The organism is Duganella sp. FT27W, assembly GCF_009295655.1.
GTDB lineage: Bacteria > Pseudomonadota > Gammaproteobacteria > Burkholderiales > Burkholderiaceae_D > Rugamonas > Rugamonas zoogloeoides.
In genome coordinates, this window is record NZ_WHIV01000001.1 from 285955 (window position 1) to 516640 (window position 230686).

Consider the following 230686-nt stretch of genomic DNA (forward strand, 5'->3'; position numbering starts at 1 on the left):
AGCTCGTGCGACTCGAGCTGGAAGCCCTTGGGCGCCAGCTTCTGCATGTCGCCGGGGCACGCGTGCACTTCGAACACCTTGTCGCACGCGCGGCAGTGAAAATGGTGGTGGTGGCCATGGCCGGCCACTTCGTAACGGTCGCCGCCAGTGGGCAGCGACACGGCGGCGATCTCGCCCGACTCCAGCAGCGATTTGATATTGCGGTAGATGGTGGCCATGCCGATGCCCGGCACGGCCTGCTGCGCGTGTTCGAGTATTTCCTGCGGCGCGAGCGGGCGCCCTGCGGCAGTGATGCACTGGTGGATGGCGGTGCGCTGGCGGGTATTTCGTTCCATTCGATTCTGTTCCTCGGCGCCGGACGACGGCCCGGACAGGCCTTCATTATATAACCGGGAACCTTCACATGTTGTTTCGATCGCTGTTTTTCATCACCTCGCTGTATGCAGCAGCTCCAACATCCGCCGCACCAGCGCCGCAAGTGCTGCCACCTGCCGCGCCGTGGAACGGCAAGAGCGAGCAGCTGATCGTACCGGCTGCCGACCTCCTGGCCACGCCGGCCGAACGGTCGGACTTTCGCTCTTCGCCCAGCTATGCGCAAACGCTCGACTACCTGCGCACGCTGGCGGGAACGTCGAAGCTGCTGTCGCTGCACACCTTCGGCAAAAGCCTGCAGGGGCGCGACCTGGTGTACGTGCTGGCCAGGAAGCCTGGCGCCAAAAAACCGGTGGTGGTGATCCAGGCCGGCATCCACTCGGGCGAAATCGACGGCAAGGATGCGGGCCTGATGCTGCTGCGCGATATCGCCCTGCGCGGCCGCGACGATCTGCTTGACGCGGTGGACCTGGTGTTCATCCCCATCCTCAATGTCGATGGCCATGAAAACGCCAGCGATATCGGCCGCCCGCACCAGCACGGCCCGGACAGCAAGGGCGCGCGCACCAACGGCCAGGGGCTGGACCTCAACCGCGATTACGCGCGCTTGCAGTCGCCCGAGATTGCGGCCGTGGTCAAGCTGCTGCAAACCTTCGATCCGGCACTGTACATCGACGTGCATGTGAGCGACGGCATCGACTACCAGTACGACGTGACCTACACCTTTGCCGGCTGGGGCACCTATGCGCGCTCGCGTGCAACCGCCGACTGGCTGATGACCGCGTATCACGCCGACGTCAACGCGGCGCTCACCGCGCAGGGCCACACGCCCGACATCTATCCGAGCTGGGTGGACGAAGATGCGCCCGAGAAGGGGCTGCGCATCAGCGCCGAAGGGCCGCGCTATTCGACCGGCTATGGCGATTTTGTCGGTATTCCCACGGTGCTGGTCGAAAACCACGCCATGAAACCGTATAAACGCCGGGTGCTGGGCACTTATGTGCTGCTCGAACAGTCGCTCAGAACCGTGGCGCGCGAAGGGCAGGGCATCGCTGCCGCCAAGGCGCGCGACCGCGCTGCGCGCCCGGCGCAGTTGATGGTGCGCTGGGAAAAGGAGACCGCGCCACTGGAATTCAAAACCTTCAAGGGGTATCGCTACGACTCGTACCTGTCGCCGGCGTCCGGCGTGCGCGAGCGGCGCTGGACCGGTGAGCCGGTCGATATCGCCATGCCAGTCTTCGGCGTGCGCTCGACCAGAGAGGTGGCATTGCCGGCGGCGTGGTGGATCGGCGCCGAACAGCAGGGCATGATCGCGGCGCTGCGCCGCCACGGCATCGTGATGGACGAATTGAAGGCGCCGCGCACGTTGACACTGGAGACGGTGCAACTGGCCAGCGGCAAGGACCGCACCGGCTTGCTGCGCGCGCAAAAGCAGTGGACGCTGCCGGCCGGCTCGGTACGCGTTCCGCGCGATCAGCCATTTCACTTGCTGGCGGCGGCGCTGCTGGAGCCGGAGAGCGACGATTCGTTCCTGGCCACCGGCCATTTCGATAACGCCCTGCCGCTCGAATCGCAATTGCCGCGCCACTTGCTGGCGCCCATGGCGGACCGCATGATGGCGGCGGATCCGGCCCTGCGCACCAGCTTTGCCGCAGCGCTGGCGGCCGACGCCGCGCTGGCCGCCGATCCGCAGGCACGCCTGCGCTGGTGGCTGGCGCGTTCGCCGTATCTCGATCGCGCGCGCTGGACTTATCCGGTACTGATGGAGCGTTGAGCGGTAATTGATCACCGCTGCGATTGTTTGGTTGCACCGATGTGGTTAGACCAGATATAAAGTGGTCTAACCACCTTGAAACCTTGCTAGAATGGTCCCGCAGTGCCAGATCCGGAACAATCCGGGCAAATAGCTAATCACGGAGACCAGACCATGAAGGTGGAGATTGATCAAAAACGTCGCGTATTGATGAGCAGCGGTGCAGGCATGATGGCGGCGGCCAGTGTACCGGCGGCGCTGTTGCCTACCACGGCCAGCGCCGAGGATAAAAAAATTGCTGCCGACCCCTGGCAGCGCGCGCGCGACATCGAACAGAAATTCGCCAAGCCGCTCAAATTCCGCGACGAGGATTTCGTCATCACCGCCTTCGGCGCCAAACCCTGCCAAACGGCCAAGGTCAACGCCACCATCCGCTATACCGAAAAAGCCGACGTACCGTCGCCGGTGCGCGGTTCGCCCGATGCCTATCCCGCCATTACCGCAGCGATTGCCGCCTGCCACAAGGCCGGGGGCGGGCGCGTGGTGATCCCGAAAGGCGACTGGTACGTGGCCGGTCCGATCGTGCTGCGCTCGAATGTGCACGTGTACCTGGCGGCGGGCGCCCACGTCTACTTCAGCGCCAACCCGGCCGACTTTGCCAAGTACGGCGACATCGATTGCGGCCCGAATGGCAAGCTGTCGATTTCGCGCTGGCAGGGCAACGACGTGCTCAATTATTCGCCGCTGGTGTACGCCTACGGCCAGACCAACATCGCCCTCACCGGCGAGGACTGGACCAGCGTATTGAACGGCCAGGGTGGCGTGCCGTTCGAGAACGGCGAAGGCTGCTGGTGGGACTGGAAGGGCCGCCACAACAAGGGCAGCGTGCAGACCGAGATTGCTGTCAACGAGCGCAATCCCAAGTCGATGAGCGAGGTCGCGCCCAACCTGCCCGCGCATGACCGCGAGATGATCGAAGCGACGCGCCAGAGCTTCCGCGCCGACGTACGCTATCTGCCGGCGCTGTCGGAAGCCGGCGTGCCGGTGGCCAAGCGCGTGTTCGGCGTGGGCCACTACCTGCGTCCGAGCATGATCGAATTCATCGGCTGCACCGATGTGCTGATGCAGGGTTACATGGTGACCGCCACGCCGTTCTGGCAGCACCACCCGGTCAACTGCCGCAATGTCCATATCCGCAAGGTGCGCATGGAGAGCCAGGGCCCGAACAGCGACGGCTTCGACCCCGAAGCGTGCGACACGGTATTCGTGGAGCACTGCGAGTTCAACGCGGGCGACGACTGCATCGCCATCAAGGCGGGCCGCAACCGCGACATCCAGTTCGGCCCCACCCGCAATGTGCTGGTGCAGGACTGCGTGATGAACAGCGGCCATGGCGGCATGACGCTGGGCAGCGAGATGGCTGGCGGTATCGAGCATGTGTATGCGCAGCGCCTCGAGTTCCGCAACAAGTACTGGCAGACGTCGGGCCTCAATACCGCCATCCGCATGAAGACCAATATGAACCGTGGCGGCTTCCTGCGCCACTTCTACGTGCGCGACTGCACCTTGCCCAATGGCGTGGCCACCATCGGCCGCACTTATTCGCAACTGCCGGGCACCAAGCTGCCGGCGGTGCCGCACACCACGGCCGGCGGCGTGATCACCATCGATTGCGACTACACGCCGGTGGACGAGAGCGTGCGTATCCGCCCGCCCGAGGTCTCCGACGTGCACATCTCGAACCTGCGCGTCTCCGATGTGCAAACGCCGACCGGCAAGCACTCGTGCTTCCAGGCGTTCGTGATCCTGGGACCGGTGGCCGGCACCTACAACGGACCGGCCGGCAAGCCCACGCTCCCCCTCGACAACATCACCATCACCAACTGCGACTTCGGCACCCCGCGCAACGCGGAGCAGCCGTGGTTTGCCTATAACGTGAAAAACCTGGTGCTCACGAATGTGAAAATCGCCGGCAAGGCGATCAGCAAGAAGATCGACGCCTGACGGCTTTGATTGTCAGCGGCCGGCCCGGCTGGCGCGCTTGCGTTTGACGCTGCGCGCCGGTCCGGTGCCGAATAATGCTTGCACCAGCTCGTCGCGGCGTGCTGGTTGCAGGTGGCGCCGGATCGGATGCGGGGCATCGTCCTGCATCACGTGGATGCGGTAGTCGTCGTTGCCGAACAGCCGGCTGAAATATTTTGCCATCGGTGGTCCTTGTCGCCAGGTGCGCGTGCGCGCGGATAAGAGGTCTTGCACGGCACGCATTGTCCCATCGATATAAAGCCGGTTTCCTTGATGCAAATCAAGAATCCCGGCTTGACCACCAATTAGCTCAGCAGCTTGCGCAGCAGTTTTGGTTTCAGGAGCTGGGCGCTGGCATCGTATTCGAGCGCCACCCCGACCACCCGGCTGCCACTGGCGGCGGCGTCCAGTGCGGAACCCACGTTGAGCAGATTGACATTCAAGGGCTGGGTCGAATCGTCCGAGTCCGACAGGCCGATCCATGGGCCGTTTTCTACCAGACGATATTCGAACGCGAGCCGCTTCTTGCCGCCCGTATGCAGGCGCAGTGAGTAAATCGGACCTTCCGGCAGCAGCAGGAAGCGCTCATCGACACGAATGTCGCTATGGCCATCGTCATCGCCCACGAAATCGCGGTCGGTATCGTTGTCAGGTTCATCCTTCAACTCCACCGGGATGGCGCCGGTTTTGCGCACGACCGACAGCCGCATCCGCATGCGGAAATATTCGTTCCGCTTCAACAGCGTGCCAGGGTTGCGTTCTTCAAGCACGAACTCGATTCCGGTCAAATAGCCATCGATCTTGAGTTCGCGCTTGTCAACGGTCTTCAAGCGGTAGCAACCGCCTGACTTGACCGCCGTGCCGGTGGAATAGGTGACCGGACGGGTACCCGCTGGCAGGGCGGTGAAAGTCAGCGCCTCGCCTGGTTCCGTCATCGCCGTCACGCGTTGACCGGAGGCGGGTTTGACCACCACCGCACCGGCGTACAAAATCTTCTGGTCGGCGTCGACGATATGCGCCAGGCCTTGTTGGTCGGTCTTGAAAACTTTTGCCGCGAGGCTTATCCCTTGCGCAAATACCTGTTTGTCGTCAGCCTGGACCAGGTACACATCGGCTGTCATGGACGAGTTATTGGAGCCGATGGTCAATGCCGAGATAATCACGCCATCGCTGCGCACGTGCCATAACTGGTGCTTGCCACCGTTGTCCGGTTGCAGCAATACGCGGCGCCGGTCGGTCAAGGCGAATGTATTGGTGCTGTCCTCGTAGCCGTCGATGGCGAGTACCAGCCCGGACGGGTGGACCAGTTTGCCATACGCTTTATGTGCGGCCATTTTTACGATGTCCTCGGGCGCCGCTTCCTGCACGCTCCAGATGGTCGTGTCGTCTTTGCCGTCGCCTACCAGCTTGAGCAAGGGCGTGTTGTCGAGCGGCATGCTGAGCGCATAGCCGGCGCCGAAAGCAGCATTGCGCAGTTCGCCACGACCGGTAAAATCCCACACCTGGTTGGCGCCGCTGCCCAGTTCACGCAATTCCACGGCCAGGGTTTTTGCTTGTGCCGCGTCTTTTTCAGCTGCTTTGCCCACCACGGTCAGCGCGAAATCCACCGCTTGCTTGCGTCCCGGGAAGCCGCTGCTGACCGGGATCGTGCTGACGATGTTGCCGTTCGGCGTAATGCGCCACAGCAACTGCTCGCTCCATTCGAACGGCTTGCCGATCACGCCACCGCTGAGCGGGGTCTCGCCCTGCACCGCGAGGCAGCGCTGGCTGCCCTTGTTTTTCAGGAGGACGGTATCGTGCCGCGTCACTTGGCCGATTTCGGTGTCGTAGCGACCGTAGAACAGGAAATAGGCCTTGTATTCGCCGATCAGGTGCAGCGCGGTGTTTTTTACTGCGAAGATCTTCAGCGCATCCCACACGCGGATACTCAGATTCTTATTGAGCAAATCGATACTCGGCACCAGGTTTTCCCGCTGCACGGCCGCCCAGCGCCGGTAATCGTACAGCGATTCGGCCCAGCGGCCCGCCTGTTCCACCACGGCGCCTTCGCCGCCCACGGCATGGATGGTCGCCGACTGTTGTTCATTGCGGCCCTTGTTGCGGTCGTTATCCTGGCTGCTCTTCTCAAAGCTGGTGTCGGACTCGAACGACGCCGTGACGCTTTCCGCCGCGACCTTGATACGGCCGGCGTAGCGCTGGACCATCTCTTCCTGCGATTCGTTGCCGGAAAATTCCTTGACGTTGGTGGCAAATAAACGGCCACCCACCAGCGTTTGTGTCGCAACGAATTGCCCGAATTTACCGAGCACGGCAACCAGCCCCTTGAAGCGCGCTTCCGGCTGCGATTTGGCCAGCGCTTCTTCGCAGGTCGCCTCGAATTCATCGCTCGCGCAGGGGAAGGTATCGTCGAACGACAGTTCGACCTTGGGCAGGAAATAGTTGGCGGTGATGTACAGCTTTTTCTTGACGGTGCCGCTGTTCGAACTGTTGGACTCATGGGAGGAGCCGGACACACCGACGCCGACCGATGCTGCCTTGCCTCCCGCCACGCTGAGCGAGGATTTGATGTCGGTCACGCCATTTTTCTGCACCTGGTGCAGCGACTCCGACGACGTGTAGTAATTCTCGTGGTAACCCGAAAAATTCGGCTTGCGATACAGGATGCCGGTGACCAGGTTGCCGCCGTGCTTGCTCAGCTTGCTGGCGACGCGCGTTCTTTGCAGCACTTCGCGGAATCCGGTCTCCACCGGGTTGGCGGCACTGTGATCGATGACGATGCCCTTGTAGTAGCCGATCCGGTCGAGCAGATCTTCGCGCTGCGCCAGGTTGAGATCGAAAAAGTCCAGCACCTTTTCCGGCAGCTTGGCGTCATTGGTCATGAGCTTGACGACATCCTTGGCGGCAAATGCATGACTGTCGATGCTGAGCGCTTCAAATTTATCGACCAGCGCCTTGTCGATGGCCGGTGCCGAAAACCGCACCGCTTTGATCAACTGCGAGCGACGGTCATTGGCTTCTTTTTCGCGTTGCGCGAGTTCCTTCTTGCGTTCGGCGATGCGTTCCTTTTTCTCTTGCTTGCTGAGTTCGAGCTCTTCGTCCTCGAGGGACTTGTTCTCGAGTGGGTCTGTCGGCTTGGCTTTCACTGCAATGACGGCGTCGGATTTTCCTTCTGCTTTGTCGTCCGGCTTGACTTCGCGGTTGGCTATGGCGTCGGGGTTTGCATTTGCAATAACGTCAGCATTGTCCTCAGCTTTGGCGTTACCGCTGCCGCTGTCCTGTACCGGTTTGCCCGCTGCCGGGTCACTCTCGGGCAGCACTTGGGTTACTGGTTCGTTTTCAACGTTACTGCTTGAGGGCCCGGAGGCGTTTTCTTTGCTCATCGTGTCTCAGCTCCTGTAAGTCAAGTGGCCGGCAGCGGCAGTGCATGCCGGTGACCAATAGTATAGATAAGACATTAATTGAGGGAAACTGTAAAGTGACTGGCAAGCGAAACGGCGTGCTTGACAATCTGGCAGCATGATCCTAAAGTGATATCACTTTGATGTCTTACCTGAGGAGTAATCGAACATGAATGGAGCAGCTACCCGCCGCGAAAAAGCGTTTTCATCGACCAACGGCTACCTGGCGGCTGCGGCCGGGGTAGTGCTGCTGCTCGCCGCTGTCTATGTGTTCAGGAGCGGGATGGATGTCGGCAACATGGTCACGCTGTTTGCCGCAGTCGTGCTGGTGCTGGCGGGAGCTTTTTGCCTGGCAGGCCTGTTCATGTTGCAGCCCAACGAGAGCGCCATCCTCACCCTGTTCGGCAAGTACATCGGCACCGACCGCAGCGAAGGCTTGCGCTGGGCGTTTCCGCTCTACGTCAAGCGCCGCCTGTCGCTGCGCGCCCGTAATTTCAATGCGCCCACGCTCAAGGTCAACGACAAGCGCGGCAACCCGGTCGAGATCAGCGCCGCCATCGTGTGGCGCGTGCGCGATACCGCCCAGGCCGTGTTCGAGGTCGATGATTTCGAGCGTTACGTAGCGATCCAGGCCGAAGCCGCGCTGCGCCACCTGGCGTCGCAATATGCATACGACGAGGGCGAAGATTTGTCCGCCAACGAAACCACGCTGCGCGGCGGCATGGACGTGGTGGCCGATGCCCTCAAGTGCGAGCTGCAGGCGCGGTTCGAGGCGGCCGGTGTGGAAGTGGTGGACGCCAAGCTCACCCACCTGGCCTACGCCGCCGAGATTGCGCAGGTGATGCTGCGCCGCCAGCAGGCCGAGGCGATCATCAGCGCCCGCGCCAAGATCGTCCATGGCGCCGTGAGCATGGTGGAAGCGGCGTTGAAAGGGCTGTCGGAGCGCGGCATCGTGGAACTCGACGATGAACGCAAGGCGGCCATGGTCAGCAATCTGCTGGTGGTACTGTGCTCGGACAAGGAAACCCAGCCGATCATCAACACCGGCACCTTGTACAACTAGCGGCCGTCCAGCATGGCAAGTCCCGGTAAAAAAGCCTACCCGTTACGCATCGACCCGGCACTCTGGGAAGAGCTGCAACGGCTGGCCGCGCGCGACCTGCGCAGCGTGAACGCGGAAATCGAATTCCTGTTGCGCGAGGGGCTGGCGCGGCGCGGTATCAAGCCCACGGAGGCCAAGAAACCGGTTGATGGCGAGGCTGCGCCTGACCCGTAATAGTCTAACGGGCGTATCCCCGCTGCTTATCTGGTCGTTCGATCGTTCATGGGGCTAATCAGGGTGGATGGAGTTCGCTGTGCCAGCTAGAAGCGTCCTGGACAGAAACGATATGACATGCTCTTCCCCCAGTAGGGGAGATAGCGGAATGACACCAACCTTATTTTCCGCGATGAACCAAGGCTGCTCCAATGCCGCAACTCCACCTCCAGCGGGCACGAGCAACAATGCATAATCGGGACTGGCAGCACCCCATCGCAGACTGTCGCGGTAGATATGCGCCGATGACATTGCTTCCAAGATACTATCGCGGCTGACGCAATATTTGGCGTCGAATACAATGATTTTTCTAGTTGGGCCGTTTGTCACGGTAACGACGATATCCGGGCGACGTTGCGCGGAGTTGCTATAAAAATGTTCAAGCCCGTGTTTCTTGTCGAAGGCAGGAAACGTTTTCTGTAAAAATGCCCTAACTTGTATGTCTTTGCCTTCTCCGCTTATTTTGATTCGATCAGCCTTACCACCTACTTTTCGTGACCAGACCAGTTCAGGGAATATATGTTTTAAGGCCACGACCACGCGCAGAAAACACCATCTTTCGTATATTTCCCAGGTTGGGCTTACCGGGAGGATCTCGTCTGAACCCGGTCCATCGATACCGGGACGAAGAATTTGCCACCCCAGACGAAACGCACGTGCGTAGTCGGGATGTCCGGATATTGCGTTCAGACCTGCACTGGAAATTTCGTCGCGCGTCACCTCCGAAAAGGGCCGGGCACGCTTCAGCTTTTGTAATCCATCCTCCAGGTCGTCCAGCAGCAACTCGCGCAAGGCCAGGCGATCGGCCTGGGATGTGCGCACCTGGTCTCGTTGTTCATTGGCGGCCAGGCTCCTGAGCTCCATGCGCACAGCATTAATGTGGCGAATAATTTTGTTGAGAATGGTCTTCAACGTACGGTGTGCCGCAGTGTCAAGTGTAACGCTTGAAACAGGAACATCGAACATTCCGATTGTGATCGAATCTACGCCGTCAATATTGCCAAGCTGCGCCATAGCCCCAGGATTTCTGGCCAGGCTACGTAGGGTTTGCGTGTCTATGCGCCGAACGCGGTGCAAAGGGGCACTGCTGCGCGTACCTTTCAGAGCGGAAAGCGGTTGGATCGTTATTTTTTTTAGGGCCCGCAAGTATCGGTCGCCGAACAGCTTCAGTCTTGCGTATTGCAAGTGAATATTGCTGAAATCCCCTTCGCTGCTGATTTTTTCGCCACCTGGTTCCGCGCCGAAAAGAAGTTCGGGGTCTTCCGACCTCAAGTCCACAACCATCCGATGGAAACACATCTTCGCCAGTTTCTTAGCCGGAGGTGCCACCTCGAGGTGATAGACAGCCAACCGCACACCGCGTTCGTCGAATAATTCGGCTATTACCGTGCCGGCATAAAATTGTGGTGTCCATTCCCAACGATGATCGCCGTTTGCGTTGCGACAGGGGAGGCGCATATCGTCAATAACAAGAATGCGCGTACTTTCGCTCTGTAGTACAAACGCGTACCGGCCACCTTCGTAAAAGCCCTCGCTGCAGCTTGATTCCGGGGAGACAGTAAAAGAGACGCCAGAGGCGACGTGGCAAGTGAGCGTCGACATCGAACTCATCGCCAGAATCGGGCGCTGCCAGTGTGCAGCAAGTCTTCCTGTAACTCTTCTACTTTAGTGGCGGAATCATGCAATCTGGCGTTACGCAATATAAGTCTGGTTTGTTCCAAAGCGGCCCGTAAGCGGGTGTTATCTTCACCTCGAAGCTTGGGCAGGATTTTCGAAAAAATTGCTTGATCGAGGCTGTCCAGGTGATTGATGACGCCGCCTTGTGCCGCCTGTTCCATATATCCGATGACGTCACCCACGGTCCGCCAGCCGAAGTGAAGCCTCTTGGGACTGAGGGCCTTATATAAACCGATCAGGACTTCACGTGCAGTTGCTGCTGCATCGCTAGCCAGCGATGTCTTTCCCCAACCAGGATAGGCGTCCACATCGACCTCCCAGAATTCGATGACCGATGCGCGATCGAGAACCTTGTCGCTCAATCCGTGCGTAGTCTCGTCCATATTTACTGTACCGATGATCAGTAAATTAGCCGGATAGGGCAGACGAGAAGGTACGCCGCTGATGGCTTCGGAAAATGTATGCAGTTCGATATCGTCACCGGTTTCCATCGCCGATAATAACGGCGCAAGATATTGCTCAGGATGAGAAAGATTCATTTCGTCTAATACCACGACATAGGGCTGTGCAGAGTCCGCGCTGGCACGCATCAAAAACTCCAGAAATCCCGTGCGTACATAACTGTCGCCATTTATCGGATTGACGTATCCGAAGACGCTAGACGGATCGTGCCAGCCTGGCTGGATAGGCAAAACGTACAACCGCTCTCTGCTATCGGCTTCTGCCTTCCACAATGCCCGCGCGTAACTGCACGCAAGCAATGTCTTCCCGGATCCACTCAATCCCGCCAGCACGGCAAAATGGCGCCGATGGTTGCTCCATAAACTCGCGTCCAGACGGGCGACGAGTTTATTTGAAAAGACCATATCAACCGGCATAAAACTTAAAATATCGCGCAATGCCGGTCGTACGAGAGTTTGGCTTGTTGTGGACGTTTCGGCCACATCGAGATCGTCAGGTGCGTTAAGGGGCGGCAGTGATTCAGGAATCCAGTGTATTCGCTCTGCCCAGTCCAGGCCCGTTTCGGTAAGCTTGAACACTTCGCCTTCACGATAGATTAGCTTCATGTCCCTTTGCCAACCGATCATGGCATCCGGGTTAAAATTGGTCGTCCACCCCGGGTTAACCAATTTCAAAAGCGAGCGCAACTGATTTCGTGTGGCGTGAGTTTTGGTCTTTAATTCATACAGAACATGGTCGAACCCGAGTATCTTTGTCAGCAGCCAATCCGAGACATCGTCTGGATCGCCATTTTCCAACAGCGCTTCGCCACGTGTCGTTAATTCCAGCATGGAGCCATTTGATTGCAACACGCCCCACTCGGCTATCAGCGCATGGAGGTTGGTGTTGATTGCTGCTGGCGATAAGGCAGAATTGATAGAGCGTATATGCTCTCGTAAATCTTCGCGCATGCAACCGTCTTTCGCGAACTCCACAATTCCACGAATAGTTGCAAACGAGCCCGCAATAGCCAGCATGCCGCGGCGGCGACGCTCTGCGGGCAGAGGTAATAATTTTACCGAGCCAGCGTCTTTGTCCGTATCGACTATTTCCACCGCATCGGCTTCTTCCTCCGCAGTACTGCATAAAGCCCAAGCCAGAGACATCCTTTCGAGTCCGTCACGCGATGGCGGAGCGGCAGTCTTGCCCAGCACTTGATCAAACCGGTCTAGAATGGATCGATGGACGTCAACCGGGTGAATTTTCGTGGAAGCCGGCAGTCCCATTGCCCGCGCCAAGCTTCGCAGTACCTTGGTGTAGGAGAGCGTGACGAATTCCGATGGATGAATCGATGCAAATACATTGAAGAGCTTTAACCGGGGTTTTTTGCGAACTTGTGGCGCTATCAATGCAAGGCATTCGCTAAATTCGCGGGCCAGATATCGGGTTCTCTCGTTTCCCGGTTCGGGAAGCGGTTCGGTACGCAGCTTCCAAAGGCGTTCGATAACTGCGTCATCAGAAATAACCTTGTCCACATTGATCGCTCCACCCCAGCCAACCCCCGAAACCACATCGCTATTCCAGAGCGTCCGCTGAAAAGGAAGTGAAAAAAAAACTTCCTTCGAAGCTTCTTGAACGGCGCGCAAATGCTGCTCCAGCTTGTTTAACCATTGCTGCTGCTTCGGACTCGTTTTCAAGTGCTTCTCAGCTTCAAGGTAGGCTTGCCTTAATCCTTCCTCGGTGGATAAAATCAAACTCAAATGACTCTCCTTGGGATTAACGTCGGTATTAATTTAATTGTAGACGAAATTTCTCAAATGAAATAGTGGATAACATCCACGATGGAGGACTCATCAAGTCCATGCCGGGTTACGCCAACATGTCCGAGTTCAGCGGCACCTTACGCCCAAGTTTCTGGTGGGTTTGATCCCACCACATCTCACATTCGTTTCTCTGGAAAAGCACGCACTTGATGCCGTTGTCCTTCGCTATGCGGCACAGGCATAAAAAAACCCCGGCGCACCGGGGTTTTGTCGTATCAGCGAACTGATTATTTAGTGTCGGCCACCGGCTCTTCCGGGAAGGCGTTGGTTGCCTTGGCGCCCCACAGTGCGTAGAACAGCACGTAGATTTCGCAGGCCACGGTCAGCAGGAACGATTGCTGCAGACCGAAATGGTCGGCCAGCATGCCTTGCACCACCACCAGCGCACCGCCGGCAATCGCCATGATCATCAGGCCGGAACCTTCTTCGGTCATCGGGCCCAGGCCCTTGATGCCCAGCGTGAAGATGGTCGGGAACATCACCGAGTGGAACAGGCCCACCGAGATCAACGCCCACATCGCCACCGAGCCGCCGGCGAACGTGGCAATCGTCATCACGATCGCCGCGCCGATGCTGCAGCCTGCCAGCACGCTTTCGGCCGAGAATTTACGCATCAGTACGCTACCGGCGAAGCGGCCCACCATCATGCCGCCCCACAGGATGATCAGGTAGTGCGACGCTTTTTCGTGGGTCACGTTGCCGATGTCCGGCTGCGACACGAAATTGATGAACAGGTTGGCCACGCCGATTTCGGCAATCAGGTAGATGAAGATGGCTGGAATGCCGAACACCAGGTTGCGGTGCTTCCACAGCGAGTGGTTCTTGCGCGCAGCCTTGGCAGCTTCGCGGTTGGTCGAGGCGCCGATTTCCGGCAGCGGGAAGCGGGCGATGACGATGGCCAGGATGATCAGCACGCCGGCCACGATCAGGTACGGCAGTTCCACGGCGCGGGCATCGGCCAGGCGCTCGGCCTGGGTCAGCACCTGGTCGGTGGTGGCGGTGCCCGAGTTGGAGCGGCCCAGGATCAGGTAGCCGCCGAACAGCGGCGCCAGCATGGTGCCGAGCGAGTTGAAGGCTTGTACCAGGTTCAAACGGGCCGACGCCGAGCTGGCCGGACCGACCACTGCCACGTACGGGTTGGCCGCCACTTGCAGCAGCGTAATGCCGCAGGCAATGACGAACAGCGCGAACAGCGTGACCGGATACGACGGCAGGTGGGCGGCGGGGATCATCATCAGTGCGCCGACGGCCATGATGACCAGGCCGGTGACCAGCGATTTTTTGTAACCCACGCGCTCGATCAGCCGCGCGGACGGAATCGAAGCAAAGAAGTAGGCGATGAACCAGACCGATTCGATCAGCGTGGTTTGGGTGTAGTTCAACTCGAACACGCTGCGCAAGTGTGGCAGCAGGGTGTTGTTGATAACGGTGATGAAGCCCCAGGTGAAGAACAGGCTGGTCAGCAGGTACATCGCCGATTTTGCCGTATTTGCGTGCGATGCGCTGATCGCGGTGCTGCTCGAAGGTGTTGGTGCCGCCACTTTGTATCCTTTTTATAGACTTGCCTGGATCGCAATCTTAGGGGCAAAGCGGGTATAACACCAATAACTAAATAGAATTCCTCTATATCGAAATGGTGATGACAGGTATCACTGAAACGGATTATTGCCACTGCGCATTAAAACTGCGGCACTGTACGCGCTTTTCCGGGTATCCATGTGGAAAGCGTTATACTGCATGACCGGCGGAATTGCCGCCGGACGCAAGACAAGCCGGGGGATGGATGGAGCAGCGGGGAACGGTGGCGCAAGAGGCCGGACAGGCAATGGCAGACGATCTGGGATGGTTGTCCGGCGGTGGCGACATGGGCGAACTGATACGCTCGATGGACTGGTCCACGACGCCGTTGGGCCCGGTCTCCGGCTGGCCGCAAAGCCTGCGCACGTCCGTCAGCCTGTGCCTGTCGTCCACCTTCCCGATGCTGGTGGCCTGGGGTCCCGAGGATGTGCAGATCTATAACGACGCCTACCGGCCGATCTGCGGCGCCAAGCACCCGCAGTCGATGGGCGAGCCGTTCAAGATCTGCTGGGCCACCGCGCTGCCGGTCGTCGGCGATGCCTTCAATCGCGCCCACGCCGGTGAGGGCGTGTATATCCGCGACCAGCGCATGTTCCTCGACCGCTACGGCTACATGGAAGAAGCGTTCATGACGTTTTCGTTCTCGCCGATCCGTGCCGAATCGGGCAACGTGGGCGGCATCTTCCACCCGATCAGCGAAGGCACGGCGGCGGTACTGGACGCGCGCCGCACCCAGAACCTGCGCGACCTCACCGGCCGCATCGCCCTGGCGCGCACCGGCGACGAACTGGCGCGCTTCATGGTCTATGACAGCGATACGCTGGCGATGGATGTGCCGTTCATGCTGCTCTACCAGTTGGCCGGCGACGGCCGCACGCTGGCCTTGCGTGCCCAGGTCGGACTGCCGGCCGACAGCCCGCTGGCGCCGGCCGAAGCAGCGCTGCACGGCCATGGCGGCTGGGATTTCGCCGCCGCGCTGGCGGCCGGGGGCAGTCACCGGATGGAAGACCTGGCTGCGCGTCTCGGTTCCTTCGGCTGCGCGCCATATGAAGAGGCGCCCCATACCGCCATGGTGCTGCCGCTGACGGTGGCCGGGCAGGAGCGTCCGTACGGCTTCCTGGTGGCCGGCGTGAGCGCCCGCCGCGCGCTCGATGCTGCCTACCTGAATTTCTACGAACTGCTGCGCGGCGCCTTCAATACGGCGCTGGGCAATGTGCTGGCCTACGAGCAGGAGCAAAAGCGCGCTGCCGCGCTGGCCGAAATCGACAAGGCCAAGACCGCGTTCTTCTCCAACGTTTCGCATGAATTCCGCACGCCGCTCACGCTGATCCTGGGTCCGCTGGAAGACGCGCTGGCCGATACCGCGGAGCCGCTGGCGCCGCGCCAGCGCGATCGCATCGACCTCACAAACCGCAATGCGTTGCGCCTGTTAAAGCTGGTCAATTCGCTGCTGGACTTTTCGCGCATCGAGGCGGGCCGGGTGCAGGCGCGGTTCGCGCCGGTGGACCTGGCGCAACTGACGGCCAACCTGGCCAGCGTGTTCGAGGCGGCCATGGACAAGGCCGGCCTGGCCTACCGGGTGGAGACGGCGCCGCTGTCCGAACCCGTGTTTATCGACCTTGACATGTGGGAAAAGATCGTATTCAACCTGCTGTCGAACGCGTTCAAATTCACCATGCATGGCGGCGTGGCGGTGCGCCTGGAACAAACCGACACCGGCGCGCGTTTGACCGTGCGCGATACCGGCGCCGGCATCCCGGCCGCCGAACTGCCGCGCATCTTCGAGCGCTTCCACCGCGTGGAAGGCGTGCAGGGCCGCAGCTACGAGGGCACCGGCATCGGCCTGGCCCTGATCCAGGAACTGGTGCGCCTGCACGGCGGCGCCATTGCCGCCGAGAGCACGCTGGGCGAGGGCACCACGTTCACGGTGGAGATACCGTTCGGATCAAGCCACCTGCCGCCGCAGTACGTGGTGGCGCACTCGGATAGTTCCACCGGCGAGCGCATGGGCTCGGCGTTCGTCGAGGAGGCGCTGCGCTGGCTGCCCGACGGCACGCCGTCGGATTCCAGCGCGGAACCAGGCCTGGAAACAGAGGTGGAGCCGAGCGCCGAAGCCGGCGCGCCGGCAGGCGCCGCGCCTGCCGCAACGGCGGTCGCTCTCGCAGCCAGGCCGCTGCAACGCCCCCGCATCCTGGTCGCCGACGACAACCAGGACATGCGCGGCTACGTGCGCTCGCTGCTCGAACGCGAATTCACGGTGGAGACCTGGGCGGACGGCCAGGATGCGCTCGACGCCGTGCGGCGCAACCCGCCCGACCTGCTGCTCAGCGACGTGATGATGCCGCGCCTCGATGGCTTCGCGCTGCTCAAGACCATCCGCGCCGACGAGAATATCCGCCACGTGCCGGTCATCCTGCTGTCGGCCCGCGCCGGCGAGGAGGCCCGCATCGAGGGGCTGGAGGCGGGCGCCGACGATTACCTGGTCAAGCCGTTTTCCGCCAACGAACTGCTGGCGCGCGTGCGCAACCACATCGAGCAGGCCCGCGAACGCGAGTTGGCCACCTTGGCGCTGCGCGAACGCGAAGAATATTTCCGCTCGCTGGTCAATGCGTCGCCGGCCATGTTCTGGACCACCGACGAACACCATCAGTGCACGTTCCTGAGCCAGCGCTGGTCCGACTACACCGGCCGCTCGCTGGAGCAGGACCTCGGGCGCGGCTGGATGGAGCTGATCCACCCGGACGACGCCGCCGGTGTGGCCGATGCCTACACCGCAGCGTGCGACCGCAACCGGCCGTTCTCGATCGACTACCGCTTGCGCGACCGCGTGGGCGGCTACCGCTGGGTGATCGACGCCGGTGCGCCGCGCTTCGGCAACGACGGCCGGCTGCTCGGCTATGTCGGTACCGTGATCGACGTCCACGAGCGGCGCCTGTTGCAGGACCGCTTCGCCAATGTCACGCGCGCCAGCGGCATCGGCGTGTGGTATGCCGACTCGCCGCTGTCCACCATGCAGGCCAACGCCCAGTTGCGCACCCAGTTCGCGCTGCCGGCCGACGGCCTGGTGCCGGTCTCGCAGTTCTACCAGCGCGTGCATCCCGAGGACCGGGCGCGCCTCGAAGACGAATTCCAGCGGGCGATGGTGGAGGGCGAGGGCTACGAAGCGGAGTTCCGCGTGGCCCCGGCGCCGGGGCAGACCGCGCCTCGCTGGATCCGCATGATCGCCTGGTCGCAGCACGACGAGCAGGGCGGCATGATCCATTTCGACGGCGTCACGCTCGACGTCACCGACCAGAAGAGCGGCGAGTCCGAGCTGCGCAGCAAGGCCGGCGAACTGTCGCAGGCCAACCAGGCGCAACGCGAATTCCTGGTCACGCTGGCGCACGAGCTGCGCAACCCGCTGGCGCCGATCCGCAGCGGCCTGGAAATGATGCGCGCCCAGCACCTGGCGCACGAAGAAATCGAACGCATCCGCGCCATGATGGAGCGGCAGGTGGGCCACCTGGTGCACCTGGTGGATGATTTGCTGGACCTGGCGCGCATTGCGCGCGGCAAGGAAGTGCTGGTATTCGGCCCGGCCGACCTGAACGCGATCGTGCGCAACGCCGTGGAACTGAGCACGCCGCTGATCGACGCCCGCCATCACCGGCTGAAGATTTCGGTCTCGGACAACCCGCCGCCGCTGTGGCTCGACGCCCAGCGCATCGCCCAGGTGATCGGCAACCTGCTCAACAACGCCGCCAAGTACACGCCCGAACACGGCGCCATCGAGTTGCGCGCAGCCGTCGCCGACGGCGAGCTGACAGTAAGCGTGAGCGACAACGGCGTGGGCATTCCGGCCGACGCGCTGGGCAGCGTATTCGACATGTTTACGCAGGTGCCGGGCAGTGAGGCGCAGGCGCAGGGCGGCCTCGGTATCGGTTTGAACCTGGTGCGGCGCCTGACCGAGCTGCATGGTGGCAAGGTGAGCGCGCACAGTGCGGGCGCCGGTTGCGGCAGTACCTTCACCTTGCACCTGCCGGTGATGCTGCCGGCCATGCAGTCGCTGCTGGCGGCGCAAACGCCCACGCCAGCGACGGCTGCCATCTCCGCGCCGGTGCGGGTGGATGCCACTTCGAACACCAGCCTGCGCGTGCTGGTGGTGGACGACAATGTCGATGCCGCCGAAACGCTGTCGGCGCTGTTCGAGATCAAGGGGCACACCGTGGCCACGGTGCACGACGGCATCGACGCCGTGGGCCGTGCGCAAAGCTTCCTGCCGCAGGTGGTCTTCCTCGACATCGGCCTGCCCGGCATGAGCGGCTACGACGTGGCGCGCGAACTGCGTTCGCAACAAGCGCTCGACGGCGTGGTGCTGGTGGCGCTGACCGGCTGGGGTACCGATGCCGACCGCCTCAAGTCCGATGCGGCCGGCTTCGACCACCACCTGACCAAGCCGGTGAGCTTCGACGAGATCGTGCGGCTGATGGCCGATCTGGCCGGCCGGGTCGAAACCTGATACGAACCGAAGGGGAGCGCCATGAAACGCCTGTTCGTCCACGCGCTGCTCGGTGTTCTGCTCGGTGCTGCGGTGTTGCGGGCCGCGCCGGCGCGCGAAGGTCCGCTGGTACTGGTGAGCTTCGATTACCCGCCGTTCATGGAGGTGCAGCCGGGGCAGCCGCCGACGGGCATGATGGTGGAGCTGGTGACCACCATCTTCGCGCGCATGGACCAACCTATCGAATTGCAGTTTTATCCACTGGCGCGCAGCCTGTCGCTGATCGACACGCCGCGCGCCGACGGCTTTTTCACCATCAAGAAGAACGATGAGCGCGAGCAGAAATACCTGTTCCCGCGCGAACCGCTGCTGACCCAGGATTTCGTGATCTTCGTGCGCGCCGGTTCGCGCATGGCGTTCCAGGGCAACGTCAGCGAGCTGGCCGACGTGCGCCTGGGCGTGGTCAACAAGGTGTCGTATGGGGCCATTTTCGATGGCGCTGCCGCTCGCGGCATGTTCAATCGCCTGGAAGTGGCGCAGACCTACGAAGCAAACTTCCGCAAATTGCTGGCCGGGCGCATGGATGCCCTGGTGAGCAGCCGGGTGATGGGCGCCGCAGTGCTCAAGCGCCTGAATGCGCTGGACAAGGCCAAAGTGATCGGTCCGCCGATCGAAACCACCCAGAGTTACCTGATCTTCAACCGCAACACGGTCGCGCCGGAGGTCGTCACGGCGTTCGACCAGACCCTCAGCAATATGCGCAAGGACGGCTCGCTGCGCAGGATGCGCGACAAATATACGCGCTGAACGGCCCATGGCAATCGGTGGTTTGAATTTATAATCTTAAATTATCCTGCGGTATCGAGTGGCGACGCAGACGCGCCTGGCGACAAGAATGAATTTTCCGCACCTGGCCAAGCCGGGTTGGCGGCTGTTATCAATTGTATTTATTTAAGTGGAATGGAATTCGTATGGCCAATGTCAATGTGAACGGTATCAATGTCAGCAACACCGGTAGCTTCGTGCTGTTTGGCGGCATCAATGTGCTCGAATCGCGCGATCTTGCCATGCGTGCATGCGAAGAATATGTGCGCGTGACGCAAAAGCTGGGGATTCCTTACGTGTTCAAGGCCAGCTTCGACAAGGCCAACCGTTCGTCGATCCATTCGTATCGCGGTCCTGGCCTGGAAGAGGGCATGCGCATCTTCCAGGATGTCAAGGCGGCGTTCGGCGTACCGGTGATTACCGATGTGCACGAGCCATTCCAGGCGCCGCTGGTCGCCGAAGTGGTCGACGTGCTGCAATTGCCGGCCTTCCTGGCGCGCCAGACCGACCTGGTGGTGGCGCTGGCCAAAACCGGCAAGGTCATCAACATCAAGAAGCCGCAGTTTTTGAGCCCGGGCCAGATGGCCAACATCGTCGAGAAATTCAAGGAAGCGGGCAACGAACAGCTGATCCTGTGCGATCGCGGCACCTGCCTCGGCTACGACAACCTGGTCGTGGACATGCTGGGCTTTGGCGTGATGAAGAAGACCTGCAACGACCTGCCGATCATCTTCGACGTCACCCACGCGCTGCAGCAACGCGATCCGGGCGGCGCCGCTTCCGGTGGCCGCCGCCAGCAAGTGGCCGACCTGGCGCGTGCCGGCATTGCCGTGGGTATCGCCGGCCTGTTCCTGGAAGCGCATCCCGATCCGGACAACGCTCTTTGTGACGGTCCAAGCGCCTTGCCGCTCGATAAGCTGGAACCGTTCCTGTCGCAACTGAAGTCGCTCGACGACCTGGTGAAGTCGTTCCCGGCACTCAATATCGCTTGATGGAGAATCGCAGCGTGAACGACATCACTACCCAGCGCCTGGCCATCGTTATCCCGGCCCGTTACGGTTCCACGCGCTTGCCTGGCAAGCCGCTGGCCGACATCCTCGGCAAGCCCATGGTGCAGCACGTGTATGAACGCGCACTCGAAGTGCCGGGCGTGCATGCGGTGGTAATCGCCACCGACGATGAACGCGTGGCCGAGGCTGCGCGCGGCTTCGGCGGCCGCTGCGTGATGACCTCGCCCGACCATCCGTCCGGTACGGATCGCCTGGCCGAGGTCATGCAGTCGGTCGAGGCCGAGATCTACATCAACCTGCAAGGCGACGAGCCGATGGTGCGCCCCGGCGATATCGCCATGCTGGCCCGTGGCATGTGGGCCGATAGCTCGGTCCAGGTCGGTACCCTGTGCCACCCGATCGACGCCGACGAAGCCGATAACCCGAACACGGTCAAGGCGGTCCTGGCCGGCAATGGCGATGCGCTGTATTTCAGCCGCGCCAAGATTCCGTTCGCCCGCGATGACGCACCGGCGCGTTACCTCAAGCATGTCGGTGTGTATGGCTATCGCCGCGACGTGCTGGCTGCTTACTCGAGCCTGCCGCCGGCGATGCTGGAACAGGTGGAAAAACTGGAGCAGCTGCGTTTATTGGCGGCCGGCATGCGCATCCGCGCGTTCGAGGTGGAACCGACCGGCCCCGGCGTCGATACGCCCGAGTGCCTGGTGCGCGTGCGCGCATTGATGGCAGGGGAGACCGGCGCGGCTGCGGCTGCGGCAGCGGCGCCCGCGCCATTGCCTTCCCTGGCCGGTATCAAGCTCGTGATCACCGACGTCGATGGCGTGCTGACCGACGGCGGCATTTATTACGATGCCACTGGCGAGTGCCTGAAGCGCTTCCACGTGCGCGACGGCCTCGGCATGCGCCTGCTGGAAGAAAACGGCGTGCGCGTGGCGGTGTTGTCGGGCCGTGATTCGCCCACGCTGCGCAAGCGCGTGGCCGACCTTGGCATTACCTTGTACCAGTTCGGCTTCAAGGACAAGCACGGCGCCTGCCGCGCGCTGATGGAGCAAGCGGGCGTCGCCGTGCACGAAACCGTCTGCATTGGCGACGACAGCATCGATCTGCCGGCGTTTGCCGCCTGTGGCCTGTCGTACGCGGTGGCCGATGCACCCGTGTACGTGCAGCGCCGCGCCAGCGCCGTGCTGGCAACGGCGGGCGGCAAGGGTGCGTTCCGCGAGTTGGCCGATGCGATCCTGGTAGCGCAGGGCAAGGAACACGTATTCGGTTCGGCCGAGGGCTTTGCCACGGTGATGGCGGGCATGGCCCAGTAATTTTTTGTATTTTGAAATGGATGTAGTAATGAGTGAATCAATTACCCAGGCCCGCCAGGTGGTGGCGATGCAAATCGATGCGTTGTCGGCCATGGCTGACCGCATCGGCGCCGACTTCGACGCTGCTGTGGACATTGTCCTGGCCCGTCAGGGACGCGTGGTGCTGGTGGGGATGGGAAAATCCGGCCTGATCGGCAGGAAGATTGCCGCCACCATGGCCTCTACCGGCACCCCGGCCTTCTTCGTGCATCCGGCCGAAGCCTTCCACGGCGACCTGGGCATGATCGGTCCGCAAGACGTGGTGGTGATGATTTCCAACAGCGGAGAAACCGAGGAGCTGGTGCGCATCCTGCCTTTCCTCGAGCACCAGGAAAACCGGATCATCGCCATGACCGGCCGCCGCGATTCCACCCTGGGCCGGCACGCTCACGCGGTACTGGACGTGTCGGTCGAGCGCGAGGCGTGCAATAACAACCTGGCGCCCACCAGCTCCACCACCGCCACCCTGGTGATGGGCGATGCGCTGGCCGTGGTGCTCTCGTCGAAATGCAATTTCCAGCCTGAAGACTTCGCCCGCTTCCACCCCGGTGGCAGCCTGGGCCGTCGTTTGCTCACCCGCGTGGCCGACGTCATGCACAAGGACAATCTGCCGGTGTGCCGTCCCGATGCGTCGTTCCGTGACGTGGTACACGAAATCAACCGTGGCCGCCTGGGCCTGGTACTGGTGATGCAAGACGGTGATTTGCTGGGCATCATCACCGATGGCGACGTGCGCCGCGCGTTCGATTCCGCCGCCGATTACCGCGAGATCACGGCCCGGCACATCATGTCGTCCGAGCCGAAGCTGGCTGCACCGGACGAGCGCTTCTCCGATGCGGAAGCGCGCCTGCGCGCCGCCAGGATCAACGCGCTGGTCGTCAAGAACCAGGCCGGTGAAGTTGTTGGCGTGCTGCAGATTCACGACGTCGTTCCTGACAAGCCGGTCGTGTAAAAATCCTCGACCGGCAGTCAGCGGTTTTACAAGGCGTACGCAGCCTGTGCTGCGATGGTCGCAACCACCGCCGATACTGCTGCGGCCTTGGCGACGGGAATCAGGCGCCGCGCGTGGTACGTCAGGGTCAGCACCACGACAACCGCGCCGGCAGTCAGCGCACCCAGCCACATGACCCACCCCTGGCTGGCGCCCTTGAGCGCCAGCGACGCGGCTAGCGACAGCAGCAATCCGGCCGTGCCGCACGCCTGCAACCAGCGCGTCTTGTCGCCCGGCGAGGAGCCGCGCCCGTACAACGCTTCCCAGTGCCGGTCCATTGCCAGGCTCAGGCCGGCAAAACCGGCCAGCGCGGCAGCCAGCGCCGCGTAGATCAGCAAGCCGTTGGTCAGCGCGCTCATGCTGCGCCTCCACTCGCCAGCACCGGTGCGGGGTCATTAACCTTGTTAACTTTATTTACTTTATTCATTCTTGAATTACCCATCCGTTTAGCCGCAAATAACAATCCGATTCCAATCACCAGTACCACCAGGTCGAAACCGGCGATTTGCAGCAAGCCGTGCGACAGGCTGTAACCAAGGTGCGACTCGGTAGTGAACATATTGAGTATCGGCAGACCGGCAAACAACACGCCACCGACGGCCAGCAATATCTGCCACATGCGCCGCGAGGGCCGGGCCATTGCCAGCACGGCTGCCGTACCCCAGGCGCCGAAGAACCAGGCCGCTTCCATGGCCGGCCGCTCGGCCAGTTCCACCGGCAGCAGGCGGTTGGACCAGAAGTAGGCGGCAATCGCGATCGGCACGCCGGCAATGGCGCCCAGGTTCAGGCCATCGACCAGCCGCAGGCCGAAGCCGACCCGTCCCCCCTTGGCCAGCGCCTTGGCGTATTTCTGGCGTTCTTTTACGGCCCACAGTATCAGGCCAGTGGCCACCATCGCGCAACCGGCCAGGCCGGCGACAATGAACAGCGCCCGCAGCGCGGCACTGGAAAAGCGCGCCGCGTGCAGGCCGATCATCACGCCCTGGGTTTGTGCAGCCGGTGCTGCCGCCTGCTCCGGCGGCGAGACCAGTGCACCGGTCACGCCATCGAACACCATGGCCGGCTGGTCCACCGACATCTGCTTGCCGTCGCGGCGATACAACGCCACTGCGGCATTGGTCTGTTTGGGATGGCTGACAACGATGCGCCCCACGCCGCCTTCGCCCCAGGCGGCCGTGGCCTGCGCCAGCAGCGGTTGCAATGGCGTGAGCGCGGCCGGCACGCGCGAGGCCTTGGGATCGATGGCCACGTCCTGGCGCAGTTCGGTGAAGAACTTGTCGCGTTCGTCCTGGTACACGGCCTTCACGCCCCACGGCATATACATGAACATCAGCGTGACGATGCCGGTGTAGGTGATCATCAGGTGGTAGGGCAGGGCCAGCACGGCGCTGGCGTTGTGGGCGTCGAGCCACGAGCGCTGGCCCTTGGCCGGCCGGAACGTGAAGAAGTCCTTGAATATGCGTTTATGCGTGACGATGCCCGACAGGATGGCCACCAGCATGAACATGGCGCAGATGCCGACGATCCAGCGCGACCAGATCACCGGCATGTAGTGCAGGTCGAAGTGCATGCGGTACAGGAACTCGCCGCCGCGCGTGGCGCGCGCAGCCGCCAGTTCCTCGCCGGTGGCCGGATCGAGCGTGGCATTGCCGAAGCGCGCGCGGCGCGGACGCTGCTCACCCTGCCTGGCCGGGTCGGCTGGCGGCGGCGCCCACATGGTGCGCAAGGTCGGCTCGCGCTCGCTGGGCAGGGTGATGATCCAGCGGTCGCTTTTGGGGGCACGCTGCTCCAGGAAGGCCACGGCATTGGCGGTGGCAGCGGCCGGCGCCACCTGGCGTGTCATCGACTGGTGGACCTCTGGCTTCATCCACAGCGTGATCTCGTCCTTGTAATACGAGGCAGTACCGGTGCAGAACACCAGGAACAGGATCCAGCCGGCCAAGAGGCCGGTCCAGGTGTGCAGCCATGCCATCGACTGGCGCAATCCTTCCTTCATGCCGCACCTCCGGTGAAGGCGCCCAGGGCCAGCACCACGGCGCCAGGCAACAGCGATGCCAGCAGCAGACCGGTCCAGGCGCGCAGCGCGCTGGCGCAGGCGAATACCCACATCACCGCTACCGGATACACCACGAAGGCGGTGAGGGTGCCGGTCATCGCCGCTTCGGCGCGGGTGGTGGGCAGGGTGAGGGCGAGGGCGGCGGCGACCAGCGCGGACAAGCCATAGCCGCCGGCAATGGCGGCGACGGTGCGCGACAACACGCCCGCGCGGTAACGAATGGTAGAGGCCATACAACTTCCTTCAGATGCACGCTTGAAGCGCTAAATGCGAATAATTCTCGTTCATTATTGCAGTGTTGTCAATGAGGAAGTAGTTGCCGCGATTGGCTCACGAACGTGATTTTTTTGGCCGGCGTATGCCATGGTTTGAGCTGTGACTATAATCAATGGACCATAAAACTACATGAAGAGACTCATGAAAACATTTGCTCCCTTGCTGCTTGCCCTGGCGTCTGCGCCGGCCTTCTCCGCCACGTATTACGTCGCGCCCAATGGCAATAACAGCAACCCCGGCACCCAGGCCGCGCCGTTCGCCACGATCGCGCGCGCGCAAACCCAGGCCCAGCCCGGCGATACGGTGTACCTGCGCGGCGGCCGCTATGCCTACACCGCCGGCGTGGAAAGCTGCGCCAGCCGCACCGCCATCGTCAACGCCATCACGCTCGACAAGAGCGGCGCCGAAGGGCGGCCGATCCGCTACTGGGCCTACCCGGGCGAAAAGCCGGTGTTCGACTTCTCGGCAATGAAGGACGACTGCCGGGTCAAGGGCTTCAATGTCACCGGCAGCTGGCTGCATTTGAAGGGGCTGGAAGTGACGGGCGCGCCGCAGCAGCCGGGCAACCGCCTCAATCACGAATCGTGGGGCATCTGGGTCAACGGCAGCCGCAATACGTTCGAGCAGCTCGACCTGCATCACAATATGGGGCCGGGCCTGTTCATCCAGAACGGTAGCTACAATCTGGTGCTCAACAGCGATTCGCACCACAACTACGACCCGTACACGTCCAACGGCGCGGGCCAGAGCGCCGACGGCTTCGGCGCCCACATCAAGGCCAACAACCCGGGCAATGTGTTCCGCGGCTGCCGCGCCTGGGCCAACTCCGACGACGGTTTCGACTTGATCAACGCGTTTTCGCCGGTGGTCATCGAGAACTCGTGGGCCTGGTCGCACGGCTACCTGCCCGGCACCACCACGCCGCTGCAGGCCGGTAACGGCAACGGCATCAAGGCCGGCGGCTACGGCGGCGCCTATGTTTCGAATGGGGTGAAGCACACGGTACGCTTCTCGGTGGCGTTCAAGAACAAGGCGGCCGGCTTCTACGCCAACCACCATCCGCTGGCGCTGGACTTCTTCAACAACACGTCATTCGACAACGGCTACAACTACGACATGCTGGGCATCTCGGCCGACGGCACGCCCGTCAACTTCGGCACGCTGCGCAACAACATCTCGTACAAGGGCCAGCAGTCGCGCAATATCGACGGCACCAATATGCGCTACAACTCGTGGAATTTGCCGGTGACGTTGTCCGACGCCGACTTCGACGACGTCTCCGCCACCGGCTGGGATGCGCCGCGCCAGGCCGACGGCAGCCTGCCGGTGCTGCGCTCCTACCGCCTGCGCACCGGCAGCGACTTGATCGACAAGGGCGGCGACGTCAACCTGCCGTTCCTGGGCGCCGCGCCGGACCTGGGCGCGTTCGAGAAGCAATAACGACTTCTTCCGCTTACTCCTTGAGCTTCGACGCCAGCTGCGCCACGCGTTCCGGATCGGCCTTTACGGCCGTGCTGATGGCGCGGCCGTAATTGGCGTCGGCCTTGTAGAAGTACGACAGCATGGTGTACTTGATGCCGTCATCCTTGACCTGGCCCAGGTCGCCCGCCAGGTTGCTTACCAGGTTGGCCTGCTGGCCGGCATTGAGCGATCGGTAAAAGTCGCCGGCCTGGGCGAAGTTCAGGGTTTTGACGGTGCGCGCCTGCTGGGTGGTGCCGGTCAGTTTCAGCTCGGTGGCCTTGAATTCGGCAGTGTCGGCCAGCGGCGCCCGGGTGCTTGGCTGGTAGTTGACGTCGCCTTTGCGGCTGCCGCTGTTCAAGGCGCCATCCTGGTTGTAATTGGCGGCTTCGTTCCTCGGACGGTTGATCGGCAGTTGCAGGGCATTGGCGCCGATGCGGTGCAGCTGGGTGTCGGCGTACGAGAACAGGCGGCCTTGCAGCATGCGGTCTTCCGACGGCTCGATGCCCGGCACCAGGTTCGACGGCGCCATCGCCGACTGCTCGGTTTCGAGGAACACGTTATCGGGATTGCGGTTCAGGGTCATGGTGCCGACCTTGGTTTCCGGGACGCCGGGCCAGATCTTGGTGGCGTCAAGCGCATCGAAGTTGAACCTGGCCAGCTGCTCGGGTTTTAATACCTGCACATACAAATCCCATTGCGGATAACGGCCGTCCTTGATGGCGCCGATCAGGTCGCGCGTCAGGTGGTTGAATTCGCGGGCCTGGATGGCTTCCACTTCCGTCGCGTTCAGGTTCTTCTCGCCTTGCAGACTTTTCCAGTGGAATTTGACGTAGCTGACCTGGTTTTTCGCGTTGACGAATTTATAGGCATGCACGCTGTTGCCGTCCACTTCGCGGTAGCTGGCCGGCGTGCCCAGGTCCGTGTACAGGCGCGTGAGCATGTGCGTCGATTCCGGCTGGTGCGAGAAGAAGTCGAAGAAGCGGTTCGGGTCCTGGATGTTGGTATCCGGTGCAGGTTTGAGCGAGTGCACCATGTCCGGGAACTTCATGGCGTCGCGGATGAAGAAGATCGGCAGGTTATTGCCGACCAGGTCCCAGTTGCCCTGGCTGGTATAGAACTTGGTCGCGAAGCCGCGTGGATCGCGCAGGGTTTCCGGCGAGTGGTTGCCATGGATGACGCTGGAGAAACGCACGAATACCGGTGTCTGCTGGCCCGGCGTAAAGACTGCCGCGCGCGTGTATTCCGAGATGTCCTTGCTGGCGACGAACACGCCGTGGGCGCCGGTACCACGCGCATGGACCACGCGCTCGGGCTGGCGCTCACGGTCGAAGCGTTGCAGTTTCTGGATCAGGTGCACGTCCTGCAGCAGGACCGGGCCGTTGGGTCCGGCTGTTTGCGAGTTCTGATTGTCGCCGACCGGGGCGCCGTTGTCGCGCGTGAGCTGGGTACCAGCCTGCGTGGCGTTCTGGGCGTGGGCGGCGCCAAATCCCATCGCTGCCGACAGGGCGAGGGTGGCCAGGATAGTAGGGTTCATGATGTCTCCAATTCAGGGTAAGGAAGACAACATTACTGCCTGGTTATTCATTGTCCTAGTCAATTATTACTATGAAATCGATAGTGTTTTACTGACAGTCACCTTGCCCGACCCCGTCATCGGACAGGGGGAAATCAAGCGCCCTTGCGCTAGACTGGTGTTGATTCATTACGGGAGACATGACATGAGTGCCGGCTGCCAACACTTCAACCAGATTCATACGCATGCCGCCAATACCAGCGGTTGCGAAGAGTGCACGAAAATGGGCGACACCTGGGTGCACCTGCGGGTGTGCCTGACCTGCGGCCACACCGGCTGCTGCGACCAGTCGAAAAACCGCCACGCCACCCGGCATTTCGCGGCCACCGGCCACCCGATCATGCGCTCAAAGGAGCGCGGCGAGACCTGGGGCTGGTGCTATATTGACGAGGAAATGTTCGACCCGATCTGACCTTCGATCCGACCTTGTCTGCCAGGAGCTACATGCCCAAACCATTGCTTACGCTAGTCCTCACCATGGCCCTCGGGCTGGGCGGTGCCAGCGCCCAAGCGCTCGACTGCGCCAACGCCGCCAGCACGCCCGACATGAACGAATGCGCGGCGCGCACGCAAAAAGCGGCGGAGGCCAATCTCAACGCCACGTATTCGCGCGTGCTCAAGACGGTCACCGAGCGCAAGGTACGCACCCAGTTTGTTGCCGCCCAGCGGTTGTGGATCAAGTACCGCGAAGCCGACTGCAAGACCGTGCAGGCGCTGTACGGCACCGGCACCATCCGCACCGTGATGTATTTGGGCTGCCTGCAAAATCGGGCGGAGACCCGTACCAGGGAACTGGACATGCTGCAGGGCGACCGCTAATCCAGTCGTTACTGGCTATTCTTCTTCCTGAACTGCGCTGCCTTGTAGCGGTTGCCGCACAAGGCCATGCTGCACCAGCGGCGCTTGTGCGACTTGGTGCGGTCGTAAAACCACAGGATGCAGTCGGGATGTTCGCACTGCCGCACCAGCGTGAAATCGCCTTCCACCAGCAACTGCGCCACCGCTTCGGCCACCGGGCCCAGTAGCGACGCTACCGCGTCGCCGCGTGCGGTACGGGTGAGGGCCAGCTTGCCGTCCTGGTCGGGCGCCAGGTGCGGCGCGCCGAGGTAGGCGTGCAGGTAGTCGTTGAGCGCTGCGATATCTGCCTTGTCGAATGCATCGGCGCCGCTTTCCGCATCGTCTTTGCGTCCCTTGATCAGCCGCCGCGCCAGTGCGCGCAAAGCCAGAGCCCGCGCCAGCAGCGCTGCGCCCCCGGCTTGCCCACTCGCTTGCTTACCTGCTTGATTATCTGCTTGCTTATTTGTTTGCTTATTTGCTTGACTACCTGCTTGCCCGCCTGCCGGCTGCGCCGCTGAGATGCCTTGTCGCGCCAGCCACGCGCGCACAGCGTCGCCGCTATGCCAATAGTCCACTACCGCGCCGTCGCTGCGCGCCTCGGTGTTGAGCAAATCGAGCGCCAAGTGGTCGCCCAGCAATGGCGCCTCGTCGGTTGTCGTCATTGGATTCATTTAATAACCTTTAAAAATGCAGTTGACAGGTTACTTCGGTCGCGTCATACTCAGCTCAAGTAACCTGTTTAATGTAATTATACAGGTTATTAAAACTCATCCCAACCGGAGAAATATCATGACCACATCTACCATCGCCGCTGCCGCCATCATGGCTACCGCCTTATCCGCCCAGGCGGCGCCACCTGCCGTCCATCACCAGTCGCTGGAAGTCCAGGGCGTCAACGTGTTCTATCGCGAAGCCGGTCCTGCTGACGCGCCCACGGTACTGCTGCTGCACGGCTTCGGCGCGTCTTCATATATGTTCCGCAACCTGATCCCGCAACTGGCGCACAAGTACCACGTGGTGGCGCCGGACCTGCCGGGCTTCGGACAGACCAGCGTATTGCCAGGCACCGCGTTCGACTACACCTTCGACAACCTGGCCAAGGTGATCGACGCCTTCACGGTGGCCAAGGGCATCGACCGCTATGCCCTGTACGTGTTCGACTACGGCGCGCCGGTGGGCTGGCGCCTGGCGGTCAATAATCCGCACAAGATCACCGCCATCGTCAGCCAGAACGGTAACGGTTACGAAGAGGGATTGAGCGCCGGCTGGGCCGACATGCGCCGCGCCTGGGCCGAGCCCACGGCGGCCAACCGCGAAGCGCTGCGCCGCTTCAATACGCTGGACATGACCCGGTGGCAGTACACGGAGGGCGTGCGCGACACCACGCTGATCGCGCCGGAGACCTGGCAACTGGCGCATGCCGCGATCGAACGCATCGGCGTGGAAGTGCAGATGGATTTGCTGCTGGACTACGGCCAGAACATCAGGCAATACGCGAAGCTGCACGAATTTTTCCGCCGCCAGCAACCGCCCCTGCTGGCCATCTGGGGCCAGAACGATCCGTTCTTCGTGCCGGCCGGCGCGGAGGCTTTCAAGCGCGACAACCCGAAGGCGCAGGTGCGGTTCCTCGATACCGGCCACTTCGCCATCGAGACCCACGGCGCGGAAATCGGCGCGGCGATGCTGGAGTTCCTGGACGGCGCGGCGGTCAGGTAACGCTAGCGTTGCTTGCTGCTGGCGAATTCCTCGATCTTGTGGGTGGCGCCGGACACCACCAGGATGTCGCCGGGCCGCACCAGTGTTTCCGGCAGCGCATGCTGGAAGTCTTCACCGGCGCGCTTGACGCCAACGATGGTCACGCCAAAGCGCGACCGCACGTGGGCGTCGGCCAGGGTCTTGTTGTGGGTGAGGGCGGGGGCGCGCAGCTTGGCGATGGCAAAGCCGTCGTCGAACTCGATGAAGTCCATCATCCGGCCCGTGATCAGGTGCGCCACGCGCTCGCCCATGTCCACTTCGGGATACACCACGTGGTGGGCGCCGATGCGCTGGGCGATCTGGCCGTGTTCGGGCGTGAGCGCCTTGACCCAGATGTCCTTGATACCGAGTTCGGTCAGCACCATCAGCGACATCAGGCTGCTGGCCAAATCGGCGCCGATGCCGACGATGGCATGCGAGAACTCGGCCACGCCCAGCTGGCGCAGCACGCTGGCATTGGTGGTGTCGGCCTGCACGGCGTGGGTGAGCTTGTCGGCCCATAGCTGCACCAGGTCGGCGTCGCGGTCGATGCCCATGACGTCGTGGCCCATGCGCATCAGCGACTCGGCCACCGAACCGCCGAAGCGCCCCAGGCCGATGACAACCACGCTGTCGTCGCTGGAAAACGAGAACTGCTCTGAAAAGATCTTACCCAACAATTGGATGCTCCTCTGCGTAACGATAAGGCATGCGGCGCCCGCCCAGCACCAGCGACGCGGCCAGCGTGATGGTGCCCACCCGTCCCAGGTACATCAGGAGCGTGAGCAGCAACTGGCCGGAAGCGGGAAGCTGCGGCGTGATGCCGGTGCTCAGGCCCGCGCTGCCGAAGGCCGAGATTACCTCGAAAATGATCTGATCGGTCGGAAAGTCGGTGACCGCCAGCAGCGCCATGGTGCCCACCACCACGACCGCGCTGCCCATTACCACCACGGTGATCGCCTGGCGTTGGGCGGCAGCGCCGATGCGCCGGCCGAAGGCTTCGGTATCCGAATGGCCGCGGACCTCGGCCAGCACCAGCAGCACCAGGATCGCCACCGTGCCCACCTTGACGCCACCGGCCGTGCCGGCGCTGCCGCCGCCGATGAACATCAAAAAATAGTGCAGCGCCAGCGATTCCTGGGTGAGGGCGCCGATATCGACCGCATTGAAGCCGGCCGTGCGCGCCGCCACCGACATGAACGAGGCGCCCAGCAGCTTGTCCGGCACCGACAGGCCGCCGAGCGTGCGGGCGTTGTGCCATTCGGCCAGCAGGATCGCCACCATGCCGCCGACCAGCAGCAGCGCGGTGCCGGCCAGCGTCAGCTTGGTGTGCAGCGACCAGTGGCGCGACTCCCTCAAGCGGTTGCGGCTGGTTTTGCGTAAATCGTGAAGTACAGGAAACCCCACGCCGCCCACCACGATGGCCAGCATCATCGGCAGCAGCACCAGCGCATCGCCGGCGTAGCGCACCATGCTGTCCGGGTGGATCGAAAAGCCGGCATTGGTGAACGCCGAGACGGCATGGAATGCGCCGCTCCACGCGGCCTCGCCCCACGGAAGATCGTAGCCGTAGCGCAGGCGCAGCGTCAGCACGGCCGCGATGATCAACTCGGAAGCAAACGTCACCACCAGCACCAGCCGCGCGACGGCGGCGACATCGCCCAGGCCGAGGGTGCGGGTTTCCATTTGCGTCATCAGCTTGGTGCGCAGGCGTGGCGAACCGTTGACCAGCAGGCCAAGCAGGGTAGCGGCGGTCATCATGCCGAAGCCGCCGCACTGGAACAGCAACATGATCATGCCCTGGCCGAAACCCGACCAGTAAGTGCCGGTATCGACCACCGCCATGCCGGTCACGCACACCGCCGAGACGGCAGTAAAGAACGCCACCAGCACTGGCGCGCCATCGGGGCCCGAGCGCGCTGCCGGCAGCATCAGCACCAGCGTGCCAACGACGATCGCGGCCAGGAAGCCAAGGGCGACCGCGCGCGCGGGGTGCAGCACTGTTCTCATGGTGATTGGGGTGGGGCTGGTGACGGTGGGCGCCGATTATACCGAGAACCGGGGTTTGATAACGGATTGAAGCCGACGCTGGAGGCGGATGTCCAATTTTCCATACGTGGGCCTGGCATAGCTCTACCGTTTTCTGCTCACATTCCGTCGCCAGAATTGTATTTCCTCAAGGAAATTCCTTTGAATTCAATGGCTTGCAGGCTTCATATCGTTTGATAATGGCTGGCATAACCATTGCTATTCCCCCATACCCCGGGCGCCGACCCTGGGACTAAAACTTGGAGGAATACATGAAAAAGAAACGTCCATTAACCCTGTACATCCTGGTCGCGATGGTGCTCGGGGTCGCGGTGGGTTACGGTTGCCACGAAGCGATCACCGATAAACAACTGAGCGCGCAGATCGCGTCCCATATCTCCATCGTCACCGATGTATTCCTCCGCCTGATCAAGATGGTGATCGCGCTGCTGGTGTTTTCCACCCTGACGGTCGGCATCGCCCACCTGGGCGACGGCAAGGCCGCCAGCCGCATCGGCGTCAAGGCCATGGGTTGGTTCGTGGTGGCGTCGCTGCTGTCGCTCACGCTGGGCATGGTGCTGTCGAACTTCCTGCAACTGGGTACCCATCTTGGCCTGCCGCTGCCGCCGGTCGATGCCACCACCGGCCTGAAAACTGCCGCGTTCACGCTCAAGGACTTCGTCAGCCACCTGGTACCCAAGTCGCCGATCGAGGCGATGGCCAATAACGAGATCCTGCAAGTGCTGGTGTTCTCGCTGTTCTTCGGCAGCGCCCTGAGCGCGCTGGGCGAGTCGGCGTCGAAGCTCACGTCTGCCATCGACCAGCTGGCGCAAGTCATGCTGCGCATTACCGGCACCATCATGAACCTGGCGCCGCTGGCCGTATTTGCGGCGATGGCCTCCGTGGTGACCACCAACGGCCTGGGCATCCTGCTCACCTTCGCCAAGTTCATGGGCGGCTTTTACCTGGGACTGGTGTGCCTGTGGGCGCTGCTGGTGCTGGGCGGCTACGCCTTCATCGGCAAGCGCATCTTCCGCTTGCTGGTGCTGATCCGCGAACCGTTCCTGCTGGCGTTTTCCACGGCCAGTTCGGAAGCGGCATATCCGAAAATGCTGACCGCGCTCGAGCAGTTCGGCGTGCACCGCAAGATCTACAGCTTTGTCATGCCGATGGGGTATTCGTTCAACCTCGATGGCTCGATGATGTACTGCACCTTTGCCGTGCTGTTCATCACCCAGGCCTATGGCATCGACATGTCGCTTGGCACCCAGATCACCATGCTGCTGGTGCTGATGATCACGTCGAAAGGCATCGCCGGCGTGCCGCGCGCGTCGCTAGTGGTGATTGCCGCCACCCTGAACCAGTTCAACATCCCGGAAGCGGGCTTGCTGCTGTTGATGGGCATCGACCAGTTCCTCGACATGGGTCGTTCGGCCACCAACGCTGTCGGTAATGCCGTGGCCACTGCGGTAGTCGCCAAGTGGGAAGGCGCGCTCGATGAAGAGCGCCCGGAGCAGGTCGAAGCAATCAAGCACGCCGCATAAAACATAAAAACACTGGAGACAACATGAAACAACAGTTCGCCATCGTACTGGCCCTCGCTGCGGCCGCATCCACTGCCACTGCCCAATCCTCGGTCACCATCTACGGCGTCGCCGACGCCGGCCTGGTGCTCGAACGCGGCGGCTCGGCCGGCAATGTGCAGGCGATCGGCAGCGGCGTGGCTTCGGCTTCGCGCATCGGCTTCAAGGGCAAGGAAGACCTGGGCGGCGGCCTGACGGCGTCGTTCCAGCTGGAGAACGGTAACAATATCGATACCGGCGCCGCCGGCCAGGGCGGCCTGCTGTTCGGCCGCCAGGCCTACGTGGCCTTGTCGAGCACCACGCTGGGATCGATCAGCGCCGGCCGCCAGTACTCGCCGTATTACAAGGCGCTGCGCGATGTCGCCGATCCGTTCGTGGTTGGCCTGGCCGGTAACGCCATGAACATGGTCGCCACCACCTCGCGCGTGGACAACTCGGTGGAGTACACGACGCCGCGCGTCAACGGCTTCTCGGCCGACGTGCTGTACGGCTTCGGTGAAGTACCGGGCGACACGGTAAAAAGCCGCACCGTCGGCGCAGCCGTCAGCTACACCGGGCCGGAAGCGTTGCCCTTGAACCTGGTGCTGGTCCACCATCAACGCGACAATGCGCTGGCCACCGCGCGCAGCCGCTCCACCATGCTGGCCGCGCGCTACCGCGTGGGCAGCGTCACTACCCACGCATCGCTGTCCCACAACCAGGACCTGTTGCAGCGCGCCAGCAACGACGCGCTGATCGGCGCCACCGTGGCCATGGGGCAGGGCAAATGGCTCGCATCCGCCATTTTCCACCGCGACCAGTCCACGCTGAACCAGGACGCGCGGCAACTGGCCATCGGCTACACGCACAATCTGTCGCGCCGCACCGACGTGTACACCGCGTATGCGCATATCAGCAACCGCAATGGCGCCGTTTTCCATGTCGGCAATGCCACCGACAACGGTACCGGCACCGGCGGCTTCAACCTGGGCGTGCGTCATGTGTTTTAATAGCGGTCCTCAGTTACACTTTCATCTGGTTTAATCAAAGGAATCCATGCCGGCAGCGCAGAAAATGCAGTGGCCGCGGTTGCTGATTTACGCGCTGCTGCTGGCGGCCGGCCTGGCGCTGGCCATCGTCGCCGGCCGCTGGGCCGAGCACGCGGCCATCGAGCGCCTGCGCGAAGCGGGCGCCCAGCGCCTGCAAGGCTATGCGCTGGGCCTGGAAAACCTGCTGTCGAAATACGACTTCCTGCCCGGTACCCTGGAGCTCAACAAGGACGTGATCGCGCTGCTCGCCGACCAGCACGACGACGGGCTGCGGCGCGAGGTCAATACCTACCTCGAGAGCGTCAACAAGCTGTCGCGCGCCACCACCATCTACATCGTAAATTTGCAGGGCATTACTCAGGCGGCCAGCAACTGGCGCGCAGCCGACAGTTTTGTCGGCGACAACGTCGCCTTCCGCCCCTATGTGCGCGATGCGCTGAACGGCAAGCCGGGCGGCTTCTATGGCGTAGGCACCACCAGCCGCGAACCCGGTTATTTTTTCGCCCACGGCATCTACCGCGACGGCCATATGCTCGGTGTGGCGGCGCTCAAGGTCAATATCGAAAAGCTGGAAGCGTCCTGGGTGCAGGGCCGCGACCGCGTGCTGCTGGCCGATGCCAATGGCGTCGCCATCCTGAGCTCCGTCCCTGAATGGAAATACGGCACGCTGGCCCCGCTGGCGCCCGAGGTGCGGCGCGAGCTCGAACGCTCGCGCCAGTTCCACTCGCACTCGCTCAGGCAGATCGGCTATCGCGAGGTGCGCCCGCTCGGCGCGAACGCGGGAGCCGGTACCAGCATCGTGGCCGTGGACGGTGCGCTGGGCAGCGGCCGCATGCTGCGCCAGTCGCTGCATATCGGCGCGCGCGACTGGCAGTTCGTCTATTTTTCCGACCTGGGACCGGCCGAAGCCAGCGCACGCAGCGCCCTGGTTTTTGCCTGCCTGTCGCAGGCGCTGCTGGCCATGCTGGTGCTGTATGCGCGCCAGCGCCGCCGCCTTGATCGCCAGCGCCTGCGCGCGCGCGAGGATTTGCAGCGCGCCTACGACGACCTGGAAACCATGGTGGCAGAGCGCACCGCCAGCCTGCAGCAGATGACCGAGAACCTGTCCGCAGAAAACCTGGTGCGGCGCAAGGCCGAGCAGCAACTGCGCCAGGCGCAGTCGGAGCTGATCCAGGCTGCCAAGATGGCGGTGCTGGGCCAGATGTCGGCAGGGATGACCCATGAACTGAACCAGCCCCTGACCGCGCTGCGCACCATGGCCGACAACGCACGCGTGCTGATTGAACGCGGACGCCTGCCCGAGGCCAGCGCCAACCTGGCCACCATCTCGCAGCTGGTGGCGCGCATGGGCCTGATCACCGGCCAGTTGCGCCAGTTCGCGCGCAAAACTGACGCTACCCTGCAGGCGGTGCCGGTGGCCGCTGCGATTACCGGCGCACTGTTCCTGGTCGAGCGGCGGGTGGAGCAGGAGCGCATCAACTTCCGCATGGCGATGCGGGACCACGACGTCCACGCGCTGTGCGACAGCAATCGCCTGGAGCAGGTGCTGGTTAACCTGTTTACCAACGCGCTCGACGCCATGCAGGACAGCGAGGTGCGCCAGCTGACCGTGACGGTGGAGCGCACCGACGAGCGGGTGATGATCGGCGTGGCCGACAGCGGCCCCGGGGTGCCGGCAGACATCCGCGCCCACCTGTTCGAACCATTTTTTACGACAAAACCGCAAGGGCAGGGCCTGGGCCTGGGGCTGGCGATCTCGGAGCAGATCGTGCGCGAATTCGGTGGCCTGCTGCGCGTGGAAGCCGCGCCGGCCGGTGGCGCCCGGTTTATCATTGAGCTGCCTTTGGCGGAGCGGGAGACAAACAATGCATGATATGAAAATTTTATTGGTTGAAGACGATGCCAGCGTGCGCGCCGGCAGCGCCCAGGCGCTGGACCTGGCCGGCTTGCAGGTGACGGACTTTCACGCGGCCGAAAACGCGCTGGCGCACATTACCCCGGGTTTTGCAGGCGTGGTGGTGACCGACGTGCGCCTGCCCGGCATGAGCGGCCTCGATCTGATGGCGGCGGTGCACGCCATCGACGCCCAGCTGCCGGTGATCCTGGTTACCGGCCACGGCGACATCAACATGGCGGTCAACGCCATGCGCGACGGAGCCTACGATTTCATCGCCAAGCCCTATTCGTCCGAGCAGCTGGTGGAAGTGGTGCAGCGGGCGCTGGAAACCCGCCGCCTGGTCCTGGAGGTGGCGGCGCTGCGCCACCGCATCGAGCATGGCGAGGGCATCGAAGCGACCCTGCTCGGCGATTCACCGGCCATGCGCGACCTGCGGCGCCTGATCCTGGACCTGGCCGATGCACCGGCCGATGTACTGATCTACGGCGAAACCGGCACCGGCAAGGAGATGGTTGCGCGCTGCCTGCACCAGTACAGCCGCCGCCAGAACAAGCACTTCGTCGCCCTCAACTGCGGCGCCATCCCCGAGAATATCTTCGAGAGCGAAGTGTTCGGCCACGAACAGGGATCGTTTACCGGCGCGGCCAAGCGCCAGATCGGCAAGATCGAACATGCTGACGGCGGCTCGCTGTTCCTCGACGAGATCGAGAGCCTGGCCATGCCGCTGCAGGTCAAGCTGCTGCGGGTGCTGCAGGAGCGGGTCGTGGAGCGGCTCGGCTCCAACACGCCGGTGCCGGTCGATCTGCGCGTGATCGCTGCGTCGAAGGTCGATTTGAAGGAATGGTCGGACCAGCAGAAGTTCCGCAGCGATTTGTACTACCGCCTGAACCTGATCGTGCTGAATTTGCCCCCGCTGCGCGAACGGCGCGAGGACATCCCGCTGCTGTTCGAGCACTTCCTGCTGGGCGCTGCCGCGCGCTACCAGCGCGTGGTGCCGCCGGTGCCGGGACCGCTGATGCAGTCGCTGATGGCGCACGACTGGCCCGGCAATGTGCGTGAACTGCGCAACATCGCCGAGCGCTACGCATTGGGCCTGTCGAGCGGTGCGGACGGCCTGCTGTCGGTGAAAAACCTGGCGCCGGTGCCGCTGGCCGACCAGGTGGGCGGATTCGAGCGCGCGGTCATCGAGCAGGAGCTGCGCAAGGCCGGCGGCAGCGTGACGGAGGTGAGCGTAGCGCTGGGCGTGCCGAAGCAGACCTTGTATTACAAGATGCAGAAGTATGGCTTGACGTCGGACGAGTACAAGAACTCGTAAAGCAGGCCATTGTGCACAATTCGTCATCGTTTGCGCGCCAGCCATGCAAGACGAGAGGGCAGGCGTCGCGGTAAATTAGGGGCTGATTCCCTGCTCGAGGACCAGCCATGCACGTACCCGTTCCGTTTCGCCACCGCCGCCTGTTATTGAAGGGCGCTGCCAGCCTCGGGCTGGCCGGGTGGGGCGCCAATGCCGTAGCAGGTGCGGCAAGTACAGGTGAGCCACCGGCCGCGATTCCCGGTTCGGCGCGCGCCGTGCCACTGTCGGCGGTGCGGTTGCTGCCATCGGTGTATGCGGACGCGGTGCATGCCAACCAGGCCTACCTGCTGCGCCTGAGCGCCGACCGCTTCCTGCACAACTATCACAAGTTTGCCGGCTTGCCGGTCAAGGGCGCCATCTACGGCGGCTGGGAGTCGGACACGATTGCCGGCGAAGGCCTGGGTCACTACCTGTCCGCGCTGGCGCTGATGCATGCGCAGACCGGGGATGCGGCACTGAAGCCGCGCATCGATTACATCGTGGCCGAACTGGCGCGCGTGCAGCAGGCGCAGGGCGACGGCTATATCGGCGGCTTCATGCGCAAGCGCAAGGACGGCACCGTGGTCGATGGCAAGGAGATCTTCCCCGAGATCATGCGCGGCGAGATCCGCTCGGCGGGCTTCGATCTCAATGGCTGCTGGGTGCCGCTGTATAACTGGCACAAGGTGTTTGCTGGCCTGTTCGATGCCCACACTTACACCGGCAACACGCAGGCACTGCAAGTCGCCATCGGGCTGGCCGGCTACCTGGCCAATGTGTGCGCCGCGCTCGACGACGACCAGTTGCAGCAGGTGCTGGCCTGCGAACATGGCGGCATCAACGAGAGTTTCGCCGAACTGTATGCGCGCACGCACGACCGCCGCTGGCTGGCGCTGGCACACCGCCTGTATCACAGGAAGGCGCTGGAACCGCTGGCGCGCGGACGCGACGAACTGGCCAACCTGCACGCCAACACCCAGATCCCCAAGCTGCTGGGCCTTGCGCGCCTGCACGAGGTGGATCCGAACCCCGGTTATGCGGAGACCACGCGCTTTTTCTGGCAGCGCGTAACGCAGCACCACAGCTACGTGATCGGCGGCCACGGCGACCGCGAATATTTTTCCGCGCCCGACACCATCGCCGCCCATATCACCGAGCAGACCTGCGAGGCCTGCTGCAGCTACAACATGCTCAAGATGACGCGCCAGCTATACGGCTGGGCGCCGCACGCCGCCTACTTCGATTACTACGAGCGCACCCACCTCAATCACATCCTGGCGCACCAGAATCCGCGCACCGGCATGTTCACGTACATGACGCCATTGATGTCCGGCGTGGCGCGCGAATATTCAAGCGAAGAAAGCGACTTCTGGTGCTGCGTGCTGTCCGGCATGGAGAGCCACGCCAAGCACGGCGACTCCATTTACTGGGAAAACGGCGACACCCTGTTCGTCAACCTGTACATTGCGTCCAGGGTGGAGTGGCGCCAGGCGGCGGCCACCTTGGAGATGACCACGCGCTACCCGTACGAAGGCGACATCGACATCGCGATCGAACGCATCGCAGCGCCGCGCGCCACCACGCTGGCGCTGCGGCTGCCGGCATGGGCGGAGAACCACACGCTGCTGGTCAATGGCAAACCGTACCACGCTGCGCGCGGCCATGGCTATTTGCTGCTGCGCCGGCGTTGGAAAGCGGGAGACAAGGTGCGGCTGTCGCTGCCGCTCGAGTTGCGCCTGGAAGCGGCGGCCGGCAACGGGCAGGTGCAGGCGCTGTTGCGCGGGCCGATGGTGCTGGCAGCAGACCTGGGACCGTCGGACCAGCCGTTCGACGGCCTGGCGCCAGCGCTGGTGGGCGCCGACATTCTCGCCGCGTTCACGCCGGTGGACAGCAAGAACGCCACCTATCGCAGCGTGGGCAGCGGCCGTCCCGGCGACATGACATTCAAGCCGTTCTTTTCGCAGTACGAGCGCCGTGCGGCCGTGTACTTCAACGCCTACACGGAACCGCAGTGGGCGGCGTCCGAAGCGGCATTCCGCAAGGAAGAAGCCAGACTGAAGGCGCTGGCGGCGCGGTCGGTGGACGTGATGCACCTGGGCGAAATGCAGCCGGAGCGCGACCACGACCTGCAATCGGAGATTTCGTATCCGGTGTCATACCGTGGCCGCATGGGGCGCGATGCCCGCACCGGCGGCTATTTCAGCTTCCGCCTCAAGTGCGGCGACGGTCCACTGGTGCTGCAGGCCAGGTACTGGGGCGAGGAACGCAACCGCGACTTTCATATCCTGGTCGATGGCGTGCGCGTGGCGCGGGTGAAGCTCGATGCCAGCCATGCCGGCGTGTTCTTCGATGAAGACTACCCGGTGCCGCCAGCGCTCACGCAGGGCAAGCAGGCGATCACCGTGCGCTTCGAACCGGAACCGGGCCACACCGCCGGCCCGGTGTTCGGCGTGCGGCTGTATCGGGCCGGGTGATCAGGCGTCGTTGCACTCGCTGTGTACCGGTTGCAGGTCGGCCGCGATGATGGCGGCGTTTTCCGGGTAAAACGGGCGCAGTGCTTCGACCAGCACATGCGGCGTCGAGGGCGATGAAAACACCAGCACATCGCCCGGCTGGCACTTGGCGATCGCCACAGCCAGCGCCTGCTGCACGTCGTCGATTTGCACGGCCGTGCCATCGCCGCTCAGTTGCTGGCGGATGCCCTCCACGATCAGGGCGCCGGTCTGGCCGTCGCCACGACCGCGCCGGTTGGACTGATAGACGATCAATTCGTTGAAGTCGATCGCGCAGTTGCGGCCGATGTCGCGCAGGTCGGCGTCGCGGCGGTCGCCCGGGGCAGTCACCACGCCGATTACCTTGCCGGACGAGCCGGTCCCAGTCCCGGACAATGAACGGGCCATCTTGCCCAGCGCGCGATAGGCGGCCGGGTTGTGCGCGTAATCGATTACCAGCGTGGCCTGGCCGATGCTGTAGATATTCGCGCGCAGCGGGTTGTTATGGCTGTCCGACACGAAGGTCGTCAATGCCTCGGCGATCCTGGGCAGCGTGAAATCGCTGGCGATCAGCGCGGCGGTGGCCGCCAGCGCGTTGGCGATGTTGAACATGGCGTGGCCCTGCACCGACATCGGCATGGCCGCCGTGCTGACCAGCGCCTCGTGGCGGCTGCCGTGGCCGATCATCAGCACGCCGCCCTGCAGCCAGGTGGCGCGGCCACCTTGTTGCAGGTGGGTGAGCAGCACCGGATGTTCGGGATCGAGCGAGAAGTACAGTACTTCCACGCCTTCCTCCACCTGCGACGCCATGCGCACGCAATACGGGTCTTCTGCATTGAGCACCACCGCGCGGCTGGCGGTGCGCGCCACCACGGCTTTGACTTCCGCCAGCTCGTCCAGCGTTTCCACGCCGTCCATGCCCAGGTGGTCGGCGCTCACATTCAATACCACGCCCACGTCGCAGCGGTCGAACGCCAGGCCGCGTTTGAGGATGCCGCCGCGCGCCGTTTCCAGCACCGCGAAGTCCACTTCCGTGGACGTGAGCACCTTGCGCGCCGACCAGTAGCCGGAGCAGTCGCCCTGATCGACGCGCACGCCGTTGATAAACACACCCTCGGTGGTGGTCACGCCGGTGCCCAGCCTGGCCACGCGTGCGGCATGGCCGAGCAGCAGGGTGGTGGTGGTCTTGCCATTGGTGCCGGTGACGGCAACGACCGGGATGCGGCCGTTGTCCTTGCCGTACATGGCTTCCACGATGGCGTCGCCGGCGTCGCGCGGCTGGCCGCTGCTCGGGTACTGGTGCATGCGGATGCCCGGTGCGGCGTTCACTTCGATGATGCCGCCGTCCTGTTCGTCGAGCGGCACGCCGATGTCGCGGCAGATGATGTCGATGCCGGCGATATCGAGCCCGATGGTGCGCGCGGCGCGGATGCAGATCTCGCGCGTGGACGGGTGCAGCAGGTCGGTTGCATCCTCTGCAGTGCCGCCGGTGGACAGGTTGGCGTTGCCGCGCAGGGCGACGACGGCGCCCGCCGGCGGTACGCTGTCGAACGCGTAGCCTTGCTTCTGCACCAAATCTTCGGCGATCTGGTCGAGCCGCATCTTGGTCAGAATATTGGTATGGCCGTCGCCACGCGCCGGATTGAGGTTTTCGTGCGCCACCAGTTCGGCGATGGTGCGGACGCCGTCGCCGGTCACTTCCGGCGGGCGGCGGCGCGAGGCGGCTGCCACCTTGCCGCCAGTGACCAGCACGCGGAAATCTGCGCCTTCGAGGTATTTTTCCACGATCACGCGGCGGCTGTAGCCGCGCGCGTGGTCGAACGCGGTTTCGATCTGCTCCGGGGTGACGCACACGGTGGTCACGCCCTTGCCCTGGTTGGCGTCGAGCGGCTTGATGGTGACCGGCACACCGATACGGCGCGCTGCGCGCTGCGCCTGCTCCACGTCGGTGACCAGGCGCCCGCGCGGTACCGGCACGCCGGCTTCTGCCAGCAGGGTCTTGGTCAGCTGCTTGTCGCTGGCGATATTGGCGGCCACCAGCGACGTATTGCCGGTGACGGTGGCCTGCAGCCGCTTCTGGCGCGAGCCCCATCCCAGCTGGAACAGGTTGGCCTCTTCGGTCAGACGCAGGCTCGGGATGCCGCGCCGGGTGGCAGCGTCGATGACGGCGGCGGTGCTGGTGCCGATGGCGCGGCGCTCGGCGTGGTCGCGCAGTTCTGCCAGTGGTTCTTCCAGGTCGAACGGCTGGTCGCGGGCCAGCGTGGACACCAGGTCCAGCGCGAGGGCGAACGCTTCCTGCGCCACCTGCTCGAACTGGTAGCCGCAGACGACGCGGTAGCGGCCCGGTTGTCCCGCGATCGGCGTCGAACGGCCGAATCCCACCGGCGCGCCGGCCAGGGTTTGCAGTTCCAGCGCCACGTGTTCGACCACGCGCGCCATGTAGGTGCCCTGCTGCAGGCGCTGCACAAAGCCGCCCGGCTTACCGGGCGGTGAATAGTGTTGGCCCAGGCTTGGGATCAGTTCCAGCAGCGCGTCGTTGAAGTTGGGCAGGGCGCTGGTGCTCACGCCCTGCAATTCGGCCAGGTCGATCACGGTAAGCAGGCACCGCGCGCTGCTGTAGAGATTGGGGCCACGCAGCACGCGTTGTTCGATGATGTTCATGACAGGGTGTTCCTATGGGTGACGATGTGCATAAAATGTGCGAGCGGCGCTGGCGCTTCGCCGGTCTGGTAGCGCGAACCGGAAGGCAGCAGGTGCAGCCGGACGTCGATCAGTTCCGGGCAACCGTGCTGCGGCAGGTCAGCGATATTGGTGATGGTGTCGCGGCCGTCGGCAATGGTGACGGCGCCATCGCCGATCACTTCGATGCCGGAGCCCGGCGTGACGATCAGCGCAGTGTCTTCATCGATGCCGATGCCGAGCAAATGCGGATTGGACGCAACTACGGTGAGCAACCGCGCAAGGCGGTGGCGCTGCGAGAAATGCTGGTCGATCACCACGCGGTTGATCAGCCCCAGGCCCGCGCCCAGGTGCACCGCACCCTTCTCGGGATGCAGATCGGTCTTGCCGTCGGCAAGCATGTGGTTGGACATGGCCGACGCGCCGGCGCTGGTCCCGGCAATCACCGCGCCGCGTTCGATCAGCGCGCGGTGCATCGCTTCGTCGGCCAGCGTGCCGCCGATGATGGCCATCAGGCGCTTCTGGTCGCCGCCGGTCATGAAGATGCCGTCGGCCTGCTCGATCTCGGCAACCAGCTCGCGGTTGTTGGCATCGGCACGCGAGTCGAGATGCAGGTGTTTGCGGGCGGCGACACCGAGGTCGGCGAACGCCGTGTCATACATCTCCCAAACCTTGTCCGGCACGCGGCTGGCGGTGGTGATGACGACGAAGCGGCATTCGGCGCCGCCGGCCATTTCAACGAAACGGGTCAATACGGTCTTGTCATCGGTGCGGTCTTCGCCTCCGCCTATGATCATCAGGTGGCCGGTGCCCATGCTTACGCCAGCAGTTGGCGGAAGATGCGGGTGGCCATCAGGCCGGCAGCGCTGTGATGGCGTGCAGGCGACATCAGGTCGATCAGCATGGTCATCGCGGCTGGCTTACTGCCGGCGGCGGCCAGGCGCTGTTCCAGGCGGCGCAGTTCCGAGCCGCCGTCGCCGGCATCGAGGTCCGCTTCGCGTGCCGGATGGTGGCGGATCACGCCGCGCGGCTTGTTGGCATTGGGGCGCGTGGCAGCGCCGTCACCGAGCGTTTCCATGGCGCGCTGGCGGGCGCGGAAGCTGATCACACGCGCGCCCGTGGCAGGTGCTTGCGCGGTGGCCGCGCGTGGCGTGGCGATCCAGTCGCGCAAAATCTGCTGTTCATAGCTGCTGAACACGCCGAACATCTCGGCGCGCTCGCTCTGGATCAGTTTCCAGAAGCGGCTGTTTTCGGCCGGTTCGCCGCGCTTGATCCACCCGGCGTTTTCCAGTTCCAGCAGCATGTGCGGGATTTGCGCGGGTTCGGCCAGCCAGTCGTTGATGCTGCGGCCCGCCACGCGGCAGTAATCGGAGTGCATGTTCTGACCGACCACGCTTTTGTCCTGCATGATCTGCACCAGCTCCGCTTCCAGGTCGAATTCGTCGATGACCGACATGGTGCAGGCGCCCAGGTCGTTCAGGCGGTAGCCGTCGAGCATGCGGCGCTGGAAGTCGGCCGGGTCGGCGGCATTGGCCATCAACTGCTGCACGCCTTGCAGCGCCTTGTGGGCGTGGCCGGTGCCGGCGTTGTCCACCGTGATGTGCAGCGTGAAGTAATAGGGATCGATGCCCAGCTCGTTGAGCTCATATGACGTGATGAGCAGGTGCAGCGGCAGTTGTTCGTAACCGAGGTTGTAGCCGACGATTTCGGGCAGGTAGTGTTCGGCGTCCGCCGCCAACGCCAGCTGGATTGCGCCTTGCACGAACTTGTCGTCGTCGAGGCCGCGCCACTGGTCGCATTCGAGGCCCGCCAGCAGCTTCTTGTACAGGACCACGTGGTTTTTTTCAGCGATGCCGTCGCCCAGTTCTTCCAGGTATGTTTGAATCAGCGGACGGAAATCGGGATCCTCCCAGCGCTCGAGCAGGGCAAACAGCCAGGCGCCATCGACCAACTTGGTTGGTGCGACCGCCTTGATGAAGTACATCGCGTGGGATTTGCTGGCGAAGTAGCGGCGCGGGGCGCCGCTGCGCCGAGCGTCGAGATAGTCGCGGTACTGCTGGCCGACGGCCACGCTGCGCGCGCGCATCCACTCGCCCATTGCGGTGACGTCGGCCGGCACGTCGTCCTGCAGCGCGCGCGCCGCTTGCAGCTGGCGGTCGAGGTAGCCGCGCGCAGTGTCGCGGTGCTCGGTCAATGCGCCATGTTCAAGCAAAAAATAAAGTTCTTTCGCCGATGGCGTGGAGGACGCCGAAGGCGCTGACGACAACAGTGGCGCGAGGGAGGTTTGCATGGGAGGCCCGGAAACTGGTTTATTTAATGCATTATCCCGGGCGGGGGAAAGACGTGATATCGGTGCTCCCCCTGAGGCTGTGTAAGACGATGATTACACGTATTGCCTCAGGGGATCAGTGCTTACTTTTTGCTGGGAACCGGCGTGACATTCTGCGCATCGGGCACCGGCTTTTTGGCCTGCACATTGCGCGTTGCGGACGGCGATTGCGCCAGGTTGCGGGTGCGGGTGGCATCGGCCAGCGCCGCAGCGCAATTGACCGGTTCCACCTTGCTGACGTTAATCAAAGGCAGCAGCGCTGCCAGCGGATTGACCACGGACGCCAGTGCCACCGCCGCGCCACCTTTCAACGCCAGCGGGCCGACATGCGGTCCCACTTTCGGGTCGGTGAAGGTGCCCCTGGCGTACAGCGGCGTGCGCAGCGTGATGATGCGGGCGCCCTTGGTCTGCGGCTTGACGTCGAGGTCCAGCTGCTCGGTGGCCAGGTTGACGGAACCCGCGACATTGATTACCGCTTCGTCGGTATCGACCACGAAGCGGCGGATTTGCGCGTTGCCGCGTTCCACCACGAAGTCGCCGGCGCCGCAATTGAGCTGCACCTGCTTGTCGCCGAACAGTTTGACGAACACCAGGTTGGCCACGTTCAGGCCCGCCGCTTCGAGAATGAATTTGCTGACCGTGCCATCGCTGACGGTGGCGCCCAGTTCACCATTGGACGTGGCCAGCATGGTCGATACCGAGTTGCCCTTGCCAGCGAGCGCCACGTCAGCGTTGACTTCACCCACGCTGCCCTGCATCGATTCCAGCTTGGGGAACAGCTGCTTGATTTTCAGGTGACGTGCGGCCGCGCGCATCTGGGCATCGATGGTGTTGTTGCGGCCATCGAGGCGGATGTTGGACGAGACCGAACCGCCGGCCATGCCGAAGTTGAGCGGCGTGAGGGTGAGCACCTTGTCCTTCATGCGGATACGGGTTTCCACGTCGGTAAATGGAATATCGGCCGTGCGCACCAGCTTTTTACCGGTGAACTTGACGTCGGCATCGAGCGCGTCCCATTTCTCGGTATTGAACTGCTCGACGGGCAGGGCCTTGCCATTCGGCTGGACTTTTTTCTGGCCGCGCGCTGCCTTGTCTTCGTTGGAGTCGGCGCCGATGGTGGGGCCCAGGTCTTCGAGGCGCAACTGTTTCGATTGCACGGCGCCGGTCAGCAGCGGCCGCGGTTTGCGCACGCTGTATTCGAGCGTGCCTTCGAGGTCGCTGCCGCCGACCGTGCCGGTGAAATTGCGATAGGCCCAGTTCCAGTTCGCGCCGGCTTTTTTGCCCACCAGGCGACCCTTGGTGGCATACGGCGGCGTGGCCGGCAGCAGCACGCCGGTAATCGCATACAGGTCGGCCATCGAGGCCCCGGCCAGCGACATATTGAGGTCGATGCCGGCCAGCGAACGCGGATCGGTAATGATACCTTCCAGGGCCAGCTTGTTCTTGCCGGCGGCGGCATCGGCCTGGATCGGGAACTTGAGGTGGTCCTGCTGCAGCGAAAGCACGTTGCCGGTCTTGCCGCCGCCGACGATTTTGGCATCGCGGTAGGTGCCGCCCAAGATGAAGCGCAGGCCGTAAGTCTTCGCTTCGTCACCAGACAAGGTCTCCGCCTTGGCGTTGACATCGAGATCGATGCCACGGTCGATATAGCGCGCCGTGCCTTCGCTCAGCTGCACGCGGTCGATATTGACGTCCCATTCCGACGGGCCGTTGTCCTTGAAGGTCCAGGTGTTGGTGCCGTCGGCGCGGCGCTCAGCGGCCACGGCCAGCTTTTCGACAGCCAGGTCGGAGATGTGCGCTTCCTTGTGCAGCAGCGGCAGCAAGTGGATGCCGGCGGCCACGTTGCCCACGCTGACCAGCTGCGGCCCGGCCTTGGTCCATTCCGGGTTAGCGATGTGGACGTCGGCAGCGTTGATCTGCGGCCGGGGCACGTAGTGGCGCCAGCCCGTTTCGTTCGGTTCCTTCCACTTGAAGCGCACGCTGAGATCGCCCTTGATGGCGAACTCGCGGCCGATACTCTCCGACACCTTGTTGTTGATGTAGGGCTTGGCGCGATTCCAGTCGAACGTCAGGATGAAGACGACGACCGCCACCAGCACCAGCACGAGGAAGGCGAGGATCGCGAGGAAGATATTGAGTGGGCGTGATTTTGTCATGGCCTCATGGTAGGCCTGACAACTCCCCATTAATGTGCGCTTCACCACATACGCGCAAGGTTGGTTGCCGCAAGGCTAACTGTTGGTTAGCAGGTGCGCGCGCAGCAGTTCGCGTTCGACCGGTTCCGGTGTGCCCATGTAGCGCAGCTTGTTGCCCGCCTGGGTGGCCACCGGCAGGCCGTCGCGGAACAGGATGCGGTTGCCGGCCAGCGCCGGCACCTTGTCGCCGGGAAGCAGGGTGCCGCACAGGTTGAGCGGGTCGATGCCGGACAGGCATACCAGGGCGCCATCGTGCGGGCGCCGCCGCATGTCGCGCAGCAGCGGAATCGCTTCGGGCAGCGCGAACTGTTCGCCCGACAGGCCGGCCACGAAGCGCCCGCCACGGATGTCGCCGCGTGCTTCGAGCCGGTGATAGACGGGCAGCAGTTCGCGCCAGGCCGGCATCCACGATGCCTCGCGCTCGAGCAGCCGCCAGAACATCACTCCATAGCGGCGCAACAAGGTCATGGCGATGTGTTCCAGCGTTTCGGGATCGGTGCGTGGCCGGCGCGCCGGCGCCGTCGGCTTTTTCGCGGGATTTGCTGGCGTGGGTTCGCCGGCGGCGACGATCTCGCTGGGCCGTTCGACGATGGTGACGCCGTCGGCGCGGCGCACCAGCGCCCAGCGGCCGGCTTCCTCCATCGCAGGCCCTGCGCCCACCATGCCGCGCCGGCGGCGTTTATCGAGCGTGTTGCGCCTGGCTGCCGGCGCCAGCATCGCGCGCAGGCCGGCGTAGCTGTCGGCATTGACCAGGCCCGTGGCCACCAGCTCGCCCAGCGCGGTTTCCAGCTCCGCACCGAGCAGGCGGGCGTCGCGCGTCAGTTCGTCGAAGAACATCGCGCCTTCGCTGCGCAGCGCAGCCAGCACCCGCGCGGCGCGGGCCGATACGGTGATCTCGCCAGCGACCGCCGGCAGCGCGTGCCACAGCGCCAGTTGACGGCGGGGCAGCAGCACCAGCGGCGTGCCGCGCACCGGGCCGCCGGCGGCGGAACTGGGCGCGCCCACGCGGGTCCAGACGATTTTGCCGGCGCGGCACAGGTCGTCGAGCCAGGTGTTCGAATAGTCTGCCACGCGCAGGGCCAGCAGGTCGCTTTCCCAGCCGCCGGCGGCTGCCTCGTAGCCTTCGAGCTGCGCCAGGATTTGCGCCAGCGCCTCCTGACCACTGAGCTGGTTACCTTCGGACAGGTGCTGCCAGTCGAACAGGAAGCGCATGAAGTCCTGGCGCTCGACCGGCTCGATCTCGCGCCGCAGTCGCTTGATGGTGTAGCGGTGGATGCGCGCCAGCAGGTGGCGTTCCACCCATTCCTCGTCCTCCGTACCGGGCGTAAAGCGGCCGCGCATCACGTAGCCTTCGCTCTCCAGTCGGGTGAGCGCGATAGTCGTTGCCGATGCATTCAAACCCAGCGGGGCGGCGATGGCGGCGATGGTCTGCGGGCCGAAGCCGCTCAGGCGCGCGCGCAGCAGTTCCACCAGCGCGCTGTCGCGGGTCCAGGCTTCGTCGTCAAGGTGGGCCGGTGGCGGCGTCAGTGGCGGTGTGCGTGATGCGTGCGGATATGCCGCTTGCAGGCAGGCCAGCCGTTCGAGCGCCACCCACAGCTGCGTGTCGCCATCGGCCAGCAGCGTGGCGCGTCCGCCGGCCACCAGCGCTTGCAGCCAGCCGGTCCAGCCGGCGTTGGCGCTGGCCTCGTCCTGCGTAATGGCGGCCAGGGCGACCAGCGCCTCGTGCATCTCGTCGCTGTTGCGCACATCGGGCCACGCTTCCTGTGCCACGGCCTCGATGGCGCCGGCGTCCAGCGCGCCCAGGTCGTCGGTGGAGGCGGGGTCGGTCCAGCGGCGGTTGAGCACTGCCTGGGTGCGGCGCTCTTCCAGCGGTGCGTCGTCCAGAAAGGCGTAAGGGCGGGCGTTGAGGATTTCCATCGCCAGCGGCGACGGCGCCGGCAGGTCGCGCGCCAGCAGCCGCACCTCGCCCGCCTCCATGCGCTGCAACAGGGCCAGCCAGCCTTCGCTGTCCATCGCCTCGTGCAGGCAGTCGTCCAGCGTCTGGTCCACCAGCGGGTGGCTCGGCAGTTCGCGTTCGCCGACGATATTTTCCAGGCACGCCGCCTGGTCGGGAAAGACGGCGGCCAGCAGGTCGTCGCTTTTCATTCTTTGCAGTTGCGGCGCGACCTTGCGCCCACCTGCGTAGCGGGGCAAGGCCAGCGCGGTGGTGGCGTTCCAGCGCCACCGCACGTTGAACAGCGGCGCGTCGAGCAGCGCCTGCACCAGCACCTGCTCGGCGGTGGCGGCGCGCAGGTAGCGCCATACCTCGTCGAGCGGGAAGCTGTGGCTCTCGGACAGTGACAGCACGATGGCGTCTTCGGTGGCGGCGGCCTGCAATTCGAAATTGAAATTGCGGCAGAAGCGCTTGCGCAAGGCGAGGCCCCAGGCGCGGTTGATGCGGCTGCCGTACGGCGTATGCAGCACCAGCTGCATGCCGCCCGATTCGTCGAAAAAGCGCTCCATCACCAGCGTGTCGTGGGTGGGCAGTGCGCCCAAAGCGGAGCGGGCGCGGGCCAGGTAGTCGACGATCTGGCGCGCGGCGTCGTCGTTCAGCCCCAGGTGTTCGTGCAGCCAGTCGATGGCGCGTTCCAATGCGGCTGCGCCGGACTCGCCGTCGGCACGGCCCAGCAGCCGGTCGATCTCGCCGCGCAGGCGCGCCACGCCGAACGACAGCTCGTCGCTGCGGCCCGGCGCCTCGCCGATCCAGAACGGGATGTTGGGCGCGGCGCCGTGGGCGTCTTCCACCCGCACCTTGCCGGCGTCGATGCGCTGGATGCGGTACGACGTGTTCCCGAGCTGGAAAACGTCGCCGGCCAGGCTTTCGACCGCGAAGTCCTCGTGCACGGTGCCGATCGAGATGCCCTGCGGTTCGAGCAGCACCGAGTAATCGGCGTTGTCGGGAATGGTGCCGCCAGAGGTGACGGCGGTGAGCTTGCCGCCGCGCCGTCCGCGTACGGTGCCGCTCACGGTATCGCGGTGCAGGTAGGCGCCGCGCACGCCGTGGCGGGTGGTGTAGCCTTCCGAGAGCATGCGCAGCACCGCGTCGAAACGGTCGCGGGCGAGGGTGGCGTAGGGCCAGGCCTGCCGCATCAGGGCAAACAGGTCGCCCTCGCGCCACTCTCGGCTGGCCACTTCGGCCACGATGTGCTGGGCCAGCACGTCGAGCGGCGCCACCGGCACATGCAGGATATCGAGCTCGTCGCGGCGCACGCAGTCGAGCAGCGCCGCGCATTCCACCAGGTCGTCGCGCGAGGTGGGAAACAGCCGTCCCTTGGGCAGCCCGCCCACGTGGTGGCCCGAGCGGCCCACGCGTTGCAGGAAGGCGGCAATGCTGCGCGGAGAGCCGATCTGGCAAACGAGGTCCACGTCGCCGATGTCGATGCCCAGTTCCAGCGAGGCAGTAGCGACCAGCACCCGCAAATCGCCGCGCTTGAGGCGCTGCTCGGCATCGAGCCGGTATTCCTTGGACAGGCTGCCGTGGTGCGCGGCCACGTGTTCGCCGCCCAGGCGGTCGGCCAGGTGGCGCGCCATGCGCTCGGCCATGCGCCGGGTATTGACGAACACCAGCGTGGTGCGGTGCAGGACGGTCAGCTCCGCCAGCTTGTCGTACACGCGCTCCCACACTTCGTTGGGCATCACCGCTTCCAGCGGCACCGGCGGCAGTTCCAGCCCCAGGTCGCGCGCGCGCACGTGGCCCACGTCCACCACCGCGCAGTCTTCACCGGTACCGGCCAGGAAATGCGCCACGGTGGACAAGGGTTTTTGCGTGGCCGACAGGCCGATGCGCACCGGTGGCGTCTCGCACAAGGCGTCGAGCCGCTCCAGGCTCAGCGACAGGTGGCTGCCACGCTTGCTGCCGGCTACCGCGTGGATTTCATCGACGATCACCGTGCGCACGCCGGCCAGCATGGCGCGGCCGCTGTCGGAACCGAGCAGCACGTACAGCGATTCGGGCGTGGATACCAGGATGTGCGGCGCGCGGCGACGCATGGCATTGCGTTCGGCCTGCGTGGTGTCGCCGGTGCGCACGGCGCTGCGGATGCCGTGCGGCGGCAGTCCCATCGCCTGCAACTGCGCGGCGATGCCCTCCAGCGGCGCGAGCAGGTTTACCTGGATATCGTTGGACAAGGCCTTCAACGGCGAGACATACAGCACCCGCGTGACATCGGGCAGCGGGCCGGCGCCGCTCTCGCGCACCAGCGCATCGATCGCGGCCAGGAAAGCCGTCAGCGTTTTGCCCGAGCCGGTGGGCGCGGCGATCAGGGTGGGGCGGCCGGCCTGGATCAGCGGCCAGGCGCGGCGCTGCGCTTCGGTGGCGGCGGGGAAGGTCGCGCCAAACCACGCGGCAACGGCGGGGTGGAAGTCTTGCCAGTCTTGGCGGGCGGGTTGGCTCATGGAGACGAAGATGGGGGCGAAGTCGGTGAACGCAATAATGCGAACCATTGTAATTGAGTCATGCAATCAAGGCATGTACCGATGAATCTAAACCTAAGTATGAGTTGGCATTACCAAGGTGCGATTTCGCCAACTTCCGGGCCGCTCTATATTGGCTACAGGTCGGCGCCGCCGTCCTGCTGTTTGCCACTCAGGAGAGAACATGTTCGTGCATAACGATAAAAAGCTGCCCGTGCTGCGCACGGTAAAAGCTGAATGGCTGGTGTTGTGTTCCGTGCTGCTGGTGAGCGCGCTGATGATGGGTTACTTCATCTGGAACGAGCGCGCGCTGCTGATCGCCTCCAACATCGAACGCATGCGGCTGCAAACCCTGATCATCGACGAAAACCTCAGCCGCCAGTTCGAGGGCGTGCGCAGTGCGCTCGACAGCACGCGCGACGCCTTCCGCGCCAATGGCATGTGCACTGCCGACTGCCGCCGTCTGCTGCTGCAGTCGCTCAAGCGCGCCATGCCCGGCGTGCGCGCGCTGCTGGTGGTGGACCGCCATGGCGCCATCGTCAGCTCCGACGACGACCTGCGCGACGTGCGCCTCGACGACAGCAACTACACCAGCAAGGTCGCCGCCATGCGCGACGCCGACACCCTGTACCTGTCGCAGCCCTACGAAAACACGCCCGGCGTCTTCAACATCAAGCTGTCGATGGCGCTGATGCACGCCGACGGCACCAACAACGGCGCCGTGATCGCCATTCTCAACCCCGAATATTTCGACGCCGTGATGCGCTCGGCCCTGTATGCGCCGGACATGAACAGCGCCATCATCGAGGACAGCGGTCGCCGCATCCTGTACGTGCCGGCCGATCCGGCGGCGATGCGGCGCGCGCTTACTTTGCCCGATCCGTTCTTCACGCGCCACCAGCGCAGCGGCCGCGCCGACACCGCCTTCGACGGCCTGGATGCCCATGGCGCACCGCGCCTGGTGGTTCAACGCACCATGTTCATGGGCGGGCTGGGGCTGGACCACACGCTGGTAGTGAGCCTGGGGCGCGATCCCGCCATGATCGCCCAGGGTTGGCGCAGCATGGCCTGGTCCAGCGCGCTGGCCTGGCTGCTGTTCGCGCTGTGCGCCACCGGCACGCTGGCGCTGGTGCACCGCCGCCGCCAGGCGCTCGACGACCTGGCGCGGTTGCGCGCTGACGAGCAGGCCGCCGCCGCCGAAAAAGTGGAGCTGGCCCTGAACGGCGCCAACCTGGGCCTGTGGGAGTGGGACATGGTGGCCGACGTGCGCAGCGTCGATGCGCGCTCGGCGGCCATGCTGGGCTACACGCTGGAAGAACAGAACCGCGTGCTGCTCGACTGGCGTCCGCTGGTGCATGCCGACGATATGCCGGGCCTGGATGCCGCGCTGGCCGCGCACCTGGCCGACAGCAGCCGCTCGTACGAGGCCGAATACCGCATGCGCCACCGCGCCGGCCACTGGGTGTGGCTGCAAAGCCGGGGCAGGGTGGTGGACCGCGCGCCGGACAGCACCCCGCTGCGCATGCTGGGCACCCGCATGGACATCAGCGCCCGCAAGCTGGCGGAAGCGGAAATCGCCCACCTGGCGTTCTATGACGGCCTGACCAACCTGCCCAACCGCCGCCTGCTGCTCGACCGCCTGCACCACGCCATTGCCAAGGCCGGGCGTAGCGCCAGCCACGGCGCCGTGCTGTTCGTCGATCTCGACAACTTCAAGTCGCTCAACGACACCATGGGCCACGACATGGGCGACCGCCTGCTGGAAATGGTGGCCTTCCGCCTGCAGGAAGTCACGCGCGAAACCGACACCGTGGCGCGCCTGGGCGGCGACGAATTCGTGATCCTGCTCGAAGACCTGGGCACCCAGCAACAGGCTGCGCTCGACAACGCCGCCTCGGTGGCCGGCAAGGTGCTGGAGGCGCTGAGCCGCTGTTACCTGCTGGACGGCCACGAGCTGCTCAGCACCCCCAGCATCGGCGTGGTGCTGTTCTGCCAGGAGCACCACACCATCAACGACCTGCTGCGCCAGGCCGACATGGCGATGTACGAGGCCAAGGCGGCCGGCCGCGCCACCTTCCGCTTCTTCGACCCGCGCATGCAGGTCGCGCTCGACGCCTCGGCATCGCTGGAAAACGACCTGCGCTTCGCGCTGGCAGGCGGCCAGTTCCAGTTGTACTACCAGCCGGTGGTGGACGTGGATGGCCGCGTCAAGGGCGTGGAGGCGCTGCTGCGCTGGAACCGCCCGCGACGCGGCCTGACCGGCCCCGGCGACTTCATTCCGCAGGCCGAAAAATCCGGCCTGATCCTGGAACTGGGCGCGTGGGTGCTGGAACAGGCGTGCGCCCAACTGGTGGCGTGGTCCGGCTGCGCCGATACGGCCCATCTGACCATGGCGGTCAATGTCAGCGCGCGCCAGTTCCGCCAGCAGCATTTCGTCGAGCAGGTGCTGCGCGTGCTGGAGCAGACTGGCGCCGATCCGCGCCTGCTCAAGCTGGAACTGACCGAGAGCATGCTGCTGGCCGACATGGACGAGGTGATCGCCCGCATGACCACCCTGAAGGCGCACGGCGTGGGTTTTTCGCTCGACGACTTCGGTACCGGCTATAGTTCGCTCAGCTACCTCAAGCTGCTGCCGATCGACCAGCTCAAGATCGACCGCTCGTTCGTGCACGACATGCTGCATACGCGCCATGCCTCGAGCATCGTGCGCGCCATCGTCACGCTGGCCTATAGCATGGAGCTCGACGTGGTGGCCGAGGGCGTGGAAAGCCGCGAACAATGGTCGGCGCTGGAGGCCATCGGCTGCAATACCTTCCAGGGCCACCTGTTCGGCCGCGCGGCGCCGCTGGTGGAGCTGCCGCTGGCGTCGCCCGCCGATTGCAACGCGCTGGTAGCATAGGACTGTGCCCGTCGCCGCGCAGGCGAATTGTATCCGCCATGGCGGCGCACGGGCAGGTAAGCTGGAACCACCGATTTTTACAGGAGCATCGACGACATGGGTACCAAACACACTGAAGCTGCGGGCCGGATCGAGCCGTACACCCACCCGGCGGCGGGGTGGGGGGCGCTCAAATACGTGGCCCTCAACCTGTGGCGCGAACGCGTCGCCGCCGGCAAGTACGGCACCCTGTTCGCCCAGAACCAGCCCGACGGCTTCGATTGCCCCGGCTGCGCCTGGCCCGACCGCGAACACAGTTCCACCTTCGAATTTTGCGAGAACGGCGTCAAGGCGGTGGCGGCGGAGGCCACCAGCAAGCGCGTGACCAACGACTTGTTCAGCCGCTACAGCGTGACCGAGCTGCTGGCGCAGTCGGACTACGAACTCGAACAACATGGCCGCCTGACCGCGCCGATGCGCTACGACGCCGCCACCGACCATTACGTGCCGGTGTCGTGGGACGATGCATTCGCCCTGGTGGCGCGCGAACTCAAGGCGCTAGCCCACCCCGACCAGGCGGCGTTCTACACGTCGGGCCGCGCCAGCAACGAGGCAGCCTTCCTGTACCAGCTGTTTGCGCGCGCCTACGGCACCAACAACTTCCCTGATTGCTCGAATATGTGCCACGAGGCGACCAGCCGGGGCCTGCCGGCCTCCGTGGGCGTGGGCAAGGGCACGGTGGTGCTCGAGGATTTCGAGCATGCCGACGTGATCATGATCTTCGGCCAGAACCCCGCCACCAACCATCCGCGCATGCTGGGCGAACTGCGCGACTGCGCCCGGCGCGGCGCCACCATCGTGTCGATCAACCCGTTGCGCGAGCGCGGCCTGGAACGCTTTGCCAGCCCGCAGGATCCGGTGGAAATGATCACCCTGTCGAGCACCCCGATCGCCTCGCTGTTCCTGCAACCGCGCGTGGGCGGCGACTTCGCGCTGATCAAGGCGCTGGCCAAGCGCGTGCTGGAACTCGACGACGCGGCAGTCGCGGCGAACGCCGCGCGGGTGCTGGACGTGGCCTTCATCGCCGAGCATACGACCGGCTTCGATGCCTTTACCGCCGACCTGCGGGCCGAAAGCTGGGACGTGCTGCTGGCCGAATCGGGCGTGCCCCGCGCCACCATCGAACAGCTGGCGCAGGTGTACGCCAAAGGCGAGCGCGTGATCGCCACCTGGGGCATGGGCATCACCCAGCACAAGAACTCCGTGGCAACCATCCAGATGCTGGCCAACCTGATGCTCATGCGCGGGAATATCGGCCGCCTGGGCGCGGGCCTGTGCCCGGTGCGCGGCCACTCCAATGTGCAGGGCAACCGCACGGTTGGCATCGAGGAGCGGCCGACAGACGCCTTCCTCGACCGCATGGAACAGGTGTTCGGCTTCGAGCAGCCGCGCCACCACGGGCTGGACGTGGTGGCCACCATCGCCGCCATGGCTGCACAAAAAGTGAAAGTGTTCGTGGGCCTGGGCGGCAATTTCGCCGTCGCCACGCCCGACACCGAGGTGACGTACGCTGCGCTGCGCTCGTGCGCGCTGACCGTGAACATCACCACCAAGCTCAATCGCAGCCACCTGGTGCACGGTCGCGCAGCGCTGATCCTGCCCACGCTGGGCCGTACCGAGATCGATGAACGCCAGGGCGTGCCGCAAGGCGTGACGGTGGAAGACTCGATGAGCATGGTTCACGTCTCGTACGGCATCAACCAGCCGGCGTCGCCGGACCTGCTCTCGGAAGTGGCGATCGTGGCGCGCATGGCTGAAGCCACGCTGGGCTCAGGTCCTGGCGTGGGCCGCGACAGCCTTGCCTGGAACACGTACCGCGACGACTATGCCCGCATCCGCGACGATATCGCGCTGGTGTTCGACGACTTCCACGACTACAACGAGCGTATCGCGGCGCCGGGCGGCTTCCACCTGCCGGTGGGACCGCGCCAGCTGAAATGGCGCACCGCCAGCGGCAAGGCCACTTTCATCCCGCACGCGGTGGCGGTCGATACGCCGATTGCGCGGGCGCGCCGGCGTCATGGCGACAAGCTGATGGTGATGATGACCACCCGTTCACACGACCAGTACAACACCACCATCTATGCGCTGGACGACCGCTATCGCGGCGTGTTCGGCATGCGCCGCGTGATCTTCATCAACCAGGCCGACCTCGACATGCTGGGCATGAAGGCGGGCGACTGGGTCGATGTGCGCAGCGTGTGGGTGGAAGGCGCCGAAGGGGCCGAGCTTGAAACGGTGCGCCGCGCCGACGGCTTCATGCTGGTGGCCTACGACATCCCGCGCGGCTGCCTGGGCGCCTACTACCCGGAGACCAACGGCCTGGTGCCGCTGGCCAGCGTGGCCGACGGCGCCGGCACGCCCACGTCGAAATCGATCCCCGTGCTGCTGTCGCCGGGCGCCATGCCTGCCGGCGGCGGGCGATAACTTCTTGCCAGCCGCGTTACCGTTTGCGATCGCCGCCCGGCGCAGAGAATGAGGCCGGGCGGCGCAGCTGCAATACCCGGCCTTGCGTCGTTTCCTGGCGCAAGGCCGGCGCATGGGCGCTGGCGCGCAACCGGTCCAGGTGCCAGTCGGGCATGGCCTCGGCCGGCATCGGCCGCGCCACCAGGTAGCCCTGCGCCTGGTCGCAACCGAGTTCGCGCAGCAGCGTCATATCCTCCACCGTTTCGATCCCCTCCGCAACCGACGTCACGCCCAACTCGCGCGCGGTGGCGATCGCGTGGCGCAGGAGCGGCTTGACGTGCGGGCGCTGCCACGCCCCGTGCACCAGTTGGCGATCCAGTTTCAGTTCGCTGAACGGAAAGCGCGCCAGCCGCAGCATCGACGCATGGCCGGCGCCGTAGTCGTCCAGCGACAGCCCGAAGCCGTGCAGGCGCAGCTTGATCAGCATGCGCAGCGCGGTGGCCAGGTCGGCCACCTCGGCATATTCGACGATCTCGAAAGTGAGGTAAGTGGGCGGGATGCAGGCGCGCGCGACGGCGGCGATCAGTTCACTGGCCAGGTGCGGGTCGGTCAATGACAGCGGCGACAGATTAATCGACAGCGGCAGCGCCAGGCCGGCGCGGTTCCAGGCCTGCCAGTCTTGCAGCGCCAGGCGCACCACTTCCATTGTCACCTGGTCCATCATGCCGGCCGCTTCCAGCTGCGGCAGGAAGGCGCACGGCGCCAGCAGGCCCTGGCCCGGCAGGCGCCAGCGCAGCAGCGCTTCCGCTCCTTGCAACTGGGCCCTTGTGCCTTGCAGCGCTACCTTGGGCTGGTAGTGCAGTTCGAACTGGTCGCTGCGGATGGCATCGTGCACCTGCGCTGCATCCACCGCCAACGCCGTCCGCGTGTGCGGTACTTCCCGGCGTGGCGGTGGCGGCGTGGTAGGGCCGTCGTGGGTGCAAGCGCGGATTGCGGCCTGCAGTGCGGTTGCCTGCGCCGGCTTGGGCACCGCGCCCAGCGCCCGCAAGCCCAGTGTGGATGCCAGTGTGAGCGCCGCGTCCTGGATCCGTTCGCACACGGCGCTGCAAATCACTACGCTGGTGGCTGGGGCCAGCATCGACAGCGCCAGCAGCAGGTCGGCGCCGTCCATGTCGGGCAGGTGCAGGTCGAGGATCACCAGGTCGGGGGCAGCCGGCAGCGATTCAACCAGTTCCAGCCCGGTCGTGCCGTCATGCGCCCAGCCGTTGACGCGCACGCCGCATTGGCGGCACAACGCAATGGTGGCCTCGCAGGCGCGCCGGTCGCCGTCGATGACGACCACCCGCAGCGAGTGCTGGCCGGGCGCGAGGCTCATGCTGCGCTCCGTTGCAGCCGGCCCGCCAGCCGCAGCGACGGCGTTGTCGCCGACGTTGCCGCTGAGGTTGCCGGTTCAGTTGCGGGCACCCGGCGCGGATCGGCGATGCGGAAGCGGCCCACCGCCTGCGCCAGCCGCACCGACTGCTCCTGCAGCGACTGCGCTGCGGCGGCCACTTGCTCCACTAGCGCGGCGTTCTGCTGCGTGCCCTGGTCCATCTGCACCACGGCGTCGCTGCAGGCGGCGATACCCTGGTGTTGTTCTGCGCTGGCGTGGCGGATCTGGCCGAGCAGGTCGGCTACCCGCGCCACGCCGGTCACGATCTCCTGCATCGCGACGTCGGCAGCGCGCACTTGCTCGCCGCCGGCATCGGCTTGCGCTACCGAGGCCTTGATCAGCGCACCTACCTGGCGCGCGGCGTCGGCCGAGCGGTGCGCCAGTTGCCGCACTTCGCCAGCCACCACCGCGAAGCCGCGCCCCTGTTCGCCGGCGCGCGCCGCCTCCACCGCCGCATTGAGCGCGAGGATATTGGTCTGGAAGGCGAGGGCGTCGATGATGCCGACGATGTCGGCCATCTGCGCCGACGAGGCGCGAATCGCCGCCATGCGGTCGCTGACGGCGGCCACCGCCGCGCCGCCCTTGCCGGCGGCTTGCGAGGCGTGTTGCGCCATGTCGCTGGCGCGCCGCGCATGGTCGGCGTTCTGCTGCACGGTGACGGTCAGCTGTTCCATCGCCGCCGCCGTCTCCTGCAGGCTGGCCGCCTGCTGCTCGGTGCGCGCCGACAGATCGAGGTTGCCGCTGGCGATCTGGGTGTAGGCGGCGGCAATCAGGTCGGTGTCGGCGCGCACCTGCGCCACCAGTGTCCCCAGGCTGGCGCGCATGCGCTCCATTTCATACAGCATGCTCACCTGGTCGCCTGGACGCAGCGTGATGGCGGCGCTCAGGTCGCCCTCGGCGATGCGGGCGGCGGTGTGCGCGGCCTGGTCAGGTTCGCCGCCGAGCGCGCGGCGCAGGCGCATGATGATCAGCGCAGCGGCGGCGCCCGAGAGCAGCAGCGCCGCCAGGCCCAGTCCCAGCATGGTGGCGCGGTTGCGGGTGTAGGCGTGCGCCGCGTCTTCGCGGGCCTGGCGCATCAGGGCTACCTCGTTGTCGATCTGGGTTGCCAGCGCAGCGCGGCACGCTTGCAGCATGGCTTTGAGTTCGGTGTTGAGCAAGGTGTTGGCTTCGGCGTTGCGGTCCGCCTGTTCGAGCGAGATCAGGCGCTCCTGGCCGGCCGTGTAGCCATCGTAGGCGTTGCGTACCCGGGCCAGCGCGGTGCGACCCGACGGGGTGACCACGCGGCGGTCCAGCTGGGCGATGGCTGCTTCGATGTCGCGCCGGTAGCCGTGGATGTTGTCGATCTCCTGCATGCGCACGCCGGCGTCGTCGCTGAGCATGATGTTGCGCAGCGAGACCGCGATGTCCGTCACGCGCAGGCGCACGCCGGTGGCCAGTTCGATCTTGGGCCAGCGGTCATCGGCCATGCCGGCAGTGGCGGCATTGAGCTTGGCCTGCTCCTGCAGCGCCAGCGCGATGACGGCGGCCAGCAGGAGGCACATCAGGCCGAAGCCGGCCATGAGCAGGTTGGCGACCTTGATGCGGGAGATTTTCATGGGGGACCTGTGCGGTGGTGTGGAAGGCTACAGGATAGGGCCGCGCGCTGCCGCGCCATGGCTACAGATCGCGCCATGGCGGGGGAGTACAGTTGTGCGAAAAGTCAGCCGCTGCGACGCAATGGCTCCATCAACTCGCCCGCGACCAGGCCCAGCGTGCGCACTGCCGCTTCCATTGCCGGGTTCCACGGATAGCTGTAGTTCAGGCGGATGTGGTGGCGCCAGGCGCCGCTGGCGGCGAACATGTCGCCGGCGGCCAGGCTGATGCCGCGTTCCTGCGCGCGCGCATACAGTTCCAGCGCCTGCACGCCGGGCGGCAGACCGACCCACAGCAGGTAGCCGCCGGCGGGTGTCGAGACGCTGGTGCCGTCGGGGAAAAAGCGCAGCACGGCCGCCGCCATGATGCTGGCCTGCTGTGCCAGGGTTTTGCGCACCCGCCGCAGGTGGTAGTCGTAACCGTCGGTGCGCAGGTATTCGGCGATCGCCAGTTGCGGCAGCGACGGCATGCTGGGGGAGTTGAGGAACTTGAGCCTTTCCACTTGCGCGTGGCAGCGCCCGGGCAGGGTCCAGCCGATGCGCCAGCCGTTGGTCAGGCTCTTGGAGAACGAATTGCAGTGCATGACCAGGCCGTGCGTGTCGAAGTGCTTGAGGCTTGCCGGATGGCTGTCGCCGTAATACAGCTCGTGATAGACATCGTTCTCGATCACCGGCAGATCGTGGCGCGCCAGCAGGTCCACCAGCGCGCGCTGGCATTCCTCCGGCATGCGGAAGCCCAGCGGGTTCTGGAAGTTGGGCATCACCACGCACGCTGCCACATCGTCCGTCTCGATGGCGCGTTCCAGCGCCGCCAGGTCGATTCCCCGTTGCGGATCGGTGGCGATTTCCAGCACCCGCATACCGAGTCTTCTGACTGCCTGCAGCAGCGCGTAATAGGTGGGCGTTTCCACCGCGATGGCGGCGCCCGGCCGCGCCACTGCTTGCAGGCACAGGTTGATGGCTTCGGTGGCGCCGGCAGTGACGATGATTTCGGAGGCATCGACAGCCAGCCCGTTGTCCAGGTGACGGCGGGCGATCTGGCGTATCAGTTCCGGGTTGCCGGGCGGGAGGTCCGACAGCGGCATGCGCCCGCCGCTGCGGCGCCCGATGCTGGTGGCGTAGTGATTGAGGCGCGCCCACGGGAACAGCGCGGGATCGGGGTAGGGGGAGCCGAACGGCACGCTGCCCTGGTCGATCGAGCGCAGGGTGGTGAGCACCAGCGCGCTGATGTCGAGCGATGGCGCGCGCGCCACCTCGGCCGGCGCCGGCGGCAGCGGGGCAGTCGAGGGCAGCGCCGCGCCGGGCGGGCGACGGCGCACGAAGTAGCCTGATTGCGGCCGGCTTTCGATCACGCCCTGGCTCTCGAGCAGCAGAAAGGCGCGGATCACGGTGGAGACGCTGAGGTTGTGGTGCTGGCTGGTATGGCGCACCGAAGGAATGCGTTCGCCCTCGCGGATTACGCCCTGGGCGATCTGTCCGGCGATGTCCGCCGCCAGCGTCTCATACAGTTTCAAGGCGTTCTCCGAGATGGCAATGAACACAGCTTATGCCAACCGGAAGTTACCGGATATTATACTTTGGTTGCTAACGGCGGGCTTTTGGTGACGTTTTACCTATACCGAAGTATAGGGGAGCAAACCATTGGTTACACCTTATAATCCCGTGGATTACTATGATAATGACAAGGTTGAAGATGCGTCGGGACGCCAGAACACCGCTGCTTTCCACACTGCTGATCCTCAGCACGCTGCTGATTTTCATCCTCGACACCTTCACGCCGCTCGATGTCGCCATCGCCGTGCTGTACGTGGTGGTGGTGCTGTTGTCGGCCAGCGTATGGCAGCGGCGCGGCGTGCTGTGGACTTGCGGCGCATGCCTGGTGGCCACCGCGCTGTCATACGTGGTCACCCATCTCGACGTGTTTTCGGTCGCGGCGGTAGGGCGCATGGTGGTCAGCATGTCCGCCATCGGCATCGCCACCTTCCTGGTGCTGCGCGGCCAGGAAGCCACCAACGCGCTGCTGGCGCGCGAAAAGGCGCTGCGCCGCAGCCAGGCTTTCCTGGCCGGCTCCCAGCGTATCAGCAAAACCGGCAGTTTCAGCATCAAGACCCCGGGCGGCGACATGTTCTGGTCCGACGAGGCCGCACGTATTTTCGACTACGCGCCCGACATTACTCCCACCATCGACCTGATACTGGCGCGCACCGCGCCAGACGACCGCGTGATGGTGCGCGCGGCGTTCGACCGCTGCATCGAGTGCCTGGGCAGCGTCGATCTGCGCCATCGCCTGGTGATGACTGACGGCTCGATCAAGTATGTGCAGGTGCTGGCCGAACCGCTGTTTTCGCGCGATGGCGACTGCGAATATCTCGGTTCGATTACCGACGTCACCGCCGCCGTCGTATCAGAGCACGCCTTGCACAACTCGCAGGTGCAGTTGCAGCACGCCACCCGCGTCACCATGCTCGGCGAACTCGCCGCATCCATCGCGCACGAAGTGAACCAGCCGCTGGCCGCCATTTCCACCAACGGCGAGGCCTGTCTGCGCTGGATGAACCGTCCGCAACCGGACCTGGAAGAAGCGCGCTACACCGTCAACGCCATTCTCGAAGCGAGCGCCCGCGCCACCGGCGTGATCAAGCGCATCCGCGCGCTGGCGCGCCGCAGCGACCCGCAGCACCTGGGAGTGGACCTGAACCTGCTGGCCGAGGAGAGCGTGGACCTGGTGCGGCGTGAACTCAATAACCACCGGGTGGCGCTGGTGCTCGAACTGGAGGCCGGCCTGCCGCCGGTCAACGGCGACCGCGTGCAGCTGCAGCAGGTGATCATCAACCTGCTGATGAACGCCATCCAGGCCATGCACCATTGCCCGTCCGGCCAGGCCGTGCTCACGCTGCGCACCGAGCGCCGCGCCGACGACACGCTATGGCTGGGCGTGACCGATACCGGTCCCGGCATCCCGCCCGCCGAGATGCCGCGCCTGTTCGAAGCCTTTTACAGCACCAAGCCCGATGGCATGGGCATGGGCCTGCCGATCTGCCGCTCCATCATCGAAACCCACGGTGGCCGCATCTGGGCCGTCGAACCTGAAGCTGACGCCCCGGCCGGTGCTACCATCGTGGTTTCCCTGCCTGCCATGGATGCTGCATGAATCCCCCTGACATCGAACCGCTGATCTACCTGGTGGACGACGACGCGCTGCTGCGCGACGCCATCGGCAGCCTGCTGCGTTCCGTGGGCATGCGGGTGGCTGCCTACCCGTCGGTGGCGGCGTTCCTGGCCGTGCCGCCCGTGGATGTCACCAGCTGCTTGCTGCTTGATGTACGTCTGCAGGGCGTAAGCGGGCTCGATTTCCAGGCTGACCTCAATCGCGAGGGCGTGCCGCTGCCGGTGATCTTCATGACCGGCCATGGCGATATTCCGATGTCGGTGCGGGCCATGAAGGCGGGCGCCATCGACTTTCTGGCCAAGCCGTTCCGCGACCAGGACCTGCTCGACGCCATCAACGTGGCGCTGCAAGCGGACAGCGCGCGCCGCAGCCGCGACCAGGCCCTGCACGCGGTCACCGCGCGCTACGCCACGCTCACCCCGCGCGAACGCGAAATCATGGCGCTGGCCGCCCGCGGCCTGATGAACAAGCAGATCGCCGGCGAGGTGGGCACCAGCGAAATCACGGTCAAGATCCATCGCGGCAACGCCATGCGCAAGATGGAAGCGAAAACCTTTGCCGACCTGGTACGCATGGCCGAGGCGCTGGGGCTGGCCTGAGCACCGCCCCTCTCATACCCATGTATGATTCCGGGATCCTGCCCGGACCGGTATTGTTCTCCCATGCGCTGGACGGCCGCTAGCCGCCGTTCGAACATGGGAGTACTTAGTGTTTCAACCAGATCCAGATTTTTCCAATATTGCCATCGTTGACGACGACGAGTCGGTGCGGGTGGCCTTGCGCAGCCTGCTGCGCTCCTACGGCTACTCGGCCCATGCCTACGATTCGGCCGGCGCACTGCTGGCCAACGAGGCGTTGGGCGGCTACCACTGCGTGATCACCGACCTGCAAATGCCCGGCATGAGCGGTATCGAGCTGCTCGAGCAGCTGCGCCGCCAGGGCAATGCGCTGCCGCTGATCCTGATGACCGCCTTCCCGGAAGCGACGCTGCGCAAGCGCGCGCTGTCGGGCGGCGCCAGCTGCTTCCTGAGCAAACCATTCGAGGCCAATGCGCTGCTGCGCTGCCTGCGCCAGGCCAGCGGCGCCGAACCCACCCCTCCACTGGAGTAAGCGATGCACCCCTCCGCCAGCCGTTCGCGCCATGTCATATACATCATGCTGCTGCTGGTTATCGCTGCCAGCCTCGCGCTGTCGGCGGCGATGGAGAGGACCGCCAACACCATCCGCCGCAACGAGACGCCGCTGCTCACTGTGATCATCCCGCAGCTGCGCTACCTCGGCGATTTCGAGAGTGCGCTGCTGCGGTACCAGCTGGCGTTCGATAAACGATACACGGAGTCGATTACGCCGGACCGCTTCCGCTTCCTGGAACGCATGGGCCGCAGCGAACTCGATTCCACACTGGGGCAACTGCGGCCCAGCCTGGGCGATGGCCCGGAGCTGGGCGTATTGCGCGACGGCACCCTGCGCATCGTCGCCATGGCGCCCGAATTCGAGCGCCTGGTGGGCGCCGATACCGATGCCAAAGCCGATGCGCATTCCGAGGCCGCGCGCCGCCTGCTGGTGACGATGAACGACGACGTCAAGGCGCTGCGCACGCAAGTCGATGCGATGCAGCTGCGGGTCCAGGAAGCGCTGTACGACAACGGCACGCTGGCTGGCCGCAGCATTTCCTCGATCACCGCGCTGATCCACATTTTCGATGTGCTGGCCGTGCTCACAGGCCTGTTCCTGCTGTACCACGTCCGGGCACGGGTGCGGGTGGAGGATGAACTCAAACACCTGGCCGGCCACGACCCGCTCACCGGACTGCCGCACCGCCGCGCCTTCGAGGCCAGGCTGCACACGCTGGCCGCCCAGCCCGCGAGCAGCGGCCGCCACGCCGTGGTACTGGGCACCATCGACCGCTTTTCGCGCATTATCGGCGGCTTCGGCCACGCTTTCGGCGACCGCGTGATGGTGGGACTGGCGGTCCGTTTGCGGCTGGCGGCCGAGCGCAGCGGCGGTGAAGTGTTCCGCCTCGACGGCGCCAACTTCGCCATCCTGTACCGGGTGGGCTGCGACAGCGTGGAATTCGAGCTGGCGCTGGCCGGCCTGCGCGAGGAAGTGCGCAATCCCTACGACTGCGAAGGCCACGAGATTTTCACCACATTGAGCCTGGGCGCGGCCAGCTATCCGCTGCACGGCCAGTCGCCGCAGGCGCTGCTGCGCCATGCCGACGCCGCGTTACAGGCGGCGCGCAAGGCCGGCGGCGACAGCCTGGTCACTTATGGCCCGGAGCTGACGGCGCAAACCGGCGAGCGGCTGGACATGGAAGCGCTGCTGCGCCACGCCATCGAACGCGACGAACTGGAACTGCATTACCAGCCGCAGCAAGGCCTGCGCGACGGCCGCCTGGTGGGCTTCGAGGCGCTGCTGCGCTGGCGCCGCATGGGGCAGCTGATATCGCCGGCCGATTTCATTCCCATGGCGGAGGAATCGGGCCTGATCGTGCCGATCGGTAAATGGGTGATCGAGGAGGGCTGCCGACAGGCCGCCGAATGGCACCGCGAGACCGGCCAGGCGGTGCAGGTGGCGATCAACATCTCGCCGCGCCAGTTTGCCGCACCGGGCTTCCTGGCGCACCTGGAGAGCGTGCTGGCCGCCACCGGCGTGGAGCCTTCGTCGATCGAGCTGGAAATCACCGAGAGCGTGATGGTGGAAAACGCCGAAATGGCGATTGCGCTGCTGCAGCGGCTGCGTGGCCTGGGGTTGAAACTGGCCATCGACGATTTCGGCACCGGCTATTCCAGCCTGGCGTACCTGTCGCGCTTCCCGATCCACAAGCTCAAGATCGACCAGTCGTTCGTGCGCAATATGCACACCGTGAGCGAGCAAAGCACGATCGTCCAGGCCACCATCAGCCTCGGTCACAGCCTGGGGCTGACCGTGATCGCCGAAGGCGTGGAGACGGAACAGCAGCGCACCATGCTGGCCGCCTGGCGCTGCGACGAAATCCAGGGCTATTGCTACGCCCGCCCACTGCCCGCCGCGATGGCGCGGCGGTTTATCGAGGACGGCCTGCAGCTGCAGGCGGCGTAAAAGCGCTCCATCGCGTCAACTGAACGCCCTGACAAAACCTCCAGAGCAAGGAGCTGCAACGAAGACAGTACGCCAGTACGGCAAGGCGCTGCAACGCCGCGCTGGAGGTTTTTCAGGCGTTCAGTTGCGGCGGAAGCGTTTGCCCATGCCAGGCTTTAATGTGTCGGCGCAGTCGCCGCAAAAACCGTACAGCGACAGCGAGTGCTCGTGCAGCACGAAGTTGCGTTCGCGGGCCACGGCTTCCTGGCGCTGCTCGATTTCGGCGTCGAGGAATTCCTCCATCTTGCCGCAATTGGTGCAGATCAGGTGGTCGTGGTGGCCGCCTTCATTGAGTTCGAAGACCGAGGCGACCGATTCGAAATGGCGGCGGATCAGGATGCCGGCATCGGCAAACTGCATCAGCACCCGGTACACGGTGGCCAGTCCCATGTCGATGCCCTCGTCATGCAGCAGCCGATAGACATCGTCGGCATTCATGTGCTTGGACTTCGATTCCTGGAAGAGCTGCAGGATGCGCAGGCGGGGCAGGGTGGCCTTGAGGCCCAGTTTACGGAGTTCTTGTGGAATATCCATGCGGTTGGTCGTCAACAGTCCTAAGAAATGATAATGATTCTTATTCGCACTATAGCGGGTATTTGTTTCCTCTGCAACGTACGATTGGCTTGCGCACCACCTTTTTCGGGCGGCGACGTCCTATAATCGTCGGTCTCCGTTCCTTACCGCATACAAGCCAGTAACCTCGTGAACTATCCCTTCCTCAACGGCGGCGGCCATATCGCGCAGATCATCGCCTACTACGACTGGGCCAGTACCGCGCTGGGCGCCATCGACACCTGGCCGCAATCGCTCAAGACCACCGTGTCGACCATGTTGCGGTCCACGCTGCCGATGGTGGCGCTGCTGGGCGAGGACGGTGTGATGATCTATAACGACGGCTATTCCGAGTTTGCCGGCCGCCGCCACCCGATGTCGCTCGGTTCCAACGTGCGCGAGTCATGGCCCGAGGTGGCCGAGCATAACGACTACGTGATCCGGGTGGCGCTGGCCGGCGGCACGCTGGCGTACAAGGACCAGGAAATGACGTTGCTGCGCTCCGGCAAACCGGAGCAGGTGTGGATGAACCTCGACTACGCACCGATCCTGGACGAAGCGGGCAAGCCGTTCGGGGTGCTGGTGGTGGTGGTGGACACCACCGACAAGATCCGCGCCGAGCAGCAGCTGCGCGCCAGCGAAAACACCTTCCGTACCCTGGCCCAGGCGATTCCCAGTCAGGTGTGGTCGGCCGACGCCGACGGTTCGCTTAACTGGTTCAACGAGCAGGTGTACCGCTATTCCGGCACCCAGCCCGGCCAGTTGACCGGCGATGCCTGGACCGTCATCGTCCACGCCGACGACAGCGAGAAGGTGGCCGCTGCCTGGCGCGCCTCGGTCGCCACCGCGCAGAATTTCGAGGTCGAATACCGGATCCGCCGCGCGGACGGCGCCTGGCGCTGGCATATCGTGCGCGCCATGCCCATCATCGACGACAACGGCGTGGTGCAGCGCTGGGTAGGCACCAGCACCGATATCGAGGACCAGAAAGCCACCGCCAGCAAATTGCAGCTGCAAGTGGCCGAGCGCACGGCGGAGCGCGACCGCATGTGGCGCCACGCCACCGATGTCATGCTGGTGACCACGCTCGACGGCTGGATCACCGCCGCCAATCCGGCCTTTACCCGCCTGCTGGGCTGGGACGAGGCGGAAATCATCGGTACCTCGATCCACAAGATCATCCACCCGGACGACGCCCAGTCGTCGATTGCCGAAATGGACTCGCTGGCGCAGGGCCACAGCACCTTCAAATTCGAGAACCGCACGCTGCGCAAGGGCGGCGGCCATGCCATCCTGTCCTGGACCGCCGTGCCGGACGAGGGCTTTATCCACGCCGTGGGCCGCGACATGACGGCGGAACGGGCGGCTGCCGAAGAGATGCGCCGCACGTCGCTCAAATTGCAGCAGGCGCAGAAGATGGAAGCTATCGGCAAGCTCACGGGCGGCGTGGCGCACGACTTCAATAACCTGTTGCAGGTCATCTCCGGCAACCTGCAACTGCTGGCTGCCGACGTGGCCGACATGTCGCGCGCCCAGCGCCGCGTGGAGCAGGCGCTGGCCGGCGTTACCCGTGGCGCCAAGCTGGCCAGCTACCTGCTGGCGTTTGGCCGGCGCCAGGCGCTCGATCCGCGCGTGGTGCGCATCGGCCGCTTCATCGCCGGCATGGAAGACATGCTGCGGCGCAGCCTGGGCGAGGAAATCGAGGTGGAAACCGTGATCTCGGGCGGCTTGTGGAACACGCTGGTCGATACCGCCCAGGTGGAAAACGCAGTGCTCAACCTGTGTATCAACGCGCGCGACGCCATGGACGGCGTGGGCAAGCTCACCATCGAGGTGGGCAACGCCATGCTCGACGACCACTACGCACGGAACCACCCGGAACTGTCTCCGGGCCAGTACGTGATGATCGCCGTCAGCGACACCGGCACCGGCATGTCGCCCGAGATCATGGCGCAGGCCTTCGACCCGTTCTTTTCCACCAAGCCCGAAGGCAAGGGCAGCGGCCTGGGACTGTCGATGGTGTATGGCTTCGTGCGCCAGTCCGGTGGCCACGTGCAGATCTACAGCGAGCCCGGTTGCGGCACCACGGTCAAGCTGTACCTGCCGCGCTCCACCGATATCGAGGACGCCCCGGCGCCGCCGGAAACGCGCGCCGTGGTCGGCGGCCAGGAGACCATCCTGGTGGCCGAAGATGACGAAGGCGTGCGCGCCACCGTGGTCGAAATGCTGGGCGAACTCGGTTACCGGGTTTTAAAGGCAAACGACGCCGCCAGCGCCCTGTCCATCATCGACAGCGGCATGCCGATCGACCTGCTGTTTACCGACGTGGTGATGCCCGGCCCGTTGCGCAGTCCCGAACTGGCGCGCAAGGCGCGCGAACGCCTGCCCGGCATTGCGGTGCTGTTTACGTCCGGGTACACCGAGAACGCCATCGTCCACGGCGGCCGGCTCGACGCCGGCGTGGACTTGCTGGGCAAGCCGTACACCCGCGAAGCGCTGGCGCGCAAGGTGCGCCATGTCCTGGCCAACCGCCAGCACGCGGCGCAACTGACGGCGCAACCGGCAGCGGCGATGCTGGCCCAGCTGACGCGCAGGACGGAGGTGGTCGAAGCGCCGGAAATGGCTGAACATGCCGAACTGGCGGAAGCTGGCGAAGCGGCCGATACGTCGGCGGATACGACCGACATGGCGGCTACCTCTGCAACGGCAACGATGGCTCCTGATCGGCTGCCCGGCGAGCCTGCAGGGCAGCCGGATGGCGGGCACCGGGATGCCGGCCACCGGGACGCCGGCCGCCGCATCCTGCTGGTGGAGGACGAACCGGAACTGCGCGAGACCACCGCCGAACTGCTCGAACTGCTGGGCCATCAGGTCACCGCCTGCGGCGACGCTTCCAGCGCCCTGGCCGCGCTGGACGGGGGCGAGTTCGACATCATGCTCACCGATATTTCGCTGCCCGACCTGTCGGGCGAGGTACTGGCCGCGCGCGCGCTGGCGTTGCGACCAGGCCTGCGGGTGATTTTCGCCAGCGGTCAGACGCCGAGATCCATGCTCGATGGCGCGCAATTGCTGCTCAAGCCGTTCAGCATCGAGCAACTGGTGGAAGCGCTGGAACGCACCTGACCAGGGGTGCCAAAACCCGCGCTAATTTAGTAATACAAAGTAACTATTGGTGTATTTCTATCAAACAATTGGTGGTTTTTGGTGAGAATCTTTGGTATATTTCCGTATGGCATGAAATTGGCCATTGGGTAGTGCTGGTAACACCTCATCGCGCCCGGCTTCGGCTGGTTGCGCAGGGCCGCATTGATGCGGCCCGTCCGAATTTCCTGCCCCCCATTTTTTTAGTTAGTGCAGACGCCCGTCCGGGCCCGCCCGCGCGCATTCGCCGGGCGGCCCGTGGCATGGGCGAGGAGCCTCACATGATCGTTCAACTGTTTGCGCGCTGGCTGCGCCGCGGGCTCGATACCTATATCTCGCTGCCGCTGTTCGCGCTGGCGCTGCTGGCCGGCCTGTGGCTGCTGTCTTGGCACGACATCGAGCAGGGCCGCGAACGCGCCCGCGCCGCTGCCGTCAACACGGTAGGCGAAATATTGGGCACCTACGAGGCGCAAGTGGCGCGCAGCGTGGACAGCATCGACCAGACCCTGCGCGTGATGAAGTACGCGGTCGAGCGCAGCGGTTCGCCGGGTGCGCTGACCGAGCTCGCGCGCGAAGGCCTGCTGCCCCCCAGCATGGTGTTCGCCGTGAGCATGGCCGATCGCGACGGCATGGTGGTGGCCAGCAATCCGCGCGCGCAACCGCTCTCGGTGGCCGATCAGGCCTATTTCCTGTATCACCAGCAGCGCGACAGCGGCGGCATTTTTGTCAGCCACGCCCAGCGCGACGCCGTCAAGTCCGACGCCCACCTGCATTTCACGCGCAGGCTGGACGACGCCCGTGGCAATTTCGCCGGCATCGTCATGCTGGAAACCGATCCCGCCTACTTTACCAGCGACTACGAGCGCAGCCGCCTGGGTGAACGCGGCATGCTGGCGCTGGTCGGCGCCGACGACGTGGTGCGCGCGCTGCGCGTGGGCGACCAGGTGTCGTACGGCCAGCAACTGCCGGCCGGCGGTGTCGATGTGGACGACGGCGTGAAGCGCTTTGCCGCCGCGCGCGAGCTGCACCAGGTGCCGCTGCGGGTGGTGGCGGGTCTGGACGAAAACGAGCAGATGGCGCCGTTCGAGCGCGAAACGCGCGACAAGCTGTGGGTCATGGCCATGGTCAGCCTGGTGCTGATCGTGGGCACTGTGCTGCTGTGGATCTGGGCCTGGCAGGGCGCGCGCAACCGCACCCGCGTGCGCCGTGCGCGTGAAACCTTTGCCGCCGCTTCCGCTGCCAGCCTGGATGCCTTCTTCGTGCTGCGCGAGGTGCGCGATGCCGGCAATGCCATCACCGACTTTCGCTTCATCGACGTCAATGCCCGCGCCGAGCGCATGACCGGCATGTCGCGCGCCGAATTGTGTTCGATGACGCTGCTGGAAATGATCCCGGAAGCGCAAAAAGGCGGCATGTTCCAGTTGCTGGTGCAGGCCAGCGAGGACGGCGGTGTGCACGAGCGCGAATGGGAAAATACCACCCAGCCGCGCTACCCGCGCTGGATGCAAAAGCAGGTGGTGTCGGTGGAAGGCGGCATTGTCGCCATCGTGCGCGACATCACCGAGCGCAAGCTGGCCGAGGAACGCATGCTGCACCTGGCCCACCACGACAACCTCACTGGCCTGCCCAACCGTATCCGCATCACCGAGCGTCTGAGCCAGATGGTGGCCGATGGCGGCTCCGTGATGGTCGCTTTCATCGATCTCGATGGCTTCAAGCTGGTTAACGATGGCCTGGGCCACAACGCCGGCGACGAACTGCTCAAGGTGGTGGCCGAGCGCATGGCCGGCTGCGTGCGCGCCGGCGACACGGTGGGCCGTTTCGGCGGCGACGAATTCGTGCTGATGCTCGATGCCGAGGGCGCCGACCAGTCGGCGCGCGCAACCGCCGTGATCGAGCGCGTGCGCCACGCGGTGCTGCAATCGATGTGCGTGGCAGGGCAGGAGGTGCAGGTCAGCTGCAGCATCGGCGTGGCCGTCTATCCGCACGACGGTGGCGACGCCGAAACCCTGCTGATGCATGCCGACGCCGCCATGTACCGGGCCAAGGACCTGGGCAAGAACAATTACCAGTTCTACACCCGCGAAATGAACGTCAATATCGAGGAAAAGCTGCGCCTGATGGAAGGGCTGCGCGTCGCCCTCGACCTGCAGCAGTTCCACCTGATGTACCAGCCCAAGGTGGACATGCGCAGCGGCCGCATCTTCGGCTGCGAGGCACTGGTGCGCTGGGACGATCCGGCGCGCGGCGTGATCGGGCCCGATCGCTTCATCCCGCTGGCCGAGGAAAGCGGCATGATCGTGGCGCTGGGCGAATGGGTGCTGCGCACCGCCTGCTTCCAGAACCAGGCCTGGCAGGACGCCGGCCTGGCGCCGCTGCGCATTTCCGTCAACGTCTCGCCGCGCCAGTTCGAGGAACAGGGCCTGGTGGACCGCGTGGCGCGGGCGCTGGCCGACAGCGGCATGGAGCCGCGCTGGCTGGAGCTGGAAGTGACCGAAGGCGTGATCATGCGCGACCTGGCGCAGGCGGTGGAAAAGATGGGGCAGTTGCGGGCGATGGGCGTGTTCCTGTCGATCGACGACTTCGGCACCGGCTATTCAAGCCTGTCGGCCTTGAAGTCGTTCCCGATCAGCACCCTCAAGATCGACAAGTCCTTCGTGCGCGACCTGGGCCGCAGCGACGGCGACGAGGCCATCGCCAGCTCCATCATCGGCCTGGCGCATCGCCTGAAGCTGCGCGTGATCGCCGAGGGCGTGGAGACCGAGCAGCAGCGCAGCTTCCTGTCCGAGAACGGCTGCGACGAATTGCAGGGCTATTTGATCAGCCGTCCGTTGCCGCCGGAGCGGCTGGCGTTGATGCTCAATCCCGCCGATTTGATTGCAGCCTGAGCCGGCGTAACCGCTGTTGTACAATCGTTTTCCAACGTTTATGCAGACAGGAAGACATACATGGCTATTCGGGTACACCATCTCAACAAAAGCCGCTCGCAGCGCATCGTCTGGCTGCTCGAAGAACTGGGCCTGCCGTACGAACTGGTACGCTACCAGCGCGACGCCGTCACCAATTTCGCCCCGCCCGAACTCAAGGCCATCCACCCGCTGGGCAAATCTCCGCTGCTCGAAGATGACGGTGTGCTGATCGAGGAATCGGGCGCCATCGTCCAGTACCTGCTGGACCGCTACGGCAAGGGCGCGCTGCAACCAGCCCCCGGCACGCCCGCCGCGCTGCGCCACCTGCAACTGATGCACTTCGCCGAAGGCTCGGCCATGATCCCGCTGCTGCTGCGCATTTACGTTTCGCGCCTCGGCGACGGCGGCGTGCCGCTGCACGGCCGCATCGACAGCGAAGTGACGAACCACTTTGACTACCTGGAAAGCATCCTCGAACCATCGGGCTACTTCATCGGCGACAGCCTGACCGGCGCCGACATCATGCTCAGCTTCCCGGTCGGCATCGCCGTCAAACAGCCCGAAGGCAGCCGCTGGCCGCGCCTGCAAGCCTTCACCGCCGCCATCGAAGCGCGTCCGGCGTGGCAGAAGGCGATGGCGGCAACCGAGGGTTGATAAGGGCGGGCACGTTGCAGCTATCTACTTAACTTTTTGCAGAATTTTCAGCCTGTGCCCGCCTAGTTGCACTACCTGGTCAAAGGTGGACTTTGTCGTGTCGTTCGGTGCTGCGCGCGCTGAAATCAGAGTGCCTAACGCCGCCAGATCACGGTTCCATATCGCCAGCGCTGCTGGATCAAAATTGAAAGCGTGAAACTGATTTGCGTTGATTATCGAGGAGGCCAATCTCAGCCTTTCGCAAGACGTACCTCGCGCGGCGTAAGTACGGAGACAATGGTGTTCCCATCCTCGCCAGGCTCGTAGATAACCCTAAAGCCAGAGGCAACGTTTCGAACCTTAAGCAGCTGGCTGCCAACCTTCACGATCTTGGTAGAGGCATCGCTGTCAGGGGATCGCTGTTCAACCGCCGCGATAATTTCTGTCTTGAAGCGCGACGGTATCCTGCCCCACGCCAGCTTGGCGGGAGCTGAAATCCGGGTACTTACAGCATTGTTCGAGGGGGGATCGTATTCCAATGATTTTGGTTTGGTCAGTCTGGTAACCATTTGATTGCTCCCTGGGAATTTGCTTGCCACTCTAGGGTGGGGCAATGTGGGCAAGAAGGGTTTTCGTTCGATTATAAACTGTTCCAGCCCACTTATTCGTCTGACACGCAGGAGGGCCGCTTGTGCAGCAGCCCGCGCTGCGGGGCCAAGGCGCGAGTGGTATTACATGGTCAACACGATTTTCCCGACATTCAGACCATCTTCCATGCGCTGCTGCGCGGCGCCGGCCTGGGACAGCGGGAAGACGCTGTCGATGACCGGGGTCAGGCCATCCTTGCCGAACTGCGACAGCCAGCGTTCCTTGAAGCGACGCGACATGGCGTGCTTGACTTCCTGGCTGCGCGACTTCATGACCGTGCCGATGATGTGCAGGTGTCGGTACAGCAGGCGGTCGAGCGGGATTTTTGCGTTCTCGATGCCGCCCATGATCCCGATCTGCACCAGGCGCCCGCCGAAGTTCAGCGCATTGACGTTGCGCTCGAAGTACGGCGCGCCGATGAAGTCGAGGATCACGTCCACGCCGCGATCGCCGGTCAGCGTTGCCACCACCTGCGCGAAGTCTTCGTACTCGTAGTCGATCGCGTGGTGGGCGCCCATGCGGCGCACCAGGTCGTGGGCGCTTGCCTGCGCGGTCGTGATCACGGTGGCGCCGGCCGCGCGCGCCAGCTGCACGGCCGCGCCGCCCACGCCGCCGGCGCCGGCGTGGATCAGCACCGTTTCGCCTTTTTCCAGCCTGCCCAGGTGGAGCAAGGCTTCGTGCGCGGTGACGAAGACTTCGGTGATTGCCGCTGCCTGGATGTAGTCGAGGCCTGCAGGAATCGGCATCGCCATGCGATGGTCTATGCGCGAGACTTCGGCATACGCGCCGCCACCGACGATGCCCATCACGCGGTCGCCGAACTTGAATTCCTTGACGTTGGCGCCGACGGCAATCACTTCGCCAGCGATTTCCAGGCCCATGATGGCGGAGTCGCCGAAGTCGGGCCAGCCGTAGCCGCCGCGCCGATGGGTGAGGTCGGCGCGGTTGACGCCGGCCGCGTGGGTGCGCACGATCAGGTCGTCGGGACGCAGTACCGGTTCGGGCACGTCGCCCAGTGTGAGGACGTCGCTGGCGCCGAATTTGTCGAAGGTGATGGCTTTCATGATGGGTTCCTGAAAAAGTAGAGGTGAATCGAGCTTAACGACGAACCACCGGTTTGATAATCAGCCCCTGCCGACTAACCGCTGTGCACACCGCGCACAAGTGGTGGCAGTCCACCGCCAGCCCACGCGGCCGCGCCACATCTTCCTGCGTCGTGCTTTCGCTTTTGTTTTTACCGCCGTTCTTTGACGCAGAGTTGTTGTGCTTATTGCTGGCGATGTTTCGCTACATCCGCCGCCGTCACCTTGCCCTGCTTGCTCCCGAACTGGTAAATCACGTAGTTGCTCAACTGCGCGATCTCGTCGTCGGTGAACGACGCCCGGAACGACGGCATGAACACTTCCGCGCCGGCGATCTGGGCGCGGGTGCCGGACAGGATCATCTGCACCACGTTGCGGCCTGACGGGTCGTTTACCGAGCGCGCGCCCAGCAGCGCGGCGTACTGCGATTGCGGGCCGGCGCCGTTCCATTGATGGCAGCTGGCGCAGCTGCTTTCGAACAGGCGCAGGCCGTCCTTGAGGTTGGCCGGGGTGCCCGGTGCCGGGGCGTACGGGCCTGCCGCAGCCACGCTGTCCGGTTTGGGATTGACCACGATCGGATTGTCGCCGGTGCGTGGCGGCACGCTGCGCAGGTAGGTGACCAGGTTGCGGATATCGGCCGGGTCCAGGTATTGCAGGCTGTTTTCCACGGCTTCGCGCATCGGTCCCGAGGCCGCGCCGTGGCCCGGTGCGTGGCCGGCGCGCAGGTACTGGTACAACTCGGCGTCGGTCCATTTGCCGATGCCGTGGACCGGGTCGGACGTGATATTGGGCGCCTGCCAGCCGTTGACCACGGCGCCGCTCAGTTCATTGCGGTGGTCGAGCGCGAAGCCGATGTTGCGCGGCGTGTGGCACTCGGCGCAGTGGGCCAGCGCGATCGCCAGGTAGGCGCCGCTGTTCCATTGCGCCGATTTGTCGGGGGCGGGCTTGAAACGCTCGCTCTTGAAGAACGCCGCGTTCCAGAAGCCCATTGCCCAGCGCTGGTTGAACGGGAATGCCAGGTCCGGTGTCGGCGTCTCCTGCGTGACTGTGGGCAGGCTGAATAAATACGCCTTGATCGCCAGCGCGTCCTCGCGGCTCAGCAGCGAATACGACGTGTACGGGAAGGCCGGGTAGAGCCGCTTGCCGTCGTGGCGCACGCCGTCGTGCAGCGCACGCACGAAGTCGTCGTCGCTGTAGTTGCCGATGCCGGTCTTCTGGTCGGCCGTGATGTTGGACGAGTACAGGGTGCCGAACGGCAGCTTGAACGGCAGGCCGCCGGCAAACGGCTTGCCGCCGGAGACGGTGTGGCACGCCACGCAATCGGCTGCCTTGGCCAGGTATGCGCCGCGCACGATCTTCGACGCGGACGCCGGCGCGCCGGCCAATACCGGCGCCGTGCCCGGGGTGGGATCGGATCGGGTGAGGTAGAAGTAAGCTGCCGTACCGAGGATGGCGGCGCACACGGGCGCCAGGATCACGATGCGTTTCATGCCTTGCTCCCTTTTTGTGCCAGCAGCTCGCGGCGGATCGGCAGCTCGCGCAGGCGCACGCCGGTGGCCGCAAAGATTGCGTTGGCCAGTGCCGGTGCGGCAATCGCCGTGCCCACTTCGCCGATGCCGCCGGGCGCCTCGGTGTTGTGGACGATGTGGACTTCCACGTCGGGCGTTTCGTTCATCCTGATCATGCGGTAGTCGTTGAAATTGCTTTGCTCGATGGCGCCGTTGGCGATGGTCACTTCGTTGAACAGCGCGGCGGACAGGCCGAACAGCAGCCCGCCCTGGATCTGCGCTTCGATCGAGCCGGTGTTGACAGGAATGCCGCAATCGACCGCCACCACGGCGCGCCGCAGGCGCACGTCGCCGGCAGGCGTGACTTCCACCTCCACCATCGCGCATACCTTGCTGCCGAACGGCTCGCCCAGCGCCACGCCACGGGCCACGCGCGGGGGCAGGGCGGCGCCCCAGCCCATCTTGGCGGCCGCCAGGTCCAGCACTGCGGTGGCACGCGGATTGTGGCGCAGCAGGGCGCGGCGCCATGCCACCGGATCGGTCTTGGCGCAGTGAGCCAGTTCATCGAAAAAGCTCTCGACGATGAACAGGTTGTGCAGCGCGCCCACGCCGCGCCACCAGCCGACCAGCAAACCGGGCGGCATGTCGTGGCGCACCCATTCCACCTTCATGTTGGGGATGGCGTACGGCATGTCAGCCACGCATTCGATGGCGTCGCCATCGAGACCGTTCGGGCGCATGCCACCCGGCCGCCAGCGGCCCAACACGGTGGCGCTGCAAATGCGGTCGCCGTACCACACCGGCATGCCCTTGGCATCGACCACCGCCGAAATCACGTCGTGGTACATAGGGCGCACGATGTCGTGGCCGATGTCTTCTTCGCGGGTCCAGATGATCTTGAGCGGATACTTGACCAGTTTGGCGAACATCACTGCCTGGTCCACGTAGTCGCTCTCGAGCCGGCGGCCGAAGCCGCCGCCCAGGTATTGCGGGTGCAGCACCACCTGTCCCACCGCCAGGCCGGTAATTTTCGCGGCATTGGCCACCACCCGGGTCGGTACCTGGGTGCCGGCCCAGATCTCGCAGCGATCGGCGGTGACGTGGACGGTGGCGTTAAGCGGCTCCATGGTGGCGTGAGCCAGCATCGGCAGCTTGTAGGTTGCCTCGATCAATTCGCCTTGCGGGCGCGTGCCTGCTTCGCGCCCGACGATGGCCTTGCCGCTGGCCTGGCTGGCAGCCAGGCCGGCGCGCAGGTCGCGGGTGGTGAGCATGGCATTGGCGCCCCGGTCCCATTCGATGTCGAGCAGCTCCATGCCGCGGTTGGCCGCGCCGAAATGCACGGCCACCACGGCCACCGCGTTGGCTATCCTGAGCACTTCGATCACGCCGGGTTCGGACCGCGTGGCGCGGTCGTCGAACTTCACCAGCTTGCCGCCGAAAGTGGGGCAGGCCTTCACTGTCGCCACCCGCATGCCGGGTACGCTGACGTCGATGCCGAATTTTGTGGTACCGGCCACCTTGTCGGCCGAATCGAGGCGCGCCATCGGTTTGCCGATCAGGCGGAATTCGCCGGGCGACTTGAGTTTGACGTCGCCGGGGTCGGGCAACCGGTTGGCGGCGGCAGCCACCTGGCCGTAGGTGAGCGTCCTGCCGCTGGCCTGGTGCCGGATCACGCCACGTTCGACCACGCAGTCGCCGGGCGCCACCTTCCACTTCGCGGCAGCCGCCGATACCAGCAGGGTGCGGGCGATGGCGCCTGCCGTGCGCAGTTCGGTGAAGGTGCTGCGGGTGCTGGTGGAGCCGCCGGTGATTTGCCCCTTGAGCAGCTTCATGCCATACAGCTCGTCGCTGGCCGGTGCATGTTCGACCTGGATCTGGTCCAGGCCCACGTCCAGTTCTTCGGCCAGCAGCATGCACGAACCGGTGTAGATGGCCTGGCCCATTTCCACCATCGGCATCACCAGGCGAATGGCGCCGCTGGCGTCGATGCGCACAAAGGCGTTGGGGGCAAACGCAGGCGCGCCGTCGGCTGCTGCCGCCCTGGCGTCGCCGGGCTGGCGGTGCGGGGTGACCGCGCCGAGGGCGGTCTTGGGCGTGGCCAGCCACACGAAGGCCACCGACAGGCCGGCAGCTTTCAGCAACTGGCGGCGCCCGGTCGAAACGGTGTCAATGACGTGGCTCATTTGCGGCCTCCGATCGTGGCGACGGGAATGGCTTGCGTGACCACGATCTTGCCGGTAGCCGCCTGCTTGATGGCGGCTCGGATGCGCACGTAGGTGGCGCAGCGGCAGATATTGCCGGACATGGCGGCGTCGATATCGGCATCGGTGGGGTTGGGCGTGCGCTCGAGCAGCGCGGCGGCCGACATGATCTGGCCCGACTGGCAGTAGCCGCATTGGACCACGTCCACCGCCAGCCACGCATCCTGGATGCGTTTGCCGCTGTCGGTGGCGCCGACCGCTTCGATGGTGGTCACCTCGCGGTTGCCGACGCTGGACACGGGCAGCACGCACGATCGCACCGGGTTGCCGTCCAGGTGCACGGTGCAGGCGCCGCACTGGGCGATGCCGCAGCCGAACTTGGTGCCGGTCATGCCGATCACGTCGCGGATCACCCACAGCAGCGGCGTGCTGCCCTCGACATCCACGACATGTTCGTGGCCGTTCACCCTTAGCGTTTGCGCCATTGTCCTGCTCCTCAAAGTTGGTGTTCCATTCGTTTTTGAGCGTAACAATGTTTTGACAAGGCGATAACTGGCCGTTGGTAATAAGCCGTTATGCGCCTTTTGCACAAATGCCATTTAGAGCGCTCTTAGGCCTGGCTGATGAATTTATTGGTCAGATAGTGACCGATGCCCTCGGCGCCGCCTTCGGAGCCATGGCCGCTTTCCTTCATGCCGCCGAACGGCAGTTCGGTGGCGACGATGCGGTACTGGTTAATGCCGATCATGCCCGCTTCCAGGCCGTCGCCCACGTCGAGCGCGGTGCGGGCATTCGTCGTAAAGGCATATGCCGACAGGGCGTAGGGCAGGCGGTTGGCTTCCGCCAGGCCGTCGGCGAGGGTGTCGAACGGCAGCAGCACGGCGATCGGACCGAATGGTTCTTCATGCATGATGCGCGCCGTCATCGGCACGTCGGCCAGCACGGTGGGCTCGAAAAAATAGCCGGGGCGGTCGATGCGTTTGCCGCCGGCCAGCACGGTGGCGCCCTGTTCGACGGCGTCCGCAACCAGGGCCTCCATTTTGGCCAGTTGACGCGGATTGGCCAGTGGGCCAACCTGCGTCTGCGGCGCCATGCCGTCGCCGATCACCAGCGCGCCGGTGGCGGCGACGAAGCGTTCGACAAACTGGTCGTACACGCCGCGCTGGACCAGGAAGCGGGTGGACGAGATGCAGATCTGGCCCGTGCCGCGAAAGCGATTGGCCGCACCGCCGACGGCGGCAGCCTCGATATCGGCATCGTCGAACACCAGCACCGGACCATGGCCGCCCAGTTCCAGCGTGATCGGCTTGACGCCCGCAGCGGCCCGTTCCGACAGCAGCCGGCCCACCGGCACCGAGCCGGTGAACGCCACCTTGCGGATCACAGGCGAGGCGATCAGCCTGGCGGACACCATGTCCGGCACGCCGAACACCACTTGCAGCACGCCCTTGGGCAGGCCGGCGTCGTCCAGGCAGCGGGCCAGCGCCAGCGCGGTGGCCGGGCTTTCCTCGCCCGGTTTCAGGATCACGCTGCAGCCGGCGGCCAGCGCCGCCGACAGCTTGCGGGCCGGGGTGATGGCCGGGAAGTTCCACGGCGTGAAGGCGGCCACGGCGCCGATCGCCTGGCGCTTGACCAGTTGCTGCACGCCGGGGCGGTTGGACGGCACCACGCGGCCATCGATGCGGCGCGCCTCCTCGGCGAACCACTCGAAGTATTCGGCTGCGCGCAGCACTTCGTCGCGGCTTTCGGCCAGCGGCTTGCCTTCCTCGAGCGTCATCAGGGTGGCGATGTGCTCGGCGCGCTCGCGCATCAGCGTGGCTGCCTGGCGCAGGATGCGCGAGCGTTCGGCCGGCACGGTGTGGCGCCAGATGTCGAAGGCGGTGCGCGCGGTAGTCAAGGCCAGGTCCAGGTCGGCGGCGGTGGCAAGCGGCACGCGGCCCAGGATGGCGCCGCTGGCGGGGTTGATGACGGGTGCGGTGTCGCGGTTGCCCGCATCGAGCCAGGCGCCGTCGATGAACAGGGAGAGTTGGTCGTAATCCGGTGTGTGCATTATTTTTTCCTTGGTAGAGTTGAAGTGCCGTGGAAGAAGCGTAAAACCGGACGGCGTGCGTGATAAGCGGGCGCCGTCCCACAACAGCTATGCAAGGAACGCAAAGATGCAATCAGAAAAATTCGCGGAATTTCTCGGCGTGTTCGTCGATGTCGCGCGCGAGGGCAGTTTTTCCGGCGCGGGCCGCCGGCGCGGGCGCACGCCGTCGTCCATCGGCCGCCAGATCGACATGCTGGAAGAGCACCTGGAGTCGCCGCTGTTCCTGCGTTCCACGCGGCTGCTCACGCTCACCGATGCCGGCGAAGCACTGCTGATACGCGCGCGCCAGATCCTCGACGCGCTGGCCGACGCCCAGCAGGAACTCGCTTCGATGAAGGGCGAGGTGACGGGCATTCTGCGGGTGGCGTGCTTTCCCACCTTCGGCAAGCGCTACGTGCTGCCGGTGATGGGGCAACTGGCCAGCCAGTATCCCGACCTGCGGGTGGAACTGGATTTGACGGAACGGCTGGCGGACCCGGTGGCCGAGCGCCTGGACCTGGTGATCCGCATCGGCGACCTGGCCGACAGCACGCTGATCGCCAGCCGCCTGGCCACCCAGACCCGCATCCTGTGCGCCAGCCCGGCATACCTGGAGCGCGCGGGCACACCGGCCGCAGTCAACGCCATCGGCTGCCATCGCCTGATCGACAAGCTGCATGGCGCGGATTTACTGGGCTGGACCGACGTGCTGGGTCACCCGGCGCGCGCCTGCGGTGGTCAGCCGGTATTCGCCTGCGACGATTTCGAGGCGATGCGCCTGGCCGCGCAGGAGGGCATGGGGATTGCGTACTTGCCGGACTGGGTGGTGGAGCCCGATATCAAGGCCGGCCAGCTGCGCCAGCTGTTTCCCGAATGGTCGCAGCAGCCGCGCGCCACCACCGGCATCCACGCGTTGCGGGCGCTGCGCCAGCCGCCGGCGCGCGTGACGGTGCTGCTCGATGCGCTGCGCGCGGCCATCGGGCAGCCGCCGGTGTGGGCGTTGGCGTAAGGCGTAGCTGGCAGGCCTGTATCAGTGGCGTGATTGGTTTATTGCGGCGCTGCCAGCGCCGGCAACAGCGGCGCGATATCGCCATCGGACGGCAGCGGCGCGAGATTGAGGAGGCGCATCACGAGCGGGTACACATCGACATTGTCGAACGCCGGCAGCACCACGCCGCGCCTGAACGCGGGACCGGCGGCGATGAAGATCGCGGCCATTTCGGGGACGGCGTTGTCGTAGCCGTGGTTGCCGCCTTTGAGCCTGGCGATGGCGTCGTCGCCAAAGACGATATTCCATCCCGGTTCGGCCAGGCACAGGAAGCCAGCCACGCGCGGATTGCGACCGTAGGCCAGCCGCGCCGGAATGTCCTGCTTGCGCCAGCATTGCATGTGCTGCTGCGGCTGGAGCAGCGCTTGCGCCAGTTCTGCCTCGCGGCCCGGCGCCGCGTTCATGGCCGCATAGGGGCCGTCGATCTGGTCGCGGTAACTGCCGGCGGGGACGATGTCCTGCATGCGGATCAGGCGGTCCTTGCTCAATGCCGCCATGCCGTGGTCGGAGACGATCACCAGGTCGGCTTCCACCTGCCTGGCGGCCAATCCATCCTGCAGGCGGGCGATGGCGCGGTCCACCACGGCCAGCGCGGTGGTGGTCTGTGGCGCGTCCGGGCCGAAGTCGTGGCCGGCGTGGTCCACATCGTCGAAATACAGGGTCATGAAGCCGAAGCGCTGGTCGGCCGGGCGGTCCAGCCACGATAGCAGCAAGTCCACCCGCGCATCGGCCGGCAGTTTGCCATCGAACCTGGGCGAGACGGTGGGGCGCACGCCCCGGATGTCCGCTTCCGACCCGGGCCAGAACAGCGTCGCGCTGCGTACGCCGTGGCGCTCGGCGGTCACCCATACCGGCTCGGCCTGGTCCCACCAGCGGCGGTCGGTAACAGCCGCGCGGTTTTTCAGGGTGAAGTGCTGGCCGGGAATGGCGGCATCGTCCATCTCGTTGTCGACGATGCCGTGATGGTCGGGCCGCAGGCCGGTGACCAGCGTGTAATGGTTGGGAAAGGTAATCGACGGGAATGAAGGACGCATCGCCACGGCGCGCACGCCGCCGGCCGCCAGCCGGGCCAGGTTGTCCGTCACGCCCCGGTCCAGGTACTCGGCGCGAAAGCCGTCGATTGACACCAGGATGACGGGACGCGCCGGCTGGGCGTTAGCGGTGGCGCCGGCCAGCGACAAAAACAGGAACAGGGCAGACAGGATTTTCATGGCGGATAGTGTAGGCAAAGGACGTGACGTCATGATGACGTCATTGGTGATGGTGTCCATCTGCCAAACCGGAGAGTACTGCCTTATCCTCTCACAACGGAATGATCCTGACCGCCGCATGCCTGAGCGTACCCGGTGCGATGGTGAGGGTGTACAGCTCCTGGTTGAGATCGTCCGCGCAGTACCTGCCGGAGGCCGTCATCGAAACTGCCTGCGGTGAGGTGAGGGGAGCGTCGTGGCGGGCATCCAGGATATCGTTGCTGCTCAGGCAGAGCAGGGACCCGGTGTCCATCGTGGCGGCGCCTTTGAAACGGGAAAACATGGTGACGGTGTTGCCGCTCACTTTATAGATGGTGGCGCCGGCGCCCATCCAGATCGCGCCCAGGCCGGCGCGGATGGTGTCCACCCGGCGCGGCAGCGTCCAGTCCCGTGCGCCATCCTGGTTGGTTGTGCCTATTGCGTTCGAGCTCACCTGCCATCGTTCAATCACGTCCGGAGCATTGTCATACACCTTGCGCACCCATGGCCCGTGGGCATCTTCATGGTCGGCCAGGATGTCGATCCGGGTCAGGCGGTCGGGGCGGCCCCCGTTGCCGCAGGCAGGCAGGTCGAGCATCAGGTTGGCGGCGACGAGCGAGACGGTGGTGTGGACGTTCATGAGTGTGGCGCGGCTACGCTAAATTGCAAGTAAATCCAGCTTAGCGCCCGCCGGGCCGCGTCCGCTTCACCCAAATAGGTTAATCTTGAGCAATGGGTATTCTTTTGTCATACCGATCATTTTAGATTCCCTATGGGCAACAATATACTTCCCCAGTACAGCAGCCTGTTGCTGGCGCTCTATCGGCTGGCCCAGGAGTGCCCGGTGCAGCAATTCCAGGATGCTGCGCTCACTTTGCTTAAAGCCACGCTGGCCTTCGATTCCTCGATGTGGGGCACTGCCACCATGAACGCGGACGGCATCGACATCCACAGCATCCACTTGCACAACTCGTCGCCGGCCATGCTCGCGGCCTACGAAAAGGTCAAGCACCGCGATACCGCCGCCGTCCAGGTGACCGCGCAACCGGCGCTGACCATCGGTTTTTGCGTGGACGATTTTCCCGGCGACGACAATGCCGGCTTGCGCCAGTTCCTCAACGATTTCGGCCACCGCAATTTTTTGATCACGTCGTCCATCCATCCCGCCACCCGTTTCGTGCAATGGGTGTCGCTGTACCGCGCGCGGCTGGAGGCGCGCTGCCAGCCAGCGGAAGTGGATTTGCTGGCGTGCCTGGCGCCGCACCTGATGCAGGCGCTGGCGATCAACCGCCTGGTGCACCTGGACCGGCTCAGTCATGACGTGGTGCGGGCCAAGTGGTCGGTGGCGATTGCCGACCAGCGCGGCGTGCTGTACCACGCTGACGAACGTTTCAAGTCATTGGTGGCGTCCGCCTGGGGCCGCGACGATCCGGGCCGATTGCCGTCGGCGCTGCTGGCGCGACTGGTCGGTGACGGCAAGGGGCCGCGCACGCTGATGCACGAGGGGGTGATCTTGTATTGCAGCCGCGAGCAGGACGTGTTGTTCCTGAAAGCGCGTGCGGCCGAAGCGGTCGATACGCTGAGCGAACGCGAATTTTTGGTCGCCCGCCTGCTGGCCGGCGGCCTGACTCACAAGGAAGTGGCGACCCAGCTGCACCGCTCACCGGAAACCATCCGCACCCAGATCAAGGCCATTTTCAACAAGCTCGACATTAACAACGTGGCGTTGCTGGGGACCTTGCTGGCGGTGCGAGAGTAAGGGCCGGTCAGGCGCGGAACGCGCGCCGCATGCCGTCGAGGTCGATGGCAGGCTGGTGCTGGGTCTGTTCTGCGGCCGTTACCTTGGTGGCTGGCGCGAACACCAGGCCTTGTACCAGCATGGCTGCCAACAGCAGCACGCCGATAATTGCAGCGATCTTGATCGTGACCATGATTGTCTCCTTCTGTATGGCCGGTACGCACCAGCGTCCGGCGCTTTCTTACATTCAGAGTAGGCCGTACCGGGGCGGAAGGGAAGCTGTTTTATCGGATAGCTGGTATTTTCAGGCCAGATGCTTCGACAACATCAATAAGTCCAGGTTAGCGTGGCGCTGCCGTTGCGCGGTGCAGCATAGTAACTCTGGGTCCAGTACAGGCTGGTAAGGTACTTTTTGTCGGTGACGTTGTTGAGGTTGACGGCCAGGCTCAGGTAACCATTAGCCGACCGAAGCTATAACGTTGATAGCTCGAGTTTTGTGATGTTTGCGCGCAGGCGCGTTTGATCTCGCACAAGGCCATGCTGGCGCGCGCCCACTACGCTGGTCGTTGGTCCGGGAGGCTGCGATGGCGAAATTCCTGTGTGCAGTATTGTTGTTTTGCCTGGCTGGCTGCGCTGGCACCTCGCACCGCGCGCCGGCGCCCGGCGATGCCGAAGTGATCCCGATTACGGCGCAGTGGCTGGCCGAGCAACGCCTGCTGCGCAATGCTGGCGGAGGCGGCGGTGTCCTTGTCGCTGGCCATGGCCCTGGTGCACGCCCCACAGCTGATACTGGTACGCACGCCGCTTCCACGCAACCCGCTTTCGTTGGTGAGATGACGGCTGAGGCTGGTGCCTTTGGCCGTACCTGGCCGGTAGCCGACATTCCTGGCGCAAGCAACGGTGGCCAGTACCGGCTCGGCGTTGGCGACGTGCTGGCCATCACGGTATGGGACCATCCGGAACTGACCGGCGCCGGTCTGCCGTCGCGGTCCGACAACCTGGACGGCCAGATCGGCCCGCCGCCGGCCACGTTCGTCATCGACCAGCAAGGGCAGTTGCACTTTCCGTTTGCCGGCGCCGTGCCGCTGGCCGGACTGACCCGCGAAGAGGCGCGCGACCGCCTGGCGCAGCGGCTGGCGCGCTACTTCCGCGCACCGCGCGTGACAGTCACGGTGATGGCCTACCGCAGCCAGCGCGTGTATGTCGATGGCCAGGTGCGCACGCCCGGCCCGCAGCCGATCAACGACATTCCGATGACCCTGCTCGAAGCGCTCAACCGCGCCGGCGGCCTGCTGCCCACGGCCGACCAGAGCCGCATCACGGTCGAGCGCGCTGGACGACGGTACCGTATCGACCTGGTGGCGGCAATGCGCGGCGGCCCGCCGCAGGCGCCAGACCGGTCAGCCGGCCCGGCACCTGGCCAGCCGTCGGCACCTCAGTCATATGGGGCAGCCAGCCCGGCGCCTGGCCAGCCGCCAGGACTGCTGCCATACCAAGGGTATCCGGGCGCGATGATGCTGGCCGACGGCGACGTGGTGCGGGCGCCGCCGCGCGACGAGAACAAGGTGTTCGTGGGTGGCGAAGTACTGTCGCCGCGCGCGCTCACCATGCACGATGGCCGCCTGAGCCTGGGCGAGGCGCTGGGCGAAGCCGGCGGACTCAATCCGCAAAGCGCGGATGCGGGCCAGGTGTACGTGGTGCGCCGCGCACAGCAGGGCGACACTGCGTACATGACCGGTTCACCGGGCTCGCTTAACGAGCTTAACGAGCTTAACGGGCTCAAAGGGCTCAAAGGACCAAACGGACTCGTCACGGCTGGCGCGCACGCATCAACGGCGCCTCCAGCACCGCGCGGGCCGCTGGTGTTCCGACTCGACGCCCGGTCGGCCAGCGCGCTGGCCCTGGCCGAGCAGTTCGAGCTGCAGCCGCGCGACGTCGTGTACGTGGCCGCCTCCATGCTGACCAACTGGCACCGGGCAATCAGCCAGTTGTTCCCGGGCGAACTGTCTTCGGCCGTCGGCGTGACCACCAGGCCATAGGAGGCTCACATGGATGCGCCACGCGACGCCGACACTTCCCGCATGCTGCGCCCGCTGCCAGGCGTGGCGCAGCCGGCCCGCCTGATCGAGCACCCGACGCCGCCGGCACCGCCCGATCCGACCATGCTGGCCTGGCGCGCCTGGTTCCGTGCGCTGGCTGCACGGCGCTGGCTGATTGTGACGGTCACCGCGCTGTGTACGCTGGCGGCGCTGGGCTATGCGCTGGTGGCGCCGCCCGTCTATCAAGCCAATATGCTGTTGCACGTGGAGGAAGAGCAGCCCAACGCTTCGAAAAACATTCTCAACGAAGTGTCGTCGCTGTTCGAGACCAAGAAGGCGGCGATCGCCGAGATGGAGCTGCTGCGCTCGCGGCTGGTGGTGGCGCCGGCAGTCGATACCTTGCGCCTCTACATCCACGCGCGGCCGCGCTATTTTCCGCTCGGCGGCGAGTGGATCGCCCAGCGCCGCGGCGGTCAGCTGTCGGCGCCCGGCCTGTTCGAGCGCGGCGGTTATGCATGGGGTGGCGAAAAGATCGACGTTGCCGTGTTCGATGTGCCCAGCCAGTGGTACGGCCGCCAGTTCCGCATCACCGCGCTCGGCGGCGAACGCTGGCGCCTGGCCGACAGCGCCGGCCGTACCTTGCTCGAAGGCAGGGTGGGGCAACTGGCGCGGCTGGAAATACCTGCCGCTATAGAGGCGGTAGACGCTGTAGCGGCGGATTCAGCCGGAATGGCAAGAGCAGCACGAAAAGCCGAGGCAAGCGCACCGGATGTCGTGGAATTGCTAGTCACGCGGCTGCGCGGCGCGCCTGGCACACGTTACTTGCTGCGCCGCACGTCGCGGCTGGCAGCGCTCGAGAGCGTGCAGCGTGCGTTACAGATTTCCGAGCAGGGCAAGCTGTCGGGCATTATTTCGGTCACCTTACAGGGCAGCGATCCGCAGCAAGTGTATGCCACGCTGAGCGAGATCGGCCGCGAATACATGCGGCAAAACCTGGCGCGCCGGACCGAGGAGGCGCAAAAGACGCTGGCCTTCCTCGATCGCCAATTGCCGGTGGCCAAGCAGCAGCTGGAAGCGGCCGAGGCCAGCTACAACGGCTTTCGCAGCGGCCACGACACCATCGACCTGACCCAGGAGGTGCGCATTGCGCTCGATACGCTGGCGGCGTCGCAGGCGCGGCGCAGCACGCTGGTGCAAAAGCGCGCCGAGTTGCTGGGTCGCTTCACCGACGAGCACCCGGTGTTGCAGGCGGTGGCGCAGCAAATGCGCGAGAACGACCGCGAGATCGCCGCGCTGGAAGCCCGCATCAAGCGCCTGCCGCGTATCGAGCAGGAGCAGGTGCGGCTCGAGCGCGACGTCAAGGTCAGCACCAACCTGTACACCGAGTTGCTCAACACGGCGCAGCAGTTGCGGCTGATGGCGGTGGGCAGCATCGGTACCGTGCGCATGGTGGACATGCCGGTAGCGCCCGAGAACACACTGAAACCCAACCGGCCGCTGATCGTGATGCTGGGCATGGTGAGCGGCGTGTTCCTCGGCGCGCTGCTGGCGCTGGCCTGGCGCGCCGTGCGCGGTGGCATCGACGCCGCCGAACGCATCGAAGCACTGCTGGGGCCGAACACCGTGCACGCGATCATTCCCCATAGCCGCAGCCAGGACCGGTTGCGCCAGCACGCGCGGCGCGCGCGCAAAAGTGGCCTCTCTCGCCAAGCCGACCAGCAGTTGCCGGTCTCGCTGCTGCTGGCGCATGCAGTTCCCGACGACGTTGCGGCCGAGAGTCTGCGCGCTTTTCGCGCCACGTTGCAATTCGTGCTGCCGCACAGCCGTAACAATGTCGTGTGCTGCCTGGGCCCTACGCGTGAGGTCGGCGCGGCCTTTGTCTCGGTCAACCTGGCGCTGCTGCTGGCGGCCGGCGGCCAGCGCACGCTGCTGGTCGATGCCGACTTGCGCGGTGGCACGCTGCACGAACACTTCGGTCTCGATCGCGCGGCCGGGCTGGCAGATTGCCTGGCCGGCACGTTGCAGCCGCACCAGGCGCTGCGCGCCGAGGTGGCGCCACGGCTCGACTTCATCGCTGCTGGTGGCGCCGTTCCGCACCAGGCCGAGTTGTTGCAGCCGGGGCTGTTTACCGACGCACTGGCGCGGCTCAGCGCACGCTACGACGTGGTGCTGGTGACAGCGCCGCCGGTGCTGACGGCGGCCGACGCGCTGGTGGTGGGCGCCAATGCCGGGTCCGTGTTTGTAGTGGCGCGTGCTGGTGTCACTACCGAGGTCCAATTGGGAGCTGCGGTGAAGCGCCTCAACCACGCCGGCATCGCGCCGCGCGGCGTGGTATTCAACGATGTTTGACGTCAACGCATAAAATTTTTTTCGTGCACGAATTCGTCTCCCTTTCTGGCTGCAAGCCGCATGTTTACTGAGTCTTCCATTGTCCATGCGTATCGATCGTTGCTGGAGGAAAACTTGGCCAGAACTTTTTTTCTGAAAGCATTGAACTATAGAATTTGATGCCGATCAAACCTCGCTCATTCACTTTGAAAAAGCGAGGAACGGCTGATGAAATTATCTGTCAACTACCTGTCTCAAACCGCCGGCGCGACCGCGTGCATGGTGCTGCTGGCTGCGTGCGGCGGCGGGCAAAGCGATAGCGCCAGCCAGGCACCAGGCATGACGCTGGCCGCCACCACCCAGGTGTCGGACGAACCGGCAGCGGACGCCAGCTACAATGCTGCCGCCACTGCGTTGTACGTGGCAACCACTGGCGCCGACAGCAATCCCGGCACCAGCGCCAAGCCGTTCAAGACCATTGCCCGCGCCGCCCAGGCGGCTACGCCCGGCACCGTGGTGCACGTGGCGCCCGGCGTTTATGAAGGCGGCTTCCGCACCGGCACCAGCGGCACGCCGACGGCGCGGATCCGCTACGTGTCCGATACCAGGTGGGGCGCGAAGATCGTGCCGCCGGCTACGTCCGCCAATGCCGTGGCCTGGGACAACCGGGGCAGCTATGTCGATATCGACGGTTTCGAAGTCGATGGCAGTGCGCACAAGGCCGGTACCCGCTGGGCCGTGGGCCTGTACACGGCAGGCTCGTTCGGTACGGTGACCAACAGCCATGTGCACCACGTGGGCCAGGGTGCGTGCGCATCGGGCGGCGGCATCGGCGCCGACAGCTACTACAAGGGCGCCAGCAACGATGTGCTGGCCAACGTGGTCCACGACATTGGCGCGGCCGGTTGCAAGACCATGTTCGGCGTGTTCGTCAACAGCGCCGACAGCGACGTCAAGAACAACCTGATCTACGGCGTGTCGCAGGCCGGGGTGCAGCTCTGGCATGACGCCGCGCGTGTGACGGTGAGCCATAACACCATCTTTGCCGCTCATACTGGTATCGTGGTGGGTGGCGGCGATCCCTATGTGTCCAACGGGGTCAACGATTACTCGCGGGTGGCCAACAATATCGTGGTCGATACCCAGTATGGCGTGGTCGAGCAGGGCAACGTGGGCAGCAACAACACTTACACCAACAACCTGATGCACCAACAAACGGCCTATCCGTATTTGCTGATCAAGGGCGTCGCGGTGGCTACCATCGCGGCGGCGCCGCAGTTCGTCAATTACGTGCGTACCGGGGGCGGCGACTACCAGCTGCAAGCGACGTCCCCCGCGATCGACAAGGGCCTGGCAAGCGATGCCACGCCTACCGACCTCAACGGCAAAGCGCGTCCGGCCGGCGCCGGTCCCGACGTGGGCGCCTACGAGTTCAACGGCGCCACCCCGACGCCGACGCCCAATCCCAACCCGGCGCCCAACCCGGTGCCAGCGACGCCGAACAACCTGTACGTCTCGACCACGGGCTCGGACAGCAACTCCGGTGCGCAAGGCTCGCCGCTGCGCACCATCGCCCGTGCGTCCGCGCTGGCCAAGCCCAACACCACCGTGCACGTGGCGCCGGGCACCTACGCCGGCGGCTTCAAGACCACCACCAGCGGCACGGCGGCCGGCCGCATCTACTACTACTCGACCACCAAGTGGGGCGCCAAGATCGTGCCGCCGGCCAATTCCAGCAATAACATCGCCTGGGATAACCGTGGCAACTACGTCGATATCATCGGCTTCGAGGTCGATGGCAGCAAGCTGCAGGGTGGTACCGTGTGGCGCAGCGGCCTGTACACAGGCGGCTCGTATGATGTGATTCGCGGCAACCGCGTGCACCACATCGCCAACACGCTGGCGTGCAACGGCAGTGGCGCCTCGGCCATCGGCGTCGATTCGTACTACAAGGGCATCAAGGGCGACGTCATCAACAACTTTGTCCACGATATCGGTCCGGCCGGTTGCAAGTACATCCAGGGCATCTATGTGAGCACGTCGGGCAGCGTGGTGGGCAACGTGGTGTACCGCGTGTCGGAAGCGGCGATCCACCTGTGGCACGATGCGACCAATGTCATCATCGCCAACAACACGGCGGTCGCTTCCGGCACCGGCATCGTGGTGGGCGCGGGCGACTTCTACAACCGCAGCGCCCCCAACGACAACACGCATGTCGTCAACAACATCGTGTACGACAATCGCTACGGCATCACCGAGCAGGGCTCGACCGGTACCCATAACACTTACCGCAACAACCTGGTGTACCAGAACAGCATCTACAACATCAGCCTGAAGAACGGGCTGAAGGCGACGGGTACAGTGTCGGCCGATCCGCAATTTGTCAGCTACACGCGTACCGGCACGCCGGACTTGCACGTACGCGCGTCGTCGCCGGCCAAGGGCAAGGGGACGACCGACTATGCGCCGGCGACCGACATCGAGGGCAAGCCGGTCACGGCCCCTGTGACCATCGGTGCGTATCAGTAAGCAGTAGCCGCCGGTGCGTCACCCCGCGTCGATGGAGCGCCGTGCAGACGGCGCTTCAACGACGCGATCGATGTCTTTGAGGCCCGGCAAGCGCCGGCGTAGCAGCCGTCGCAGCCTGCCCGTTTGTGCTTCGAACGGCAGGTGAAACAGATACGCCAATGCCAGCACCACGGCCAGCATGGCGGCATACACCGCCAGGCTGGCCGGCTCTCCCGGCGCCAGCAGCGCGCCATCGCGGTACGCCCACAACATGCGCTGCAGCGGAATATGCACCACGTACAGGGTGAACGAGAAGCCGGCGAGGAACGCCCCGGTCTGCGCCACCGCCGCTGCCGGACGGCCACGTCCGACGCTGCACAAGCACACGACCAGCAGCAACGCCAGCAACAGGTCCGGGCCCAGGGTGACCAGGGTGAAGTCGCCATCCTGGCCGCCGAGACGCAGCAGCGTGGCGACCACCAGCAGCGCGCCGCGCCACAGCCAGCGCTGTACCGCCGAGAAATCGAAACGCAGGCGCGACGCCGCCACCCCCAGCAGCCACACCAGGAAATAGCCGGTGATCGCCGCGCCCAGCAGCGTCGCCACCGCAAACGCCAGCGCCGCGCACGCGAGCCGCAGCCAGGCGGCGCCGGCGCGCGCTGCAATCACCAGCAGCGGAAACAGTACGTAATACCAGGTTTCGTTGGCCAAACTCCAGAGCGGAAAGTTCTCGCCGAAAGGCGGCACGACCAGCGTCTGCAAGCCAACCAGGTTGCCCAGCAGCGTGGAAAACGACCACGCTGTGCGGGCGTCTGCTCCGGCGATATCGGCGGTAGTGCCAGCAACATTGGCTGGCAGCGTGCGGGTGTTGGTAGCCGCATCACCCGTGGCAGCCGTGCCGGCGCCGGCATGGGTAACAGCGGCGGTGCCTGCGGCAGGCGTGACAACAACGGTATCGGCGGCCGGGTTGGCATCGGACCACGGCAGCGCCCCGGCCCAGGCCAGTGCCAGCATCAGCATAAAGGCCGGCAGCAGCACGGTCCACAACCGCGTGGCGCGGTCGAGCGCATAGTCGCGCAGCGCCCGTGACGGCGGCATATCGTGGCTGCGGTCGAGGAAAACGCCGCCCACCAGCCAGCCGCTGAGTACAAAAAACACCAGCACCGCCTGGTGCGCGAAGCCGGTCATGAACGCCAGCCCCTGGTACCACAAGGGGGGATCCGTCAAGGTGCTCAAACCGGGGAATACCTGGGCGCGCAAGTGGGCCGCCGCCACCTGCAAGGCCGCCAGGCCGCGCAGCCAGTCGATCAGCACCGACTGTCCGCCGTTGTGTGTACTGTGCGCCAGCCGGCTGCTGCGCAGTATGCGCACCAGCGGTCGCTTGCGGCGCGCGCCGAACAGCAGCGTGGCGACCGTGTATAGCAAAATCTGCAAGTCGGTGGCGAAGCTGCGGCGCTGCACGTAGCGCGCATAGTATTTGAGTTTTACGGGCAGCACCTGGTGCAGATAGGCGTGTTCGGGGTCAACGGCCTGGCGCAGGATGTCGCCCTCGTTGCGAAAGCGCAGCGCGGCCCAGTCGGTAATGCCCGGCGCGACCGACAGTACGACCGCGCGCACGGCAGGCGGATAATGGGCCACGTAACGCGGCACCTCGGGGCGCGGACCGACCAGGCTCATGTCGCCGCGCAGCACGTTGACCAGTTGCGGCAGTTCGTCGAGCTTGTGGCGCCGCAGCCAGCGCCCGGCCCTGGTGGCGCGCTGGTCGTCGGCCACTGACAGCTGGCCGTCGCGTTCCGCGCCAGCGGCCATGGTGCGGAACTTGAGGATCTGGAACGGCGCCCCGTGTCGCCCCACGCGGCGCTGGCGAAACAGCGCCGGTCCCGGCGAGTCGCAGCGTATCCATGCCGCCAGCAGCAACAGCAAGGGCGACAGCAGCAGCAGGCCGGCCAGCGCGGCGACGATATCGAACAGGCGTTTGGCTAACATAGCAACTCCGTCAGGGTGGCGATCACGCGGGCCTGGCCGGCGTCGGCCATGGCGGTGTACAGGGGAAGCGTCAGCTGCGCGTGGTAGCTGGCTTCTGCGTGGGGAAACTGCTCGGGGCGCAACTGGTAGCGGTCGCGCCAGTAGGGCTGGCGATGCAGCGGGATGTAGTGGACGCTGGTGCCGATGCCTTGCTCCGACAACTGCTCGATCAGGCGGTCGCGCTCCAGTGGGGCGTCGGCCGTCAGGCGCACCGGGTACAGGTGCCAGGCGTGCTGGCTGCCTGCCGGCGCATCGGGCGGCAGGGTCAATGGCAGATCGGCCAGGCATTCGGTGTAGCGGCGCGCCATTTGCTGGCGGCGCGCCAGAAAGCCCTCGATCTTGCGCAGCTGCGCGCGGCCGATGGCGGCGGCAATATCGGTGAGGTTGTATTTGAAGCCGGGCGCGATCACCTGGTAAAACCAGGCAGGCCGGCGCGAAACGAAACGGTCGAAGGCGTCTTCGCTGATGCCGTGCAGGCGCATCACCCGTACCCGGCGCGCGATGTCCGCATCGCGGCACACCACCATGCCGCCTTCGCCGGTGGTCATGGTCTTGTTGGCGTAGAAGCTGAACACGGTGGCATCGCTGTCCAGCGTGCCCACCAGGCGCCCGCGCAGAGTGGTGGGAAAGGCGTGGGCCGCGTCCTCGATCACGCGCAGGTCGTGGCGGCGTGCTATTGCCACGATGGCGTCGATGTCGCAGGCCAGGCCGCCGTAGTGGACCGGGATCACGGCGCGCGTGTTGGGCGTGATGGCGGCGGCGATGGCCTCCGGTTGCACGCACAAGGTGTGCGGATCGACATCGACGATCACCGCGTCGGCGCCCAGGTAGCGCACCACTTCGGCGGTGGCAGTGAAGGTCATGGTGGGCACGATCACTTCGTCGCCGGGACCGATGCCGAGCGCTTCGAGCGCCAGGTGCAGGCCGGCAGTGGCGGAGTTGACGGCAATGGCGTGCACGTCGCCGCCCAGGTAGGCGGCGAACTCCTGTTCGAACTGGCGGCTCACCGGCCCGCTGGTGAGCCAGCCCGATTGCAGGCACTCGAGCACGGCGGCGGCTTCTTCGTGGCCCAGGTCGGGGAGGGCGAAGGGAAGGAAGTCATCTGGGGGAGTGGTCATCGTGGTCTCCTTTGGTCGGGATGCTGACTGCGGATTGCCGGCTGTGGTGCGCTCTGCCGTGACGGAATGATCGGTGTGCAGCCACGGGCCGGCAGGTTATTGCGTGCGATGGCGGCTGGTGCGTGGTATCGCGTGTTGCCGTATGCCGGTGCGAGGATTCGGCTGGCCGGTTCGACAGCATGCATCGAGGTAGCGCTGCGCCAGCAACCGGTAGTCGAGGTAGCGGCGGGCGTAGGTGGCGCCGCGCTGGCCCAGTTCCTGGCGTTGCGCTGGCGGCAGGCTGGCCATGTGACTGATGGCGGCGGCCAGTGCGTCCGGGTCTTCGGGGACGATGCTCAGGCCGCAGCCGGCATCGGCCACCGTGTCGTTGGCCGCGTCCACCGCGTGGATCACGGGGCGCGCCGCCATCAGGTAGTCGCCCAGCTTGTTGGGCGAGATGCCGTAGCGGTAGAGGGGCTGGCGCCGCCAGCCCAGGTAGGCGATGTCGAAACTGCCCAGCAGCGCCGGCATGCAGGGCTTGGGCAGCGGCGTGAGGAAGTGCACGTGGTGCAGGCCGTCCACGTCCACCCGCCGTTGCAGTTCCTGCTTGTGCGGACCGGCGCCGGCCAATACAAAGGCCAGCGGCTGGCCGCGCAGCAGGCTGGCGGCGTCGAGCAGGGTGTCGAGCGCGTTGGCGGCGCCATGGCTGCCCGCGTAGCCGATCAGCATGCGGCCCTGGGCGCGCAGGCGCGCGAGCAGCGTTGCCACCGGTCCGGGCAGTGGCGTCAACGTCGCTTCCCACTCGGCCGGCACGACGCCATTGGGCACCACGTGCAGCTTGTGTGGCGCCATGCCGTGCGCCGCCATGTGGCCGCCCGCGTGGGGCAGGATCGAGATCACGGTGTCGGCATGGCGGCAGGCATAGTCTTCGGCCGCCTGCATCACCCGGATGAACGGATGGCGCGGTGACATGCCACCGAGTTCGATCGGTGAGAGCGGCCACAGATCGTGCACCTCGAATACCAGTCGGGCGCCGGCCGCCAGGGCGATGCGGCGCGCGGGCCAGATATCGGCCGGGTAGGTGCTCGAGGCGATCACCAGGTCGGGGCGCTCGGCCGCCAGCCGCTTCGACTGCTGGTACAGGCGCGCGATGAAGGCGCCGATATTGGCCGCACGTCGTGCGCCGTTGCTGTCGTAGGCTGGTACGGCCAGCCAGCGGTAGTCGATGCCGTCGATTTCCTGGTCCAGCACCGCGCGGCCATCCATCTGCGGCGCCCGCGCGCGCAGGTGCGACGCGCTGGCCGCCACGATGCGCACCCGGTGGCCGGCGCGCACCCATTCGCGCGCCAGGTAGTAGGGGCGGTATTCCATGCCGTGGTGGGTCGAGCCGGCATAGTGGTTGATCAGCAGGATGTTCATGAGCGCTCCTCGGTTACCAGAGCCACGCGTCGAGCGCGCGCGCCAGGTTTTTTTGGCTGTTGGCGGCCCAGCCGGCGTGCCATTGCGACGGGTGCGTGAGCAGGCAGATGCGCCGGTGCTTGCCCAGCGCCGCCTGCGGCGCTACCGGGTGGAAGTAGCGCGGCGCCGGCTTGTCGCTGATATACAGGTCAAAACTGGACAGCAGTTCGGCGTCGTAGCATTCGGCGTCGATGCCGCAGCGCGCGCGCAACTCGCTGTCGGCGAGCACCGCGCAATTGGTGATGCCAAGGCGCCGGTTGGCGAAGTCGCCATGGCTGGCCACCGTGTGCAGCTTTCGGCCCAGCATGGCCTCAATGCGCTGGAAGTTGGTTTCGAATTCGGCGCGGATCTGGTCCAGCCGCGCGCGCACTTCGCCCGGCAGTTTCAGGTGGGTGCGCTTGGCGTAGGTGGCCAGTTCCTCGTAGTGGTAGCTGGCCTCGCTGCCATAGTCCTCGATCGCGCGCATCAGGCCGAAGTCCAGCGTGGACAGGCGGAAGTAGTAGCTGGCGCGCACGCCGTGGCGCTGCTCGATCTCGAACATGCGGCGCGCGGTGGCCAGGTCGGTGTCGATATCGTGGCGATGGACCAGCACCGGCGGAGGTGGCTGGCGATACGCGGCGCCGTTGCCGTGGGCCGTGTTGCGCAGCGTGTGCAGCCAGCCGCGCACCGAGGTCTGGCGGTAACCGTGGTCGCGCGCCTGCGCCAGCAGGGCGTCGTAGTGCGGCAGCCGGCTTGGCATCAGGTAGTCGGCGTACAGCCGGTTCAGGATGGTTTTCATTGCAGCGTGTAGCGCACACGGTACGGCGTGAAACCGAGCATGGTCTTGAACTGGCGCAGGCCCGGTTGCGCGCCGAAGAAGGTGTCGTACATCAGGTAGTCGGGACCAGCGCCGGCACGCGCTTCGGCCAGCAGCAGGCTGACGATGTCGGCGATCATCAGGTGCATCACGCCGTCGTTGTTGCGGTAGCCGAGCAGCTGGGCGAACGCGGCGAAGTTGCCGAAGCGGCCCATATTGCAGTAGGCGACCAGCTGCTCGCGCTTGTCGAATACGCCGAAATAGCGGTAGTGGCATAGTGGTTCGAAGTGCGCGGCCTTGTTTTGGTAACGCGTATCCATCGGCCGGCCCTGGCGGCTTGGCATGCTGGTGTTGATGGCGTGGATGGCGTCGATGTAGTCGTTGCGGTCGATCTGCGCCAGCCGGTAGCCGCGCTTGCGCGCCTTGCCCACGTAGCTGGCCGCGCCGCTGCCCGGGTACACGGCAGGTTCGGCCAGCCGCCGCAGGTCGATCAGCGCCACGCCCAGCTGCTTGTGGCCGATCACCTTGTAGCGCGGATGCCGGCGGGTGAACTGGCGGTGGGTATCGCGCACGTCTTCGGGATGGTAGCGGGTGTCGAAGCACAGCGTGGCGACGGGCAGGCGCGCCACTTCGAGCACCAGCCGGCAGCCGCGCGCGAGGGGGGCGAAGTTGAACAATCGGGGGAGCTTGGCGATCATGGTAAACCTCATGCAATGGCGTAGCGGATGCGGTACGGCGCGAAGCCGAGCTTGCGCTTGAATTCACGCAGGCCGGGCAGGGCGCCGAGATAGGTGTCGTACATCAGGTAGTTGTAACGGTGTTCGTCGATCAGGCGGCAGGCGATATCGGCCAGCAGCAGGTACATCACGCCGTCGGTCTTGATCCCCAGCAGGCGGTCGGTGGCGGCGAAGTCGCCGTAAATGCCCAGGTCGCAATAGGCCACCAGCTTGCCGCCGGCATCGAGCACGCCGTAGTAGCGGAAGCTGTCCACGGCCACGTAATGGTCGGTGCGGTGGGTGTAAGCCGGGTCCATGGGCCGGCCCTGGCGCATGCGCTGCGAGGTATTGATGCGATGGATGTCGTCGATGTAGTCGTTGCGGTCGATTTCGGCCACCGTGTAGCCGCGCGCGCGGGCCCGGCGCGCCTGATAGCCGGCATGATCTTTCTGCGCCACCGACTGCAGGTAATCGGCGCCACTGGCGAACGCGCGCAGGTCGATCAGCGCCACCCCCAGCGACTTGTTACGCACGATGCGGTAGCGCGGGTGCGGCATGGTGAAACTGGCGTGGGTACGCCGTATCAGGTCGGGATTGAGCGACGCGTCGAAACGCAGCCGGGCGCGCGGCAGGCGGACGATGTCGGCGGCCAGTCGCAGCCGCGCCAGCACGGCCGGCCAGAGCCCGGAGGTGTCAGAGGTGGTCATAAAAGTCGATCAGCTTGGTGGACTGGCTGCGCCAGTTGTAACGGGTGCGTATCGCGCGGCGGCCGTTATCGCCCATGCGGCGGGCGATGTCCGGGTGGCCGGCCAGGTAGTCGATGGCGGCGGCAATTGCCGGCGGATCGCATGGATCGACGCACAGCCCGCACGCTCCGCCATCGGCGCTATCGCCTTCCACGATGGCGCGCCAGCGCGGAAAATCTGATGCGATCACCGGAATGCCGGCGGCCATGTACTCGAACATTTTCACCGGCAGCGCATCGAGGTGGTTGAGCGTGGGATGCAGCGTGACCAGGCCTGCGCGCGAGGCGCCCAGCAGTGCGGCCACGTCGCCGCGCGCCAGCTGGCCCAGTGCGTCGATGTGGCGCCAGCCGGGGCGGGCGCGCAGTTGCGCTGCCAGCGCAGGTTCGCTGAAAGCGCCGGCCAGTTGCAGCCGCACAGGGGTTTGCAGCAGCTCGCAGGCGCGTACCAGTTCGGCAATGCCGCGTATCACGGACAGCCCGCCCGCGTAGCACACCTGCAGCGGCTTGTCGGCCCAGGCCAGGTCGGCGCCAAACTCCTCGGGCATCGGAAAATTGTTGATGTCCACCGTGGCGCGGTTGATGCGCTCAAACCGTTCGCGGATGAACGGCGTGGCCGTGATCACGCCATCGAGCTGGCGGCAAGCCTGGTGTTCGAAGCGGGCGTAGGCGGCGGCCAGCGCGCGCCGGGTCCAGGGCGGCAGGTAGGGCTTGCCCAGCAGCTGGCGCGGCACGTCCTCGTGGGCGTCGAAGATCACCTTGCAGCCGTGGCGTTGCAGCAGCAGTCCGACCGGCAGGAGCTCGGGGTCGTGCAACTGCACCACGTCGGGCGCCAGCGCCAGCGCGCAGCGATACACGCGGGTGGTGGCCGACATCATCCTTTGTAGCCGTCCACGTGCGGCGCCAGCATCGACGATGCGGATGCCATGGCGGTCTTCGTCGCCGCGGCCGTCGGCTACCACCAGCGTGACCCGGTGGCCGTGATCGGCCAGCGTGCGGCACTGCTTGCCGAAGATGCGGGCGTCGTGGCGCGGATGGGCGGACGTCAGGTGGGCGATATTGAGCATGTCAATCTCCCGCGCGGTACCGCGCATAGGCGCCCAGCGCGGCGCCGATCAGCATGTCGCTGAAAAAATGCGACAGGCATAATAACAGCAAGGTGCTGGCCAGCAGGCTCCAGGCCAGCAGGTAGCGGTGATCGCGGCTGGTGCGACCGCCCAGCAGGTAACCGTGGATGGCCAGGTGCGTGAGCGGATAGAGCAACAACGCCAGCAGCGCGGCAAACCCCAGCAGTCCCAAATCCACCCACGCTGACAGGATGTTGTGGGCGTACCGGCCGCTCGGGTAGCTGCCGTAGTCGCCCAGGATAGGGTGGTCGGCGATGGTGCGCAGCGCCTGCTCGGTGAGCGCATGGCGCGCGCTGGCGGACGTGGAATGCGACAAATCCAGCAGTTCCAGCGTGCGGTTGCCCGGCACGGCTGCCACCAGCGCATCGAGGTTGAACTGCAACAGCATGATGGCGCCCGCCATCAGCATCAGCATCGCCAGGCGCGAGCGTGCCGCGTGCAGCTCGAACAGCGGAATCAGGAACAGCAGCGCGCCGAACTCGCTGCGCGCGGTGTTGATGTACAGCGTGGGCAGGCCCAGCGCGTACAGCGCCCAACGCAGCGAGGCACGCCGCGTGCAGGCCAGCAGCACCACCATGGGCAGCAAGTAGGAGCGTGAGAAGCCCTGGTACGTGGCCACGCTTTCGGGGTCGCGCGCGGCGCCCAGCGCGGCGAGGTAAAAAGCGCCATCGACCGCGTACGCGAACACCACCGCCGACATGGCCAGCAGGCTGGCCAGCAAGGTCAGCTGGAAGCGCTTCGATTCGAAGTCCAGCGTCTTGAAGATCACGAACAGCAGGAACATGTACAGCAGCCCCAGGGTGTGGTGGCTGGTGGCGCCGCCACCGGCCAGGCCCATGTGCAGCACGATGATGGTTGCATAGTAGGCCAGGAACGCCAGCCAGGCGGCATCCACCCGGTGCACGCGCCAGCCGCAGGCGCGCATGCGCAGCAGGTATGACAGCAGCAGCGGCGCGAACATCAGCAGCGAGATCCAGGCGAAGTAGCCGCCCAGGTAGGCGCGGATCAGGCCCAGGCCGAGCAGGGTCTGGTAGGCAAAAAAGCCGGGGAACAGCAGCCAGAACGCCAGTTCGGCCCAGGCCGGACCGAGCAGGCCAAGCGGCCCGGCGCGGCGCCCGGCCGCGTACACCTGCGTGAGCGGCGGCGCGGGGAAGGCGATGGCGTCAGCCGGCAGCATGGAGCCTCCGGCCCGGCAGGCGGTCGAGCGCGTAGCGGTACGACAGGTGCAGATACACCAGGTACAACAGCGAATAGCCGATGCTGTAGGCCAGCACATTGTGCGACAGCGACAGCGGCGCCGCAAACGCAGCGACGGTGGTGGCAAACAGCGCCACCTGCCACAGCAGCTCGATCTTTTGCCGGCCCGCCACCGAAAACACGTAGCTGAGCGGGCCGGCGATGAAATTGAGGAAAAACAGCGGCGCCATGATCTGCGCCAGCTCGCCGGCGCCGCGCCAGTCGGCGCCGAACACGAAGGCAAACAAGGCGGGCGACGCCACCCACAGCACCAGGGCGGGCACCGCGCCCAGCGCCAGCAGCACGCGCAGCGCATGGCGGTAGGCGGGGCGGCAGTCGCCGTGTTCCTGGTACTGGCGCACCGACTCGCGCTTGAACACTTCCAGCACCGACGCGGCCAGCAGAGAAATGGGCGCGGCCAGCACGCGCTGGGTAAGCGCGAACAGCCCCGCCGCCATCACGCCATGGCGCGCGCCGATGATCAAGAGCGGCAACTGGCCCACGGCCGCGTTGAGCAGGCTCGATGGTAATGTGAAGCGCCAGAAGGCGCGGTGGTGGCGCAGGTAGCGGCGTTGCGGGGCGGTGGGCAGCAGTGCGGCCCAGCCTTGGCGATGCAGCCGGCGCATGTAAACCTGCAAGCGCGCTGCTTTCAATCCGGCACCCCGTAACGGCAAATGCAGTAGCCGCCGTGCGGCCAGCAGACCTGCAGCCAGGCCCACCAATTGACCGGCCAGCAGGGCATCGCCGCCGGCGTCGGTCAACCGCATGGTCAACCAGGGCAGGGATGCCAGCATGGCCAGTAACCCCAACTGGGCGCCGGCCACGCCGCCAGCCGCCACGATCCGCGCCTTGGCCGCCGCCGCAAAGCCGTTGTGCGAGGCGGCGTAGGCCAGCGTGGTCTGCATGCCGGCTGTCAGCCATGCCGCCAGGCCCAGGGTGAGCACGCCCGGCCATGATATGGCGACCAGGTCCAGCAGCCGCGCCGCCACCAGCGCCACCGTCAGCAGCACCGCCAGCCAGGTGGACGACCACGCCACCACGCCAAAGCACAGTCGCTGGCGGATACGGCCCGGGTCGACCACCATGGCGAATTCCATGCGCAAGGTGGCCGCCACAGCGGCAATCGCGACCATGCCCAGCCACACGCTGAACGCGCCCAGTTCGCCCGGGGTGCACAGCCGCGTGACCAAGGGCGCGGCCACGATGGGCAGCGCCTGCGCGGCCAGCGATCCGCCCAGTACCGTGAGCAGGTGCTTCCAGAAATTGGGCAGGGCGGCCATGGTTTGCAATACCTCAGGCGTCGAGCGCGGCCAGCACAGTGGCCGCCACGCGGGCCACGTCGGACTGGCTCAGGTGCGGTCCCATCGGCAAGCTCAGTACCCGTTGCGCCAGCAGTTCGGCCACCGGGCAGGCCGCGTCGTCATAACGCAGGTAGGCCGGCTGCTGGTGGATTGCCTGCGGATAGTGCACCACGCTGGGGATGCCGGCGGCCGTGAGTGCGGCCTGCACCGGTTCGCGGCAGGGCGGCACGATGGTGTACTGGGCCCAGGCGCTCGCTTCCGCGCCGCCCAGGGTTTCCACCCGACTGCCGAAGCAGCGGTCGTAGGCGGTGGCCACGCGGCGGCGTGCGGCGATTTCGTCGTCAAACGTGGGCAGTTTGGCCAGCACCACCGCGCATTGCAAGGTATCCATGCGGCCGCCCACGCCCACGCGGGTGTGGTGATAGCGCTGGGCCTGGCCGTGGATGCGGATCTCGCGCATCGCTCGCGCCATTTCATCGTCGCTGGTGAAGATGGCGCCACCGTCGCCGTAGCAGCCCAAAGGTTTGCTGGGGAAGAAGCTGGTGCAGCCGATGGTGGACAGGTTGCCGCTGCGCTGACTACGATAACTGGCGCCGAAGCTTTGCGCCGCATCCTCGATCACGGCCAGGCCGTGGCGGCGCGCGATGCCGTTGATGGCGTCCATGTCGGCCGGCTGGCCGTACAGGGAGACGGGCATGATGGCGCGGGTGCGCGCGCCGATACGGCGGACGATGCGGGCTGGATCGAGATTGCCGCTGGCGCGTTCGACATCGACAAACACGGGCCGCGCGCCAGCGAGCACGATGGCCTCGGCCGTGGCGATGAACGAGAACGGCGTGGTGATCACCTCGTCGCCGGCCTGCACGCCTAGCGCCATCAGGGAAATGAGCAGCGCCTCGGTGCCCGACGACACGGTCACGCAATGGCGCGCGCCGCAATACTCGGCCAGTTGCGCTTCGAGTTGCGCCACTTCGGGCCCCATGATGTACTGACCGTGGTCGAGCACACGCTGGATGCCGGCGTTGATGTCATTGCGCAGTAATTCATACTGCTGTTTCAGGCCCGTGAATTCCATTTATTTCTCCCGAATTAGTCGGCTGGTTGAAGGGTGCAGACGCGGCCCGTCACCGAGTACACGTCACCGGTATGCGGACAGCGCGCCCGGCCGTCGGCGCCGCGCGGCAAGTCCAGGCGTTCGCCGTGGCGGCTGATCCAGCCGATCTGGCGCGCCGGCACGCCGGCCATCAGCGCGAAATCGGGCACGTCGCGGGTGACCACGGCGCCGGCGCCGATCATCGCGTACGCGCCGACGGTCACACCGCAGACCACGGTGGCGTTGGCGCCGATCGATGCGCCCCGGCGCACCAGCGTGCGGCGGTACTCGTGCTTGCGTACCACGGCTGCGCGCGGGTTGTGCACATTGGTAAACACCATGCTGGGGCCGCAGAACACGTCGTCTTCGAGCACCACCGCGTCGTACACCGAGACGTTGTTCTGGATCTTGACGTTGTGGCCGATGACGACATCGCTGGCGATGAAGACGTTCTGACCCAGCGAGCAGCGGTCGCCGATGCGCGCGCCGCCGCACACGTGACTGAAGTGCCAGATGCGGGTGCCTTCGCCCAGGATGGCGCCGGCATCGACAATCGCGCTGGCGTGAACAAGGTTATCCATTGAAAAACTCCTAGTAGTCGAGCGGCAGCGCCACGCGGCGGCCATCGCGCGCGGAACGGTAGGCGGCGATCAGCACTTCGAGCGATTTGAGGCCTTCGCGCCCGTCGGTTTCCGGTTCCGCCTCGCCGCGCAGGACGGCAATCACGTTGTCGTAATAAAGCGGGTGGCCATAGCCATAGACCGACGCGGTTTCGTAGCTGGCCTGTTTCACCTTTGCGTCGTCCGCGTCGGGCACCGCGAAGTCCCACTGCTGCACCTCGTTGACGGCCACGCCGCCGATGCGTGCAGTGCCGGTTTCGCCCAGCACGGTGATGCTGCCTTCGAGGTTGTGCGGGTAGGCCAGCATGGTGACGTTCATGGAGCCGAGTGCGCCGTTGCGCCAGCGCAGGCTGATCACGCCCGTGTCTTCCACCTCGATATCGCGCGCCAGCGTGGCGGTGTACGCCTGCAGGCTTTCGACCGGGCCGATGATCCAGTCGAGCAAATCGACATAGTGGCTGGCCTGGTTCATGAAGGCGCCGCCGTCGAACTCCCAGGTGCCGCGCCATGGCGCGCTGTTGTAGTAGCTTTGCGGGCGGGTCCAGAACACATTGAGGTTGACCATGTAGATACGGCCGAAGCGCTTGTTGTCCACCGCGCGCTTGAGCAGTTGCAGCGTGGCGTTGCGGCGGTTCTGCTTGACCACGAACATGCGCACGCCAGCTGCATCGCAGGCGCCCACCATGCGCTTGGCATCTTCCCAGCGGGTGGCCATCGGCTTTTCGGTGATCACGTGGCGGCCGGCGCGCGCCACCCGCACCGCCTGGTCCGGATGCAGGCCGGACGGCGTGGTGATGATGCAGGCGTCGATGTCGCTGCGCTCGAGCATGTGGTCGAGGTTGTCGAACGGGGTGGCGCCGGTGTCGGCGGCGGCGCGGTCGAGCGCAGTGGCATCGACATCGCACACGGCCACCAGCTCGCAGCGGTCGGCATGCTGGGCCAGCGCGCCGAAATGGTTGCGGGCGATGCGGCCGCAACCGACCAGCGCGAAGCGCAGCTTGCGGTCGGTGACGGCAGGGCAGAATTGACGCATGGGCTACTCCTTGCAGTGGGTGCAAAAAAGTCAGGAAGCGTGGACGGCCACCGGCGGCACGGCTGCCAGGGGCGGCACGCGCAGGCGGCGCAGCGCGGCCTCGCTGTCGGTGGCGCGGACCCCGGTTTGCGGCGTGAATTCGGTGATGATGGTCTTGAGCATGGCCTCGATCAGCCAGCGGTCGTTGCTGGCGCAGGCGACCAGCAGCAGTTCCAGGTACTGGTCGAGCTGCGCGGCGGGCAGCGCCTGCTCTTTCATGCACAGGATGCGCGGGTGGCGGCTTGGCGTGGCGCCGTCGGCAATGAGCAGTTCTTCCTGCAGCTTTTCGCCGGGGCACAGGCCCACGTAGCGGATGTCGATATCGCCCTGCGGATTGCGCGGCGTGCGTTCGGTGAGGCCGGCCAGCGCAATCATGCGCCGCGCCAGATCGACGATGCGCAGCGGCGCGCCCATGTCGAGCACGAATACTTCGCCGCCTTCGGCCATGGCGCCGGCCTGGATCACCAGTTGCGCCGCTTCCGGAATGAGCATGAAGTAGCGCTCCATGGCGGCGTCGGTAATGGTGAGCGGACCGCCCTGCTGCAACTGCTGGCGGAACAGCGGCACCACCGAGCCGGACGACCCCAGCACATTGCCGAAGCGGACCATGCTGAACGTGGTGACGCTCGCGCCTTCATCCTGCGCGGCCTGGAACACCAGCTCCGACAGGCGCTTGCTGGCGCCCATGATGGTGCTGGGCCGCACCGCCTTGTCGGACGACACCAGCACGCAGGTATGCACGCCGTGGCGGGCAGCCGCATTAGCGACATTGCGCGCACCGACGACGTTGTTGCGCAGTCCCTCGACCATATTGGTTTCGACGATGGACACGTGCTTGTAGGCGGCTGCATGGTAGATGGTGTGGATGGCCGCGCCGTCCATCACGCGCTCGAGCATGCGCTCGCTGCACACGGAGCCCAGGTGCGCATGCAGCACCAGTTGCGGCCAGCGCGCCCGCAATTCCTGGGCGATGGTGTAGAGCGCGAACTCGCTGTGATCGATCAGGTGCAGGCAGCGCGGCGCCAGGCTGGCGATTTGCCGGCACAACTCGCTGCCGATGGAACCACCGGCGCCGGTGACCAGCACGTTCTTGCCGCGCACGCAGCGCGCGAACAGCGCGCTGTCGGGCTGCACCGGTGCGCGGCCCAGCAGCTGTTCGAGGGCGAAGTCGGGCAGGCCGCGGCTGGCGGCGTCCGTCGGCGGCGGCACCTGGTGGTGCAGCAAGGACCGCAGCAGGGCGCGCATGCCGGCGCGCGAGGCGATCAGGTACAACATCGCCAGCGGCCAGTACATGGCCAGCACCGGACCGGGGATGCGCGCCGCCGCGCCGTCCCTGGTCAGCAGGTACAGCGCGACGATAGCGGCGCCCAGCGCCATGCCGGCCAGGAAGAGCGTGCGCTGTTCGAGCTGGCGCAGCGCGGCGCCGTACAGCGACGCCATCGACAATGCCGAGATGCTGAGCGCCGTGAGCAGCAGGGCGGCAGGCCACGGCGGCATGCCGCCGGTGATCACCATCATGGCCAGCACCAGGCACAGCGGCAACGCCACGCCATCGGCCACGCACATCAGCAGGCGCTTGCCGCTGCGGTTGATGGCGGCCAGCCGCACACACAGCTGGCGGACGGAAGAGGCGGGGTGGTGGACGGAGACGGGCATGGTGCGGTACCTTCAAAAAGCATGCGAGGCCTGGGTGGGCGGCTCGGGATGCACTGATTGTCGGCTGACCAGCACTTTGGGACTTGACTCCTATCAAACGGCGACACGGACCTTGTCCGTGCGGCTTGACAACTAATTTCCTATTCCTATTTATTTTCCAAATTAAACTTACTTGGTAACAGGCTTGAGCGTCTGACAGAGCCTTCGGAGCAAGGCGCAGCGACGAAGACAGTACGAATGTACGGCGAGGAGCTGCAACGCAGCGCCGGAGGTTCTGTCAGACGCTTTTGATGATGTAGACGCATCGTCTTGCGCCATTGAGCATATGCTCCACCCGCCCAACCGAGCAATCGCTGCCCAGCACGCGCTGGAAAAGGTCCAGCTCCGAGCGGCAGAATTGCTGGCACTGGCGCGCGGCCGCGCAGATCGGGCAGTGATTTTCGATCAGCAGCAGGGCGCCGTCGTCGGCTGTTTGCACTTCCGCCATATAGCCTTCCACCGAGCGCGCCTGCACCAGCGCCGCCACCCGGTCTGGCAGGGCGCGGGCGCCAGCCAGGTGCTGGCGGTACTGCTGCTCGCTGGCCTGCTCGCGCGAGGCGATCAGTTTATCGAGCCCCGCGTCGCCGAACAGCTGGCGCACCTGGTCGATCAGCTGCACGGTCAGGTCGGCGTGGCGGTCGGGGAAGCGCGCGTGGCCTGCTTCGGTCAGCAGCCAGCGCCGCGACGGCCGGCCCGGTTTGTCGGCCACGTCCTCGTAGGTAAGCATGCCCTTCTCCTGCCACGCTTCGAGCTGGCGGCGCGCACCCATCGAGGTCAGGTCGAGCAGTGCGGCCAGTTGCTGCGCAGTTTGCGGGCCGCGCGTCTTGATCAGGAAAAGGGTCTGGTCGGCGGTGTTCATGACAGTGCTCCCGCCGCCGGTGCCGCGCGTTGCAGGCTGTAGTGCCAGCGTTGCAGCCGCCACGCCGACCACGCGCCCAGCGCGGCCGAGAGCAGCAGGATCAAACGCGTATCGATCAGGGTGAGCACCGCGCCGATCAGCGCCATCACGATATTGGCGAGACAGAAAGTGGTGGAGATCAGGCCCATCACCGCGCCCTGGCCGTGGGCGCCGAAACGCTCCGCGCACCAGTGCGGCACGATGCTGCTGTGGAAGGCGTGCGGTATCCCGAACAGCACGATGGCAGCCAGGCCGAAGCTGGCGTTGCTGACCGCCAGCACGCCGATGAGCGTCGCGGTCGCATATGCAAACCCGCGCGCCCGCAGCAGCGGTTCTCCGGCGAACTTGCGGCCGGCGACGATGGTGGTGGCCGTCATCACGCCGCACATTGCAGCCGTGGCCCAGGCGATGCCACGCGGACCGTAGCCCGGCACTTCCACCAGCCACAATGGATAGAACTCGTAGAAGCCGGTGACGCAGCAGCTGTACGCCAGCGTGATGATGAACAGCGTGCGCAGCTCCGGCTCGCGCAGCAGATTCAAGGCATGGCGGTGGCGCGCCACTTGCCACCACGACGTGGTAGCCGCCGACGGCGCTTCGCGCGGCAGCGCCTTGGCCACCAGCACGGCGGTACCGAGCAACAGCGCCACGGCAATCCAGAACGGCGTGGTGATGCCGTACCCCAGCGTGAAACCGGCCATCAGCGGCCCCACCAGCCAGCCCATGTAAAACGCGCCGTTCAGCCACGACAGCGCCTTGCGCCGCAGGTCTCCCTCCAGCTTGTCGGCCAGCATGGCGCGCGCCACCGAGCCGTTACCTTCCAGCAGGCCGGTGATGAAGCGCGCGACGATAAACAGCGGGAACGATTCGATCACCAGGGCCAGCGCCGTAATGGCATGGCCGATGGCCGCACCGACGGCGGTCACCAGCAGCACCGGCCGGCGGCCGTAGCGGTCCGACATGGGGCCGAGCAGGGCAGAGCCGATCAGGAGGCCCAGCGGGTTGATCGTCAATGCCAGGCCCAGCAGCAGCTTGGGCGGCAGGCCGAGGAAGGTGTTGAGGCCGTTGGCGGTGCCATCGGCAAACAGCGGTGCCAGGATCGGATACGGCAGCGCGGCGCCGACGGTGGAGAGCAGGGCCAGCAGGCAGGCGCTGCTGATGAGCAGGGAATTTTTCATGGCGTTACTGTAACGGCCCGGCCTGAATAAGTAAACGAAAATGTTTATTAATTGCCGGGCCTCTGACTGCGCGGTATGATGGCGCTCTTCTTACAGACCGGAGCACGACGGAGCATGATCAGCAAGTGGCGTAACTGGTTCGGCGGCCGGCGCGGCGGGGTGTTTTTCCTGCTGCTCGGTATCGGCATCATCGGCATCTTCATCGCGCTCGAACTGCGCTTCCCAAGCGCGGCGCAATTGCAGGCCGTGACCGGCCGCGTGGACTGGACCTACGACAGCCGTGGCGCCATGTATTTTGCCGCACGCACCACGCCGCAGCAGTTCGTTGTGCACGTCAAGGGCGATGCCGATGGCCGCCTGCGCGCGGCGCTGCGCTCGGCCACGAAGCTGTACCCGGTGACGGTGCGCTTCAATCCGGCCCAAGTCAATCACCCCGGCTTTTTGCCCGGCGACTTCCACGTGGCGTACGGCGTGTCGGTGGGCGGCAAGGAGGTTACCAGCCTGGCCGACGTCCGCACCAGCTACGGGCGCGACAACCTGGTGGCGCTGGTGATGGGATTGGTATTCATGCTGCTGGGCGCGCAGCGCCTGTATATCTATCGCGACGAAAAACTCACCGCAAATCGCGCTGGCGGCGGAAGGCGAGCCAGCCGGCGATTGCCGTAAAGCTGGCCACGATCAGCACCACCACCAGGAAGCCGTGCGGCGCGTCGGCCAGCGGGATGCCGCCAACGTTCATGCCCAGCAGGCCGGCGATGATGTTAATCGGCAGGGCCAGCACGGTGACGATGGTCAGCACGAACAGGCTGTGGTTGTTGCCCTCGTTGACCAGCGCGGCGATCTCTTCCTGGATCAGCTTGATGCGTTCCTGCAGCGACGCCATGTCGGCCAGCACCATCGAGAATTCCTCGGTGGACTGGCGCAGCTCCTGGGCGTCGATCTCGGCCACCCAGCGTGGCGGCCGTTGCAGCAGGCGGAACAGCGCTGCTGGTTCGGGCGCCAGCAGCCGGCGCAGGCGCACCAGTACCCGCCGCAATTCACCGAGGCTGGCGCGCTTGGTGTTGAGCTTGCCGGCGAGCAGATTGTCTTCGATGCCATCGACCGTGGCAATCGCATGGCGCACGATCTTGATCAGGGCGTCGGCCTGGTCGCGCAGCAGGTGGATCAGCAGTTCCACCGACGAGCGGATCGGTTCGCCGTTGCGCACGGCGTTGCGCAGGCTGTCGATGGCACGCAGCGGCTTGCGGCGCGCGCTGATGACCACCTGCTTGTCCACGCTGAGCCACAGGGTGGAAATGTCGGACGGGTCGAACGAAAAATCGTGCAGCACATCGTTGACCACGGCGATCAGCGTGTTGTCGGCCACCTCGATGCGGGTGGAGCGCGGCCCCTCGTGCAGACTTTCGTAAAACTCCTCTGGCAAGGACAGATGCTCGTTGAGCCACTTCTCGCTGGCGGTATTGGCCAGGTTGTAGTGCAGCCAGATGAATTCCGACGGATGCAGGTCGCGGTGCTCCAGCCAGGCGCAGGCTTCGTCGGCGTTGAGCGGCACGCCCACGCCTTCCTGCGCGCGGCCGAACACGTAGCCGCACACCAGGCCCGACGCATCGGAGCCGTAAGAGAAGGGTGTTTGCTGCATGCTCACACCAGCAGCGCGGCGCTCATCTCGGCGGCGTTGTCATGCGCCTGCTTGAGCAGCACTTGCAGGCGCTCGGCGTCGATGAACAGGTCGATGGCCGATTCGGAATGCGGCGGCAGTTCGCGCTCGGCCTCCTGCAGCGGCGAGCGCACCGGCGTGAGCAGGTTGGCCAGCAGCAGCGTGTCCAGCAAGGTATCGGGCGGGATCGACATGAAGGCGTCGCGCAGGCCCTCGATGGCGTCGGCCACCGGCTCGGGAATGCACAGTTTGCGCATCACTTCGCGGGTGATGATTTCTTCGCTGGCCGAGTGCCAGTTTTCCGGATCTTCTTCGAGCAGGCCCGGGAATTCGTCCGCGCGCGAGAGCAGGTAAAAGCCGCCCACTTCGTGCACGATGCCGGCGAACAGCGCGGTGTCTTCGTTGACGCCGGTGACGTCGCGCGCGATCAGGCGCGCCAGCGCGGCCACGGCAATGGTGTGGTCCCACAGTTTTTCGGCCTTGACGCGCAGCGCCGGGTCGACCAGTTTGCTGCCGAACTGGCGCACCACCATGGCGGCGGCCAGCGCGAACAGGTTCTGGTAGCCGATGCGCATGATGGCGCCACGGACGTTGGTGACCACGGGCGCACCGGCGCGCGCGAACATGGCGGAGTTGGAGATGGCGACGGTGCGCGCGGCCAGCGTGGGTTCGGCCAGCACCAGGCTGATGGCCTTGTCGATCGGGCAGTCGGGATCGTCGAGCGCAAGCTGCACGCGCAGGGCGGCGTTGACGCTGGTGGGGAACACCAGTTCGCCGCGGATGGCCATGGCCGCAATGTGGCCGAATGCTTCTAATTTATTCATGATCAAAATTATACGCAGCCCGGCGCACAAGCTCAACGCCATGTTGGGCTGCGCGGGCACTGATTCACGAATAGAGGCGGGGATGCGACAGTCCCGGTGTTTAAAAGATAATCGTTAAGCGCTGGCCAGTTGCGGCTGGCGCTGTGCCGGCGCGGCGCCATACCGCGCCACCGACAGATCGTCGGCCAGGATCGCCGGCTTGCGCGCCGAGATGATATCGGCCAGCAGCTGCGCCGAACCGCACGACATGGTCCAGCCCAGCGTGCCGTGGCCGGTGTTCAGGTAAAGGTTGCGCAGGCCGGTGCGGCCGACGATTGGCGTGCCGTCCGGCGTCATCGGCCGCAGGCCGGTCCAGAAGCTCGCTTCGGCAGTGGCGCCGGCGCCGGGGAACAGGTCGTTAACGACCATTTCCAGCGTCTCGCGGCGGCGCGGATTGAGGCGCTTGTCGAAACCGGCGATCTCGGCCATGCCGCCGACGCGGATGCGGTCGTCGAAACGGGTGACGGCGATCTTGTAGGTCTCGTCGAGAATAGTCGAGACGGGAGCGGCGTCGGCATTAACAATCGGCACCGTGATCGAATAGCCCTTGAGCGGATAGACCGGCACGTCCAGCAGGCCCTTGAGCAGCGGCGTGGAATAGGCGCCCAGCGCCACCACGTACGAATCGGCGGTCAGCAGTTCGCTGCCGGTCTGCACGCCACGGATCTGGTCGCCAGCCTTGATAAGTGCATCGATCTCGATGTTGTAGCGGAATTTGACGCCGAGCTCTTCCGCCATGGCGGTCAGGCGCGTGGTAAACAGCTGGCAGTCGCCGGTTTCGTCGTTGGGCAGGCGCAGGCCGCCGACCAGCTTGGTCTGGTCGAGGCCCGGCTCGGCGCCGACCAGTTGTGCGCGGTTCAGCAGTTCGTACGGGACGCCGGTTTCCTGCAAAACGGCGATATCCTTGGCCGCATCATCGAGCTGCTTCTGGGTGCGGAACAGCTGAGTGGTGCCTTGCTGGCGGCCTTCGTATGCGATGCCGGTGGCGGCGCGCAACACCTTGAAGCAGTCGCGGCTGTACTCGGCCAGGCGCACCATGCGCTCCTTGTTGACGGCGTAGCGCTCGGGCGTGCAGTTTTGCAGCATCTGCCACATCCACTGCAGCTGGAACAGGGTGCCGTCGGGCGTGATCGACAGCGGCGCGTGACGCTGCATCATCCACTTGACGGCTTTCAGCGGGATGCCGGGGGCGGCCCACGGCGACGCATAGCCGGGCGAGATCTGGCCGGCATTGGCAAAGCTGGTTTCCAGTGCGGGGCCGGGCTGGCGGTCGATCACGGTAACGTCGTGGCCGGCCTGGGCCAGGTAATAGGCGCTGGTGACGCCGATGACACCGCTGCCGAGTATGAGTACGCGCATGTGAACCCCCGAATATTGTGGATGGACGCAGCGCGCCCCTATAATCCGCTATGGTATGCTTGAAACACTAGCTTTTGTTACTGTAAAAATCGATAAATTTAGTGGAATTTCATGCGAATACAGAAGGAATCGGTCCGTACCCTGGACAAACTCGACCGCAAGATCCTGCACATCCTGCAAGCGGACGGCCGCATCTCGATGAAAGACCTGAGCGAGCAGGTGGGCCTGTCGATCACGCCCGCCATCGAACGGGTGAAACGCATGGAGCGCGACGGCGTCATCACCGGCTACCATGCGCGCATCGACCCGCCGGCGCTGGGCGCCAAGTTGCTGGTGTTCGTCGAGATTACGCTGAACCAGAAATCGGGCCCGGTGTTCGAGCAGTTCCGCCGCGAGGTGCTGCGCATTCCCGAGGTGCAGGAGTGCCACCTGGTGTCCGGAGACTTCGACTACCTGATCAAGGCGCGCATCCACGAGATGGCCGAGTATCGCAAGCTGCTCGGCGATATGCTGCTCAGTTTGCCTGGCGCGGCGCAGTCGAAAAGCTACGTGGTGATGGAAGAGATCAAGGAGACGCTGGCGCTGGCCACCGGTGCGTGATGTCCTCTGCCGTCATCCGCTAAAATAGCGGCCATGAAATACAACCAGACGGAGCAAGTGTGAACACCCACGGTACTCCCACCAGCACTAGCACCAGCACCGGCGTCGGCAGCAGCGCCGACGCCATTCACGTGCGGTCCCTCGACGAACACCTGTCCGCCGACCAGAGCTTCAGCTCCGCCTACGCGCGCGCGGTCGGCGCCATTGCCGGCCGCGACGGCAAGCTCACGCTGGCGCAGTTTGCCGCCGTCACCGAGCTGGCCGGCGACGGCAAGTCATCGGCCGTGTTCACCGCGTTGGTGCTCAACGCCATCGAGTCCGGCGTTGACGTGGACTGGGCCTTTGCGGCCCTGGCCCGCAGCGCTACACCGATCGACCAGGCCGCGCGCGAAAACGCGCTGGCCATGGCGATTCCGCTGCTGGCGCTGCACGGCGGCGATGCCCGGTCGCTGGCCCAGCGGCTGGCCAAGGCCCTGTCGGTGCGCCTGGCGCCCGAGGACTTCGAGCGCCTGCCGGCCGCCGAAGAAAAGGGCTTGCTGGCCAACCTCGGCGAGCAGGCGCGGCGCCTGGTGCGCGGGCGTTCGCTGTCCGACGCGGTGGCCGATTTCGGCCGCAGCGCCGGCCAGCCGGTGCTGGTCGAACATGCGCGCAACTATCAAGCGGGCGACATCGACCACGCGCAACTGCATACGCTGGTGAGCAGCACCACCACGGTCATCCTGCAAGACATCGCCGCGTACCTGGACCAGGCGCGGCAGATGGGGCTCGACGAGTCGATCGCCGCCACCCTGGTCACCACTGCCAACGAAATGAAAAGCCAGGTGATGCAGCGGCTGGTGCTGGTCGAGCAGCGCATCGCCTACGAACGGCGCCTGCTGACCGAAGAAATCGACGACGCCGTGCACGACGCCGGCAATGCCATCGAACTGGCCATCGCCGACCGCCTGGCCACCGACAAGTGGAAAGAGGACGAGGTGTGGGAGAGCATCGGCCGCAACCAGTTCGGCCAGGAGATGGAGCGCCGGCTCGACCGCATCGTGCGGCGCAAGGAGCAGGCGGTGCATTTGCTGCAAGAGGACCTGCGGCTGTTCCAGTCCGGCATGCGGCTGGGGCAGGTGTCGATGTTCGAGCGCCAGCACCATTCCACGCTGGCCCGCCTGATGCCGCGCCTGCGCATCGGTACGCGGCTGGCCAACAGCGCCGAAACTGCCGCCAATGTGACCTTGATGAGCGGCGTGGTGGCTGCCGCCGGCACCGGCACCGCCGCCTACCTGATCGGCGCGGCCGTGGTACTGCCGGTGGTGGCGCCGGCTGCGCCATTCGTCGGCGGCGCGGTGCTGCTGGCGGGCGCCTTCAAATGGTTCACCGACGCCGGCAAGCGCAAGCGCACCGAAATCCGCGACAAGCGCAGCGCCTTCGAAGCGGAACTGCGCAAGCAGCTGCAAGGCGCCGAACACACGTTCAACGCCCAGCTGGACCTGGTGGCGCAAGGCTTCCGCGAGTCGGCCGAACAGATGCTGATGCCGCTGCTGCTCGAAGCCGAAGCGGCCGGCCGCGTGCCCGGCATGCGCCAGCGCATTGCCGACCGCGTGATCACCCAGGCGCAAACCGCCATCACCCAGCTCGACGCCGAACTGCGCAAATAGTTCAGGGCCAGTTCCGGCATCCGGACACGAACCGAGCCCTATCGCTGTCGGGCTGGCTTGCAGCCTAGTGCAGGTTGCGGCTGATGATGGTGTCGGCGGCCGTGGTGGCCTGTTGCAGCGGTTGCGACAGCGCGGCGGTCTGGTACACCGGCTGTTGCGGCATGGCGGCGCCCAGTACCGGGCCGTCGGTTTTGCTGATGTCCACCTTGACGGTGGTCGAGAGGCCGATGCGCAGCGGATGGGCGTGCAGCTCGGCGGCGTCCAGGGCGATGCGTACCGGCAGGCGCTGCACCACCTTGATCCAGTTGCCGCCGGCGTTTTGCGCCGGCAGCAGCGAGAAGGCGCTGCCGGTGCCGGCCGATAATCCCACCACCTTGCCGTGGAATTCCACCTTGCTGCCATACATGTCCGCTTCCACCAATGCCGGCTGGCCCACGCGGATGTTGCGCAGCTCCGATTCCTTGAAATTGGCGTCTACCCACAACTGGTCCAGCGGCACGATCGCCAGCAGCGCCGTGCCCGGCGTGGCGCGTGCGCCCACTTGCACCGCGCGCTTGGCGATGTAGCCGGAGACCGGCGCGACGATGGTGTTGCGGCGCGCAGCCAGCCAGGCGTTCTGGTAGTCGGCCTTGGCCGCCAGCACGTCCGGGTGGTGCGACACATCGACACCGGTCACCGACGCCTGCGCCGCCTGTTCCTGTTTCACTGCCACCGCCACGGCGGCGCGGGCGTTGTTGACGGCCTGGCGCGCGTGCGCCACTTCCTCGCCCGAAATCGTGTGGTCGGCCGCCAGCGGCAGGCGTCGCGCCAGGTCGTCCTCGGCGCTCTTGAGTTCCAGGCGGCGCAAGGCCACGGTGGCGTCGTATTGCGCCACGTCCGCGTAGCGCTGGCGCTGCTGGCGCACGGCGGCGCTTAGCTTCGCATCGGCCTGCGCCAGCGCGACGTCGGCGTCGGCCGCGTCGAGCATGACCAGCGGCGCGCCCGCTTGCACCATCTGGGTTTCTTCGGCGCGGATCTCGGTGACGTTGCCGGTCACTTGCGACGACAGGTTGACCAGGTTGCCGCCCACGTAGGCGTTGTCGGTTTCCTGGATTTTCGACAGCACGGTCTGGTAATACACGGCATAGGCGCCGCCCACGGCCAGGAACAGCACGGTAATGCCGGCCAGGACGGTGTTGCGTTTCTTGTTGTTGCTTGATTTTGCTGGAGTGGTCTCAATGGTCATGATGGTCTCGTTGAATTACTTCAGTACAGTGGCCAGCGGCGCCTGCTCGTGGTAGCCGCCACCGAGGGCGTTGGTCAGCGCCACTTCGGCCAGGCGCTGCACCTGTTGCAGGTACAGGTCGGCGTCGCGTTCGCGCAGCATGGCCAGCCGTGCATTGAGTACACCGGCGTTGTCGGCCAGGCCGCGCTCGAAACGCTTCTGCACCGACGCCAGCTGCGCCCCGGTCGCTGCGCTGCTGGCTGCCTGTTCGGCGATTTGCTGTTCGATGCCCTGCACCTGCAAGGCGTCCTGCGCCACCTCGCGTACCGCCTCTACTACCGCCTGGTTGTATTCGGCAATGCGTTCGTCGCGCGCGGTGCGGGTGGCGTCGAGCTGGGCGTCCAGCCGGCGGCTGTCGAAGATCGGCAGCGTCAGGGTCGGACCCAGGTACACGGTGCGGCTGGCCGCCTGCAGCAGGTTCTCCAGCTTGATGGTGTCGAGGCCGATCGAGCCGGTCAGGTTGACGTCCGGGTAGAACGCAGCCTTGGCGGCATCGATGCGACTCAACGACGATTCGAGCTTCCAGCGCGCGGCCTGCAAGTCGGGCCGGCGCGCCAGCAGGTCGATGCCGAGCCGCGCGGGCAGGGTGTGCGCCACCGCGCTGGTTGGCACGGGTTTGAGGTCGGCCAGCGCCGTGTGGTCGGCGCCCAGCAAGGCCCGCAGCGCCTCGCGCTCGACGCCGATATCGGTCTTCAGCTGCGCCGCCTGCTTGCGCAGTTGCGCCAGGTCGGCCTGCGCCGCGTGGCCGGTATCGGCGTTGGCCAGGCCGCTGTCGATGCGGCGGGTGCGGTCCTGCGCCAGCGCGGTCTGCACGGCCGTCAGTTGCGCGAGATTGTCCTGCCGCGCAAAATCGCCTTGCAGCCTGAAATAGCTTTGGGCGATGGCGGCGGCCAGCGCCTGTTCGGCCTGGGCGTAGGCCGCCCGGTCCACGTTGAGCGAGCCGACCGCAGCGGCGACCTGGGCGCGGTGCTTGCCCCACCAGTCGAAGTTGTAGCGCGCTTCGAGCCGCAGCGTCTCGGTGGTGAAGTACGCGCCGCCAATCGGCGCCGGGAACAGGCCGGTACCGGAGTAGCGCTGGCGGTTGGCGTTGGCGTAGCCGCCGATGTCGATGCCGGTGTCGGCCATGCTGCGCGACAGTTCCGACCGCGCGCTGCCGATGCGCGCTGCCGCCACTTCCAAACTCGGGCCGTCGCGCAGTGCCTGCTCGATCAGTGCGTTCAACTGTTCGTCGCCATACGCTGTCCACCAGCGCGCCTGCGGCCAGCCTTCGCGCGCCAGGTGGATGTCGGTCGCCAGGTCGGCTTTGGCGATGTCGCGTTTGACGGGAATGTGCGCATCGGGTGGAATCGCGGCGCAGCCGGCCAGCAGCAGGACCGCCATGCTCAGTAAGGATTTTTTCACGTGTTGGTTCATGGTCGATTTCAATCGTGGGCGGCGTGCACCGCCGGTGCTTCGTGTCTGGCGGCCGGGCGTATCAACAGCAGCAGCGGCAGTACGCACAGGGTCAAGATCAGCATCAGCCAGAAGTCGTCCACGTACGCGATCATCGACGCCTGCCGGGTGATTTCGTTGTTGAGCAGCGCCGCGCCGTTGGGCGCAGCGAGGGCATCGAGCGCGGCCGGATTGGCGATGGTGATTTTTTCGGTCAGCGTCGCATGCATGGTCTGCGTATTGCGCACCAATAGGGTTTGCACCAGGGCGATGCCGATCGAGCTGCCGATATTGCGCATCAGGCTGTAGATGGCCGTGCCTTCGGCGCGCATCTCTGGCGACAGCGTGGCAAACGTCGCTGCCGACAAGGGTACGAACACCAGTCCCAGGCCCAGGCCCTGGATCACGCCGGGCCAGATGATGTCGCTCTGAGAGAGCACCAGCGTGTAGCGCGTCATCTGCCACAGCGAGAAGGCGGTGATGGCAAAGCCGGCGCCCAGCAGCAGGCGCAGGTCCACCCGGCCCACCAGTTTGCCGACGATCAGCATGGCAATCATGGTGCCGATGCCGCTGGGCGCCGTCACCAGGCCGGCGATGGCGGCCGGGTAGCCCATCAGGCTTTGCAGCATGGTGGGAGTCAGTGCGCGGGTAGCGAACAGCACCAGGCCCACGATGAAGATGAACAGCAGGCCGCTGACGTAGTTGGCGTTTTTCAGCAGCCGGTAGTCGAAGAACGATTTGCCGGGCGGTTGCATCGCCGTATGCACGGCAAAATAAATAAACGCCAGCGCCAGCACGATCGCTTCGATCCAGGTTTCGGTGGCGGCAAACCAGTCGTTCTGTTCGCCCCGGTCGAGCAGCATCTGCAAGGCGCCGATAGCCACGCTGAGCGTGATGAAACCGAAGGCGTCGAACTTCATCTTGCGCGGCGCGGTAGTCTTGCCGATGTAGCGCCAGATGCCGTAAAACGCCATCGCGCCGATCGGCACGTTGATAAAGAATACCCAGCGCCAGTTATAGGCATCGGTGAGCCATCCGCCCAGCGTGGGGCCGAGGATCGGACCGATCATCACGCCCATGCCCCATACCGCCATGGCCGAACCATGCTTTTCGCGCGGATTGATGTCGAGCAGCGTGGCCTGCGACAGCGGCACCAGCGCCGCACCGAACACGCCTTGCAGCATGCGCGCGGCAACGATCTCGCCCAGGTTCATCGACAGCCCGCATAGCACCGAGGCGAGCGTGAAGCCGGCGACGGCGGTGAGGAAAATATTCTTCTGGCCGAAGCGGTCGCACAGCCAGCCGGTGAGCGGGGTGGCGATCGCGGTGGCGACGATGAAGGAGGTCAGTACCCAGGTGATCTGGTCCTGCGAGGCCGACAGGCTGCCCTGCATATGGGGCAGGGCGACGTTGGCAATGGTGCCGTCGAGCGCCTGGATGATGGTGGCCAGCATGATCGACACCGTGATCATGGTGCGGTTGATGCCGGCGTCCGGGACAGGTGGTGCTACCGCATTCATATGCCGGACTCGATATCGCTTTGCATTTGCTCGAGGAAGCCGGTGACGATGGCCAGCACCGCCGGATCGGCCTTGGCCAGCAGCTCGCCGCGCACCGCGTCGGCTTCCTGCTTGACGCTGCGGTACACCTGCATGCCGGACTCCGTCAGGCTGAGCAGCTTGACGCGGCGGTCGGTCGCGGACGGCGTGCGGATCATATAGCCGGCTTTGACCAGGCGGTCGATGGTGGCCACCATGGTCGGGTCCTCCACGCCCACGCGGTTGGCCAGCCGGGTTTGCGACGGCGGCTCTTTTTCCTTGGCGGTCAGGGCAATCGCCATCCAGCTCGACTGGCTGATGCCGAGGTGGCGCAGGCGGCGGTCGATGGCCAGCCGCCAGGCGCGGGCGCTGCCATGCAGGGCGGCCGAGAAGCGCTCTTCGATAGTGGACATATGATTCGGTAGTTAATGGTTAGGTATCGAACTATTATTGTAGCAGCTTTGGTGGTGGACGGAAAGATTTCGCCAGCCTTGGTATCATGGGGCTTATATATATTGAGCAAAAACTGGGAGAAAGACTTGCATAGCAAAATTGTGATCGTGGGCGGTGGAGCGGGTGGCCTGGAGCTGGCCTGCAAACTGGGCCGCAAAATGCCGGGAGAGGTGATGCTGGTCGATAGCCGCCTGTACCATATCTGGAAGCCTTCGCTGCACGAAGTGGCCGCCGGCACCCTCGACGTCCACCAGGAAGGCCTGTCCTACCAGATGCTGGCGCACGACAACGGCTTTACCTTTGCCTACGGCCCCATGCTGGCGCTGGACCACGCACAACGTTCCATCACCATCGGCGCCATCACTGCCGGCGACGAGCGCGACGAAGTCGTGCTGCCCGAACGCCAGGTGGGCTTCGATTCGCTGGTGATCGCAGTGGGCAGCACCTCCAATTATTTCGGCGTGCCCGGTGCGGCCGAGCACACGATTTCACTGAACGCCACCGAGGACGCGGAACGCTTCCGCCTCACGCTGCTCAAACTGCTGACCCTGGCGTCACTGAAAAAAGAACACAACGTCGAGGCAGGCGTGGACGTGGTCATCATCGGCGGCGGCGCCACCGGCGTCGAGCTGGCGGCCGAACTGCGCGAGGCCAGCGGCGTGTATGCCACCTACGGCTTCGGCCAGCTGAAGGCCGAACGCGATATCCGCATCACCCTGCTCGAAGGCGCGCCGCGCATCCTGGCGCCGCTGCCGGAAAAAGTCTCGAGCGCCGCGCTCAACCTGCTGCACCAGCGCGCGGTGACGGTGGTCACCAATACCCGCGTGACCGCGATTGCGGCCGACGGCGTGACGGCCGGCGACATCGTCTATCCGGCCCAGCTGGTGGTATGGGCTGCCGGCATCAAGGCGCCGGACTTCCTCAAGGAGCTGGGTCTGCCTACCGTCAAGTCGGGTGCGCTGGACGTGGACCAGCACTTGCAGGTAAAAGGTTTTACGGGGATTTACGCGCTGGGCGACTGCGCCGCCTGTATCGGCCCGGACGGCAAGCCGGTGCCGCCGCGCGCCCAGGCCGCGCACCAGCAGGCCGATTACCTGCTCGACACATTCCTGCGCCAGCGCGACAACAAGCCGGCGCAAACCAAGCCCTACGAATACAAGGACTACGGTTCGCTGGTATCGTTCGGCCAGACCACATCGGTCGGTAGTTTGATGGGTTCGCTCAAGGGCTTGAGCTGGTTCGTGGAAGGTTTTGTCGCGCGGCTGATGTATGTGAGCCTGCACCTGCTGCACCACAAGGCCGTACTGGGCACGGTGCGCACCGGGGTGCTGGCGCTGGCCCGCTTCCTGATCAAGCGCAGCACTCCGCTGGTGAAACTGCACTAGCAACCAGGAGCGGCTGGCGAACCGTCAGCCGCAAGACGCAGCGACGAAGACAATACGAAGGTAGGGCGAGGAGCTGCCACGCAGCCCTGGAGGTTCGTCAGGCGCTAAGTTTTCTGCGGTTTCGGCAGGATCATGGTCAGGGTGGCGCCGCCCGCAACGCCCGGCGCCAGGGTGAGGGTGCCACCCAGGTAGGCGGCTCGTTCGCGCGCCATGCGCAGGCCGAACTTGACGGCGTCGGCGCCGCCCGCAGCGACGGAACCGCTGGCTGCAGGACCTACGCCGTTGTCTTTCACCGTCATCATCACTTCGTCTTCATTGTCGTCCACGATCACGTCCACCTCGGTGGCGCCGGCATGGGCGACGATGTTGCGCAGTGCTTCTTCCAGCGTGTGCAGCAGCACGATGCCGTGGCTGCGCGGGCAGTCGAGCTCGTCGTCGGGCAAACTGCTGCGGGCCTTGATGTTGTGCTGCTGGCCGAATTGCTCGACCAGTTCGCCCAGCGCAACGCGCACGCCGAGGAATTCGAGCTTGTCGTTCCACAGCTTGATCTGCATTTGCCGGTTGGTTTCCACGATTTGCCCCAGCAGCTTTTTCATGTGGCCGGCGCGGTCCTGCAGCGCCTGGTCGTCGGGCAGCTTTTGCATCAGCAAGCCCAGGTGCATGGTCAGCGCCGTCAGTGACGAGCCCAGGCTGTCGTGCAACTGGCGCGACAGCGAGCGTCGTTCGTTGTCCCAGCAGGTGTGGACATGACCGAGCAACTCGCTCAGGTCGGCGCTGCGCTGGGCGTCGTGATGTTCTTGTGGGGCCGGTACGGACATGGGCATCTCTGTGTGTATGGAAAGACTTGGTGTAAGTTGTAAAGAAGGAGTCTCGTTGCCGATCATACCCGAGCTTTCCACGAGACGGCGCTCCGCTGGGAAATCAATTACCCATGGTTACAATTTCAACGGTTCTCGCATGCAACTGGCGATTGTTTCCATCAACTGTTCAATGCCGACCGGCTTGACCAGGTGGCGGTCGAAGCCGGCTGCCATCACGCGCGCCAGGTCTTCCGCCAGGCCGTAGCCGGTGAGGGCGATCAGCTTGATGTGGCGGGTGTCCGGGTCGGCGCGCAGCCGCCGCGCTACTTCATAGCCATCGATGCCGGGCAGGCCGATATCGACCAGCGCCAGATCCGGCCGGAACTCGCGCACCGCGTCCAGTCCGCGCAGGCCGTCCTCGGCGGCGCGCACCTGGTAGCCATAGCAGTCGAGCATCATGGTCATCATTTCGCGGCCGTCTTCGTTGTCCTCGATCAGCAGCAGGGCGGGCTTGCCATCGGCGGCCAGCGGCGCCGGTGCCGCCAGCGGCACCGGCGGTTCGATGCGCGGCAGACGCAAGATAAACACGCTGCCGGCGCCGGGGCCCTTGCTGTCGGCCTCGATGTCACCGCCGTGCAATTCGGCCAGGCGCCGCACCAGCGACAGGCCGATGCCGAGGCCGCCCTGCGAGCGGTCGAGCGTGCTCGAGCCTTGCACGAATACATCGAACACGTGTGGCAGCAACTCGGCCGCGATACCGACGCCATTGTCACGCACGGAGAGCACGACTTCGCCATTCTCGGTCCAGGTGCGCACTTCGATGCGGCCGCCGCTGGGGGTGTACTTGAGCGCGTTGTCGATCAGGTTGCTAGCAATTTGCTCGAGCCGGGTGGCGTCGCCTTCGACCCAGCCGCCGGCCAGGTCGTGCGCCAGGTCGTAGCCGTTGCTGCGGCCCGTGGCGCGAAAGGTTTCCAGGGTGCCTGCCACCAGCGCGGCCAGGTCCACCGGCGCGCGGTCGAGCAGGATCTTGCCGGACATGGCGCGCGACAGGTCGAGCAGGTCGTCGACGATGCGGCCCAGGTGCTGGCTCTGGCGTTCGATGATTTTCTTGGCGCGCTGTACGCCATCGACGCTGACGCCCGGCAAGCCGATCAGCGCCGCCGCGCTGCTGATGGCGCTGAGCGGATTGCGCAACTCGTGGCCCAGCATGGCGAGAAATTCGTCCTTGGCGTGGTTTTCGCGCTCGGCCACCTGGCGCTCCTCGATTTCGCGCCGCAGGCGCTTGTTCGAGGCAGTCAGCTCGGCGCTGCGCGAACTCAGTTCGCGCGCCTGCTTTTTCAGCTCCTCGTTTTTCGACGCCAGCGCCACGAACACTGAAATCTTGGCGTACAGAATTTGCGGGATCACCGGCGTGAACAGGAAATCGACCGCGCCGTGCTGGTAGGCCTTCAGTCGGTCGAGTTCGTCGGCCAGGAAGGCGGTGATGAAAATGATGGGAATGTCGGCCGAGCGCGCCCGCGCGTGGATCGCCTCGGCGGTCTCGAAGCCGTCCATGCCGGGCATGTTCACATCAAGCAGGATCACCGCGAAATCGTGCAGCAGCACCTGGCGCAGCGCCTCCTGTCCCGTGCGCGCGGACAGCACTTCGTAGGACTCCTGCTCGGCCCATAGTCCAAGCAGGCTGGTCAACGCGAACAGGCTGTTGGCGTCGTCATTGACGACCAGGATCTTGGGTTGGGCTGGAATGGGCACGATGTCTGCTGACGGCGAGGGGACCGCACGATCATAACAATTGCTTGTATGAATGTCAAAAGACCGGTAGTCAATAGAACCTTGCTACCGGCCGCCGCTCTATGTTTGCTCCCGCACAGACCCGTCGGGCCGGTGCTGTCACAGTCAAGCTGTATCCACCCACTCAAGGAACACATCATGAATATCGATACTGTCGTGGACAAAGAATATCTAGGCCAGAGCTTCCGCGCACTGGCAGCGGCACCGGTCAGCGCGCTGCGCGGTGTGAGCGCCAAGGACGCCAAGGCGCTGGCGCAGGCATTCAACGTGCACTCGGTGCGCGACCTGGCCAATATGGACTTCGTCAAATGGGCGCAAGCCATCACTACCCTGGCCGACCTCGAGCAAGCCACCCCGGCCGAACAAGCCAAGGAAACCCTGCTCGACGATGGCCTGGAGATGACTTTCCCGGCCAGCGATCCGGTCTCGGTCGATGCCGGCATTACGCGCATCGAAGTACCGCCGGAAATGGTCGATGCCAAGGATGATCATCGTCACAGCAGCGCCAAGCCGGCAGGCAAGGCAGGAGCGAAAGACAAGGCAGCAGCGTAACTGCTCATCATTGGCCGTAAAACTTTAAAGCCGTCATTCCTGCAGAGGAATGACGGCTTTTAGTTTATTCCGCGCCGCCGGTTCAGGCGGCCCGTTGACATCGATTACACCGTGGTGGACAGCACCGGCTGGGCCGCAGATTGCGTGCGCAGGGCTTGCGCCGTGCAACTGCGGTTCTTGCCGGAGCGCTTGGCTTCGTACAGCGCGGCGTCGGCCACCGCGATCACGGCCGCAACCGCGTCGGCGTCGTCCGGGAAAATCCCGATGCCGATACTGGTGGACAGTTGCAGCGTATGGCCGTTGACGATATACGGCTGCGAGACCGACTCGATCAGCTTGTTGGCGGGTTCCTGGGTATCGCCCACGTGCGAGATATTGCCCATCACGATGACGAACTCGTCGCCGCCGACGCGCGCGACCGTATCTTCCTTGCGCGCGCAACTGACCAGGCGCTGCGCGACCAGCTTGAGGATTTCGTCGCCGGCCGCGTGGCCGTAAGTGTCGTTGATGGGCTTGAAACCGTCGAGGTCGAGGTACATGACCGCCGCCTTGTTCTGCTGGCGCGTGGCGTGTTGCAGCACGGTGGCGATACGGTCTTCAAGCAGGCGGCGGTTGGGCAGGCCGGTAAGCGGATCGTGCAGCGCCAGTTCCTGCTGCTGTTTGCTGTACTGCGCCAGCTCTTTATAGAGCAGCCGCACTTCGAGCATGTTGTGAATACGCTTGTGCACTTCGAGCAGGTCGAACGGTTTGCTGATGAAGTCGCGTGCGCCTGCTTCCAGTGCGGCGATTTTAAAGCTCGGCTGTGCAGTGAGCGCTAACACGGGCAGGTAACCGCCTTGCTCGATTTCTTTCAAACCCTTCATGACCTGGAAGCCGTTCAAACCGGGCATCTGCAGGTCCAGCAGGATCAGGTCGTAACAATGCTGGCGATGCATGGGGCATACCTGCTCGGGCAGCATGGTCGAGGACACGTCGGTGTAACCGGCTTCGCGCAGGATCTCCAACATCAGCTCGACATTGTCGGCGCTGTCATCTACCACCAGGATCTTGGCGTGCAGAATATCGTCACGGCTCGGCATATTTTTTCTCAGTCTCATCTAAGCGGCGGGGTCCCGGCCGCATAATAAATGCATAATAATTAGATAATATCGCAAACCTCTGTGCTGCAGCGCACACATCTGCGATTAATTTCTGTACGGAAACAATTCTACCTGCTTTCCATGATTTTCCAAGTGTAGCAAGCATGCGTCTGATTGCTTGTAGGACATTGCCGCGTCTAAAAGTAGGAGCAGGAAAAATGCTTTATGGCAATAATATTTACGTGTGTTTATTGCATGTCATCGTCGCTCAGAGTGGGGGCGTGGAAAAGCCAGTGCGTGCGGACCGCGCGGAAGCGACTTTGGCTATCAGTTCGGCCGGCTCCACCGGTTTCGAAACATGTGCGAAAAAACCACTTGATAACGCTTTCACGCGGTCGCCCGCGCGTGCAAACGCGGTCAACGCGATCGCCGGTACGTCGCCGCCGTGCGCCGGGCCCAGCGCCCGCACCCGTTCGAGCAGGCCGTAACCGTCCATCTCTGGCATGCCGAGGTCGGTGAGCAGCAGTCCCGGCCGCAGGTGCTCGAGCAGCGACAGTGCTTCGGCAGCGCTGGCGGCGGTCAGTACATCGGCGTGGCAATCGTGCAGGATACGGCGGATCAGCTCGCGGGAATCGTCGTCATCGTCCACTATCAGCACCTGGAAACCGGCCAGATCGTGCGGCGCAGCACATGCGTGCACGGGCGCTGCATCGTTCTTGCCGGCCCGGCGCGGCAGACGCACGGTGAAGCACGAACCCAGGCCGGGGCCGTCGCTGTGGGCGGCAATGGTGCCGCCGTGTTGCTCCACCAGGTGCTTGGCGATCGCCAAACCCAGGCCCAGGCCGCCGTGCTTGCGGGTGGTGGTGGCGTCGGCCTGGCGGAAGCGCTCGAACACGTGGCCAATGAAGTCGGCGGCAATGCCGGCGCCGGTGTCGCGCACGTCGATGGCGACCTGGCTGTCTTCGCGCCGTACGGCGACTGTTACCGTGCCACTCTCCGGCGTAAACTTGATGGCGTTGGTCAGCAGGTTCCAGATGATTTGCTGCAGGCGGCTGGCGTCGCCGGACACCATGCCGGCCGCGCTGTCGAACTCGGTGATCAGGCTGATGCTGCGGGCCTCGGCGGCCGGGCGCACGGTATCGATGGCGGCAGTGGCAATTGACGATGGCGACAGCGGCAGCAATTCGAGCCGCACCTTGCCGGACGCGATGCTGCTCATGTCGAGCAAGTCTTCGATCAGTTGCGCCTGGGCGCGGGCGTTGCGCTCGATGGTTTGCAGGCCGCGATGCAGGTCGGCTTCGTCGCGGGTGCCGCGCCGTAACACCTGCGACCAGCCCAGGATGGCCGTGAGCGGGGTGCGCAGTTCATGCGACAGCGTGGCCAGGAATTCATCCTTCATTTGGCTGTTGCGTTCGGCTTCGGCACGCGCTTCGCGCTCGCTGTCGAGCAGCTGCTTGCGCTCTTCGGCTGCCTGCTGGGTAGCTTCGTACAGGCGCGCGTTGTCGATGGCGATCGCGGCCTGGGCTGCAATGCCGCTGATAATCCGCTCGGTGCGCTCGGTAAACATGGCCGGCTCGGGATGACCGAAAAACAAACAGCCGATCACCGTGCCCGTGCCAAGCGCCACCGGCACGGCCAGATAGCTGCGTACCATTGGCGTACCCGGTGGCAAGCCGTGATTGGGGCTGGCCTGCTCGTCGCCCGCTTCCGCCGTTAAATCGACACTGCGAATGGCAGCATGACCAGCGGCAAGAGGTTCCCCGTCGGCAAGCAGGGCTTCGGCGCGCGGCGCGCAAAAACCGCCGAAGCTGGCAGGCGCGCCGGCGGACAGGGTGTGACGCATCACGGTGGCGCCGGTGTCGTCTGCCTGATAAAAGAAGGCGCCATAGCGGGCGCCGCTGATGCTGGTGGCGGCGTCGGTCAGTTCCTGCAACAGCGGGTGCAGGTCGCGCCGCGACGCGAGGGCGGTGCCGGTGCGGTTGACCAGTTCGAGTGCGGCGGTTTCTTCGCGCAAGGCTTCCTGGGCGCGCTTGACCTGGTCGACGTCGGTGCTGGTGCCGAACCAGCGCACCAGCCGGCCATCGGCGTCGCGTACGGCGTTGGCGCGCACCAGGAACCAGCGGAATTCGCCGCTGGCACTGCGAATCGGCACTTCGAGCTCGAGCGCCTCGCCGCTGGCGCGACATTGTTGCCATAATTGTTCGAGGGCGGCCACGCAGTCGGGCGCGTACACGCGGCGCCAGCCGTCGCCGGCCATGTCCTGTGGGGTGGCACCGGTGTAGTCGTACCAGCGCTGGTTGTACCAGATCATCGCGCCGTCCTGTTCCGCAATCCATGCCAGTTGCGGCATGGACTCGGCCAGCGCGCGCAGCTCGTGCCGGCTTTGACGCAGCAACTCGCGCGCGCTGCGCAGTTCGTCCAGCGCGCGTTGTGGATCGGTGAGCGCAGCGTCTTCCACCGGGACGGCAGAGGTGGCGCTCACAGGCTCATTGGGAGAAATCATCGATGGCGGCAGGCCTGGCGCCATCCCGTCAGCCGACTGGCGGACGAGAAGCGCGAAGCTAACACTGGAAAGTTAACGGTTTGACCATTCTAGCGTGATAGTTCGCCCCGCCTCCGCACGGTTGAATCGCTGGTGGCGCTTATGCCGCTTTGGCCTGCACGCTCTGGACAATCTGCTGCAAAGCGTCTTGCAACACATCGAGATCGTAGGGCTTTTGCAGCGAGCGGGCGGGAAACTCCAGGTGGCGGGTCAGCTCGTCGCCATAGCCGGAAGCGAACAGTACTTCCAGCGTCGGTTTGTCGCGGCGCGCCTGGCGCGCCAGGTCCACGCCCGACATGCCGGGCAGGCTGACATCGGTAAACAGCACGTCGAACTGCTGGCTGGCCAGTTGCGGCAGCGCCTCTTCGCCGCTGGCAGCCGCCTCCACCTCGTGGCCCAGCGCGCGCAGGGTTTCGCACACCAGGTAGCGGGCGTCGGCATTGTCTTCCACCACCAGCAGCGTCAGGGCGCGCCCGGACTGTGTTGCCGGCATCGACTGCGCTGGCGCCAGCGCGCACAGCACGCCCTGCACGACATTGTTGTCATCGCGCACCGGGGTGTAGTACAGGTCCAGCGGCTTCTGGGTAAACGCGTGGTCGCGCCACACGGGCAGGTTGCGGCCGCGGTAGCTGGCGCTGTGGCCCTGGCGCGCATGGGCGATGGCGTCGGGATTCCAGCTCCACGCCGACGGCTGCATCGGCGGCACGTGGCCGCCGGGCGCACTCAGGCTGGGCAGGCCCAGCAGCTCGACATACGCATCGTTATAGACCATGATTTGCTGCTCGCTCCATTGCAGCACCATGGGCAGCGGGGAATTGAGCAGAATATCGACCGTCAGCCGCAAGCTGGCTGGCCAGCTGGCATGATCGCCAAGGGCGGTGCGCGTCCAGTCAGGGGCGGGCGCTGCGATCGAATCGGGAAATGACATACGAGTTGACCTCTTCACAAGATGAACGCATCGTACACGGTAAAAAAAAAGCCCGCTACGGGAGCGGGCTAAATCTATTTCCTTGGAGGAGAATAGAGGAGACAGCTCAATAATGCTGCAACGCGCAAACGAATGCAAATTTTTATTGATGATGATCGAGATAAGTGGCGTGAATGGTATGCTTTTTTGCTCATGTTGCAGTGCACGGCGGGCATTCGGTTAACATTCGATTAATCAGGAGGAATCATGACGACAGTAGTAAAACACCGGGGCGTCAAGATCGTCGTGCTCGGTGCTGGCGAGCAGTTGCTGCAAGTTTGCAAAGCCGGGGACATCGGCCTGATCGAGGACGAGCAGGGTTGGTGGATCAAGTTCATCGGCGACGGCGGCGCCATCGATTGTTATGGTCAGCCGTATCCGTCCTACAACGAAGCGTTGTGGACCGCGAAGGCCGCTGCCGAATATGGCGTTTGAATGATGTGTGAAGCGATCGCAATTTACGGGTGGACAAGCGCGGAAACCGTCCCTATAATGCTGCTTCTTTCGAACGGCATGCCGGACGAGAGAAGTGCAGCAAAGTAAGGGTAAGGTTTTTGTACAGGGTTTGTTCGGTGTTTCGTGCACCTGGCAAACAAATCGATAGAAATGTCGGACTTTGCAAAATAAAGTTTATCTGATACAATGTTGCACATGAAATTTTGGCGGCTGTAGCTCAGCTGGATAGAGTACTTGGCTACGAACCAAGGGGTCGTGGGTTCGATTCCTGCCAGCCGCACCAAAAATTCATGTTTTACCAGACAAGAAAACGCTGTTACTATCTTGTTTTACGCGGCTGTAGCTCAGCTGGATAGAGTACTTGGCTACGAACCAAGGGGTCGTGGGTTCGATTCCTGCCAGCCGCACCAAAATTCGTAAGTAAGAGGGCCTGATGAGTGATCGTCAGGCCCTTTTTCTTTAAGTGTAAGCGTCTGAAAGTAAATGAAAATTTCCTCTCTCGACGGCTTCACCAGATGTCGAAACGCTGTTACAATGTTGTTTTTCGCGGCTGTAGCTCAGCTGGATAGAGTACTTGGCTACGAACCAAGGGGTCGTGGGTTCGATTCCTGCCAGCCGCACCAAAATTCGTAAGTGAAAAGGCCTGATGAGCAATCATCAGGCCTTTTTTCTTTTAAGTGTAAGCCCTTGAAAGTAAATGAAAATTTCCTCTCTTGGCAGCTTCACCGGACGACTGAATGCTGTTACAATGTTGTCTTTCGCGGCTGTAGCTCAGCTGGATAGAGTACTTGGCTACGAACCAAGGGGTCGTGGGTTCGATTCCTGCCAGCCGCACCAAAATTCGTAAGATGAAAGGCCTGATGAGTGATCATCAGGCCTTTTTTCTTTATTCCTTAGTTTTCGGGTTTGCCCGGGGCCGCCTGCTTTGCGCAGCGTCCCGACAGGATAGCCCGCTCAATCGAATCCGCCACCGCGCGGATCGCTTCCTGCGAACAATTGGCAGCCGATGCCTCCGGCACTTTCGGCGTCTTGCCTAGCTGGCGCCAGGCCCACGCCGACAGCAGCAGCACTGCAATCAAGGTCATCACCGTACTGGGTTGGATTTTCAATGCTGCTCCTTTAAAGTTTGAAATACTGGCGCCCGAAGGTTAGTCAGGCGCCCTGTCTCCCCCCGCCTATGCCACCACGTTGCGCGGCGCGCCCGCCACCCAGGCTTCCACGTTGTCGATCAACTGGTCCGCCAGCACCTGCATGGCCTGCGTACTGGCCCACGCCGAATGGGGTGTGAGGATAAAATTCGGCAAGCGCAGGTTGAGCAGCGGGTTGTCGGCTGGCGGCGGTTCCTGCGTCAGCACGTCGAAGCCGGCGCCGCCGATCACGCCGGCGCGCAGCGCGTCGGCCAGCGCCTGTTCGTCCACCAGGCCGCCGCGCGCGGTGTTGATCAACAGTGCGCTGCGCTTCATGCGCACCAGCTCCGACGCGCCGATCATGTTGCGGGTCTTGTCGTTCAAGGGCAGGTGCAGACTCAATACATCGGACGTCTCCAGCAGCTCGTCCCACGATACCTGCACAACCCCTTCGTCCTCGACCGGCGAACGGTTAAATACCACGACCTCCATGCCGAAAGCGCGCGCAATGGCTGCCACCGATTTGCCCAACGCGCCATAGCCGGCCAGGCCCAGGCGGCTGCCGGCCAGGTCTGCGATCGGATGGCCGAACAGGCAGAACTGTTCGGCCTTTTGCCACAGGCCCGCCTCGATGTCGGCGCGGTACGCCACCAGTTGCCGGCGCAGCGCCAGCATGAGCGCGAAGGTGTGCTCGGGCAGCGTGTTGACCGCGTAGTTGCGAATGTTGGCGACGGTGATGCCGCGCGCGCGGCATGCGGCCAGGTCGATGATGTCGGTGCCGGTGGCCGATACCGCGATCATTTTCAGGTCGGGCAACTGGTCCAGCGCGTCCGCGCGCAGCGGCACCTTGTTGGTGATGGCGATGGTGGCGCGGGCGTCGCGCAGGCGTGCGACCGCGTCGGCCGCTTTGGTGGCCGGATACTCGGTCCACGCATGTGCAAACGACGGCTTGCGCACGTTGGCGATGACGCTGTCACGGTCAAGGAAAACAATACGGTGTTGATCATCTGGTACAGAGGTCATACGGCTAACTCCAATGGTGAGGGCGCGGTGCGCGCCGCTGGCGGCGGCGCTTTCGGCAGGCGCATGCCCGGGTGGTTGGCAAACAGTTCGGCGACCCACTCCACGAACACCCGCACCTTGGCCGACAGGTGGCGGTTTTGCGGGTACACCACGTGCACCGGCAGCGGGTCGATGGTCCAGTCGCCGAGAATGGTGGTGAGGCGGCCGTCGGCCAGCATCGCCTCGATCACGAAGCCCGGGGTCTGGATGATGCCCAGTCCCGCCACGCCGGCCGCGATATAGGCGTTGGTGTCGTTGACGGCGATCAGGCCGGGGAGGGTGACCTGCAGCCGTTCGCCGTCGCGGGTAAAGTCCCAGTCGAGGATTTTACCGCTGCGCGACGAAAAATAATTGACGCACTGGTGCTGCAGCAATTCCTGCGGATGCACGGGAACGCCCTGGCGCTGCAAATAGGATGGCGCTGCGCACGTAATAAAATTGAGCATGCCCACGCGGCGTGCGATCAGGCTCGAATCGACCAGCTGGCCGCCGCGCACCGCGCAATCGACGCCTTCCTCGATCAGGTCCACGCTGCGGTCGCTGCACCCCATCTCCATCTGGATGTCCGGGTAGCGGGTGAAAAAATCGGGCATGGCAGGGATCAGCACGTCGTGCGCCAGGCCGGTGGGTACATCCACCCGCAGCCGCCCGCTGGGGCTCAGGCGCGTGCGGGAGAGCGATTCCTCGGCGTCGCGCACGTCCGACAAAATGCGCAGGCAGCGTTCATAATAGGCGGCGCCGTCGGCAGTGACGCTCACGTGGCGCGTGGTTCGGTGCAGCAGCTTGACCGACAGCGCCGTTTCCAGCGACGCGATCAACGTCGAGACGGTGGCCTTGGGTAGTTGCAGGTTTTCCGCCGCACGCGTGAAGCCGCCGGTGTCCACTACCTCCACAAAAACTTCCATCGCTTGTAGTTTATTCATGTAACACTCCCATTGTTCAGGATTCTGAACAATCAATTCAGTTTTGCCGTCTTTATCGGATTGTAGAACATGTTTAAGATTGCTGTACTGCACAAAGAAAAAGAAATGATTCCGGCGGCAGGCCACAGTTGAAGGAAAGGATCAATCATGAAAAATCGGGATGGAATTTTTGCCACGATCGCCGTTGCGCTGACCACGGTCATGCTGGCGGGCGTCGTCTCCACCGATGCCTATATGCAGACGGCCAAGGCCGAAGTGCAAGGCGTTCGTGCCCTGACCGAAGTGGCCAGCGGCGACGTGCTGGCATGTGCCGACACTTCACTGGTCGCCAGCGACGCCATGACGGTGACGCGATGAGCGCGCAGGCGAACCTGCCGGCAGAGCAGCCGCTGCCCGAACTGTCCGACCGCATCAAGGTGCGGGCGCTGGAAGTGGGCGGCGCCGAAGGCCCGCTCGCGGCGCGCCTGTACACCAGCGGTGATTCAGGTGAACGCGGTGCCGGCAAGCGCGACACCCTGCTGGTGTTCTTCCACCCGGGCGGTTTCGTGGGCGGCGACCTGGAAGGCGCCGACATCTTCCTGCGCCATATGGCCGACGACAATCCGCACGTTGCCGTGCTGTCCTCGAGCTACACGCTGGCCACCGAACGTTCGTTCCCGGCAGCGGTGGAAGATGCTCACGCGGTGCTTAACTGGGCCAAGAAGAACAAGGCCAAGACGGCATGGACCGGCAAGCGCCTGCTGGTGTGCGGCATCGAAGCCGGCGCCAACCTGGCTGCGGTGTGCGCGCTGATGTCGCGCGACCGTGGCGGTCCCGCACTGGCCGGCCAGATCCTGATCATGCCCATGCTCGACCCTGGATTGACCACCTGCTCGATGCGCGAAATGCAGCAGGCGCCGGAACTGCTGGAAGTGGCCGATGCCTGCGCCGCCGCCTACGCCGGTTACCTGCCCAACTGCGCCGACCGCACCCACCCGTACGCGTCGCCGCTGCAATCGAGCCGCCTGAAAAACCTGGCTCCCGCCCTGATCCTGTCCGCCGAGGACGATCCGCTGCGCGACGAGGCCGAACAGTATGGCGCCAAGCTGATTGCCAACGGCGTCAAGACATCGGTGATCCGCATGCCCCCCGCGCTGCAGTCCGAAGCAGGCGAGCGCAACGAGTGCGCGTGCAAGTGCATCGCGCTTGGCGAGATCGCTACCTTTATCGCCGGTTTGGACCGCGCCGACGCGGCCCCGTTGTCACAGGAATAGCTGCCCGTACGTCTAACACCTGATTAGTACCCTTCACGTCCCCACTGGCTTGCCGGCGGGGCGCCCGACTCTTGTTGTCTTGTTTTTCGTGCTACGTCCGTGCTTGCGCCCGGCGCCGCCCTTTCTATTAATAATTTTCATTCAAAAAGGATATAAAATGAAAACCATTAAACAAATGACCGCTCTGGCAGGGCCGCTGGCCGCCGCCATGGCGCTGGCGGGCCTGGCCACCATTGGCCTCACCGGTTGCGAAGAAGCCAACAGCAAGAATGCCCAGGCCCAGGGCGCGCCGCAAGGCGGCCCGCCGGTGTCTGCCGCGGCGGTGGTCGAGAAGACGCTGACCGAAACCCAGGAATTCTCGGGCCGCCTCGAAGCGATCGAGCAGGTGCAGATCCGTCCACGCGTGGCCGGTTTTATTACCGCGATCAACTTCAAGCCCGGCAGCCAGGTGAAAAAGGGCGACGTGCTGTTCGTGATCGACGCCCGTCCATTCCAGGCAGAAGCCAACCGCGCCGAAGCGGCTGCCGGTTCGGCGCGCGCCAAGGCCGAACTGGCCAAGCTCGAAATGAACCGTGCCGAAAAGCTGCTGGCCGATAAAGCCATCGCCCAGCGCGAATTCGACGAGCGTTCGTCCAACTTCAAGCAGCTCGACGCCGACGCCCGCGCCGCCCAGGCCCAGTACGAAGCGGCCAAGCTCAATGTCGATTACACGCGCGTGACGTCGCCAATCAGTGGCCGCGTGTCGAAAGCGGAAATCACGCTGGGCAACCTGGTCGATGCGTCGGCCGTGCTGACCTCCGTGGTCTCGCTGGAAAACATCTACGCGTCGTTCGACGGCGACGAAGAAACCTATTTGCGCGTGGGCGCCGCCGCCCACAAGGGCCAGCCGGCCGTGGTGCGTATCGGCCTGGCCAACGAAGAAGGCTTCCCGCACGAAGGCAAGCTCGAATTCGTCGACAACCAGCTCGATGCGCGTAGCGGTTCGGTGCGCATGCGTGCCCGCCTGGCCAATGACGATGGTTCACTGGTACCGGGCCTGTTCGCCCGCGTGCAACTGGCCGGTTCGACCGGCGCCAAGCCGGTCATGCTGATCAACGACCGCGCCGTGAGCACCGACCAGAATCGCAAGTTCGTGTTCGTGGTCGGCGCCGGCAACAAGGCCGAGTACCGTCCGGTCACGCTGGGCCCGCAGGTCGATGGCCTGCGCGTGGTGCGCTCCGGCCTGAAAACCGGTGAGAAGATTGTCGTCAACGGCCTGCAGCGCGTGCGCCCCGGCGCACCGATCACGCCGACCATGGTGGCGATGGACGCCGATCCGCTGGCCGCCAACGTGGCGCAGCCGGAAGCCGAAAAAGATGAAAAAGTCGCCGCAGTCGCTGATGCGAAAGCCGGCACTACCAAGGAATAATTAAAATGAACATCTCCCGATTTTTTGTCGACAAGCCGATTTTCTCGGCCGTCCTGTCGATCATTATTTTTGTGGCCGGCCTGATCTCGATCTTCAAGCTGCCGATCTCCGAGTACCCGGACGTGGTGCCGCCATCGGTGGTAGTACGCGCGCAGTACCCGGGCGCCAACCCCAAGATCATTGCCGAAACCGTGGCCGCGCCGCTGGAAGAGCAGATCAACGGTGTCGAGAACATGCTGTACATGTCCTCGCAAAATACGTCGGATGGCGCCCTGGCGCTGACCGTCACCTTCAAGATCGGCACCAACGTCGAGCAGGCTGAAACGCAGGTGCAGAACCGCGTCCAGCGCGCCTTGCCACGGCTGCCGGAAGAAGTGCGCCAGATCGGCGTGACCACCGTCAAGTCGTCGCCCAATCTGACCATGGTGGTCCACCTGGTGTCGCCGAATGGCCGCTACGACGACCTGTACCTGCGTAACTACGCGGTGCTGAACGTCAAGGATCAACTGGCGCGCCTGCCCGGCATGGGCGAGGTGCAGCTGTTCGGTTCCGGCGATTACGCCATGCGTGTATGGCTCGATCCGCAAAAAGTCGCTGCACGCGGCATGACCGCCGGTGACATCGTCGATGCGATCCGCGAGCAGAACGTGCAGGTCGCGGCAGGTGTGATTGGCCAGGGCCCGAGCAAGGGCGCGGACTTCCAGCTCACCGTCAACACCCACGGCCGCCTGCAAAGTGAAGAAGAATTCGGCAACATCATCGTCAAGGCCAGCGCCGACGGCGCCGTCACGCTGTTGAAAGACGTGGCGCGCCTCGAAATGGGTTCGAACTCGTACGCACTGCGCTCGCTGCTGAACAACAAGTCGGCTGCCGCGATTCCGATTTTCGAAGCGCCGAATGCCAACGCGCTGCAACTGTCGGCCGACGTGCGCTCCACCATGGAACGCCTGTCGAAAGACTTCCCGGAAGGCGTCGCCTACGACATCGTCTATGACCCGACCCAGTTCGTGCGCGAATCGATCAAGTCGGTGATCCACACGCTGATCGAAGCGATCGTGTTGGTGGCCCTGGTGGTGATCATCTTCCTGCAAACCTGGCGCGCTTCGATCATTCCGCTGCTGGCCGTGCCGGTATCGGTGGTGGGTACCTTTGCAGTAATGCTGGCCTTCGGCTTCTCGATCAATACGCTGTCGCTGTTCGGCCTGGTGCTGGCCATCGGTATCGTGGTCGATGATGCGATCGTGGTGGTGGAAAACGTGGAACGTAACATCCACGACGGCCTGTCGCCGCATGATGCGACGATCCAGGCGATGAAAGAAGTCAGTGGTCCGATCATTGCGATCGCCCTGGTGCTGTGCGCCGTGTTCGTGCCGATCGCTTTCGTTTCCGGCCTGTCCGGCCAGTTCTACAAGCAGTTCGCGCTGACCATCGCGATTTCCACCGTGATTTCGGCATTCAGCTCGCTGACCCTGGCCCCGGCCCTGGCTGCAGCCCTGCTGAAACCGCACGATGCCCCGAAAGACATCGTCACCCGTGGCATGGACAAGGTATTCGGCGGCTTCTTCGGCTGGTTCAACCGCTTCTTCAACCGCGCGTCGAACAACTATGAAAAAGGCGTGACCGGCGTCCTGAAACGCAAGGGTGGTTCGCTGGTGGTGTACGCCGTGCTGGCCGTCGCTGCCGGTTTCATGTTCAAGGTCGTGCCGCCGGGCTTCGTGCCGGCGCAGGACAAGCAGTACCTGATCGGCTTTGCCCAGCTGCCTGATGCCGCCTCGCTCGACCGTACCGACGCCGTGATCCGCAAGATGTCGGACATCGCCAAGGACATCCCTGGCGTGGCCAACTCGATCGCATTCCCGGGCCTGTCGATCAACGGTTTCACCAATGCGCCGAACGCCGGTATCGTGTTCGTGGGCTTGAGCGACTTCCACGAGCGCACCGGCAAGGAGCAGTCGGCCGAAGCGATCGCCGGCGAAATCAACAAGCGCATGGGCGCCATCGAAGGTGCGTTCGTGATGGTGCTGCCGCCGCCGCCGGTCAACGGCCTCGGTACCACCGGTGGCTTCAAGCTGATGCTGGAAGACCGCGACAACCTCGGTTACGACGCGCTGTATAAAGCGGTGCAGGCGGTGCAAGCGAAGGCTGCGACCAACCCGAAACTCGCTGGCGTGTTCTCGAGCTACCAGATCAACGTGCCGCAATTGTTCGCCGACGTCGATCGCGTGAAAGCCAAGCAGCTCGGTGTGCCGCTCAACACGATCTACCAGACCTTGCAGATCAACCTCGGTTCGCTGTACGTGAACGACTTCAACCAGTTTGGCCGTACCTACCAGGTGCGCGTGCAGGCCGACCAGCAGTTCCGCTCGCACGCCGAAGACATGGGCCAGCTCAAGGTCCGCAACGACCGTGGCGAAATGATCCCGCTGTCGTCGCTGATGCGCGTGAAAGACAGCTATGGCCCGGACCGCGTGCAGCGTTATAACGCCTTCGTCGCCGCCGAGATCAACGGCGCACCGGCCCCTGGCGTGTCGTCGGGCGAAGCGCAGGCCGAGATGACCAAGATCGTCGAGGAAGTGCTGCCGAAGGGTATCTCGTATGAATGGACGGAACTGGTCTACCAGGACATCCTGTCCGGCAACACCATGATGTACGTGTTCCCGCTGTGCGTGCTGCTGGTATTCCTGGTATTGGCTGCCCAATACGAAAGCTGGACCCTGCCGCTGGCCGTGATCCTGATCGTACCGATGTCGATCCTGTGCGCCCTGATCGGCGTGAAGCTGACCGCTGGCGACAACAACGTGTTTACCCAGATCGCCCTGTTCGTGCTGGTGGGGCTGGCGTCGAAAAACGCGATCCTGATCGTGGAATTCGCCCGCGAACTGGAACTGCACGGCCGCACCATCGTGGAAGCGGCGCTGGAATCGTGCCGCCTGCGTCTGCGTCCGATCCTGATGACGTCGATCGCTTTCATCATGGGCGTGCTGCCACTGGTGTTCTCGAGCGGCGCCGGTTCGGAAATGCGTCATGCGATGGGCGTGGCGGTGTTTGCCGGCATGCTGGGCGTGACCTTCTTCGGCCTGTTCCTGACGCCCGTGTTCTACGTCCTGCTGCGCAAACTGTCGGTCAGGCTGGAACGCAAGAAAACCGTGGTGACCGGCGAGACCGTCGTCACCGCACCAAAACTGGAAGGGACCCACTAATATGAACAAGCTGCAGATGATCGCCAAAGGCGTGGCTCCCGTGCTGGCCGCATTGCTGATGACCGCATGCGCCGCACCCGAGTTCAAGCAACCGGCCATCGACGTGCCGACCGCCTTCAAGGAATCGCAGGCGCCGGTGCCGTCGGAAGTGGCCATCCACATCCAGACCGCTGCCGACGGCAGCACCTGGAAACAGGCGCAAGCCGCCGAAGCGCAGCCGCGCGGCGAATGGTGGCTCGCCTTCAACGATACCGCTTTGAATGAGCTGATCGCCGAAGCCACCCGCGCCAACGCCAACCTGGCCGTGGCGGCCGCCCGCGTCAAGCAGGCCCGCGCGATTGCCGGCGTGGCCGAAGCGGACCGCATTCCGCAAGTAGGCGCCAACCTCGGCGCCCAGCGCCAGCGCGCTTCGGCGCCGTCGCTCGGCCTGCCTGACGGCACACCGGTCCGTCCCGGTAACGCTTACAGCGCCAACCTGTCGGCCAGCTACGAGATCGACCTGTTCGGCCGCGTGTCGTCCAACGTGGCTGCGGCCCGCAACGACGCCGCCTCGGTCGAAGCGACGTACCGCTCGGTGCTGCTGTCGGTGCAAGCCGACGTGGCGCAGACTTATTTCCGTCTGCGCGCCACCGACGCCGAACTGGAAACCCTGGCCCGCACCGTGCAAACGCGGGAAGAGGATGTGAAGGTCAACCAGCGCCGCTTCGACCTGGGCGATATCGGTGAATTCGACCTGTCGCGCGCCAGGACCGAACTGGCGACAGTGCGGTCCGAAGCGATCGGCCTGCAACGCCAGCGCGTGACGGCCGAGCATGCTCTGGCCGTCCTGCTGGGCAAACCGGCGGCCAGCTACACGGCCGGCGCCAGCCCGCTGCTCGACACCGCGCTGCTGCCGGTGGTACCGGCCGGCCTGCCGTCGTCGCTGCTCGAGCGCCGTCCCGACATCGCTGCCGCGCAGCGCACCATGGAAGCGGCCAACGCCCGCATCGGTGTGGCCCGGTCGGCCATGTTCCCGGCGCTGAACCTGAGCGCCACCGGCGGCGGTGCGGCGGCGCAGTCGTTCTCGAACGTGTTCGAGTGGAGCAGCCGTTCGTGGGTGCTGGGCGCGCTGATGTCGATGCCGATCATCGACGGTGGCCGCAACAAGGCCAACATCACGCGCAGCGAAGGCGCGCTGGAAGAATCGGTCGGCACGTATCGCCAGAGCGTACTGGTGGCATTCGCCGAGGTGGAAGACAACCTGGCCGGCCTGCGCATCCTGGCCGGACAAACCGCGCAGATGGAAGCGGCGCTGGTGTCGGCGCGCCGTTCGGCCGACCTGGCGCAAAAACTGTACGCGGCAGGCCGGTCGAGCTATATCGACCTGCTGGACGCGCAGCGCAACCTGGCAGCGGTGGAGCGCACGGCGGTGCAACTGCGCGGCAACCGCGCAGTAACCACGGTGGCGCTGATCCGGGCGCTGGGCGGCGGCTGGGACAGCCCGACCGTGCAGACGGTGGCGCAGCAGTAACGGCGACAAGACCCGAGAAGGTCTCAACGTAAAAACGGACCCGCGAGGGTCCGTTTTTACTTCACGCTTCAACCCCGGTACGGGGCTGAATGGAGATGAATTACTTGGCTGGGGTAACCGGGGCAGGGGTGACCGCTGCATCGGCTTTCACCGCTTTTTCGTGGGCTTTGGCCTTGGTTTTGTGGGCCTTGGCGTGGGCGTCGGCCTTGTCGGCTTTGGCATCGGCCTGCGCTACGGCGACGTCCTTGTTGGCTTCGGCTTCTGCCTTGGCGGCTTTGGCATCGGCCTTGATATGGGCCTTGGTTTCCTTGGCGGTAGCTTTGGCATCAGCCTTGGCTTCTTTCGCTTCGGCCTTGGCAGCAGCTGGTGCAGCCGGGGTAGTAGCAGGCGTTTGAGCGAAAGCTGCGGTAGCGAACAGGCCGGCGATCACGGTAGCGATAAGTTTTTTCATGATGAAGTTCCTCGTTTCGGTTGATAGGGCCCGGGACTATTCCCGTGTCTCTGAGCGTAAAACGCGGCCCGATTCGCCGTCGTTGACGGCCTTTACAATCGCTTACATGTTCGCCATCGCACAGAGTCCAAGCAGCGCCGGGCCTACGCTGGAGGAATGACAGCCTCCCTCAAAACCTACAAGTCCAAGCGCGACTTCACCATCACCCCGGAACCGGCCGAAGGCGGCGCCGAGGGCGGTGAGCACCTGGCGTTCGTGATCCAGAAACACTGGGCCAGCCGCCTCCACTACGACTTCCGCCTGGAACTCGACGGCGTGATGATGAGCTGGGCCGTGCCCAAGGGCCCCAGCTACGACACCCACGACAAGCGCATGGCCGTGCACGTGGAAGACCACCCGATTTCGTACAACGACTTCGAAGGCACGATCCCGGCCAAGCAATACGGGGCCGGAAAGGTGATCATCTGGGACAAGGGCAGCTGGCAGCCGCACGATGATCCGCGCAAGGGCCTCGCCGCCGGCAACCTCAAGTTCACGCTGCACGGCCACAAGCTGCGCGGCCGCTGGGTACTGGTGCGCATGCGCGGCAAGGGCGAAAAGCAGGAGCCGTGGCTGCTGATCAAGGAGAAGGATGATTATGCGCGGCCGGCCACCGAATTTTCCGTGATCGATGAAATGCCCGACAGCGTGAAGGCGCTGCCAATGCCCGAGGGGGCGGGCAGGTTGACGCCGGCGGCAGCAAAGGCGTCCGATACCGGCCCCGGCACCGCAGCGACAAAGGCGGCCAAGGCCAGCAAAGCCACGAAAGCGGCCAAGGCCAGCAACGCCACGAAGACTGTCAAGGCCACGAAGACTGTCAAGGCCACGAAGACTGTCAAGGCCACGAAGACTGTCAAGGCCACGAAGACTGTCAAGGCCACGAAAGCGGCCAAGGCCAACGATGCCGCCGAGGCGGCTCAGGGCAACAGCGGCAGCAGCGTCGCAACGGCAGCCACACCGGCAAAAGCGGGCAAGGCGCCACCCAAAGTCGCGCTGCCCGAAAAACTGTCGCCACAACTGGCCACGCTGGTGGACGGCCCACCGTCGAACCGTGACGACTGGCTGTTTGAAATCAAGTTCGACGGCTACCGCATTCTGGCGCGCATCGATGGCAAGGATATCCGCCTGATTACCCGCAACGGCAACGACTGGACCCACAAGCTGCAGCCCTTACAAAAGGCACTGGCCAGCATGAAGCTGCCGCCCGGCTGGTACGACGGCGAAATCGTCGTGCACAACGACGAGGGCCGACCCGACTTCGGCCTGCTGCAAAACGCCTTTGACGCCAACGCCCCGGGCGACGTCGTCTACTTTCTGTTCGACGCGCCATACCTCGATGGCCGCGACCTGCGCGACACGCCGCTCGAACAACGCCGCGCGCAGCTGCAAGCGGTGCTCGATCAACGCCCCAGCGACACGGTACGCTACAGCGCCGCACTGGCCGCAGCGCCGGAGGACATGATTGCCGCCGCGTGCAGCATGGGCCTCGAAGGCATTATCGGCAAACGGCGCGATGCGTCTTACACGGCGCGGCGCAGCGGCAGCTGGATCAAGCTCAAATGCGGCCAGCGCCAGGAGTTCGTCATCGGCGGCTATACCGATCCGCAGGGCGCGCGCAGCGGCTTTGGCTCGCTGCTGCTGGGCACCTACGACGCCGACGGAACATTGCGCTACGCCGGCAATGTGGGCAGCGGCTTCGATGGCGCTGCCTTGCGCGACCTGAAGGCGAAAATGGACAAGCTGGCGGTCGAAAAAAGCCCGTTTGCGCCGAGCCGCGTGATCGACCGCAAAGCGCACTGGCTCAAGCCCACGCTGGTGGCGGAAGTGGCGTTCGGCGAATGGACCAGCGCCGGTTCGATCCGGCACGCGGTCTTCAAGGGACTGCGCAAGGACAAGCAGGCCACTTCCATCGTGCGTGAGCTGCCTGCGCACCTGAAGGAGGAACAAGCTGTGACAGATACCGATACTGAACCGATGGTGGCGGGCAAGCTGCCCGCATCTCTCAAGGTCACCAACGCAGATCGCGTGATCGACAAGCAAACCGGCGCCACCAAGATCGACCTGGTGCGCTATTACGCGCTGGTGGGCGCGCTGATGCTGCCGCACCTGAAAGGCCGTCCCGTCTCGCTGGTGCGCGCGCCGGCAGGTGTCGGTGGCGAGCTGTTTTTCCAGAAGCATGCCGATACCGACAAGATGGACGGCGTCAAGAACCTCAAGCAGTCGCTCGATCCCGGGCACGCGCCGATGCTGGAAGTTGCGACGCAAAAGGGCTTGCTGTCGGCAGCGCAGTGGAACGTGGTGGAACTGCACACGCAAAACGCCAATGCCGCGTCGTACGACAAGCCCAATCGCATGGTGTTCGACCTAGACCCTGGCAAGGGCGTGGACTGGAAGCAGGTGCAGGAGGCGGCCACCCTGATGAAGGCCTTCCTCGATCACCTGGGCTTGCCGGCATTTTTAAAAACCAGCGGCGGCAAGGGGCTGCACGTGGTGGTGCCAATCAAGCCCGGTTACGGCTGGGATGACGTGAAGGGGTTCTCGCAGGCGATTGTCGCGCACATGGCGCAGAATATTCCCGAGCGCTTCGTGCTCAAAAGTGGACCGAGCAACCGGGTAGGGAAGATCTTTATCGATTACCTGCGCAACGGTCGCGGGTCCACCACCGCGTGCGCCTGGTCGGCGCGGGCGCGGCCCGGGCTGGGGATTTCGGTGCCCGTGAGCTGGGAAGAACTGGGCGAGCTGCGCGGCGGCGACCACTGGACGGTCGCCACTGTGCACACGCGGCTGGACGTGGGCAATGCGCCGTGGGACGGCTATGCCAAGGCCGCCAAGGGACTGGCGCCGGCGATGAAGATGCTCGACTTTAAACCGGAGAAGTGAGGAGCACCGTTCTCGTCCAGCCATTGCGTCAAGCCGCCTTGCGCGCAGTCGATGACTTGGCCGCAGGCTTGCGAGGCGCCGCCGCCTTGGCTTTGGCAGGGGCCGACTTGGCAGCGGCAGCCCGCTTGCGCGGCGCCGGCGCCTTTTCTTCCGCCTCATCTTCGTCTGCAGCAGCCGGTCTGGCCTTGGCGGGCGCTTTGCCCGGCCGCTTGCCCAGGCTGTCCTGCAGCAATGCCACCAAATCCACCACGTTCGACGACTTGGGCGCCTTGCGTTCCGGTTCCGGTGCGGTGAGGGTCTTGGTCTGGCCAGCCTTGATCTTTTTCTTGATCAGCGCCATCACGTCTTCCTTGTAGGTGTCGTGGTATTGCGACGGCTTCCATTCCTCGGTCATGCCTTCGACCAGCGACAGCGCCATGTTCAATTCCTTGTCGCTGATGCCGGCGCCCTTGAGCGTGACGGGTGGCAGCTTGAGGTCTTCGCTGTCGCGGATCTCGGTCTCGAACCGCAGCGTATTGAGCACGATCTTGTCGTCCATGCACACCAGCGCGCACAGGTGTTGCTTGGTGCGGATTACCACCGTGGCGATGCCGATCTTGCCGGCCTTGCGCAGTGTCTCGCGCAGCAGAGCATACACCTTGGCGCCGCCCTTAGAAGGCGCCAGATAATAGGGGTGCTCGTAATAGGTGAGCGGCACGTCGGCCGCATCGACAAAGGCCTGGATGTCGATGGTGCCGGTGGCCTCCACGTTGGCGCGCTTGAGGTCTTCGTCCGACAGCACTACGTACTCGCCGTCTTCGTACTCGTAGCCCTTGACGATATCGTCCCAATCGACGTCCTTGCCGTTCTTCTTGTTATAGCGCTTGTAGCCCACGGGCGAAAAGTCGCGCCGGTCCAGCATCGACAGGTCGAGGTCGTGCTCCTGCACGGCCGTGTACAGGTCCACCGGGATATGCACCAGGCCGAAGCTGATGGCGCCTTTCCACAACGCGCGGGCGGCCACGGTCAGCTCCCCACCGAGCCGGTTACCGGCAGCACGATGCCGGTGATGTAGCTCGCGCATGAAGGCGCAGCCAGGAACACGTAAGCGGGTGAGAGCTCCTGCGGCTGGGCCGGACGGCGCATGTCGGCCTGCGCGCCAAATTCGGTGATCTTGTCGGGCGACTGGTCGGCCGGATTGAGCGGCGTCCAGACCGGGCCGGGCGCGACCGCATTGACGCGGATGCCCAGCTCCAGCAGGTTCGACGCCAGCGACATGGTAAAAGCGTGGATCGCACCCTTGGTGGTCGAATAGTCGATCAGGTGGGCCGAGCCTTTGAGGCCAACGACCGAACCGGTGTTGATGATCGATCCGCCTTTTTTCAGGAAGGGCACCACCGCCTTGGCCATGTGGAAGTAGCCATACACATTGGTTTTCATGGTCATGTCGAACCGTTCCTCGGTGAGGTCGGTGATTTTCTCGGCATGCTCCTGGAATGCGGCGTTGTTGACCAGGATGTCGAGGCGGCCGAAGCGCTTGTGCACCTGTTCGGCCACCTCGCGGCAGAATTGCGCCTCGCGCACGTCGCCGCGCATCAGGAGGCAGCTGCGGCCTTCCGCTTCCACGTAACGCTTCGTGTCGATCGCATCCTGGTCTTCCTCGAGATAGACGATGGCGACATCGGCACCTTCTCGGGCATACATCACCGCCACGGCGCGGCCGATGCCCGAATCGCCGCCGGTGATGATGGCGGCCATGCCTTCGAGCTTGCCGCTGCCCTGGTAGTCGGGGGCCATGAATTCCGGTTGCAGTTCCATCTGGGCTTCGAGCCCCGGCTTGGCCAGGTGCTGCGCGGGCAGGGGCGTGCCGGGGTAGTCATGGTCGGTGGTTTGCACCGGTCCCTGGCGCTCGCCGGACTGGCTGCCGCCCGAACGTTGTTTTTTCTGCTGGTCGGCCTGGTCCTGGCGCTGCTGGATCTCGCGCTGCTGGCTGGCGGTGCCGGTGGTACTACCGCTGCGGTTACCTCGATTATGCTGGTTGTCCATGCTGCCTCCGATTGCAATGAACTGCCAGTATTGGCGCCGTCCCTTACGATGACGGTGCGTTTCGCCACATAAGCCCGGATTTGCGCGGCGCTGCTAGTCATACCGGCCTATAGATTATCCTCGTCATGTATAATCAAGGCATCTTGAACGGGAGGCCGCGCATGAAAGTCAGCAGGGAACAGGTGGCGCTCAACCGCGAGCGCATCGTGGAAACCGCCGCCCGGCTGTTTCGCCAGAACGGTTATGACGGCATCGGCGTGGCCGACCTGATGAAAGGCGCAGGCCTCACGCACGGCGGCTTTTATGGCCACTTCGCCTCGAAAGAGGATTTGCTGGCCGAGGCCACGGCGCACGCCTTGCAGCGGTCGGTGCAGCGCTGGCAGGAAAAGACGGCCACTGATCCGGTCGCCGGCCTGTCCGAACTCGCCAGCGGTTACCTCTCCACGCGCCACCGCGATCACCCCGAAAACGGCTGCGCCATCGCCGCGCTGGGGCCTGACGTGGCGCGGCTGGGGCCGGCCGCACGCAGTGCGATGACAGCTGGCGTGGCGGGGCAGGTCGCGGTAGTGGAAAAATGCCTGGCAGTCGAAGGTGCCGATGTCGCCGCCGTTCGCCAGCAAGCACTGGCCACCTACGCCGCCATGGTGGGCGCGATGGTACTGGCCCGCGCGGTCAATGACGAAGCGCTGTCGCAGGAAATCCTGGCGGCGGTGCGCGAGCAAATACCGCGAAGCGACGCGAGCTGATTCTTCTTATGCGTTTTTCGCATTAGCAAATGCGAAAAACGCATTTGGCGCTGGACCGCCCCCGGTCTATCGCGTACCCTGTCGCTTTCCCCGTTTTTCGAATTCCAGCATGCTGCATTGGTTGAAGCACTACCGGCGCGCGCTCCTGCCCGGCGATATCAGCGCCGGCCTGGTCGTGGCCATGATGATGATCCCGCAGGGCATGGCCTACGCCATGGTGGCCGGGCTGCCGCCGGTGGTGGGCCTCTACGCCAGCATCATGCCGCCCGTGGTGTATGCGCTGTTTGGCAGCAGCATGACGCAATCGGTCGGCCCCATGGCCATCATCTCGCTGATGACAGCCGCCGCCATCGGCCCGCTGGCCGTACCCGGTTCCACCCTGGCTGCGGTGCTGGCGGCCCAACTGGCGCTGGTGGCCGGCGCCACTCTGCTGCTGTGCGGCCTGCTGCGCATGGGCTTTCTCGCCAATTTCTTTTCGCGTCCCGTGATGAGCGGCTTCACCGTCGGCTCGGCCATCGTGATCGCGTTCGACCAGGTACATACCCTGCTGGGCGTCCCGATCGCCGACGTATTGAAGCTGCACGTGCATCTGCCCAGTGCGCTGCTGGGCGTGGGTTCGCTGGCGTTGCTGCTGCTGGCGCGCCGGTACCTGGCCGGCGTGCTGCGCGCCTGCGGCCTGCCGCCGCTGGCGGCCGACATCGGCGCCAAGCTCGCGCCGATGCTGGTGGTGCTGGGCGGGATCGCCCTGATGGCCTTTACCGGCCTGCACGACCTGGGCGTGCGCACCACCGGCGCGGTGCCGGCCGGGCTGCCGGGGCTCAATCTCGCCACGTCCAGCGCGCACTGGCCGGCGCTGCTGCAACCGGGCCTGCTGATCGGCTTCATGGTGTTCCTGATGTCGATGTCGGCGGCGCAGTCGCTGGCCCTCAAGCGCAATGAAAAGCTGGTCAGCAACCATGAACTGATTGGCCTTGGTGCGGCCAACGTGGCCAGCGCACTGTCCGGCGGTTTTCCCGTCACCGGCAGCCTGTCGCGCTCCGCCGTCAATTTCGCGGCCGGCGCCAACACCCCGCTGGCGAGCCTGATCACGGCGGCGTTGCTGGCCTGCGCGCTGCTGGCGCCCACCGGCTGGCTGGCATTGCTGCCGCTGCCGGTGCTGGCCGCCACCATCATCGTTGCCGTATTGGGCATGCTGGAACTGGGCATCGTGCGCACCGCCTGGTCGTACGACCGCAGCGACGTGCTGGCGTGGGCCGCCACCTGCCTGGGCGTGCTGGTGCTGGGCGTGGAGGCGGGCGTGATCGTGGGCGTGGCGCTGTCGATGGGCACCCTGATCTGGCGCGCCAGCCGCCCGCATATCGCGGTGCTGGGCCGCATCGCGGGCAGCGAGCATTTCCGCAATATCGAGCGCTATCCGGCCGCCACCCAGCCGGAACTGCTGATCCTGCGCATCGACGCCAATCTGTTCTTCGGCAACGTGGAATCGGTGAGCGAACGGATCGAGTGCGAACTGCGCACCCACCAGAGCGCGCGCGACCTGCTGCTGGTGATGACGGCGGTCAGCTCGATCGACACCACCGCCCTGTACGCGCTGGCGGAACTGAATCAGAGCCTCAAGCGGCGCAACATCGGCCTGCACCTGGCCGAGGTGAAGGGGCCGGTGATGGACCGCCTGCGCCACAGCGACCTGCTGCGCGACCTGAACGGCAAACTGTTCCTCAGCACGGCGATGGCCTGCGACCACATCCAGGCCGGCCAGCAATAATACGCATGGACTTCCGGCCGGATTGACAATATGATCAAGGGCAACGTTCCACATCCACCCACCGCTGGCCCGCTGATAATCTACCGATGCTGCACCGACTTGCCCGCCGTGCGGGACGAATTTCGATTGCCACCTTCGTCAGCGTGACGCTGACTGCCGTCGTCACCGTGGTGCTGGCCACCTTCGCGTTGTATTTCTATTCGCTCGAACGCGCGCAGCGCTGGGAGCAGTTGCACAAAACCCTGGCCAACAGCGCCGACGAACTGGCGGCCGCCGTGGCACTGCCGGCCTGGAACTTCGACGACAACCAGATCACCACCATCATCAAGAGCGGCTTGAGCAACCGCGACCTGTATGCCGGCGCGGTCACGCCGGCCACCGGCGGCAAGGCCTTCATCCTTGCCCGCAACGAGCAGGGGCAGCTGCACGAAACCACGCGCCTGCCCGACAACCCCGACCTGCTGTCGGAACGGCGCGACATCGTCGCCGCCGGGCAGCTGATCGGCGCCATTACCGTGTACGCCTCGCCGGAGGCGATGATCGAACAGCTGCGCCAGCGTCTCTATACCATCGCCGGCATGATCTTCGTGCTCGACGTGACGCTGGTGTTCTGCCTGTACCTGCTGTTATCGCACATGATCTTCAAGCCGATCACCACCATCGAACGCTATGCCGCCAACGTCAAGGCCGGCCAGAACCCGGGCGCCTTGCCGCCGCGCGACTGGTTTTTCGGCGAACTGCGCACCCTCAACGCCTCGATCCGCGAAATGGTGCAGCTGATGGACAGCCGCTACAAGGCCATGCACGACAGCGAGGAACGGCTGCAAATCGCCAGCAGCGCGGCCTCGATCGGCATCTGGGACTGGAATATCCACACCGACCGCATGGTGTGGGACGAGCAGATGCACCGGCTGTACGGGGTGGCAGACGGCCACACCGGGCCGCACCGGTCGGCGGTCGAAAACTGGATGCTGATGGTGCACCCCGATGACGCCGTGCCGCTGCACGAACTGCTCACGCGCGCGCTGGCCGGCGCCGGCGACTTCGACAGCGAATACCGCGTGCGGTGGCCGGACGGCTCGCTGCATTACCTGCACGGCGAGGCGGTGATCTTCCGCGACCCGGACGGCAGCCCCGCGCGCATGGTGGGGGTATGTTACGACGTCACCGAGCAGAAAACCGCCGAGCAGGAGCTGCGCCGCCACCGCATCCACCTGGAAGATTTGGTCACCGAACGCACCAACGCGCTGTCGGTGGCAGTGCGTCAGGCGCAGGCGGCCAACCAGGCCAAGAGCATTTTTCTGGCCAATATGAGCCACGAGCTGCGCACGCCCCTCAATTCCGTGATCGGCTTTTCGCGCCTGATGGCGGACTCCAAGCACATGCTGCCCGAGGAGAAGCGCAATCTCGCCATCATCCACCGCTCGGGCGAACACCTGCTCACGCTGATCAACGCCATCCTCGAACTCTCGCGCATCGAGGCCGGGCGCGCCATGCTGCAAACCGAGGCGGTGCGCATCGATGACGTGCTGCAGGAAGTGATGGACATGGTGAGCATGCGCGCCGGCCAGACCGGCGTACACCTGACGCTGGACGCCGTCGGTTTGCCGCCGGGCGCGCGGGTGGACGGCACCAAGCTGCGGCAAGTGCTGCTTAACCTGATGTCGAACGCGGTCAAATTCACCGGCCAGGGCAATGTCACGCTGCGCGTGGCCGGCACGCCGGTCGATGGTGGCCAGTGCGAGCTGGCGTTTGCCGTGATCGACGACGGCCCCGGCATCTCGCCCATCGACCAGACCCGCATTTTCGAGCCGTTCATCCAGGCGGAAGGGCCGGGCGCCAAGGAGGGCACGGGCCTGGGCCTGACCATTTCGCGCGAATTCGTGCAACTGATGGGCGGCGTGCTGTCGGTGCAGTCGGTACGCGGCGCTGGCGCCACGTTCCGGTTCACCATCTGCGCGCCGGTGGCCGACGCGGCGCAGCTGGCGGCGGCGGGCGGCATCAGCGCGCAGGAAATGCAGCGCGCGCGCCGCTTGCTGACCGCGCCGCCCGAGGGCGCCGGTCTGCGCACCGCCGTGCCGCTGGCCGCCGCCGACCTGGCGCAGCTGGCGCCGGACCTGCGCGCCCAGCTCAAGGCGGCGTTGCAGGAACTGAACCTGGCCCGCGTGGCGCTGCTGCTGGAGCCGCTGCCACCCGAACTGCATGCCGTGGTCGACGGCATCGAGCACATGGTGCGGCTGCACCAGTACCCGCAACTGTGCACGCTACTGGACCAGGCTGGAGCACAAGGCAGTTGAGGTATATGATGACGTTTGGATCACACGCATTTGGCGCGATAGAGAGTATTCATGCACCGGGACTTATCGGAACAACACACCAAGGGTGAAGTGCTGATCGTGGAAGACACGCCGGCCTCGCTCAAGCTCCTCAGCGACCTGCTGACCGACGCCGGCTACTCCGTGCGGCAGGCGCCCAATGGCGAACTGGCCTTGTGGACTGCGCAATCGCGCCCACCGGAACTGATCCTGCTCGACATCCGCATGCCCGGCATCGACGGCTTCGAAGTATGCCGGCGCCTCAAGGAATCGCCGGAACTGCGCCAGGTGCCGGTGATTTTCCTCTCGGCCCAGCATGACACCGACGACAAGGTGCGCGGCTTCGCCCTGGGCGCGGTGGACTTCATCGCCAAGCCGTTCCAGGCCGAGGAAATCCTGGCCCGCACCGACGCCCATGTACGCCTGGGCCGCGCCCAGCACGCGCTGGCGCAGGAGCGCGCCACGCTCGAACAGCGGGTGGCCGAACGCACGGCCGAACTGGCGCGCGAGATCGAGCAGCGCCGCGCCAACGAGGAATTCATGCGCCTGTCGAGCCAGGTGTTCGAGGCCACCCGCGACGCCATCGTCGTCACCGACCCCGAGGCGCGCATCGTCGCCACCAATCCCGCCTTTACGCAAATTTCCGGCTACACGCGGGAAGAAGTATTGGGCCGCAATGTGACCATGTTGCATGCCGGTGAACAGGATGCCGCCAACCTGGGCGTGGTGGTGCAGGCCATGGCCAGGAGCGGCCACTGGTCGGGCGAGCTGCTGGCGCGGCGCAAGAATGGCGAAACCTATCCCGGCCTGCTCAGCGCCTCCACTTTGCGCAATGCGGCGGGAGAGGTCACCAACCACGTAGCGCTGTTCCTCGATATCACCGAGCGCAAGGCCGAGCAGCACCTGATCGACTTCCTGTCTCACCACGATGCACTGACCGGGCTGCCCAACCGCCTGCTCGCGCGCCAGCGCTTCGAGCAGTCGCTGGCCGGCGCCCGCCGCGACGGCCGCTGCGTTGCCGTGATGTGCCTCGACCTCGACCGCTTCCGCAGCATCAACGACTCGTACGGCCACGAGGTAGGGGACAAGGCGTTGCAGGTGGTGTCGCACTTCCTCACCGACAGCGTGCGCGAGGGCGACATCGTCACCCGCCAGGGCGGCGACGAATTCCAGATCGTGGTGCAGGACGACAGCCAGCTGGGCGCCACCATGGCGCTGGCGCAGAAAATCCTGGCCGGCTTGCGCAAAGAGCTGGTGATCGACGGCCAGCAGATCACGGTCACCGCCAGCATCGGCATCGCCGTCAGCCTTACCGACGGCGACAGCTTCGACGAACTGATACGCAGCGCCGACACCGCGCTGTACCGCGCCAAGGAAACCGGTCGCGATAACTACGCCTTTTTCACCGAGCGGATGGACGCCGAGATCCGCGACAAGCTGGCGATCCAGAGCCAGCTGCGCGGCGCCATCGCCCGCGACGAATTCGAAGTCCACTACCAGCCGCAAATGTGCCTGCGCAGCGGCCGGCTGGCCGGCGCCGAGGCGCTGCTGCGCTGGAATAACGCGGTGCTGGGCCGGGTGCCACCGAACCGTTTCATCCCGCTGGCCGAAGAATATGGCCTGGTCAATTCGATCGGCGACTGGGTGCTGGAAAGCGTGTGCGCACAAATTCGCGCTTGGCAGGACCAGGGGCTCGGCGAGGTCAAGGTATCGGTCAACCTGGCCGCCGGCCAGTTCGCCAACGACGCCACGGTGCCGTACGTGGAAAATACGCTGCGCCACTTCGGTATCGCGCCGTCGTGCCTGGGCCTGGAGATCACCGAGGGTACCGTGATGGGCGACCCGGACAAGGCGGTGGCCGCGCTGCACCGGCTCAAGGACATCGGCGTATCGATCTCGCTCGACGACTTCGGCACCGGTTACTCGAGCCTCGGCTACCTCAAGCGCTTTCCGATCGACACCCTCAAGATCGACAAGTCGTTCGTTGACGACGTCACGACCAGCGCCAACGATGCGGCGATCGCGCTGTCGGTCATCTCGCTGGCGCACAACCTCAATATGCAGGTGATCGCGGAGGGCGTGGAAACGCGCGAGCAGGTGCAGTTCCTCACCGAGCGCGGCTGCGACGAAATGCAGGGATACTTTTTCAGCCGCCCGGTCAGCGCCGGCGAGTTTACCGAATTGCTGCGCGAGCGGCGCAATCTGTTTGACGTCTAGGAGCCTTATGCACAAGAAGTTCAGAACCATCGAGTTCAGCACCATTGCCGGCGTGGTTGCCGGCGCCTGCCTGGTCCTGTCGATGAACGCCCAGGCGGCCGCCAGGCCCGGACCGGCCGACGCCCGCTTCAAGGCCATCTACACCGAAGAACTGAAGTGGCGCCAGACGCAGAAGCAGGAAAGCGACGAGGACGACGAGGGTAGCGAAAGCGGCGTGAGTTCCGCGCTGCCGCGCATCGACGCCGCCACCCAGGCCACGCGGCTGGCCTACTGGCAGGGCGTGCTGAAAAAGCTGGACGGCATCAACCCGGCCAACCTGTCCGGTGAAGAGCATATCAACTACCAGGTGTACAAGGCGCAGATTGCCGCGCTGGTGGCGGACATCGCCTTCCGCGAATACGAAAAGCCGCTCAACGCCGATACCGCGTTCTGGTCCAACCTGGCGTATTCCGCGCGGCGCCCGATGACCACCGAGAAGGACTACCGCGCCTACATCCGCCAGTTGAACGATGTGCCGCGTTACTTCGACGAGGAAGTCGTCAACATGCGCGCCGGGCTGGCGCGCGGCTTCACGCCGCCCAAGGTGACGCTGGTGGGGCGTGATTCGTCGATCTCCTCGGTGGCCGACGCGAAAACGCCGCAGGACAGCATCTACTATGAGCCGTTCAAAACCATGCCCGCCACCATGCCGGCGGCGGTGCAGGACGAATTGCGGGCGCAGGGCGTGAAAGCCATCGCCACGGCGGTGCAGCCGTCGTTCGTCAAGCTGCTCGGTTTCATGCGCGACGAGTACGTGCCCAAGGCGCGCGAAGACCTGGCTGCCGAGAACCTCCCCGACGGCAAAGCGTATTACCAGTCGAAGATCGTCGAATTCACCACCACCAATCTGACCGCCGACGAGATCCACCAGATCGGCGTGGCGGAAATGGCCAAGATCCGCGCCGAGATGCAGGACGTGATCAAGCAGACCGGCTTCGAGGGAGATTTGCCGGCCTTTTTGCACTTCCTGCGCACCGATCCGCGCTTCTACGCCAAGACCCCGGAAGAGCTGTTGATGCGCTCGGCCTGGGTCGCCAAGAAGTTCGACGGCAAGGTGGCCCAGTATTTCGGCTACCTGCCGCGCCGCCGCTTCGCCATCATCCCGGTGCCGCCCGATCAGGCGCCGTTCTACACGTCGGGCCGGGGCGGTCCGGGCGTGTACCTCGTCAACACCTACAATCTGCCATCGCGCGCGCTGTACAGCATGCCGGCGTTGACACTGCACGAATCGGCCCCGGGCCACGCGTTCCAGATGCCGGTCGCGATGGAACAGAAGGGCCGGCCGTCGTTCCGCAACGCGTACATCTCGGCCTATGGCGAGGGCTGGGCGCTGTACACCGAACGCCTCGGCGCCGAGATGGGCATCTACGAGACCCCGTACGAAACCTTCGGCATGCTCAGTTACCAGGCGTGGCGCGCTTCGCGCCTGGTGGTCGATACCGGCATCCACAGCAAGGGCTGGACCCGCAAGCAGGCGCAGGACTACCTGCGCGCCAATACCGCGCTGTCGGACCACGAGATCGAAACCGAGGTCGATCGCTACATCTCGTGGCCGGGGCAGGCGCTGTCGTACTACCTGGGCCAGATGAGCATCATCAAGGCGCGCCGCAAGGCGGAAGCCGCGCTGGGCGAGAAGTTCGATATCCGTCATTTCCACGACACCGTGCTGCAACTGGGGTCGGTGCCGTTGCCGGTGCTGGAAGCGCGGATCGACCTGTTCATCAAGGAAGGCGGCAAGAGCCCGTACCCGAGCCTAAATTAACGTCAACGGTGACAATTGGCGCATTTTTTACCACGGCGGATGAAGTAATATTGTTCTTTTGAACAATCCGACTTCATCCGTTTTCATAGGCATCCCCGTGTATAAAAAATCCGTTGCGCTCGCCGTATCAAGCTTGTTCTTCAGTCTCGGCGCCCAGGCGCAGCAGCCGGACAAGGCTGAACCTCTTTCCGAGATCGCCCAGGTCTACACCGAGGCAGCCAGGGAAGTGAGCGCGCTCGACGCCACGGAACCGAACATCAACAAGCGCATTGCCGCTTACGAAAAATTCTCGTTCTCGCCCGAACTCAAGCCGCGCTTGAAAGCCGTCTTTGGCACCGACAAACCGTTCGCGCCGCAGCGGCTGCCCGACAGCCGTGGGCGCCAGCATTACCAGAGCGTGCTCAAAGCCGGCAGCCATACCGATGCGCAGGGCCATGCCGCGTGGAGCGATATCATCCTCAAGGGCGACACCAGCGCGGCCGGCAACCAGATGAACTACACGGGCGAGATGGCGTCGCTGAATGTGGGCGTCGCCAGCCGCCTGCAGCTGTCCGACCTGCGCCTGGGAGGCAGTCAGGCGCGTGCCAGCGATGGCATGTGGTATGGCGCGGTGAACTTGAGCGTGGCCCGCATCGCTGTCGAAGACGGCATTACCGGCAAGCTGCTGATGGAGGACCTGCGGTTCAAGACGGACATGCAACGGCGCGGCAAGACCGTGGACCTGGCGTACGGTTTGTCGATACGCTCGGCCGGCGCGGGGGAGCACAAGGTCGAACGCGTCAACGTCGCCACGCGGGTGCTGGGCATGGACGGCCAGGTGATGGCCGATTTCACCCGGTTCGCCAGCTCGCCGCAGTTGCAGCAACTGGCCCCGGCTGCGCAAACCCAGGTAATGCTGCGCAAGTTCAAGGAGCTGGGCGTGGCGCTGCTCAAGGGTGGCGTAAGCGTGGTCATCGACGACATCAGCGCCGCCTGGAAAGGCCAGGTTGCCTCGATCAAGGGCCGCATCGATTTTGCCAAAGCCACCGACGCCGAATTGAACTCGCTGCCGGCGATCGTGAAAAAGCTCGCGGTGCGGCTGGAAGTGCGGGTGCCGGTGGTGATCATCGAAGAAATTTCACGGGCCAACGCCGCCAAGGCAGTCAAAGCCCGGTCGCCCGCCGAGCAGGCCGCCAACCCGGCGCAAATGGCTGCCTTGGAGCAGAACATGGCCGACAAGGTGATGACCGATATCCGCCAGTCCGGCTTCGCGGTCGTGGACAAGGACGAGGTGCGCACGGTGATCGAATTGAAAAATGGCGTGCTCACGCTGAACGGCAAAGGGCCGTCGATGTTCGGCCTGAAGAACGGCAAGTTGCCGATGCCGTCGACGCCGACGCCGATGCCGATGCAGGCCAGGTAACACCGACCGATCCAGGACCACCATGACAGACGCTCACATCCATTTCTCCGGCCTCGTGCTGCGCCCGTTTGCCGATACCGACGCCGACGCCTTTGCCGCGGCCGTGGTGGAGTCGGTGCCTTCGGTATCGCCCTGGATGGCGTGGTGCGCCAGCGACTACACCGCTGCCGATGCGCTGGAGTGGTTTGCCATGTGCCGCGCCAGCGAAGCAGCGGGCACCGCGTTCGAGTTCGGCATTTTTTGCGAACAAACGGGCGACTTTCTCGGCGGCGCGGGTCTCAACGACATCCGACCGCTGCACCGGTTTTGCAACCTCGGTTACTGGGTGCGGCAGTCGCGCCAGGGGCAGGGCGTGGCAACGCGCAGCGTGCAGGCGCTGTCCGCCCATGCGTTTGACGCGCTGGGACTGCACCGGGTGGAGATCGTGGTCGCCGTCGGCAATACAGCCAGCCTGGCGGTGGCGGCGAAGTGCGGTGCGTTTGACGAGCGGGTGGCGCGCAACCGCCTGTGTATCGATGGCCGTGCGGTGGACGCGCACGTGTTTTCGCTGGTGCCGGGATAAGGCCAGCACGATTGGCAGGAACGTGAGTTCAATGTTATTATTTATACATTGCAATAATTTCAATTAACTCAACAGGCCACCATGACTACCGCACGCAACCTCTCGAAAGCGATCGGCATCTCCTTGCTGGGCGCATTTGCCATCCCTGTCGCCGGCTTCTCGGCCTTGTTCGCGCTGATGATGCTGCTGATTTTCCTGTTCCTGGACGGCTATCGGACTTTCGGCGTGTTCTTGACGTTCGCGATTGCCGCAGGCATCTGCTACTTCGCCATCAAGACCTTGGTCGGCATCGCCGGCAAGAACGCGGCTTTCGTCCGGCACATCAATGCCACCGAATCGCTGGCGCTCGATCCCGACAATATGCTTGGCGCACCGAGTCCGGCGTTCCTGGCCTTCGATCAAAGCAATCGCAAATTCGCGTTTTGCGACCGCGTGTCAGGTGAATACCGCATCCTCGATTTCAGCCACGTGCTGAGGTGGTATTACGACTGGGGTACCGGCACCCGGATGGACGTCCACATCATGCCCAACGTGAATGCAGCCGGCCTGCCGGTGACCAACACCGGCCTGCCCTACATGAACGTGCCGGGCACGCCGATGCCGCATGCCGGCACCTCTCACACCGAATATAAAAAGAACTTCAAGCTGGTGCTGGAGACAGCCGACGTCAAGAACCCGATCTTCACGTTCCCGATGCAGGGCGAAGCAGCCGCCCAGCGCTGGTGCGCCAGGCTGAACGCCATCTTCAACGGCTGACCCGCGAACTCCGGTTTGCCATCGGCGGGATTTGCTCTACACTTCAATGTGTACAAGTTATCGTACAGCTCAGTGCGATCTTGGTGCGCTTCGACGTACCTGGCTCGACAGGTCAGCAAAATAACTTCACGATGTAACGGAGCGAAAAAATGAGAATCATCAATTTTTCAGATGCATGCAACAGCTTGCGTGCCGTGATCGACCAGGTGGTGGAAGATGCTGACGTTACTGTCATTTCACGCAGGGATGCGCCGGATGCGGTGGTCATGTCCTTCGACTATTACACCAGCCTGATGGAGACTGTCCACCTGCTGGGTTCCCCTGCCAATGCTGCCCACCTTGCCAAGTCTGTCGCGCAGGCCCGTACCGGGCTGGCGAAAAACAGGGAATTGATCGATCTTTCCGACGCGGTCCAGGCGCATCGACGAAACCAACCGCCTGGTGTACCAGGTGCAGGGGGATGAGCTGATCGTCCTCTCCTGTCGCCATCACTATTGACGTCGGGCGTGATGTCTTACCGCAGCATATCGTTCGCAATCCAGTCCATCACCGACGGCCCGTGCGGCTGCCACCCGAGCAGCTCGCGCGCTTTCCTGCCGTGTACGCGGCTGTTGGAACCGAGGCCGTACGACGCCATCTCGTAGCCCCATTCCTCTTTTGCCTCCTCGAGCGGCCAGTCCTGCGGCGCACCCAGGCCCAGCGCCCTGGCAATCGCCGCGCTCATGTCGCGGAACGATGCTTCGCCGCTTTCCACGAAATAGAATGTGCCTGCCGGGCTCTTTTCCAGGGCCAGCAAATACAGGTCCACCACGTCGTCGATATGGACGTTGGACCAGATGTTGAGGCCAGGACCGACATGGCGCACGATGCCGCTCTTCTTGGCCTGCTTGAGCAGGCGGGGCAGCTGCACGCTGTCGCGCGGCAGCGCGCCGTGGCCGTAGATCAGGGTATTGCACAGTACGGCCGAACGGATGCCCTGGCCGGCAGCGGCCAGCACCAGGTTGTCGATCGCCACGCGCGCGGCCTTGTCGGCCGTAGGTTGCGGCAGTTGGTCTTCGTAGTAGATCTTGTCGGTACCCAGGCCGCCGGAGGCGTCGCCGACGATGCTCGAACCGCTGGTGTGCAGAAACGGCTTGCCCGATCCGGCCAGACCTTCGATGATGGCTTCAACTGCTGCGCGGTTGTCGCTGCTGGCGGCGTTGATGACGGCGTCGGCCGCGCGTGCTTGCGCCACCAGCAGGTCGTGGTCGGCCAGCGTGCCGACTATGCCGGTCACGCCGATCTTCGCTACTTCGGCCACCTGGTCCGGGTTGCGCACCAGGCCCACCACCTGGTGGCCGGCCTTGACCAGCCCCGCTGCGATCGAACCGCCGATAAAACCTGCCGCGCCTGTGACGAATACTTTCATGCCGTGCTCCCGTTTGATTGAAGGATCAAGTATGGGAGCGTTAGCCGTGCGCACCAAGGTGCGCACGAACAAAGCTGTTTTGACTGCGGCGCAACAATGGACTTACGGCGTGGCCATCATCTCGTCGAGCAGCGGCGCCATTGCATCAGCCCACAACTGGTAGCCCGCAGCGTTCGGATGCAGCTGGTCGGGCATGACCGCATCCGGAATCTTGCCATCCTTGTCCAGGAACACGCCGGTGATATCGAGGAAGCGCACCGTCTTGCCGTCATCCATCCGCGCCAGTTCCTGGTTAACGGCGCGGATGGTCTCCATGCGCCTGGCCGCTTCCGCGACAAAGGCCGGCGTGACCGGGCCGCCGAAGCGGTCGCGCGGGCCGCGCGGGAACACGCTCAGCAGCAGCACTTTGGTGCCCGGCAGTTTGGCGCGCACCATATCGACGATCTTGCGGTTGGCCGCCGCGATATCGGCCGCGCTGTAATCGAGACTGTTGTTGGTGCCGATCATGAGCACCGTGACCTTGGGCGCGATGCCGTCGAGTTCACCGTGCTCGATGCGCCAGATCACATGCTGGGTGCGGTCGCCGCCAATGCCGAAATTGGCCGGCTGGTACTTGCCGTAGTACTTGTCCCAGATCTCGGGCGCCTTGCGCCAGTTGTCGGTGATCGAGTCGCCCAGGAACAGCAGTCCCACCGGGCCGCTCTTTGCGCGGGCCAGGTTGATCTCGTGCTTTTTGAGGAACTTGCCATCGTCCTGCTTGGGCGAGGCGATGGATGCGCTTTCACGCGGATTGGTTTGCGCCAGCGCGGGGGCGGTGAGCAATGCCAGCGACAGCAGCAGTGCGCGGGAAGTCAACGACATCATGGGTTTTCCTTTACTTGAACGGCATGGGGACGCACCGGTTCCACGGCGCCGCCGAGCCAGATCGACAGGTATACCAGCGGCACCAGCGCGGCGCCGAGGACAAAGAACAGCGTGTAGTTGCCGCCGGCCGTGAGCACCGGCACCAGCTGCATGCAGCCGATCACGCCCAGCACGGCGGCGGTGCCGCTGACGCCTGCCAGCGAGCCGACCGTACGGCCGGAGAAGAAGTCGCTTGGCAGGGTCTGGATGTTGGTGATCGCCGCCTGGAAGCCGAACAGGATCACGGCAATCGACAGCACGGCAGCCAGCGGCGTGGCAGCCACGGTGGTGAGCAGCAGGGCGGGGAACATCACGATCAAGCCGAGTGCGATGACGAATTTGCGGGCCCGGTTGACCGACCAGCCGCGCTGCAGCAGGCGCCCGCAGAACCAGCCGCCGGCCAGCGCGCCGATGCCGGCGCCCACGTACGGCACCCAGCCGAACAGGCCGATCTGCTTGACGTCAAAGCCGAATTTCTCGTTCAGGTACAGCGGCAGCCAGCCCACGAACAGCCACCACACGGGATCGATGAAGAAGCGCGCTGCAATCACGCCCCAGCTCTGGCGGTGGCGCAGCAGCTCGCCCATGGTGGGCACGTATTCGTCAGCGGCAGCTTGCGTCTTTTTTTGGCCGCCGAGGATATACGCGCGTTCGTCTGCGCTGATCCACGGGTGCGAATCCGGGCCGGATTTATATACGATCAGCCATGGCACGATCCAGATGAAACCGAGCGCGCCGATGAGGATGAACGTGGTTTTCCAGCCCACGTACGCATACAGGAAGGCAACCAGCGGCGGCGCGATGATCGAGCCGACCGAGGCGCCGGCGCCGAAAATGCCCTGGCCCAGTGCCCGTTCGCGCACCGGAAACCATTCGGCGATGGCCTTGGTGGCGCCGGGCCAGTTGCCGGCTTCGCCGATGCCGAGCAGGGCGCGGAACAGCGCGAACGACAATGCGCTGCGCGCGACGAAATGCAGCCCGATCGACACCGACCACACCACGATCGAAAGCAAAAAGCCGATGCGGGTGCCCAGCGCGTCGAAAATTTTACCGAACAGCGACTGGCCGACCGCGTAACCGATCAGGAACACCGTGATGATGTTGGCGTAGTCGCGCTTGTCCAGTCCCAGTTCGGCGGCGATGCCCGGCCACATCACCGCCAGTGCCGAACGGTCGATGTAATTGATGATGGTGGCAGCGGCAACCAGTGTGATCACCAGCCAGCGCAGCCCTTTTTTGGTTGTCATGCCCTTGTCTCCTTGTTGGTTTTAGAACCTGTTTCGGCAGGGAATGAGGCGCTGCTCAGGTTCTTATTGGGGCGCTGATGTTTCAGGCGGGCGGCGGCGCCATGGCGTGCGCCAGCTGTTCGCGCGTGGGCAGGCCTTCGCAGTCTCCACGGAACTGCACCTGGCGCGCGCCGATGGCGTTGCCGCGTGCGGCCGCATCGCGTAGCGGCAGGCCGTCGAGCAGGGCGCTGATGACGCCTACAGCGAAGCCGTCGCCGGCGCCCACCGTATCGACCACCTTGGCCACCGGCTGGCCGGGTACCGTGCCGCGATTGTCGCCATCGGCGTAATACGCGCCGTCCGGTCCCAGTTTGACCACCACCTGGCGGGCGCCGCGTTCCAGGTAAAAATCGGCGATGCCGGCAGCGTCATTGCGGCCCGTCAGCAGGCGGCCCTCGGACAGTCCCGGCATCACCACGTCGGCCAGGCTCGCGAGATCGTTGATGGTTGCGATCATCGCGGCTTCGGAAGGCCACAGGCGCGGCCGCAGGTTGGGGTCGAACGTCAACAGGCGGCCGGCCGCGCGGGCCTGGCGCGCCATGGCGAACACCAGTTCGCGGCAGCCGTCCGACAGCGCCGCCGAGATGCCGGTCAGGTGCAGCAGGCGCGCCTGCTGCCACGGATCGGGGTCGCGCAGATCGGCTGACGAGAGCCGGCTGGCCGCCGAGCCGCGCCGGAAGTACTCTACCAGCGGGTCGCTGCCATCATCGGTCATGGCCTTGAGCATGAAGCCGGTGGGGTGCGCCGCATCGATGCGCACGTGGCTGCGGTCGATGCCTTCGGCATCCATGAAGGCGAGCAGGTTGGCGCCCAGGCTGTCGTCGCCCAGCGCGGACAGGTAGCCCACCCGGAATCCGAGCCGCGACAGGCCCACCGATACATTGAGTTCGGCGCCAGCGGTGGCGCGTTCGAAGTCGCGCACTTCTGCCAGCGGCTTCGCTTCGCGGGCGATGAACAAGGCCATCGCTTCGCCTACGGTCACAACATCGGGTGTGCGTTTATCCATTGACAGGCCTCATGGTGGTGATGATCGACGTTTCACGCGCGGCCGGCATCGAAATGCGCAGCACCGAGCCGCGCTCCTCGCGTGGGCCCTTGTCCACGTTGCCCGGCGGGCCGGCCGCCGTCACCACGCCTTTTTCGATCACTGCCGTGGCGCCGGCGGTCTTGATATCCACCTGCAGCGCGGCCGGCTTGCCGGCCACCACGTAGCGCTGCTGGCCGCCGGCGGCAATCGCCGTATCGCCGTGTACTTGCGCCGTCAGCACGACGGGGCGCGATGCGCGCAGGCGGTCGGTCGTGGTCCAGGCGCCGCCTTCGTACGTAAAGCGGCGTTCCAGCTTGTCCACGCCCAGCTCCTGCCGGAACGCGCCGGTGAGGTCGGCCACGATTTCGGCGCGGTCGGCGGCCAGGTTGACGGTGGTGAGGCGAATGCTGTCGAGCCGCGCATATGGGTAGTCGGCAAAGGCGTCGTGGCCGTGGCCCTCGTTGGCCTGGCCGTGGCCGTCGATCAGCACCGTGTTACTGAGGTTGCTGCGCGGGATGCCGGCATAGCCCATCGGCCCCGATAGATACGTGCCGTTGGCGTACAGGATAAAACTGCCCGCGTCCGGGTGCGAGTGGCCCATCGACAGGTGCCAGTCGGGCAGCTTGTCGAACAGCGTGGCGGCATGGTGGCCTTCGGGCGGGCCGGCGCGGAAGGCGAACGCGGTGGCCCGGTCGGTCCAGTCGCTGCGCCAGTACACGGTGCCCAGGTCGTCGAAGTGGTGATGCGGCGCCAGCGCGGTGATTGGCGCGGCCTTGATCGAAGCATCGCGCCATTGCAGGGTCCAGAAGTCTTCCGCGCATACGTGGCCGAGGGACTTCATCCAGTCCGCCACGCCCTGCGCCTCCGCACTCTTGAAGCGCGTGGCCAGGCGGTAGATCAGGTTGTAATTGGAATGCAGCTTGCCCTTCGGGTGGGTACGCGCCGCCTCATCGCCGTGGCGCGAGCGCGTGAGCGGGCCCTCGAAGGCGTCGCCAAAGTCGAAGATGTCCTGGCCGTTGGGCGTGAGCGAATGGGCCATGTACAAGTGGGCCTTGCGCAGCGCCGGGTGGTCGTACAGGTCGTCGCCGGCCGCGTGGGCAAAGGCGTCGAGCGCATGGATAATCCACGGCATCGAGAACACCCAGTATTCCACGCCCTCGTAAAAATAGCCGTCGGGCGAGGCCACGTCCAGCACGCGCGAGAAGATCGCCCGCGACTGTGCGGCCCAGGCGGCAGCCTCCGGCACCTCGTCCCAGATCGCGTACGCAGCGATGGCCAGTCCGGCGATCGGGATGAAGCAGTGGTTCTGGCTATACGAGAAGGTCTTGCCCGGCTTGGGCGCGAAGTGCGCAGCCAGCAGGCGCGCCTGGTGCGCCAGCTTGTCGCGGTAGCGTTTGCGCTCGTCCTCGGTCAGCACGTCGAACAGCAGGTCGTAGCCCATGCCCAAGCCGTAGAGCAGGTGGCCGGCGGCCAGGTCCACGTTCGGTTTGCTGAATGTGTAGCCCCACACCGGATAGCTGACTGCTGCTTCCATGTACTTGCGGGCGGCGGCCAGGTAACGCTCGTCGCCCTCGATACGGTACGCCATGGCGGCGCCGGCGATGCCGATGGCCACCGTGTTCTGGGCGCGGCGCTTTTGCGCGGGCGAGGGCGCCGGGTCCTGCTTCATGGCCACCAGGCCGGCCAGCGCCTGCTGCCACTCGGCCTTGTGGGTGGTGGCAGCCCGTTGTTTGAGGTCGGCCAGGCCGGCGCTGGTGATGAAGACGCGCGGATGCACGCCGCGCAGTTCGGCGCGCAGCGGCGCCGGGTGGGCCTGCATCAGTGCCTGCAGCGGGTGCGGGCCGCCCTTGGCCTTGCCCTGCTTGGGGCCAAGCGCTTCGCGCGAGTCCTGCGCCAGCAGGCTGCCTGACGAAAAAACGGGCAAAGCCAGGGCTGCGGCGCCCAGGAAACGGCGTCGTGTGATCGATGGATTCATGGGGATTCCCGGATTAATAGAGGGCGAGGCCGCCGTTGACCTGGATGATTTCACCGGCAAGGAAGGCGGCGCGGTCCGACGCCAGGAACACCACCACGTTGGCCACGTCGGCCGGTTGTCCTTCGCGCTTGGCCGGGGTGCGGTCGGCAATGGCCGCGCGGTTGGCAGGCGTGTTGAAGGTGTCGTGGAAGCGGGTGGCGATCAGGCCCGGCGCCACGCCGTTGACGCGGATGCCCAGTGGGCCGACTTCCTTTGCCAGCGCGCGGGTAAACGTTGCCACGGCAGCCTTGGACGACGCGTAGTGCGCCGAACCGGGGCCGCCACCGTCGAAGGCGGCCAGCGACGACATGGTGACGATGGTGCCGCCTTTGCGCGGTTCCATGCGCTTGAGCGCGGCCTGGCAGATCAAAAAAGTGCTGGTGAGGTTGAGGTTCATCGACTCGTTCCACAGCGACAGCGGCATGTCCACCACGCGGCAGCGCTGGATCAGGCCACCGATGTTGGCAAACAGGGTGTCGATCTCGCCGATCGCACTTTCCGCCTGGGCAAACACCTGCTCGGCCACGTCGGCGTCGGCGACGTCGGCACGGATGGCGTGGGCCTGGCGGCCCAGAGAGCGGATTTGCGTGACCACCTGTTCGGCTTCTTCGGCGCTGCTCCAGTAGGTGAGCACCACGTCGGCGCCGGCCGCTGCCAGGGCCAGCGACGTGGCCTTGCCGATGCCCGAGGCGCCGCCCATGACGAGGGCTTTTTTGCCTTGCAGTTCAGTGTTTTGTTTGGTTTCCATGCTTGTCTCCGTATTTGTTGGTGGTTCAGGATTGCGGGGGTGTGGCGGTGGATGACCGTACGATCAGCTCCGGCGCGAACAGCGCGCCGTCGGCCGGTTCGTCTGGCGTCAGGATGCGTTGCAGCGCGGCGTCGGCCATCGCCTGGATCGGCTGGCGCAGTGTGGTCAGTGGCGGGTCGTGCGCGGCGCAGAAGAAAATATCGTCGATGCCGATCAGCGAGATATCGGCCGGAATGCGCCGTCCCAGCTGTTTCAGGCCCACGCCCACGCCGATCGCCATCATGTCGTTGATCGCTATCGCCGCCGTGGGGTGCGCCGACGACGTGACGATGCGCGCGGCGGCGCTGCGCCCCAGTTCGAACAGGCGGGTGTCGCCGTGCAGGTCGGTGGGGCCGTCGGTGGCGTCGGCGATGATCAGCTCTCCCTTGACACCTGCAGCGGCGGCAGCCTGCTTGAAGCCGCGTATGCGTTCCTGGCGATTCAGGGTGTACGGCGGCGGCGTCACCAGCGCCACGGCGCGGTGGCCCAGCATGGCCAGGTGCTCCACCGCCAGCGTGGTGGCGGCGGCGTTGTCCATCGAGACGGTGGCGATACGCTGGTGCGATTCGTCGCCGCGCTTGATGTCGAACGCCACCACCGGGCAGCGCGACGTCACTGCTGCCAGGTGCTCGGTATCGCTCAGGGCCGAGCCGGTGATGATGCCCTTGACGCCATACGCCAGCAGGTCGGCCATCACGGCGCGTTCGCGCTCGGGATCGCGGAAGGTACTGAAGGTCATCACGTGGCAGTGGTGGCGAGCGGCCGCCGCCTCCACCGCGCATGCCAGCGCGCCGAAAAACTGGTTGGCCAGCGACGGCACCAGCAGGCCGACCATCGACGCCACGCCGGTTTTGAGCTGGCGGGCGGCGTTGTTGGGCCGGTAGCCCAGCTGCTCGATGGCCTGCTGGATCTTCGCTTGCGTATCCGGCCGCATCTGGCCCATGCGGTTGTTGAGGAAATTCGAGATGCTCGACGGGGAAACCCCCGCCAGGCGTGCCACATCCTGAATTTTAGGTTCGCTCATGGTGTCCTTGATTCTGGTAAGCGGCCGGTCAGAAATTGACGTCCAGCCGGGCGGTGTAATAGCGGAATGCGTCGCGCGCAGGTTGCCAGCCATACGAGCGAATGTCGGGGCCCGACGTCTGCTTGAAGTTCAGGAAGGTGCCGCCGTTGCCCACCGAGTAGTGGTGGTCGAACAGGTTTTTTACACCGACCGACAGCTTGTATTTTCCACCGCGGCCGGCGATCGAGGCGCCCAGGTCAACGATAGCATGGCCCGGCCGTTTCAGGCTCGGGTCCTGGCTGATCGCGCCCTGCACCCTGGACTGCGCGCGCACGTTGGCGTTGATCGCGGTCTTGAAGCTTTTGATAGGCAGCGTGTATTCGCCGCCCACGTTGGTTTTCCACTTGGGCGAGTTGGGCATCAGGCCACCGCTGGCGTCGCGCAGGAACGCGCCCGGCACCAGTTCATTCGGCACGGTGCAGTCCTTGGCGCCGCTGTAGCACGGCCCCTGGCGCCAGTTCACCACCGTGGCACGGGTGAAGGCCAGGTTGGCCGACAGCAGGAATTCGCGCGTGATCAGCGCGGTGGCATCGGCCTCGAAACCCTGGGTCTGGATCTTCGGGATGCTGTACAACACGCTGGCCTGGCTGCCGTCCGAGAAGCGCTCGGTGGCCGACGTTTGATAGTCGCGGAAGCGGGTCTTGAACACGGCCAGGTTGAGCGTGGCGCGGTTGTTCCACAGGTTGGCCTTGAAGCCGGCTTCGTAGCTGGTGGCTTCCTCGGGCGCCAGCGGCAGGCGCTTGAACACGTTGACGTTGTTGGCGCCGCTGGTCATGTCGTACGCCACGCCCTTGGTGCCGGTCGACGCGGTGCCGTACACCATGGTGTTGGGCGTGAGCTTGTAGCCGTAACCGAGCTTGCCGGTCACGTAGTTCTCGTGGTGCTTGGGCGCGTTGTAGTAGTTCTCGCCCGTGTGCACATTGTTCGGTGCCGACGACAGCAGGCTGTCGATGGTGTGGAACATGTAGTCGTTCGACTCGCGCGTCAGTCGCACGCCGCCGGTGAGCGTGTGTTTAGGGATGAAGTCCCAGCTGCCGTTGAAGTACAGCGCGCGGTTGAGCACCGACGACGACGTCTCGTAGTTGGTCCAGCTGGTCTCCTTGACGAACGGATTGCCGCGCCGGTAGGTACGGTCGATGCTGGTGCGGGCGATCCACAGGCCGGCCAGGTAGCGGAAATTGCCGCTGTCCGGCGACGTCAGGCGGAATTCCTGGCTCGTCATCTTGGTGTCCATGGTGCCGTTGATCTCGGGCGACTCGTTGATGCCCGACGGTTTGCCGAAGTGGTCGAGCTGGTAGAACGTGGACACCAGGTCGATATTGTCGTTGTCGCGGAAGTCGTTGGACTTGTTGTTGTCCACCGACGTGATCGACGTCAGCGCGTGGCCGGCCATCGGTGAACTGTCGGGGAACAGGTAGTTCACGCGCACGCCGATGCCGCGATCGGTCGCTTCCAGCCCGGTGGGCGAGTCGTTGCGGATGGTGGTGTTGAACTGCGAGACGTTAATCCCGCGCAGCACCTCGGTGTTCGACAGCGCCTTGTAGTTCTTGTTGTACAGGTAGCCCACGCCCGGCCCGATCGAGTTGATGGCGGCGGTGTTCCCGGTGCGCAGCGCGTGGTCGTAGCGCGGCGCGAGCTGCACGTCGAGGTCCGGCGTGACCTGCCACTGCACCTTGGCGAAGAAGGTTTTGCCGCCGGAGCCGTTCTGCATGCTGTCGGTAGTGAGGTTGTAGAGCAGGCCAGGGAAATTGGTCTTGCTGGCGAATACTCGCACACCGACGGTGTCGGACATGCGTCCGCTCACGGACGTCTGCACGCGGTACTCGTCGTCGCTGCTGCGAAACAGCGACAGCTTGCCCTTCATCGGCCCCGCGCCGATCGGCTTGGTCGTGATCACCACCGCGCCGGCAATCGCGCTCTTGCCGAACATGGTGCTTTGCGGACCCTTGAGCACTTCCACCCGCGCGACGTCGGACTGGTCGCGGAACGCCTGCTGCGCCTGGGCGTACGGCATATCATCGACGATCACGGCCACGTCGCCTTCGATGCCGATATTGTTGGACGTGGTGCCGATGCCGCGCATATTGATGCTGTTGGTGCCCACCTGGGTGCCGGTGGAAATGGTCAGGGCAGGGGACAGGTTGACGATGTCGTCGAATTCGCGCACGTTGTTGCGCTCCAGCGTTTCGCCGGTCAGCACCGAGATCGATTGTGGCACGTCTTCGAGCTTTTCGATGCGGCGGTTGGCCGAGACGATTACCTGTTCCAGTTGCGGCGCGCCGGTCTGGGCGGCTTCCTGGGCCTGGGTCATCGACGACATCTGCAGCAGCGCCAGGGCTGCAGCCATGGGCTTCATGTTGGGATAGCGCGGCAGCGGGCTGCCGGAATGCGTTGTGACCATCGGTTGCCTCCGTTGTGGTTTTTATAGTGGCTATCTACTGCATCGATACACTAATCAAGCGATTTGTCCGGTCTGGGCCTTACTAAATCGATTTAGTGCAACGATTTAGTAAGGATATAGGAATCGATTTCGATGTCAACATTTATTTGCGGGCGTGAGAATTGCGCTACATTGGTGCAAATGCACCGTCACGGTGCGTGAGGTTTCTAAAACCGCTATGAATAATCTTGGCAGGCTGGCACGCGGCTTGCATACGACACGACATTATTTGTAAACGATTGCGCCATGCCAGATTGCACCTCACCGAGCGACCATACTGCCCGCCAAGCCGCCGCCTGGCAGGCCGGTCTCACGCTCGGTTTCGCGGACGACGGCGGCACCACGCGCCTGTTCAACAACCGCCACCACGGCCCGCTGCGCGTGCAAAAGGCGCTGTACCCGGAAGATGAAAAAGTCTGCCACGCCATCGTGGTCCATCCGCCCGGCGGCGTGGTGGGCGGCGACCAGCTGGCCATCGACATCGGCGTGGGCGACCGCGCCCATGCCTGCATTACCACGCCCGGCGCGGCCAAGTGGTACCAGGCCAACGGCAAGCGCTCGCGCCAGACCGTGCACCTGCATGTGAACGAATACGCTGCGCTGGAATGGCTGCCGCAGGAGACGATTTTCTTCGACACGGCCGACGTCATCCTCGACCAGCACGTGGAGCTGGCGCTTGGGGCCACCTATATCGGCTGCGAAATCCTGTGCATGGGCAGGCGCGGCTCGGGCGAAGTGTTCAACACCGGCACCGTCACCCAGCGCAGCACCATCCGGCGCGAGGGCAAGCTGCTGTGGTGGGAGCAGGGCGCCATGCTGGGCGGGCGCCTCGACAGCCCGCTGGCGCTGGGCGGGCGCACCGTGTGCGCCACCCTGATCGCGGCGGGCAAGGCGCTGCCGGCGGCGCAGATGAACCAGCTGCTGGCCGATATCCGCGCCGACGTCGCTGCGGACGGTGCGGCCGTTAGTGCTGCCAACGGTGCGGCCAACGGCTCGACTGGCGCGGCGGTCAACGGTGGGCACGTGTTCGGCGTTACCCATACCAGGGGCGTGCTCGTGGCGCGCCACCTGGGCGACGACAGCGAGACCGCGCGCCGCCTGATGCTGGCGGTATGGCGCCGCGTGCGCCCGCACTTGCTGGAGCGCGAAGCGGTCACACCGCGCATCTGGCAAACCTGAACCGCCGACGAACAGAATACGAATATGACTGGAAGCACATGGAACTGACACCGAGAGAAAAAGACAAACTGCTGATCTTCACCGCCGGCATCGTGGCCGAGCGCCGTCTCGCGCGCGGACTGAAACTCAATTATCCGGAAGCGGTGGCGCTGATCACGTGCGCCATCATGGAAGGCGCGCGTGACGGCAAAACCGTGGCGCAGCTGATGTCCGAGGGACAGACCATCCTGTCGCGCAAGGATGTCATGGACGGCATCCCCGAGATGATCCCGGACATCCAGGTCGAAGCCACTTTCCCCGACGGCAGCAAGCTTGTCACCGTCCACAATCCCATACCCTGAACGAGGAGATCGCAATGATTCCCGGTGAATATCGACTCAAGGAAGGCGAGATAGGTCTCAACGAAGGCCGCGAGACCGCCACGGTGGTGGTGACCAACCAGGGCGACCGCCCGGTGCAGATCGGCTCGCACTTCCACTTTTTTGAAGTGAACACGGAGCTCAAGTTCGAGCGCTGGAAGGCTTACGGCAAGCGCCTCAACATCGCTGCCGGCACTGCGGTCCGGTTCGAGCCGGGCCAGCAGCGCACGGTGGAACTGGTCACGCTGTCGGGCGACATGGAAGTCCATGGCTTCAGCGGCAAAGTCATGGGCAAGCTGGACCCGAATCCCCCCAAAGAATAAAAACTCAGCTAAAGGCAGACATGGCTACAATCTCGCGCCGCGCTTATTCGGAGATGTTCGGTCCCACACTTGGTGACCGCATCCGTTTGGCCGACACCGAACTGTTTATCGAAATCGAACATGATTACGCCATCTATGGCGAAGAAGTGAAATTTGGCGGCGGCAAGGTGATCCGCGACGGCATGGGCCAGTCGCAGCGCTGCCGCACCGACCCGCTGGTGATGGATACCGTGATCACCAACGCCGTCATCATCGACCACTGGGGCATCGTCAAGGCCGACATCGGCCTGCGCGACGGCATGATCGCCGCCATCGGCAAGGCCGGCAACCCGGACATCCAGCCCGGCGTGACGATGATCATCGCTGCCGCCACCGAGATCATCGCCGGCGAAGGCAAGATCGTTACCGCCGGCGGGGTGGACACCCACATCCACTTCATCTGCCCGCAGCAGATCGAGGAAGCCCTGATGAGCGGCGTGACCACCATGATCGGCGGCGGCACCGGTCCCTCGGCCGGCACCTCGGCCACCACCTGTACTCCTGGCCCGTGGCATTTGCACTCGATGCTGCAGGCGGCCGATGCCTTCCCGATGAACCTGGGCTTTCTCGGCAAGGGCAACGTCAGTCTGCCCGCGCCACTGGAAGAGCAGGTGCGGGCCGGCGCCATCGGCCTGAAACTGCACGAGGACTGGGGCAGTACACCCGCCGCCATCGACAACTGCCTCACTGTCGCCGACGAGATGGATGTGCAGGTAGCCATCCACAGCGACACCCTCAACGAAGGCGGCTACCTGGCCGACACCATCGCCGCGTTCAAGGACCGCACCATCCACACCTTCCACACCGAAGGAGCGGGCGGCGGCCATGCGCCGGACATCATCGCGGCGGTGGGCGAATCGAACGTCCTGCCGTCATCGACCAATCCCACCCGGCCGTTCACCGTCAACACGCTTGACGAGCACCTGGACATGCTGATGGTGTGTCACCACCTCGATCCCGCCATCGTGGAAGACGTGGCGTTTGCCGAATCGCGCATCCGCCGCGAGACCATCGCCGCCGAAGACATCCTGCACGACATCGGCGCCATCTCGATGATGTCGTCCGACTCGCAGGCCATGGGCCGCGTGGGCGAAGTGGTGCTGCGCACCTGGCAGACCGCGCACAAGATGAAGGTGCAGCGCGGCCCGCTGCCGCAGGATTCGTCGAACAACGACAACTTTCGCGTCAAGCGCTACATCGCCAAGTACACGATCAACCCGGCCATCACGCACGGCATTGCGCATGCGGTGGGCTCGGTCGAAGTGGGCAAGATCGCCGACCTGGTGCTGTGGAAGCCGGCGTTCTTCGGCGTCAAGCCGTCCACCATCATCAAGGGCGGCATGATCGCTGCCGCGCCGATGGGCGACCCGAACGCCTCGATCCCCACGCCGCAGCCGGTGCACTACCGGATGATGTTCGGCGCCTTTGGCGGCGGCCTGAAAAAGTCGTTTACGTTTGTCTCGCAGTCGGCATTCGACGATGGCATCGGCGACCGCCTCAAGCTCAATAAAACGCTGATCGTGGCGAAGAACATGCGCGCGCTGCGCAAGTCCGACATGATCCACAACGACCTGGCGCCCAAGATGGACGTCAACCCCGAAACCTACGAAGTGCGCGCCAATGGCGAGCTGCTGGTGTGCGAAGCGGCCAGCGTGCTGCCGATGGCACAGCGTTACTTCCTGTTCTAAGCAAACGACATGTTCACCTTTCATACCAAAATTTCAGCGGCCGAAGCTGGCCCCATCGCCGCGCGGCTGGTACTGCCCTACGAACTGCGCGAAAAATGCCGCCTGCGCGCTACGCTCGACAACGGCGAAGACGTCGCGGTCTTCACCACGCGCGGCACCGTGCTGCGCGACGGCGACCTGCTCACCGGCGAAGACCGGCGCGTGATCGCCGTGGTGGCGGCGGCGGAGCCCACCTACAAGGTCACCTGTGCCGATGCGCACGCGCTGCTGCGCTGCGCCTTCCACCTCGGTAACCGCCACACCCAGGCGCAGGTCGGCGACGGCTTCCTGCGCATTCGCGCCGATGCGGTATTGAAGGAAATGCTGGCGGGGCTGGGCGCGGTGGTGGTCGAGGAATCGGCCGCCTTCGAGCCGGAGTCGGGCGCGTATGGCGGCGGTCATGGCCATCACCACGACAACCATCCGCTGGCGCCGATCCCGGTGCGCCAGAAGATCCACCGCCCCGGCGACGCGGCATAAGGTTACGTATCGATGCAAGCTTCAGCGCTGCTCAACCTGCTGCAATTCGCCAGCCCTGCGCTACCGATCGGCGCTTACAGTTACTCGCAAGGCCTGGAGGCCGCGCTGGAAAACGGCACGGTCCACAACGCCCCCACCGCGCGCGCCTGGATTTTGCGCCACCTGCACGAAGTCGTGGCGCAATGGGAAGCGCCGGTCGCCTGGCGCCTGATGCAGGCGTGGACCAAGCGCGATTGGCAGGCCGTGGACGACTGGAGCGAGCGCTTCATCGCCTCGCGCGATAGTGCCGAATTCCGCGCCGAGACCATCCAGATGGGCTATTCGCTGGTCAAGCTCCTGGCCGAACTCGATATCCTCGATGCCGACGCCAAAGCCCACTTGCAGCGCGAGCCCGAAGTGGCGCTGCCCACCGCGTTTGCCTGCGCAGTGGCGGCACTGAAGATTCCGCACGATGCCGCGCTGCTGGCCATGCTGTTCGCCTGGGCCGAAAACCAGGTGCTGGTGTGTGTGAAATCCGTGCCGCTGGGGCAGGTGGCGGGGCAGCGCATGCTGCTGTCGCTGCGCGACGATATCGAGGCAGCTGCCCGTTACGCGCAAACCGTGGCTGACGACGACATGTGCAATTGGGCGCCTGGCCTGTCGTTGCTGTCGATGCAGCACGAGGTGCAGTACAGCCGGCTTTACCGATCATAATTTTACAAAAACGAGATAAACGATATGACTCAAATGACTTCCAATCCCCTGCGCGTCGGCATCGGCGGCCCGGTCGGTTCCGGCAAGACCGCCCTGTGCGAAATGCTGTGCAAGGGCATGCGCGACCACTACGACATGGCTGTCATCACCAATGACATCTACACCAAGGAAGACATGGAAATCCTGCTGCGCGCCGATGCGCTGCCGGCCGAGCGCCTGATGGGCGTGGAGACGGGGGGGTGTCCGCACACGGCAATCCGCGAAGATGCCTCGATCAATCTGGAAGCCATCGCCCGCATGCAGGCCGATTTTCCCAATCTCGACCTGATCCTGGTGGAGTCGGGCGGTGACAACCTGGCCGCTACTTTCAGCCCCGAGCTGTCCGACCTGACGATCTATGTGATCGACGTGGCCGGTGGCGAGAAGATTCCACGCAAGGGCGGTCCCGGCATCACCCGCTCCGACCTGCTGATCATCAACAAGACCGACCTGGCGCCGCACGTGGGCGCAGACCTGGACGTGATGGCGCGCGACGCCAAACAGCAGCGCGGCAGCCGGCCGTTCATCTTCACCAACCTGCGCAGCGGCGACGGCGTCACCGCTGTCATCGATTTTATTCGCGAACAGGGCCTGCTCGGCTCAACCCCGCACTTTGCCCAGGAGACCAAATGAAACGCACCGTCAAAATCCTCGTTCCAGCGCTGACGCTGGCGCTGGCCAGCACCGCCGCCGTCGCCCACCCGCAGGCGGGCGCGCACGCGCACGGCTTCCTCGACGGCTTTGCCCATCCGTTCACCGGCATCGACCATTTATTGGCGATGCTGGCGGTGGGAGTGTGGAGCGCGCGCCAGTCTAACGCGCAGTGGCTGCCGCCGACGTTCATCGGCATGGTGATGGCGGGCATGCTGGCCGGCGCGCTGGGCATGGCAATCCCTGGCCTGGAGCTGGGCATCGCGCTGACGGTGGCGGCGCTCGGTGCGCTGATCGCCTTTGCCGCGCGCTTGCCGGCAGCGGCAAGTGTGGCGATGGTGGGCGCGTTTGCGTTCTTGCACGGCAATGCGCACGGCCTGGAACTGCCGGCCGTATCGAGCGCGCTGGGTTTGCTGGTGGCCAGCGCGATGCTGGTGTATGGCGGCCGCCTGCTGGGCCGCGTGGGGCCGGCGCTGGCGGTCAAGTTTTCCGGCGCGGGGATTGCCGCGACCGGCATGGTGCTTGCTGCGGCGCTGTAAAGATTAACCGCGCGGCTCCGCGCGCCGCTCCGCCAGGATAATCGGCGCCGCATTTTCCGGATGCAGGCCCTGGTGACCCTCGAGCACTGCGCGGATCGCCGCCATGTCGGCCTCCTGGTTGCCGGTCAGGTGGATGTGATCGACCAGGCTCAGGGTTTTGCTCGGGTAGTCCATGAATACCAGCACCAGCGGCACCTTGGCTTCCATCGCCAGGTGATAAAAGCCGCTCTTCCAGTTCGGCCGGTACGCGCGCGTGCCTTCGGGCGTGATGCCCACCCAGTAGTATTCGGACGCGTTCATGCGCTCGGCCTGGGCCTTGATGGTGCCTTGCGGCGCGCCGCGTTGCACCGGCTCGCCGCCCAGCCAGCGGAACCATGGCCCCAGCGGCGACTTGAACAGCGAGTCCTTGGCCAGGAAGCGGAATGGCTGGTCCATCGCCCATTTGCCCAGCAAGCCGATCGGGAAATCCCAGTTCGACGTGTGCGGATAAATCACGCAAATGCCACGCGGGCCGGGCAGGGGCCGGAACAGCACCTTCCAGCCGAAAAAGTTCAATACCCGCAGCGCTGCGCGCTGGCGCCACCGTGGCAGCGCCGCTACCTGTAGTTCGAATTCGCTCATGTCATGCACCCTGTATTGGTTTATTTATACTCTTGACACGGCGACATCTTCCTCGTCAAAAAACTCGGCGCATTCTATATTGGGGCCGGATGGGGGGCAAGTTATTCATCCTTTCGAGGCAGGTGTTGGTGTGCCGATGCGGTAAGCTGTCAGGTTCCAGAATATCAACAAGAAGGTGAAATCATGATCAATATCGCTCGTTCTTCCCGGGTTGCCATGGCGACTGCCGTCGCCGCCGTTTTGGCTGGCGCCATGGGGCCGGTGCACGCTGCCGCGCCGTTTGCCAAATTCCAGGCCCCCGGCTTTTATCGCACCACGCTCGGCGAGTTCGAAGTGACCGTGCTCAACGACGGGACGCTCGACCTGCCGGTGAGCAAGCTGCTCAAGCAGCCGGAAGCAAAAACCAAGGCGGCGCTGGACAAATCGTTCCTCAAAGAGCCACTGCAGACCTCGGTCAACGCCTTCCTGATCAACACCGGCAGCAAGCTGGTGCTGATCGACACGGGCGCCGCCGGCCTGTTCGGCCCCACCGCCGGCCAGTTGGCCGCGAGCCTCAAGGCTTCAGGCTACACGCCGGACCAGGTCGATGAAATCTATATCACCCACATGCACAGCGACCACGTCGGTGGCCTGGCCAGCAAGGACCAGCGCGTGTTCCCGAATGCCATCGTCCGCGCCGGCAAGCAGGATGCCGACTATTACCTGAGCCAGGCCAACCTGGACCAGGCCAAGCCCGACGCGAAGGCCAATTTCGAAGGACCGATGGTGTCGCTCACGCCGTACGTAAAAGCCGGAAAATTCCAGCCGATTACCGCCAATGGCGAACTGGCGCCCGGCATCCGGTCGCAGTTCAACGGCGGCCATACGGTGGGGCATATCAGTTACGTGGTGGAGAGCAAGGGACAGAAGCTGGTGTTGCTGGGCGACCTGCTGCATGTGCAGTCGGTGCAGTTTGACGATCCGAATGTCGGCATCGCCTTCGATACCGACAGCTCGGTGGCGATCAAGGAGCGCAACGCGGCGTTCGCGGCAGCGGCCAAGGGCGGCTACCTGGTCGGCGCGGCACACCTGTCGTTCCCGGCACTGGGCCATGTCCGTGCCAACGGCAAGGCTTACCAGTTCGTGCCGGTCAGCTACACGCAGCCGCGCTAGGCGGTGACAGCGCCCCGCGCGGCTGGCGGGGCAGTGGCTTCTAGGCGGCCAGGGCTGGGTAGTCGGTATAACCTTCAGCCGACGCGCCATAGAACGTCTCCGCATTCCACTTGTTCAGCGGCGCATCGGTTTCCAGGCGGCGGGGCAGGTCAGGATTTGAAATGAAATCCTTGCCGAAGGCTACTGCGTCGGCGGTGCCGTTGTCGAGCAGTTGCTGGGCACCGGCCTTGTCCAGGCTTTCGTTGGCGATGTACACGCCGCCGAATTCTTTTTTCAGCAATGGCCCCAGGCTGTCTTCACCCACGGCTTCGCGAGCGCAGATAAAAGCGATCTTGCGCTGGGCCAGCTCGCGCGCCACGTAGCCGAAGGTGGCGGCCGGGTCGGAGTCGCCCATGTCGTGCGCATCGCGGCGTGGCGCCAGGTGCATGCCCACGCGGTTGGCGCCCCACACGGCGATGCAGGCATCGGTCACTTCGAGCATCAGGCGGGCGCGGTTTTCAATGGTGCCGCCGTAGTTGTCGGTGCGCTGGTTGGTCTTGTCTTGCAGGAACTGGTCGAGCAGGTAGCCGTTGGCGCCGTGGATTTCCACGCCGTCGAAGCCAGCCTTCTTGGCGTTTTCCGCGCCCAGTTTATAGGCTGCCACCACGCCGGCCAGCTCTTCCGTAGCGAGCGCGCGCGGCACCGGGTAAGGGCGCATCGGGCGCAGCAGGCTGACGTGGCCTTCGGCTGCGATTGCGCTGGGCGCTACCGGAGCGTCGCCGTTCAGCAGGCTCGGGTCCGAGATGCGGCCCACGTGCCACAGCTGGGCGAAGATCACGCCGCCTGCCGCGTGCACGGCAGCGGTGACCTGCTTCCAGCCTTCCACCTGCTCGTTGGACCACAGGCCCGGCGTATCGGCATAGCCGACGCCCTGCGGCGTGACCGAAGTGGCTTCCGAGAGGATCAGGCCGGCGGTGGAACGCTGCTCGTAGTACTTGGCCATCAGGGCGTTCGGCACACGGGCGCCGCCGATGGCGCGGGCGCGGGTGAGCGGGGCCATGACGATGCGGTTTTTCAGGGTCAGGTCGCCAATGGTAATCGGGTCGAAGAGGGTAGGCATATGTTTCCTTTATAGGGTCATTTGGTCGATGAAAGCCCGGATCGTGGCTTCATCGCGTTGAAAATAGTTCCACTGGCCGACGCGCTGCGACGTGATCAACCCCGCCTTGAGCAAAATTGCCAGGTGGGCCGACACCGTCGATTGCGACAGCCCCACACGCTGGTCGATCTGGCCCGCGCACACGCCATTGCTGAACGGGTGCGACTGGGTCGGAAAGTATTGCTCAGGATCCTTCAGCCACGCCAGAATCTGGCGCCGCGTGGGATTGGCCAAGGCCTTGTGGATCGCGTCGATATTCATCGTATTTCCTTCAAACATGACTTCGGGTTGGAACGACATGCATATCGTCTTTTTCCGATGCCAATATCGTGATCTTACGATATAAATCGAAAACGTGCTGGCGCCCGCGTAAAAATGCGGGTGCCAGTGAAAGAACGGAGGTTATTGCTGGGCGATGACGCCCTGGTTGCCGCCACCGGTCTGAACCAGGCTGGCGTTCAGGCGCTGGCCGTTTTGGCGGATCGTGGCCAGGTTGCTGGTTTCCGCTGCAATATTGCCGTTCTGGGTCAGGGTGGCGGTATTGAGCGTGCCGCTCTGGGTGACGTTGTAGTCGCTGCTGCGACCTTGCTGGTCGGTGCTGGCCATGTTGCCTATGCCGGACTGGAGCAGGTCGCCGCCGCTGACTGTTGCCGAGGTGCGCGTGGTGGCGCGGTTCTCGGTGCCGTTCTGGGTGATGGTGTAGTCGGTGAACAGGGATTCGCTGCTCAAGGCGGTAATCTGGTTGCGTTCGCCGTACTGGGCCATGTCGTGCTGCGTATAGTCGGCAAAGGTCTGTTCGACCACGATCTGGTTGCCTGTGCCGTTCTGGTCCATGTTGGAATCGGAAAAGCCATTGCGGCGCTGGAAGATGTTGACGGTGTTGTCGGCACCGGTCTGAAACGCGATGAAGCCGTTGGCCAGAGTATTGGCGGCGTCGCCATCGACCCGGTTGTTGGTGCCCGCTTGCCGCACCCGCGTCACCGATTCGAAAGCCGCATCCTGGCGCACCGCGGTAATGTTGGCGGCGCCCGTCTGCTCGAGGATGAACCAGGTGCGCTCGCCGCTGCGCTGGGTGCCGGTGGCGCGGTTGGCGTCGCCGGTCTGGCGGATTTCCAAGCGCAGGTTCGACGCTTCGTACTGCCGCACACCGCCGCTCTGGCTGTCCGGGTTGCCCACCAGGTTGTTGTTGCCATTCTGGACCACCGTGGCGAAAATCCCGCCCAGGTTGTCGGTTTGGGCGATATAGGCGCGGTTGCCGGCGCCGGACTGGCTGGCGCTGGCGTTGTTGTCGTCCTGGGCGGCGCACAACGAACACGTCAGCGCAGTGGCCAGCAGCGCGGCGCTGCGGGCGGTGAGGGTAGTTTTCATGGTCACTCCTTCGGTGGTGGGGCGGACTCGTGTTGAACGACGGCGCCCCGGTTGTTGCCGCCGTCCTGGATGATGGTGGCGTCCTGGAGCTTGCCGTGCCGCCCGGTGGTTGTGAGGTTGCGCGCGCCGGTCTGGGTGATGCGCAAGTCGGTGCCAAAAGCGCTGCTGTGCACGGTCGCGGCCTGATCGATGGTGCCCTGGATGCTGTCGGTGCCGGTGGCCCGCAGCAGGATGCCGCTGGCGGTGGAATGGTGTTTCATGATGGCTCCCTGTCGGCTGCCTTGAATGCGATGTTGATCGGGTACTGCGTGGCGCAGCACGGACAGGGAGCCCCTGGTGGGGACTCCCTGTGGTGACGCTGACGATCAACGTTGTACGATGGTCGCGCGGTTGTTGCTGCCGGTTTGGGCGAGCGCGGCATTGCCGTTGTTACCCAGTTGCATGATCATGGCCACGTTGGGTTGGGCGGCCGTCATCGCGGTGCCGGTTTGGGTGATGGTGGCGGTGTTCAGGTTGCCGATCTGGCGGATCTCCGATTCGTTGAAGTTCATGGTTTTGCTGACGGTCGCCACGTTGTTGTTGCCGGTCTGGGTGACGATCGAGGCGTTGCGCATGCCGCTGTTGCTGACATTGGCGCGGTTGTCCATGCCGGTCTGACGCACCGTCATGTTCTGGGTGTCGCGGGCGTTGTTCTGCACCACGTTGGCTTCGTTGCGCATGCCATTCTGGTAAATGGACGGGTTCGAATAGTAGTCGAGGACTTGCTGGATATTGGCCACGTTGGCCGTACCCTGCTGCTCGACCACCGGCGACGTGTTGCCGGCGCGTTCCTGCCGCACCGACAGCTCGTTGTTGTTGCCCACCTGGCGCGTGGTCACGGTGCCGGTCGCCACTTCGGACTGTGCGAACTCTGCGAAGTTATAGTTGCCTTCCTGGCGCGCCGAGATGTTGGAATAGCTGGCCGCTTCCTGGCGCGCTGCCACTTCGTTGTTGTTGCCGATCTGCGCGAACGCGGCGGTGCTGTTGTCCACGTCGTCCTGCACCACGCCAGCCTGGTTGTAGTTGCCGTTCTGGTTGATGGTGGCGGTGACGTTTTGCGAGTTCATTTGCATGATGCCCGCTGCGCCACCGGGCGTGCCGGCGACATTGTAGTTGCCGGTTTGCGTGATGGTGGCGACGGCGTTTTGCGCGCTGGCCATCTGCTCGATGTTGGCCAGGTTGTTGGACCCGTTCTGGGTCAGCGTGGCGCGGTTGCTCTGGGCGGTGGCCGGTTGCAGTGCGCACATCAGGCTCAGGGCGGCGGCGACGGCGCCGGAAACAATGGTGGTTCTCATGACGGTATCTCCTTGGGTTGAGTGGGTACTACTGGTACTGCCGGTACTACTGGGTAAAACTCTGTTGTTCGGTGGCCGGCGCTGCGGCTGCAGCGGGCGTTGCTGCAGGCGGGGCATACGCGGCCAGGTGCTCGCCCGCATAGCGCTGCACCACCGGGTTGGACCACTGGGCCGGGTCGGCCAGGGCCCAGTGCTGCTCGCGCACGCCCTGCACGATCAGGTGGCCCAGCGCGGCGGCAATCGCTTCGCTCACGCACAGCTGCGCCGGTTCGTTGCGCGTCATGCCGGCTTCCACTTCCACTAGGTCCTTCACGCTGACGAATTTGAAGATGCTCGGATGCAGTTCGTACGAGTAAATGGTCTTGGTGGTGGAAATGCTTTGCAGGATCTGGCCGGCGCGGATATCGACCGTGCGCAGGTTGACCGTGACCTGGTCCACCCGGTACTGCGACGACATGCCGATGCCGAGGAAGCGCGCACCCGCGCCGCCGGTGCGCACATTGCTCTCGTAAGCGACGATGCCGCCTTCGACCAGCACCGACGCGGCCAGCAGCGGCGGCATTTGCACTGGCGGCGCGTCGGCCGGTTGCGGCATTTCCAGCGCCCGCACTATCTTGCGTTCGGTGAGCAGGTTTTGCAGGTTCTCGCGCTCCACCGGCACGAACCAGCCCGAGTCCTTCAGGGCTTTCACCAGCAGCGACGAGGCGCCCTGCGTGACGGCCGTGGAAAACGAGCTGTCGGGCGACGGCTTGTACTGGCCGGTCTGGTCGCGGATGCCATACACGGCCACCGCGATCTTGCCCTTCGGTGGCGGCAGTTGCAGCAGGTCGCGGCTGGCGGCGGTGAGCGTGGTCAGCTGCGCCACCGATCCGGCTTCGTCGCGCGGCGTTGACGGCGGGTGCGAGATGGCGCAGCCGGTGCCGGCCAGCGCCACGGCCAGCAGCACGATGATTGCGCGCGGCTTCATTGCGACACCTCGAACGAGGTGGACGCGCCGGTGGTTTTATCGACGGTGGTGATGCGCAGCATGCCGCCGCCCAGGTCGGTGACGGTGATGGTGAAGTTGGACGTCTGGAAGGTGCCTGGCAGCAGTTTGCCATCGGGCCCGGTCAGCTTGGACGTGGCGGCCGACGCCAATTGGCTCAGTACCGTGCGTTCGAGCGTCTGGTTGAACTGCGTCAGCGGCGACTGGTCCAGCAGCGACGAATAGCCGAGGCCCTTGTCCACGTGCTTGTTGGTGGCGCTGGCCACGGCCAGCAGGTGCTGGCCGTTGGCGGGATAGCCGCCGAAGGACGGGTTCACGGCCTGGTACACCAGTTCGGTGGCGTTGGTGTGGAAGTGCATGGCGCCGGCAAGCAGTAGCAGCATGCCAGTGCGAAGGGAGTGCGTGAGCATCATGGTCTCCTTGTTGTGAGGTCAGAATTCATCGGGCGCCAGGTCGGCGTCGTGGAACAGCTTGCGTTCGGCATCGGTGCGCTGCACGGTGGCCCACACGTGCTGCACGGCGTTGGCGGCAAGTTCTGGCAAGGCTGCGCGGGCCGGCGGCAGGCGCAGTTGCAGCACGGTGCGCTGCGAGTAATCGATCCACACTTCGCTGCCGAAGCGCGCCGACGGCCGCTCGCGGATCGCCAGCGTGACCTGGTCGCTGCCGTCCTGGTCGCGCCAGGCCGCCAGAAAATGCTGGGAAAAATCGTGGCCGGCGGTGGTCATGGTCTGCACCGTGATCACGCCCACCGCGCGCGGCGGCTCGGCATCGGCGGCAGCGGCGCGTAGCGCACACAGCGCTGTTGCCGCAATAAAAATGACGCGTAAAAACATGTGATCCTCGCTGCGGTTGGGCCGGAAGTGGCCAAGTCGTCAGTCGAGTATAGAAGTCGCGTTCGCCTCAAATTTGACGACGATCACGCGCGGGGACGATATGATTTTGTGCGGGAAAGGAAGCGGAAAAACGTGCTTGAGCCTGTGAAATCAATTAGTGTACGGGTATCGAAATCGGCTCGGGAGAGCGTCATGTCCAACCATTATCTCGACGTTGCCATCGGCTTGTCGTTCACGTTCCTGGCGATGAGTTTGTTGTGCAGCGCTACGCGCGAAGCGATTGCCTCGCTGTTTCAAACCCGCGCCAAGGTGCTGCTCGACGGCGTGCTGACGATGTTGCACGAGTCGGCGGCCAAGCCGCGCCTGCGCGGCATCGGCCCCTCGCTTGCGCGCCTGCTGCGGCGTGACAACTGCTTCGGTCTCGACCGGCTAGGCGATGCCTCGCTGGCTGCCGACGTCATGCGCCATCCACTGATCGTCGGCATGGCGCAGCGCGGCCGCATGCCGTCTTACATCCCGGCGCCGATTTTTGCACGCGCCTTTGTGGCCACGCTGATCGCGCGCTACGGCAAGGGCCACACGGCGCAACTGCTGCTGGCCAACACCGGCAACGAGGGCCTGGCGCGCACCCTGCTGGCCATCATGGGAGAAGGTCCCGACGATGCCGCCGCGCTCGAGAATGCCGTGCGCATCTGGTACGAGACGGTAATGGAACGCATCACCGGCTGGTACAAGCGCCGCTCGCAGCTGGTGCTGTTCTGTATCGGCCTGTTTTATGCGGGGGCGATGAATATCGATGCGCTGGTGCTGAGCCAGCGCCTGTGGCAGGACGACAGCGTGGCGGCCGAACTGGCCAAAACCAGCGCCGAGACGATCGCCGCCGGCCGCGTGAAGATCGACACGAACGCCACGCCGGCGCAGGCGCTGGGCCAGGCCGTCGCCGCGCAAAAGGAAATCGACAAGGTGGCGGGCCTGCCGGTCGGCTGGCCGTCGTCGCGCTTCGAGAACCTGGACGGGCAGGGCGCTGGCGCGTGGCTGCTGGCGCTGGGGTTTGCGCTAATGGGATGGATCATCACGGCATTCGCTTCGTCGCTCGGTGCGCCGTTCTGGTTCGACGGCGTGGGCTGGCTGCTGGCGCTGCGCGGCACCGGCGTCAAGCCGCCGGTGGAATCGGTGCCGGCGACGTCGGTGACGGTGTTGCCGAGTCTGAGTGTAGCGCCGCGCCCATGATTTTGGCCAGCCAGGCATGATCGAATTCGATATCCAGTTTCGCGGAGTGGCATACCAGCGTGGCGACCAGAAATAATCCGATGCAGCCCAGCAGGAATGCATAGTTGGCCGGCTGCTCGACCACCTTGATCGTGGCAACCACGGTAAACAAGAGGATGAGCCCCATCACGAATGACATGGAGAGTGTCTCCGTGACTGTCATCCCAAACTGGCCCTTGAGCACGGTCCGGCCGTGCTCGGTTTCAAATGTGCCCGTGAAAACTGCCCGACCTGAATTGCGCGAGAATACTCGTTCGCGCGTGAGTTCCACCCGCTGCGCCGTGACCGTGCCAACCGCGCCGTGACCGGGCGTCCGATTTACCTTGTTGGACAGCAGGGCAACAGCTTCGTCGATGGAATAGGGGCTGGGGAATTGGGCTGGCGTGGTGCCGTAGAGAAGATTGTAGAACCACCGAATCATGGACATTTACGCCGCGAAATGCAAAGCCAATGCCACCACCGCCGGCAAGGTCTGGATCAACAAGATGCTGCGCTTGACGGTCAAACCGCCCCACACGCCGGCCACCGCCACGCAAGACAGGCCGAACACGGTGAACGCCGCGCCCACCACGGTATTCGGATGGGCAAAGCCGACTACCAGCGCCGCCACCAGGAAGCCGTTGTAGCAGCCCTGGTTGGACATCGCGGGGCGCACGATCTCCGCTTTTTCTGTCGATAAGCCGAACACCTTGCGGCCGCGCGTATCGAACAGCACCGTCTCCAGCAGGACAATATAGATGTGTATCAGCGCGACAAAGCCGGTGACGATCTGGGCCAGTAACTGCATGGTTGCTCCTGTTCTTGTTAAGGAACGATTATCTCCGAGATTGTTGCGAATGGTATACTTTTGTGTTGCGCGCCAACTGGCAGGGACCACCTTGCCGCGCCCTGGAGATTTTTATGACCTGGATTATCCTCATCATCGCCGGCCTGCTCGAAGTGGCCTGGGCCATCGGCCTGAAATACACGGCAGGCTTCACCAAGCTGATGCCCACGCTATGGACCTTGAGCGCCATGCTTGGCAGCGTCGGCATGTTGGGCCTGGCGCTGCGCACGCTGCCGCTGGGCACCGCCTACGCCATCTGGACTGGTATCGGCACGGTTGGCACCGTCATCTACGGCATCGTCATGCTCGATGAACCGGCCAGCGCCATGCGCCTGGCGTGCATCGCCATGATTATCGGCGGCATCATCGGCCTGAAACTGACCAACGCTTAAAATTCAGGGTTGGTGCGGGTCAGGTAATACCATTCTCCGCCAGCGACCGCTGCGCTGTCGGGAAACAGCATGCGGCCGTCGAACCCGGCCAGCACCGGTGTGCCATCGGCACGTTTGCCAATGCGCTCGCCTTTGGCAACGACATCGAAGCTGCGCCACGGCCGCGAAAACCTGTCGTCGGCCGAGATTTTATCGACCACCGCCACCATGCTCAGCGCCTCGATGGCGTGCGGATCGACGGGCGCCGGTGGCGGGCCATTGGTCATGCCCAGGAAGGCGAGCGTGTTCAGAATGGCGCGGTACGCCACCTCGGGCGCTTGCGGATCCTGGTGCTGGCCGCATTCGAGCGTGAGCGCATAGCCGCCGGTGCTGCGCATGTATTCGGTAGTGCCCATGCCGTAGCGCAGCACGGTCTCGATCTGCTGGGCGTCGTCCAGACGGCGCCGCACGCCGTCGCCGTATGTGCGCAACCACCCATCGACAAACCGCCGCACGCCAAGATGGCGCGCAAGCGCGCGCTCGGCCTGTTCATGCTGGAACGGTTCCAGCGGGCCGGTGTTGTTGCGCGGGCCGACCATGACGAACGGTTCACTGGGCGCGTTGAATGAATGCAGGTCGAGCAGCACGTCATGCTGCGCCAGCAGCGGACACAGCCAGTTGGCGAGGTGGTCTTCGTAGTCTTGCGGCGTGCTGGTGGGGAACAGGTGGCGATTCAGGTTGCGGTCGCCGTTGCGCGTGCTGTTGGCATACGCGAGCGGGTTGGCGATCGGGACGAAGGTGACCAGGCCGCTGCGGAGCGACAGCGTGCCGCTGTCGAGTTCGGCCATCACGCGGGTGATGGCCTCGGTGCCGCAGCGTTCGTTGCCGTGGACAGCGCCGGTGATCAGCAGACGTGGGCCCGGATAGTTGCCGTATTCGTGACTGACGCAGCTGGCAAGAATATCGGTTCTCATCGGGCCTGGTGCCTCGTTCAGGTTGGTTCTGGTTCGTTTTCGACTTGCGGATCGTGCGCGAATTCATGCTGATTTTCCGCCTTGAACTTCAGCGTCACATTCAACGTGATTTTTTCGCTGTTGGCATCGCTGAAAGTCAGCTGCTTGCCACTCACACTGACGATGGCAGCGCTCAACTGGTTGTTGTCTTCCGGTGTTACCGACATCCCGGTAAACACGATATCGACTCCGCCGGTATCTACGATCTGGTAATTGATCACGGTATCGGGTTGGGTGATGCGGGGAATCGACGGCGCCGTTTCCACCTTGTACTCGCCCGCGACCGCACCAGGTTTTACTTTGACAGAAATATTCAAGAATTGGGTGGAGGTGATCAGTTTTGACATGAATTTTACTTTCTAGTGGTTGGAAAGGTACTGCACGTAGTCGGGATCGCGATAAGCCATCGCTTCCAGTTTTTCTCGAGCCGAGATGGCCAGCTCCGATTGGCCCAGACAATGGATCGCTTTTACCCACGGCGATAACAGTTTGAAGTCGTTGCTGCTGCCTATGAGCGACGCATACATGTCGCGCACCGTTTCGCAATTCTTTTTCGCCGTGGCCGGATCAGTGGTCTTTAGCAGGTCAGCTTGCAAAAGCAGTGCTTTTGCCAGAGCATTTTTGACGGCCATGTCCGAGTTGCCCGGCGTCTGCAATGCCTGCAGTGCCGTGATGGCGGGCTGCAGGCTGGCCAGTGCCTTCGATGACCGCCCGATCCTGGTTTCAGCCGCCGCCTTTATATAGCCGAGCTCAGACCGCATGGTCTTCAGCGCCACGCGTTTCGGATCGAGCACGATCAGGTCATCGAAACGTTGTCCCAATACTTCAATTCTGTCGAGCGAAGCGGCGGCATTTTGATCCGTAAGGTTCGCTTCGATCAGTTTTAATTGGGCAAAGTGCAAATTGCGCTGCCAACTGCGGTTGCTGGCATCGCGGTTGACTATTTGTTCCAGCAAGGTCTGTGCGTTTTGCAAGTCGGTGCCGCTTGCGGCGAGTTCGCCCCGCGCGCGCTTTACTTCAGCCTGATGCGACCAAGCCGATGACAAGCGGTTGAGCCATAGCGCTTCCGACGGATACCTGTCGCGTAAGTCTTGCAGTAAGGCCAGTTCCTGGCGGTACAAATCTGTAGCCTGGTCAAGTTTTCCGGTCTGCATATTCGTTTGCGCCAGCCACGACAGACTGTCGGCAAGATCGGCCTGCAGTTGCTTGTTCTTGGGCGACGCATTGTAGGCGCGGGTCTTTAATGCCAGCGAGGCGGCAAATTCTTTTGCGGCCAGTTCCACGTCGCCCCGGCGTAGCGCCACGCTGCCGATGCTGTTATGCGCGTACGACTGTTCGATCCAGACATCGATGCTGGACGGGGAAATGACCGCTTGCCGCTTGCTGTAATCACGGTAGTGCTCGAAGAACCGCTGCGCACCGTCGAGGTCTTTGCGATCGAGATCGATCTTGCCCAGCCAAAATGCATTTTCGCCCGCGCTTTTCAACACCGCGAGATTGTTCGGGTCGGCCTTTAATTGATGCGATAGGATGGTGCTGCCAGCGCGCAGCGCGGTGACAGCGCCATCGCTGTCGCTGCGCGCGTACCTGACTTCCGCAATGATTTGCAGCGACTTGGCGCGCTGGGTCAGGGCCACGGTGCTGTCGTTGTTATCGACATGGTGCGACAGGTAAGCCAGTGACCGCGTGCTGACGCTGTCGAGCAAGTCCAGTTTGCCGAGGGGTCGCAATTTTTCCACAAATTCGCCCAGCATATACGTCATCATGCCCTCGGCTTCGGTACGATGCTGCTCCGCGAGCACGCGGGAAGCATGCGCCGACAGGCCCAGGCCACCGGCGAGCATCACCAGGAAAGTCATCATCGCCATGATGCCCACCCGCAGCCGCTCCGTGCGCCGGGCACCGGCCAATGACGAATCGATAAAGCTGCGCTCTGTTGCCGTAAAGTTGAACAGTGCCTTGCGTACCAGTTCCCGCGCCTGGTTCGCCTGCGTGCCTGACGGCAGCAGCATGTCGCGCTTGCGGCCGCTGTCATGCCAGCGCCGCGCCTGGGCGCTGATGCGACTGCGGGTTTGCAGCGCCTGCCGGTGTTCATCCACCCACGCCACCACGCGCGGCCAGCGCCGCAGCAGTGCTTCGTGGGCGATGCCGAAGGCCGGGGCGCCGCCGTGCAGGTCGCTCACGAATAAATGGGCATCGACCAGCGCCTGCAACAGTTTGGTTTCGTCGCCGTTCGATACATCGGACCAGGGCACGCGGCGCGCGGTGACCGTGGCTTCGTCTTCCGCCACCAGCACCAGCCGCGACAGCAATTGCGGAAGGGCGGCGATCTGGGCGGGGCCCAGGCTCGATATCACCTGCTCGGCGCGGGCGCCGATGGCGCCTTCCAGGCCGCCCATCTGGTGGAACGCGGCATGCGTCAGTTCGCCGGCCGGGGTGCGCTGGCGATACAGCTCCTGCAGACAGTATTGCAACAAGGGCAGGGTGTCGGGGCCGGCCTTGGCGGCGTGGCACAGCAGGTCGTCCAGCGCTTCGCCGTGCTCGTCCACCGTGTAGCGCAGCTGCGCCACCTGCGCCGGGTGGCGCACGATCTGGGCAATGTCGGCGCTGCCGGGCGGCGCCAGGTCGAAGTGGCCGCCGCGCAGCTTCATGTTCATCAGCGCCGGATAGACGGTCAGGTGCGGGTAAAAATCGTTGCGGCAGGCCAGGACCAGCAGCATGCAGCCGGAGCGTGCCAGCTGGTCGAGCACATTGATGAAGACGACCCGCTCGGCCTCGGTAATGTGCGGCAACCGGAACACGGCTTCGAAGCGGTCGATGAACACGGCCAGCCGCAGCGCCGGCAATTGCGCCTGTAAATGGGCGATCAAGCCCGGCAAATCCTGCTCCATGTATTGGGCGAGGGCGGTGGCGCTGGTGTTCCGGAACAGCAGCTGGCCATCGATTTCGGCGTCGAGCAGGGTGCTGGCCAGGGTTTCCAGCAGGCCGGACTGGCCCATGTCGGCGCAGTCGATCTGCACTTGATCGGTGATGGCAAGGCCCGCCTCGGCCGGGGCCGCGCCCGTTTTTAGGGCGGGAATCAAGCCGGCCTGGATCAGCGAGGTCTTGCCGGCGCCGGACGGTCCCAGCACCAGCACCATCGCGCAGGCAGCCTGCACCTGGTCCACCACGACCTGCACCAGGCGGTCGACGCTGAGCTTGCGGCCAAAGAAAATCGCCGCGTGCTGTTCCTCGAATGCTTCCAGACCACGGAACGGCGAGGCATGGGTCCAGCTGCCCTGGCTGACGTCGTCTTCATAGCTGAGCTCTGCAACCAGGCGGTAGCCGCGCTTGCGGATGGTCTCGATATAGCGTGGCTCGGAGGCCGAATCGTCAAGCGCCCGGCGCAGCTGGGTGATGATTTTATGAACCGCGTTGTCGCTTGCCGGGGAGTCGCCCCAACAGGCGTCGAGCAGGGTCTCGGCGGAAATCACCGTGTGCGGATGCCGCGCCAAATGTAACAAAACATCCATCGCGCGCGGCTCGATCTGCCGGCTCAGTTCACCCGAGTTGAGCGTATTGGTGGCGGGATCGACACGCCATTGACCAAAACGGAAGCTCTTATGGTTCAAACTAACCTTCTACGAAAAAATAAAACGCCAATTAATCAGAGACTTATGCCAGGGAAGGTTTCCAGAAGGCGGTTTTGATGCCGCCCGGGTAAAGTTCTTTCATCGCTGCATCATTTTTGAGAATATAACATTAAGCTGGAGAAACTATTAAACATTCTTCTTCCACTGTTGCGTTAAGTGTGACATCGGCGCGCCGCGCGCCGTTTGCCGCCAGCGTGCCGCACGCCAACGATGTGCGTGCCGAACTGCACCGGATCGCGGTCAGCCGCACCTTCGCCTACGCCGGTTCCAGCTGCCAGTTGCTCGACTACCTGGTGCGTCACCGAGACGAGCAGCTGTACAACGCTTACTCGATCGGGGTCGAGGTATTCGGCCGCTCGGCCGCTGACTTCGATCCCGCCGACGACCCCGTGGTCGGGCTGCAACTGGTGCGCCTGCGCAGCAAGCTCGCCCAGTACTACGTCGGCGAGGGACGCGGCAATCCGTTGCGGATCCGCGTGCCGGTACACGGCTACCGGGTGCGCATCGAGCGGGTCGAGCCGGCGGCACTGCCTGGTCCGATGCCACGCCTGCGGTCGGTTCCCGCGCCTTCATCCACCATTCCTACTGGAGCACCCATGGTTGTCCTCACCGGCGTGAAAGCCGCTTTCGAACTGACGCAGCACGCGATATCAATCAAGCAACAGGGGATCGATTTTGCCATTCGTTACTACAGCCATAGCGCGAGCAAGAATTTGTCGATGGCCGAAGCGCGGGCGCTGACCGATGCCGGCATCCACATCGGCGTGGTGTGGGAGACTATCGGCGCCCACCTGCATTCGTTCAGCCGGGCGCAGGGCATGGCCGATGGCGCATCAGCGTATTTGATGGCACAGTCGGGCATCACCCAGCCGTCGGGCTCGGCCATCTATTTCGAGGTGGATTGCAATCCCAACTCGGACGATATCGCCGGTCCGATCACGCGCTATTTCGAAGGTATCAACCAGGCGTTCAAGGCGGCACGGCCGGGCGAGCCGGTGTACCAGGTCGGCGTGTACGGCTCGGCTGCGTGTTGCGAGGCGATGGTCAGTGCCGGCCTGGCGACGCTGAGCTGGCTGGCGCCGGCGCCGGACAAGACCCAGCCGGCGCCCGATGCGTCGAAGTTCGAGTCGTTCAACCTCAAGCAACTGGCGCCCGCAGTGCTGCCGGTTGACGACGGCCGCCGCATCCACGTCGAGCTGGCGCGCAGCAACGAGGGTTTTCCTACCGGCTTTTTCCAGATTCTTTAATTAAAAACCTAGGCCTGCATGTCGATGACGTCGAACGGCGACTGGGTGGAGGAGAGGAACGCCATCACGCTGCGGGCCCGTTCGCCGATGTCGTCGTGGCGGGTGCCGGCCACCTGTGCGCGGAGGCCGGGGATTACTTCGGTGATGTGGGCGCTGTCGTAGGCGTGTACCAGTTGCACGGCCAGCTCGGTGGCGCGGCCGCGGTTGTGGCGCATGCGTTCTTCCAGCACGGCCAGCAGCGCGCGCTGCATGCGCGGCGTGGGATTGTCGATCTGGCCGAACACCAGCGGCGTGTTGGTAATCGCTTCGCACAGCCGGTGCTCGATCTCGTCGGGTTTGACGTAGGAAGCGATGTCGAAGTAGGCGCCGTTCCAGCGCGTGCGCTCATACGGATGGCCGGGCGGGAAGGACGATACGGTTTCAAAACCGAGCATGTAGCTCAGCTTGCGCAGCCATTTCAGGAATAAGGGATTCATCCGCGTATTTTATCCCGAGACAGCCTGTTTCAATGCTGGGCGGTCTTGGAAAACACGTTCATCACCACCACGCCGGCCACGATCAGTCCCATTCCCAGCAGCGCGGGCGTATCGAGCTTCTGTCCGAACACCAGCCAGCCCACCAGCGCGATCAGCACAATGCCCACGCCCGACCACACCGCGTAGGCGATGCCGATCGGGATGGTGCGCAAGGTGAGCGACAAAAAATAGAAGGCGATGCCATAGCCCACCACCACCAGCAGCGATGGCAGCAGCTTGGTAAATCCCGCGCTGGACTTGAGGGCCGAGGTGGCGATGGTTTCCGAAACGATGGCGATGGCAAGGAAAAGCCAGTTTTTCATGGTGTGCTCCCGAGGTTGTTGCCGCATTATGCACGGCGCCCCGGTAGCGCACCAGACTGTTCAGAACCGGCAAACTGTGCGCACACGCCGTGCACCACCTTCATCAAGCGTGCGCTTCTTCGCCCAGTTTGCCGCCCCGGAAGTCTTCCACCGCCTGGAATACCTCGGCCTGGGTGTTCATCACGAACGGGCCGTATTGGGCGATCGGCTCGTTCAGCGGTTTGCCGGCCACCAGGATCAAACGGCTCGCTTCCAGCGCGTGGACGTTGATGCCGTCTACGCCTTCGGTGTTGGCCAGGATCGCCATGCGGCCGGCCGCCACGTCCTTATCGCCCACCCTCACCGTACCGCGATAGACGAACACGAATGCGTTATGCCCGACGGGCAGCACCTGGCTGAACGATGCGCCGGCCGGTATCTCGACGTCGAGGTAAATCGGTTTGGTCACCTCGCGCTGCACCGCGCCCGCCACGCCATGGCTGCTGCCGGCAATGACCTTGACGTTGACGCCGGCGGCGGTGACAAAACGCGGCAGCTCTTCGCCGTTGAAGTCGCGGTACCACGGGTCGCGCAGCTTGTCCCTGGCCGGCAAATTGAGCCACAACTGAAAGCCTTCCATCCGGCCTTCCTGCTGCTCGGGCATCTCGGAGTGGATCACGCCCCGGCCGGCGGTCATCCATTGCACGCCGCCGTTGGTGAGCAGGCCCTCGTTGCCAGCGCTGTCCTTGTGGCGCATGCGGCCTTCCAGCATATAGGTCACGGTCTCGAAGCCCCGGTGCGGATGGCTGGGGAAGCCGGCGATGTAGTCGTTGGCTTCGCCGCTGGCGAAATTGTCGAGCATCAGGAACGGATCGAGCCGGCGTTGCAGCGGCTGCGTGACCACGCGGTTGATCTTCACGCCAGCGCCATCCATCACGGACTGGCCGGCCAGCACGCGTTCCACGCCGCGTTCACGGGTGACGGTATCACTTGCTACGTTGTTCATGGCGCTGCTCCTTTTTTAACGTTGATGACAAGGTCGATTACACCAGCACGGCGTTGATGTCGGCGTCGGCCTGCGCCTGCGCTTTTGCTACGGCTTCGGGACCCATGCCCAGGCCTTCCGCGTACACGAACTGCACATCGGTCATGCCCAGGAAGGACAGGAACATTTTCAGGTGCGGCAGTTGGGTGTCGCTCGGACCATCGCGGTGCAAACCGCCACGGGCGATCGCGACATACACTTTTTTACCGGTGACCAGGCCGATCGGACCGGTGGCGCCGTATTTGAACGTCACGCCGGCGCGGGCAATCGCGTCGAACCAGGCTTTCAGCTGCACCGTGATGCCGAAGTTGTACATCGGCGAACCGATCACGATGGCATCTGCCGCCTGCACCTGGGCGATCAGGGCGTCGTCAAGCGCCACGCGGGCCGCTTGTTCGGCGGTGCGCTGGTCGGCCGGGGTGAACAGCGCTTGCAGCGCGGCTTCGTCCAGCACCGGGTGCGGTACGGCGGCCAGGTCGCGGCGCGCCACGGTGGCGCCGGGATTGGCGGCCTGCAGTTTGGCGACGATGGCGTCCGCCAGGCGGGTCGATTCGGAACCGGTGCTGCGGGCGCTGGAGTTGATTTGCAAGATGTTCATGGTGGGGCTCCTGTATTGGTTGTGCACTGCGGGTTGTGTGCTGCGATGGAGTTACTTTAATCGTTTCAAAACCAATGCGGAATCCCTTAAAATGGATAACATTCATCCACCAGTGGAACAATCATCATGGATATCGATCCCGCCGACCTGCTGCTGTTCGCCCGCATCGTCGAATGCGGCAGTTTCAGCCTGGCTGCCGAGCGCGTGCAGTTGCCCAAGTCCACCGTCTCGCGCCGCATTTCCTTATTGGAGGCGCACCTGGGCGAGCGCCTGCTCCAGCGCACCACGCGCAAGCTGATGCTCACCGAGTTCGGTTCGAGCCTGCTGGAGCACGCGCGCCGCGTGGCCGACGAAACCGAGGCGGCGGGCGCGCTGGCGCAGCACCGGCAGGGCGCGCCGAGCGGCTTGCTGCGGGTATCGATGCCGGCTGATTTTGCCAACCTGGCGCTGAGCGAAATGCTGGCGACGTTCCTGCAAAAATATCCGGCGATCTCGCTGGAGCTGGATTTGTCGCCGCGCCGGGTGGACCTGGTGGCGGAGAACTACGACCTGGCGATCCGCATGGGCGACTTGCCGGACGATGCCACGCTGGCCGCGCGCCGTATCCTGGGCAGTTCGCTGGCGCTGTACGCCGCGCCCGGGTACGCCAGCGTGCGCGGCCTGCCCGAGCATCCCGACGACCTGTTCCGCCACGACGTATTGAGCTTGCCGCCACGCTTGAACGGCCTGGTACGCTGGACGCTGGAGCGCGGCAAGGTGCGCTGGGAGCGCGAGTTGCCGGTGCGGGTGCTGGCCAATTCGCCGGAACTGGTGGTGCGCATGGCCAGCGTCGGTATCGGCATCGGCGCCTCCACCGAGCCGATTGCGCGGCCGTACGTGGAGAAGGGCGCACTGGTGCGGGTGCTGCCCGAGTGGTCGTTCCCGCAGGTGACCGCGTGGGCCGTGTTCCCGGGACGGCGGCTGATGCCCGCGAAGACCCGGGTGTTTATCGATGCGCTGGAAGCTACCTTAGGTTCCTAGTCGTCGCTGGCGGCAAAAGCCAGGCGCGCGAAGCTTGCCACGCAGGCCACGCCGGCAAATGCTGCGCCCAGCATCAGCGCGTAGCGGGTGCCGTTGGTGGCCGAGATGGTGAAGCAGTAGGCCACCAGCGCCGCGCCGGTGGCCTGGCCGGTCAGGCGCGAGGTGGCGACAATGCCGCTGGCGCTGCCCGCGCGCGACTTCGGTGCGCTGCCCATGATCGCTTTCAGGTTCGGCGCCTGGAAGAAGCCGAAGCCGATGCCGCACCACGCCATGCGCCAGCCGATGTCGAACGCGGTCGGCGCTGGCGGCAGCAGCAGCATCGCCACCAGGCCCGAAGACAGCAGCGCCAGGCCGATGCCGCCCAATACTCCGGGCGAATACTTGTCGCTCAGGCGCCCGGCGATCGGCGCCATCACCGCCACCAGCACCGCCCACGGCGTCATCAAGAATCCGGTCTCGATCGGCGAGCGGCCCAGCGTATGCTCGAAGAAGAACGGCAGCGACACGAACGCCAGCCCCTGCGCGGCAAACGTGCACATGGCGGTGAGCGACGACAGCGCGAACAGCGGCCGGCGGAACAGGTCCACCGGCAGCATCGGCGCCGTATGGCCGGCCTGGCGCCGCAGCAGCAGCACAAAAAACAGCACCGTCAGCGCGATCTCCGGCACCAGCGTGTGCCAGTCCTGCAAGTGCGCGCCTTCACCAAACGCCAGGATCAGGAGGCCGAAGGCGAACATGTTATAGACGACAGTGAGCACGTCGATCTTGTGGCCGGCCAGCGCGGTAGCGGGCAGCGCGCGGCGCGCCATGAAAATCGCCACGAGCCCCAGCGGCACGTTGATGGCGAACAGCCAGGGCCACGAGGCCACCGCCAGGATCAGCGACGCGGCAGTGGGGCCGATGGCAAACGACGTGGCCACCACCAGCGAATTGAAACCGAAACCGCGCCCGGCCAGCTTGGCCGGATAGATCGCCCGCAGCAGCGCGGTATTCACTCCCATCAGCGCCGCGCCGCCCACGCCCTGGAACAGCCGGGCGACGACCAGCGACGGCAGCGACCAGGCCAGCGCGCACGCCAGCGACGCAAGGGTGAACAGGGCCATGCCGAAGATGGCCACCTTGCGGTAGCCAATCACTTCACCGAGCGCAGCGAACGGCAGCAGGGTGGCGACCATCGCCAGCTGATAGACATTGATGATCCAGACCGAGGCGGCCGGGGTGGCGTTCAGCTGCTCGGCGATGGCCGGCAGCGCGGTGTTGGCGATTGCCGTGTCGAGCGAGGCCATGCCCACGCCGATGGCGACCGACAGCATGGCCCAGCGCCGCGCATCGGGCGGCAGGCCGTCGCGGTCGGCCAGGGAGGTGGTGGTCATACGAATCCGATGCTTGGGTGACTGAGCCTGCCATTGTCGCAAAAAAGCGGCAGCCTTGCAGGCGGCGGCCTCAGTCGGCAGCAGCGGCGGTGGACGAGGCCTGCAAATCAGTGCACGCCTGGTCCAGCGCCGCTTCCACTTCCACCAGCATGCGCGCCACGTGGTCGATGCGGCCGGCGTTCGCTTCCGCTTCGAGTTCCGCGCACAGCGCGTGCAGGTGGTTGGAACTGAGGTAGCCGGCGCTGCCCTTCAGGGCGTGGATGGCGGCGGCCGCCGCTTGCGCATTGCCGGCGCTGACCGCCGCGCGCGCAGTGCGCAGGCGGCGCGGCGCTTCGTCGAGGAAGGCGTCGGTGATGCGCTGCAAATGCTTGTGCGACAGGCCGGCCAGCGGCATGATCTGCACCGCCTTGCCGGCGCCGGCGTCGCTACCGTCACCATCACCGCAGGCCGCCGGCGCAACGCCGAACTGGGCGTCGAGGTCCGCATGGCACGCAGATGGCAGCTGCGCCGGATCGACCGCGCGCAGTTGCCGTCCACGCGCCAGGTGCAGGGCGATGATCTTTTCGATCTGGTCGTACAGCAGGTGCTCGTCCACCGGCTTGCTAAGGAAACCGTCCATGCCCACGCCGAGGTAGCGCGCGCGGTCATGGTCGCTGGCGTTGGCGGTGAGGGCGATGATCGGAATCGACCGATCGCGCATGCGGTAATCCTCGTTGCCGCCGGCGCGGATCAGGCGCGTGGCCTGCTCGCCGTCCATCATCGGCATGCGCCCGTCCATCAGCACCAGGTCGTAGTCCGATTCGGCCAGTGCATGCAGCGCCTGCAGGCCGTTTTCCACGATACGGATGTCGTGGCCCATGTTCTCGAGCAGCGTGCTGACGATGATCTGGTTGGTGCGCACGTCCTCGGCGCACAGGATGCGCAGGCGGTAGGCGTGGTACTCGCGGTGCGGCCCCGTGTCCGGACCGGCCAGCGGCGCGGCGCCCACCGCCAGCGGCAGGGTAAAGCTGAAGGTCGAGCCCACGCCCACCCGGCTTTCGGCGGCGATGGCGCCATCCATCAGCTCCACCAGCTCCTTGCAGATGGCCAGTCCCAGGCCGGTGCCGCCGTAGCGGCGCGTGGTGGAATGGTCGGCCTGTTCGAATTTCTGGAACAGGCGCGGCAGGGTGTCGGGCGGGATGCCCGGACCGGTGTCGATGATTTCGAAGCTGACGCTGGTGAGACCGGCGACCGGATCGAGCGCGGAAGCATGCAGCCGAACTTCGCCGCGGTCGGTAAACTTGATGGCGTTACCGAGCAAATTGAGCAGGATCTGGCGCAGGCGGGTGGGATCGCCGCGCACGAAGCGCGGCAGGTCCGGCGCCAGTTCGCAGCGCAGCAGCAGGCTCTTGGCATCGGCCTGGCCTTGCAGGATGCCGATGGCGTCGTCGATCAGCGCGATCAGGTCGAAATCCACGGTTTCGATCGACAGGCGGCCGGCATCGATCTTGGAAAAGTCGAGGATGTCGTTGAGGATGGCCAGCAGCGATTCGCTGTTTTGCAGGCCGATGCGCAGGTATTCCTCGGTCCGGCCGCGCACCGACTGGTCGCGCATGGCGAACTTGATCATGCCGATCACGCCGGCCAGCGGGGTGCGGATGTCGTGGCTCATGGCCGACAGAAAATCGATGCGATGGCGGCTCACCACCTCGGCGTGTTCCTTGGCCTCGGTCAGCTCGGCCGTGCGCTCCTGCACGCGTTGTTCCAGGGTGTTGCGCAGCAGGCGGATCTGGTCGGCCAGCGCAAACGCCAGCAGCACGCCATCGAGCGTGCCGCCCAGCAGCGTAAAGAGCTGGGCGTTGGTCACCAGCGCCGGGATCAGGCCCACGTTGGCCGGCAGGATCACCAGGCTCGGTAACAGCAGCGCCAGGAAACCGAGCACGAAGAAGCGCGCCGGCTGATAGCCCCGGCGCCACACCACGATGCCGGTCACCAGCGCCATCGACACCCAGATCGCGATGACGACGGTGGCGATGGTGTGGGCGTAGCTGAGCGCCAAAAAGCACGAGGGCAGCGTCAGCAAGGGCAGCACGATGTTGACGCGGCTGAGCAGGAACAGGCGCGGCGCGGTCTCGCGCAGGCGCAGGAAGCTGGTGTAGAACAGCGTGCTGATCACCGGCAGCAGGAAGAACGGCACGTAATGCCAGTGCAGGTCGTGCCAGTCGAACATGTCGGCCGACAGGTGGAAGGTCATGCCCCACGCCACCGCGTAGCACAGCACGTACAGCGAGTAGTACAGCGACGAGCGGTCGCGCGTGATCGAGTAGATGAAGAAATTGAACACCGTGAGCGCCAGCAGCGCGCCGATGGAACCGATGATCATGACGTTTTCGCGCGCCACCAGGCGCTGGTAGTCGCTGCGCGGCAGCGCGGTAAACATCGGCGTGCGCGCGTAATAGGGACTGGAGAAGCGGATCAGCACCGGGTAGCTCTTGCCCGGTTCGAGCTGGACGTCCTTGCCGTAGTGGAGCAGGTAGTCGTGCGGCTGACGGTAGCCGGTTTTCAGCAGCCGCACCGTGCCGTCGGGCTGATACAGGTAGATGTCCACCACGTCGATCAGGGTGTCGTTGGGATCGATGACCCAGTCGGTCAGCACGCCGTCGTTGCGCAGTTCGGCCACCAGCCAGTAGCCGCCGCCCAGTAAATCCACCTTGTCCGCAGGCCGCAGGCCGGCCACCAGCGCCGGCAGCGCACCGGCACTGGCTGGCGCCAGTTCGCCTTCGTCCAGGTAGAGTTTACCGGTGCGAGCGATATCGATGCCGGCGTGGGTGAGACCAATTTGCGGCAACGCCGGCGCCTGCGCGCGCGTCGGACCGGCAATGCACAGCGCGGCCAGCAGCAGCGCCAAGATGCGTAACAATAGCAGCGGCGACGACAGGTGGCGGGGGACTTGGCCCGCAAAGGCGCTCAGCGCGTGGTACATCGTGCAAGCTTTGGTTATTGATATGTAGGAATGTCGGCCGCCGTTGCGGAGGCAGGAATTCGGTCATTTTATACGAGAACATGTTGTTTTCAGAAAATATGATGTAGTTGTGACATACCCATGCGACAGCTATCATCATGGGTTCCAGCCTTTATCGAGCCTTCACATGTTAATTTCGCCAGAACAGTTCATCGGTTTTCTCAGTGCCGCCTTGCTGATTACGATCTCGCCCGGCCCGGACAACCTGATGGTGCTCAGCGTGGGCGTCTCGCGCGGCCGCCGCCAGGGCATGGTATTCGGCATCGGCTGCGCGCTGGGCTGCCTGAGTCACACGGTGCTGGCCGCACTAGGCGTGAGCGCGCTGATCGCCGCGTCCCCTGCGGCGTTTGCCGCATTGAAGATCATCGGCGGCGCTTACCTGGTGTGGCTCGGCATCGGCGCGCTGCGCAGCCGTGGCGGAGCGCGCGTGGCGCAAGCCGGCTTGCCCGACCAAAGCCTGGGGCGGCTGTTTGCCAAGGGGTTGTTCGCCAATGCCATCAATCCCAAGGTGGTGCTGTTCTTTCTGTCGTTTTTGCCGCAGTTCGTGGTGGCCGACCGCGGCGATGCCAGCTGGCAGACCGCGCAACTGGGCTTGCTGTTCACGGGGCAGGCGGTGGTGCTGTTTTCGCTGCTCGGCTATTTTTCCGGCGCGGTGGGGGCGTGGATCAATCGCCACCCCGGCGCCGGCATGTGGATGGACCGGGTGGCGGGGGCGGTATTCGTGGGCCTGGGATTAAAACTGATTATTTCGAGATAGCGCGTGTTGATGTCATCACGCCGTCATGTTGAGGGGAGATACTGCACTTGCTCTTTCAAGTCTCTCCCGATTTGAAACCTTTCCGCCCGCGCCGTATGTGCCGCGGGCTTTTTTTTATCGCGCGATTATTTCGCCACCAACGTGAAGCGCAGCTCCATCCGGTCCTCCACCGCCATGGCGCCGCCCATCACCGAGAACGGCACCAGTCCGAAATCGGTCTGCTTCAGATCGACCGTGCCGCTCACCGTCAGGGTAGTGTTCTCGCGGGCGAACACCACCGGAATCTGGTAAGTGCGGGTGACACCGTGCAGGGTAATGGCCACGCGCAGCGGCTGGTCGTCGGCAATCCGTTCGGCGCGCACGGTGACCAGCGGGTAGCGGTCGGCGTCGAGCACCTTGGTCAGCATGTTGGTGCGGGTGCCGGCGACGGCTTCCGGTGACGGCTGTTTTTCCAGGCCCGCGACCTGGCGCAGCGCCGGTTCGTCCACCGTCATCTGGTCGAGGCGGAACTGGAACTGCGCGCGGTTGTCGGTGGGCGTGACGGTGCCGGTGATGGCGCGTGCGGCCACCACGTGGTCGTGGCCCAGCCGCGCCAGCACGCCGCCGCGCCGCACGGTGACGGCGATCAGCGAGTTGGCACTGTCGATGGCGAGTGCCCCCGCTGCGACAGCGCCTGGCGGCGCCGGCTCAGCGGGTGGCGCCTGCGTGATTGTCGCTGGCGCGGTGGCGGGCGTGGAAGGCGGCAGCGGCGAGCAGGCGGCCAGCGCCACGATGAACGTTGCCGCCAGCAGGTGCGCGCGCAGTGGTGATGTCGATAACATAGTTGTATGCATTGTAGTATCCGTCATTGGCTGGTCATATTGCCCGATTATGATGCGTAGCGCTGGTCCCAGCATCTTCCAGTTGGTCGCCGTGTCCAGGTTGGCGCGGGATTTCACGGAAAATCGCTCAGCGGGCTTGCCGGTGGCCTGTAACACCGGCACCAATTCAATCATCTCAATGCCCCCTCCCAACGGCAGGCTTCATCAAGTTTAATGAAGTCCTAAGCCTGTCTTTTCGATTAACTGGCAAAGTAATACCTGTAGCGCGCGGTTAAACCAAGCGCCCGGCTGCCGGACCTTCATTCCGGCACAAATTCAGTCCAGGCGGCGCAGACCAGCCGCCGGACCACCGGCCATCCCCACGCTTTCGAGCGTTTTGCAACCAGCATCACCTCACGGTGGCGCTGGTTTTTTTTTATGGTGGGGGCTCGCAAACCTGCTGCGCGGCCCCCGATGTTTCAATGGTGATGCGCCAGCCAGGCGTCGATTTCTGGCAGCCGCTCCTTGCGCACCTTGACGCGGTACTCGATCGAGGCGATCGCGATCTTGACGTCGCCGCGCGCGTCGGCGGCCAGGTGCTGGTCGGCGTAGGTGTTCAGTTTGGCCACCATGCCCGGATCGGCCGAGCGGCGGGCCAGGCCGGGGAAGAAGCGGCTGCGCGATGTGGCGTCGATCTTCTGTTCCACCTGCTCGCGGTGCGCCACCGCGTAGTCGAACGCCAGGTCCGGATGCTGATTGGCGACATGGCTGATCATGCTGGCGCTGTTGGTGGCGCCGGCTTCGTCGGTCAGCGCCAGGTCCAGCGCCCGGCGGGCCAGCGCCGGGTCGCGGCTGGAACCGAGCAAACCGTATTGCTCGGCCTTGACCATGGCGGATGTTTCGGCGCGCGCCTCGGCCAGCAGTGCATCCCAGGTCGCTGCATCGGCGTTGGCGGCGATCACGCCCAGGATCGGACGGCGCAGGGCCACCGGCATGGCGTCCTGATCGCTGTGGCGCAGCGCATAGCGGCGGCGCGCTTCGGCCAGCACCCCAGGGTCGCCCATGTCGCCGAGGGCGGCGATCAGCGTGGCGCGCAGGTTGGCGACCGGTGCGGCTTCGCCGGGGGCGGCAGTCCAGCCCACGCGCGCCAGTACCGGCGCCAGGCGCGCACGCGCAAAGCTGTCGAAGGCGGCGCGCTGTTCCGGCTTGCCCTCGTAGCTGGCGTGCAGGCCGGCCAGCGTGCCGGCGATGTCTTCCCACACCTGCGGCGCGGCTGCCACCGGCGTGCCGGCCACCAGTTCCAGGTAGCCGGGCGCCGGCATGTGGCCGGACATGCCCAGCGCTGCGGCATCGGCCAGCAAACCCATTTGATCGATGGCCGGCAGGTCGGCGAAGCGCCCGGCCAGCGCGGCGAAGCCCTTGGGCGTGTACAGCGTGCGGTAGTAGCCGCTCTGGCCGGCGTTCACCAGCACCGCGCCGCATTCTGGAAGCGTGATGGTGGTCTTGCCGCCGGCAACCACGGTGCGCACGGTGGCGCCCCCCACGGTTCCGGCGATGACCGGCACGCGCCAGCTCAAAGGTTTACGGGGGGCGTCGTCTTTGGCGAATTCGCCCTGGGTGAGGACGATGGTGGCCTTGCCGTTCCGGCACACGGCATCGGCCACGCGGATCAGCGGCACGCCCGGTTGCAGCGTGAAGTCGTGGGCGATGGCGGTGACCGGCTTGTGGGCCGCCTTTTCCACCTGGCGCCACAGGTCGTCGGACACCGTGTTGCCGTACGCATGCCTGGCGATGTACGCGCGCACGCCGTTGCGCCAGGCGTCCGCGCCCACGTACTCTTCCAGCATGCGGATCACCGCCTCGCCCTTCTGGTAGGTGATGTTGTCGAAGGCCTGGCTGGCCTGTTCCACGGTGGCGATGCGCTGTATCACCGGGTGGGTGGAAGCCAGGGCGTCGCTGGCCATCGCGCCTTCGCGCGTGTGCACCGCGCGCAGGTGCCAGTCCCATTCCGGGTGCAGGCGCGCGGTGGTGCGCGATTCCATCCACGATGCAAAACCTTCGTTGAGCCACAGGTCGTCCCACCAGGCCATGGTGACCAGGTTGCCGAACCACTGGTGGGCGATTTCGTGGGCGGCGGTGACAAACACTCCTTCGCGGTCTTCCTGGGTGGCGGTGCGCGGGTCGAGCAGGATCGCGTATTCGAAGGTAAAGATGGCGCCCCAGTTTTCCATGGCGCTGAAGAACTGGCTCTGGCCCGGCGCGCCGATGTTGTCCAGTTTTGGCAGCGGGTACTTGATGCCGAAGTAGTCGTTATACTCGCGCAGCACGGCGCGCGACGAGTCGAGCGCGAACTGGGCCTGGTTCAGCGTGCCGTTTTGCGTGATCACGCCGATCTCGGTGCCGCCTTCGGTCGTGGTGGCGCGCTCGAATTCTCCGAGGCCGAAGAACAGCAGGTAGGTGGACATCTTCGGCGACGTGGCAAAGCGCACCAGTTCGCGCCCGTCGGCCAGCCTGGTGGTGGCTGCCACCGGCATGTTCGATACCGCCATCTGGCCGGCAGGGATGGTCGCCTCCAGCGCGAACGTGGCTTTATAAAACGGCTCGTCCCACGACGGGATCACGCGGCGCGCTTCGGAGTTTTCAAACTGGGTGTACAGCGCGCGTTTGGCTGCGCCGCCGTTCTGGTAGTCGAGCGCAAACAGGCCGGCGGCCTGGGTGCCGATCAGGCCAGTGTACGCCAGTTGTAACTGGTAGCTGCCCGGTTGCAGCGTGCGGCCGAAGCGGAAGGTGGCGGTTTGCTGGTCGGCGTCGAGGTCGATGGCGGTGGCCGCTTGTGCCGGCTGGCCGGCGCCGGCGCTGAGCGCAGCGCTGGAAAACTTCAGGTCGGCGGCGTGGAGCACCAGGCTGTCGGTCGCCTGCGTGATATCGAGCGAGATGACGACGCTGGCGCTGAAGGTGCGGTTGGCGGCGTCCGGCGTGAGCGACACCGCGTAGTGCGTGGGCGCGGCATTGCGCGGGAGCTGGGTGGTTTGCCGGGCGGCTGGCTTGGCCGCCGCCGGCGCTGCATGGACGGCATGGGGGAGGACAGCGCCCAGGGCCAATGCCGCCGTCACGGCGATCGACATCAAACTGCGTTGCATGTATTTCCTTGTAATGGTTAATTCAGCCAGACCCTGAGCAGCGACAGCAGTTGTCCCACATCGACCGGCTTGCTGATGTAGTCCGACGCGCCGGCGGCAATGCATTTGTCACGATCGCCCTTCATGGCCTTGGCAGTAAGCGTAATAATCGGCAGCGAACGAAACCTGGCGATGCGCCGGATCGCGCGCATGGTGTCGTAGCCATCCATTTCCGGCATCATGATGTCCATGAGGACGATCTCGATGGACGGATCGCGCTCCAGCACCTCGATGCCATCGCGGCCGTTTTCTGCGAATGATACCTGCATCTGCTGGCGTTCGAGCAGCGACGACAGGGCGAAGATATTGCGCACGTCGTCATCGACGATCAGCACACTGCGCCCGGCCAGGCTGCTCTCGGCTTCGTGGACCTCTTCGAGCATGATGCGCTGGGATTCGGACAGGCTCGCCGGTGACCGGTGCAGGAACAGCGCCGTCTCGTCGAGCATCCGTTCGGGCGTGTCCGCTTCCCGGATCACGATGCCGTTGGCGCCGCGTTCGAGGCGCGCGAGCCGGTCGAGCTGCTTGCGATCGATGTCGCCAGCGGTGTTGACCACCACCGGCACGTCGCGCAGCACGCGGTCGGCAGCGATGGCGCCCAGCAGTTCGAAGCCGCTCATGTCGGGCAACGCCAGGTCCAGCACCATGCAGTCGAAGCGCCGCGCGCGCAGTGCTGCCAGCGCCGCCACGCCGGTATCCACTGCCGCGATGTCCAGGTCGGCGGCGCCGAGCAGCGCCACGGTGGCGTCGCGCCCGGTGGCGTCGTCAGTCACCACCAGCAGGCTGCGCTGGCTGCGCGCAAGGAAGGCGCGGATGCGCGCGAACAGGTCGCGCAGCGCTTCGCGGTCGGCCGGCTGGTACTGGTACAGGTTCAGGTAGAGGTACAGATAGGACTGGGCCCCCAGGCGCAGCGCCTGCTGCCGGTCGCGTTCCTGTTCGCGCCGGTTGGACAGTGCATGCACGGGAATATGGCGCGTGCCCGGATCGCGTTTCAGGCGTTCGAGCACGGTCAGGCCGTCGATGTCGGACAGGTCGAGGTCGAGCAGGATGGCCGAGGGCAGGTAGTCGCGCGCCAGGCTCAGGGCCGAGTCGCCATTGGCGGTCACCACGCCCTTGAAACGATGCGCGCGCGCCAGGTCCAGCAGCATCGCGGCAAGGCGCTCGTCGTCGGTGATGATCAGCACCGAAGGATCGCCGGGCGCCAGCAGCGCGCGGTCGTCGTGGTAGTCGCTCTCGTCTTCCGATTCTTCGTGGAGCAGCTCCGGCAGTTCCACGACTTGCATTGCCACGGCCTTGGGCGCCGGCGCCGGTTCCAGTGCTGGTTCGGATGCAACACAGCCGGCCCGATACCATGGCAGGAACAGGGTGAAGGTGGAGCCTCCGCCCAGCACCGATTCCACCCGGATCTCGCCGCCCAGCAGGCGCGCCAGTTCGCGCGAGATCGACAGCCCCAGGCCGGTACCGCCGTACTTGCGGGCGGTGGAGCCGTCGGCCTGCTGGAACGCTTCGAAGATCAGTTGCAGCTTGTCGGCGACGATGCCCACGCCGGTGTCGCTGACGGCAAACGCCAGCACCGCGTCGGCACGGCACAGGGCGGGAAGGTCGCTGGAATAGCCGCCGTCTGTCAGTCCGATCGTCAGCGCCACGCGGCCGTGGGAGGTGAACTTGAACGCGTTCGATAGCAGGTTTTTCAGTACCTGCTGCAGGCGCGTGGTGTCGGTCATCAGGGCGGCTGGCAGGTCGCCGTGCAGTTCGATCGAAAAGTCCAGGTGCCGGGCCTCGGCCATGTGGCGGAAGGTGCGCTCGACATACTGGTGCAGGTGCTCGAACCGGTATTCGGAAAACTCGAGCGTGACCGTGCCCGATTCGATCTTGGACAGGTCGAGGATGTCGTTGATGAGGGTGAGCAGGTCGGAGCCGGAGCCATGAATGGTGCGGGCGAATTCCACCTGCTTGTCCGACAGGTTGCCGTCCGGGTTGTCGCCCAGTTGCTGCGCCAGGATCAGCAGGGAATTGAGCGGCGTGCGCAGCTCGTGCGACATATTGGCCAGGAACTCGGATTTGTACCGGGACGACAGCGCCAACTGGGTGGCCTTTTCCTCCAGTGCCAGCTTGGCCTGCTCCACTTCGATGTTCTGTTCCGACAGCAGCCGCGCCTTTTCCGCCAGTTCCTGGTTGGTCTGCCGCAGTTCCTGCGCCAGCGATTGCGACTGCGTGAGCAAGGCCCCGGCCCGGCTGTCGGCATCCATTTTCTCACCGGTCGCCATGATCTGGTTGAGCGTATCCGCCACCTGGCCGGCCACCCCGGCGCCGCCGGACGGCATGCGCGCGGAAAAGTCGCCGTTTTTCAGGGCCGTCAGCGTTTGCAGCAACAAGCTGGCGTCGAGCTGGTCGTCCGGGCCGGTCATGGGGTTCATCAATGGGGATCCTCCGCTAGCCTTCGATCATACGCCAGCGGTCAGGTGCAGCGCCACGCGCACGCCGCCCACGCGCGCTTCGACCAGACCTGGTCCGGTCACGTCCACCGGCGCCGTGAGCGTGCCGGTAGTGATGACCGCACCGCGCGCAATGGTGATGCCACGGCGGGCGAACTCGCTCCACAGGAAGGCCAGGGCCGCGAAGGGCTGGGTGCGGTCATCGCCTTGCAGCGACCGGGCAATCACTTCATCGTTGAAGCGCATTTCGACGGGGGCCAGGAACGGCTCGGTGCGCGCAAGGTCCACGGCGTCGCCGCATACCAGCGCGTGAAAGCCCACGTTGTCGGCAGCAAAGCTGGGCTGGCCCACTGCCTTGCGGTCGACGAAGCGGCTGCGCACCACTTCGATGGCAGCAAATACCCGGTCCACCATGGTGTGGTCGAACGGTTCGTCGGCCGGCACCACGTCGCGCGCAAACGATACCGCCACTTCCGCCTCCAGCGTCAGCGGTGCGCCGGCGTGGATGGCCAGCGTGGCGCCGGCTTGCACGAGCCGCGACGGCACCACCGCGCCGATCAGCGGCACGGCCGGCAGTTCACCGCGCAGGCAGCGCGGCGATGCGCCAGCGATCTTCCAGCCGACCACCGGTTCGCCGCCCGCCGCCAGCACGGTGGTTTGCACCAGGTAGCCGTCGTCCACGGTGGCTGGACGTTCGTCCGGCGGCAGGGCCACCAGCAGTTGCGCCGTGCGGCCGGCTTCTTGCAGGCGCGCGGTGGCGGCAGCGGGGTCAAAGGTCTGGTCGGTCATGCGGTCTCATTTTGATTTGTTCAAACGAGTATCCTACATGATAGTGCAGTATGGCGGCCGAAGCCGCCATCGGGACTTTACATCCGGTAGTTCAATCCCAGCAGCACGGTGCGGCCGTAACGCGTTTGCTCGATGATGTTGGTCTCCACCTTGCGATAGCGGACAAATTCGGCATTGGTGAGATTATTCATCTGCAGCAGCAGCGACGCGCCTTTCAGCCAGCCGTTGCGGAACTCGTAGCCCAGTTGCAGATCGAGGATCTTCTCGCCCTTGATATACGTGGCCTGGCGATCGCCCTCGCTGGTCTGGATGTCGCCCACGAACGCCGAGCGGTAGCGCTGCGCCACGCGGCCCGAGAAGCCGTTCTTCTCGTAGTACAGTGTCAGGCCGGCCGTGATCTTGGACAGCCCTGGCAGCGGCATATTGCCCGAGCCGCCATCGGTGGTATCGGGCACGTTGAGCGAACTGGTGGTGTACGCATAGTTGGCGTACACGCCGAAGCCGTCGAGCCATTGGGTGGCAAGATTGAGCGGAATCGATGCCGACAGTTCCACGCCCTTGATGAAACCACCGCTGCCGTTGGTGGGCTGGACGAAGTCGCCGATGGGGCTTGGCAGCGGAATATTGGTCTGGCCCAGGTACGGCGTAAAGTCGAAATCGTTGTTGGTGATGTTGACGATGTAGCTGTCGATCTTCTTGTAGAACGCCGCTGCCGCCAGGTAGCCCTGCTTGTCGAAGTATTTTTCGTACGAGATATCGACAGCCTTGGCGCGGAACGGATCGAGCTTGGGATTGCCGCCGCCGCCCGAGTACACGTTCTTGGTCGTGTCCACGCCGAAGCCGTTACTAGCGCGCAGATCGTTCAGCGTGGGCCGCGCCATCACTTTCGATACCGCGAGGCGCACATTTTGCTGGTGGGAGAACTCGAAACCGAAGTTCGCGCTTGGCAGCACGTCGTGGTACACCTTGCCAGCCGTGATATTTGTGACGGGGCGGTTGGCATCGCTGTCGCCGCCGTCGCTGTCCACCGAATAGGCGCTCGAACTCTGGTCGGTACGCACGTACTGCAAGCCGACGTTGCCGCGCACGGGGATGCCGGCCAGCGTGCTGTCCACATTGAGCTTGGTGAACGCGGTGCTCACTTTTTCGTTGACGATCCAGTCCTTGTTGTAGATGGCCGGATTGCGTTTTTCGTTAAAGTCGTACACCGAGGTTGCCGCAGCTACCGGATCGAACACCAGTATCGCCACGCCGGTGTCGCCGGCATAGCCCACGCTGGCGTTGGGAATCGCGCTCGAGGCAAAGCGGTCGGCGCCGCCACCCTTGATGGTGCCGAGGAATTCGCGGAATTCGCGGCGCTTGGAGCGGTCCGAGAGGTTCACGCCCACATCGACGTTGGAGAAGAACAGGCCATCGGGCAGGTCGCGCTTGGCCGACAGCCGCACGGCCTTGATCTGGTCGGCCACTTGCGAATTCTTGATGTACGCGGCCTGGGTGTCGTTGCCGCCCCAGCCGGCGACGTCGGTCAGGCGGATGATGTTCGGATCCGAATAATTGAAGCCGGTGGTGAATTGCTGGCTGCCCGCCACGAAGTTCACCGAGTCGAACGCACCCACGGTGCCGTTGCCGGCGGTGCCGGCGTACGCTTCCACGATGTCTTCCTTGCGGGTGGCCTTGTTGTAGCTGAGGTCCAGCGTGGCCGACCAGTCCTGGCCCAGGCGCGCCGTGGTTTTCCAGCCGGCCGATTTGCTGGTTTCCACTGCCTTGTCACCCACGTTGGCCACGATCGCATGCACGTTGTTGAAAGTGCCGCTCACCACGTCGTTGCCGTTCAGGACCGCGTTGCTCAGCTGGCCCGGCGCTTCGTTCTGGCTGTCGGCGGCGATCCACCAGTCGTTCAGGCCCGCCTGCCAGCCGTGGCGCATGCCCGCGTGCTTGTACTTCGAGTAGAACAGGTCGAGCGTGCTGTTGAAGTCGCGGTTGGGGCGAAACTGCAGCACGGCCATGGCGCCGTCGCGCGAATCGGTCTGCTGCTGGGTCCAGCCTTCCACGCCGTTGTACGGCACGTTGACGGTAGCGCCGTTGTAGTCGAGCGTGCCCGCCCCCCACGACGAGAAGCGCGTGGTGGCGGCGCCATTGTCCTTCAGGCGCGCTGCACCCAGCGCGATACCGATGGTGCGGTTGGCGAACTGGTCGATGTACGATGCGCTCGAACGGGTGCCGTCGCCTTCCTGTTCCAGGCCCACGCCGCTTTTCGTCTTGCGGGCGTTGAGGGCGATGGTGCGCTTGCCGAAGTCCAGTGGGCGCACGGTGAGCATATCAGCGGTGCCGGCCAGGCCCTGGCCCACCAGTGCGCCGTCCGGGGTTTTGTAGATCGTCACGCCGCTCAGCAGCTCGGCCGGGTACTGGTCGAACTCCACGCCCCGGCTGTCGCCGGTCGATACCTGTTCGCGGCCGTTGAGCAGCGCGGTGGAAAAGTCGGGCGACATGCCGCGGATGCTGATCGCCTGCGCGCGGCCGGCGGTACGTTGCGCGGTCACGCCGGGCAGGCGCGCGATCGATTCGGCGATGCTGGCGTCGGGCAGCTTGCCGATGTCTTCCGCCGAAATCGCTTCCACGATCGAGTCGCTGTTTTTCTTGACCGAGATGGCATCCTCGATACCACGGCGGATACCGGCGACGACCACGCTGGTGATGGCGGGGGCTGCCGGTGCCGCCTCTTGCGCCGCCGGTGTTGCGGTCGGCGCAGCTTCCTGCGCAGTGGGGGCAGGGGCGGCCGCAGTTGCGGTCTCCTGGGCCCAGGCATTGCCGGCCAGGGTGGCGGCCAGCAGCGCGCAGGCGGCGGCGATCGGGTGTAGATGGATGCTTGGGCGGTGCGGGATGTTCATGTGGCTATCTCCAGTGTTATCGTTTTATAGGAAAAAAATGCGCATGCGAAGGTAGTCTCCGGCATGGTTGCGGGGCTGTTATTTCGCTCCGCCGATCACCACCGCGCCAAACAGCGCGGGTATGTGTAGGGTCAAACGGCCGTCCTGCGCGGTGGCGGTGCCGCCATCGAGCGCGTTGACGTATGGGCCGGCCGGCGCACCTGCCGGCAAGGTGACGGTCACCGTGGTGGCGGTGGCCGCGTTGTTGGTGGCGGTGATGGCCCAGGTGCCGCCGTCGCGGCGCGCCAGTACCACCACGTGGTCGTCGAGCAGCAGCGGGGCGTCGATGCTGCCGTGGCGCAGTACCGGATGCGCGGCGCGCATGGCGATCAGCGCCTTCACGTCCGCCAGCAGCGCCAGGTCCGGCTTGCCGCCCAGATCCGCCCACGGGTACGTGGCGCGGTTGAGCGGATCGTCGCCGCCGTTCACGCCCACCTCGTCGCCGTAGTACACGGCTGGCGAACCGGGGAAGGTCATCTGGAAGAACATCGCCAGGCGCAGGCGCTGGCGGGCCAGCGCGGCGGCGGCCGGATCGTTGCCGTGATCGCCCAGCACGTGCAGCGAACGGGCCTGGTCGTGCGTGGACAGCAAATTCATCAGCGCATAAAACGCTTGCGGCGGATACGCTTCGCGCATCATCTCGATGCTGGCGTATGCGGTGCCGGCCTTGACGCCGCTGGCGTAGTCGAGCACCGCGTTGCGGAAGATGTAGTTCATGGTCGAATCGAAGGTGTCGCCCAGCAGGAACTTGGACGAATCGAACCAGGTTTCGGCCACCGTCAGCGCGTCGCTGCGTTCGGCCTTCACGACCTTGCGCCATTCGCGCCAGAAGTCGTCCGGTACCCACGGCGCCACGTCCATGCGCCAGCCCGACGCGCCCCGTTGCAGCCACAAACGGGTGATCGAATCGGGTGCGCCGTAGGCGAACTGGCGGTACGACGGCGAGTTCTTGTTCAGCTCCGGCAGGTCCACCGTGCCGCCCCAGCCCTTGTATTGGCGATTTGGGTCGGTCTGCTTCGTGTCGAACACGTACCAGTCGGCGTACGGCGACGCCGGATCGACATGCTCGCCCCGGAACGCGCCCTGGGCGTGGTAGTTGGCGTAGCGGTCGAAGTACACCGAGTCGCTGCCGCTATGGTTGAACGAGGCGTCGGCAATCACGCGGATGCCGCGTTTTTTCGCTTCCACGGTCAAGCGGGTGAAGTCGGCATTGCTGCCGAAATGCGGGTCGATGTTGCGGAAGTCGGCCGTGTCGTATTTGTGGTTGCTGGCGGCCTGGAACACCGGCGTCATGTAGATGGTGTTGGCGCCGAGGTCGCGGATGTAATCGAGCTTGTCGATCACGCCCTGCAAATCGCCGCCAAAGAAATCGTTGTTATCGAGATTGTCGGATCCGTCGCCGCTGCGCGGACGATACGGTTTGTCGAGCCAGTTGGCATGCAGTTCGATGCCCTGGTCGTGGTAGCGCGTGACACCCGGCTTGGGATCGTTGGCGCGGTCGCCGTTGCGAAAGCGCTCGGGGAAGATGTAGTAATAGACGGCGTCGCTGGCCCATGCTGGCACCTGGAAATCGGGCGCATACACGGTCTGGCGAAACGGCCGGATGGTCTGGCCTGTAACCACTGCCTGCGCCGTGCCGATACCGTTGACACCTTGTTCGCGGGTCCAGTACAGCGGCTGGCGGTTGTTCTGGTACAGGTACTTGCGTCCCTTGATCTCCACCTCGAAGTGGTAGCCGTACACGCCGATGTCGGCGTAACGGTAGGTTGCGCTCCAGCGGTTCTTACCCGGTTGACGTTGCATGGCCACCCGCGCCACCGGCGCGTAACTGAGCACTTCCTGGTTGCCTTCCAGCGTGCGGCGTTCGATCACCAGCGTGGCCTTGGTGATGCCGGGGAGTGCGGCCAGGTTGAGCGTGACCTCGCTGCCAGCCTTGACGGCGCCGAACGGCGCCTTGTCGGCCAGGCTGCGCGAGTCGTGCGCCAGGCTCATTGCGACCGGGTCCGTGGGCACGGCGGTGTCGGGATCGACATAGCTGCGCGGCCCCACCGCGATCTGCGGCTTGCCGTGGTCGAAGCTGACCTTGATGGTCTGTGCACCGGCGAACTGCTGGTGGAACGTGCCGAAAGTGGCCTGCTCGGACCAGGCGGCGTCGCCGATCTTGAATTCGTACTTGCCGTTGAGGTCCACGTTCAGAAAATACGCATCGCACTGCCAGGCCAGCTTGTACGCGTCTGCCACGCCCCAGTTGTTCATGGTGCCGCGCACGAACAGCTGCGCCGCCTGTGGCGCCTCGCTGCAGGCTGCCCACGCGTCGGCTGGCGTGCTGGCGACGATGCCGGCAACCATGCTGATAACTGCTGCAGCCAGCAGGCGCTTGCGCAGGCCGGGCAAGGTCGGGGGCAGCAGGAGGGCAGGTAAAACGTGCATCGGATTCCTTGTTGGGATGGGTGGTAGGCGAAGATACCCGGGCGCGGTGGACTCCCGTTAGCCGCAAAAACAACAGCGGCAGCGGGAATCCAACGCACCTGAAGACAGTCTTTAAGTTACGTGAAGGAAGTCTGAAGAAATGGCCGGCGCGCTAAGGCCTGGGCGCCGCTTTTGGGGTAAAGCGGATCGCCTGGCCGCCGCCCGGCGCCAGCCGCAGCGTGAGCTTGTCCTTCGACGTCACCGTGCGCTGCTCGGTCACCAGGTCGAAGCGGTGGTCGTTGCGGTAGTCGGCCTGGTCGCCGTCGCGGTAGATTTCGGCGATATAGCTTTTATCGGCGTCGAGGAAATCGAGCGGCAGCGGCAATACGCGCGCAAAGCCGTCGGTCACCGCGCCCACGTACCAGTCGTCGGACGCGCGGTCCTTGCGAGCGATGGTGGCATATGCACCCACGGCGCCATTGAGCACGCGCGTATCCGCCCAGTCGGTGGGCACATCCTTGATGAATTTGAACGCTTGCGGGTACCGGTCGTAGTTCTCGATCAGGTCGGCCGCCATCACCACCGGCGAATAAATCACGACGAAATTGGCCAACTGCTTGGCCTGGGTGGAGTTGAACCAGCGCCCGTCCAGCCCTTGCAGACTCAGGATGCCTGGCGTGTAGTCCATCGGTCCGCTCAGCATGCGGGTAAATACCAGGCTGGCTTCGTGATTGACGCTGTTGACCGGATTGCCCCACGCATTGAATTCCATGCCGCGCGCGCCTTCGCGCGAGAGCCAGTTGGGGTAGGTGCGGCGCAGGCCCGTGTCCTTCACTGGTTCATGCGTATCGATCGACAGCTTGTATTTTGCCGCCTCGGTGACGGCCTTGACGAAATGGCGCACGCCTTCCTGTCCATCGGTGTAACCGTAATGCACCTTGCCGCCGGGACCCGCGAACTGCGCGCCGCCGGCATCTGCCACGTAGCCGGACTTGATGGTGTCCACGCCCAGCCTGGCGTAGAGCTGGTAGGCGGCGTCCATCTGCGACTCGTACCGGGCGATATTGCCGCCGGTCTCGTGATGGCCCACCAGGCGCACGCCGCGCTCGCGTGCATAGGCGGCCAGGCCGGGCAGGTCGAAGTCGGGGTATGGCTGGGTAAAGCTGAAGGTGGAGCCGCTGCCGGCCCAGTTTTCGTCCCAGCCGAGGTTCCAGCCTTCCACCAGCACGCCGCGCAAACCGTGTCTGGCGGCGAAGTCGATGTGGCGCCTGGTGTTGGCGGTGGTGGCCCCGTGCCGCGGCCCCGAACTCCAGGTGCTGCGCTCGAGGTGCATCTCCCACCACACACCCACGAACTTGGACGGTTTGACCCACGAGACATCTCCCAGCTGGTTCGGTTCATTGAGGTTCAGGACCAGGTCTGACATGTACAGGCCCGGTGCATCGTCGGCGATCTGCATGGTGCGCCACGGCGTGTTGAACGCGCCCTTGTGCACCACCGCCGGGCCGCTGGTCGACGGCGTGAGGTGGGCGCGCAGCTTCTGTCCTTCCACGCGGCGCAGCCACATCGACGCGTAATCGACCAGCGCCGCCTCGTGAAAGGCAATGTGGATGCCGTCATCGGTGCGTACCGTCAGCGGCGTATTGGCCATGCCCACTTCACCGAGGGCGGTCTTGCGGATCGGGTATTCGAGCGCCATCACCTCGCCGGCCGGCTGCCACCAGGCCTCGGCCGGCTGCGCCACCACGAACTCGGTCAGCTCGTCGCTGATGTGGATCGCCTTCATGTGCGCCTGCTTGGGAAATTCGTAGCGGAAGCCCACGCCGTCGTCGAACACGCGGAACACGATGGCCAGGCGGCGCCCCGCAGCGTCTTTCTGGCGCACGTCCACGCGCAACTGGGTGTAGTGGTTGCGCACGAAGCGGCGCTCGCCCCACGGCTGCTCCCAGGTATCGTCGTGCATGGTTACCTGCTGGCGCGCGATCCTGAAGCCTGCGTCGAGCGGCGCGCCGTTGGCCAGTACGAAACCGAGGCGCGATGACGAGATCACCGGCTTGCCGTGGCGCGAGACCTGGTACGCCAGGCGGCCGTCCTTGGCCACCTGCACCGACACGTCGAGCACCTTGCCCGGTGACGACGCCGTGGCCAGCAGGTCGTCGGCCCACGCGTTGGCGGTGCTGACCACGATGCCGAAAGCGACACAGCCTGCGGTGGAGATCCAGCGATGTTTATTGACTTGCAGTTGCATGCGATTCCCGGTTGTTGGAGCGAAGCAGATGGTTGATGTATGCGCCGTGCGCCGGCATCACGTCCACGCACTTGCGCATGACGGCGGCAACGCCGGCGAGGTGATTGGCGACCTGCTGTTCGCCCGGTACGTCGGCCAGTGCGTGATAGCCGCTGGCAGCGATGCCCTGGCCGACCAGCACCTGCAGCCAGCCCACCTCGCTAAACAGTTCGCCGCCTTCGCGCACGATGCGCCCGCGCGAGCGCCACAGTTCCAGCCTGGCCTGCAAGCTGTCGGGCAGCGCCATGGTGCGGCAATGGTCCCAGAACGCGGTACCGGTACGCCGGGTGGCGTGGTAGTGCAGGATCAGGAAGTCGCGGATGCGTTCGGACTCGAACGCGCTCTGGCGGTTGTATTCGTCGCTGTCGGCCTGGGCGAACGCGCGGTCCGGGAAGAACGCCAGCAGGCGGGCAATCGCGGTCTGGATCATGTGGATGCTGGTCGATTCCAGCGGTTCCAGAAAGCCAGATGACAGGCCGATTGCCACCACGTTGCGCTGCCACGGCGCGGTGCGGCGCCCGGCGCCAAAGCGCAGCAGCTTCGGCTCGGCCAGCGGTGCGCCGTCGAGGTTGGCCAGCAGGATGGTGCGCGCTGCGTCGTCGTCCATGTGGGCGCTGCTGAACACATGGCCGTTGCCGGTGCGGTGTTGCAGGCCGATGCGCCATTGCCAGCCGGCCGGGCGCGCGGTGGCGCGCGTGTAGGGCAGCGGCTCACCGGCGCTGGCGCACGGCACGGCCCAGGCGCTGTCGCATGGCAGCCAGTGGCGCCAGTCCTCCCAGCCGCTGCCCATCGCGGCGCCGATCAGCAGCGCGCGGAAGCCCGAGCAGTCGATGAACAGGTCGCCGTGCAGCAGTTCGCCGTGTTGCAGACGGACGGCGTCGACGTGGCCGTCCGCTGTGCGCAGCACGGTATCGACCACCTTGCCCTCGGTGCGGCGCACGCCGCGCGCCTCGGCATACGTGCGCAGGTAGCGCGCATACAGGCCGGCATCGACGTGGTAGGCGTGGGTGATGTCGCCCAGCGGCGAGTTGGCCAGCGCCGGATCGGCGGGCATGAAGCGATTGGTGCGTGCGGCCATCTGGTTGATCGAGTACCGACCCAGGTCGTGTTCCTTGCCGGCGTGATGCTGGCGCAGCCAGTAATGGTGGAAGTCGAGCGCGCCCAGGTCCTGGCCGAAACGCCCGAAGCCGTGCATATAGCGCTCGCCCTCGTGGCCCCAGTCGCAGAATTCGATACCGAGCTTGTAGGTGGCGCGGGTGGCGCGCACGAAGTCGGCTTCGTCTATGCCCAGCGCTTGATTGAAGCGCCGTATCATCGGGATCGTCGATTCGCCCACGCCCACGGTGCCGATGTCGTCGGACTCCACCAGCCGGATCGCGATGCTGTCGCCCAGCGTCTTGCTCAATGCGGCAGCGGTCATCCAGCCTGCCGTGCCGCCGCCCACGATGACGATGGTGCGTATGGGGTGCTGGCTCATTTCACCAGGATCCGGTAACTCCATGGCGTGAGCCTGAAGGTGGTGGCGGCATCGACGTTGACCGTCGCGCCGGTGGCAAAGTCGCGGTACGCGCCATGGTGCAGGGTTTTGCCGAAGGTGACATCGACCGCCTGGCCCGACAGGTTCAGCACCGCAAACACCTTGTCCTGGTCGTTGGCGCGCACGAAGCTGAACACTTTTTTCTGGTCGCTGTTCGGTACCTGTTCCATCTGCGCGCCGTATTCGCCGTTCCACAGCGCGGTGTTGGTCTTTTTCAGGCGCAGCAGCTTTTGATAGAACGCGAAGTAGGGGGAGTCGTTCCATTCGATCGGGTCGCGGTCGAAAAACGCCAGGCGCTTGCGGTTGCCTGCTTCCTGGCCGTTGTAAATCATCGGCATGCCTTCGCTCAGGAACGAGAATGCGATGACCGCATCCGTGGCGGCGCCGAAGGTTTCGAATTCCGTGCCTTCCCACGCGTTCTTGTCATGATTGGTGGTGTACAGCATGCGGTAGGCCTGGCGCGGGTAGAACTTGCGGTTCCACGCGTAGTAGCTGTACAGCGACGTGGCGTCGGCGCGGCCTTCGGTCGCCAGTTTGACGGCTTCCCACCAGCTCCACGCGTAGCTGGCGTCGAACGCGTGCGCGTGCAGGTCGCGGCTCTCCCACTCGGCCAGCATGAATACGGGCTTGATGGCGCGCAGCTCGCGCGCCGCATGGTCCCAGAAGTCCTGCGGCACCAGGCCGGCGGCGTCCGCGCGGTAGCCGTCGATGTCCGTTTCGCGCACCCAGTACAGCAGCGCTTCCGTCATGTAGCGGCGCAGGGCCGGCTGGCTGTAATCGAGGTCGATGATGTCGTCCCAGTCGAACCACGGCGTGGGCTGCGGCTGGCCGTCGGCGCCGCGCGCATACCAGTCCGGGTGGCTGGCGCGCAGCACGTTGTCCCACGATGTGTGGTTGCCCACCCAGTCGATGATCACGCGCTGGCCGTTGGCGTGGGCGGCTGCCACGAAGGCCTTGAAGTCGGCCATGGTGCCCAGTTCCGGGTTGACGGCGCGGAAGTCGCGCACCGCGTACGGGCTGCCCAGCGTGCCCTTGCGTTTGACCTCGCCGATCGGATGGATCGGCATCAGCCACAGGATGTCCACGCCCAGCGTTTTCAGGCGTGGCAGCTGCGCGGTAGCGGCCTTGAACGTGCCCTCGGGCGTAAACTGGCGCGTGTTGATCTGGTAGATGCTGGCGTTTTTGGTCCAGTCGGCGTGCTGGAACTGCACGTACGGCGCGGGCGTGTACGGATCGGCGGCGTGGCAGGGGCCGGCCAGCAGCGCTGCCAATGCCGGCAGGGCACGCAGGGCGCGCAATGGTTTTTTTATCATGAGTACTCCGGTGGTGGTCTCCGCCGCTGTACGCGGCTCGGACGATGGTCGGGCAACCGTGCGCCAGGGTCAATGCGCTGGGGGAAACGTTGACAGTTAGACGCGCATATCTGAATGCAACCTGAAGATAGTGCGTATCGCCAGCACAACATCGAACTGCTACACTCGCCGCATGAAAATTCTGATGATAGAAGACGACCTGGCGATCGGCCGCGCGCTGCTGGCGGTGTTCCAGGACGAAGGCCATGCCTGCGTGTGGCTGCGCATGACGGCCGGCGCCATGGAGCGCGTGGAGGCCGAGCATTTCGACGCCGTGATCCTGGACCTGAGCCTGCCCGACGGCGACGGCACCGACCTGCTGCAGGCGATGCGCACGGCCGGCTACAGCCTGCCGGTATTGATCATCACCGCGCGCGACAGCCTGCAGGACCGCCTGTACGGGTTCGATATCGGCGCCGACGACTACCTGATCAAGCCATTCGAGATTCCCGAACTGCTGGTGCGGCTGCGCGCCATCGTGCGCCGTTGCAGCGGCACCATGGACGCCGCCGAACACATATGGACGGCCGGCACCATTACGGTCGATGAAGCACGGATGCAAGTGTCGCGCACCGGCGTTCCGGTGACGTTGTCGAAGACGGAATTCGCGCTGCTGCTGGCGCTGATCAAGCAGCCGGATCGCGTGCTCACCCGCGCCGAACTGGAAAAACGGGCGCTGCCGCATAGCGAGGGCCAGACCCTCGACGTCCACATATTCAACCTGCGCAAGAAGATCGGCGAGACCGCGATCCGCACCGTGCGCGGTGTCGGCTACATGGCGCAGGCGTGAAGGGAGCGAGCATGTTGAAACGCCTGGGCAGGGGAATGCAAGCGTCGCTGTTCCGCCGGCTGATGCTGGGTTTCAGTTGCGTGATCATCGCAGTCGCGCTCATGGGCCTGCTGTGGGTATTCCTGGAAGCGAAGGCCACCCAGACCACGCGCACCTCCAGCGAAAACCGCGCCCATGTGCGCGCTCTGCTGATGCACATGCGCGACATCGCCGGTCAGCCCGAACACATGCGCGAGACGCTGGAGCAGAGCGAGGCCGCGCGCGTGCAGATGTTCAGGGAACTCGATTACCACTCGCGCGTGCGGCTGCGCGTGTGGCAGTACGGGCGCCTGATTTACAACTCGCAACCGGATTTGCCCGACGTGCTGCCCGCCAAAGCGGAACATGGTCACTATGCGTGGGTGCGCTGGTCCGAGCGCGACGACCGCACCGGCGTGGTGGTGGAGCGCAGCCACGAGGTGGACGACGAATGGATGCTTACCCTGTGGGGCGTGAACTTCCTGCTGTCGTCCACTATCTTCAGTTTGCCGTTGCTGCTGGTGCCCGCGTGGCTGATCGTGCGCATCGGCCTGAAACCGCTGCGCACGATTGCGGCGGCTATCGAACAGCGGTCCGACGCCGACCTGTCGCCGCTGCCCGACTCGAAATACCGCGAGCTGTCGCCATTGGTGGCGGCCACCAACGCGCTGATGGCGCGCCTGAAGCAGCGCATCGAACACGAACATGAATTCTTGGCCGACGCCGCGCATGAGCTGAAAACGCCGCTGGCGGCAATCCAGATCAACACACACGTGCTGCTCAGCCGCGTCAGCGGCGAGACCGCTGCGCGTTGCGCCGAACCGGCGGCCGGCGTGCGCGAAGGCGTGGCCCGCACCACCCACACCGTGCACCAGTTGCTGGCGTTCGAGCGCATGCGCGCCGGGCCGGAAGGCGAGCCGTTGCCGCTGCTGGAGCTGGGCGCCTTCGTGCGCGACCGGCTGGCGATGGCGGTGCCGCTGGCCCTGCACCGCAATATCGAGATCGAGTTTTCCGCACCGCCGGCCTGCCACCTGCCGCTGCACGTGGAGAGCCTGGGCGCCATGCTCGACAACCTGATCGGCAATGCCGTGAAATATTCGCCGGATGACGGCCGCATCGCGATCCGGCTCGAGGAGGCCAAAGTTGGTACCGGACCACGGTTGACCATCACCGACCAGGGGCCGGGCATTCCGGCGGCATTGCGCCAGAAAGTGTTCGAGCGCTTTTACCGGATCCTGGGGCAGGAACAGTCGGGCAGCGGCCTGGGACTGGCGATCGCCGAACGGGCGGCCGCCCGCAACGGCGCGACCATTTCGCTCGATGAAGGCGCTCAAGGCGCCGGCCTGGCGGTGACCATCGCATTTGCCGCCGCCTGAATGGCCCAATTCTCACCAATTCTTCCACTGGTTTCATTTCGGCATTAATAGTATGCTTCCGCTGCAACTTTTTGCATTCGAGAAGCGATCTCATGCTCACATCGGGTATTCACAGGAAATCTGTCAACAGCGCGCGCCTGCTGCTTTGGGGCGCCGGCTGGGCATTGGCAATGGCCGTGGGCGTTGCCGCATATTGCGTGGGCGGCCGCATTGTCGATGCCGATGCCCGCCAGCGTTTCGACCACCTGGCCCGCAGCACCCAGTACGCGATGTCCGTGCGCATCAAGGCGTACGCCAATGTCACGCGCGGGCTGGCGGCGCTGTTGCAGACCAACGACGCGCTTGATCGCCGCCAGTTCCAGCAGTACGTCGCCGGCCTGGATCTGCCGCGCCAGTTTCCCGCCGTGGTGGCGATGACCTGGGAACCCGAGACCGGCGCTGGCTTCGTCGCCCACCAGGGCGCCTATCCTCCCGGCCATGCCGGCGCCGGGGGCGTGTTCGGCATGGGCCTGCCGGTGTACCGGGATGGCATGCCGCAGGATGATGCGGCCCAGCGCCGCGCCGCGTATCGCGGCATGGCGGGCCTGAATTTCTCGGTCGCGAAGCTGATGCAGATCGTGCTTGACGAAACCATGGTGCGCGACGTGCGCCTGGACCTGTACGCCGATGGCAGCGTCGATCCCGATCGCCGCCGACTGGTGATCGAGCCGCGCGACCGCCTGCTGTTCAGCGAACACGGTGCGCAGCCCGGTGCGGCGCTGGCGGACGGCGACTATTTCGAGTCGGTGCTGCCGGTCGATTTCAACGGCGCCTTGTGGAAGGCGCGGTTCCAGGTGCGCAAGACGGCGCTGCGCAACGGCTTCGATGTGTACTTCCCGCTGGCGTCCGCGCTGGTAGGCGGGGCCGGCACGCTGCTGTTGTACAGCTACCTGGCGGTGCTGTACCTGTCGCGGCGGCGCGCGGTCAAGCACCGCGTGCTGCTCGATACGGTGCTCAACAACCTCGACGCGCACGTGTACATGAAGGACCAGAACCGCCGCTACATCTATGTCAATCCGAAGATGGCCGAGCACCTGGGCCTGCCGGAGGCGGAAATCGTGGGCCGGCGCGACCGCGAACTGATGCCCGAGGAGAAGGCCGATGCCGCGTGGGCGCTGGAGCGGCCGGTGTTTGCCGATGGCGTCAAGCGCGCCAGCGAAACGCAGTTCGCCTGTCCCGCCGGTGTGGCGCAGTACCACTGGAACGTGCGGGTGCCGGTCACGCTGGGACGCTCGGTGACGGCGGTGATTGGCGTTTCGACCGATGTCACGGAACTGCACCAGTTGAAGGACCGGGCCGATACCGCCAACCGCGCCAAGAGCGATTTTTTGTCGAACATGAGCCACGAGATCCGCACGCCGATGAACAGCATCATCGGCATGGCCCACCTGGCGCTGAAAACGGTTACCCATCCAAAGCAGCGCGACTACCTGCAAAAGATTTATCACTCGGGCCAGCACCTGCTGGGCATCATCAACGACATCCTCGATTTTTCCAAGATCGAGGCGGGCAAGATGGACCTCGAGGTGCTCGATTTTTCCATCGACATGCTGCTGTCCAACCTCACCAGCCAGCTGGGCGACGTGGCCACCGCGCGCGGGCTGGAGCTGGTGTACGAGATTCATCCCGACCTGCCGCGCCAGTTGCGCGGCGACCCGCTGCGCCTGGAGCAGGTGCTGATCAATTTCACCAGCAACGCCATCAAGTTTTCCGAGCAGGGCAGGGTGCACGTGCGTGCGCGCCTGCTCGAAGAGCGCGACCAGCACCTGTTGGTGCGTTTCGAAGTGCAGGACCGGGGCATCGGCATGAGCGAGGACGAGGTGGCGCAGCTGTTCCAGTCGTTCCACCAGGCCGACACCTCGACCACGCGCCGCTACGGCGGCACCGGCCTCGGACTGGTGATCAGCCAGCAACTGGCGGAGTTGATGGGCGGCCGGGTAGGCGTGGAGAGCCGGCTCGGCGAAGGCAGCACGTTCTGGTTCACGGCGCGCCTGGACCTGCCGTCCCGCGCCATACCCGACGAAGGTGATGGCGGCGATAGCGGCGACGGCGCCAACGCTTACGATCCGCAGCAGGCGGGCCTGTTCGAGAGCATCCGTGGTGCGTCGATCCTGCTGGTGGAAGACAATATCTTCAGCCAGCAGGTGGGGCAGGAACTGCTGGAAGACGGCGGCGCCACCGTGTGCGTGGCCAACAACGGCAAGGAGGCGATCGACCTGCTGCTCAAGGAGCGTTTCGACTGCGTGCTGATGGACGTGCAGATGCCGGTGATGGACGGTTTCGAGGCCACGCGCCTGATCCGCGCCCACCCCAGGCTGTCCGGCACCCTGGTAATCGCCATGACCGCCAACGCCGGCCGCGACGACCAGCAGCGCTGCATGGACGCCGGCATGGACGAATTCGTAACCAAGCCGGTGGCGCCACGGCTGCTGTTCGCGGTGCTGGCCAAGTGGCTTGACCAGCGCGCCGCCACGCCGGAAGGGGCGCTGCGGCCGGTGGTGCCGCCGCCACCGTCGTTCTTCACCATGGCCGACGGCCAGCCCACCGCCGCCGGCGCCATGGTGCTGCAGGCCGCATCGGCGACTGAGCCGCAGGCCGCTGCTGCGGCCAGCCTGGCGGCGGACGTGCCGGCCGCTGCGCCGGGCGCGCCAACGCCGCCGTCAGCGCTACCGCCGACAGCGCTACCGCCGACAGCGTTGCCGCCGCAAGCACCGCAGCCGCCATCACAGCAAGCACCGCAGCCGCCATCGTCGCCGTCGCCATCGTCGCAGTCAGTGCCGCCTGCCGAAGGCGAACTGTTCGACATCGCCGCGCTGGCGCAAACCTTTGCCGGCAAGCCGGACAAGATGCGCAAGTACACCCAGCTGTTCCTCGACTCCGCGCGCGACACCATGGTGGAAATCGATGCCGCACTGGCCGCTGCCGACCTGGCGCGGCTGTCGGAACTGGGCCACCGTCTCAAGTCGTCGGCCCGCGCGGTGGGCGCCATGCGCTTCGGTAACCTGTGCCTGGCGCTGGAACAGGGCCGCCAGGACGCCGACACGGCCAGGGCAGGTGCGCTGGTGGCGCAAATGCACGCGTTGTTGCTGGTGCTGGGCCCGCACATGGAACAGGAACTGCTGGCCTACGATGCCGGCTAAGGCGATAATAGGGTTTTAATCCGCGTTTCGCCACGCCCCCAAGAGCCCCATGCATTCCAGCGTCACCTCAACGATGATTACCCCCGGCCTGTTGATTTTGCACGGCAACCAGATGGAGCAACTGCGCGCGGCCGTGTTCCAGTGGTTGCACAACCATCCGTTAGGGCCCCTGGAGCCGGAAACCTTCCTGGTGCAATCGAACGGCGTGGCCGAGTGGCTCAAGATCGCGCTGGCCGAGGAAATGCGCGTGTGCGCCGCCACCCGCGTGGCGCTGCCGGCGCGCTTTCTGTGGGAGACCTATCGCGGCATGCTGGGGCGCGAACGGGTGCCCCGGCGCTCCGCGTTCGACAAGGGCCCGCTCACGTGGCGCCTGATGCGCCTGTTGCCCACGCTGCTGGCCGATCCGGTCTTTGCGCCGCTGCGCCACTTCCTGGCCGACGGCGAGGCCGAACGCCGGCTGCAACTGGCCGAACGGCTGGCCGACCTGTTCGACCAGTACCAGGTGTACCGCGCCGACTGGCTCGACGACTGGGCCGGCGGCCGCGACCAGCTGCGCTGCGCCCGTGGCGAGATCATCGCACTGCCGCCCGAGCAGCGCTGGCAGGGCCAGTTGTGGCGCGCGGTGATCGACGACGTCGAGCCGCACGAACGCGCGCTGGGCCGCGCCACCGTCCACACCGAATTCGTGCGCGCCAGTGCCGCCGGCGAACTGCCGCTGGGCCGCCTGCCGCGTCGCATCGTCATCTTCGGCGTCTCGGCGCTGCCGTACCAGACGCTCGAAGCGCTGGCCACGCTGGCGCGCCACACCCAGGTGGTGCTGGCCGTGCCCAACCCGTGCCGCTATTACTGGGGCGACATCATCGAGGGCCGCGACCTGCTGCGCTCCGCGTATCGCCGCCAGCAGCTGCGCAACGGCCAGGACCTGGGCGCGCTGCCGCTCGAAGAGCTGCACGCCCACAGCCATCCGCTGCTGGCCAGCTGGGGACGCCAGGGCCGCGATTTCATCCGCATGCTCGACGAATTCGACGAAGCGGCGGCCCATGCCGCAGCCGCTTCCGGCGATGACGAGGCGGTGACGCCGCTGCGCGTGGACCTGTTCGGCGATGAGGACGGCGGCACGCTGCTGGCCCAGGTGCAGGCCGCCGTGCGCGACCTGCTGCCGCTGTCCGAACATCCGCACGCGCCGCCGGCTGCGGCGGACCGCTCGATCGAATTCCACATCACCCACAGCGTGCAGCGCGAGGTCGAGGTGCTGCACGACCAGCTGCTGCAAATGTTTGCGGCGACGCCGGACGGCGGTACGCCGCTGCGCCCGCGCGACGTGGTGGTAATGGTGCCCGACATCGACACCTTTACCGCCGCCATCCACGCGGTGTTCGCCCAGCACCGCCGCAGCGACCCGCGCTATATCCCGTTCGAGATCGGCGACGTCAACGACCGCAGCGTCAATCCGCTGCTGGTTGCGCTGGAGTGGCTGCTGCGGCTGCCGCAGCAGCGCTGCCGCCAGAGCGAAATCCGCGACCTGCTCGACGTGCCGGCACTGGCGGCGCGCTTCGGCCTCGGCGACGACGACCTGGCCACGCTGGGCCAGTGGATCGAAGGTTCGGGCGTGCGCTGGGGCCTCGATATCGAGCACCGCAGCGGGCTGGGACTCGGCTCCGCCGGCGAACAGAATGCCTGGATTTTCGGCGTGCGCCGCATGCTGCTCGGTTACGCCAGTGGCGGTGGTGGCGGCGGCCCAACCGCCAGCTTTGCCGGCATCGAACCATACGGCGAAGTGGGCGGCCTGGACGCCGCGCTGGCCGGTTCGCTGGCGCAAATGGTGGAGTCGTTGCTGCACTGGCGCGCGGCGCTGGCGCTGGCGCGCACCCCCGCCGATTGGGGCGTGCAGGCGCGCGCGCTGATGGCGGCGTTCTTCAAGGCCGGCGAGGAGGGCGACCGCCTCACGCTGGCGCAACTGGACGATGCGCTCAACACTTGGCTGGAAACCTGCGACAGCGCCCAGTACAACGAAGAAGTACCGCTGGCCGTGCTGCGCGAGGCGTGGCTGGGCCTGATGGACGAGCCTACGCTGAACCACCAGTTCGTCTCCGGCGGCGTCACCTTCTGCACCCTGATGCCGATGCGCGCGGTGCCGTTCCGCGTGGTGTGCCTGCTCGGCATGAACGACGGCGACTTCCCGCGCCGCGCCCCCAAGGCCGACTTCGACCTGCTGGCGTTGCCCGGCATGGCGCGTCCCGGCGACCGCTCGCGCCGCGACGACGACCGCTACCTGATGCTCGAAGCCGTGCTGGCTGCGCGCGAAAAGCTGTATATCAGCTGGGTGGGCCGCAATGTGCGCGACAACAGCGAGCAGCCGCCATCGGTGCTGGTCTCGCAACTGTGCGACTACCTGAAAGCCGGCTGGAACATGACACTGGCGGAACGCACCACCGAGCACGCGCTGCAACCGTTCAGCCGCCGCTATTTCGAGCGCGACGGCTTGCTCACGTATGCGCGCGAATGGCGGGCGGCGCACGACGTTGACCATGCCGACGAGGTGGACGCCGACGCACCCGCAGACGTGCTGCCACGGTTCGCGCTGGACGAAAAATACCGCCTTAAACTTGGCGCACTGGCGGGCTTTCTGCGCCAGCCGGTGCGCTACTTCTTCCGCGAACGCCTGGCCGTGGTGTTCGGCGAGGCGGCGCAGCTGGGCGACGACGAGGAACCGTTCTCGTTCAATGCGCTCGAGCGCTACCTGCTCGAACACACGATGCTCGACAACGATGCCGACACCGAGCAGCTGGAAGAAATCCACGACAAGCTCACCGAACGCGCCGAACAGCTAGCGCGCGAAGGCGTGCTGCCCATCGGCCTGATCGGCCGCCAGTACCAGCGCCAGCTGGTCACTTCGCTGGCGCCCGTGCGCCATGCGTGGCTGACGCTGCGCCAGCGCTACAGCAAGCCGGCCGCCAAGGTGGCGCTGAGCCTGGACCTGGGCCCGGTGCAACTCGACGACTGGCTCGACCAGCTGCGCAGCGATGGCGCCCAAACCGTGTGGCTGATGCAGCTGTCGTCGCGCGTGGCCGACAAGCAGGGCAAAGCCCGTGGCGACAAGCTGATCGCCATGTGGGTGCGCCAGCTGGCCGCAGCCGCAGCCGGGCTGTCCGTCACCGGTTACCTGGTGGCGCGCGACATGGTCGTCACCATGGCGCCGCTCGACGGCGACGAAGCCTTGCAGGCGCTGCGTGTGCTGGCGGCGTTGTGGCGCGATGGCATGGACCGTCCTTTGCCCACTGCCTGCAAGACGGCGCTGGCGCTGGTTGGCGACGGCGACGGCAGCGGGGAGAACAAGGCCAACGCCCGGACCGCGTACGACGGCGGCTTCGAGCTGCAAGGCGAAAACCAGGACCTGTGCCTGGCGCGCCTGTGGCCCGATTACAGCGCCTTGTCGGCGCAGCCGGATTTCGAACGCGTGTCGCAGGACCTGTACGGACCGCTGGCGCGCTGGATCGAGCAATGTATCACCATGGCGCCGATCGACGGCGAGGACGCAGCATGAGCACCGTACCAAACACCGCCAACGAGCTGAAGCCTCTGACCTTTCCGCTGCACGGTTCGCGCCTGATCGAAGCGAGCGCCGGCACCGGCAAGACCTGGACCATCGCCGCGCTGTACGTGCGGCTGGTGCTGGGTCACGGCGGCGACGACGGCTTTGTCCGCCCGCTGCTGCCGGCCGACATCCTGGTGATGACCTTTACCCGCGCCGCCACGCGCGAGCTCTCTAACCGTGTGCGCGAGCGCCTGGTGGCAGCGGCTGCGTACTTCCGCAACATCGATAGCGACGAAGCGCAAACCATCGCACCGGATGCCTACCTCGACGCCATCCTCGAATCGTACCCCGATCGGGGCGAACGCCAGCGCGCAGCGCACCGCCTGATGCTGGCGGCGGAAACCATGGACGAAGCGGCGATTTTCACCATCGACGCCTGGTGCCAGCGCATGCTGCGCGAGCACGCGTTCGACAGTGGCAGCCTGTTCGACGAGGAACTGGTCAGCGACGAGCAGGCGCTGTTCGAGGATGCCGCCAACGATTACTGGCGCCAGCAGGTGTATCCGCTGGCCGCGCCGGAACTCGAAGCGCTGCTGGCTTGCTGGGGCGACGTCGAGGTGCTGAAAAAATCGATTCGCGATCTGGTGCGCCGCGCCGACATCATCGCTGACCAGGACCTGCAACGTTCGCTCGGCACGCTGATCGTCACCGTGCAGCGCGAACAGCAGGCCGCGCTGGCTGTTCTGAAAACCGGCTGGTTGGACCGCGCCAACCGCATGGAGCAGTGGATCGCCCAGCTTACCGCCGCCACGCCCAAGTTTTTCAATGGCGTCAAGATGCGCGCCGCATCGGTGGCGGCATGGTTTGAAGCGCTGCGGTCCTGGGCCCAGGATCCGGCTGCCGTCATGCCGGACCTCACCGCCACCGCCTGGAACCGGCTCACGCCGGACGGCATCGCCGATGCGTTTTCCAAGGACAGCCACGCGGTGGTGCCCGACGACTTCGATGCCATCGCCGTACTGAAGCAAGCGCTCGACCAGTTCGAGCCGCTCGCGCATGCGCTGTACCGCCACGCGGCGGGATCGGTGGCGCTGCGCATGGCGGAACTGAAAAAGCGCAACCGCCAGTTCGGCTTTGCCGACATGCTCGACCGCCTGAATGCGGCGCTGCAAGGCGAGAACGCGGCAGCGCTGCGCCAGCGCATCGTCGAGCAATACCCGGTGGCGCTGGTGGACGAGTTCCAGGATACGGCGCCCAACCAGTACCAGATTTTCAACCTGCTGTACCGGGTGGCGGACAACGACCGCAATACGGGCCTGTTCCTGATCGGCGACCCCAAGCAGTCGATTTACGGCTTCCGTGGCGCCGACATCCACAGCTACCTGTCGGCGCGCACCGCCACCGAGGGGCGCCACTACCAGCTGGGCACCAATTACCGCTCGACCGGCCCGGTGGTCGCTGCCGTCAACCACCTGTTCCTCAACGCCGAAGGCGCATCTGATGCCGGTGGTTTCGGTCGCGGCGCGTTCCGTTTCCGCGATCCCGGCACCCGCAAAAATCCGCTGCCGTTCGAGGCGGTGGCGGCGCAAGGGCGCGCCGACCGGCTGGTGGGCGGCGCTGGCGATGCACCCGCGCTGGTGGTGGCCTGCACCGGCCTGGAACTGAAAAGCGACCAATACCGCGAGTTCTTCGCCAATCACTGCGCCGAAGACATCGTCGCCCGTCTCAACGACGCCAAGGCCGGCTTTGCTGGTCCGGGCGGCTTGCAGCGCCTGAAACCTGCCGACATTGCCGTGCTGGTACGCGACCGCAACGAGGCCGCCGCCATCCGCCGCGCGCTGCAGCGGCGCAAGGTGGCCAGCGTGTACCTGTCCGACAAGGACTCGGTCACCAATAGCGAGGAAGCGGGCGACGTGCTGCGCTGGCTGTCGGCGGTCGCCAATCCGCTCGACGGCGGCCTGGCCCGCGCCGCGTACGCCACCCGTACCGCCGGCCTGCCGCTGGCGGAACTGGCTGCGCTGTCGTCCGACGAACTGGCGTGGGAAGCGCGAGTGGAGCAGCTCAAGGGCCTGCACATCGTCTGGCAGCGCCAGGGCGTGCTGGCCATGCTGCGCCGCTTCATCCACGAGCTGCAACTGCCGGCCGCCTTGCTGCTGCAGGCGGGCGGCGAGCGGCGCCTGACCAATTTGCTGCACCTGGCCGAGTTGCTGCAATCGGCCAGCCGCCAGCTCGATGGCGAACAGGCGTTGATCCGCTGGCTGGCCGAACAGATCGAAACCGGGGAGGGCGCCGGCGACGAGCGGGTGCTGCGCCTGGAGAGCGACGCCGAACTGGTAAAGGTGGTCACGGTCCACAAATCGAAGGGCCTCGAATATCCGCTGGTGTACCTGCCGTTCGCGGTTACGGCGCGCAAGGTGGACCGGCGCAACCGCAGTTTCTTCGAATTCAGCGACGATGACGGCACGCGCCGCATCGACATGGCGCTTACCGACACCGCGCTGGCGCTGGTGGAAAGCGCCCGGCTGCAGGAAGACCTGCGCCTGCTGTACGTGGCGCTCACCCGGGCGCGTCACTTCCTGTGGCTGGGCGTGGCCGCGCTGGGCGCGCGCAAGGGCGGCGCCAACAGCCTGCACGACTCGGCGCTCGGCTACCTGCTTACCGGCGGCGCGCCATTGCCAACCGACTTGATGATCGGGCGCTGGAGCGACACCTGCAAGGAGTGCCCGGCGATTGGCATCGTGGCGCTGGAAGGCGATGGCATGCCGCCCACCATGCTGCACCGGGTGGACGACCGCCCGCAGCTGGTCGATGCCCCTCATTACACGGGCCGCTTCGAGCGCGACTGGTCAGTGGGCAGTTTCAGCTCGCTGGCGCGGCGCACTGGCCCCACCGCCACCATCGGCGGCGATCCAGTGACTGCGTTGCCGGTGCCACGCGACGCGGCCCAGGAAAAACTGCTCGAAGATGCCGACTTGCCGGCCACCGTGCCGGCCATGAAGGTCGAAGACGCGCCGTGGCACCGCTTCCCGCGCGGCTCCGTCCCCGGCAACTTCCTGCACGAGCAGCTCGAGTGGCTGGGGCAGGAAGGGTTTTATACGGTCGATGACGAGCACTTCGATGCGCGCCTTACGCGCCGGGTGGAGCGTGCCGGCTGGGGCAACCGCCTCGATGACACGCTGGCGTGGGTGCGCGAAATCGCCCGCACGCCGCTGCCGTATCTTGAAACGCCGCTGTCAGGCATCGACACGCCGCTGGCCGAAATGGAGTTCTGGTTTCCCAGCGAGCGCCTGTCAACCGGGGCGCTCGACCGCCTGTGCGTGGCGCGGCTGCTCGACGGCATGGCGCGTCCGTCCCTGCCCGAGCGCCAGCTGCACGGCATGCTCAAGGGCTTTGCCGACCTGGTGTTCGAACATGAAGGCCGCTACTGGGTGCTCGATTACAAATCGAATGCGCTGGGCGCTGGCGACGCCGCCTACCAGAAGCCGGCGCTGATGGCGGCCATGGCCGAACACCGCTACGACATCCAGGGCGCCATCTACATGCTGGCGCTGCACCGGCTGCTGCAAAGCCGCCTGGGCGACGACTACGACCCGGCCGAACACCTGGGCGGCGCAGTCTTCCTGTTCCTGCGCGGGATTGCCAATACCGCCACGCGCGGCTGCTACTGGATCGCGCCCGACCCGGAACTGCTACAGCAACTGGACGCATTGTTCGACGCCGGGAGCCACGCTGATGCCTGAGCAATCGTTACCATTGCCGGCAGCAGTCCGGATGCCAGCGGGCAGCATCCACCATGACGCTGAGCGATCGATACCATTGCCGACAGAGGCCCGGTCGCCATCCGGCAGCAACCACCACACGCGCCCTGCACCCTGGGCGGCGCCGCTGGCGCAACCCGCCGCATTCACCGACACCGATCACCATGATGACGCCTGAATTATCCGCACCGCTACTGACCGCAGTCGATGCGCTGACCGAAAACGGCCGGCTGCGGCGCCTGAGCGGCGCTTTTGCCCGCTTCATCGCCTCGATCGGCGGCGGCTCGCCGCCACTGATGATTGCCTGCGTGCTGCTGTCCGAGCTGGAGGGGCGTGGCCACAGCTGCCTGATGCTGGCCGAACTGGCTGGCGACCCGGCGCCGCTGCTGGGGCTCGATACCGAAGAGTGGGCCGCGCTGCGGGCGGCGGTGGCCGCTGCCGGCCCGTGGCCGAAAAATGTCGCCGCCTGGCGCACGCTGCTGGCCAGGTGCGAACAGGTATGGCCGGTGGGCGACCTCGATTTCCAGCAACCGCTGGTGCTCGACGGCGAACGGCTGTACCTGCGCCGCTACTGGCGCGATGAAACCCAGGTGGCGCACGCGGTGCGCGCCCGGGCGCTGGGCGGCCTGGTTGCCAGCGACGCCGACGACCAGACCGGGGCCGTGCGCCACTGGCTCGACATCCTGTTCGCACCGGGCACCCATGCGGACGGCGTGGACTGGCAAAAGACCGCCTGCGCGGTGGCCATGCGCGGCAAGCTGGGC

At 64.9% G+C, this 230686-nt stretch carries 175 protein-coding genes and 4 tRNA genes (2 of these 179 running past the window's edge); 78 read left to right on the forward strand and 101 right to left on the reverse strand.

The window, feature by feature from the left end; all coding sequences use genetic code 11:
* On the reverse strand, positions 1-335 hold the 5' portion of the coding sequence (locus tag F8197_RS01245) for a Fur family transcriptional regulator (protein WP_019920021.1). It extends 34 nt beyond the left edge of the window; only the first 335 of its 369 coding nucleotides appear in the window; its start codon is at positions 333-335; its stop codon lies off the left edge, out of view.
* Between the two features lie 68 nt (positions 336-403).
* Here F8197_RS01245 and F8197_RS01250 point away from each other — a divergent pair, with 68 nt between their 5' ends.
* Together F8197_RS01250 and F8197_RS01255 are read left to right on the forward strand one after the other, a co-directional pair.
* A complete protein-coding gene (locus F8197_RS01250) occupies positions 404-2146 on the forward strand; it encodes a M14 family metallopeptidase (RefSeq protein ID WP_152879347.1) in 1743 nt (580 codons plus the stop codon).
* 153 nt (positions 2147-2299) lie between these two features.
* A complete protein-coding gene (locus tag F8197_RS01255) occupies positions 2300-4129 on the forward strand; it encodes a glycoside hydrolase family 28 protein (RefSeq protein WP_152879349.1) in 1830 nt (609 codons plus the stop codon).
* Between the two features lie 12 nt (positions 4130-4141).
* Here the strand turns inward: F8197_RS01255 and F8197_RS01260 are convergent, their stop codons facing one another.
* Both F8197_RS01260 and F8197_RS01265 read right to left on the reverse strand, forming a co-directional pair.
* Positions 4142-4330 (reverse strand): hypothetical protein, encoded by a 189-nt coding sequence (locus F8197_RS01260; RefSeq protein ID WP_019920018.1) that lies wholly within the window; start codon positions 4328-4330, stop codon positions 4142-4144.
* A 122-nt stretch (positions 4331-4452) separates the two neighbouring features.
* Complete coding sequence (locus F8197_RS01265; RefSeq protein ID WP_152879351.1) at positions 4453-7527, reverse strand: RICIN domain-containing protein; 3075 nt, start codon at positions 7525-7527, stop codon at positions 4453-4455.
* Positions 7528-7714: 187 nt separating this feature from the next.
* On the opposite strand from F8197_RS01265, the gene F8197_RS01270 reads away from it, so the two are divergent.
* Together F8197_RS01270 and F8197_RS01275 are read left to right on the forward strand one after the other, a co-directional pair.
* Positions 7715-8608: an SPFH domain-containing protein gene (locus F8197_RS01270; RefSeq protein WP_193333298.1), complete on the forward strand. Its 894-nt coding sequence runs from the start codon at positions 7715-7717 to the stop codon at positions 8606-8608.
* Between the two features lie 12 nt (positions 8609-8620).
* Entirely contained in the window at positions 8621-8821 is a 201-nt protein-coding gene (locus F8197_RS01275) for a hypothetical protein (protein ID WP_152879353.1), read from the forward strand.
* 54 nt (positions 8822-8875) lie between these two features.
* On the opposite strand, the gene F8197_RS01280 is transcribed toward F8197_RS01275, so the two are convergent.
* From F8197_RS01280 to F8197_RS01290, 3 genes are all read right to left on the reverse strand, one after another.
* Positions 8876-10462, reverse strand: coding sequence for a DUF2357 domain-containing protein (locus F8197_RS01280; protein WP_193333299.1), 1587 nt, complete (start codon positions 10460-10462; stop codon positions 8876-8878).
* A gap of 5 nt (positions 10463-10467) precedes the next feature.
* Complete coding sequence (locus F8197_RS01285; RefSeq protein ID WP_152879357.1) at positions 10468-12738, reverse strand: McrB family protein; 2271 nt, start codon at positions 12736-12738, stop codon at positions 10468-10470.
* Between the two features lie 290 nt (positions 12739-13028).
* Positions 13029-14342, reverse strand: coding sequence for a sugar MFS transporter (locus F8197_RS01290; RefSeq protein WP_229205150.1), 1314 nt, complete (start codon positions 14340-14342; stop codon positions 13029-13031).
* A 284-nt stretch (positions 14343-14626) separates the two neighbouring features.
* Between F8197_RS01290 and F8197_RS01295 the strand changes: the two genes are divergently transcribed.
* From F8197_RS01295 to F8197_RS01315, 5 genes are all read left to right on the forward strand, one after another.
* Positions 14627-18877: an ATP-binding protein gene (locus F8197_RS01295; protein WP_227012009.1), complete on the forward strand. Its 4251-nt coding sequence runs from the start codon at positions 14627-14629 to the stop codon at positions 18875-18877.
* Positions 18878-18898: 21 nt separating this feature from the next.
* Positions 18899-19663 (forward strand): ABC transporter substrate-binding protein, encoded by a 765-nt coding sequence (locus tag F8197_RS01300; protein ID WP_152879361.1) that lies wholly within the window; start codon positions 18899-18901, stop codon positions 19661-19663.
* Positions 19664-19827: 164 nt separating this feature from the next.
* Positions 19828-20673 (forward strand): 3-deoxy-8-phosphooctulonate synthase, encoded by an 846-nt coding sequence (gene kdsA / locus F8197_RS01305; protein ID WP_152879363.1) that lies wholly within the window; start codon positions 19828-19830, stop codon positions 20671-20673.
* 14 nt (positions 20674-20687) lie between these two features.
* On the forward strand, positions 20688-22004 hold the full coding sequence (gene kdsB, locus F8197_RS01310; protein WP_373996750.1) for a 3-deoxy-manno-octulosonate cytidylyltransferase: 1317 nt from the start codon (positions 20688-20690) through the stop codon (positions 22002-22004).
* Positions 22005-22032: 28 nt separating this feature from the next.
* On the forward strand, positions 22033-22995 hold the full coding sequence (locus F8197_RS01315) for an SIS domain-containing protein (RefSeq protein WP_152879366.1): 963 nt from the start codon (positions 22033-22035) through the stop codon (positions 22993-22995).
* Between the two features lie 26 nt (positions 22996-23021).
* Here the strand turns inward: F8197_RS01315 and F8197_RS01320 are convergent, their stop codons facing one another.
* From F8197_RS01320 to F8197_RS01330, 3 genes are read right to left on the reverse strand one after another with little or no spacing between them, the layout of a single operon-like run.
* Complete coding sequence (locus tag F8197_RS01320) at positions 23022-23393, reverse strand: DUF3325 domain-containing protein (protein WP_152879368.1); 372 nt, start codon at positions 23391-23393, stop codon at positions 23022-23024.
* Positions 23390-25030, reverse strand: coding sequence for a PepSY domain-containing protein (locus tag F8197_RS01325; RefSeq protein WP_152879370.1), 1641 nt, complete (start codon positions 25028-25030; stop codon positions 23390-23392). Before F8197_RS01325 ends, F8197_RS01320 begins: the two co-directional genes overlap by 4 nt.
* Positions 25027-25323: a DUF3649 domain-containing protein gene (locus F8197_RS01330; protein ID WP_152879372.1), complete on the reverse strand. Its 297-nt coding sequence runs from the start codon at positions 25321-25323 to the stop codon at positions 25027-25029. Before F8197_RS01330 ends, F8197_RS01325 begins: the two co-directional genes overlap by 4 nt.
* Positions 25324-25507: 184 nt before the next feature.
* Here F8197_RS01330 and F8197_RS01335 point away from each other — a divergent pair, with 184 nt between their 5' ends.
* On the forward strand, positions 25508-26806 hold the full coding sequence (locus F8197_RS01335) for a right-handed parallel beta-helix repeat-containing protein (protein ID WP_152879374.1): 1299 nt from the start codon (positions 25508-25510) through the stop codon (positions 26804-26806).
* Positions 26807-26819: 13 nt separating this feature from the next.
* On the opposite strand, the gene F8197_RS01340 is transcribed toward F8197_RS01335, so the two are convergent.
* Positions 26820-28361 (reverse strand): catalase, encoded by a 1542-nt coding sequence (locus tag F8197_RS01340; RefSeq protein ID WP_152879376.1) that lies wholly within the window; start codon positions 28359-28361, stop codon positions 26820-26822.
* Positions 28362-28545: 184 nt separating this feature from the next.
* On the opposite strand from F8197_RS01340, the gene F8197_RS01345 reads away from it, so the two are divergent.
* A complete protein-coding gene (locus F8197_RS01345) occupies positions 28546-28812 on the forward strand; it encodes a UBP-type zinc finger domain-containing protein (RefSeq protein ID WP_152879378.1) in 267 nt (88 codons plus the stop codon).
* Between the two features lie 32 nt (positions 28813-28844).
* The gene (locus tag F8197_RS01350) at positions 28845-29219 is read left to right on the forward strand and encodes a lysozyme inhibitor LprI family protein (protein WP_152879380.1); all 375 of its coding nucleotides are present in this window, start codon (positions 28845-28847) and stop codon (positions 29217-29219) included.
* A gap of 8 nt (positions 29220-29227) precedes the next feature.
* Here F8197_RS01350 and F8197_RS01355 read toward each other — a convergent pair whose 3' ends face one another.
* Positions 29228-29899, reverse strand: a complete 672-nt coding sequence (locus tag F8197_RS01355) for an ABATE domain-containing protein (RefSeq protein WP_227012010.1) — start codon at positions 29897-29899, stop codon at positions 29228-29230.
* Between the two features lie 127 nt (positions 29900-30026).
* Here F8197_RS01355 and F8197_RS01360 point away from each other — a divergent pair, with 127 nt between their 5' ends.
* On the forward strand, positions 30027-30953 hold the full coding sequence (locus F8197_RS01360; RefSeq protein WP_152879384.1) for an alpha/beta fold hydrolase: 927 nt from the start codon (positions 30027-30029) through the stop codon (positions 30951-30953).
* 2 nt (positions 30954-30955) lie between these two features.
* Here the strand turns inward: F8197_RS01360 and F8197_RS01365 are convergent, their stop codons facing one another.
* Entirely contained in the window at positions 30956-31651 is a 696-nt protein-coding gene (locus F8197_RS01365; RefSeq protein ID WP_193333300.1) for a TrkA family potassium uptake protein, read from the reverse strand.
* Entirely contained in the window at positions 31641-32981 is a 1341-nt protein-coding gene (locus F8197_RS01370; protein ID WP_152879386.1) for a TrkH family potassium uptake protein, read from the reverse strand. The genes F8197_RS01365 and F8197_RS01370 overlap by 11 nt, the downstream gene beginning before the upstream one ends.
* 290 nt (positions 32982-33271) lie before the next feature.
* Between F8197_RS01370 and F8197_RS01375 the strand changes: the two genes are divergently transcribed.
* The 5 genes from F8197_RS01375 (at position 33272) to F8197_RS01395 (ending at position 41314) form a co-directional block, all read left to right on the forward strand.
* A complete protein-coding gene (locus tag F8197_RS01375; RefSeq protein WP_019919996.1) occupies positions 33272-34543 on the forward strand; it encodes a dicarboxylate/amino acid:cation symporter in 1272 nt (423 codons plus the stop codon).
* A gap of 23 nt (positions 34544-34566) precedes the next feature.
* Positions 34567-35571 carry a porin gene (locus tag F8197_RS01380; protein WP_152879388.1) on the forward strand — a complete coding sequence of 335 codons (1005 nt, stop codon included), beginning with the start codon at positions 34567-34569 and terminating at the stop codon, positions 35569-35571.
* 46 nt (positions 35572-35617) lie between these two features.
* Positions 35618-37483, forward strand: coding sequence for an ATP-binding protein (locus F8197_RS01385; RefSeq protein WP_152879390.1), 1866 nt, complete (start codon positions 35618-35620; stop codon positions 37481-37483).
* On the forward strand, positions 37476-38822 hold the full coding sequence (locus tag F8197_RS01390) for a sigma-54 dependent transcriptional regulator (protein ID WP_152879392.1): 1347 nt from the start codon (positions 37476-37478) through the stop codon (positions 38820-38822). The genes F8197_RS01385 and F8197_RS01390 overlap by 8 nt, the downstream gene beginning before the upstream one ends.
* Positions 38823-38929: 107 nt before the next feature.
* Entirely contained in the window at positions 38930-41314 is a 2385-nt protein-coding gene (locus F8197_RS01395; RefSeq protein ID WP_227012011.1) for a glycoside hydrolase family 127 protein, read from the forward strand.
* Here the strand turns inward: F8197_RS01395 and cphA are convergent, their stop codons facing one another.
* The 5 genes from cphA to F8197_RS01420 form a co-directional block, all read right to left on the reverse strand.
* Entirely contained in the window at positions 41315-43993 is a 2679-nt protein-coding gene (gene cphA, locus F8197_RS01400; protein ID WP_152879394.1) for a cyanophycin synthetase, read from the reverse strand.
* Positions 43990-44808, reverse strand: coding sequence for a cyanophycinase (locus F8197_RS01405; protein ID WP_152879396.1), 819 nt, complete (start codon positions 44806-44808; stop codon positions 43990-43992). The genes cphA and F8197_RS01405 overlap by 4 nt, the downstream gene beginning before the upstream one ends.
* A 20-nt stretch (positions 44809-44828) precedes the next feature.
* The gene (locus F8197_RS01410; protein ID WP_152879398.1) at positions 44829-46301 is read right to left on the reverse strand and encodes an iron-containing redox enzyme family protein; all 1473 of its coding nucleotides are present in this window, start codon (positions 46299-46301) and stop codon (positions 44829-44831) included.
* A gap of 122 nt (positions 46302-46423) precedes the next feature.
* A complete protein-coding gene (locus F8197_RS01415; RefSeq protein ID WP_152879400.1) occupies positions 46424-48496 on the reverse strand; it encodes an AsmA family protein in 2073 nt (690 codons plus the stop codon).
* A gap of 75 nt (positions 48497-48571) precedes the next feature.
* On the reverse strand, positions 48572-52969 hold the full coding sequence (locus F8197_RS01420) for a DEAD/DEAH box helicase (protein ID WP_152880755.1): 4398 nt from the start codon (positions 52967-52969) through the stop codon (positions 48572-48574).
* A 202-nt stretch (positions 52970-53171) separates the two neighbouring features.
* On the opposite strand from F8197_RS01420, the gene F8197_RS28725 reads away from it, so the two are divergent.
* Positions 53172-55886: an EAL domain-containing protein gene (locus tag F8197_RS28725; protein ID WP_152879402.1), complete on the forward strand. Its 2715-nt coding sequence runs from the start codon at positions 53172-53174 to the stop codon at positions 55884-55886.
* A gap of 96 nt (positions 55887-55982) precedes the next feature.
* Positions 55983-58352, forward strand: a complete 2370-nt coding sequence (locus tag F8197_RS01430; protein ID WP_152879404.1) for an FdhF/YdeP family oxidoreductase — start codon at positions 55983-55985, stop codon at positions 58350-58352.
* Between the two features lie 16 nt (positions 58353-58368).
* On the opposite strand, the gene F8197_RS01435 is transcribed toward F8197_RS01430, so the two are convergent.
* From F8197_RS01435 to F8197_RS01445, 3 genes are all read right to left on the reverse strand, one after another.
* Positions 58369-59706: an EAL domain-containing response regulator gene (locus tag F8197_RS01435; protein WP_152879406.1), complete on the reverse strand. Its 1338-nt coding sequence runs from the start codon at positions 59704-59706 to the stop codon at positions 58369-58371.
* Positions 59703-61358, reverse strand: coding sequence for a methyl-accepting chemotaxis protein (locus F8197_RS01440; RefSeq protein WP_152879408.1), 1656 nt, complete (start codon positions 61356-61358; stop codon positions 59703-59705). The genes F8197_RS01435 and F8197_RS01440 overlap by 4 nt, the downstream gene beginning before the upstream one ends.
* 104 nt (positions 61359-61462) lie before the next feature.
* Positions 61463-62908 (reverse strand): PLP-dependent aminotransferase family protein, encoded by a 1446-nt coding sequence (locus tag F8197_RS01445; RefSeq protein WP_152879410.1) that lies wholly within the window; start codon positions 62906-62908, stop codon positions 61463-61465.
* Between the two features lie 179 nt (positions 62909-63087).
* Here F8197_RS01445 and F8197_RS01450 point away from each other — a divergent pair, with 179 nt between their 5' ends.
* The 4 genes from F8197_RS01450 (at position 63088) to F8197_RS01465 (ending at position 67644) form a co-directional block, all read left to right on the forward strand.
* Positions 63088-64545 carry a sensor histidine kinase gene (locus F8197_RS01450; protein ID WP_193333301.1) on the forward strand — a complete coding sequence of 486 codons (1458 nt, stop codon included), beginning with the start codon at positions 63088-63090 and terminating at the stop codon, positions 64543-64545.
* Positions 64542-65162 carry a response regulator transcription factor gene (locus tag F8197_RS01455; RefSeq protein WP_152879414.1) on the forward strand — a complete coding sequence of 207 codons (621 nt, stop codon included), beginning with the start codon at positions 64542-64544 and terminating at the stop codon, positions 65160-65162. The genes F8197_RS01450 and F8197_RS01455 overlap by 4 nt, the downstream gene beginning before the upstream one ends.
* 109 nt (positions 65163-65271) lie before the next feature.
* Positions 65272-65673: a response regulator transcription factor gene (locus F8197_RS01460; protein WP_056146271.1), complete on the forward strand. Its 402-nt coding sequence runs from the start codon at positions 65272-65274 to the stop codon at positions 65671-65673.
* A 3-nt stretch (positions 65674-65676) separates the two neighbouring features.
* On the forward strand, positions 65677-67644 hold the full coding sequence (locus F8197_RS01465; RefSeq protein WP_152879416.1) for a bifunctional diguanylate cyclase/phosphodiesterase: 1968 nt from the start codon (positions 65677-65679) through the stop codon (positions 67642-67644).
* Between the two features lie 120 nt (positions 67645-67764).
* On the opposite strand, the gene fur is transcribed toward F8197_RS01465, so the two are convergent.
* Positions 67765-68217, reverse strand: coding sequence for a ferric iron uptake transcriptional regulator (fur, locus tag F8197_RS01470; RefSeq protein WP_152879418.1), 453 nt, complete (start codon positions 68215-68217; stop codon positions 67765-67767).
* Between the two features lie 168 nt (positions 68218-68385).
* Here fur and F8197_RS29355 point away from each other — a divergent pair, with 168 nt between their 5' ends.
* The 3 genes from F8197_RS29355 to F8197_RS01485 all read left to right on the forward strand — a co-directional run bounded on the left by F8197_RS29355 (position 68386) and on the right by F8197_RS01485 (position 74939).
* Positions 68386-71358, forward strand: a complete 2973-nt coding sequence (locus F8197_RS29355) for a PAS domain S-box protein (protein WP_373996751.1) — start codon at positions 68386-68388, stop codon at positions 71356-71358.
* Between the two features lie 299 nt (positions 71359-71657).
* On the forward strand, positions 71658-74264 hold the full coding sequence (locus F8197_RS01480) for an EAL domain-containing protein (protein WP_152879421.1): 2607 nt from the start codon (positions 71658-71660) through the stop codon (positions 74262-74264).
* 60 nt (positions 74265-74324) lie between these two features.
* The gene (locus F8197_RS01485; RefSeq protein WP_152879423.1) at positions 74325-74939 is read left to right on the forward strand and encodes a glutathione S-transferase family protein; all 615 of its coding nucleotides are present in this window, start codon (positions 74325-74327) and stop codon (positions 74937-74939) included.
* Between the two features lie 230 nt (positions 74940-75169).
* Here F8197_RS01485 and F8197_RS01490 read toward each other — a convergent pair whose 3' ends face one another.
* The 6 genes from F8197_RS01490 to F8197_RS01515 all read right to left on the reverse strand — a co-directional run bounded on the left by F8197_RS01490 (position 75170) and on the right by F8197_RS01515 (position 82407).
* Positions 75170-75487: a hypothetical protein gene (locus F8197_RS01490; protein WP_152879425.1), complete on the reverse strand. Its 318-nt coding sequence runs from the start codon at positions 75485-75487 to the stop codon at positions 75170-75172.
* A 162-nt stretch (positions 75488-75649) separates the two neighbouring features.
* Positions 75650-76630 (reverse strand): NAD(P)H-quinone oxidoreductase, encoded by a 981-nt coding sequence (locus tag F8197_RS01495; RefSeq protein ID WP_152879427.1) that lies wholly within the window; start codon positions 76628-76630, stop codon positions 75650-75652.
* 203 nt (positions 76631-76833) lie between these two features.
* On the reverse strand, positions 76834-78138 hold the full coding sequence (locus F8197_RS01500; protein ID WP_152879429.1) for a cytochrome c: 1305 nt from the start codon (positions 78136-78138) through the stop codon (positions 76834-76836).
* A complete protein-coding gene (locus tag F8197_RS01505) occupies positions 78135-80339 on the reverse strand; it encodes a molybdopterin cofactor-binding domain-containing protein (RefSeq protein ID WP_152879432.1) in 2205 nt (734 codons plus the stop codon). The genes F8197_RS01500 and F8197_RS01505 overlap by 4 nt, the downstream gene beginning before the upstream one ends.
* Positions 80336-80842, reverse strand: coding sequence for a (2Fe-2S)-binding protein (locus tag F8197_RS01510; protein ID WP_152879433.1), 507 nt, complete (start codon positions 80840-80842; stop codon positions 80336-80338). Before F8197_RS01510 ends, F8197_RS01505 begins: the two co-directional genes overlap by 4 nt.
* A gap of 125 nt (positions 80843-80967) precedes the next feature.
* Positions 80968-82407 (reverse strand): NAD-dependent succinate-semialdehyde dehydrogenase, encoded by a 1440-nt coding sequence (locus F8197_RS01515; protein WP_152879435.1) that lies wholly within the window; start codon positions 82405-82407, stop codon positions 80968-80970.
* Positions 82408-82513: 106 nt separating this feature from the next.
* On the opposite strand from F8197_RS01515, the gene F8197_RS01520 reads away from it, so the two are divergent.
* The gene (locus F8197_RS01520) at positions 82514-83434 is read left to right on the forward strand and encodes a LysR family transcriptional regulator (RefSeq protein WP_152879437.1); all 921 of its coding nucleotides are present in this window, start codon (positions 82514-82516) and stop codon (positions 83432-83434) included.
* A gap of 38 nt (positions 83435-83472) precedes the next feature.
* On the opposite strand, the gene F8197_RS01525 is transcribed toward F8197_RS01520, so the two are convergent.
* On the reverse strand, positions 83473-84744 hold the full coding sequence (locus F8197_RS01525; protein WP_227012013.1) for an ectonucleotide pyrophosphatase/phosphodiesterase: 1272 nt from the start codon (positions 84742-84744) through the stop codon (positions 83473-83475).
* Between the two features lie 31 nt (positions 84745-84775).
* Positions 84776-85342 (reverse strand): hypothetical protein, encoded by a 567-nt coding sequence (locus F8197_RS01530; RefSeq protein ID WP_152879438.1) that lies wholly within the window; start codon positions 85340-85342, stop codon positions 84776-84778.
* A 132-nt stretch (positions 85343-85474) separates the two neighbouring features.
* Between F8197_RS01530 and F8197_RS01535 the strand changes: the two genes are divergently transcribed.
* A complete protein-coding gene (locus F8197_RS01535; RefSeq protein ID WP_152879440.1) occupies positions 85475-86461 on the forward strand; it encodes a helix-turn-helix transcriptional regulator in 987 nt (328 codons plus the stop codon).
* Positions 86462-86468: 7 nt separating this feature from the next.
* On the opposite strand, the gene F8197_RS28470 is transcribed toward F8197_RS01535, so the two are convergent.
* Complete coding sequence (locus F8197_RS28470) at positions 86469-86633, reverse strand: hypothetical protein (RefSeq protein WP_193333302.1); 165 nt, start codon at positions 86631-86633, stop codon at positions 86469-86471.
* 391 nt (positions 86634-87024) lie between these two features.
* Here F8197_RS28470 and F8197_RS01545 point away from each other — a divergent pair, with 391 nt between their 5' ends.
* The 3 genes from F8197_RS01545 (at position 87025) to F8197_RS01555 (ending at position 93336) form a co-directional block, all read left to right on the forward strand.
* Complete coding sequence (locus F8197_RS01545; RefSeq protein WP_227012014.1) at positions 87025-88479, forward strand: polysaccharide biosynthesis/export family protein; 1455 nt, start codon at positions 87025-87027, stop codon at positions 88477-88479.
* 9 nt (positions 88480-88488) lie between these two features.
* Positions 88489-90828 (forward strand): GNVR domain-containing protein, encoded by a 2340-nt coding sequence (locus F8197_RS01550; RefSeq protein WP_152879442.1) that lies wholly within the window; start codon positions 88489-88491, stop codon positions 90826-90828.
* Positions 90829-91035: 207 nt separating this feature from the next.
* Positions 91036-93336, forward strand: a complete 2301-nt coding sequence (locus tag F8197_RS01555; RefSeq protein ID WP_152879443.1) for a DUF1565 domain-containing protein — start codon at positions 91036-91038, stop codon at positions 93334-93336.
* An 18-nt stretch (positions 93337-93354) separates the two neighbouring features.
* Here the strand turns inward: F8197_RS01555 and F8197_RS01560 are convergent, their stop codons facing one another.
* The 15 genes from F8197_RS01560 to F8197_RS01630 form a co-directional block, all read right to left on the reverse strand.
* Entirely contained in the window at positions 93355-95301 is a 1947-nt protein-coding gene (locus F8197_RS01560) for a sugar transferase (protein ID WP_152879446.1), read from the reverse strand.
* Entirely contained in the window at positions 95295-96458 is a 1164-nt protein-coding gene (locus tag F8197_RS01565; RefSeq protein WP_152879447.1) for a DegT/DnrJ/EryC1/StrS aminotransferase family protein, read from the reverse strand. Before F8197_RS01565 ends, F8197_RS01560 begins: the two co-directional genes overlap by 7 nt.
* A 96-nt stretch (positions 96459-96554) precedes the next feature.
* Positions 96555-97856: a glycosyltransferase family 4 protein gene (locus F8197_RS01570; RefSeq protein WP_152879448.1), complete on the reverse strand. Its 1302-nt coding sequence runs from the start codon at positions 97854-97856 to the stop codon at positions 96555-96557.
* 13 nt (positions 97857-97869) lie between these two features.
* On the reverse strand, positions 97870-98673 hold the full coding sequence (locus F8197_RS01575; RefSeq protein WP_152879451.1) for a hypothetical protein: 804 nt from the start codon (positions 98671-98673) through the stop codon (positions 97870-97872).
* A complete protein-coding gene (locus F8197_RS01580; RefSeq protein WP_152879452.1) occupies positions 98670-99389 on the reverse strand; it encodes a hypothetical protein in 720 nt (239 codons plus the stop codon). Before F8197_RS01580 ends, F8197_RS01575 begins: the two co-directional genes overlap by 4 nt.
* Positions 99390-99397: 8 nt before the next feature.
* The gene (locus F8197_RS01585; RefSeq protein ID WP_152879457.1) at positions 99398-100114 is read right to left on the reverse strand and encodes a hypothetical protein; all 717 of its coding nucleotides are present in this window, start codon (positions 100112-100114) and stop codon (positions 99398-99400) included.
* Positions 100101-101216, reverse strand: a complete 1116-nt coding sequence (locus F8197_RS01590) for a glycosyltransferase family 4 protein (protein WP_227012015.1) — start codon at positions 101214-101216, stop codon at positions 100101-100103. The genes F8197_RS01585 and F8197_RS01590 overlap by 14 nt, the downstream gene beginning before the upstream one ends.
* A 1-nt stretch (position 101217) precedes the next feature.
* Entirely contained in the window at positions 101218-102453 is a 1236-nt protein-coding gene (locus F8197_RS01595; protein WP_152879462.1) for a hypothetical protein, read from the reverse strand.
* Positions 102440-103792, reverse strand: coding sequence for a lipopolysaccharide biosynthesis protein (locus F8197_RS01600; protein WP_152879469.1), 1353 nt, complete (start codon positions 103790-103792; stop codon positions 102440-102442). Before F8197_RS01600 ends, F8197_RS01595 begins: the two co-directional genes overlap by 14 nt.
* Before the next feature lie 13 nt (positions 103793-103805).
* The gene (locus F8197_RS01605) at positions 103806-104888 is read right to left on the reverse strand and encodes a DegT/DnrJ/EryC1/StrS aminotransferase family protein (protein WP_152879471.1); all 1083 of its coding nucleotides are present in this window, start codon (positions 104886-104888) and stop codon (positions 103806-103808) included.
* 14 nt (positions 104889-104902) lie between these two features.
* Positions 104903-105487 (reverse strand): acyltransferase, encoded by a 585-nt coding sequence (locus tag F8197_RS01610; RefSeq protein ID WP_152879473.1) that lies wholly within the window; start codon positions 105485-105487, stop codon positions 104903-104905.
* 10 nt (positions 105488-105497) lie between these two features.
* Entirely contained in the window at positions 105498-106559 is a 1062-nt protein-coding gene (locus F8197_RS01615) for a Gfo/Idh/MocA family protein (RefSeq protein ID WP_152879475.1), read from the reverse strand.
* Positions 106560-106589: 30 nt separating this feature from the next.
* Positions 106590-108254 carry a nucleoside-diphosphate sugar epimerase/dehydratase gene (locus F8197_RS01620; RefSeq protein WP_152879477.1) on the reverse strand — a complete coding sequence of 555 codons (1665 nt, stop codon included), beginning with the start codon at positions 108252-108254 and terminating at the stop codon, positions 106590-106592.
* A gap of 277 nt (positions 108255-108531) precedes the next feature.
* On the reverse strand, positions 108532-109152 hold the full coding sequence (locus tag F8197_RS01625; RefSeq protein WP_152879479.1) for a metalloregulator ArsR/SmtB family transcription factor: 621 nt from the start codon (positions 109150-109152) through the stop codon (positions 108532-108534).
* Entirely contained in the window at positions 109149-110369 is a 1221-nt protein-coding gene (locus F8197_RS01630; protein WP_152879481.1) for an MFS transporter, read from the reverse strand. Before F8197_RS01630 ends, F8197_RS01625 begins: the two co-directional genes overlap by 4 nt.
* 114 nt (positions 110370-110483) lie before the next feature.
* Here F8197_RS01630 and F8197_RS01635 point away from each other — a divergent pair, with 114 nt between their 5' ends.
* Complete coding sequence (locus F8197_RS01635) at positions 110484-111035, forward strand: hypothetical protein (RefSeq protein WP_152879483.1); 552 nt, start codon at positions 110484-110486, stop codon at positions 111033-111035.
* Here F8197_RS01635 and F8197_RS01640 read toward each other — a convergent pair.
* From F8197_RS01640 to F8197_RS01650, 3 genes are all read right to left on the reverse strand, one after another.
* Entirely contained in the window at positions 110983-112008 is a 1026-nt protein-coding gene (locus F8197_RS01640) for a transporter (RefSeq protein WP_152879485.1), read from the reverse strand. The genes F8197_RS01635 and F8197_RS01640 overlap by 53 nt on opposite strands.
* Positions 112009-112010: 2 nt before the next feature.
* Positions 112011-112850 carry an HDOD domain-containing protein gene (locus F8197_RS01645; protein WP_152879486.1) on the reverse strand — a complete coding sequence of 280 codons (840 nt, stop codon included), beginning with the start codon at positions 112848-112850 and terminating at the stop codon, positions 112011-112013.
* Positions 112851-112964: 114 nt separating this feature from the next.
* Complete coding sequence (locus F8197_RS01650) at positions 112965-114248, reverse strand: D-amino acid dehydrogenase (protein WP_152879488.1); 1284 nt, start codon at positions 114246-114248, stop codon at positions 112965-112967.
* Positions 114249-114359: 111 nt separating this feature from the next.
* Between F8197_RS01650 and F8197_RS01655 the strand changes: the two genes are divergently transcribed.
* On the forward strand, positions 114360-114848 hold the full coding sequence (locus F8197_RS01655) for an Lrp/AsnC ligand binding domain-containing protein (protein WP_019919933.1): 489 nt from the start codon (positions 114360-114362) through the stop codon (positions 114846-114848).
* 59 nt (positions 114849-114907) lie between these two features.
* Entirely contained in the window at positions 114908-116494 is a 1587-nt protein-coding gene (locus F8197_RS01660) for a hypothetical protein (protein WP_373996752.1), read from the forward strand.
* Between the two features lie 64 nt (positions 116495-116558).
* Here the strand turns inward: F8197_RS01660 and F8197_RS01665 are convergent, their stop codons facing one another.
* Genes F8197_RS01665 through F8197_RS01680 form a run of 4 tightly spaced genes read right to left on the reverse strand, consistent with a single transcriptional unit; the run spans position 116559 to position 121140 of the window.
* Positions 116559-117719, reverse strand: coding sequence for an efflux RND transporter periplasmic adaptor subunit (locus F8197_RS01665; RefSeq protein ID WP_152879490.1), 1161 nt, complete (start codon positions 117717-117719; stop codon positions 116559-116561).
* Between the two features lie 15 nt (positions 117720-117734).
* Complete coding sequence (locus F8197_RS01670; protein ID WP_373996753.1) at positions 117735-119159, reverse strand: efflux transporter outer membrane subunit; 1425 nt, start codon at positions 119157-119159, stop codon at positions 117735-117737.
* Positions 119160-119179: 20 nt separating this feature from the next.
* The gene (locus F8197_RS01675) at positions 119180-120709 is read right to left on the reverse strand and encodes an MDR family MFS transporter (protein ID WP_152879494.1); all 1530 of its coding nucleotides are present in this window, start codon (positions 120707-120709) and stop codon (positions 119180-119182) included.
* A complete protein-coding gene (locus tag F8197_RS01680; protein WP_152879496.1) occupies positions 120706-121140 on the reverse strand; it encodes a MarR family winged helix-turn-helix transcriptional regulator in 435 nt (144 codons plus the stop codon). Before F8197_RS01680 ends, F8197_RS01675 begins: the two co-directional genes overlap by 4 nt.
* Before the next feature lie 126 nt (positions 121141-121266).
* On the opposite strand from F8197_RS01680, the gene F8197_RS01685 reads away from it, so the two are divergent.
* Positions 121267-122565, forward strand: coding sequence for an NAD(P)/FAD-dependent oxidoreductase (locus F8197_RS01685; RefSeq protein ID WP_152879497.1), 1299 nt, complete (start codon positions 121267-121269; stop codon positions 122563-122565).
* A gap of 104 nt (positions 122566-122669) precedes the next feature.
* Here F8197_RS01685 and F8197_RS01690 read toward each other — a convergent pair whose 3' ends face one another.
* Entirely contained in the window at positions 122670-123389 is a 720-nt protein-coding gene (locus F8197_RS01690) for a sensor histidine kinase (RefSeq protein ID WP_082488911.1), read from the reverse strand.
* A 111-nt stretch (positions 123390-123500) separates the two neighbouring features.
* Positions 123501-125117 (reverse strand): response regulator, encoded by a 1617-nt coding sequence (locus tag F8197_RS01695; RefSeq protein ID WP_373996754.1) that lies wholly within the window; start codon positions 125115-125117, stop codon positions 123501-123503.
* Positions 125118-125294: 177 nt separating this feature from the next.
* On the opposite strand from F8197_RS01695, the gene F8197_RS01700 reads away from it, so the two are divergent.
* Entirely contained in the window at positions 125295-125708 is a 414-nt protein-coding gene (locus F8197_RS01700; RefSeq protein ID WP_056146159.1) for a hypothetical protein, read from the forward strand.
* A 104-nt stretch (positions 125709-125812) separates the two neighbouring features.
* On the opposite strand, the gene F8197_RS01705 is transcribed toward F8197_RS01700, so the two are convergent.
* The 3 genes from F8197_RS01705 to F8197_RS01715 form a co-directional block, all read right to left on the reverse strand.
* Positions 125813-126787 carry a diguanylate cyclase domain-containing protein gene (locus F8197_RS01705; protein ID WP_152879499.1) on the reverse strand — a complete coding sequence of 325 codons (975 nt, stop codon included), beginning with the start codon at positions 126785-126787 and terminating at the stop codon, positions 125813-125815.
* Between the two features lie 268 nt (positions 126788-127055).
* A complete protein-coding gene (locus tag F8197_RS01710) occupies positions 127056-129269 on the reverse strand; it encodes an ATP-binding protein (protein WP_373996755.1) in 2214 nt (737 codons plus the stop codon).
* A gap of 160 nt (positions 129270-129429) precedes the next feature.
* On the reverse strand, positions 129430-130257 hold the full coding sequence (locus tag F8197_RS01715) for a response regulator (RefSeq protein WP_152879503.1): 828 nt from the start codon (positions 130255-130257) through the stop codon (positions 129430-129432).
* Positions 130258-130503: 246 nt separating this feature from the next.
* Here F8197_RS01715 and F8197_RS01720 point away from each other — a divergent pair, with 246 nt between their 5' ends.
* From F8197_RS01720 to F8197_RS01740, 5 genes are all read left to right on the forward strand, one after another.
* Complete coding sequence (locus F8197_RS01720; RefSeq protein WP_152879505.1) at positions 130504-130731, forward strand: hypothetical protein; 228 nt, start codon at positions 130504-130506, stop codon at positions 130729-130731.
* 227 nt (positions 130732-130958) lie between these two features.
* Positions 130959-131035: transfer RNA gene (locus F8197_RS01725), tRNA-Arg, on the forward strand.
* Between the two features lie 50 nt (positions 131036-131085).
* A tRNA-Arg gene (locus F8197_RS01730) sits at positions 131086-131162 on the forward strand.
* A 136-nt stretch (positions 131163-131298) separates the two neighbouring features.
* Positions 131299-131375, forward strand: a tRNA-Arg gene (locus F8197_RS01735).
* Positions 131376-131512: 137 nt separating this feature from the next.
* Positions 131513-131589, forward strand: a tRNA-Arg gene (locus F8197_RS01740).
* Positions 131590-131645: 56 nt separating this feature from the next.
* On the opposite strand, the gene trbK is transcribed toward F8197_RS01740, so the two are convergent.
* The 3 genes from trbK to F8197_RS01755 form a co-directional block, all read right to left on the reverse strand.
* Positions 131646-131861, reverse strand: a complete 216-nt coding sequence (gene trbK / locus F8197_RS01745; RefSeq protein ID WP_152879507.1) for an entry exclusion lipoprotein TrbK — start codon at positions 131859-131861, stop codon at positions 131646-131648.
* Positions 131862-131927: 66 nt separating this feature from the next.
* Complete coding sequence (locus F8197_RS01750) at positions 131928-132902, reverse strand: D-2-hydroxyacid dehydrogenase (RefSeq protein ID WP_152879509.1); 975 nt, start codon at positions 132900-132902, stop codon at positions 131928-131930.
* Complete coding sequence (locus tag F8197_RS01755) at positions 132899-133864, reverse strand: LysR family transcriptional regulator (RefSeq protein ID WP_152879511.1); 966 nt, start codon at positions 133862-133864, stop codon at positions 132899-132901. Before F8197_RS01755 ends, F8197_RS01750 begins: the two co-directional genes overlap by 4 nt.
* Before the next feature lie 147 nt (positions 133865-134011).
* Between F8197_RS01755 and F8197_RS01760 the strand changes: the two genes are divergently transcribed.
* From F8197_RS01760 to F8197_RS01780, 5 genes are all read left to right on the forward strand, one after another.
* Positions 134012-134221, forward strand: coding sequence for a hypothetical protein (locus F8197_RS01760; RefSeq protein WP_152879513.1), 210 nt, complete (start codon positions 134012-134014; stop codon positions 134219-134221).
* Entirely contained in the window at positions 134218-135117 is a 900-nt protein-coding gene (locus tag F8197_RS01765; RefSeq protein ID WP_152879515.1) for an alpha/beta hydrolase, read from the forward strand. Before F8197_RS01760 ends, F8197_RS01765 begins: the two co-directional genes overlap by 4 nt.
* Before the next feature lie 157 nt (positions 135118-135274).
* On the forward strand, positions 135275-136525 hold the full coding sequence (locus tag F8197_RS01770) for an efflux RND transporter periplasmic adaptor subunit (protein WP_152879517.1): 1251 nt from the start codon (positions 135275-135277) through the stop codon (positions 136523-136525).
* Positions 136526-136530: 5 nt separating this feature from the next.
* Positions 136531-139725 carry an efflux RND transporter permease subunit gene (locus F8197_RS01775; RefSeq protein ID WP_152879519.1) on the forward strand — a complete coding sequence of 1065 codons (3195 nt, stop codon included), beginning with the start codon at positions 136531-136533 and terminating at the stop codon, positions 139723-139725.
* 1 nt (position 139726) lies between these two features.
* Positions 139727-141235 (forward strand): efflux transporter outer membrane subunit, encoded by a 1509-nt coding sequence (locus F8197_RS01780; RefSeq protein ID WP_152879522.1) that lies wholly within the window; start codon positions 139727-139729, stop codon positions 141233-141235.
* A gap of 100 nt (positions 141236-141335) precedes the next feature.
* On the opposite strand, the gene F8197_RS01785 is transcribed toward F8197_RS01780, so the two are convergent.
* The gene (locus F8197_RS01785; protein WP_056146131.1) at positions 141336-141686 is read right to left on the reverse strand and encodes a hypothetical protein; all 351 of its coding nucleotides are present in this window, start codon (positions 141684-141686) and stop codon (positions 141336-141338) included.
* A gap of 156 nt (positions 141687-141842) precedes the next feature.
* Between F8197_RS01785 and ligD the strand changes: the two genes are divergently transcribed.
* Entirely contained in the window at positions 141843-144605 is a 2763-nt protein-coding gene (ligD, locus tag F8197_RS01790; RefSeq protein ID WP_152879524.1) for a DNA ligase D, read from the forward strand.
* A gap of 28 nt (positions 144606-144633) precedes the next feature.
* Here ligD and F8197_RS01795 read toward each other — a convergent pair whose 3' ends face one another.
* Both F8197_RS01795 and F8197_RS01800 read right to left on the reverse strand, forming a co-directional pair.
* Complete coding sequence (locus F8197_RS01795; protein ID WP_373996800.1) at positions 144634-145608, reverse strand: Ku protein; 975 nt, start codon at positions 145606-145608, stop codon at positions 144634-144636.
* Positions 145609-145610: 2 nt separating this feature from the next.
* Positions 145611-146630, reverse strand: a complete 1020-nt coding sequence (locus F8197_RS01800) for an SDR family oxidoreductase (protein ID WP_152879528.1) — start codon at positions 146628-146630, stop codon at positions 145611-145613.
* A 161-nt stretch (positions 146631-146791) separates the two neighbouring features.
* Here F8197_RS01800 and F8197_RS01805 point away from each other — a divergent pair, with 161 nt between their 5' ends.
* The 10 genes from F8197_RS01805 (at position 146792) to F8197_RS28750 (ending at position 158692) form a co-directional block, all read left to right on the forward strand.
* Positions 146792-147376 carry a TetR/AcrR family transcriptional regulator gene (locus F8197_RS01805; protein WP_152879530.1) on the forward strand — a complete coding sequence of 195 codons (585 nt, stop codon included), beginning with the start codon at positions 146792-146794 and terminating at the stop codon, positions 147374-147376.
* Positions 147377-147485: 109 nt separating this feature from the next.
* Positions 147486-149141 (forward strand): SulP family inorganic anion transporter, encoded by a 1656-nt coding sequence (locus F8197_RS01810; RefSeq protein ID WP_152879532.1) that lies wholly within the window; start codon positions 147486-147488, stop codon positions 149139-149141.
* Positions 149142-149227: 86 nt separating this feature from the next.
* Positions 149228-151438: a HAMP domain-containing sensor histidine kinase gene (locus F8197_RS01815; RefSeq protein WP_152879534.1), complete on the forward strand. Its 2211-nt coding sequence runs from the start codon at positions 149228-149230 to the stop codon at positions 151436-151438.
* A 51-nt stretch (positions 151439-151489) separates the two neighbouring features.
* Positions 151490-153673: a GGDEF domain-containing response regulator gene (locus tag F8197_RS01820; RefSeq protein ID WP_152879536.1), complete on the forward strand. Its 2184-nt coding sequence runs from the start codon at positions 151490-151492 to the stop codon at positions 153671-153673.
* A 7-nt stretch (positions 153674-153680) separates the two neighbouring features.
* On the forward strand, positions 153681-155474 hold the full coding sequence (locus F8197_RS01825; RefSeq protein WP_152879538.1) for a DUF885 family protein: 1794 nt from the start codon (positions 153681-153683) through the stop codon (positions 155472-155474).
* 133 nt (positions 155475-155607) lie between these two features.
* Positions 155608-156876: a DUF945 family protein gene (locus F8197_RS01830; RefSeq protein WP_193333303.1), complete on the forward strand. Its 1269-nt coding sequence runs from the start codon at positions 155608-155610 to the stop codon at positions 156874-156876.
* Between the two features lie 22 nt (positions 156877-156898).
* The gene (locus tag F8197_RS01835) at positions 156899-157438 is read left to right on the forward strand and encodes a GNAT family N-acetyltransferase (protein WP_152879543.1); all 540 of its coding nucleotides are present in this window, start codon (positions 156899-156901) and stop codon (positions 157436-157438) included.
* An 81-nt stretch (positions 157439-157519) separates the two neighbouring features.
* Positions 157520-158194, forward strand: a complete 675-nt coding sequence (locus F8197_RS01840) for a hypothetical protein (protein ID WP_152879545.1) — start codon at positions 157520-157522, stop codon at positions 158192-158194.
* Positions 158195-158343: 149 nt separating this feature from the next.
* The gene (locus F8197_RS01845; RefSeq protein WP_152879546.1) at positions 158344-158658 is read left to right on the forward strand and encodes a type II toxin-antitoxin system Phd/YefM family antitoxin; all 315 of its coding nucleotides are present in this window, start codon (positions 158344-158346) and stop codon (positions 158656-158658) included.
* Positions 158636-158692 carry a hypothetical protein gene (locus F8197_RS28750; RefSeq protein WP_373996801.1) on the forward strand — a complete coding sequence of 19 codons (57 nt, stop codon included), beginning with the start codon at positions 158636-158638 and terminating at the stop codon, positions 158690-158692. Before F8197_RS01845 ends, F8197_RS28750 begins: the two co-directional genes overlap by 23 nt.
* 16 nt (positions 158693-158708) lie before the next feature.
* On the opposite strand, the gene F8197_RS01855 is transcribed toward F8197_RS28750, so the two are convergent.
* From F8197_RS01855 to F8197_RS01890, 8 genes are all read right to left on the reverse strand, one after another.
* Entirely contained in the window at positions 158709-159602 is an 894-nt protein-coding gene (locus F8197_RS01855; RefSeq protein WP_152879548.1) for an NAD-dependent epimerase/dehydratase family protein, read from the reverse strand.
* 102 nt (positions 159603-159704) lie between these two features.
* Entirely contained in the window at positions 159705-160466 is a 762-nt protein-coding gene (locus F8197_RS01860) for a GDSL-type esterase/lipase family protein (RefSeq protein WP_152879550.1), read from the reverse strand.
* Entirely contained in the window at positions 160463-161752 is a 1290-nt protein-coding gene (locus tag F8197_RS01865; RefSeq protein ID WP_152879552.1) for an MFS transporter, read from the reverse strand. Before F8197_RS01865 ends, F8197_RS01860 begins: the two co-directional genes overlap by 4 nt.
* An 82-nt stretch (positions 161753-161834) precedes the next feature.
* Positions 161835-162797: a sugar kinase gene (locus F8197_RS01870; RefSeq protein ID WP_152879554.1), complete on the reverse strand. Its 963-nt coding sequence runs from the start codon at positions 162795-162797 to the stop codon at positions 161835-161837.
* Complete coding sequence (locus tag F8197_RS01875) at positions 162790-164793, reverse strand: DUF4962 domain-containing protein (protein WP_152879556.1); 2004 nt, start codon at positions 164791-164793, stop codon at positions 162790-162792. Before F8197_RS01875 ends, F8197_RS01870 begins: the two co-directional genes overlap by 8 nt.
* 13 nt (positions 164794-164806) lie before the next feature.
* Entirely contained in the window at positions 164807-165580 is a 774-nt protein-coding gene (locus F8197_RS01880) for an SDR family NAD(P)-dependent oxidoreductase (RefSeq protein WP_056146086.1), read from the reverse strand.
* A 25-nt stretch (positions 165581-165605) separates the two neighbouring features.
* The gene (locus F8197_RS01885; protein WP_193333304.1) at positions 165606-166643 is read right to left on the reverse strand and encodes a LacI family DNA-binding transcriptional regulator; all 1038 of its coding nucleotides are present in this window, start codon (positions 166641-166643) and stop codon (positions 165606-165608) included.
* A 28-nt stretch (positions 166644-166671) separates the two neighbouring features.
* Entirely contained in the window at positions 166672-169083 is a 2412-nt protein-coding gene (locus F8197_RS01890; protein WP_152879560.1) for a TonB-dependent receptor, read from the reverse strand.
* A 285-nt stretch (positions 169084-169368) separates the two neighbouring features.
* Between F8197_RS01890 and F8197_RS01895 the strand changes: the two genes are divergently transcribed.
* The 8 genes from F8197_RS01895 to F8197_RS01930 are packed head-to-tail and all read left to right on the forward strand — an operon-like array spanning position 169369 to position 175151.
* Complete coding sequence (locus F8197_RS01895; RefSeq protein ID WP_152879562.1) at positions 169369-170301, forward strand: urease accessory protein UreD; 933 nt, start codon at positions 169369-169371, stop codon at positions 170299-170301.
* 38 nt (positions 170302-170339) lie between these two features.
* Entirely contained in the window at positions 170340-170642 is a 303-nt protein-coding gene (locus F8197_RS01900) for an urease subunit gamma (RefSeq protein ID WP_019919889.1), read from the forward strand.
* Positions 170643-170656: 14 nt separating this feature from the next.
* Positions 170657-170983, forward strand: coding sequence for an urease subunit beta (locus F8197_RS01905; RefSeq protein WP_152879564.1), 327 nt, complete (start codon positions 170657-170659; stop codon positions 170981-170983).
* A 20-nt stretch (positions 170984-171003) separates the two neighbouring features.
* Positions 171004-172710 (forward strand): urease subunit alpha, encoded by a 1707-nt coding sequence (ureC, locus tag F8197_RS01910; RefSeq protein WP_152879566.1) that lies wholly within the window; start codon positions 171004-171006, stop codon positions 172708-172710.
* Positions 172711-172719: 9 nt separating this feature from the next.
* Positions 172720-173229, forward strand: a complete 510-nt coding sequence (ureE, locus tag F8197_RS01915) for an urease accessory protein UreE (RefSeq protein ID WP_152879568.1) — start codon at positions 172720-172722, stop codon at positions 173227-173229.
* 12 nt (positions 173230-173241) lie between these two features.
* Positions 173242-173922: an urease accessory protein UreF gene (locus F8197_RS01920; protein WP_152879570.1), complete on the forward strand. Its 681-nt coding sequence runs from the start codon at positions 173242-173244 to the stop codon at positions 173920-173922.
* Positions 173923-173946: 24 nt separating this feature from the next.
* Positions 173947-174594: an urease accessory protein UreG gene (gene ureG / locus F8197_RS01925; protein ID WP_056146067.1), complete on the forward strand. Its 648-nt coding sequence runs from the start codon at positions 173947-173949 to the stop codon at positions 174592-174594.
* A complete protein-coding gene (locus F8197_RS01930; RefSeq protein ID WP_152879572.1) occupies positions 174591-175151 on the forward strand; it encodes a HupE/UreJ family protein in 561 nt (186 codons plus the stop codon). Before ureG ends, F8197_RS01930 begins: the two co-directional genes overlap by 4 nt.
* A 3-nt stretch (positions 175152-175154) precedes the next feature.
* Here F8197_RS01930 and F8197_RS01935 read toward each other — a convergent pair whose 3' ends face one another.
* Complete coding sequence (locus F8197_RS01935; RefSeq protein WP_152879573.1) at positions 175155-175772, reverse strand: 1-acyl-sn-glycerol-3-phosphate acyltransferase; 618 nt, start codon at positions 175770-175772, stop codon at positions 175155-175157.
* Positions 175773-175955: 183 nt separating this feature from the next.
* Between F8197_RS01935 and F8197_RS01940 the strand changes: the two genes are divergently transcribed.
* A complete protein-coding gene (locus F8197_RS01940) occupies positions 175956-176924 on the forward strand; it encodes an MBL fold metallo-hydrolase (RefSeq protein WP_373996756.1) in 969 nt (322 codons plus the stop codon).
* A 40-nt stretch (positions 176925-176964) separates the two neighbouring features.
* On the opposite strand, the gene F8197_RS01945 is transcribed toward F8197_RS01940, so the two are convergent.
* The 8 genes from F8197_RS01945 to F8197_RS01980 all read right to left on the reverse strand — a co-directional run bounded on the left by F8197_RS01945 (position 176965) and on the right by F8197_RS01980 (position 182582).
* The gene (locus tag F8197_RS01945; protein ID WP_152879575.1) at positions 176965-178023 is read right to left on the reverse strand and encodes an alkene reductase; all 1059 of its coding nucleotides are present in this window, start codon (positions 178021-178023) and stop codon (positions 176965-176967) included.
* 9 nt (positions 178024-178032) lie between these two features.
* Entirely contained in the window at positions 178033-178323 is a 291-nt protein-coding gene (locus tag F8197_RS01950) for a helix-turn-helix transcriptional regulator (protein WP_056146052.1), read from the reverse strand.
* A 141-nt stretch (positions 178324-178464) separates the two neighbouring features.
* Positions 178465-179430, reverse strand: a complete 966-nt coding sequence (locus F8197_RS01955; protein ID WP_152879577.1) for a hypothetical protein — start codon at positions 179428-179430, stop codon at positions 178465-178467.
* Between the two features lie 2 nt (positions 179431-179432).
* On the reverse strand, positions 179433-179690 hold the full coding sequence (locus tag F8197_RS01960) for a hypothetical protein (RefSeq protein WP_152879579.1): 258 nt from the start codon (positions 179688-179690) through the stop codon (positions 179433-179435).
* Between the two features lie 105 nt (positions 179691-179795).
* Positions 179796-180764: a hypothetical protein gene (locus tag F8197_RS01965; RefSeq protein ID WP_152879580.1), complete on the reverse strand. Its 969-nt coding sequence runs from the start codon at positions 180762-180764 to the stop codon at positions 179796-179798.
* Positions 180765-180810: 46 nt separating this feature from the next.
* Complete coding sequence (locus F8197_RS01970; protein WP_152879582.1) at positions 180811-181731, reverse strand: CsgG/HfaB family protein; 921 nt, start codon at positions 181729-181731, stop codon at positions 180811-180813.
* A complete protein-coding gene (locus tag F8197_RS01975) occupies positions 181728-182159 on the reverse strand; it encodes a curli assembly protein CsgF (RefSeq protein WP_227012016.1) in 432 nt (143 codons plus the stop codon). The genes F8197_RS01970 and F8197_RS01975 overlap by 4 nt, the downstream gene beginning before the upstream one ends.
* A 21-nt stretch (positions 182160-182180) precedes the next feature.
* Positions 182181-182582 carry a CsgE family curli-type amyloid fiber assembly protein gene (locus F8197_RS01980; protein ID WP_056146033.1) on the reverse strand — a complete coding sequence of 134 codons (402 nt, stop codon included), beginning with the start codon at positions 182580-182582 and terminating at the stop codon, positions 182181-182183.
* 192 nt (positions 182583-182774) lie between these two features.
* On the opposite strand from F8197_RS01980, the gene F8197_RS01985 reads away from it, so the two are divergent.
* On the forward strand, positions 182775-183812 hold the full coding sequence (locus F8197_RS01985) for a hypothetical protein (protein ID WP_152879584.1): 1038 nt from the start codon (positions 182775-182777) through the stop codon (positions 183810-183812).
* Here F8197_RS01985 and F8197_RS01990 read toward each other — a convergent pair.
* Both F8197_RS01990 and F8197_RS01995 read right to left on the reverse strand, forming a co-directional pair.
* Complete coding sequence (locus F8197_RS01990; protein ID WP_152879586.1) at positions 183736-184278, reverse strand: hypothetical protein; 543 nt, start codon at positions 184276-184278, stop codon at positions 183736-183738. The genes F8197_RS01985 and F8197_RS01990 overlap by 77 nt on opposite strands.
* A complete protein-coding gene (locus F8197_RS01995; RefSeq protein WP_152879588.1) occupies positions 184279-184638 on the reverse strand; it encodes a DUF1304 domain-containing protein in 360 nt (119 codons plus the stop codon).
* 113 nt (positions 184639-184751) lie between these two features.
* On the opposite strand from F8197_RS01995, the gene sugE reads away from it, so the two are divergent.
* Positions 184752-185069, forward strand: a complete 318-nt coding sequence (sugE, locus tag F8197_RS02000; RefSeq protein WP_152879590.1) for a quaternary ammonium compound efflux SMR transporter SugE — start codon at positions 184752-184754, stop codon at positions 185067-185069.
* Here sugE and F8197_RS02005 read toward each other — a convergent pair.
* Genes F8197_RS02005 through F8197_RS02015 form a run of 3 tightly spaced genes read right to left on the reverse strand, consistent with a single transcriptional unit; the run spans position 185066 to position 189672 of the window.
* The gene (locus F8197_RS02005) at positions 185066-186022 is read right to left on the reverse strand and encodes a succinylglutamate desuccinylase/aspartoacylase family protein (RefSeq protein WP_152879593.1); all 957 of its coding nucleotides are present in this window, start codon (positions 186020-186022) and stop codon (positions 185066-185068) included. The two genes, sugE and F8197_RS02005, sit on opposite strands and share 4 nt — an antisense overlap.
* A 17-nt stretch (positions 186023-186039) precedes the next feature.
* Positions 186040-186408, reverse strand: a complete 369-nt coding sequence (locus F8197_RS02010; RefSeq protein ID WP_152879595.1) for a hypothetical protein — start codon at positions 186406-186408, stop codon at positions 186040-186042.
* A 12-nt stretch (positions 186409-186420) separates the two neighbouring features.
* Positions 186421-189672, reverse strand: a complete 3252-nt coding sequence (locus F8197_RS02015; protein WP_152879597.1) for a winged helix-turn-helix domain-containing protein — start codon at positions 189670-189672, stop codon at positions 186421-186423.
* Positions 189673-189851: 179 nt separating this feature from the next.
* On the opposite strand from F8197_RS02015, the gene F8197_RS29415 reads away from it, so the two are divergent.
* Positions 189852-190940, forward strand: coding sequence for a DUF1906 domain-containing protein (locus F8197_RS29415; RefSeq protein WP_373996757.1), 1089 nt, complete (start codon positions 189852-189854; stop codon positions 190938-190940).
* A gap of 8 nt (positions 190941-190948) precedes the next feature.
* Here F8197_RS29415 and F8197_RS02025 read toward each other — a convergent pair whose 3' ends face one another.
* The 4 genes from F8197_RS02025 to F8197_RS02040 form a co-directional block, all read right to left on the reverse strand.
* Complete coding sequence (locus tag F8197_RS02025) at positions 190949-191416, reverse strand: hypothetical protein (protein WP_152879599.1); 468 nt, start codon at positions 191414-191416, stop codon at positions 190949-190951.
* A gap of 29 nt (positions 191417-191445) precedes the next feature.
* Positions 191446-191778, reverse strand: a complete 333-nt coding sequence (locus F8197_RS02030) for a multidrug efflux SMR transporter (protein WP_152879601.1) — start codon at positions 191776-191778, stop codon at positions 191446-191448.
* Between the two features lie 103 nt (positions 191779-191881).
* Complete coding sequence (locus F8197_RS02035) at positions 191882-192763, reverse strand: pirin family protein (RefSeq protein WP_152879602.1); 882 nt, start codon at positions 192761-192763, stop codon at positions 191882-191884.
* A 37-nt stretch (positions 192764-192800) separates the two neighbouring features.
* On the reverse strand, positions 192801-193400 hold the full coding sequence (locus F8197_RS02040; RefSeq protein WP_152879604.1) for an FMN-dependent NADH-azoreductase: 600 nt from the start codon (positions 193398-193400) through the stop codon (positions 192801-192803).
* Between the two features lie 126 nt (positions 193401-193526).
* Between F8197_RS02040 and F8197_RS02045 the strand changes: the two genes are divergently transcribed.
* Positions 193527-194420, forward strand: coding sequence for a LysR family transcriptional regulator (locus tag F8197_RS02045; RefSeq protein WP_152879606.1), 894 nt, complete (start codon positions 193527-193529; stop codon positions 194418-194420).
* On the opposite strand, the gene F8197_RS02050 is transcribed toward F8197_RS02045, so the two are convergent.
* Positions 194417-195793 carry an MFS transporter gene (locus F8197_RS02050; RefSeq protein ID WP_152879608.1) on the reverse strand — a complete coding sequence of 459 codons (1377 nt, stop codon included), beginning with the start codon at positions 195791-195793 and terminating at the stop codon, positions 194417-194419. The genes F8197_RS02045 and F8197_RS02050 overlap by 4 nt on opposite strands.
* A 70-nt stretch (positions 195794-195863) precedes the next feature.
* Positions 195864-198755, reverse strand: a complete 2892-nt coding sequence (locus tag F8197_RS02055; RefSeq protein WP_152879610.1) for a hybrid sensor histidine kinase/response regulator — start codon at positions 198753-198755, stop codon at positions 195864-195866.
* Between the two features lie 166 nt (positions 198756-198921).
* Between F8197_RS02055 and F8197_RS02060 the strand changes: the two genes are divergently transcribed.
* The gene (locus F8197_RS02060) at positions 198922-199551 is read left to right on the forward strand and encodes a LysE family translocator (protein ID WP_152879612.1); all 630 of its coding nucleotides are present in this window, start codon (positions 198922-198924) and stop codon (positions 199549-199551) included.
* Between the two features lie 125 nt (positions 199552-199676).
* Here the strand turns inward: F8197_RS02060 and F8197_RS02065 are convergent, their stop codons facing one another.
* From F8197_RS02065 to F8197_RS02105, 9 genes are all read right to left on the reverse strand, one after another.
* On the reverse strand, positions 199677-200384 hold the full coding sequence (locus F8197_RS02065; protein ID WP_227012017.1) for a YceI family protein: 708 nt from the start codon (positions 200382-200384) through the stop codon (positions 199677-199679).
* A gap of 446 nt (positions 200385-200830) precedes the next feature.
* Positions 200831-203491, reverse strand: a complete 2661-nt coding sequence (locus F8197_RS02070) for a M1 family metallopeptidase (RefSeq protein ID WP_152879614.1) — start codon at positions 203489-203491, stop codon at positions 200831-200833.
* A gap of 17 nt (positions 203492-203508) precedes the next feature.
* A complete protein-coding gene (locus tag F8197_RS02075; RefSeq protein ID WP_152879616.1) occupies positions 203509-205947 on the reverse strand; it encodes a response regulator in 2439 nt (812 codons plus the stop codon).
* Positions 205948-205974: 27 nt separating this feature from the next.
* On the reverse strand, positions 205975-206754 hold the full coding sequence (locus F8197_RS02080) for a hydratase (RefSeq protein ID WP_152879618.1): 780 nt from the start codon (positions 206752-206754) through the stop codon (positions 205975-205977).
* Between the two features lie 77 nt (positions 206755-206831).
* Positions 206832-209642, reverse strand: coding sequence for a TonB-dependent receptor (locus F8197_RS02085; RefSeq protein ID WP_152879619.1), 2811 nt, complete (start codon positions 209640-209642; stop codon positions 206832-206834).
* 78 nt (positions 209643-209720) lie between these two features.
* Positions 209721-212111, reverse strand: a complete 2391-nt coding sequence (locus F8197_RS02090; protein ID WP_152879621.1) for a glycoside hydrolase family 13 protein — start codon at positions 212109-212111, stop codon at positions 209721-209723.
* A gap of 151 nt (positions 212112-212262) precedes the next feature.
* The gene (locus F8197_RS02095; RefSeq protein WP_152879623.1) at positions 212263-214338 is read right to left on the reverse strand and encodes a glycoside hydrolase family 97 protein; all 2076 of its coding nucleotides are present in this window, start codon (positions 214336-214338) and stop codon (positions 212263-212265) included.
* Positions 214319-215854 (reverse strand): tryptophan halogenase family protein, encoded by a 1536-nt coding sequence (locus tag F8197_RS02100; RefSeq protein WP_152879625.1) that lies wholly within the window; start codon positions 215852-215854, stop codon positions 214319-214321. Before F8197_RS02100 ends, F8197_RS02095 begins: the two co-directional genes overlap by 20 nt.
* On the reverse strand, positions 215851-217227 hold the full coding sequence (locus F8197_RS02105; protein WP_152879627.1) for an alpha-amylase family glycosyl hydrolase: 1377 nt from the start codon (positions 217225-217227) through the stop codon (positions 215851-215853). The genes F8197_RS02100 and F8197_RS02105 overlap by 4 nt, the downstream gene beginning before the upstream one ends.
* A 184-nt stretch (positions 217228-217411) precedes the next feature.
* Between F8197_RS02105 and F8197_RS02110 the strand changes: the two genes are divergently transcribed.
* The 6 genes from F8197_RS02110 to recD all read left to right on the forward strand — a co-directional run.
* Positions 217412-218056 carry a response regulator transcription factor gene (locus F8197_RS02110; RefSeq protein WP_227012018.1) on the forward strand — a complete coding sequence of 215 codons (645 nt, stop codon included), beginning with the start codon at positions 217412-217414 and terminating at the stop codon, positions 218054-218056.
* Positions 218057-218067: 11 nt separating this feature from the next.
* The gene (locus F8197_RS02115; RefSeq protein WP_227012019.1) at positions 218068-219450 is read left to right on the forward strand and encodes a HAMP domain-containing sensor histidine kinase; all 1383 of its coding nucleotides are present in this window, start codon (positions 218068-218070) and stop codon (positions 219448-219450) included.
* A 92-nt stretch (positions 219451-219542) separates the two neighbouring features.
* On the forward strand, positions 219543-222629 hold the full coding sequence (locus F8197_RS02120) for an ATP-binding protein (RefSeq protein ID WP_193333305.1): 3087 nt from the start codon (positions 219543-219545) through the stop codon (positions 222627-222629).
* A 49-nt stretch (positions 222630-222678) separates the two neighbouring features.
* Entirely contained in the window at positions 222679-226173 is a 3495-nt protein-coding gene (gene recC / locus F8197_RS02125) for an exodeoxyribonuclease V subunit gamma (RefSeq protein ID WP_152879631.1), read from the forward strand.
* Positions 226170-229904 (forward strand): exodeoxyribonuclease V subunit beta, encoded by a 3735-nt coding sequence (recB, locus tag F8197_RS02130; protein ID WP_152879633.1) that lies wholly within the window; start codon positions 226170-226172, stop codon positions 229902-229904. Before recC ends, recB begins: the two co-directional genes overlap by 4 nt.
* 185 nt (positions 229905-230089) lie before the next feature.
* Positions 230090-230686, forward strand: the start of a protein-coding gene (gene recD / locus F8197_RS02135) for an exodeoxyribonuclease V subunit alpha (protein ID WP_152880775.1). 1377 nt of this gene lie beyond the right edge of the window; the window shows 597 of its 1974 coding nt (coding positions 1-597); it begins with the start codon at positions 230090-230092; the stop codon falls past the right edge of the window.

Coding starts and splice junctions, on each gene's coding strand:
- F8197_RS01250 (WP_152879347.1), top strand. CDS start 404: ATGTTGTTTCGATCGCTGTTTTTCATCACCTCGCTGTATGCAGCAGCT.
- F8197_RS01255 (WP_152879349.1), top strand. CDS start 2,300: ATGAAGGTGGAGATTGATCAAAAACGTCGCGTATTGATGAGCAGCGGT.
- F8197_RS01260 (WP_019920018.1), bottom strand. CDS start 4,330: ATGGCAAAATATTTCAGCCGGCTGTTCGGCAACGACGACTACCGCATC.
- F8197_RS01265 (WP_152879351.1), bottom strand. CDS start 7,527: ATGAGCAAAGAAAACGCCTCCGGGCCCTCAAGCAGTAACGTTGAAAAC.
- F8197_RS01270 (WP_193333298.1), top strand. CDS start 7,715: ATGAATGGAGCAGCTACCCGCCGCGAAAAAGCGTTTTCATCGACCAAC.
- F8197_RS01275 (WP_152879353.1), top strand. CDS start 8,621: ATGGCAAGTCCCGGTAAAAAAGCCTACCCGTTACGCATCGACCCGGCA.
- F8197_RS01280 (WP_193333299.1), bottom strand. CDS start 10,462: ATGTCGACGCTCACTTGCCACGTCGCCTCTGGCGTCTCTTTTACTGTC.
- F8197_RS01295 (WP_227012009.1), top strand. CDS start 14,627: ATGGCAGACGATCTGGGATGGTTGTCCGGCGGTGGCGACATGGGCGAA.
- F8197_RS01300 (WP_152879361.1), top strand. CDS start 18,899: ATGAAACGCCTGTTCGTCCACGCGCTGCTCGGTGTTCTGCTCGGTGCT.
- kdsA (WP_152879363.1), top strand. CDS start 19,828: ATGGCCAATGTCAATGTGAACGGTATCAATGTCAGCAACACCGGTAGC.
- F8197_RS01315 (WP_152879366.1), top strand. CDS start 22,033: ATGAGTGAATCAATTACCCAGGCCCGCCAGGTGGTGGCGATGCAAATC.
- F8197_RS01320 (WP_152879368.1), bottom strand. CDS start 23,393: ATGAGCGCGCTGACCAACGGCTTGCTGATCTACGCGGCGCTGGCTGCC.
- F8197_RS01325 (WP_152879370.1), bottom strand. CDS start 25,030: ATGAAGGAAGGATTGCGCCAGTCGATGGCATGGCTGCACACCTGGACC.
- F8197_RS01330 (WP_152879372.1), bottom strand. CDS start 25,323: ATGGCCTCTACCATTCGTTACCGCGCGGGCGTGTTGTCGCGCACCGTC.
- F8197_RS01335 (WP_152879374.1), top strand. CDS start 25,508: ATGAAAACATTTGCTCCCTTGCTGCTTGCCCTGGCGTCTGCGCCGGCC.
- F8197_RS01340 (WP_152879376.1), bottom strand. CDS start 28,361: ATGAACCCTACTATCCTGGCCACCCTCGCCCTGTCGGCAGCGATGGGA.
- F8197_RS01345 (WP_152879378.1), top strand. CDS start 28,546: ATGAGTGCCGGCTGCCAACACTTCAACCAGATTCATACGCATGCCGCC.
- F8197_RS01350 (WP_152879380.1), top strand. CDS start 28,845: ATGCCCAAACCATTGCTTACGCTAGTCCTCACCATGGCCCTCGGGCTG.
- F8197_RS01355 (WP_227012010.1), bottom strand. CDS start 29,899: ATGACGACAACCGACGAGGCGCCATTGCTGGGCGACCACTTGGCGCTC.
- F8197_RS01360 (WP_152879384.1), top strand. CDS start 30,027: ATGACCACATCTACCATCGCCGCTGCCGCCATCATGGCTACCGCCTTA.
- F8197_RS01370 (WP_152879386.1), bottom strand. CDS start 32,981: ATGAGAACAGTGCTGCACCCCGCGCGCGCGGTCGCCCTTGGCTTCCTG.
- F8197_RS01375 (WP_019919996.1), top strand. CDS start 33,272: ATGAAAAAGAAACGTCCATTAACCCTGTACATCCTGGTCGCGATGGTG.
- F8197_RS01380 (WP_152879388.1), top strand. CDS start 34,567: ATGAAACAACAGTTCGCCATCGTACTGGCCCTCGCTGCGGCCGCATCC.
- F8197_RS01385 (WP_152879390.1), top strand. CDS start 35,618: ATGCCGGCAGCGCAGAAAATGCAGTGGCCGCGGTTGCTGATTTACGCG.
- F8197_RS01390 (WP_152879392.1), top strand. CDS start 37,476: ATGCATGATATGAAAATTTTATTGGTTGAAGACGATGCCAGCGTGCGC.
- F8197_RS01395 (WP_227012011.1), top strand. CDS start 38,930: ATGCACGTACCCGTTCCGTTTCGCCACCGCCGCCTGTTATTGAAGGGC.
- cphA (WP_152879394.1), bottom strand. CDS start 43,993: ATGAACATCATCGAACAACGCGTGCTGCGTGGCCCCAATCTCTACAGC.
- F8197_RS01405 (WP_152879396.1), bottom strand. CDS start 44,808: ATGATCATAGGCGGAGGCGAAGACCGCACCGATGACAAGACCGTATTG.
- F8197_RS01410 (WP_152879398.1), bottom strand. CDS start 46,301: ATGCAAACCTCCCTCGCGCCACTGTTGTCGTCAGCGCCTTCGGCGTCC.
- F8197_RS01415 (WP_152879400.1), bottom strand. CDS start 48,496: ATGACAAAATCACGCCCACTCAATATCTTCCTCGCGATCCTCGCCTTC.
- F8197_RS01420 (WP_152880755.1), bottom strand. CDS start 52,969: ATGAGCCAACCCGCCCGCCAAGACTGGCAAGACTTCCACCCCGCCGTT.
- F8197_RS28725 (WP_152879402.1), top strand. CDS start 53,172: ATGTTCGTGCATAACGATAAAAAGCTGCCCGTGCTGCGCACGGTAAAA.
- F8197_RS01430 (WP_152879404.1), top strand. CDS start 55,983: ATGGGTACCAAACACACTGAAGCTGCGGGCCGGATCGAGCCGTACACC.
- F8197_RS01435 (WP_152879406.1), bottom strand. CDS start 59,706: ATGAGCCTCGCGCCCGGCCAGCACTCGCTGCGGGTGGTCGTCATCGAC.
- F8197_RS01440 (WP_152879408.1), bottom strand. CDS start 61,358: ATGAAAATCTCCCGCATCAAGGTCGCCAACCTGCTCATGGCCGGCTTC.
- F8197_RS01450 (WP_193333301.1), top strand. CDS start 63,088: ATGCGTCGGGACGCCAGAACACCGCTGCTTTCCACACTGCTGATCCTC.
- F8197_RS01455 (WP_152879414.1), top strand. CDS start 64,542: ATGAATCCCCCTGACATCGAACCGCTGATCTACCTGGTGGACGACGAC.
- F8197_RS01465 (WP_152879416.1), top strand. CDS start 65,677: ATGCACCCCTCCGCCAGCCGTTCGCGCCATGTCATATACATCATGCTG.
- fur (WP_152879418.1), bottom strand. CDS start 68,217: ATGGATATTCCACAAGAACTCCGTAAACTGGGCCTCAAGGCCACCCTG.
- F8197_RS01480 (WP_152879421.1), top strand. CDS start 71,658: ATGATCGTTCAACTGTTTGCGCGCTGGCTGCGCCGCGGGCTCGATACC.
- F8197_RS01485 (WP_152879423.1), top strand. CDS start 74,325: ATGGCTATTCGGGTACACCATCTCAACAAAAGCCGCTCGCAGCGCATC.
- F8197_RS01490 (WP_152879425.1), bottom strand. CDS start 75,487: ATGGTTACCAGACTGACCAAACCAAAATCATTGGAATACGATCCCCCC.
- F8197_RS01495 (WP_152879427.1), bottom strand. CDS start 76,630: ATGAAAGCCATCACCTTCGACAAATTCGGCGCCAGCGACGTCCTCACA.
- F8197_RS01500 (WP_152879429.1), bottom strand. CDS start 78,138: ATGAAACGCATCGTGATCCTGGCGCCCGTGTGCGCCGCCATCCTCGGT.
- F8197_RS01505 (WP_152879432.1), bottom strand. CDS start 80,339: ATGAGCCACGTCATTGACACCGTTTCGACCGGGCGCCGCCAGTTGCTG.
- F8197_RS01510 (WP_152879433.1), bottom strand. CDS start 80,842: ATGGCGCAAACGCTAAGGGTGAACGGCCACGAACATGTCGTGGATGTC.
- F8197_RS01515 (WP_152879435.1), bottom strand. CDS start 82,407: ATGCACACACCGGATTACGACCAACTCTCCCTGTTCATCGACGGCGCC.
- F8197_RS01520 (WP_152879437.1), top strand. CDS start 82,514: ATGCAATCAGAAAAATTCGCGGAATTTCTCGGCGTGTTCGTCGATGTC.
- F8197_RS01525 (WP_227012013.1), bottom strand. CDS start 84,744: ATGGACACCATCACCAATGACGTCATCATGACGTCACGTCCTTTGCCT.
- F8197_RS01530 (WP_152879438.1), bottom strand. CDS start 85,342: ATGAACGTCCACACCACCGTCTCGCTCGTCGCCGCCAACCTGATGCTC.
- F8197_RS01535 (WP_152879440.1), top strand. CDS start 85,475: ATGGGCAACAATATACTTCCCCAGTACAGCAGCCTGTTGCTGGCGCTC.
- F8197_RS28470 (WP_193333302.1), bottom strand. CDS start 86,633: ATGGTCACGATCAAGATCGCTGCAATTATCGGCGTGCTGCTGTTGGCA.
- F8197_RS01545 (WP_227012014.1), top strand. CDS start 87,025: ATGGCGAAATTCCTGTGTGCAGTATTGTTGTTTTGCCTGGCTGGCTGC.
- F8197_RS01550 (WP_152879442.1), top strand. CDS start 88,489: ATGGATGCGCCACGCGACGCCGACACTTCCCGCATGCTGCGCCCGCTG.
- F8197_RS01555 (WP_152879443.1), top strand. CDS start 91,036: ATGAAATTATCTGTCAACTACCTGTCTCAAACCGCCGGCGCGACCGCG.
- F8197_RS01560 (WP_152879446.1), bottom strand. CDS start 95,301: ATGTTAGCCAAACGCCTGTTCGATATCGTCGCCGCGCTGGCCGGCCTG.
- F8197_RS01565 (WP_152879447.1), bottom strand. CDS start 96,458: ATGACCACTCCCCCAGATGACTTCCTTCCCTTCGCCCTCCCCGACCTG.
- F8197_RS01570 (WP_152879448.1), bottom strand. CDS start 97,856: ATGAACATCCTGCTGATCAACCACTATGCCGGCTCGACCCACCACGGC.
- F8197_RS01575 (WP_152879451.1), bottom strand. CDS start 98,673: ATGAAAACCATCCTGAACCGGCTGTACGCCGACTACCTGATGCCAAGC.
- F8197_RS01580 (WP_152879452.1), bottom strand. CDS start 99,389: ATGATCGCCAAGCTCCCCCGATTGTTCAACTTCGCCCCCCTCGCGCGC.
- F8197_RS01585 (WP_152879457.1), bottom strand. CDS start 100,114: ATGACCACCTCTGACACCTCCGGGCTCTGGCCGGCCGTGCTGGCGCGG.
- F8197_RS01590 (WP_227012015.1), bottom strand. CDS start 101,216: ATGCTCAATATCGCCCACCTGACGTCCGCCCATCCGCGCCACGACGCC.
- F8197_RS01595 (WP_152879462.1), bottom strand. CDS start 102,453: ATGCTGCCGGCTGACGCCATCGCCTTCCCCGCGCCGCCGCTCACGCAG.
- F8197_RS01600 (WP_152879469.1), bottom strand. CDS start 103,792: ATGGCCGCCCTGCCCAATTTCTGGAAGCACCTGCTCACGGTACTGGGC.
- F8197_RS01605 (WP_152879471.1), bottom strand. CDS start 104,888: ATGGAATTCACGGGCCTGAAACAGCAGTATGAATTACTGCGCAATGAC.
- F8197_RS01610 (WP_152879473.1), bottom strand. CDS start 105,487: ATGGATAACCTTGTTCACGCCAGCGCGATTGTCGATGCCGGCGCCATC.
- F8197_RS01615 (WP_152879475.1), bottom strand. CDS start 106,559: ATGCGTCAATTCTGCCCTGCCGTCACCGACCGCAAGCTGCGCTTCGCG.
- F8197_RS01620 (WP_152879477.1), bottom strand. CDS start 108,254: ATGCCCGTCTCCGTCCACCACCCCGCCTCTTCCGTCCGCCAGCTGTGT.
- F8197_RS01625 (WP_152879479.1), bottom strand. CDS start 109,152: ATGAACACCGCCGACCAGACCCTTTTCCTGATCAAGACGCGCGGCCCG.
- F8197_RS01630 (WP_152879481.1), bottom strand. CDS start 110,369: ATGAAAAATTCCCTGCTCATCAGCAGCGCCTGCCTGCTGGCCCTGCTC.
- F8197_RS01635 (WP_152879483.1), top strand. CDS start 110,484: ATGATCAGCAAGTGGCGTAACTGGTTCGGCGGCCGGCGCGGCGGGGTG.
- F8197_RS01640 (WP_152879485.1), bottom strand. CDS start 112,008: ATGCAGCAAACACCCTTCTCTTACGGCTCCGATGCGTCGGGCCTGGTG.
- F8197_RS01645 (WP_152879486.1), bottom strand. CDS start 112,850: ATGAATAAATTAGAAGCATTCGGCCACATTGCGGCCATGGCCATCCGC.
- F8197_RS01650 (WP_152879488.1), bottom strand. CDS start 114,248: ATGCGCGTACTCATACTCGGCAGCGGTGTCATCGGCGTCACCAGCGCC.
- F8197_RS01655 (WP_019919933.1), top strand. CDS start 114,360: ATGCGAATACAGAAGGAATCGGTCCGTACCCTGGACAAACTCGACCGC.
- F8197_RS01665 (WP_152879490.1), bottom strand. CDS start 117,719: ATGACCATTGAGACCACTCCAGCAAAATCAAGCAACAACAAGAAACGC.
- F8197_RS01675 (WP_152879494.1), bottom strand. CDS start 120,709: ATGAATGCGGTAGCACCACCTGTCCCGGACGCCGGCATCAACCGCACC.
- F8197_RS01680 (WP_152879496.1), bottom strand. CDS start 121,140: ATGTCCACTATCGAAGAGCGCTTCTCGGCCGCCCTGCATGGCAGCGCC.
- F8197_RS01690 (WP_082488911.1), bottom strand. CDS start 123,389: ATGCCCATGTCCGTACCGGCCCCACAAGAACATCACGACGCCCAGCGC.
- F8197_RS01700 (WP_056146159.1), top strand. CDS start 125,295: ATGAATATCGATACTGTCGTGGACAAAGAATATCTAGGCCAGAGCTTC.
- F8197_RS01705 (WP_152879499.1), bottom strand. CDS start 126,787: ATGCCGAGCCGTGACGATATTCTGCACGCCAAGATCCTGGTGGTAGAT.
- F8197_RS01715 (WP_152879503.1), bottom strand. CDS start 130,257: ATGTCATTTCCCGATTCGATCGCAGCGCCCGCCCCTGACTGGACGCGC.
- F8197_RS01720 (WP_152879505.1), top strand. CDS start 130,504: ATGACGACAGTAGTAAAACACCGGGGCGTCAAGATCGTCGTGCTCGGT.
- F8197_RS01750 (WP_152879509.1), bottom strand. CDS start 132,902: ATGACCTCTGTACCAGATGATCAACACCGTATTGTTTTCCTTGACCGT.
- F8197_RS01755 (WP_152879511.1), bottom strand. CDS start 133,864: ATGAATAAACTACAAGCGATGGAAGTTTTTGTGGAGGTAGTGGACACC.
- F8197_RS01760 (WP_152879513.1), top strand. CDS start 134,012: ATGAAAAATCGGGATGGAATTTTTGCCACGATCGCCGTTGCGCTGACC.
- F8197_RS01765 (WP_152879515.1), top strand. CDS start 134,218: ATGAGCGCGCAGGCGAACCTGCCGGCAGAGCAGCCGCTGCCCGAACTG.
- F8197_RS01770 (WP_152879517.1), top strand. CDS start 135,275: ATGAAAACCATTAAACAAATGACCGCTCTGGCAGGGCCGCTGGCCGCC.
- F8197_RS01775 (WP_152879519.1), top strand. CDS start 136,531: ATGAACATCTCCCGATTTTTTGTCGACAAGCCGATTTTCTCGGCCGTC.
- F8197_RS01780 (WP_152879522.1), top strand. CDS start 139,727: ATGAACAAGCTGCAGATGATCGCCAAAGGCGTGGCTCCCGTGCTGGCC.
- F8197_RS01785 (WP_056146131.1), bottom strand. CDS start 141,686: ATGAAAAAACTTATCGCTACCGTGATCGCCGGCCTGTTCGCTACCGCA.
- ligD (WP_152879524.1), top strand. CDS start 141,843: ATGACAGCCTCCCTCAAAACCTACAAGTCCAAGCGCGACTTCACCATC.
- F8197_RS01800 (WP_152879528.1), bottom strand. CDS start 146,630: ATGGACAACCAGCATAATCGAGGTAACCGCAGCGGTAGTACCACCGGC.
- F8197_RS01805 (WP_152879530.1), top strand. CDS start 146,792: ATGAAAGTCAGCAGGGAACAGGTGGCGCTCAACCGCGAGCGCATCGTG.
- F8197_RS01810 (WP_152879532.1), top strand. CDS start 147,486: ATGCTGCATTGGTTGAAGCACTACCGGCGCGCGCTCCTGCCCGGCGAT.
- F8197_RS01815 (WP_152879534.1), top strand. CDS start 149,228: ATGCTGCACCGACTTGCCCGCCGTGCGGGACGAATTTCGATTGCCACC.
- F8197_RS01820 (WP_152879536.1), top strand. CDS start 151,490: ATGCACCGGGACTTATCGGAACAACACACCAAGGGTGAAGTGCTGATC.
- F8197_RS01825 (WP_152879538.1), top strand. CDS start 153,681: ATGCACAAGAAGTTCAGAACCATCGAGTTCAGCACCATTGCCGGCGTG.
- F8197_RS01835 (WP_152879543.1), top strand. CDS start 156,899: ATGACAGACGCTCACATCCATTTCTCCGGCCTCGTGCTGCGCCCGTTT.
- F8197_RS01840 (WP_152879545.1), top strand. CDS start 157,520: ATGACTACCGCACGCAACCTCTCGAAAGCGATCGGCATCTCCTTGCTG.
- F8197_RS01845 (WP_152879546.1), top strand. CDS start 158,344: ATGAGAATCATCAATTTTTCAGATGCATGCAACAGCTTGCGTGCCGTG.
- F8197_RS01855 (WP_152879548.1), bottom strand. CDS start 159,602: ATGAAAGTATTCGTCACAGGCGCGGCAGGTTTTATCGGCGGTTCGATC.
- F8197_RS01860 (WP_152879550.1), bottom strand. CDS start 160,466: ATGATGTCGTTGACTTCCCGCGCACTGCTGCTGTCGCTGGCATTGCTC.
- F8197_RS01865 (WP_152879552.1), bottom strand. CDS start 161,752: ATGACAACCAAAAAAGGGCTGCGCTGGCTGGTGATCACACTGGTTGCC.
- F8197_RS01870 (WP_152879554.1), bottom strand. CDS start 162,797: ATGGATAAACGCACACCCGATGTTGTGACCGTAGGCGAAGCGATGGCC.
- F8197_RS01875 (WP_152879556.1), bottom strand. CDS start 164,793: ATGAATCCATCGATCACACGACGCCGTTTCCTGGGCGCCGCAGCCCTG.
- F8197_RS01880 (WP_056146086.1), bottom strand. CDS start 165,580: ATGGAAACCAAACAAAACACTGAACTGCAAGGCAAAAAAGCCCTCGTC.
- F8197_RS01885 (WP_193333304.1), bottom strand. CDS start 166,643: ATGAGCGAACCTAAAATTCAGGATGTGGCACGCCTGGCGGGGGTTTCC.
- F8197_RS01890 (WP_152879560.1), bottom strand. CDS start 169,083: ATGGTCACAACGCATTCCGGCAGCCCGCTGCCGCGCTATCCCAACATG.
- F8197_RS01895 (WP_152879562.1), top strand. CDS start 169,369: ATGCCAGATTGCACCTCACCGAGCGACCATACTGCCCGCCAAGCCGCC.
- F8197_RS01900 (WP_019919889.1), top strand. CDS start 170,340: ATGGAACTGACACCGAGAGAAAAAGACAAACTGCTGATCTTCACCGCC.
- F8197_RS01905 (WP_152879564.1), top strand. CDS start 170,657: ATGATTCCCGGTGAATATCGACTCAAGGAAGGCGAGATAGGTCTCAAC.
- ureC (WP_152879566.1), top strand. CDS start 171,004: ATGGCTACAATCTCGCGCCGCGCTTATTCGGAGATGTTCGGTCCCACA.
- ureE (WP_152879568.1), top strand. CDS start 172,720: ATGTTCACCTTTCATACCAAAATTTCAGCGGCCGAAGCTGGCCCCATC.
- F8197_RS01920 (WP_152879570.1), top strand. CDS start 173,242: ATGCAAGCTTCAGCGCTGCTCAACCTGCTGCAATTCGCCAGCCCTGCG.
- ureG (WP_056146067.1), top strand. CDS start 173,947: ATGACTCAAATGACTTCCAATCCCCTGCGCGTCGGCATCGGCGGCCCG.
- F8197_RS01930 (WP_152879572.1), top strand. CDS start 174,591: ATGAAACGCACCGTCAAAATCCTCGTTCCAGCGCTGACGCTGGCGCTG.
- F8197_RS01935 (WP_152879573.1), bottom strand. CDS start 175,772: ATGAGCGAATTCGAACTACAGGTAGCGGCGCTGCCACGGTGGCGCCAG.
- F8197_RS01940 (WP_373996756.1), top strand. CDS start 175,956: ATGATCAATATCGCTCGTTCTTCCCGGGTTGCCATGGCGACTGCCGTC.
- F8197_RS01945 (WP_152879575.1), bottom strand. CDS start 178,023: ATGCCTACCCTCTTCGACCCGATTACCATTGGCGACCTGACCCTGAAA.
- F8197_RS01950 (WP_056146052.1), bottom strand. CDS start 178,323: ATGAATATCGACGCGATCCACAAGGCCTTGGCCAATCCCACGCGGCGC.
- F8197_RS01955 (WP_152879577.1), bottom strand. CDS start 179,430: ATGAAAACTACCCTCACCGCCCGCAGCGCCGCGCTGCTGGCCACTGCG.
- F8197_RS01960 (WP_152879579.1), bottom strand. CDS start 179,690: ATGAAACACCATTCCACCGCCAGCGGCATCCTGCTGCGGGCCACCGGC.
- F8197_RS01965 (WP_152879580.1), bottom strand. CDS start 180,764: ATGAGAACCACCATTGTTTCCGGCGCCGTCGCCGCCGCCCTGAGCCTG.
- F8197_RS01970 (WP_152879582.1), bottom strand. CDS start 181,731: ATGAAGCCGCGCGCAATCATCGTGCTGCTGGCCGTGGCGCTGGCCGGC.
- F8197_RS01975 (WP_227012016.1), bottom strand. CDS start 182,159: ATGCTCACGCACTCCCTTCGCACTGGCATGCTGCTACTGCTTGCCGGC.
- F8197_RS01980 (WP_056146033.1), bottom strand. CDS start 182,582: ATGTTTTTACGCGTCATTTTTATTGCGGCAACAGCGCTGTGTGCGCTA.
- F8197_RS01985 (WP_152879584.1), top strand. CDS start 182,775: ATGTCCAACCATTATCTCGACGTTGCCATCGGCTTGTCGTTCACGTTC.
- F8197_RS01990 (WP_152879586.1), bottom strand. CDS start 184,278: ATGTCCATGATTCGGTGGTTCTACAATCTTCTCTACGGCACCACGCCA.
- F8197_RS01995 (WP_152879588.1), bottom strand. CDS start 184,638: ATGCAGTTACTGGCCCAGATCGTCACCGGCTTTGTCGCGCTGATACAC.
- sugE (WP_152879590.1), top strand. CDS start 184,752: ATGACCTGGATTATCCTCATCATCGCCGGCCTGCTCGAAGTGGCCTGG.
- F8197_RS02005 (WP_152879593.1), bottom strand. CDS start 186,022: ATGAGAACCGATATTCTTGCCAGCTGCGTCAGTCACGAATACGGCAAC.
- F8197_RS02010 (WP_152879595.1), bottom strand. CDS start 186,408: ATGTCAAAACTGATCACCTCCACCCAATTCTTGAATATTTCTGTCAAA.
- F8197_RS02025 (WP_152879599.1), bottom strand. CDS start 191,416: ATGAATCCCTTATTCCTGAAATGGCTGCGCAAGCTGAGCTACATGCTC.
- F8197_RS02030 (WP_152879601.1), bottom strand. CDS start 191,778: ATGAAAAACTGGCTTTTCCTTGCCATCGCCATCGTTTCGGAAACCATC.
- F8197_RS02035 (WP_152879602.1), bottom strand. CDS start 192,763: ATGAACAACGTAGCAAGTGATACCGTCACCCGTGAACGCGGCGTGGAA.
- F8197_RS02040 (WP_152879604.1), bottom strand. CDS start 193,400: ATGAACATCTTGCAAATCAACTCCAGCGCCCGCAGCACCGGTTCCGAA.
- F8197_RS02045 (WP_152879606.1), top strand. CDS start 193,527: ATGGATATCGATCCCGCCGACCTGCTGCTGTTCGCCCGCATCGTCGAA.
- F8197_RS02050 (WP_152879608.1), bottom strand. CDS start 195,793: ATGACCACCACCTCCCTGGCCGACCGCGACGGCCTGCCGCCCGATGCG.
- F8197_RS02055 (WP_152879610.1), bottom strand. CDS start 198,755: ATGTACCACGCGCTGAGCGCCTTTGCGGGCCAAGTCCCCCGCCACCTG.
- F8197_RS02060 (WP_152879612.1), top strand. CDS start 198,922: ATGTTAATTTCGCCAGAACAGTTCATCGGTTTTCTCAGTGCCGCCTTG.
- F8197_RS02065 (WP_227012017.1), bottom strand. CDS start 200,384: ATGCATACAACTATGTTATCGACATCACCACTGCGCGCGCACCTGCTG.
- F8197_RS02070 (WP_152879614.1), bottom strand. CDS start 203,491: ATGCAACGCAGTTTGATGTCGATCGCCGTGACGGCGGCATTGGCCCTG.
- F8197_RS02075 (WP_152879616.1), bottom strand. CDS start 205,947: ATGAACCCCATGACCGGCCCGGACGACCAGCTCGACGCCAGCTTGTTG.
- F8197_RS02080 (WP_152879618.1), bottom strand. CDS start 206,754: ATGACCGACCAGACCTTTGACCCCGCTGCCGCCACCGCGCGCCTGCAA.
- F8197_RS02085 (WP_152879619.1), bottom strand. CDS start 209,642: ATGAACATCCCGCACCGCCCAAGCATCCATCTACACCCGATCGCCGCC.
- F8197_RS02090 (WP_152879621.1), bottom strand. CDS start 212,111: ATGCACGTTTTACCTGCCCTCCTGCTGCCCCCGACCTTGCCCGGCCTG.
- F8197_RS02095 (WP_152879623.1), bottom strand. CDS start 214,338: ATGCAACTGCAAGTCAATAAACATCGCTGGATCTCCACCGCAGGCTGT.
- F8197_RS02100 (WP_152879625.1), bottom strand. CDS start 215,854: ATGAGCCAGCACCCCATACGCACCATCGTCATCGTGGGCGGCGGCACG.
- F8197_RS02105 (WP_152879627.1), bottom strand. CDS start 217,227: ATGATAAAAAAACCATTGCGCGCCCTGCGTGCCCTGCCGGCATTGGCA.
- F8197_RS02110 (WP_227012018.1), top strand. CDS start 217,412: ATGATAGAAGACGACCTGGCGATCGGCCGCGCGCTGCTGGCGGTGTTC.
- F8197_RS02115 (WP_227012019.1), top strand. CDS start 218,068: ATGTTGAAACGCCTGGGCAGGGGAATGCAAGCGTCGCTGTTCCGCCGG.
- F8197_RS02120 (WP_193333305.1), top strand. CDS start 219,543: ATGCTCACATCGGGTATTCACAGGAAATCTGTCAACAGCGCGCGCCTG.
- recC (WP_152879631.1), top strand. CDS start 222,679: ATGCATTCCAGCGTCACCTCAACGATGATTACCCCCGGCCTGTTGATT.
- recB (WP_152879633.1), top strand. CDS start 226,170: ATGAGCACCGTACCAAACACCGCCAACGAGCTGAAGCCTCTGACCTTT.